The sequence below is a fragment of the Streptomyces sp. NPDC003393 genome (assembly GCF_053589015.1).
Genome location: NZ_JBSFRB010000011.1, coordinates 1 through 178,149, shown reverse-complemented (window position 1 = coordinate 178,149; position 178,149 = coordinate 1). Strand labels below are relative to the sequence as shown.

Sequence of the window (178,149 nt, the reverse complement as noted above, 5' to 3'; positions counted from 1 at the left end):
CAGTCCCTGGACATCATGAAGGCCAAGGGCATCCCCGGCAGCTACGACGGCCTCAAGCGCAACATCATGCGCGAATCCAGCGGCAACCCCAACGCCCAGAACAACTGGGACGTCAACGCCAAGAACGGCATCCCCTCCAAGGGCCTCCTCCAGGTCATCGACCCCACCTTCAACGCCTACCACGTCGACGGCACCTCCCAGAACATCACCGACCCCGTCGCCAACATCACCGCCGCAGCCAACTACGCCGCCCACCGCTACGGCTCCATCGACAACGTCAACTCCGCCTACTGACCCCAGACACCCCAACAACACCCCCACACCCCCAAGGCCGGCACCGACAGCAACACCCACTGCCGACACCGGCCTTCGGCACACCCACCACCAACACCCCACCGCACGCCGACGCCCGCGGCCCGCCCCGCTTGTGCCCCGGTGGACCGCAGACGACATCGGCGGCGGCAGACGCTCCGCCCGCCGTGCTCGGGGCCAGGGCCTCGTAAGGGTGGTCGGACCCGTGGCGAGCCCCCAGTACCCCCGTCGCCCGGCGGGCGTACCGGCCCGGGTTTCGCCGGGCGACGGCGGGAAACCCGGCTGCGGCGACGGAGGCGGGGGCTGCCGGCCCTGCCGACTGAAGGTGGGTCGTCGAACAGAGGGGCCTGCACATGGCATCCGACGAGACGGCGGATACGGCCGTGGTGACCGGAGCGTCCTCCGGCATCGGTGCGCAGTACGCCATCCGGCTGGCCCGGCGGGGCCGGGACCTGGTGTTGGTCGCCCGGCGTGCCGAGCGGCTCGACGCCCTGGCGGGTCGGCTGCGTGAGGAGACCGGGGTCAGGGTGGAGTCGACGGAGGCCGATCTCGCCCGGTCGCCGGACCTCGCCCGGGTCGCGGACCGGGTCGCCGCCGACGACGTGGAACTGCTGGTGAACAACGCCGGAATCAACGGCTACGGGCACTTCGCCGAGGTCGATCCCGCCCTGCTCACCAAGGTGATCGACGTGAACGTCGTGACGCCGACGGTGCTGACCCGCGCGGCCGTCCCGCACATGCTGGCGCGCGGCAGTGGCGCGATCGTCAACGTCGCCTCGCTTCTGGCGTTCGCGGGATCCTTGCCGCCGGGTCCGCTGCCGCACCGGGCCGTCTACGGGGGCACCAAGGGGTACGTGGTGGCGTTCAGCAGGACGCTCGCCGCCGAACTGACCGGCACGCCGGTGCGCGTCCAGGTCGTCTGTCCCGGACTCACCGCCACCGAGTTCCACCTCGGCACGGGGGATGCTCCCGTGCCCGGGGAAGCGCGGGTCCACGACGACGGTGGGATGCCGGCCGCCGATGTGGTCACCGCCTCCCTGGCCGCCCTGGAAGCCGGGGAAGTGGTGTGCGTGCCCGGCATGCAGGACCCTGACGCCGTGACCCGGCTGATCGACGCGGAACTCGCCCTCCGCAACAGCTCCGGCCGCAGCTTGGCCCCCCGCTACCGCGTCGCGGAACGCTCGCGGGACTGAACCGCGATGCGGGCCCGCCTGACCGGTCGCGCACGGCGAACCGCTCGCCTCGGGGTGCCTTCTGCGTGCCCTCGGCGCGCGGATACCCTCGGACGATGTCGAATCGAACGGTGGCGGCCGGAGTAGGTCTCGCACGGGTGATGGCCCACTGTGGGGGCAGCACGGCGGCAGCAGTCCACCATCTGGCCAATGCCATCGCCGCGGCCCCGGAGAACCCGGAGCCCTATGAGGTACTGGCCGAGCTCTGGGCGGACAAGCCGTCGGAGCTGGCCGAGGTCGTTCAGGGGTCCAGCACCTTGAGGACGGTACTGGCGCGGTCGTACGTCAGCTTCCTCCAGGACGACATGGACACCGCGGCGCTGGCCATCGGATCGGTCACGGGTGCGCGACCCGACATCGCGTGGGCCGAGGCGCCGTGGTTCGGCGACGAGAGGTTTCTCGGCGCGGTGAGTGCCGACGCGCTGGCCGAAGCCGCGATGCGGACGATGGACCGCGGCCATCCGCTGGACACCGCGCTCATGCGGGAACGGTTCCGTCCCTGGTTCCGCGCCATCGACCTGGTGTCCGCGCGCCGGCCGGTGCCGGAGGCGTTGGCCAGGATGGCGATCCTGTTGCGCGCATGCGGTCTCACGGATGCGTCGTTCGCCCTCTGCGACCAGGCGGACTCCGTCGAGCGGGTCATGATGACGGAAGTCGTACGAGCGGGCACGTGGCGCAAGCTGGGTGAGCCCGAACAGACGGCGGCGGCGTTCGAGCGGGCTCTTGCCCTGGACCCGGCCAACTGGTCGCTCTACCTCGACCTGGCCGATGTGCGCGCCGAGCAGGGCGACTTCGCCGCCGCGGTCCGGCTGATCGAGGAGGGAACGCGACACGAGCCCGCGGACCTCACCCTCCGCGCGGCCGGGGCCGCCTACCGGGCCCGGCTCACCGGTTCACCTGACGCACTGAACGAGCTCATCGAACTGGCGCCGGAGCTGCCGAAGGACTCCTACCGGGACCTGCTGATCGATCACGCGTGTGCTGGGCCCGCTCTGCCCGCCGGGCTCGTGGCCGCGGCCCGCCGCGTCCAGAACGGCTGAGGTTCCGCTCCCCGCCGCGCGACAGTTCTCGCAGCGAACGCGCGGCACCCCGCGTCGCTGCGCGGGCCGGCATGCCCGGCGGGCCGATCGACAGGATCGGCGCCCACCGCGACGGTCGCCCGAACGGAGGCCCGCCGTCGTTACGGAAGCCGTTGGGCCGTTCGCAGGATTCGACGCCACGAGACACTCGCGGGTGTGACGTACCGTCAGCTGCGCCCGCCCCGTCACAGCGCGGTTCTGGAGCAGGGGCAGAACCGACAGCGTGTCATTGTCCCGATCGATGGCCTGTACAAGCGAGCGTTACGGACATATCCGCATTTTGTAACGTGAGTCCGTTCACCGATCTTGTGCTGCCGAGGAGGGCCACAGTGTGGGGCCTCGGCACCGAGCCGGGATTCGCATCGCACTCCTTGCCTCGACCAGGGTGTGCACGCACATGAGAGGACAGCTTCATGTCTGTGTCTCGTACGACGGCCCGCCTGATCGCCACCTTCGTGGCTTCGGGCTTCCTCATCGGCGCGGCCGCCATGCCGGCCCTCGCCGCCGGAAGCGACCATCACCGCGACAACGGAAGGACTCACTCGCACAGCCATCGTTCGGAGGCCGTCAGGGGCGACCACGACGGTCGCCACGGTCGTTTCGGCGACCGGGACCGGGGCCGGCACCACGGCCGCCATCACGACCGGAACCGGGGCTGGCACCACGGCTGGTACCCCAACCGTCACCGGGATCACCGTCACCACCTCGGTCACCACTAACTCGCCCTGACAGCCTGCTGTGACACGGGGCCGATTACACCTCCGTCCTCATGGCGGGCACGACGGTCGCACGCCGCCGGGGGCCGAAGATTGCTGCGGTTTCTTCGACCGCCGGCCACGAGCAGGTCATAGATCGTGCCGGCGGCCGACTCGGCCGAGCGCGGTTCGAAGTCGGCTTCACGACACAGGACAGCCGGGAAGGGACACACCCTGGCGATCGACGCGCCGACTGCACGCAGTCGAGGTCTTAGTGATGTGGGTCACAAAATGCTGGCGTATCGCGCGCAACTGCGGCCCGTGCCGCTGCCGTCTGAGAGAAAGTCGGGCCCCTCAGGGCCGGGGAGCGAGAGAGCGGGGCAGGTCGTGGGACGGCGCAGGGGTGGTATAGGGATCGCACTGGTCACGGTCGCGATGATGGTGGGCGCGGCTGCGTGCGGCGGAGGTGGCGGCGACAAGGCGAGCGGAGGCGACGCGAAGGCGTCGGACAGGCCGAGCGCGAGCACCGGCGCGAGCGCCTCGCCGACTCCGAAGAAGCCCTCGGGCCCGCCGATGCTGCTGGACACGATCACCCCGCGGACGGGCACCACGGTCGGCGTGGCCATGCCGATCTCGGTGGTCTTCAGCAACCCGGTGGCTGCGAAGGCGCGAGCCACGGTCGAGAAGCACATGAAGGTGAGCGCCTCCCGGCCGGTGGCCGGCGCCTGGCACTGGATGGGCGACAGGCGCGTCGACTGGCGGCCCAAGTCGTACTGGCCCTCCGGCACCAAGGTGAGGATCGACGCCGACATGGAGGGCGTCGGCAACGGCAACGGACGTTACGGCGTGCACGGCTACACGCACACCTTCACGATCGGCGACGACGTGCGCGCGGACGTCTCGGTGACCGGCCACACCATGAAGGTGACCCGCAACGGCAAGCCGGTGCGCACCCTGTCGATCAACGCGGGCAGCGCCAAGTACCCCACCTGGAACGGCACGATGGCCGTCATCGACAAGCAGGAGAAGGTCCACATGACCTCCTGCAGCGTCGGCATCAGCTGTGACAAGGGCAGCCCCGACTACTACGACCTGACGCTGCCCTGGGACGTCCACCTCACCCAGTCCGGCACGTACGTGCACTACTCGACCGGCGACCCCAATCCTGGTGGTGGCAGCGCCCGCGGTTCGCACGGCTGCGTCCACCTGTCGCTGTCGGCCGCCAAGTGGTTCTACCACCAGGTCAAGCAGGGCGACCCGGTCACCATCACCGGCTCACCCCGCGAGAAGGCTCCGGCCGACAACGGCTACGCCGCCTTCAACCTGGGATGGGACCAGTGGCTCGCGGGCAGCGCGGCCGGGGAGCAGACGACCGCCGCACTGTGACGGGCGCCCCGCCGGAAGCCGGCCTCGGCCCGGACATGACGCTCGGCGGCGTCTCGCCGCGTGGACCGAGGCGGGGGACCGCCGCAGTCGGACGTCCGGTGCGGTCCTGCGGGGGACCGCTTTCCTGTACGTCCGGCATCGAGCGGGACGAGCAGGGCGCGGGTCGGGTCACAGGTCGAGGACCAGGCGCCGGCAGGCGGCCCGGGAGACACAGATCATCATCGTGTCGTGGCGGGCCTGCTCCTGAGGGGTGAGCAGGGAGTCCCGGTGGTCCACGGTCCCATCCAGGACCATGGTCTCGCAGGTGCCGCAGGTGCCCTCCCGGCAGGAGGAGAGGACAGTCACGCCGGCGTCCTCGACGGCCTCCAGGACGGAACGGTCCGCCGGCACGGTCAACGTCATGCCGGACTGGGCCAGTTCCACCTCGAACGGGATCGACGAGGCGTCCCGGCCGGACTTGGGCACGAAGCGCTCCAGATGCAGAGCGCCCTCCGGCCAGCGGGCACACCGCTGCTCCACGGCGTCGAGCAGGGCTTCCGGACCGCAGCAGTACACCGCGGTGTCGTGCCGCGGCGATCCGAGCAGTGCGTCGAGGTCGAGCAGTCCGCACTCGTCCTGCGGACGCAGTTCCACCCGGTCCGGGTGGTCCCGCAGGAGCTCTTCGGCGAAGGCCATCGTGGCCCGGCCGCGTCCTCCGTACACCAGCCGCCAGTCGGCGCCCCGCTGCTCCGCGGCGGCGATCATCGGCAGGAGCGGGGTGATGCCGATACCGCCGGCGACGAACAGGTAGCGGACCGCGTCGACCAGGGGAAAGTGATTGCGCGGACCGCGGATCCGGACCGTGTCGCCCTCGGCCAGCGAGTCGTGCACGTGCCGGGAGCCGCCGTGGCCTGTCTCCTCCCGCAGGACGGCCACCTGGAAGGCGGAGGTGTCGCCCGGATCACCGCACAGGGAGTACTGCCGGACCAGACCGGCACCGAGTATCAGGTCGATGTGGGCTCCGGCGCCCCAGGCGGGCAGTCGCCCGCCCTCGGGGTGGGCCAGGGTCAGCCGGACGACGCCGTCGGCGACGGTCTCCTTGCGCGCCAGTGTCAGGTCGAGTTCGACCTCGGTGCGCGGAGGCGTCGTGGTGGTCATGGTGTTTCTCTTTCCGGAGCGGGATGTCCTCAGGCGAAGGGCTGGTGCGGGAGCTGAGAGGCCGGCCCGGGAGCCGGCGTCGAAGCCGGGCCGGGTCCGTGGTCGTCGGGGTGGCCCAGCAGCCAGTCCCACAGCGGCACCGGATCCTCGAACTCGCGCTCGGCGCCGCAGTGGCAGACGGCGAGCAGCCGGTCGGTGCCGGGCACCCAGTGGATACGGTGGACGTGGTCGCCCGTGAGCGTGAGCGGGTGGATTGCGTTCACCGCACGGTCTCCGCCTGCTGCTCTGCGTCGGCACGCGCCAGCCGGGCGAGGATCCGGCGGGCGGCGAGGCCGCCCGTGTCGACGTTGATGCTCAGCTCCTGGTAGCCGGCCTTCTCGGTGTCCAGGGCCTTCTGCAGCACGTTGAGGGCGACCACGTCCTGCATGACGACCGTGTGGTTGCTCTCCCTGAGGAAGTCGCTGACCTGCTGGTCCTCCAGTGCGAAGTCCCGGGCCACCGCCCAGAAGTCGTAGGTGGCCCGCTCCGTCGACGGGGTGATGCCGTAGACGACCTCGACGTGGAAGGCGTGCGGATCGCTGCCGTCGGCACCCGGGGCGGGGGCGCCGACCGGGGCGATACGCGAGTGGAGGAGGTACAGGCCCGGAGCGTGGTACTCGATGTCCTGCCAGCGGGTGATCCGGCCCTCGATACCGGTGGACTTCGCGTAGAACGGCGGGCACTCGGCGTCGTCCATGTGCCGGCTGACGTGGACGATCCCGGCGGCGTCGTCGACCTCCGTGGTGATGGGAGTGTCGGCCACCTCGGGGGTACCGATGTAGCCGCCGTGCAGATACGTCTCGTGGGACAGGTCCATCAGGTTGTCCACCAGCAGGCCGTAGTCGCCGTCGATCGGTTCCATGCCGGACACCACGGTGTGGTCGGGCGAGTCCAGCCATGGGGCGCGCGGTGGCCGTGCGTCGCCCGGCTCCCGGTCACCGATCCACACCCATACGAAGGAGTCCTGCTCGATCACCGGGTAGGCGGCGAGGCGTGCGGTGCGCGGGATCCGCTGCTGCCCGGGCACGGAGACGCACGTGCCGTCGGTGCCATAGGTGAACCCGTGGTAGCCGCACACCACGCGGTCGCCGTCCAGCCGGCTCGGTGCCTGCGACAGCGGGAAGCGGCGGTGCACGCAGCGGTCGGACATCGCCACGGCACGGCCGTCCTCGGTGCGGTACAGCAGGATCGGCTCGCCCAGCACGGTGCGCCCGAGCAGTTCGCGTCCGACCTCACGGCCGTAGGCGGCGACGTACCACTGATTGCGCACGAAAGCTGTCATCGAAGTCTCCTCGGGGTGTCGGTATCGGGGGCACCGGCGGCCGGGGCCGCGGCGGCAGGCACGGGCCGTCCGCCGATGGCGGGAGGCGGCAGCGGGCAAAGACCATCAGAGGCGACGGCGAACGCGCTGACCGTGCGGCCGATCCGGTTCGTCCAGGCGGCGACGCACGGGGCGTCCAGGTGCATGAGGACGCGGCCGGAGCCACTCGTCCGCCCCTTGCCGAGGGCGGGGCACGGCGAGCGGTTCACCGGACGGCTCCCGGGCGAGACGGAAAGCGTGGCGGAACCATGGCAGCACTCCGTTGTCGACTGCGCGGCGGGCGTCGACACCCTGCACGCAGACGAGCGCTGCGGTCCCGGTGGACCGTGGGCCGGGCGTCGACCGGTGCGCACCATCCTGGGGACGGCCCGGGCCGGTGACCAGCGGGCTTTCCGGATGCCGGGAAACTTCTGCGCGACGGAGCCGGACGGCGCTCGCCGCATCTGCGCTCAGCCCCTGGGAGCGGCGACGGCGCGGGAGATCGCACGGGCGCTGGTGAGGACCAGCCGGGCCAGCGCGTGCGGGGAGGCGCTGCCGTGCCGTACCACCAAGGAGACCGCGGCGGCCACCTGACCGCCGCCGCCGTACACCGGGGCGGCGACCGACAGGGCGTCCATGGTGACCTGACGGTCGCTGACCGCATAGCCGTTGGCCCGTACCGCGGCGAGTACGGACCGCACCTCGCGTGGGTGGGTGAGCGTCCGCTCGGTGTAGCGCTCGAACGGGCCGGCCAGCACCGTCTCCTGCACGTCGACGGGTGCGTGCGCGAGCAGGACGAGCCCGACGCCGGTGGCCGTGAGGGCGAACCGTCCACCGGCCCGGCTGAGCACGGGTACCGCACCCGATCCCGCGATGCGTTCCACATAGACCACCTCGGTGCCTTCCCGCACGGCGAGTTGGACGTTCTCGCGGGTGATCTGGGAGAGGTCCTCCAGGAAGGGCAGGGCTCGTTCGCGCAGGCCCTGGCCGCGCGGCGCGAGGGAGGCCACCTCCCACAGCCGCAGGCCGACCCGATAGCAGCCGTCGTCCCCGCGCTCCAGGGCGCCCCAGGCGAGGAGCTCGCCGAGCATGCGGTGCACGGTCGACACCGGCAGCCCGGACCGCCGTGCCAGTGCGCTCAACGTCATCTCCGGGCAACCGGCACTGAACGCACCGAGGATCTGCAGCGCACGGCCCAGCACCGGCCCTGTGCCCGTACCCGTCTCCGGGCCGCGGCGCACCGGGCCGGCACGGGCCGGGGTCCCCGCCGGCCCGGCCTTCGGATCGTCCGGCCCGGCTCCCGACGCGTTCCTGCGCTTCCGGCCCCGCTCGGCGTGCTGCTGCTCACTGACCAGCGGATCCTCCAAGGCGCTGCCCTCATTGCCTGCGATCACCGGCTGTCCCGGTCTGCGGTCGTGCGGTCGGCCCACAGCGGGATGGCGCCGTGCCGGGGCGGTTCCCTCCCAGGCCGTGGCAGTCAGTCTGCAACAAGTCCACGGTGGCGTCGAGAAGCCGGTGACGCCGCATCGAAGCGCATTCGAAGCGGCGGCCACGCGATCGCGCCGCGGAAACGGCGGGAGCAGGCGCCCTGCGGGAACCGTGGGAGCCGCCGGTCGCCGTGGCCGCTCCGCCTGCCGGTGAACCGCGGGGTCGGGCGCGGGACGACCGACGATCGCATGACGCGAGCGGCCGTGCCGGCCGGGCACGTTCGCCTACGGGCGGTCGGCGCGTCCCGGCAGCAGGGCTCCCATCGCTCGTTCCAGCTCCGCGACGCGGTCGGCGAGAGCAGCCGTCCCGGTTTCCGGGCTGTCGCGCAGCAGCAGTTCGATCCGGGTGAGGCGCCGCGAGATCTCGGCAAGCCGGTCCGCGTCCAGTTGCCGCGCGTGCGACGCCAACTGCCGGTTGCGGTAGAGGTCGAGAAAGACGTTGATCTTGGTGCGCAGGACCCACGGGTCGATGGGTTTGGTGATGAAGTCGGCGGCGCCGATCGAGTATCCGCGGTAGGCGTAGTCCGCGCTCGCCTCGCTGCCGGTGACCAGGATGATGGGCACATGCTTGGTCTGGTCGAGGCGCTTGATGTTGGCGGCGGTCTCGAAGCCGTCCATGCCGGGCATCCGGACGTCCAGGAGGACGACCGCGAACTCCTGGCGCAGCATCGCTTTCAGCGCCTGCTCTCCCGAACGGGCGCGCACCAGGTGCTGGTGCAGCGGGCCGAGTACGGCCTCGAAGGCGACGAGGTTCTCCTCCATGTCGTCCACGATCAGGATGCTGCACGGTGGGGCCGGGCCGGTGCTCATGGCGCGTCCTGGCCTCGGTCGTCGGGGCCGTCTCCCGCACCGGACGGTTCCTCGGTGGTCCCCCCGTCGCGCGCCGGTTCCCGGGAGCCGCTCCGCGGATCGAGCAGCTCGAGGACGGCGGACAGCAGACGGTCGATGTTCACCGGCTTGGGCACATAGTCGGAGGCGCCGCTGTCGATCGCCTTCTCGCGGTCTCCCGGCATGGCCTTCGCGGTGAGCGCGATGATCGGCAGCTCGGCGAGACGTGGGGTGCGGCGGATGGCGCGGATCGTCTCGTATCCGTCCATCTCCGGCATCATGATGTCCATCAGGACCAGCGACACGTCGGGTGAGCGTTCCAGCACCTCGAGTCCCTCCCGGCCGTTCTCCGCGTAGGTGACGGTGATGCCGACACGGCCCAGTGCGTGGGTGAGGGCGAAGACGTTCCGGATGTCGTCGTCGACGATCAGGATGCGACGGCCGGCCAGGACACGGCCGGGGCGCCCGCTGAGCCACTCCTTGAGGCGCGTCGTCTCCGGCCAGGTGTCCTCCCGGCCGTCGGCGGATCCCGCGGGCTCGCCCGCCGTCAGATCGTCCGGGCCCAGGCGGTCCGGATCCAGGATGTCCGCGCCCTGCCGGTCGGCGTGCTCGAAGGCGGGCTCGGGTGTCACGTCCTCGGCGGCGGCCGCCAGTGCCCGTGCCTCGGCCGGGAGCGCGGGTGGGACGCCGACGGCGCCTGCCTCGACCAGGCCCCGTCCGGGGGCGCCGGGATGGACGGCGGGAATGTAGAGGGTGAAGCGGGAGCCCACACCGGGTTCGCTCTCGGCGACGATCTTGCCGCCGAGCATCCCGGCGATCTCCCGGCTGATGGACAGGCCGAGGCCGGTGCCGCCGTACTTGCGGTTGGTGGTGCCCTCCGACTGCCGGAAGGCCTCGAAGATCATCGGAAGTTTCTCGGGAGCGATACCGATGCCGGTGTCCGCGACGCAGAACGCGACGACCGCTTCGGCGTTCTTCAGCGTCTCCTCCTCGAATCGCTCGCCCGCTACCCGGTCGACGCGCAGTTCCACCTTGCCGGAGTGGGTGAACTTCACGGCATTGGACAGCAGGTTGCGCAACACCTGCTGGAGGCGCTGCTCGTCGGAGTACAGCTCGGCCGGCACGTCCTCGTCGACGGCGATGTCGAAGCCGAGGCCGCGGTCGATGGTGAGCGGCCGGAAGGTGGCGTGGACGTAGTCGAGCAGTTTGATCAGCGGCAGTGTCTTCGGGCGCACGTCCATCCGGCCGGCTTCGATCTTCGACAGGTCGAGGATGTCACTGATGAGCTGGAGCAGGTCCGAACCCGAGCGGTGGATGGTGGTCGCGAACTGCACCTCCTGTTCGGACAGATGCCCGTCGGGGTTGTCGGCGAGCAGCCGGGCCAGGATCAGCAGCGAGTTGAGCGGGGTGCGAAGTTCGTGGGACATGTTCGCCAGGAACTCCGACTTGTACTGCGAGGCGGTGGCGAGCAGTGCGGCCTTCTCCTCCAACTCGGCGTTGGAACGCTGCAGTTCGTTCGACCGCTCGCGCAGCTCGGCGGTGAGTCGCTGGGACTGCGACAGCAGCGACTCCGTACGGGAGTTGGCGATGATCGTGTTGATCGAGACGCCGATCGTGTTGGCGAACTGGTCGATGAAGGCCAGGTGCACATCGCTGAACCTGCTGAGCGAGGCCAGCTCGATCACGCCGAGCACCTGGTCCTCGAAGAGGATCGGCAGGATCACGATGCTGGCCGGATAGGCCATGCCGAGACCGGAGTTGATGGTGATGTAGTTGGGCGGCACGTCGGTGATGAGAATGCGCTGCTTCTCCAGTGCTGCCTGGGCGATCAGTCCACGGCCCGGGGTGCCGGTGGCGGGCAGGGGGCTGCTCCCGTCTGCCTGGTCGTGACCGTACCCGGCGATGAACTGCAGGCCCTCACCGGGCAGTGCGCCGGCCTCGGCAAGGAAGAACGCTCCGAACTGCGCGTTCACCAGGGGGGTCAGCTCGCGCAGGATCAGGTCCGCGACCTCCACCAGGTCGCGGTGGCCCTGCATGAGCGCGGCCATGCGGGTGAGGTTGGACTCGAGCCAGTCCTTGGCGCGGGTGGTCTCACGGAGGTTGGAGACCATGAGGTTGATGTTGTTCTTCAGCTCGGCGACCTCGCCCTGGGCCTCCACCGTGATGGCGCGGGACATGTCGCCCTGGGTGACCGCGCTCGCCACCTCCGCGATCGCCCGGACCTGGGTGGTGAGGTTCAGCGCGAGTTCGTTGACGTTGGTGGTGAGCCGCTTCCACGTGCCGTAGACGCCCTCGACCCTCGCCTGGCCGCCCAGCTGGCCTTCACTGCCGACCTCCCGGGCCACGCGGGTGACCTCGGAGGCGAACGAGGAGAGGGTGTCGACCATCGTGTTGATGGTGGTCTTCAGCTCCAGGATCTCCCCGCGCGCGTCGACGTCGATCTTCTTCGACAGGTCGCCCTGGGCGACGGCGGTGGCGACCTGGGCGATGTTGCGGACCTGCGAGGTCAGGTTGTCCGCCATGAAGTTGACGTTGTCCGTGAGGTCCTTCCACACCCCCGACACACCGCGCACCTGCGCCCGGCCGCCCAGCCGGCCCTCGGTGCCCACCTCACGGGCGACCCGCGTGACCTCGTCCGCGAACGCGCGCAGTTGCTCGACCATCGTGTTCACGGTGTCCTTCAACTGGAGGATCTCGCCGCGCGCGTCCACGGTGATCTTCTTGGACAGGTCGCCGTTGGCCACGGAGGTGGTCACCTGGGCGATGTTGCGGACCTGCGAGGTCAGGTTCGACGCCATGAAGTTGACGTTGTCGGTCAGCTCCTTCCATACGCCTGAGACCCCTCTGACCTGTGCCTGCCCGCCCAGGTTGCCTTCGGTGCCGACCTCGCGGGCGACCCGCGTGACCTCGTCCGCGAACGCCGACAGCTGGTCGACCATCGTGTTGATGGTCGATTTCAGCTCCAGGATCTCGCCCTTGGCCTCCACGGTGATCGTCTTGCCCAGGTCGCCCTGGGCGACGGCGGTGGCGACCTGGGCGATGTTGCGGACCTGCGAGGTCAGGTTGTCCGCCATGAAGTTGACGTTGTCCGTGAGGTCCTTCCACATCCCGGACACACCGCGCACCTGCGCCCGGCCGCCCAGCCGGCCCTCGGTGCCCACCTCACGGGCGACCCGCGTGACCTCGTCCGCGAACGCCGACAGCTGGTCGACCATCGTGTTCACGGTGTCCTTGAGCTGGAGGATCTCGCCGCGCGCGTCCACGGTGATCTTCTGGCTCAGGTCGCCGTCGGCGACGGCGGTGGTCACCTGGGCGATGTTGCGGACCTGTGAGGTCAGGTTCGACGCCATGAAGTTGACGTTGTCCGTGAGGTCCTTCCACACCCCCGAGACGCCCGGTACCTGTGCCCGCCCGCCGAGCTGTCCCTCCGTGCCGACCTCCCGGGACACCCGGGTGACCTCGTCCGCGAACGCGCGCAGCTGGTCGACCATCGTGTTCACGGTGAGCTTCAGTTCCAGCAGCTCGCCGGTCGCCTCGACCGTGACCTGGCGCGTCAGATCACCACGTGCGACCGCCGTGGTCACCACCGCGATGTCGCGCACCTGTGCCGTCAGTCGCGCCGCCATCCTGTTGACGGCCTCGGTCACGTCACGCCAGTCGCCGGCCAGGCCCTGCACCATGGCACGCCCGCCGAGCCGGCCCTCGGTACCGACCTCACGGGTGACGCGGGTCAGCTCGCCGGTGAACAAGGACAGCTGCTCCACCATGCGGTTCACCCCGCGCCCCAGGCGACGCATGTCTCCCCGGAGCTGACGCTTGCCGTCGTGCAGTTCGACGCGCTGCGTCAGATCGCCGTCCGCGACGGCGGTCAGGACGCGGGTGGCGTTCACGACCGGGACCGCCAGCGCCTCCAGCAGTGTGTTGGCCGCTTCCACACTCGTGGTCCACGCCCCCTGCCCGGGGCTGGCCGCGAGCCGCTCGTCGAGCCGTCCCTGGCGCACCACTTCGCGCCGGACCCGGTCGAGCTCCGAGGCGAGATGCGCGTTCCGCACGATGATCTGGTTGAGCACCCCGGCCATCTCGGCGAGGACACCGTCCGGCGGCGTTCCGGCGCGTACGGTGAAGTCTCCGTCACACAGTGAGTTCATGGCCGCGAGGAGCGGCCGCAATTCGGCCTCGCGTATCCACTCGCCGACCGGCGCGGCGCCGGGAGGGGGTGCGGAATCGGGACCGATCCCGACGGGTCCACGTCCTTCCCGGAGCTCTGGCTCACGGGAGGCGAGGTCAGACTGGGCGGCAGGGTCCATGGCAGGCCATTTCCCGGCAATGAGAATTCGGTTAGCTCTATTTAGACTATATTTATCCCAATATGGCTCATCAGCGAGCCGGTCGGGAGTCACCCGTGGGGTCGTCCCTTGATCTGCGTGGATCCGCCTCCCGGATGCGCGTACCCGCCAACGAACTGGCGGCCTCGGCGGCACGCAAGTTCGTGCGTGCCGTACTCACCGAGCGATCCGCCCTGCACTGCCCCACGGCGCCGGACAGCGGCGAGCGGCTCGTGGACGACGCCGCGCTCCTGGTCAGCGAGCTGGTCACCGACGTCGCCCGCCGGGCCGCCATCGAGGTGGACGTCCTCTGTCGCCTGGAGACCGGCAGCGACGCGCCGCATGGCGCCCCGGAAGGCGGCACCGGGCGGGTGGGCATCGTGGTCGAGGTGGTGGACCCTGCCCCATCGGCCGCTCAGCGCGGCACCGAGGGCATGCACAGCGACACACGCGGCTACCGTCACCGGCTGCTGCGCGCACTGGCCGAGTCCTGGGGAGTGACCTACCGGCACGCCGAGAACGCCGCCTGGTTCCGTCTGGAACGCGAGGCGAAGCCCCCGGTGGAGACCGGGCCACAGGATCTGCCCCGTTCCCTCGCCGAGGCCGTTCCCCGCCCGCTGCCGATGCGCGAGCCCGTGACCGCCGCACCGCCGCACCGCTGCCGGAGCCGTAGCACCGAGTGGGCGGAGCGCGAAGGGCAGACCTTCCTCGCCGAGGCCGGCGAGCTCCTCGCCGGGCAGCTGGACGAGCACATGGTGGCGGCGCTCGCCGGACAGCTCGTGGTCCCCAGGCTCGCGGACTGGTGCGGCGTGTGGCTGACCACGGACTCCGGCACCCAGCTCTGTCATGTCTGGCACCGGGACGAGCGGCGGATCCACACGCTCCGGGCGGCCCTCGAGAAGGAACGTCTGCCCGCCGGGCTGAGCAGGAACGGCACCCAGTGGCCCTGGCCCGAGTTCCCCGGCGCGGAGAAGACCGGCTCCGCGCTGGCGTTCCCGTTGACCGCGGGCGGCCAGTGCGAGGGCGCGCTCCTGATCGGCCAAGCGGGGCTGCCTCACATGACCGACGCTGTCGTACGGCTTTCGGAGGACGTGGCCCGACGGGTGGCCCAGGCGGTGGCCACCGCTCGCCGCTACACCAAGCAGGCGAGCATCAGCAGTTCACTCCAGCGCCGGCAGCTTCCCACGTCCCTCGCCATCATTCCGGGCGTCGACACGGCGATCGTCTACGAGCCCTGCGGCGAGGGGCAGACCGTCGGCGGCGACTTCTACGACCTGTTCCCCATGGGCAGCCACCGTTGGTGCTTCCTGCTCGGTGACGTGTGCGGCCACGATCTGGAGGCGATGTCCGCCACCGGCCTGGCCCGCCACCTCGTACGGCTGCTGGCCCGGGAGGGCCACGGCGTCGAGTCCCTGCTCAACCGGCTGAACGTCGCGATGGCGGAGGAGGCTGCCGAGGCCCTCGCGATGCGCGGCGAGCACGAGGGCTCTCGCTTCCTGAGCCTGCTGTACGGGGAGTTGCAGCCGGACCTGGCCGGCGGCGCGCGGTGCACACTGGCCAGTGCCGGACATCCGACGCCGTTGAGGCTGGCGACGGACGGATCGGTGACCAAGGCCACGGACCCGCAGATGCTGCTCGGAATCGACGAACAGCAGGAGTTCCACGCCAACACTCTCACCTTGGCGCCCGGCGAGACGCTTCTCTGCGTGACCGACGGAGTGACCGAACGCCGCAGAGGTGTACGCCAGTTGGACGACGACGACGGTCTGGCGAAGGTGCTTCGGGGATGTCTCGGACTGGGCGCGAAGGCCGTGGCGGAACGTGTCCGGCGCGCTGCCCACGACTTCAGCGCCGAACCGATCGACGACGATCTGGCCGTACTGGTCGTGCAGGCGGTTCCGTTGGAGGGGTCGGCACGGTCGAGCTCCTGCCGGGACGAGCGAGGTCACTGACGCTCCGCCGGCAACCGGCCGTCGACGGTGGTGGGCACACGAGCGGCGGGGTGCGTAGGTGGTCGACCGATCGCGACTGACAGATCGCCGGCCGTGTGGTTACGATGTCGGCGATGAAGAACTTCTCCTCGTACGGATTGGGGGAATCGTTCGCGCAAGGTGGGTGCTGATGGCACATCACTTCGCGAACGCGATTCCGACCCGCCTGCTGATGTGGCAGCGCGTACGCGAGTACGCCGTGCCACCGTCCATGATCGAGACCGCGGCCGCACGCCGTGCGGTCGGCGACTGGGCCGGTGCCTGCGCCGCCGCCCGGATCGACGTCGATCTCGATCTGCGCGCCGTGCGTGACCGTCACGGCACCGATGTCGTCCGTCGTCTCCGTGCGGACCTGCGCCGTCTGGCCCCGGATCTGCTGCGCTGGCACATGCCCCGGATCGTCCCGGACGGGATGCTCCGGCCCGGCCTCACCCTCTGTCTGGCGCGTTACCCGCAGCCCGGCGCGGCGCCGTTGCGGTTGGTGGTGCGGACACCGCCGGCCTGGGCGGACGCCGGACAGCGGATGTCACTGACGCTCTGGGACGGACCGGGCGACGGCTCCCCCGGACGCCGTCCGCTCTCCCGCCCACGTCCGCACCCGCACCCGCACCCCGAGCGGCGTTTCCGGCTCGATCTGCACCGGCATCTGTGGGACTCCGGCCGGAGCGGCGAGCTGGCGTGGCGGTGCGGTGCGGCCGGGCCGCGCCGCGTCCCGCCCGGTCGGTCTCCCGGTCACGACTCCCCGTGGGCGGTGCACCGCTGGGCCGCCGAGGGGGAGTTGCTGCTGCGGGCCGAGGGGCGGCCGGGCAGGGCGTTCACCGTGCGCCTCGGTGCGCGGAGCCGGACGGTGCTCGAACTCGCCGCCCCCGACGACACCCATGCCCCGACGTTCCGGCCGGTGCGGGAGGACCTGCCCCCGCAGGAGATCGCGGCGCTTCCGGTGCTTCCGGAGGCGGCGGCCCGGGTCCTGCCGGACCTGGAGCTGCTGCGGGCCGGGCTGATCACGGCCGGCCGGCTGCATCCGCTCGTGGCGGCGGCCCTGGCGGCGTACGGACGGGAACCGGTGGCCGCCGTCGCGCCCGAACCGAGTGACCCGCACCGGGTGGAGTGCCGGGGTGAGATCCACCGGATCGCCCTGCGCGACGGGGTGCTGACGGCGGTCGATCACGACCCGGCCCAACTGCGCCGCGAACAACTGCTGGTGGCGCTCGGCGGGCCGGCGCTGCCCTGTCTGCGGGCGATCGACACGGTGCACCGCGAGCCGGAGGCTCTGCCCGCGGTACGGGAGCGGCTCCGTCACGGCGATGTCGCCGGAGCGCTGGCCGTGGTCGAGGGGCTGCTCGGTCCCGGCGCGCTGCTGCGCGAGGGACCGCTGCGGGAGGAACTGCAGTCCGCTGTGGCCCGACGCATCGATCACGGGCTGTTCCGCTCGGGCCTGGTGGCCGAGCATCCCGCCGCCGGTACGCCACGCCGCGGGGACGGCTCGGACACGGGGCGCCGCGAGGCGGACCGCCGTCCGCGGCCCGACCGCGGCACGCCGGCCGCGATGCTCCGCAAGCGTGGCAGCCGCGGCCGGCCGCGCACCGGCCTGACCGGCTGACCGGCCGGTCCCCTGCTTCGACCGATCTCCCTTTCCGTGCCCTGCGCCGGGCGCCGCACGCGCCCCTCTCGTGCACATCGTCCGAAACGCGTTGTCCTCATGCCCTTCTCCCACCCCAGGTGATGCCCTATGACCACCCGCACCGAGACCCGGACCCGACTCGCCGTCGCCGACGACCTGCTGTCCCTTCTGCGGACGACCACCACCGAACCGCGGCCCGACGAGCAGCTGGAAGCGCTCGCCCTGGCCGTCGCGGCCGACCTGCCCGTACTGCTGTGGGGCGAGCCGGGCATCGGCAAGACCGCGGCCCTCACCCAGCTCGCCGCCTCCCTCGACCTGCCTCTGACAACCGTGATCGCCAGCGTCCACGAGCCGTCCGACTTCTCCGGGCTGCCCATCGTGGGCGACGACCCGGCGGTGCGGGGCGTGCCGATGGCGCCCCCGCAGTGGGCGGTCGAACTGGTGCGGGCCGGGCGGGGCCTGCTCTTCCTGGACGAGCTGTCCACCGCCACCCCGGCCGTCCAGGCCGCCCTGCTCCGGGTCGTGCTCGAGCGGCGGGTCGGCGCACTGCGGCTGCCGCCGGGGGTGCGGATCGTCGCCGCCGCCAATCCACGCGCCTCGGCGGCGGACGGGTGGGAGCTCAGTCCGCCGCTGGCCAACCGCTTCGTGCACCTGTACTGGGTGCACGACCGGGAGGTGGTGGTGCGCGGGCTCGGCGGGGTCTGGCCCCGGGCACAGCTGCCCCGGGTCGAGCCGGAGCGGCTGGTGGAGGCGGTGGCTTTCGCCCGGCGGGCGGTCTGCGGCTTCCTCGAGGTACGGCCCACGCTGATCCACCGGTTGCCGAGCACCGAGACCCGGCGTGGCGGCGCCTGGCCGTCGCCGCGGAGCTGGGAGGCGGCGTTGACCCTGCTGGCCTTCGCCACGGCGGCCGGCGTGTCGCGGGATGTGCTGGCGCTGCTGGTACGGGGTGCGGTGGGCGACGGGCCGGGACTGGAACTCCTCGCGCATCTGGACCGGATGGACCTGCCGGACCCGGAGTCGCTGCTCGCCGATCCGGCCGCTGCCGAACTGCCGCGACGCGGCGATCTGCGCCAAGCGGCGCTGGAGGCGGTGGTGGCCGCCGTCGGGGCACGTCCGGAGCGGGAGCGGTGGGAGGCGGGCTGGGCGGTGCTGGGGCGGGCGCTGGAAACCGGCGCCCCGGATCTGCTGGTCGCCCCGGCGACGGCACTTGCCGCGCTGCGGCGGGACGACTGGGAGGTACCGTCGACGATGGACCGGCTGGCCGAAGTGGTGGGCCTCGCCCAGCGCGCGGACCGGTCGGTGCGGCGGGTCGCGGGGACGGCGGCGGGGGTTCGCCGATGACGGGACCCGCGGCGCGACCGGGACCACCGCAGCAGGTGCGCGGGCCGGTACTGCCGCCGGCGCCCGCCCGGGCAGTACCGGCGCCGACGCCTGCCCGGGCAGCGCCGCCCCAGCCGCTTCCGCACCCACCCTCCCGGTCTCCGGCACCACCGCCCCCGCCGCCTCCGACGCCCCGACGCCCGCTGCCGCGGCCGATGGCGCGGCCCGCGCCGCCGCGGCCCGCGCGGGTCACCGCGCCGGGGACGCCGGGCGGTCACGGCCGGACGGCCGGTGGCGGCGAATTCCCGCTGGACATGGGGAAGTTGCTGGCCGCACGGCTGCATGCGGTGAAGGTCCGCCCCTACCTGGCCGACGCGCTCTTCGCGCTGCACGTCGTGGAGGACCGGTCGGTGCCGACGATGGCGGTGGACGCGTACTGGCGCTGCTACGTCTCCCCCGGCTTCGTGGCGCGCACCCCGCTGGAGGAGCTGGCAGGCGTCTGGGTGCACGAGGTCTCGCATCTGCTGCGGGACCATCACGCCCGCAGCGAGCGTCATGCGCGCCTGCACGAGGAGCACGGGCCGGGTGAGCGAGGTGGGACGGGGTGCTCCCCGGCCGAGGACCGGGACAGACTGCGGCGGAACATCGCCGCCGACTTCGAGATCAACGACGACATCTACGGTGACGGGCTGCCCGTGCCGGCCGGTGCGGCGCTCCCGTCACTGCTGCGCCTGCCCGACGGGCTGCTGATGGAGGAGTACCTGCGGACGTCGTCCATGTCCGGGCTCGCCGCGGACCTGGCCTGGCTGGACTGCGGCAGCGGGGCCGACGGGCAGCACCGGCCGTGGGAGCTGGGACCCGACGGAGCGCACGGGCTGACCCGGCAGCAGCGGGACGCCGTCCGCTTCCGGGTCGCGGAGGGGATCAAGGGCCGGCCGGGCAGCGCGTCGGACGGCTGGCGTCGGTGGGCGGAGGAGGCGTTCCATCCGCCGCAGCCGTGGCGGCAACTGCTCGGGGCGGCGGTCCGTTCGGCGGCGGGCGCACCGGGGGTGGGCGAGAACCACAGCTACCGGCGTCCGTCCCGGCGCTCGGCCGGTGTGCCCGGAGTGCTCCTGCCCAGCCTGCGGCGGACGCCGCCCCGGGTGTGCGTGGTGATCGACACCTCTGCTTCGGTGAGCGACGCCGAGCTGGGCAGCGCGCTGCTGGAGGTGGCGGCGATCGCGCGGGCGGTGGGCGGGCGCCGCGACCTGGTCTCGGTGATCTCCTGCGACGCGGCGGCCGGCGTCGCCGTCCCGCTCTGCCGGGCCGAGAACATGGTCCTGGTCGGCGGCGGAGGCACGGACCTTCGCTCCGGCTTCGCGCGGGCGCTCCGCTCCGGGCCGCGTCCGGACGTGATCGTCGCCCTGACGGACGGGCAGACGCCGTGGCCCTCCGCGCAGCCGCCCTGCCGTACCGTTGTCGGTCTCTTCCCCCGCCCCGGCCGGGCCGTGGACGAGGACGATCCGGACTACGTCCCGGACGCGCCGCCGCCGTGGGCACGGGTGGTCACCATCGGCTGAGCCGACCGGCCTCGTCCCGCCCGGCCGTGCGGCCGTGGCTCGGCCCGCCGCCGCGGGAGCGGGGCATGGAGAAGGGCCCGGATGATCTCCGGGCCCTTCTCCTTCTCGTAGCGGGGACAGGATTTGAACCTGCGACCTCTGGGTTATGAGCCCAGCGAGCTACCGAGCTGCTCCACCCCGCGTCGTCGAGACCACCTTACACGTATGGGAAGGCAGTCCTGCACCGAGGGGCTCGCCGCGGGTGGTCACGGCCGCGAGGGCGGGGTTCCGCATCCGCCGACGCGCACGGGCCGGACCACTCGCGGATGAGCGCGCCGTGGCCACAGGCGCCGGGGCGGTGCGGACCGGGCGAGGGCGTTGTGGGGGCACGGCACGGATGGGACGATGCGCTCAGGCGTCGGCCGGTGACAGGAGGGCCCCTTGAGGGACGAGGAGCGCGGTTCTCGGGCCGCGGCGGTGTTCGATGCGCTGGGAGTCGTCTACGAGAAGGCGTTCGCCGGATCGGCCGCGCACCGGGCGTCGCTCGAGTGGGTTCTCGGCCGGCTCGCGCCCGGCAGTCGGGTGCTCGACGTGGGCAGCGGTACGGGCCGGCCGACGGCTCAGACGCTCGTGGGAGCGGGTCACGAGGTGCTGGGCGTCGATGTCTCCCCGGTCATGGTGGAACTCGCCGCACAACAGGTGCCCCAGGCTTCCTTCCAGTGCGCCGACATCCGTGAACTCCCTCTGCCCGACGCTTCGTTCGACGCGGTCTGCGTGTACTTCTCGCTGCTGCAGATGTCCCGTGAGGACCAGTCTCGGCTCCTGCGCCGGCTCGTGCCCGCGCTGAAGCCCGGCGGCAGTCTGGCCGTGGCCACGGTGCCCCTGGACGTCGAGGACGTCGAGGGTGTCTTCATGGGGCAGAAGGTACGGGTGACGAGCTTCGCCGCCGACGACTTCGTCACGACGGTCGCCGCGGCGGGCCTGACGGTCGTGTCCCGGCAGAGCGTCCTGTTCACCCCGTCCCACCCGGACGCCGTTCCGGAGCCCCATCTCTTCCTCCACTGCCGCCGCGAGGGCACCGCGGCGCACTGAACCCGGTCGCCGTCCCTGGTCCGCCCGTCGCTCTTCCGGTCCGGGACTCCTGCGACGCCTTCGTCGACGATGAGGCCGAGAGTCGCCTCGACGGTGCGCGCGCGCCGCCGCGGGTCGGTGTGTCCGGCGTCCGCGGCGGCGGCATCACAGGGATCGCACGGGCCGGGCCGGGTTGCCGACGGCGACGACGTTCGCGGCAACGTCCTTGGTGACGACGGCTCCGGCACCGATGACGGAGTTGTCGCCGATGGTGACGCCGGGCAGGACGATGGCGCCGCCGCCGATCCAGACGTTGTCGCCGACGGTGATCGGCCGGGCGGCCTCCAGCTTGTCCCGGCGCGGGGACGGCTCCAAGGGATGCGTCGGGGTGAGCAGCTGGACGTGGGGCCCGATCTGGCAGTCCTCGCCCACGGTGATGGCCGCGACGTCGAGCGCGGTGAGGTGGTAGTTCACGAAGGTGCGCGCCCCGATGGTGATGTTGCTGCCGTAGTCGACGTACAGCGGCGGCCGCACGTGCGCCTCGTCGCCCAGGGCGCCGAGCAGCTCGGCGAGCAGTGGCCGGGCCGCGTCGACGTCCTCGGCGTAGGCGGCCTGGTAGCGGGTGGCCAGGCGCACGGCCCGCTGTTGACGGCGGATGATCTCGGGGCCGTCGGCGATGTAGAGATCGCCCGCGAGCATGCGTTCCAGATTCGTACGCGGGTCGCCCGCGAAGTGGTCCGTCGCCATGTCCACGACCGTACCTACGAGAGCGTACGAACGTACACTACTGGTGGGTGATCCCCGGTGGCGGCGGCGCCGGCACGCCTTGCCGACCGCCCGCCGCCGGAGCATCGTGGTGAGAGCCGGTGATCGGCTCAGTACAAGACGTGCACGACGATGAGGCGCAACATGGGACCCAGCCGACTCGCCACGGCGTCGGCAGACGTCCACTTCGGAGCACCCGAGGCGATCGTGGTCGCGGATCCGACCGGGCGGGTGACGCACTGGAGTGCAGGCGCGCCCGACCTGTGGGGCTACGCCCCCGAGGAGGCCATCGGCCGGCCGCTGGCCGATCTGGTCACCGCCGACGGAACCGGGGTGAGGGACCACGACGGCAGGGCTCTGGACACGCGGGTGCGTCTGTTCCCGGTGGGGCCGGTCGGGCAGCCCGCCGGGTACGTCCTGGTGGCCGGGGGCACATGTGAGAACGGCGAGGAAGCCGGGAACGGCGCCCTGGTGAAGTGGGTGTTCGACCAGAATCCCACCGCGTTCGTGGTCTACGACGGCGAGGCCCGCATCCAACGGATGAACACCGCCATGTCCCGGATCATGGGGTACGGCGAGGACGAGATGCGCGGGCGCATCCTCGCCGAGATCGTCCCCGGCTCTGTGTACGAGGAGCTCGAACGGAGGATCCGTCGGGTGCTCAGGACCGGGCAGCCGGAATACACGGAGCCGTTCGTGAGGACGCCGGGCGAGCCGAAGGCCCATGCCTGGTGCATGGACATCTTCCCGCTCAGGAACGCGGCCGGCCGGGTACGCGGGGTGGCCGTGTCGGCCTCCGACTTCTCGCAGCAGTACGACTTCCGGGAGCGGCTGGCACTGCTGAGCGAGGCCCGGACCCGCATCGGGACCAGCCTGGACGCGGAGGGCATCGCCCGGGAGCTGGCCGAGGTCGTCGTGCCGCGCTTCGCGGACATCGTCTGTGTCGACCTGCTGGAGGAGGTCTTCCAGGGCGGGGTGCCCGGACCGGTCTCCTCCGGCCCCGTCGTACTGCGCCGGGCGGCGCACCGGACGGCGTTCGCCCAAGACGCTCACGGCCATGACCGCGACGCGCTCCAGCGCTACCCGCGGTCTTCGCCCGTCGCACAGTGCCTGGTCGGCGGCCACTCGGTGCGGCACGCCGTCACCGATCCGGAGATCGTCCGCTGGCTCGCCGAGGACCCCGTCCACGCGGAGCGGATCCGTGCCGACGGGGTACACTCGCTGATCGCCGTGCCGGTCCGAGCCCACGGCCGAACTCTCGGGGTGGTGGTGTTCGAACGGCGTGCGACATCCCTCGAGCCCTTCGGACCCGAGTGTCTGGCCGTCACCGGGGACCTGGTCGACCGGGTGGGCATCTGCCTGGACAACGCCCGCCAGTTCACCCGGGACCGTGGCATCGCGCTGGCGCTCCAGCGGAGCCTGCTGCCTCGGGGACCGACGGTTCACCCGGCCGCGGAGACGGCCGTCCGCTATCTTCCCGCGGGCGGCGAGGTGCAGGTGGGCGGCGACTGGTTCGACGTGATCCCGCTGCCCGGGGCGCGGGTCGGGCTGGTCATCGGCGACGTCGTCGGCCACGGCGTGCATGCCTCCGCCACGATGGGACGGCTCCGTACGGCGGTGCGTACCCTCGCCGACCTCGACCTGCCGCCCGACGAGCTCCTCACTCATCTCGACGACATCGTGACCCACGCCGAGAGTGAGCAGGACACGGGCGCCCTCGGTGAGATCCCCGGCGACATCGGCGCCACCTGCGTGTACGCGGTCTACGACCCGGTGTCCGGCATCTGCTCGCTGGCCCGTGCCGGCCACCTGGCCCCGCTGCTCCTGCGCCCGGACGACCCCGGAGGGGTCGTCGACGTGCCGGTCGGCCCCCCGCTCGGCCTGGGCAGCCTGCCCTTCGAGGCGACCGAGCTCACCCTCCCCGCGGGAAGCCTGCTCGCCCTGTTCACCAACGGTCTTGTCACGGCCGGCGGCCGAGACGTCGACGACGGGGTGGCCGCGCTGCGCGACGCCCTCTCCCAGCCCGCCTCATCACTCGAGGAACTGGCCGACGCCGTGCTGGACGCACTGTGTCCCGGTCCACGCGAGGACGACATCGCCCTGCTTCTGGCCCGCACCCGCGTCCTGGACCGCGACCACGTCGCCGGCTGGCACCTGACCGGTGATCCCGCGGGCGTGGCCGAGGCTCGCAAACGGGTCTGTGACCAACTCGGCACCTGGGGGGTGGAGGAGGAAGCCTTCGTCACGGAACTGGTGGTCAGCGAACTGGTCACCAACGCCATCCGGCATGCCACCGGCCCGATCAAGCTTCAGCTGATCAAGGAACAGGGGCTGATCTGCGAAGTGTCCGACGGCAGCAGCATGTCCCCGCACCTGCGCCGGGCCAGGCCGAGCGACGAGGGCGGCCGCGGCCTCTTCCTGGTCGCCCGGCTCACCCAGCGCTGGGGCACCCGCTACACCCGCGCAGGCAAGACGATCTGGGCCGAACAACTCATCGGTGAGGTGTGAGCGGACCGCTCGGCACCCGCTCCGGACGGTGACCGCCCGTCCCGTGCCCGGCACGCCCCCACTCGGGATCGCCGGCCGTCGTCAGGTGAGTTCCCGTAGACCTCGAAGAACGGGTTCGCCTCCAGCGGGTGCGGGGAGCCCCGCGGGGGCGTCGGGCAGGACGTCGAGTCCTTTCCTCGGTAGCGAACAGACCGTCAGCCCGTGGGCCGATGAGCGGCCTGACGACCAGTTTGGTCCTGTCGGCTCCGGGCGGCGCCGTCAGTGACACGCGCAACAGGCGTGGTTCACGGGGCAGCCTGCGGATGATAGACACGGCGGGGTCACAGTTCCTGTCCGCCAGCAGGAAGGTTGCTGCCGCATGTCCGCAACACGACGTCAGATCCTGGTCCGAGCGAGCGCCCTGGGAGCGGGCATCGCCTTCACCGGAACGCTGTCCGAACTGTTCGCCGGTACCGCTGCCGCGCAAAACCTGGGCCACACCGGCTACGGCCCCCTCGTCCCGGACCCGAACGGCCTGCTCGACCTGCCGGCAGGCTTCCGCTACACCGTGCTCTCCCGCGAGGGCGACCCGTTGCGGTCGGGTGAGGGTCCGGTGCCGTCCAGCCACGACGGCATGGCGGCCTTCGCCGGCAGAGGCCGCCGTACGCACCTCGTCCGCAACCACGAGAACCGCGCCACCGCGAAGATCCCGGTACCGACCGTCGAGGGGCTCACCTACGACCCGGCAGGCAAGGGCGGTTGTACCGCCCTCACCCTCGACTCCCGCAACCGCGTCCTGTCGGAGCGGGTCGCCGTCGCCGGCACGGCCGTCAACTGCGCGGGCGGCCATACCCCTTGGGGCACCTGGCTGACCTGCGAGGAGACCGAGGACAAGGCGGGCACCAACGGCTACACCAAGGACCACGGCTTCATCTTCGAGGTCGACCCCACCGACCCGCACCGCACCGGCGCCGTCCCGCTGACCGCGATGGGCCGCTTCCAGCACGAGGCGATCGCCGTCGACCCGCGCAGCGGCGTCGTCTACGAGACCGAGGACGCCTTTCTCGAGCCGTTCGGTCTGTTCTACCGCTTCCTGCCCGCCAAGCCGTTGGGCGGCACGGGCTCCCTGCGCGCGGGCGGCCGGCTGCAGGCGATGCGGGTGCCCGGCACGCCGGACCTGTCGACGGTCCAGGACACCGGCACGGTCTTCGACGGCATCGAGTGGGTGGACGTACCCGACCCCCTGGCCGCTTCCACCCCCACCCGCCTGCAGGACTACGGTCCGAAGGGGATCACGCACGCGCAGAAGCTGGAGGGCTGCTACTGGGGCGGCCGTTGCGTGTACTTCGTGTCGTCCTTCGCCCGCGCCACGGACGGCTCGGCGGCCGACCACTTCGGCCAGATCTGGCGCTACGACCCGCGACGGCGCCGCCTGACCCTGGTGATCGTCTTCGGTCCGGACACCGATGTGCGGTTGCCCGGTGAGTCCCCGGACAACATCTGCCTCTTCCCCGGCGGCGGACTGATGGTGTGCGAGGACGGAAACGGCGCCCAGCACGTCTTCGGTGTCACCCGCGGCGGTGAGGTGTACGCGATGGCGCGCGGCCGGCAGAACATCGGCACCCCGGACGCACCTGAATGGGGCGAGTTCGCCGGTGTCACGTTCTCCCCCGACGGCGACACGATGTACGTCAACTGCTACACGCCGGGCACCACCTTCGCGGTGACCGGGCCCTGGCGCAGGTAGCACATCGAGGAACGCCCGACGTGATCATGCCGGGTCGGGGCCCGCCCGCTCCGGCATGGGGAACGAGTCGGCCGGGCTCGTCGGCGGCGGCGAGCGGCGGGCCACGAGGTTCTTCGCGCCGCCCGCCGGAGCTGATCCGGTCTGCGCGCTGTCGTCCCCGCGAATAGCCTGGAAGGGAGCGGCACCAGGGCGGGTCGGGGCCCCCCGATGCACTCTCTTCGCCGAGGGGGGCGCGACACAGGCGGGACCGGCCATGCCCTGGAATCTGAACGGCACGTACCTGGAGAGCTGCAACTGCGACGTGGTCTGCCCCTGCACCACCTCGGGTCTCGCCGCACCGGCCGATCACGAGCGGTGCCTGGTGACCTTCGCCTTCCACGTGGCCGACGGGGACGTGGAAGGGGTGGACGTCTCCGACCGCAGCGTCGCCGTCTTCGTCGACGCGCCCCGGGTGATGTCGGAGGGTGGCTGGCAGGTGGCGCTGTACGTCGACACCTCGGCCGACGACGCGCAGGCGGAGGCGCTGAGCAGGGTCTTCTCCGGCCGGGCCGGCGGGCCCATGGCGGCGCTCGCTCCGCTCATCGATGAGGTCCTCGGCGTGGAGCGCGTCCCCATCGACTACCGCGACGACGGCCGCCGCCACGCCGCGCGGGTGGGCGACGCCATCGACATCGAGATCGAGGACCGGATCGCTCCACAGTTCGGCGAGGACGGTCCGGTGATGCGCCTGACCGGTATGTTCCACCCGGTGAACAGCACGCTGACGATCGCCCGGTCCACCCGGGCGACGGGCGACGGCGTGTACGGCCGGTCCTGGGACTTCACCGGCGGCAACGGACACTCGGCGCCGTTCGCGTGGTCCGCGTGACCGGCGGGCAGTCCTACGGGGTCCGCCGCGCGGCGGGCCCCGTAGGACTGCTGCTGGTCGCGGCGGCCGCCGCCTGGGTCTGGGTGGTGCAGGTCTCGGGAGCGGGAGCCATGGCGGCGATGCCCGGCACCATGGGCCTGGGCCTGTCCGCCTTTCTGGCCGTGTGGACGCTGATGATGACAGCGATGATGCTGCCGGCGACGGCGTCCGTGGCCGCGCTGTACGCACGCACCATCGTCGTCCGCCGGACACCGCGCATGGCCGTTTTCACCGTCGCCTACCTGCTGGTGTGGGCGGCGGCCGGGCTGCCCGCGTACGCGCTGGCCGGCGGGCTGGGCCGGGTGGCGAGCCTGCCCGCCACCGCGGGGACCGCGGTGGCCGCGGCCCTGTTCGCGGTCAGCGGCCTCTACCAGCTCACGCCCCTCAAGGACCGCTGCCTGGCCAGGTGCCGCTCACCGGTGTGGCTGATGCTGCGCTACGCCTCGTACCCGCGGCGCTCACGCGATCTGCGTGCCGGAGCCCATCACGGGGCCTTCTGCCTGGGCTGCTGCTGGTCGCTCATGACGCTGCTGGCCGCGTTCGGCGTGATGAACCTGTGGGCCATGGTGGTGCTGGCCGCCGTGATCACCGCGGAGAAGCTCGCTCCGGCCGGCCGCCTGGTGGCCCGTGCCGTGGGGATCGCGTCGATCGCCCTGGCCGTGGCCGTCTTCTGGGTGCCGGCGCTGGCTCCGGGCCTCACCGGCGGGGACACCGGCGGGATGTGAGATGTCGCCGCCGGACCGGCCACGCGACATGCTCCCGCGGTTCGCACACGTCACCGGGAGCATGGTCGCCGCGCGTCATCGCGTCCCGCAAGTGTGCGGAGACCTGACGCGCCCCGCACCGGCTTGACACCGCCGCCCGTAGCGGTGCCCGGCGCAAGCACGAGGGCGGCCCTGGCCGACGATCCGGTCGAGGGCCGCCCTGCCCGAGTCGGCTCGAAGCCACGCCGGGACGCCGTGCGCGGCCGCGCACACTCTCCCTATGGGGGTCCGTGCAGGAAGGCGGGAAGCCGGTACGAGCGCACCACGGCGGTCACGGTCACGGCGACCAGCGCCACGCCCCACGGTGCCAGACCGCGCAGCGGCCCGTGCCCTTCCGTCGTCGCACCGCGTGGCGGCACCCGGCCCTCGGGGTCGTAGACGACGGCGAGTGCGTCACCGGGGCGCGTCTGCTGTCCGCAGCCGCGCCAGATGCGGATCGTGAGCGGGACGCCGTCGCGGTCCGTCACCGAGCAGAGGTAATGGCCGTGCGGACCACCCGTCACCCGGCCGTCCTCGACCGATGTGACCACCGCGGACTCCACCCGCCCCCGTTCCGCCAGCACCAGGCCGGCGGCGGCCTGCGGCGCCTGGACCGCGAGGCACACCCCGAGCAGGGCGGCGACACCGATCAGGGCACGTCCGGCTCCCACGAAGGACAGGTACAGCGCGAGGGCCGCCGCGCACACCAGTCCCGCCTCGCCGTCGGCCAGCGAGGGCCTGCCCGTCCAGGCGCCGAGGACGGCCGTGCCGACGATCGCCGCGACGCCGAGGCCTCCCGCGAGGATCCCCTCGCCGAGGAGCCACCAGGGCGGCAGGCCGACGAACTCGGCAGGGCCCCACACCATGGTCCGCAGGTGCGCCATGAGGTGCGTCTCGGCATGGGTCGAGGGCCGACGCCTTCGGCGCATGCGTGTCACACTTCCGCGTCCCTTCCACGCCCGTCGGCGGGCCCGGTTCTGCATTTCCTTGCATTATGCAAAACCTGGTGGGCGCAGGGAAGCGCCGCCCGGGAGCCGGCGGGCGTGACCGAGCGTGGCCGCTCACACGCCGTCCGCGGGCGCTCCATCCGTGATCAAGCCGTGCGGGTGCGACCCGTGGCACTCACGGGACCACGCGCTCGGGCGTGTGTCGCCTTCACCGCACCGCGGCCGACGCGCTTCACTCGAGGGAAGCGCCCGGCCCCGCGGCATGGCTGTGGCCGTGGCCGTGGTAGCGGAGCAGGAGCATCGCGGCGTCGTCGTGGAGCGGCCCGGCGGCATGCCGCACCAGGTCCGCGCGCAGGGCCTCCAGGGCACGGTCGGCGTCAGGTTCCTTCAGCAGGTCCGCGCGGTCCCCGAGGGGGTAGAAGGAGCCTTCGGAGTCCCGGGCCTCGGTGACACCGTCCGTGTACAGCAGCAGCTGGTCACCGGGCGCGAAGTCCACCCGATACGGCTTCGGTCCCTCGGCCCCGTGGGCGCCGAGCCCCAGTGGCAGGGCGTAGGAGGGCGGCTGCGGGAAGTCGACGCCGCCGTCCTCACGGACGACCATCGGCGCGGGGTGACCGTGGTTGAGGAAGACCACCTCCCGCTCGGAGGCGAATTCGGCGAGCACGGCGGTCACGAACCTCTCGCCCTCCAGTTCGCGGGCCACGCTGCGCTCCAGCCGCTCGCCCAGCCCGACCAGGTCGGGTTCGTCGTGGGCCGCTTCCCGGAAGGCCCCGAGCACGACGGCGGCCGTCTCCACCGCGGCCAGCCCCTTGCCCTGCACGTCACCGACGATCACGCGGATGCCGTGCGGGGAGGCGACCACCTCGTACAGGTCGCCGCCGATACGCGCCTCCGCGACCGCCGAGGTGTACGACACCGCCGCCAGCAGCGGGCCCGCGGAGCGCGGCACCGGCCGCAGCAGCACCCGCTGGGCCACCTCCGCGATCGACCTCACGCTCGCCAGTTCCGCCTCCCTGCGTGAGCGCCGCACGGCGGCCGCGATGCCCGCGGCGGTGACCCCCGCCACCGACACCATCGCCGTGAACCCCCGGCGCTCCTCGAACAGCCCGTCGTACAGGCCCAGCGCCACGCACAGCAGCAGAGCCACCGCGCCGATCGACGCCGTGCGCCGCCACCCGCCCAGCAGGCTCGAGAAGGCAGGTCCGAGCGAGACCAGCGGCAGGAACCCCACTCCCGGTCCGACCACGACGTCCGCCACGGCCACGACGGCCATCGCCGCCATCGGCAGCCAGGACAGCAGCACGGAACCGGATCTCGGGTTTCCCACGGTCACGACGTCCTTCCAGCGGCCAGCAGTGTTCGAGAGCCGCCGGATCACTTCCGCCGCAGAGGCCCTCCCCGCCTTCAGGCTATGCAATGGTCCTCCCGGCGAAGCGGCTCCCTCCTCGCGTCTTTATCCAATAGAGGCCGAGTTTCGACATGTCCGATGTCCCGGACTTCACGGGGTGCCGACGCTCTTCGGGTCACCCACGGGTGAGCTGACGTGCCGTCACCGAGCCCGGCCGCCGCCCTGGACATCTACTGAACAAACGTTTAGCATGCTGTACATGCGTTCAATCCCCGACGACCGCACCACACGGGCCGTCATCCGCGACGAGGCGCTCCGCCTGTTCGCCACCCACGGACCGGAGGGGGTCACCGTGCGGCAGATCGCGTCCGCCGCGGGTGTGTCGCCCGGACTGGTCGTGCACCACTTCGGGTCGAAGGAGGGGCTGCGCCAGGAGGTCGACCAGTACGTGCTGGACGTCTTCGAGGCGATGCTCGGCGAGCTGACCGGTGACGGCGGAGCGGAACTGCTCGATCCCGGTGCCGGGGCGAGCTCGCTGAGCGAGGCGTTCGCCCGTCACCTCCCGGACGGCTCGCCCCTGCCGGGTTACCTGCGCCGGCTCCTGCTGTCGGACACCGACGCCGGACGGTTGCTGTTCCGGCGGCTGTACGACCTGAGCAGGATCGCGCTGGACGGCCTGGCCGCCGCCGGACTGGCCGCCCCCGGGGCGGACCCGGCGGTGCGCGCCGCCCTTCTCCTGGCCAACGACCTCGCCCTGTTCCTGCTGCGCGACCGCCTGGCCGAAGTCCTCGGCACGGACCCGCTGTCGGCCGAGGGCATGGCCCGCTGGGCGCCGGAGCTGCTCAGCATCTACGCGGGCGGGCTGAACGCGGCAGCACCACGCCCACAGGGAGACGCTTCATAGGGAGGCCGCGCATGGCGACCGGCTCGACACCCGCACACCCGCCTGTCCTCCAGGCGACCGGAATCCACAAGTCCTACGGCAGACACACTGTTCTGCGCGGGGCCGAGCTGACGGTGGCCGCCGGGCAACTCGTCGCCGTCGTCGGCGAGAACGGCGCCGGCAAGTCGACCCTGCTGAAGATCCTCGCGGGCACCCAGCCCGCGGACCGCGGGGAAGTCTCGCTGGCCGGGGCTCTCGGCTACTGCCCACAGGTCCCGGTCCTGAACGGGGCGCTCACCGTCGAGCAGCACCTTCGCTACTTCGCCGCCGCCCGGCGCCTGCCCGACATGGAACGCGGCCGCGAACTCCTCCGTCTCCTCGGCTTCGAGCGGTACGAGCGGACGGCAGCGGGGGAACTGTCCGGCGGCACCCGCCAGAAGCTCAACCTCACCCTGGCCCTGCTCCACGACCCGGACGTCCTCCTCCTCGACGAGCCGTACCAGGGCTTCGACTGGGAGACGTACCTGCGTTTCTGGGACCTGGTCGAGACACTGCGCGCCCGTGGCAAGGCCGTCGTGATCATCACCCACCTGGTCTTCGAACAGGACCGCTTCGACCTGCTGGCCGACCTCACCGACGGCCGCCTCGCCCCGCGTACCGCTTCCCGGGAGGAACGCCATGCCGACGCCTGACACCGCACACCCGCGACCGCTGTACGGTCAGTTCCCGACCGCGCTGCGCTTCTCGCTGCGCGACCAGACCCGCAACCGGCTCGCCGGGCTGCTGCTGGTCGTCTTCGTGCCGGTCTGGTACCTGGTGATGGACACCATGGCCTCGGGTGAGGCACTGGACTTCAAGCTGTACGCCACCGGCGAGGTCCTGCACGTCGACGGCGCTCGCCTCACTCTGATCTCCGCGGGCCTGAACTCCGTCACGATGATCGCCGGGTTCGTCGTCTTCGACGCCGTACGCAAGGCCCTCGCCTTCGACCGTCGTCTCGTCTTCGCCGGATTCCGGCAGTCCACCCTCATCGGCGCCAAGACCCTCGCCATCGCGGCGGTCACCGGCGCGATCGCCCTCTACACCGCGCTGGCCATCCTGTTCTTCTGGCGGCCGACAGCGGGCGGCTGGTTCGCCGTGCTGGCCGGATTCGCGGCCATCGCCCTCACCTACGGCGCCCTCGGACTGCTTCTCGGCGTCCTGGTCAAGCGGGACCTGGAGGGCTTCTTCCTGATCATCATGGGCGGGCTGATGGACACGTTCCTGCAGAACCCCCTCGGCAATCCCCTCGCCAACAAGCCCGTCCTTCAGTGGTTCCCGTCCTTCGGGCCGATGCAGTTCGCCGTCGGCGGCTCCTTCGGTCACACCGCTCTGTGGCGCCATCTCGCCCTCGGGCCGGTCTGGGCCGCAGCGTTCGGCGCAGTGGGGCTGGCCGTCTTCCGGCTCAGGACGCGCAACCGGACGTACCGCGGGTGACCATGGGTCCCACGCAGGAATAGCCGTCGGCACGGGCCGGTTCCTCGATCATGACGACGAACGCGCCGCAGCCCGAGGTGCTGCGTTACACCGCCTTCTCCAGCTCCCCCGACGGCGGAAACCCCGCCGGTGTCGTCCTGGACGCCTCCGGGCTGGACGACGGCGACATGCTCGCCATCGCCGCCGGCCTCGGGTACTCGGAGTCCGCGTTCCTGACCACCGCGCCGCAGGGTTCCGGTGGGCAGGAGGAGCGAACGTACGGCATCCGCTACTTCAGCCCCAAGGCCGAGGTGCCGTTCTGCGGGCACGCCACCGTGGCGACCGCCATCGCGCTCGCCGAGCGGACAGGCCCCGGGCACTTGGTGTTCTCGACACCCGCCGGCACCGTGCCGGTGGAGGTCGCCGAGGAGGGCGGGGCCATGAGGGCCACGCTCACCAGCGTCGAGCCGCACATCGAGGAGATCACCGCCGCCGACCTCGCGGAGGCACTCGCCGCGCTCGACTGGCCGGCCGCCGATCTCGACCCGGCCTTCCCGCCCCGTATCGCCTTCGCCGGCGCCCGCCACCTCGTGCTCGCGGCGGCGTCGCGTGCTCGCCTCGCGGACCTCGCATACGACTTCGCGCGCCTCGAAGAGCTGATGCTCCGCCTGGACCTCACCACGGTCCAGCTGGTGTGGCGGGCGTCGGCCACCGTCTTCCACGTGCGTGACCCGTTCCCCGTCGGCGGCGTCGTCGAAGACCCGGCGACCGGCGCCGCGGCAGCCGCCTTCGGTGCCTACGCCCGTGAACTCGGCCTGGTCCCCGACGACGCCGTCCTCACCCTGTACCAGGGCGAGGACCTGGGCCGTCCCGGCGAGCTCACCGTGACGCTGCGCCCCGGTGAGCCGCGCGTCCGCGTCAGCGGCACGGGAGCGCGCATCGAGTGAGACGCCGGCCTGACGACGGCGTGACCCGCCGCCGCCGAGGGGACCATGACGACACGTCAGCGCACAGTGGCACCCGTCCACGCTTCCGACTCGGCGGATCCGGCGCGCCGGCTCGGGGACGGGTGGTCAGCCGATCGTCCGCTGCCACCTGACTTCGCCGTCGTGCCATTGGCCGGTGGAGACCAGGCCGGTGGCGGCGGCGACGGCTGCCGATGCCTTGTGGTCGGGGTGGATGTGGGCGATGACCGTGCGCAGGCCCTGTTCCCGGAGCCAGGCGACCAGCCCCCCGGCTGCTTCGGTGGCGATGCCACGCCGCTGCCAGGGGGTGCCCACCACCCAGGCGATCTCCGCCACACCTCCGTGGCCGTCGGCGGTGACCGTCGCCTGGACCGTGCCGGTCAGGCAGGCCGCGTCACGCAGCTGTACGACCCAGTTGCACCAGGACACACTGGGGTCGGGCGAGCCGGCCACCAGCCGTTCGTAGCGGCTGCGCAGTTCCCGCACGGTGGCCGGAACGCCTCCGATGAAGGTATGCAGGCCGGGGTCGGACAGCACCGCGGCCATCTCGTCGGCGTGCTCGACCGACAACGGCAGGAGGGTCAGCCGGCCGGTGTGGACGGTCGTGGGCTCCAGGACGCTCACACTGCCTTCCGCTCGGGACGTTCGACGAGGACGGGACGGGAGAGGGGACACGGCGATGGCCGAGCGCTTCATCCAGGCGGATGGTATCGGGCTGTGCACCGAGCCCTTCGGCGACCCGTCGGATCCGCCCGTCCTGCTCGTCATGGGCACGGGGGCTTCGATGCTGTGGTGGGAGGAGGACTTCTGCCGGACGCTCGCCGAGGGCGGCCGTCACGTGATCCGCTACGACCACCGTGACACCGGCCGATCCGTCACCTACGAGCCGGGCCGGGCCGCGTACACCGGCGCGGACCTGGTCGGCGACGCCGCCCGCGTGCTCGACGCCTACGAGATCCCGGCCGCGCACATCGTGGGCGTCTCGGCCGGAGGAGCGCTCGCGCAGCTCCTCGCGCTCCATCACGCCGCTCGTGTCCTCTCACTCGTCCTGATCAGCACCTCCCGCGCCGTGCCCGGCGGCCGCCCGCTTCCGCCACCGGCCGAGGAGTTCACGCGGTTCGTCGCGACCGCACCCGTCGACCGGTCCGACGCCGACTCGGCGGTCGAGCACCAGGTCGCCCATGCGCGCGTCCTCGCGGGAGGTCGGCGCCCGTTCGACGAGGCCGCGGCCCGCGGTCTCGTCCGGCGCGAGGTCGAGCGCGCTCACGACTTCACCGCCGCCCGCAACCACGACTCGCTTCCGGAGGGTGACCTCCCACCCGCGTCCCTGTCGTCGATCTCCGTGCCCACGCTGGTGATCCACGGAACCGCCGATCCGCTGTTCCCGCTCCGGCACGGTGAGGCGCTCGCGGAGCAGATCCCCGGGGGAAGGCTTCTCGTCCTGGCGGACGCCGGTCACGGGATCGACCGAGCCGACTGGCCGGTCGTCGTCCCGGCGATCCTGGAGCACACTGCCGCATCAGCATGACGAACAGTCGGTTCGGCACGGGCGGCAGGACCAGGACGCCGCCCAGGACGTCGTGGACGTCGAGGCCGGCCGGCAGGACCAAGGCCTCCTGTTGCGGGGCAGGTCGTCCCGGCGGCCCAGGAGCGCGTGCCCTCGCGCAGAGCGGCGGGGAGCGTGAAGCCGAGATCGTCTTCCGCGGCGAGCAGCTCGCCCGCGGTGCAACCGTCCCCGGGCCGCAGCGGGCGCCCTGTCCACCGGTCGGCGAACCACCGCAGAAAGCCCCGGGCCTGTGCGCGGTCGGCCGGCCCGCCGCCCAGCGCCTCCGACACGTCGGGTCGCACTTGCCCGGACGCTACCGCACCTCCCCCGGCCAGGCCCTGCGGGCGGGTGGGGGCGCCTGCTCGTATGCTGCCGCCATGACCACGCAGACCTCCTCCCCGACCCCCGCGGAAGCCTTCGACCTGCTGCTGTCCGGCAACCGGCGCTTCGTCGCGGGCACTCCCGAGCACCCGAACCAGGACGCCGCCCGCCGCGCCGAGACGGCGCCCGTCCAGTATCCCTTCGCGGTGCTCTTCGGATGCTCGGACTCCCGGCTGGCGGCCGAGATCATCTTCGACCGCGGGCTGGGTGACCTGTTCGTGGTCCGCACCGCCGGGCACATCGTCGGCGCCGAGGTGCTGGGCAGCATCGAGTACGGGGTGGACGTGCTGGACTGCCCGCTCGTGGTGGTCCTCGGCCACGACTCGTGCGGCGCGGTCGGCGCCGCGTGCGCCGCGCTGGAGGACGGCAAGGCGCCCGCCGGATACATCCGGGACGTCGTCGAGCGCGTGACCCCCAGTGTGCTCGCCGCCCGGGCCGCCGGACATGTCGAGGCGGACCAGGTCCTCGCCGAGCACGTGCGCTCCACCGTCGACCTGCTGCTGGACCGCTCCCGGATCCTCGGCGAGCGCGTCGCCGCCGGCCGGGCCGCCGTGGTCGGCCTGTGCTACCGCCTCGCGGACGGCAGCGCGCAGCTCGTCGCCGCGCGTGGCCTCGACGCGGCGGTCCCCACCACGCCGTGACAGCCCGTGGGCGGTGCCGTAGGGGCCCGTTCGTCGTTATGCGTCGACGGGACCGTGGAACGGGCCGGAGCGTATCGGTGAGAGGATGCGAGGGTGTCGGCGACAACCAGTGACATCGAGAAGGCAGCCCATGTGCTGCGCACGGGGGGCCTGGTGGCCTTCCCCACGGAAACCGTCTACGGCCTGGGCGCGAACGCCGAGGACCCCGCCGCGGTCGCGCGCATCTTCCAGGTCAAGGGGCGCCCGCCCTCCCATCCGCTGATCGTCCACATCGGCGGCGCTCAGCACCTGGACGAGTGGGTCGAGGACGTGCCCGCGACGGCGCGCCTGCTGGCCGAGCGCTTCTGGCCGGGGCCCCTGACGCTGGTGCTGCGGCGAGGCCGGCGGGTGCCCCTGGAAGCGACCGGCGGGCTGGAGACGGTGGCCGTGCGCGTACCCGACCACCCTGTCGCCCTGGCACTGCTCGCGGCCTTCGGCGGCGGCGTCACCGCACCGTCCGCCAACCGCTTCGGCCAGGTCAGCCCCACCACGGCCGACCACGTGCGCGCGGAGCTCGGCGACGGAACCGACTTCGTGCTGGACGGCGGCCCCTGCCAGGTCGGCGTCGAGTCGACGATCGTCGACGCGACGGGTGACATCCCGAGCATCCTCCGGCCCGGCGGGGTCACGCGCGAGGATCTCGAAGCGGTGCTCGGGCACCGCCTGGCGGTCCCGTCGGCAAGCCCGATCCGGGTGCCGGGCCAGCATCCGTCGCACTACGCGCCCCGAGCCCGGGTCGTCCTCGTCGAGCCCGAGGAGGTCGTCGCCGAAGCGGAGCGCGCACAGGAGCTGGGACACCAGGTCGGCGTCCTCCTTCCCGCCGCCTTCGCCGACGCCCCGGTCAAGGCGCACGCCGTGGTGGCCCTCCCCGACTCGCCGCCCGCCTATGCCCGCGGCCTGTACGGACTCCTGCGCGAGCTCGACCGGCAGGGATGCGACCTCATCGTCGCGTCCCTGCCCGAGGAGGACGGGCTGGGACTGGCGATCGCCAACCGGCTCCGCCGCGCCGCGGGACCCAGGCCCTCCTGAGTCACCGGCACCGGCACGCCGGTGGCGGGACCCGCGGTCCCGGACCCGGCTCCGTGGCGCTCGACGTCCGGGCTCGCCGCGATCCCCGGCGCGCTGCGCCGCGTCGTCGCCCGGCACGTTCCCGAGTCGCCGCGCCGCCGCGTCGGCCACGGACCGGCCACGGCGGGCTCACCTCGGTCGCGGCGGCCGGCCGCGAGCCGCCGCGCCTGGTCTGCGATCAGTTCTCCTCGCGCATGCCCCAAGGGGAGCCGTACGCGGTGAGGAGGTCCAGGAAGGGGCGTGGAGGCAGAGCCTCCGGACCGAGGACTCCCTTGCCGGACCACTCGCCGGTGGACAGCAGCTCCAGGGCGACGACCGGGTTCACGGCCGTCTGCCACAGGACGGCCTGCGAGCCGTACTCGCGCATCGACCACTGGTTGTCGACCACGTGGTACAGGTACACCTCACGCCGCGCCCCGTCCTTGGTGCCCTTGGCCCAGGTGCCGGCACAGGTCTTGCCCGTCATCCGCTCCCCCAGTCCCGCCGGGTCGGGGAGGCAGGCGGCGACGACGTCACGCGGGGAGACGCGCACGGGCCCGTCCTCCCCCGGCACCGTCACCCTGGTCGTCGCGTCCAGTCCCAACTCGTGGAGCGTCTTCAGCTTGGCGATGAAGTCGTCCCCGAGGCCGTACTTGAACGTGACACGGCGCGCCTCCACCCAGCGAGGAATCAGCACCACCTCTTCGTGTTCGACGTTGACGCACTCCACCGGGCCGATGCCCTCGGGGAAGTCGAAGACCTCCGGCTCGCTGAACGGGGCGGTGGTGAACCAGCCGCGGTCCTTCTCGTAGACCACCGGAGGGTTGAGGCACTCCTCGATCGTCGTCCAGATGCTGAAGGACGGCGCGAAGTCGTAGCCCTCGACGGTGAGATTCGCACCGTCGCGGACACCGATCTCCTCGATGTCGTCGAAGAGTTCGTCGGCCGCGTACCGGGCGAAGACGTCGGACAGGCCGGGTTCGACGCCCATGCCGACCAGCGCCATCCGTCCTGCCTCCTCCCAGCGCCGGGCCAGAGCGAACTGCTCGTCGCCGAGCTTGACGCCGCACTCCTCGTAGGGACGCGAGACGTGCGGGGCGGACAGCGACATCGCCATGTCCACGTAGTGCGCGCCGGCCTCCAGTGCCGCGGTGAACAGCGGCATCACGAACCTGGGGTCGGTGGCGTTGAGAAGTACGTCGCACCGTTCCTCGAGAAGCATCCGGCGGACCGCGTCGCCGTCCGAGGCGTCCAGCCGCCGTGCACCGAACCGGGCACCGCTCTCCCCCAGCGCCGCGACCGCGGCTTCGGCGCGGGAGAGGTCGTAGTCGGCCACGATCATGTGGGTGAGGAACTCGCGGCGAGCCGCGATCCGGGTGACGGCCGTCCCCACGCCACCCGCGCCCACGAGAAGTACGCGCATGTCACACACCTTTCGTTCCCGGAGGCGAGCGCCTCCGGACGGGGTCGATGCAACGCGACGCGAGGCGGTAAGGTCAACTGTGTTGGCATAAGGGTCGGAGGCCGGCCGCCCTCAGGCACGTGCGGGTGGCTGGAGGAGGATGCGAGGAGATGGCGAAGCACGTCGTGCCGGAGGCCGCGCGTCAGCGGCGCCGGCGTACGCGCGGCGGCACCGTGCTGTCCGAGGAGATCATCGTGCGCACCGCTCTGCGCGTGCTGCGCGAGCACGGCAGCACCGGGCTCACGGCGCGCCGCCTGGGGGCGGCCCTCGGCGCCGACCCGAGCACGCTGTACCGCTACTTCGCGGGCATGGACGATCTGGCCCGGGCCATCGGGGACGAGTTGATGGGACGCGCCCTGGACAGCTGGACGTCCACCGGTGACTGGCGCGCGGACCTGCGCGCGCTGGGCCGGGCCGTCCACGCCTCCTATCTCGCCCATCCGCAGGCCGCCGTCCTCACCGCCAGCAGGGTGACCGGCAGACCGCGCGAGATCGCGGTGGACGAGGCCATCCTCGGTATCCTGCGGGGCGCCGGGCTGCCCGACCCGGTGGCGGTCGGGGTGTACCACGTGTTCATCGACCAGAGTCTGGCCTTCGCCGCGCTCGACGCCGGATCGCTCGCGCTGGCCGACGAGGCGCGGGCGAGGGACGAGGAGATGTGGCAGTCCACCTATGCACGCCTGCCCGCCGAGTCGCATCCGAACATCGCCGCCACCGCGCATCTCCTCGCCCGGCGCATGCCGCACAGCGCCTTCCCGGCCGCCCTGGAGATGCTCCTGGACCACATAGAGAGGCAGTTGCGCCGCGTCGGGGCGTGACGCCGGCAGTGTCGGCCGACCCGCCGTGGCGGTCACCTCGATCAAAGCGCCGGGTAACGGGAGTTGATGCCCCGTCGGGCAACGCCCCCAGGGCTACGCGCGTAAATTCTCCCCGCCGACTCCTTGCCGACCGCCCCGCACCCCGGAATACTCTCGTATTGAACTTGTCAGGAGCATGCCTGGTCGCTGTGGGCCGGGCACACTCCCGTGCCGTTGTCGTACCTGCTGACCGACCTCCCCACCCCCAGGAGGAACGCGTGCGGATCAGGACGTCCAGCACCACCGGGCCCGACGGACCGATCGTCACGGCACCTCGCCCGTCGGCAACAGTGTTCACGACAGAGGCCACCGAGCATCCCCGGCGACGCACGAACGCCGGCCCCCACCCCCGAATCCGGCCCCTCATGGTCGCGGCGGCACCGTTCGGACCCCCGACGCCGTGACCGGGCACGCGAGCAACCAGACCGTCTGCGACCTCACCCAGGCCAACACCTGTGTAGAGCTCGGCACTTCAGGCACTGACGCTCAGCCGATCACACCCTGACAGCACGCACACCCGGATTCCCGCGACCCGTCGCACACCCACCGCCCCTCGGCACGGCGGCCCTTCACGTTCGACTCGCCCCGCACCCAGACATGGCCAGGGCGCGTGCACCCTTGCGCGTTTCTGACATGAGCATGACACCAACGCCTTGCTGCCCCACCCCTGGCAGCCGGCTTCTGCTCCGGGAGGTTCCGTGAGACCCGTCAAATCCCTGTCAGCCCTCGCCGCACTGTGTTTCGCGGCACTGCTCAGCCTGGCTCTGGCCGTTCCCGCGCAGGCGGCCGGAGCGGTCTACGTCGCGTTGGGAGACTCCTACTCGGCCGGCAACGGCGCCGGGAACTACGACAGTGCCAGCGGTGGCTGCCACCGCAGCTTCAACGCCTACCCCTACCTGTGGAAGAACGCCCACGCCCCCTCGTCGTTCGCCGACACCTCCTGCTCGGGGGCGGTGACCACGGACGTGACCAACTCCCAGCTCGGCCCGCTCAGCTCCGCCACCACCCTGGTGTCCCTCACCATCGGCGGCAACGACGCCGGCTTCTCCGACGTCATGACCACCTGCGTCACCGGTTCCGACACCGACTGCGTCAACCGGGTCAACCAGGCCGAGAACTACGCCCGGAACACGCTTCCCGCCCGCCTCGACACCACCTACAACGCGATCCGCGCCAAGGCGCCCAACGCCAAGGTGGTCGTCCTGGGGTACCCGCACGTCTACACGCTCGGCGTCTTCTGCATCGGGCTCAGCGACACCAAGCACCGCAAGATCGACGAGGCCGCGGACGTCCTCGACAGCGTCATCTCCGGCCGGGCGGCGGCCCACGGCTTCGTCTTCGGCGACGTCCGCTCCACCTTCAACGGGCACGAACTGTGCTCCGGGGACGACTGGCTGCACTCCCTGGTGATCTCCCCGAGCTGGGAGTCCTACCACCCCACCGCCGCCGGCCACGCCTCCGGCTACTACCCCGTCCTCAACGCCAAGAGCTGACCGCCTCCGTGACACACCCGGCCGGGCCCCGCTCGTGGAACCGCCCACGGGCTGGGGCCCTGCCCCGGCCGTGCCGATCGGACGGAAGCCGTCGGCCGGCTCCCCATGACCGGTCCCATCGGCGCGGAACCGGTCGCGTAGGGTTCTCGTCATGACTGTGCTGCACGGGGCCTCGCTCGTCCTCCGCCCCGCGGTCCGTGACGACGTCCATGCCCTGGCCGCCATCCGGGCCACACCTGAGGTACGGGCCCGGTGGCGCGGCGGAGACGATCTCGAGGCAGAGGTCGCGGCCGATCTGGAGGACTCCGCCACCCGGTGCCTGACCGTCGAACACCGGCAACGGATCATCGGCATGATCCAGTGGTACTCCGAGGACGAGCCGGACTACCGGCATGCCGGCATCGATCTCTTTCTCGATCCCGCAGTGCACGGCAGGGGCCTGGGCACCGACGCCGTGCGGACCCTGGCCTGCCATCTCGTCGACGTCCACGGCTATCACCGACTGATCATCGACCCGGCGGCCGACAACACCGCGGCCATCCGCTGCTACACCAAGGTCGGCTTCCGGCCGGTCGGCGTCATGCGGCAGTACGAGCGTGGCCCGGACGACACCTGGCACGACGGCCTCCTGATGGACCTCCTGGCCACCGAACTGGTGCGTGACGAAGGCCTGCTCAGCCCTTCGCAGAGCTGAGCAGGCCTGTGTGCGACCCTGCCGGACGGCCTTCGTCAGGCGGTCGCCACCGCGAAGACGTGGATCACGCCGCCGTTCGTCGTGGCGGGCAGCGTCACGCTCGCGAGCTTCTTGCCTGCCTGGAGCGCGATGGGTGCGGTGGCGAAGACGTCCGTGGCCACCGGGTCCTTGCCGCCGCCCTGCACGTCACGGTAGGCGGTGGTGACGGCGACCGTGTTGCCGAAGGAGGGGCTCTGCGAACCGCCGCCCAGCGTCCAGTCGCTGAAGCCGATGTCGGCCTGCTGGGTCGTGCCGTCGGTGTACGTGAGCGTCACCGTGCCGCTGGCCGCCCCCTCCGCCGCGCTTCCCAGGAAACTCAGCTTCGTGGCGCCCTCGGCAGCCGGTACGTCGAGCACCTGACCGCCCCCGACCACCTCGATGTTGTCGGGATCACCGGCGGCGGCGTCGGGCCAGGTGAAGGTGAACCCGCCGGAGGAGACGGTGCCACCCGGTTCGACGCCGGCGGCGGCGAGCGCGGCCGCCGAGTAACTCCAGCCCTCACCGTCGAAGTTGGCCTGCGGGTTGGTGTCGTCGGCCGAGATCCCGTTGCTGTTGACGTTCCACAGCATGCTGTTCCTGGCGGCGACGGTCACCGACGCGGACGTCTTCGGCAGCGTCGCACCCGACGGTGACGTGAAGGTCACCGGGATGGTGTAGAAGCCCTCCTCGGTCCCGGCGGCGGCCGAGACGGAGACCTTGGCGCCGGCGGATCCGCCGGCCGGCACGGTGATGTCGCCCTGGGAGGGCGTCACGGTGATGCCCGCCGGAGGTGTGGCGGTCCAGTGGACCTCGGTGTCCTGGTCCCGCAGCGCCTGCACCTTGACCGTCGCGGTGGCGGCGTCGCCGCCGGGCTCGGCCTTGAGCTCGGAGGGGGTGAGACCGGTGAAGAACCGCACTCCACCGCCCGGGAACGACGGCGGGGCATCGGCCTTTGCGCTGCCCCAGGAGGTGTCGGGCCTGGAGCCGAGGGTGAAGTCCAGGGTGCCGCCGTGGGTGACGAAGGACGCGGGCACCCAGGGCTTGTCGGACTTCTTGCCGTTGGTCCTCAGGCTCTGGATGTAGATGTTGTCCGCCGACGCGGCGGGCGCGTTCACCCTGATGGTCCTGTGGTTCCCGGTGTGGATCACGGCCTGCGGGAACAGCGGTGCCGTCAGCACCATGTCGGCACGGCCGGGCACCTGCGGGTACATGCCCAGCGCCGAGAAGACGTACCAGGACGACATCGTCCCGGCGTCGTCGTTGCCGGGGATCCCGCCGGGGGTGTCGTTCCACAGCTGGTCCATCTCCGCGCGGACCGTCTCCTGCGTCTTGTACGGAGCTCCCAGGTAGTCGTACAGGTAGGGCGCGTTGATGTCGGGCTCGTTGGTCGGGTCGTAGCGCGTGCCGTCCTGCGCGGAGAAGTCGAAAGCGCCGTCCGGGGTGCGGAAGAAGGAGTCGAGGCGGGTGACGGCGGCGTCGTCGCCGCCCATGGCACTGGCCAGTCCCGCCACGTCGGAGTAGACCATCCAGGTGTAGCGGGCGCTGGTTCCCTCGACGAATCCGCTGCCGGTCCCCGGGGTGAACGTTCCCGCCCAGGTGCCGTCGGCCTTGCGGTCGCGGATGTACCCGCCCTGCGGTGTGGCGTTGGGGTCGAAGACGTTGGTCCAGCTGCCGGAGCGGGCGAGGAACGTCTTCTCGGTGGCGTGGTCGCCGACGCGCCCGGCGAGGGAGGAGAGGGCGAAGTCGGCCGCCGCGTCCTCCAGCGTCTCGGCGGCGCCGCCCCAGCAGTGGCAGCCGTCGGCCGGTACGTAACCGAGCTTCAGGTACGTGTCGAGTGCGGGGCGCTGTCCCACGCACTCCACGTTGCAGCCGGCGCTGCTGGAGTCGTTCGCCGTGGGCACGGTCGCGGCGGTCACCAGCGACTTCAGAGCCCCCTTCACGTCGAAGTCATGACCGCCGAAGGCGTGGATGGCGGCGAGCGCCGGGGCGGAGGGGTCGCCGGACATGACACTGGTCTTGCCGTTCTCCAGAAGCCAGCGGTCCCACTCGCCGTCCCTCTGCTGTGCATAGTTGAACAGGGACTGCGCGTAGTCGCTGCCGGCCTTCGGGTTCAGCAGGGTCATCAACTGCACCTGGGCACGGTACTGGTCCCAGCCGGAGAAGGTGCCGTACTGCGCCTTCTGCCCCTTGGCCAGCCTGTGCGGCTTGCGGTCGGCGCCGAGATAGCGGCCGTCGACGTCACTGGTGAGGGTGGGCTCCAGCATCGAGTGGTAGAGCGCGGTGTAGAAGGTGGTGCGCTGGGCGTCGGTGCCGCCGCTCACCTCGATCTTGCTCAGTTCCTTCTTCCAGGCCGCCTTGGCCTGGGACTCGACGGCTTCGAAGGTCTTGGCCGGCGGGTTCTCCGCGCGGAGGTTGGCCTCCGCGTTCTGCGGGCCGACGTAGGAGATGGCCACCTTCGCCCGGACGTCGGTGGTGCCCGCCGGGAAGGTGACGTAGGCTCCCGAACCCTTGCCGGCGACCGGGTTGCCGGACGAGTTGATGCCCGTGCCGCCCTGGGCCGAGGTGGAGCCCGGCCGCAGGGTTCCGTCCGTCCACGTGCCGGACGTGGCGAACGGTGTGTCGAAGTGCGCGGTGAAGTAGAGCGTGTAGAGGTCCTTGCGGTTGTTGGCGCTCTGCGGCCCGCAGAAGTTGCCGGCGCTCACCGAGCCGGTCACGGTCCTGTCGGCGACGTTCACCCGGACGTCGGCCGCGGTGCTGCCGCTCTCGGAGTTGGACGTGCGGAACAGCATGCTCGCGGGCTTGTCCGCGGGGAAGCCGAAGCGGCCCGAGCCGGTGCGGGGGGTGGCGGTCAGCTCGGCGGAGGCGCCGCTGTCCAGTCGCACCTTGTAGTAGCCGGCGGAAGCCGTCTCGTCGGCGTGGGAGAAGGTGGCGGCATACTTGGAGTCGGTGGTGTCGGCCGTGGGCGAGGAGTCCACGTCACCCACGTACGGCATGATCGGGATGTCGCCGTTGGCACCGGAGCATCCGACGCCGTTGAGGTGGGTGAGGCTGAAGCCGCGGATCTTCGTGGCGTCGTACTGGTAACCGCCGGGGGCGGGGGTCGAGAACTGGTTGCCGCGGGAGTTCTGCGGACTCCACGCCAGCATGCCGAACGGCCGGACGGCGCCGGGGTAGGTGTTGCCCGCGTTGGACGAGCCGATCAGCGGGTTGACGTAGGTGGCCGGGTCCTTGACCTTGGCCGCGCCCCGGCCCGCCGCCGCGGCGGGCGTGACGGTCATGGCCGTCGCGGCGGCCACCAGGAGGCCCGCGGTGACGGCGCCGAGAACCCGCCGCCCGGGACGGGACCGGTTCCCCGCATGAGTCTGACGTATCGATGAGCCTGGCACGGCTCCTGCCCTTTCTGCCTGACGGGGTGTCAAGACGCGCCTGAGACAGGCGCGTCCGCTTCCCGCCCGGACTGCCGACAACGTTGTCAGTGAATCGGGAGGATGCTCCCTCCGTCGTCGGACGGTGTCAAGAGTTGTGAGTGATCCCAGCGTGGCGGGTGTCGTCGGGACCACCACGTGTCCGGGCGTGCAGGCGCCCCGGAATGCCCGGAGACGGGTGCCGCACGGGCATGACGCCAACGGCCGTACGGAGACGGGCGCGCGTACGGGCAAGACGCGAACGGCCGTGCGGAGACGGGTTTGCGCACGAGCAGGTCGCGAACGGCCGTACGTAGACCGGGCCGCACGCGCGTGACGCGAACGGCCGTGCAGAGGCAGGCCCGCATACGGGATGCGGGCCGGGTGGAGTGTGCGTGCGGGGCACCGGTTGCCGATCCGGTGCCCCGCACACGGGGACGCGGTGAGGGTTACGGCGCCCCGAAGGTCAGCACCAGCTGCGGGGTGTTCTCCCCCGCCGGTGCCTCACTGGACCACAGCCACAGCGCGTCCGTCCCGGCGCTGGTGAGCGCCAGGTCGTAGGTGCCTCCCAGGGCCGGGGAGAGCGCCGCGGTGTCGAGCGTCGCCGAGTAGAGCGTGGAGAGGTCGGTGGCCTCGCTCAGGGTGCCGACGACGGTCGAGGACACGCCGGGTCTGGAGGCATAGGTGGTCTCCGTTTCCGTCCAGCTTCCGGTGACCGGCCGGACCGAGATGTCGTCCGTGCTGCCCGCGCTGCTCAGCGTGGTGGTCTTCACGGCCAGCCGCGCGCTCTTGAGCACCGTACCGGCCGGGGCGGCCGGCAGGTCGAACCGCAGATACGTCTCGTACGCCGAGCTGCCGCGGACCGCCAGCGAGCTGGAGGTGCCGTAATTGGTGCCGGTGGCACCCGCGTTGACGTAGGTGTCGTCCGAGGCTCGAACGGTCTGCACGCTGTCGGCCGGAGCCGAGGCCAGGGCGTAGTGGCTCTGCACCTGGTCCGCCGTCAGCACCGACGGGTAGATCGCCGTCTCGTCGATCTGCCCGGCGAAGTAGCTGCTGGACGGCTGGTTCGGCCAGCTGTTGAGGTTGTCGCCGCCGACGTGCCAGTAGCCGGTGTAGTTCTGGTTGTTCGTCTCGCCGAGCGTGCCCACCCGGTTGCCGTCCACGTACAGCGCCATCCCGGAGGGTCCCTGGGTGGCGACGACGTGGTGCCAGGAGCCGTCGTTGTAGCTGTCCGGGGAGGTGACGGTGCGGGTGCTGCCCGTGTACACGCCGAAGACCAGCCGGCCGTCGTTGCGCATGTAGATGTGCTTGTCGTAGTTGCTGCTGGCCCACGTGGTGTTGTTGCCGAACCCGACGAGCTTGCCGCCCCGGCGGGTGGTGGTCTTGAACCAGGTCTCGATCGAGTACTGGCTCGGCACCGTGGTGCGCTTGTCGCTGTAGACCTGCTGGTCGGTGCCGTCGAGGCCGATGGCGGTGGACGGACCGGTCACGGCCGCCGGGGTCTGGCGCAGCGAGGGCCCGTTGAGGGCGATGCCGCTCTGGTCGCCGGGCGAGGTGTCACCGACGAACGGAGTGGTGGCCTCGTCGTAGCGCCAGTAAAGGGTCGCGCCGTCGTCGAGCACCCGGGCCGCGTACTTCTGGGCGGAGGTGGGCACCGTCACCGTGGCGGTGGCGGACAGCGCCGAGGTGTTGCCCGCCCCGTCGGTGGCCGTCACCCGGTAGCTGTAGGTGGAGCCGGCGCTGACGTTCGTGTCGGTGAACGACAGCTGCGGGCGCGACCACTCCACGGAGTCGCCGTCCACGGTGTAGACGGGTGTGGCACCGCCGTTGCGGTAGACCTTGTACGTCAGCTCGGTGTCGTCGGTGTCGAGACTGGCCCGCCAGCGCACGTGGGCCTCGGTCGGCTTCACGGACTCGGCGCTGACGGACGGTACCGTCGGGGCGCCGGTGTCCGGGGAGGCCGCGAAGTGGGTCAGACCCTGGGCCGGTGCGCCGTTGACGGTGGTGAACTCGCCGCCCACCCACATGTACTTGTTGTCGGAGGTCTCGGAGACCACCATGGCGCGCGGGCCGATGCCCTCGCCCAGACCGTCGTTGGTGTCCGGGAACCAGCCCAGCTTGCCGACGCCGGTCGTCGGCTGCGCGAGCAGGTGGTGGCGGCGCCCGTCGGGGAACTCCCCGACGCTGGAGCAGTCGTGGGCGTGCGAGGCGCTGTAGAGCACGCCTTGGAAGGACTCGACGGCCTGGGTGGCTCCCAGACAGGTGTCACGCCACCGCTGGGAGAGCGTGGACAGGTCCAGGGCGATACGGCCGTCGAAGACGCCACCGCCGGTGCCCTCGTTGCCGGTGTAGAAGCCCGTGGCATCGGTGTCGATCGTCTTGACCACGGAGTTGTTCTCGATGAATCCGGGGTAGGTGCGGACGTTGACACCGGTGGTCGCGTCGACCACGGCCAGGGCGTGCGAGTTCGCGCCGTTGACGGTGAAGAAGTCGCCGCCCAGGACGACGTTCTTGCCGTCCGGGGTGACCGCGAGGGCACGGCCGGGTTCGTCGACGTCGGCCTGGAACGGCTTGACCGCGCCGCTGGTGGCGTCGACCGCCGCGTACCGCGCGTGCGCGCTGCCGCCGACGGAGGAGAAGTCTCCGCCGAGGTACACGGTGTCGTCGGTCACGGCGAGCGCCCGCACGGTGGCGGAGACGCTCGGGTGGAAGCTCGCCTTGGGTGTGCAGGTGGCGATGTCGATGGCGGCGAGGCTGCTGACCTGCGTGCCGTTGACGGCGCCGAAGTAACCGCCCGCGTACAGCGTCTTCTTGTCCGGTGAGACGGCGAGCGCCCGCACGGTCGCGGTGCCGCTGCCGATGGTGAAGGACAGCTCGCAGGACGTGGGCTCGCCGGTCGCCGCGTCCAGCGAGACGAAGTTCACCGCGTTCCGGGCGGTGCCGCTTCCTCCCTCGGGCGGGCGCACCTGCGAGAAGGTGCCGCCCGCGAAGACGGTGCCGTGTGCCTCCGCCAGGGCCCACACGACGCCGTTGGTCTGCCAGGTCGGCAGGTCGTCGGCGGTGAAGGCGACGGGCGGGGTCAGCGCGGCGGCCGGCTGCGGCAGGGCCACCAGGCCCAGACCGGCCGCGGTGGACAGGACGAGGGCGGCGCTCAGCCGCCTGGATCTTCTCATGTACCCCCCGGCTCCGGGGCCCGGTCACGGACCCCTGCCTCGACGAGCCCGGCGGTCTTCCCCGGATCCGAACGGGCTCGCACTCATGTTTTGTTGTTCCGCGAACCATACGAGTACATGACACGCCATGCAGCACACTTGGCTCATCTGGGAGGTAATTTCGGTGTGTTGGTCGTCACCGCACGCGTGAGCGAAGCGGCGCGTACGGTGCGGTTCGCCGCACATCGGGCCGGTCGGCGCACTAGAGTTCGCACCGGAAGCCCCCTGCGCCCGCGGAGGACACCCATGACGGACCACGCCGCTCGCCCGGCGCACCACCACCGAAGGCCGCCGGGCGGCCGCCGACGCACCGTGCTCGGCTTCCTGGCCGGACTGGTGCTGATCGCGCTGATCGCGGGCACCGGGCTGGCCTTCGACCACACGGACACCTCCCCCGCCACCCCGCGCACGAGTGCCGCCGCGCTTCCCTTCGACCCGCCCAGCCGCCACGTGCTGCGCGACAGCCCCCATCTGGTCTTCGCGCACTACTTCCCCCCGTATCCGCTCTCCCTCGACAACCAGCCCGCCGAGCACGACTACTACGCCCGCAACTACCTCACCCCGCAGGGCGAGCAGGGGCGGCACGCCTCCTACGGCGGGCTGTTGCGCGACCGGCCGATGCCCGTGCCGCCGACCGGCGGCGACTGGCGGCTGGCCAATCTGGAACGCGAGGTCCGCACCGCCCGGGACGCCGGGCTGGACGGCTTCACCGTCGACATCCTCAGCCTGACCGGCGTCAACCGTGACCGCGTCGACCTGCTGCTGCGCGCGGCGCACCGCGTCGACCCGGGCTTCCGGATCGTGCTGATGCCGGACATGACCTCTCTGCACACCGACCCGGTCGCCCTCGCCGATCAGCTGGCCCTGCTCGCCGCGTCGCCGTCCGCGTACCGGCTGGCCGACGGACGCCTCGTGGTGTCCCCGTTCAAGGCGGAGGCCCGGGAGCCCGCCTGGTGGAGCCAGGTCATGGCGCGGCTGCGCGACCACGGCATCGCCACCGCCCTCGTCCCGGTCTTCCTGGACTTCCGCGCCAACGCCGAGCGGTTCGCCCCGATCAGTCACGCCTTCTCCTCGTGGGGCAGCCGCAGCTACGCCCGCCAGAACAGCGTTCCCGACGACGTCCGACTCGCCCACTCGCTGGGCAAGAAATGGATGCAGGCCGTGTCCGTGCAGGATGCCCGGCCGAACCAGGGCGTCTACGACGAGGCCGGCAACACCGCCACCCTGCGGTCCACCTGGGACCACGCGATCTCCGACGGCGCCGACTGGGTGCAGCTGACCACCTGGAACGACTACTCGGAGGGCAGCCAGTTCGCCCCCTCGTTGCACAACGGCCACGCCTACCTGGACATCGCCTCCTACTACCTGACCCGCTTCAAGACCGGGACCTGGCCGCGGATCGTCCGCGACACCGTGTACGTGACCTCCCGTGTCCAGTTCACGGACAGTGGTGCCGTCCCTCTCCAGCCGCGGCTGATGCTTCCGCGCCCGGGCACCGCGCCCCCGCGCGACCAGGTGGAGCTGCTCACCTTCCTGACCGCGCCCGCCACCGTGACCGCGCGGGTGGGCACCGCCCCTCACGTCTACCGGGCTCCGCTCGGCGTGCACGCCCAGGACCTGCCCCTGGCTCCCGGCCGCACCGAGGCCGTGGTCCGCCGCGCGGGGGAAACCGTCTCCGCCGTCACCACCCGCTTCCCGGTCCGGCACACGGTCACCGTGCAGGACCTCCAGTACTACGCCGTCTCCAGTCGCCGGCAGCATCCCTGACGCCCTGTCCGGTCCGCCTGCGGATCGTCGCCTGTGGCGGGGCGGAGATGACCTCGTCGGGCTTCAGCGACGGCCGGCCGCGGCCGAGCGGGGCGGACGCCCGGAGGCCGCACAGCCGGTGCGCACCGGCCTCGGACCGGTGCGTTCGATCATGCGACGACTAGGCTGCGGTGATGGAACGCGCCATCGACGTGCCCGAGAGCTCCGCCCGGCCCGCAGGCAGGAACCGGGTGAACGACTACGACAGTTTCGCCGACGCGTACGCGGCGGAGAACGAGAACAGCCTCGTCAACGCGTACTACGAACGGCCCGCGATGCTCGCCCTCGCCGGGGACGTGACCGGCCGTCGGATCCTGGACGCAGGCTGCGGCACCGGCGCCCTGTCGGCTGCGCTGCGCGACCGTGGGGCCGTCGTCACCGGCGTCGACGCCAGCGCCCGCATGCTGGCGCTGGCCAGGCGGCGGCTCGGTGACGACGCGGCCCTGCACGCGGTCGACCTGCGCGACCCTCTGCCCTTCGGCGACGCCGCGTTCGACGACGTGGTCGCGTCGCTGGTCCTGCACTACCTCGAGGACTGGGGGCCGACGCTGGCCGAGTTGCGGCGGGTGCTCGGGCCCGGTGGCCGGCTCATCGCGTCGGTGGACCACCCCTTCGTGGCCTACACGTTCCAGGATCCTCGGCCGGACTACTTCGCGACCACCAGCTACACCTTCGACTGGACGCTGGACGGGCGGTCGGCCCCGATGCGGTTCTGGCGCAAGCCGTTGCACGCGATGACCGAGGCCTTCGCCACCGCGGGCTTCCGCCTTTCCGCCCTCAGCGAGCCGCAGCCCGACCCGGCCGCCCGTGAGCTGTTCCCCGAAGGGTTCCACGACCTCTCGACCAGGCCCACCTTCCTGTTCTTCGTCGCCGAGGCAGCGGGACCGCCTCGCTGAGGGACGGCCCCGCGACCGGGCCGATGACCGCTTCGACGGCAGGTGCGCTTATTCTCCCTCGCTCCCCACGGGGCGCGGGCGCGGGAGGGGGCGGCTGTGGCGGCGCGGATCACGAGGCCTGCCGTGATCCGCGCCGCCGGCCTTCCGAGGTCGTGCCGTTCACCGATTCGGGCGCCGCCGGGTCAGTGCCCGGCTGATCCCTCGGGCCGTGCGTGGCGCGGCAGGAGGAACGCGAGCAGGAACGTCAGGGCGAGCATGCCGTCGACGATCCACAGCACCGTCTTCATGACCGTGCCGAAGCCGCTGCGGAAGGCCGACTGCGAGGTGGCTTCCAGCGCGGCGGGTACGCGCGCCCCGGCCTCGGGCGAGGTCACGGCGGACCGGGTGTCCTTCTCCAGGCGCGCGCAGGACGCGGGGGTCGCGGCGGGGTCCTTGGCGACGGCGCGGTCCGAGGCGCACGCCCGCAGGTCCGCCACGACGCGGTCCTGTGCGGCGGGCGCGACCTGGGCGGCCCAGTTGCCGGCGCAGGTCGTCCGAGCGGTGGTCGACGGCGGTGGCGATCCCTCCGCCCAGCAGGCCGAAGAACACTGTGCCGAGAACGGCCACGCCGAACGCTCCGCCGAGCTGCTGCATGGCGGTCATCGTGCCGGAGGCCGAACCCGTCTCGTGCTGTTCGACGCTGGCGAGCACGATGTCGAAGAACGGTGCCATGAGCAGGCCCATCCCGATCCCGGTGACGAGCAGGGACGGCAGGAGCTGCCAGGGCCCGACGCCGCTGCCCACCGTCTCGAGGGTCAGCCAGACACCGAACACGCCGCCCGCCATGACCAGCGTGCCTCCCTGGAGGACGGCCCGTCCGAACCGGGCGACACCCTGGGCGATGCCGAAGCCGACGATCATGCCTCCCGACCAGGGGACCATCACCAGCCCTGCCTTGAGGGGCGAGTAGCCCAGCCCGATCTGGGTGTACAGGTTGAAGACCAGCATGAAGCCCTGCATGGTCGAGAAGAAGACCAGCCCGAGGGTCATACCGCCGCTGAACCCGCGCTTGCGGAAGAGGCTGGGGACGACCAGCGGGTCCCGGCCGGTCCTGCTGCGGCGCGACTCGTACCTGGCGAAGGCGGCGAAGACGACCACCGAGGCGGCCATCATCAACAACGTCCACACGGGCCAGTCGTACTCACGCCCCTGGACCAGGGGGAAGATGACGAGCAGCGCGGCCAGCGAGACCAGGAGCATGCCGGGGATGTCCAGGCGCGGCTTGTCGCTCGAGCGGCCCCTGGGGAGGTAGCGCACGGCGCCGAGGATCGCCGCGGCACCCAGCGGCAGATTGATCAGGAAGATCATCCGCCAGCCTGTGCCGAAGTAGTCGGCGTCCACGAGCCAGCCTGCCAGGATCGGCCCGCACACGGCGGACAGCCCCATGACCGGGCCGAACATGCCGAAGGCCTTCTGCGACTCCTTCGGCGGGAACATTTCCTTGATCATGCCCAGGCCCTGCGGCAGCATCACCGCGCCGAACAGTCCCTGCACGACACGCGAGGCGATCAGCATCTCGGGCGCCACGGACACCGCGCACAGCAGTGAGCCCAGGGTGAAGCCGGCCGCGCCCACGAGGAACATCCGGCGGCGGCCGTGGATGTCGCCGAGCCGTCCTCCGGTGACGAGTCCGACGGCCATCGACAGGGTGTACGCGGCAGCCAGCCATTGGAGAGTGGAGGCACCGCCGCCGAGGTCGGACCGCATGGAGGGGCCGGCGATGTTCGTGACGACGGCGTCGAGGAGGTCCATCACCTCGGCCGCGAGGATCACGAAGAGGGCGGCCCAGCGCCACCGGTAGGGCGCCGGCGAATCGGTGAGCGCCTCGTCGGGCGCGACGCCGGTGGTGGACATCGGAACTCCTCAGTAAACGGCCGCGTCCGGTGGGGACCCGGGAGCGCGGCGGCACGGATGGGCGTGACTGTCCGGGCCGCTGATCCACCCCGGAAAACGGCGGGCCGGGTCAGCGCCCCGAGCGACCGAACACTGTTCACCGTAGCAGAACACTGCTCACCAACAGAACGGCGTTAACCAAGATATAGCGCAACGCCGGGACCAGGACAAGATATATCGCGTCTTTCTCGAGTCGTTCCGCCCGTCGCCTGCTCGTACGAACACCGCTCGCGCAGGAGAACACTGTTCTGCCTCATGCCTAGACTGTGGTCATGACGGACCCGGCCGACAGCACCCCCGCCTCTCCCCCGCCCTCCCCGTGGCAGCGCGAGCGGCCCGCTCGCACCCGCACTCCCGTCGCGCGAACACCGCTGTCACGTGAACGGATCGTCGAGGCCGCCTTCACGGTGCTGGACCGGCAGGGGCTCGACGGGCTGTCGATGCGCCAGGTGGCGGCCGAACTGGGAGTCACGGTCTCCGCCCTCTACGCCCATGTCAGCTCCAAGGACGACCTCCTGGAGCTGATGTACACCCGGCTCTTCGACGACATGGAGCTGCCCCGGCCCGATCCGGACCGCTGGCAGGAGCAGGTCCGCGACTTCGCCCGTGCGGGGCGCCGGCGCCTGTTGTCGCACCGGGACATGGCGAGGATCTCCATGGCCCACGTCCCCTTCACCGCCGAACTGCTGCCGCACGTCGAGTCGTTGCTCGCCATCTTCCGTACCGCCGGGCTGCCCGACCGGATCGCGGCGGAGGCCGGCGATCTCATCTCCACCTACATCGACGGGTTCGTCCTGGAGGAGGGCATGTGGCAGGACCGGGCCGCCGGGCCGGGCGGTGCGAACGCCTCCCTGGCCCGCCCCGACTGGCGGGAGATGGCGCAGGAGATGCAGGAGTACTTCGCGTCGCTGCCCGCGCAGGACTTTCCCCACCTGCGTGCCCTGGCCGGAATGATGGTGACCGACTCCTCCGACGAGAGGTTCGACATCGGCCTGGAGATCATCCTGCGCGGCCTGGCGAGCTACCTGCCCGATGAGGAGAAGCGTGCCGCCGCGGACGACTCCCGGGCGACGGACGGCGAGTAGCCCGGGAGCCACGAGGGCACGCAGGAGGCTCGATCAGCCCTCCGACCGTCCCCACAGCGGCGGGAATGATTCCGGCGCCAGGCCCGTTCTCCGTGGTGGTCGTAGTTTTTGTGTCTGTGTTTCACCGCACGCTCGCGAAGAACGACGTCGCGGGCGCCGCCTTCCTTCAGGGAACTGGAGAAGTCGCGTCCAGGCCGGCCCGGGACACCGCAGGGTGCGGTTCCCGTTCGCAGCCCCTGCAAGGAGCAAGCAATGAGTCAGGGAACCGTCAAGTGGTTCAACGCGGAGAAGGGCTTCGGCTTCATCGCCCAGGCCGACGGACCGGACGTCTTCGTGCACTACTCCGAGATCGAAGGCCACGGCTTCCGTAGCCTGGAGGAGAACCAGCACGTGGAGTTCGATGTCGTCCAGGGCCCCAAGGGCCCGCAGGCCACGCACGTCCGCGCGGTCTGAGGGCCGGCGGGCGAGACCGCCGCGCTTCCGCCGCTGAAACCGAGGGCCGGCGCCGTCAGGCGCCGGCCATCGGCATGTTCTCCGCCGGCCCGCCGCATGTTCCTCGGCCGACGGCCCGTGTCTCACCCGCGCTCACGGAGGTGCACCTCCAGCTCGGCGGCCCCGGCCGGCATCGCCCGTCCCCGGGCGGGCAAGGCGTCCTTCAGGGACGGAGGAACGGGTGGTTCAGGTGGGCGGTGGCCAGGAGGTGGCCGCGGTCGCGGGCGTCGGCGAGGAGCGCCTGCCGGGTGCGGCGGGCCGTGGCCTGGTCGCCTTCCAGCCGGTACGCGACACTCGGCGCGACCAACTGGACGGCGTGCACGAGGACGTCGCCGGTGATCATGATGCGTCCCCGGCCGCCGTCGACCAGCACGGACTGGTGTCCGGCGGTGTGGCCGGGCGTCGGCACTGCGGTCAGTGACGAGCGGCCCGGGCCGCCCTGCACTCCGACCCGCCCGTCGATCTGATGCAGCAGTCCGGTTCGGCGCAGCGGCTCGACCACGTAGGTCATGGCGGCGTCGTCGGCGGCGAGGGACTCGATCTCCGCCCGCTGGACGACGTGGCGGGCGTTCGGGAACAGCGGGGTGCCGGCGGCATCGACCGTCCAGCCGAAGTGGTCCTCGTGGAGGTGGGTCAGGACGACGGTGTCGACGTCGTCCCGCTCGACGCCGGCGAGCCGGAGGACCTCCGGCAGCCGGCCCGGCACCGGGGCCCAGCTCGATGCCGGGCTGCCGACCGGACCGATGCCGGTGTCGACGATGGTGACGCGGCCGCCGGGCCTGCGGACGGCGTAGCAGCGGAAGTCGAGCTCCCAGGTGTCGTCCGGGCCGAAGGCGGCGGGGTCGAGGCGCTCCGCGCGCGCCCAGTCCGCGTCGGACGCGTCGGGGAACCAGTCCTGCCGCCTGCCGGGGAAGGTGCCGTGGGCGTCCAGCAGCGCCAGTACCTCGTAGGGCCCCGTACGGCGGGAGACGATGTGCGCGGTGCCGGTGCCGCGGTGGGACGCGGCCGCCGTGTAGGTGCCTCCCGCGCCGGCCCACGCGGCGAGCGCGCCGGCCCCCACCGTCGCGGCGCCGCGCAGAATGCCGCGGCGACTCGTGGAGTCGTCCCTCGTCGGGGCGTCGGGCGGAACGGAACGGTGGGTCATGGTCTCCCCCTGCGTCGTCGGGTTGTGGTGGGTGGCCACCAGCGTGCGGGGAGCCGGCGCACCGAGGCTTGTACGTTCGTGTCCGGTTCGCAGGGGCCTCGGCAAGGGCCCGCGCCCTACGATGGGCGCATGGCCGGGGACCGACGGATGTACCTGCGCGAGGACGACGTCCACCTCACCGACGTGCGCTGCGGCAGCACGACGCGCGACTGGACGCCGCTGCGGCCCGCTCCGGTGTTCGGCCTGGTGCTGCTCCGGGACGGGGTGCTGCGCGGCCGGGTCGACGGCGTCGAGCACGTGCTGGACCCCGCCAGCGTGTACGTCGAACGCCTCGGCACCGAGCAGCAGTTCGCGCATCCGCAGGGGCCCGACACGTTCACCGAGATCGTCCTCTCCGAACCCCGGGTCGCGGACCTGCTGGGCGGCGATCCCACCGTCCCGGAGGGCCTGGTCATGGTGACGCCGGAGCTGGCCCTCACCCACCGGATGCTGCTCTCCCGTGCCCGTCGGGGCGCTGACTCCTTCGAACTCGGCGAGTACACGATTCGGTTGGCGGCCGCGGTCTTCACGCGGCTGGCCCCGGCCCGTGCCGCCTCCGGCCGCCCCGCCACCGCCGCCGCCCGTCGGCGTCTCGCCGACGACGCGCGCGCCGCGCTGGCCGCCGAACCGACGATCGGGCTGGAGGCGTTGGGCCGGGCCGTGGGCGTGTCACCGCACCACCTGAGCCGGGTCTTCACGGCTGTCACCGGGATCACGCTCTCCGCCCATCGCGACCGGTTGCGCCTCGCCCGGGTCCTGGACCGTCTCGACGAGGGCGAGCGGGACCTGGCGGGGCTGGCGCGGGAACTCGGTTACACCGACCAGTCCCACATGACCCGCGCGGTCCACCGGTCGGCGGGGCTTCCTCCCGGGCGCCTGCGCACCCTGCTGACGTCAGTGGGAGCAGAAGCGGGCGTGCATGCCGTCGCCGCCGTCCGGGCATGCCTCGCAGCAGCAGCCGCGCCACCAACCCCTTCGGCAGGCTCAAGGCCGACGACGACGGCCCGCGACGCGCCGACCCCGACCCGACCCGGTGCGGAACCACCTACCGGCACAGGGTGGTCGCCCGTTCGACGCGTGACAGCTTCATGGGATTGCGCACCGCGTAGAGCCCGGTGACCAGGCCGTCGTCCACGCGCACCGACACGACGGTGTCGATCTCGCCGTGGAGCCGGAGGATCAGCGCCGGGTGTCCGTTGACCTGGGCCGGCCGCAGCGTCGCCGTCTCGCCGAAGCGGCCCAGCCCCGCGGCCGGTTCGGCTACCCGGCGCGCTCCCACGACGGGATCCGGCACAGCCTGCACGACTCCGCCGCCGACGCCCAGGAGGACGACGTTCGGCGCGAGGATGTCGAGGAGGCTCTGCAGGTCGCCGGTTCCGACTGCGCGGCCGCGTCGGAGTCGCACCGGCGTCGAGGACCGGCGACCGCGTGGCTTCCGCGGAGCCGCCGGGTGGGTTCCGGGTGGAGTACGACGGCGGCGGACGGCTTGGTCGCCGGCCTCCGGTCTGCCATCATGAACGAAACGGAACCTCGCTCCGCACACAATGCGGAGCGCCGTTCCGCTTTGCAAGCCTCACGGAAGGAACGTCGCCGTGGACGACAGCGGCCAGAGCCCGAAGAGCGCGTCCGGACCCAAGCGCAAGGACGCCCGGCGCAACCAGCAGACCCTGCTGGACGCGGCCGCCGAGGTCTTCGCCGCCTCGGGCGTGGAGGCACCGGTACGTGACATCGCGGCCAAGGCCGGCGTAGGCATGGGCACGATCTACCGCCACTTCCCCACCCGCGCCGACCTGGTCATCGCCGTATACCGGCACCAGGTCGACGCCTGCGCCGAGGCCGGGCCGTCCTTGCTGGCGACCAGCCCCAGCCCGCACGCCGCCCTCGAGCGGTGGGTCGACCTCTTCATCGACTTCCTCACCACCAAGCACGGCCTCGCGGCCGCACTGCGGAACGACAGCGCCGGCTTCGAGACACTGCACGCCTACTTCCTCGACCGCCTCCTGCCGGTGTGCAGCCGGCTCCTCGACGCCGCCACCGACTCCGGCGAGATCCGCCCCGGCATCGACGCCTACCACCTGATGCGCGGCATCGGGAACCTCTGCATCGGTGCCGACAGCGACCCCCGCTACGACGCGCGCCGAGTGGTCGCACTCCTCGTCGCCGGACTACGCCTGCCGCGCTGAGCACCCGACGGGTGCCGGCCACCCCGGTGCACCGGACGTTCGGACCGGCCCTGAGGAGCCGTCGACCCGGCCGCCTCGCGCCTTCGGTTCACCGGTGAAGCGGTCAGGCCGGCCGTTCCAGGCGGGCGGCCAGTACCCGGGCGCGTGCGTGCTGGACCGCACCTGCCTGGGAGGCGGCGAAGCGCAGCAGACCCGGTGGCGTGCGCAGGTGCAGGGTGTCGGTGACGGCGCTGCCCGTCTCGTGGCGGTCGATGACGAAGCGGTAGCTCATACGGACCCGGCCCGGGCTGCGGACCTCACCGAAGATCTCGGCGGAGCGCGGGAGCCCGTCCGGGACGGGGACCAGCGTCACGTCGATCATGTTGTCGTGCCGCAGGACGCCCAGAAGCCGGAAGCGCTCCACGGCCGTGTAGCGCACACCCCCGTCACCGCGGCGCACGTCGCGGACGTCGACGACCAGCGGCGACAGACCGATGTAGTGCGACGGTTCGGCCAGATGCGTGAAGACCTCTTCCGGCGGCGCGGCGATCTGGAACGTGTGCTTCAACTCGGCGGACGGCACCCTGGACCCCCTCGATACGACGCCGTGACACCGCGATCCTTCCATCGCCGGCCCGGGTACGGCGACGCCGAGGCGTGCTCGGTGTGCGACGGCTCGTGTCTCGACCACCGGTGCGGCGCGAACCACTCAGTACCGCTCGGCCTTGGCCAGACGAGGTGTCAGCTTCGGCTCGGAAGGCCGCCGGCTGAAGACGATGGGTTGTTGCTTCTTGCCCGGTTCGAGGTTCTCGGCGCCGGTGTACCTGGTCTCGACGACGCGATGGTCGCTGTCCTCGAAGTCGATCTGCACGGCGTACGACGCCTTGCGGTCCGTCTTGTTCGTGATGTTGACCATGACGGCGAGCACGCCGCCCGTCTGGGCTTTGGGCACACCTGACATGGCGACCTCGGAGAGCGCGTTCCCTCGCCCCTTGACACCCTTGAGGTGCTCCTCGGCCGTCGCCTCCCTGCGGGCGCTCTCGGCCGACACCGACGCCTCGAACTCGGAAGCCCGCGCGGACGCCGAGGAGGCCGCCGCCGAGGCCGAGGCCCGGGCGGAGGCGACGGCGGAGGAGGCGGAGGAGGCCAGCGCCGACGGCGGCGCCCCGCTGAACGACGCCGTGTTCGGCGCGCTCGGCGTTTCATTGCCCTCCGTGCCGCCGTCACCGCCACCGCACCCGGTCAGCACACCGGCCGCGAGGGAGCAGGTCAGCGCGGTCGAGGCCACGGCGAGAGGTCGCAGGCGCCGGGGACGGACACGACGAAGGGACAGCATCAGGTCTTCCTCCTGGACGAGGGATCCTTCTGCTCATCGTCAGCGCTCCGTCGTCCGCGCGCGAACGGACCCGCCCCTGACGGAGGGGGCCACCACCCCAGCAGCCGAATCGGCAACCGCCCCGCCGGTCACATCTGCGCGGCACGGCGCCCCGCGCACGCGTCACGTGGGCAGAGATCGCGGGTTCGGGGACTCGGTGCGATCGGTCTCAGTGGAAGCAGAGGCAGAACGGATGGCCGGCCGGGTCCGCGTAGACCCGCCAGTTGGCCTCCGGGCGGAGCTGGTCCGTCCGCTCCAGCACCGTCGCGCCGAGCGCGAGCGCCCGCTTCTCCTCACCGTCCAGGTCGTCCACGTCGAAGTCCAGGTGGAGCTGTTGCGGGCGCTGCTGGCCGGGCCAGTCGGGCGGCTGGTAGCCGTCCACCCGCTGGCAGGCCAACGGCGTCCCGTCGAACCCGTGCACCTCGATCCAGTCGGCATCCTCCGGGTCCGCGACCACCCGGCCGCCGAGCAGATCCGCGTAGAACTGTGCCAGGCGTACCGGATCGGCACAGTCCAGCGCTACCGCCTGCAGCTTTCGAATCACTTGCGACACTCCTCGCTCTCCGGCCGCGTCCGCGACATCCCGGTACGGTCGTACCCGCCCGCGCTGCGGGCATGCACGGCGGCACGTCGGCCACCGGCGGGCTGCGCCTCGCGTTCGCTGGTCTGACACAACTGGCCGTAGAGTTCCGGCATGGCGGACGAGAGCGAGCAGGCCGTTCAGGCGGCCATCGCAGGGGAGTTGCGACTTCTCGACCCCGAGGTGCGGGCGTGCCCGGACCGTGTGCTGGAACTCCTGGATCCGGAGTTCACCGAGATCGGCGCCTCCGGACGCCGCTGGGACGCGGCGTCCATCCTCGCGGTGACCAGCGGTGGCTCAATGTCCCCCGAGTCTCCGGTCGAGGTCAGCGAGATGTCGGAGTCCTCCTCGCTCCAGGCATCGTCCACCTGACCTACTTGGCCGACAACCAGGGCCGTCGGGCACGGCGAAGCTCCGTATGGCGTCTGACGGAGACGGGCTGGCGGGTGTACTTCCACCATGGCACATTGACCGGCTGAGCCGCGCCGCGGCCGTAGCGGTCGGCACGCGCCCGCAGGGTGGAAGTCCCGCGACCGGTTCGGTGACTTCGGCACGGCCCGACCGGACGGGCGCAGAACTCCCGTGCGATCCTCAAGAGTTCGGCACGGCGGGTTCGCCACGGTGAGTTCGGGCATGACCGGCCGGCTCCGGCTGGGCGCCGCGGGCGGCCCGGTCAGACCGTGCCGGCGGCATCGGCACGAAGGTGCCGGGCGGCCTCGGCGGCCGTGTAGGAGGAGGCGAAGGTGAACGCGCGCGGGGACGGCCCGTGCGCCCGCAGGTCCGCCAGCCGCGCCAGGGCTTCGCCGACGGTGGGGAGGTGGCCGACGGGGACCCACCAGAGCACCAGATGCGACTCCACGTGTCGCTCGAACCACTCGCGGCGCCGCCGCATCACCTCCAAGTGCCCGCTGCGGTACGTGAAGTCCCACAGGGCCTCCTGGGTCTCCCAGACCGACAGGTTGACGATGACGTCCTGCCCGGCCGGGCGCAGGCCGGTGGCGTCGGCCGCCCCGTCCGCCACGAGGCGCCATACGAAGCCGGGCGCTTCGTCGGCGGCGGCGTTGACCGGATCGAGCATCTCGACGAACGGTGCCATGCGCGGGTCGTCGAGGGGATGGCGGAGCGTGGCGACGTTGAGCTCGGCGAGGTGGACGGCAGGCGTGGATGCGGTCATGGCGTCATCACAGCAGCCGCGATTTTCTATGTCAATCAATTTTGTTTTTAGAGTCCTCGACCACCACGCAGCACTCTCCCGGCCGGGCGTCCATACGGGCGCGGAGCGGACCGTCGGTGCCGAACAACCCCTCCAGCAGTGCGAGGTTCATGCCGCAGACGAGCGGCGGATAGCGTTCCGCGACGGCATGGAAGGGGCAGTTGCGCATGCGGACCGCACGCACGGCCGTCCCCGCCGCACCCTCGGCCTCTTCCAGGTGCGGTTCGTAGCCGCGGGCGGCCAGCATCTCCATGGCCCCTTCGAGGCTGCCGCAGGGCGCCGCCGAGCCACGCAGGCCCTCGCCCCGTCGGCGTGCGGCCGCGCGGAGCCCGGCGTCCAGCCCGGCCTCCTCGGCTGCCTCGGCGAGCAGTTCGGCGGCGGTGCGGTAGTCGCGGGCAGGCAGCGAGACCGCCCGCTCGGCCCGCGCCCGCGTGTACACCTTGGCGGGGCGACCCGCCCCCGGCCCGGAGCGCCCCGTGAGGCGACGGCTGCCGCTCTCCAGCAGCCCGGCCTCGGTCAGCTTGTCCAGATGGTGCGCGGCGAGCGTGCGCGTCACCCCGGCCGCCTCGGCGGCCTCGTTGCGGCCGACCTCACGGCCCTGTGCCGCCACGTACTCGTACAGGCGGCGCCGCACCGGATCCTGCAACGCCGCGATCGCGTCGATGTCTTCCACCCGGCCATTCTAGGAACAACGCGGATTGGAGATAGAAGGGAACGCGAGCCGGCCGAGCCGGTCGGGCGAGGGAGCGTCGCGGAGCGTGCGGCCGCCTCGTCTTTCGGTCGAAGGGATGGGGAATCGACAAGTCCCACCAGGGTTTGCGGCTACCGTGACGCCCATGGACCTGACGATTCACACGAGTTCACTGCCGCACGACGATCCGGACGCCGCCCTGGTCTTCTACCGGGACGTCCTCGGCTTCGAGGTCCGCAGCGACGTCGGGCACGGAAAGTCGCGCTGGATCACGGTCGGCCCCGCCTCGCAGCCGGAGACGTCCATCCTTCTGGCGCCCGCGGCCGCCGACCCCGGGATCACCGAGGCGGAGCGCAACACCATCCTGGAGATGATGGCCAAGGGGACCTACGGGTGGATCCTGCTCGCCACCCAGGACCTCGACGCCACCTTCGAGAAGGCGCAGGCCGCCGACGCCGAGGTGGTGCAGGAGCCGATGCTCCAGCCGTACGGCGTGCGCGACTGCGCGTTCCGTGATCCGGCGGGCAACCTCGTCCGCATCCGGGAGCTGCGCCCCGGCAACGAGTAGGGAGGGGCTCGGTCGGCGGGTCGGCGGCCGGACACCGATGAGTTCTGGTGCCCGGTGGGGTCTGTCTCTGTACAAGCCCGAACCGCACGAACCCTGTGAGGCACACCATGACCAGTCACGCCCTGCCCCCCGTCGTCGACGCCGCGACGTGGGAGCGTCGGCTTCAGGCGCTGCGCGTCCGCGAGAAGGCCGCGACGCGGGAGCTCGACGCCATCGCCGCCGAGCGGCGTCGCCTGCCGATGGTCGAGATGCCCGACTACACCCTCGAGGGCGAGGACGGCCCCGTCCGGCTGGTGGACGTCTTCGAAGGCAAGAGGCAACTGATCGTCTACAACCACATGTGGTTCGCCGGCCAGGAGTGGCAGTGCCCGGGCTGCACGTGGTTCACCTCGCAGTTCACCCGGCTGGAGTTCCTGGACAACTACGACGCGCGCTTCGTCGTCGTCACGCAGGGCCCGATCGAGGAGGCGCTCGCCTACAAGCACCGGGTCGGCAACCGGATGACGTGGTACTCGACCGCGCACAGCTCCTTCGGAGCCGACGTCGGGGCACCGCCCGACGGAGGTTTCGCGGTCAACGTGTTCCTGCGCGACGGCGACGCCGTCCACCGCACCTGGCACACCGACGGCCGGGGCACCGAGCAGCTCAGCCACGCCTTCGCGCTGATCGACCTCCTGCCCTACGGGCGGCAGGAGGAATGGCAGGACGTGCCCGAGGGCTGGCCCCAGTCGCCCACCTACAGCCGGTGGGCCACCTCCAAGGACATCGCCGCGCTGTACGGCCCGGGCTCCGGCGACTGACGACGTTCGCGTCACCCGTCTCGCGCGTGAGCGACGCCCGACCGGTCAGGACGGCTGGACCTCGTCGAAGAGGGCGAGGGCTGTCGCGGGGTCCGCGCTCACGAGGCGTTCCAGACCGGCCGTCGTGATCCTCGCCCACCTGCCGGCTCGTGCCCACATCGTCTCCTCGAAGGCGCGAACCGTCCCGTCCAGAGGCCCAGGGCCGGTGGCGATGGACTCGGCGAGTTCGGCGCCTTCCAGCATCGCGAGGTTGGCGCCCGCCCCCAACGGGGGCATCAGATGGGCGGCGTCGCCCAGGAGCGTCACCCCGGGGACGTGGGACCAGGTGTGCGACACGGGCAGGACGTAGAGGGGGCGGTGGACGAAAGCGGTCGCGTGGCGGAGGAGGTCCAGGACGGGGGCGGTCCAGCCGTCGAACAGCGCAAGCAGGCTCGACCGCACGGCTTCGACGTCGGCCAGGTCCAGGTTCGCGTGCCAGTCCAGCGGCGCGCGGAACTGGGCGTACACCTTGACGTGACCGCCGCTGTTGCGCTGGGCGACGAGAGCCCGGTTCACCCCGTACACCGCCACGGACCCGTCGCCGATCAGCCGGGCGAGGTCGGGGTGACGGGTGTCGACGTCGTCGAGGGAGGATTCGACGTAGGAGACGCCGGTGTAGTGCGGCGTCACCGACGATACTGCCGGGCGTGTCCGGGACCAGGCGCCGTCCGCGCCGACCACGAGGTCGAACGTCTCCTGTCGTCCGTCCGCGAAACGGACCAGTACGCCGTCCTCGGTACCCGGCACCACCTGCGTCACGCCCCGGTCCCACTGGATGTCGAGCGGGCTGAGCAGCAGGTCCCGGAGCTGTCCACGGTCGATCTCGGGGTGCGCCCGGTCGCCCGGACGCGGTCGCCAGTCGCGCAGGACGGTGCCGTCCGTGTCCAGGATGCGCATGGCCTGCCCCTCGGGGCGGGACAGCGCTCGGAACTTTGCCAGCAGCCCCGCCTTGTGCAGCGCGAGCTGGCCCAGCCCCTCGTGCAAGTCCAGCGTGCCGCCCGGGGGGCGGGCGTCACGGGCGGGGTCGCGCTCGAACACGGTGACGGGGTGGCCGTGCCGGTGCAGGACTCGGGCGAAGGCAAGGCCCCCTGGGCCGCCGCCGACCACGGCGATACGATGGCTCATGTCGATACACTGTATTGGTTCGAGACACTGCATCGCAACAGTACGATGTCACCATGACTGTGTGGGACCGACCGGAGCCGCCGACTCGCCCCGTGCCGCTCGATCAGGAGCGGATCGTCGCCGCCGCCGTCGCACTGGCCGACGAGGGCGGGCTGGACGAGGTGTCGTTGCGCAAGATCGCCGCCCGGCTGAACGCGGGCCCGATGCGGCTGTACGGATACATCTCCACCAAGCAGGACCTGTTCGACCTCATGGTGGACGAGGTCTACGCCGAGATCCTCCCCCAGGAGCGGCCCGCTGACTGGCGTGAGGCCCTGCGCACCATCGCCCACCGCACCAGAGACGCCGCGCTCCGGCACGAATGGCTGGCCGACCTGCTCGGCGGTCGCCCGGCTCTGGGCCCCAACGCCCTCGCCGTGGGCGAGGCCAGGCTGGCCGCCCTGGAAGGCGTCGCCGACATCGACACCGCCATGCGTGCGGTGGAGACCGTCGGCGCATACGTCATCGGCGCGATCAGGCGCGAGATCGCGAACCTGCGGGCCGAGCGCGCCACAGGCCTGTCGAAGCAGGACTGGCAGCGCGCCTCCGGCCCGCATCTGACAAAAATGCTGGCCACCGGCCGTTTCCCGGCGCTGGCCAAGGCCGTGTACGACGGCACGGACATGGACGCCGAGGCAACCTTCGAGACCGGCCTGGACTGGGTCCTCGATGCCGTGGCCGCCAAACTCACCCGGCCGCCGGTCTGAGGCTCGGCTCACAGCACTAGCGTGTCGGCATGATGCGCACCGGGACCGAGATCACCGCGGAGCTGATCAGGGATCTGCTCCACGACCAGCACCCCGACCTGGCCGGCCGCCGTCTCCGGCTCGGTGCGCGGGGCTGGGACAACCAGGTCTGGCGGCTCGGCGACGACCTCGCCGTCCGGCTGCCCTGGGCGACGCGGTCCGCGGACCGACTGCTGCGCAAGGAGCACACCTGGGTGCCTTCACTGGCCCCGTACCTTCCCCTGCCGGTCCCTGTACCGCAGCGCCTCGGCGAGCCGTCCGAGCGGTTTCCGCGGCCCTGGATCGTCACCACCTGGGTGGCGGGCGCGCCCGCCGACCGCGCCCCCGCCACGCTCGCCGCGCCTGCGGCCGAGGCCCTGGCCGCCTTCTTGACGGCCCTTCACCGGCCCGCTCCCGCTTCGGCGCCCGCGGGTGGCTACGGCCGCGGCGGGTCACTGGCTTACCTCGCCGAGCAGTTCGCCGAGCAGTTGGCCTCGGCCACCGAACTGAGGTTGGTCGCCGACCCGGGCGCCGTCCGCGCGGTGTGGGACGACGCCGTCGCCGCCCCCGAGTGGGCGGGCCCGGCGCTGTGGCTCCACGGCGACCTGCACCCGGCCAACGTCCTGACCGAGGACGGCACTCTCTGCGGCGTGATCGACTTCGGCGACCTCTGCGCGGGCGACCCCGCTTGCGATCTCGCTGCCCCGTGGATACTGCTGCCGGACGGCGCCGCCGACCGCTTCCACGCCGCCTACCGGCCCGCCGCGGACGCCGCGACCCGGCGCCGCGCCCGTGGCTGGGCGGTGCTGCGGGCCCTCAGTGGCATCCTCATCGGACATGCCGGTCTTCAGGGCCGGCCCGGCGGCAAGCCCACCTGGGGCCCGCCTGCCCACGCCGCCCTGCGGCGCCTGACGACGACCCACCGCTGACCCGGTCTCGGGCGGCACTCTCCGGCAGCGGCCGACGCGTTCCTCCCGGGTCGGGTCTCTCCACGCACCGCGGTCCGGCAGGCCGTGCCCCAGACCCGCTCGGACGCCGACAGGCGGGAAACCTGCTGCACACCGGGCGCTCAGCGGACGAAGCGGTGCATCGTGACCTTCGGGGCGAAGTCGGCCAAGGGGTCGTCGGTGCCGCTCGTGCGTGGGGCGCGGGCCGCTTCGCGGTCGAGGACGGCCTTGATGCGGGCCGCGAGTTCCTCGGCCTGCCGTGCGACCTCCACGATCGGCAGACGGGATGTCTTGAGCGCCTCCACCTTGTCCTCGATGTCGGCGAGTTCGCCGCGCGACTGCCGGCTGAGGCTGAACTGGCGGGGAGTGGTCACGACGAACTGATAGGCGGCGGAGAAGGTCTGGCATGCCGGGCAGTGCTCGTTGACCGACCTGCTGAGGTTGGTGGCGTTGATCAGGCGAGCGTTCCGGCCGGCCGTGGTGACGATCTGGTAGGAGAGCGCGACGGAACGGCACGGCCGCGCGAGGGAGCATCCGGCCGAGACGGCGGTGGCCCGGTTGTTGGCCGTCACCGCGACGGATGGGCCGTAGGTGTGGATCGAGAAGGACTCGTCGAACTGGTTCACGCGAGCGCGGTTTGCGTGGCTGTACGCGCCGTCGACGGCGATGGCCACGCGGTGGGAGGTCCCGGTGCGGCCGGGGGTGCCGGCCCGTGCCGAGGTGGTGGCGGCCGTCATGGCCAGGCCGGCCGTGACGGTGATGGCGACACGGACGGCCGACTGCCTGGCGCGGGGGGTGCGGGGCTTGCGGTGGTGCATGGTCTGCTCCTGCGAAGAGGTGAGGTGTCTGCGGTTCAGGACTGGTCGGGGAATGAGGGCCCGGTCGTGAAGGGCGGGGGCGGTGGCGAGGTCAAGGGAGGTTGCGAAGGCGGGGGCGTGTCGGTCGGGGTCGCGGAGGCAGAGGCGGAGGGAGAGGTGGACGCGCTCTGACTCGGGGACGGATCGGACGTGGGGGTGGCGGGAGTGGTGCCGTCCTCAGTCGTGGGGGTCGGCCCCGTCCGTTCCGCCACGGGGGACGCCGTGCCGGTGCCGGGCGCCGGGGCGGACCGGGAGGCGGTGGGCGAGGGGGGCGTCGGGGTGGGCCGGTCGGTGGCGACGGGATGGCCTTCCGCGCGTCGGTTCTTCTCGGGCACGGTGCCGGAGGCGGGATGCGCCGGGGAGGGCCGCGGGTCCGGCGGGGTGGGTCTGCCCGGTTGCAGGGCGGGGGTGACGGGCGCCGCCTCGGGCAGGGGCTGGGGGGTCAGGCCCTGCACCCACGCGGTGACCAGTACGGCGCAGGCCGCGACGGCCGCGCCGGCCAGGGAGAAACGCACCACCGGACGTCCGCGACTCGCCCTCACGGCGGCGCGCCACACGCGGGCGGTCAGCCTCCCGGCCAGGTAGGCGCCCCCCGCCAGCGGACACAGCAGCATCAGGGTGCCGATCACCGCGACCAGTCCGGTCGCGATGTGCCCGTCGGTGAAGGCCACATACGTTCCCAGGCACTGGGCGTACAGACCGCGAAGGACGGTCGTCAGGATGCGCGGGAGGTTCCACAGGACGTAGGCCACCTCGGCGAGCAGCAGCGGGACCATGGTCAGGACCCACAGCGTCACGATGGTCCTGGCCGACCGTTTGAGGCCCGCCACCTGCGCGGCGGCCTGGCGGCGACCGGGCAGCATGCTCAGCAGGATCGGCTTGACCTTGCCGTACAGGTCGGGCACCCCGGCCATGTCGCCCAGGATGTAGTAGCCGTCCAGCCGGACCACCGGGAAGAGTTGCTCGAGGACCTCGAAGTGCGCGAGGTAGATCGCGGCCAGGAAGAACGGCTGGCCGGTGAAGAGGTAGCCGGCGGCGAGGGCCAGCATGAAGACGACGTTGAAGTAGACGCCGCCCAGCCCGGTGCGCAGACGGCCGGTCCTTCCGATCCGGTACACGTCGGTGACGTCGGTGTACATCGACGGCCAGATCAGGAAGATGCCGCAGCCGATCTTCCCGGGCACCGCCCCGCTGTACCGGCAGGCCGAGGCGTGCCCGAACTCGTGGAAGAGCAGACTCGCCACGGTGAGGGCGAACAGGATGAGCATCCACAGCGGCTGTTCGAGCACCTGAAGCACGGGGGTGATGGCCCCGTGGACGGCGAAGAGCCACACGTCCATGGCGACGGCAGCGGCCAGCACCAGCGCGACCACCAGGGGATTGTGCAGCCACGCCAGGGCGGCGGCGATGCGGGCCACCTGCGCCTCATGGAAGATCACTTTGTGGCCGCGCAGCGCCAGCAGCAGATCCGACCGGGGTGCGGAGACCTCCTGGGGGTCACCGTCGAACGGGAGGGTGATCCCGAGCGGGGTGAGTCTGTGCTTCACCAGGTGGACGACGTTCTTGGTGCTGACCTCGGCCCCGTAGCGGCCGCTGACGCGGTGGGAGATCGCCTCGGCGTCGCGTACCCCGTCGACCGCCTCGACGACCAGATACAGCAGCCGGGAGAGCTGGATGACCTGCCCGTCGCCGCGGCGGACGATGTATCGGCGCTCGGTGGTTCCCGATCCTTGGTATTCGCCGAGCAGCCGAAGTCCCTTGCTGGGACGAGGTAAGGGCGCGGCGGGCGAGGAGGCGCACGCGGTGGCGATCGTGGTGGGTGCTGCCGGAGCGGCTGTACGCCCGGCGTCGGCGGGCGGGTCCGGCGTCATGGTGGCGGCAGCCGGCTCCGGGCGCGACCCCGGGGGCGGGACACGGGCAGGCAGCGAGGTGAGGTCGCTGTTGTCTTCCAACGCCGTCATCGGTTTTCCTTCCGGGCGCATCTGACGTCCCGGCACGTGTGCGATGTCCTGCGGGACGGGTCGCCGGCGAGAAGCAGGCGTGGATCAGTGGGTCGGTGACCGGTGAACCGGGTGGGGCCGGGGACTTGGTGCAACCCGGCCCCTGCCCGGCTCGGGCCGTTACTGCTGCACGCTGATGGACTGCACGGCCTCGGACTGCGCGACGGCGTACGGCGAGCACTGGTTCAGCGCGGCCGATTCGTTGTGCGCGTCCACGTGCGCGACCTTCTTCGTGACGGTGGACCACTTGGCGAAGTTGAACGAGAACTTGCCCAGCGCCTCACGGCCCGGCAGCAGTTCCGCGGTCTCCGCCTCGAGCTGGTCCATGTTCATGAAAATCTCCTTCCATTCCATTCAATGGGTGTGTGAGCAGGACGAGTGCCGGTGAGTCGCGGACCGAACGCGTCCGCCGAGCCGCTCTCAGGGCCTCGTTTCGCACCTGCCGGCGCGATTCCGGCTGACAGTGCGTGAGCAGCGATCCGTCTGCCGTCAGCACGCCGTCAGGAAGCGGACGGCACCGAAATCCCTTCCTCCGCGGCCGGGTCATGCGGAAACCCGGCCGCGGAGTCGGGAACGGCGGTATGGGGGGAGAACCGTCCGCCGTCCAAAATCTCCGGACAGTTCGTCCGGAGGCCCCGGACAGTAGCCGAACGGGAAGGAAAAACGCAAATGATCCAATTGCGACATTCGTTCAAAGTCGTACGGCTGTCCAGGAACCCGCTCTCACCAGCGACGACTGTTTCGGCGGGGCGTCATGGAAGCCGGGTTCTCGGTCCGCCCGCGCCGGTTCTCCCCGGGATTTCCCAGCCGTCGCACGGCACGGCGACAGCGTCGGGGAACGCAAAAGCGAGGGGGGAATGATTGCCGTTCCGTCGGCCGCGGTCCGGATCGTCAGCCGACGGCGAACCGGTAGGCCACCACCAGGCTGCCGTCGACACGGACATGGAAATCGGGCAGAGAGGTGCCGAGTTCCGGAACGGCCTTGTGGACGGCCTGGAGTTCCGCGGCACTGAGTACGGCGGCGGCGGCCCTGAACATGTCGGCCAACGTCGCCTCCGGCACCCGCCGGAGCGCGTCCGAGGAAAGCAGAACCACCGCCTCGCCGGTGCTGCTGCGCACGACAGCGGTCACGGGGGCCCCTTGGACGACAAGCACCTGCTACCCCTCTCGCCAGATGGCCTTTTCAAGGCTTGGATCCTGGCACGGCAGGAGGATTCTCCGGCTGTTCCGGCTGCTCCGCTCTCCCCGAGATCGCGAACCGCGCTGCGGTCACCGCATTTCGAGAAGATTCCGCCGAGCTTAGCGGGAGAGCCACAGTCGAGTGGGTGCACCCGGCCAGCGCGCACATGCTCGAATACCCGGAACGGTGAGTTGGCAGAGGACCGACGGCCGCCGGCCGCACGCCCCGATGACACGGGCCGTACGGCCGGGACAGTTCGCCGTGCCAGGTCAGCCGGGCGACGACGCCCCGTGTCGGGACGGTGACTTCACGCCGGGAACGACCGGACGGCATTCGAAGATCCGCGAAAAGAGTGCCTGCGCGAAAGGCGGGATCATCCGCGTCCGCGCGTCAGATGTGCCTGCTCGCCGGCAAGGGACCCCGGGTCTCTGCGGCGTCGATTTCCTCCTGGAGTTCGATCGCGTGAACGATGCTGCCGTTCAAGGTCCTGCGGATGATGGGGTCGGTGATGCCCCAAGCTGTCATGGCCTCCTCCGGAGACAGCGCCCGCGAGCCGGTCGCCTTGGCCTCCCGTCGTGGTTGTTGGGGTCCGCGCTGTTCTGGAATGAGATCTGGAATGAGGCCGCTCTCCACCAGAATCCGGCGGTGATCGAGGTTGAGAACCGTTGCCCAGGTCGTCAATTGCGAGGGCAGCGGCAGGGTTTTGCCGTCCAGTGTCCGGCTGATCGTGGTCAGGCTCAGACCGGTGGCGGTCGCCAGTTGCGCGCGGCCGCCCTGCCGGGGGCGAACGTCATATCCGGCGGCTGTCGCCGCGTCGGTGAGATACGCGCCGACCCGCCGCGCCTGGGCCTGCCGGTCCGGCCGGCTCTCGTGGGGGGAATCTTCCGCACTCCGCATGCCCGGAGAGTAGCGCGAAGGCATGATGGCACACGCCAGTTGCACGCGTGCACCTTTGCAGGTCACAACCTAGATCGGCATTTCTGCAGGCCACATTGCGAATCTCGTATCTGTGTGCGAATCAAAATACCCTTGCGTCACTTATGCCCGGCAACTTGCATATGTTGCACGCGTGTGGGTTAGCCACACGGCTGCACGTTGCTGAGGGGGTCCCTTGACCATGCTCCGCCTCCACATGGCCACGCTCCTGGCAAAGGCCGGGGAGCTCGGTGACCGGAGTGTCGCCGACATGGCGCAGCGCACCGGCATCAGCAGATCCACACTCCACCGGCTGGCGGCCGGAACCAAACAGCCCAGCCTGGCGACGCTGTGGACCCTGCGCGACGCCTACCGCGTGCGACTCGACGCGCTCGTCTACGACGACATAAAGACGCTCCGGCGCAGCGGCCTTCCACAGCAGCACCACGCGCCCTGACCCGACGGGCACCGCCCGCGGCGCGGTCGGCTCGGCCGGCCCGCAGCGCCGGTGCGAACCCGTCCGGCGGCCCGCCAGGGCGGGCGCACCAGCTACGACGTCAACCGGCTCCGGCCCACCGTCAGGTCACCGGTGGCCCGCGGGCAAGGAGGCGTCGCACCGACGGTACCCACCCGAACCATCCCGTACACCCACGATCAGGAGCACCCTTGACCACTCAGGTTGACCCGGCCCCGGACGGCGGCACCACGGGGGAAGAAGCACTCATCATCCGGGCCCAGCAAGGCGATCGCGAGGCGTTCGCCGAGTTGTACCGCAGGCACTACGGACTGATCGCCACGCTCATCGGCCAGCGTGTCAGATCCAACCCCGCCCTGGCCGAAGACCTCACCGCGGACGTCTTCATGAAGGCATGGGCCAAGATCGCCACGTTCACCTGGACCGGCAAGTCCATCCGGGCATGGCTGTGCACGATCGCGCGCAATGTGGTCGCCGACCACTTCAAGACCGCCGCGGCACGCCACCTCACCTTCGTCGACCACATCACCCTGCTCACGGACGCCTGGGCACCGCTGGTGAGCAACCCCGAGGACACCGTCCTGTCCTCGCTCGCCCTCGACGACCTGCACAACGCCCTGTCCGAGATCACACCCCGCCAACAGGCCGTGATCCGGCTGCGGTTCCTCGGCGGGATGTCCGTCAGCGAGACCGCCCGCACCCTGGGCACCACCGACGCCGCCGTCAAGACACTGCAATGGCGCGCCCTCGGCTCCCTGCGCAAGGCCTACGCGGGAGCCGCCGCATGAACCCCACTTTCGGCAAGAACACGGACATCGAGCAGGAACTGATGAACCGGCTCGGCGAAGTCGCCCGCGCCTTCATCGCCGACCTGAACGCGCAGGGCCGCCTGGTCGAGATCGGCGGCGCCGAAGCCCTCAGGCACCCGCGGGAAGAGCACGACACTCGGCAGACCCCGCCGCGGACCCCCACCGGTGCCGCGCAGGCCACCGACACCGCGACGCGCCCGGCACCGCAGACGCCCGCCGCCCTGTGGGAAGCGATCACCACACCCCCCACCAGCCAGGTCCCGCCCAGCACCCTGGACGCCTCCCACCCACTGCACCTCCTGTACGCCCCCTACAACAGCCCGCACATGCCCGACCGCGACGACGCCACGGCCACCGCCCCGGCTCGCGCCCGGGCAGCCGCGTACGGCACCGCCGGCGACACGGACGAAGCGCGCAGCACTCACGAGAGCGTCATGGACCCCGACGGCCAGGACGACCTCGGGCAGCAGGCGAGCCCTGACGAACACGTGCAGCGGGTGACCGACGAGGCGCGGGAGCCGCAGGCGGCAAGCCCTGCGGAACAGGTGCAGCGAACGGCCGTCGAGACGCGGGAGCCGCAGGCGGCGAGCCCTGCGGAACAGGTGCAGCGAACGGACGACGAGGCGCGGGAGCGGCAGTCGGTCCACGAGGAGCAGGCGCAGTCGCCGGCCGTCCGGACGGCGGCCAGGCTGCGGGCCGAACACGCGGGCCGCCTCGACGTCACCCGGATCGCCGCGGAGCACGAACGCGTCACCGTCCACGTCCAGGCACTGTCACTGGCCGACTGGGAGTACTGGCTGGCCGCGATCGGCGCACCCGTGAACGCACCCACCCACCGTGCCGAAGGGGCCCAGCTCGCCACCGGCCACCTGGACGGCGTGGAGATCCGCCTCATCGCGGACGCCGTACCGCGCCTGCTGGAGGAAGCGACCCGAAAGGCCGCCGAACCCTACTGTCTGGCCGGCCGCGTCTACGACCTCGCGCTGCCGCACACCGACCGTCACGGTCAGACATGGCACTACCAGGGCCGGCGTCAGGAGGACGACACTCCCCTGCTCACCCTCCACGGCACCGGCAGCCCGCCCTATCCCCTGACGTCGGTCGTCGACGCCAACGGGCCGCTCATCCCCGGCCCGTCCCCCGCGGACCGGGATCCGGTGGACGGCAACTGAACACCCAGCACGCCACGAGACACCCCCCACGCCCCCACACCGGGCACAGCCGGAGGGCAGAGTAGCGCACGGTCCCTGACGGGAAAAGGTGCAGAACGTCCCGGCGGCAGCGCCGTTAGACTCCATGACAGGCGGTGACTGCTTCTGCACAGGAAGAACCGGCGTGCCCAACACACTACAGGAAATGATCAAACACAAGCTGGACCAGAACGGCTGGTCCTACAGCGATGTGGCGCGCCGCGGCGGCATCTCCCGGTCAACGGTCCACCACCTGGCCACCGCCGCGCGACTGGCACAGATGCCCCAACAGACCACCCTGGAAGGCCTGGCCAAGGGCCTGGGCATCCCCCTCCCGCCGGTGCAGCGGGCCGCCGCCGAAGCGGCCGGCGTCAATCTCTACCTCCACGACGCGACCGAGGCCGCGGACCCCGAAGTGGCCATCCTCATCGCCAGCGTCCACAAACTCAGCCCGACCGACCGTCGGCACGTGGCCGTCCTCGTCGAGTCGCTGCTGCGCGCCGGCCAGACCCGATAGGGGCGCGCGAGAGCTTCGGGCGTGCGGGTACCTCCACCGTCACAGCGGACGCGGAAGCATCCGCGCCGCGTTGATCCAGTCGATGACCGTCTGCACGGTGACGCAGTCGAGTTCGGCCAGCCGGAAGACAGCCTGCACGTCAGCGGCGTCCAGCGGCCGCCGCACCGAGTCCAGCACGCCGTAGAGACACACCCGGTGGGCCTGGGTGGTGGAGGCGTGCGGTCCGCTGTGGAGACCGACTCCGTCGGCGGACGGTGATGACGTGGTATCCAATCGATCCCCCTGTGAAGTGGTCGAACCTGTGCCGGCCGGCGGCTCACGCCGGCCGGGCGAAGCGGTCGAAGACCCTGCCGAGCCGGTCTTCGAGGGTCTGCGCGTCCAACCGGTCCGACAGGTCGCCGAGTTCACGGTGGGCGCTGTCCCAGAATGCGTTCACGACGGCGTGGTCGTACCAGTTGCCCGCTGCTCCGCACGCGGGCACGCAACCCAGCGCACGGGCGCGATCGGTGAAAAAACAGGCCTCGGGGGTGCGTTGGGCGTACCGGCCGGCTCCGTCCAGCCCGTCGGCCTCGTCGCTCCCCTCGCCCTTTTCCGCGCCGGCGACGCGGGGGATCGCGGCCATGACGGCCCGGTGCACGAGTACCGCGTCCGCTGATTCCGCGGTGCTCCAGCCGATCAGGTCGCGCGAGGCGGCGTCCAGGACCACCGCGGAGTACAAGGCACCCCGGAGCGGGGTGAAGGCCACCACGTCCACGAGCCAGTGGTCTCCCGGGGTACGGGCTCCCGGATGCCGGTCCGGTGCGTGCAGCCGTCCTGTCCTGCCCCGGATCCCGGCTCGCTTCATCAGCGTCTCCACGGTCGCGTGGCTGACGTTGATGCCGTAACGGCACAGCAGTCGCTGCCCGATCCGGCGGTATCCGAACGCACCGCCGGATTCCCGGTGGATGTCGGCGATCACCTCGGTCAGCCAGGCCCGGCGCAGTTCCCGCGCGGAGGGAGTACGTGCCCGCCAGGCGTAGTACCCGGACTCCGACACGTCCAGCAGCGCCACGGCCCTGCGGGCCGGAAAGCCCCGTGCCACCACGCCGGAGATCACCTCGTACCGCCTTTTGGGGGCACCACCTGCTTCATCACGGCGATCGCCTCCCGCAGCAGATCAAGCTCCTCCTCCAACTCACCGATACGGGCACGGGCCCGCGCCAGTTCCGATCCGGAGGTACGCACGCGCCGCCAGCGGTACACCGTCTGCGCGGAGACACCCAGTTGCCGCGCCACCTCCTGGACCGCATACCCGTCACCGACCATTTGCTCGGCACGCACACGAAGTGCCGCCGGATACGAACTGCTCACCGGATCCCACTCGTTCACGAACAGTGCCGAAAGGACGTACGGAGACGTGCGCTGTCCCATCCGTCCGCGCCTGTCCCGGGTGACGGACGGAAGACACCGCGCCGACCTCGCTGTTCAGCGTCTCCGGACGGATCGTCCAGAGATCCTGGACAGTAGCCGAAAAGGAACCGTCACCGCAAACAATGCATTTCCGACATTCGTTCAGAAGCGTGCACTCGTTCCCCTCGCCGGCCGACCCGAGGGGCCATCCGCACACGGCATATCCCGGCCTCCGGCACAGGCCGACACGCGACCGGTCCGACACCACGCCACCGCGGCCCGCCGGGCACGCCCCCTCCCCCGAGAACGGCGCTCCACACCGACCGGAGCGGCGCGAACGCGACTGCTCACTCTCTCCCCCAAGGTCACAGCGCACTTTCTCACCGCGGCACTCCAAAAAGCGCGGGGCATTTTGAGAGAATTCATTAACACCGTCGGACCCGCAATTGCACCCACGCGCAAATGCTCCCGGCCGACCGTCAATTCACCTGGTCGGATGCAGAACTCATGGAGCCGCCCACATTCCCGTGAGACATCGCCGACAACACCCTCTGAGCTGCGGTTTTCCGTATCTCGCACATGGCCCCCGGCATTGACGGTGACTCACTTCCGGGCCCGGAATGCGGGGAAATGTGATGTAGCGTCACGTTCCGCACCAGGGCAAAACCGGCCCTGATGTTCGAAAGGAGTTCAGGTGAAGACCATTGCTAAGGCAGCAGTAGGTACGCTCCTGGCGGCCGGCGCTGTCATGGCCCCCCTCTCCATGGAGGCAGCCGCCGCCCCGCTGCCGACGGTGCAGACGGTGGCGCCCGCCGTCCACCTCGGCACGCACGCCCACGCCTCCAGCCATCGTGCCTACACCCATCACCGCACCGCGGACCTGCGGAGGTACTGCACCAACAACCGCAACGACTACTGGCGGTACGGCCACCGCGTCAACTGCCGCTACCACAGCTGGGACTGGAACCGGTACGGCAACCACAACCACCGGGACTGCGTCCTGTACTGGCGCCGCTGACCCCATGACAGACGAGGCCGCCCGTCGGACCCTGACCGCGGGCGGCCTCGTCATGCCTGCCGCCGCCCGGTATGCCCGGCGCGACGGACATGCCCCGCCCGCTGACCGGCCGACGAGGCCGGCCCGCGACCGCCTGAGCACCTGCTCCTCGGTCGACTCGCTGTCCGGATCCACGGCGGCCTCGTGCCCGCACGCGCGAACCGGTGATCGTCGCGGTCAGGTCGGCTGGGCGGCCACCAGACAGACGTCGTCGTCCGTGTCGGCGATGTCGCAGGTCAGCAGATGGTCCAGATAGTTCTCCAGGCTGTCCACCGGGCGGCCTGCGGCGGTGAGCAGCGTGCGCAGCCCCTGGTCGATGTTCCCGTCGCGGCGCTCGATCAGGCCGTCGGTGTACATGAGCAGGATGTCCTGCGACCGCAGTTCGTGCTGCGTCTCCTCGTACGCGGCCTCGCCGACGGCGCCGAGCAGCAGTCCGTCGGGCGGTGTGAGGGCTTCGGCCCGCCCCCGGCGGGCCAGGACCGGGGGCATGTGTCCCGCGTTGGCCCAGCACAGGGTGCGGGCGGCGGGATCGAACAAGCCGCAGACGACGGTCGCGGTGACCTGCTCGGTGAGGCAGCAGGCGACGGTGTTCAGCCAGGAGAGCAGCCGGCCCGGGCCCGCGCCGGTGATGGCCAGGCCGCGCAGGGCGTTGCGCAGGACGACCATGCCCGTCGCACCCGCGATACCGTGGCCGGCGATGTCACCGACCGTGAGCAGCACCCGGTCGTCGGGCAGGACGACGGCGTCGTACCAGTCACCGCCCACCCGCTGGTCCTCCTCCGCCGGACGGTAGCGCACGGCGACCCGCAGGCCCGCCCTGGAGACCGGCTGCACCGCCGGAGGCATGATGGCCCGCTGGAGCTGCCGGGCCAGGCGGTGCCGCTCCGCGGCCTGCTCCTCGGCGCTGGCCAGTCGGTCCCGCGTGGCGGCCAGTGCGACCTCGGTCCAGGAAAGACGGGAGATGTCCTGGTAGGCGCCGCGTACCGCGACCAGGAGCCCGGAGGTGTCGCAGACGGGTTCGGCGACGACGCGCAGGTGGCGGACCACCCCGTCGGCGCGCCGCAGCCGGAAGGTCACCGCACTCTCCTCCCGCTGGTGCAGCACGGCGCGCAGAAAGCGCCTCACGGCGGCGGCGTCGTCCGGGTGCGCATGTCCGGGGAGCTGGTGCAGAGCCACCGGGGCGGTGCCCGGAGGCAGCCCGTACAGGGTGGACAACTGCTCGGTCCAGGTGATCTCACCGGTGGTCAGGTTCTCCTCGAAGGCGCCGATCCCGCTGACCTGCTGGGCGTGCCGGAGCAGGCCGGTGCGTCGGGCGTCGCCGTCCGGGAGCCGCCAGCTGAGCAGCACCACGTCGCCGAAGCGGGCCAGCCCCACGGCGGCGACCACGGGCGGTGGCGCGGGGCTGCCGGGGAAGGTGAGCACCGTGCTCTGGTCACGGTGGGGGATCCCGGTGTCGTGCACCCGCTTGATCCGCTCGAACAGTCCGCCGTCCGCGGCGAACAGGGGGTATGCCTCCAGCAGCGGCAGCCCGGTCAGCGAGCCGGGGGGACGGCCGGCGGGGTCGGTGAAGCGCGCGTTGGTGTGCTCGATGACGAAGTCGGTGATCCGGCCGTCGTGGTCCCGCAGCGGTCGCAGCAGGGCTGCGGAGTCCAGTACGCCGTCGAGCAGGGCGACGAGGCAGCCGGCCGTCCCGTCGGGCGGGCTGCCCGGCTCCACGTCGCGGCCGGAGAGCGACAGGGCGCACAGCTGCGCCAGGGCGTCCAGCTGCCGGGCCAGTGCCGGGTGGGTGCCGGGACCGGTGGGACCGGGCCAGTGGATCTCCAGGACGCCCACCGGCCGACCGCCGTCCCGGGCGGGCACGACGGTTCGGGTGCCGCCGCTGCCGCCGCCCAGGGTGGGGGGCGGCGCGCCGCCGGACTCGGTGGTCCACAGGGTGCGGTCCTCGGCGACGGCACGCTGGGCCAGGGTGCCGACCCCGGGCGGGACGTAGCGCCAGCGGGCGGCCTCGGCGGGGCCGAACCCGGCCTCTCCGGCGAGCGTGAGCGAGCTGTCGGGGGCGGCCGACCAGACGGCGTCGGCAGTGGCGCCGAGTGGCCTGAGGGCCCGGTCGAGGAGGGCACGGGCGAGGGTCTGGGTGTCGTCACCGGCCAGGATGGCCGCGGCCTCCGTCGTCCGCAGCCGCAAGGCGGTCCCCTGGCTCCGGGGCTTCGCGGTTTCCTGCGCCGTCCGGCCGGTGCCGGTCGCGGTCCGGGCGTCGTGGACCTCCGCGGCGGCGCAGGCGATGGTGTCCGAGGCGGCCTCGCCGACGATGTCGGCGGCCAGTTCGGGCAGGGGCGTCCGGGCGTCGGACGCGAGTTGTCGCAGCTGCCGCGCGGCTTCGGCGGGAGCACAGGTGAGCTTTTCCACCAGGACGCCCTGGGCGAGTTCCACCAGCACCCTGGCCTCGTTCTCCTGCCGCAGGACACGGTTCTCGGCGCTCAGCCGCTGGACGGTGGCCGCCAGCCTGGCCACACCTGTGTCACCGCGCCCCGCGCGAGGCGCGGCGGGTCCGGTGGGAGTCCGCTGCCGCTCGGGCTCGTGCCGCTGCTCCGCCATGGGACTCTGCTCCTCGGCCGGGTACGCACCGGGCGACCGCTCGCCGCGTACCCCTCACCAGCACATCACAGGTCCAGCCGGCGCCGCATGCAGTGGAGCAGCTGCTGGGCGTCGACGGGCTTGGGCACGTAGTCGTCGGCCCCGGCGGCCAGGCACTTCTCCCGGTCGCCGGACATGGCCTTGGCGGTGACGGCGATGATCGGCACCCGGCGGGGTCCGGGCAGGGCCCGGATCGCCGCGGTGGCGGCGTAGCCGTCCATCTCCGGCATCATCACGTCCATCAGGATCAGGTCGACGTCCGCGTCGGCCGCGGTGTCCACACCCTCGCGGCCGTTCTCCGCGTGCAGGACCCGCATGCCGTGCAGCTCCAGGATGCCCGTGACGGCGAAGACGTTCCGGGCGTCGTCGTCGATGACCAGTACGGTGCGGCCGGCCAGCGGATCGGCCTCCTCGGCGGCGGGCTCCGGACCGGCGTCCGGCGCGGGGGCCGACGTGCCCTCGGCGGGGGGTCCGGCGGTGAGGTGGAGGGCGCCCTGTACCGCGGGGTGCACGGTCGGCAGGTACAGGGTGAAGCAGCTGCCCTCGCCCTGGACGCTGTGGGCGTGGATGGAGCCGCCCAGCAGGTAGGCGATCTCACGGCAGATGTACAGGCCCAGTCCGGTTCCTCCGTACTTCCGGCTGCTGGTGCCGTCGGCCTGCTGGAAGGCGCCGAAGATGCTCTCCAGGTGCTGGTCCGGGATGCCGATGCCGGTGTCGCTGACCCGGAAGGCCAGGGCCGGGCCGCTGTGGCGGACGGAGTCGGGCAGATCGGCGTCGGCGCTGTCGGCTGGTTCGATCCGCAGTTCGACCCGGCCCGCCTCGGTGAACTTCACCGCGTTGGAGAGCAGATTGCGCAGCACCTGGCGCAGCCGGGACTCGTCGGTGACCAGGTCGTCGGCGACGCCACCGGCCGTGACGACGTGGAACTCCAGCCCCTTCTGGGCGGCCAGGGGGCGGAAGGTCGTCTCCAGGTAGTCCAGCAGCCGGGGCAGGCGGAAGCGCTCGGGGCTGATGTCCATCTTCCCGGCCTCCACCTTGGACAGGTCGAGGATGTCGTTGATCAGCTGGAGCAGGTCGGATCCGGCGGAGTGGATGACCTCCGCGTACTCCACCTGCTTCGGGGTGAGGTTGTGGCGGGGGTTCTGGGCGAGCAACTGGGCGAGGATGAGCAGGCTGTTGAGCGGGGTGCGCAGTTCGTGGCTCATGTTGGCCAGGAACTCCGACTTGTACTTGGAGGCGCGGGCGAGCTCGCGTGCCCGGTCCTCGAGTTCCTGCCGTGCCTGCTCGATCTCCAGGTTCTTCGTCTCGATGTCCCGGTTCTGGCTGGCCAGCAGCGCGGCCTTGTCCTCCAGCTCGGCGTTGGAGCGCTGCAGTTCCTCCTGGCGGGCCTGGAGCTCCTCCGATCGCGCCTGGAGCTCGCCGGCCAGGCGCCGGGACTCGCCCAGGAGCTCATCGGTGCGGGCGTTGGCGATGATGGTGTTGACGTGGACCCCGATGATCTCCATCAGCTGGTCGAGGAAGTCCCGGTGCAAGGAGGTGAACCGGCCGGTGGAGGCCAGCTCGATGACGCCGAGCACCTGCTCCTCCGCGGTGACGGGCAGCACGATGAGGCTGGCGGGGGCCGCGCTGCCGAGGCCGGAGGAGACGATGACGTAGTCGGCCGGGACGTCGTCCACCGCGATGGCGCGCCGGCTGCGGGCGGCCTGGCCGACCAGTGACTCGCCGAGCCGGAACCGCGTGGGGCGAGTGGAGTTCTCGGGGCGTCCGTAGGAGTCGATGAGGCACAGCCGCACCCCGTCGTGGGTGCCCTCGGAGAGGAAGAACGCTCCGTACTGCGCGGAGACCAACGGCACCAGCTCGTCCATGACGAGCCTGGCGACGTCGTCGAGTTCGCGGCGGCCCTGTACCTGCCGGGAGATCCGGGCCAGGTTGGTCTTGAGCCAGTCCTGCTCCTGGTTGGCCCGGGTGGTCTGCCGCAGGGACTTCACCATGGCGTTGATGTTGTCCTTCAGTTCGGCGACCTCACCGGAGGCGTCCACGGTGATGGAGCGGGTGAGGTCGCCCTCGGCGACGGCACTGGTGACCTCGGCGATGGCGCGGACCTGCCGGGTGAGGTTGCCGGCCAGCTCGTTGACGTTCTCGGTGAGCCGCTTCCAGGTGCCGGAGACGCCCTCCACCTCGGCCTGCCCACCGAGGCGGCCCTCGCTGCCGACCTCACGGGCCACCCGCGTCACCTCCGCGGCGAACGAGGACAGCTGGTCGACCATGGTGTTGATGGTGGTCTTGAGTTCCAGGATCTCGCCGCGGGCGTCCACGTCGATCCTGCGGGTGAGGTCGCCCTCGGCGACGGCGGTGGTGACCTGGGCGATGTTGCGGACCTGCCCGGTCAGGTTGTTCGCCATGGAGTTGACGCTGTCGGTGAGGTCCTTCCAGGTGCCGGCCACATGAGGCACCCGGGCCTGTCCGCCGAGGATGCCCTCGGTGCCCACCTCGCAGGCCACCCTGGTCACTTCGCCGGCGAACGCGGACAGGGTGTCGACCATGGTGTTGATCACTCCGGCGAGAGCCGCGACCTCCCCCTGCGCCTCGACGCCGATCTTCTGGGAGAGGTCGCCCCGGGCGACGGCGGTCGCCACCTGCGCGATGGAACGCACCTGGTCGGTGAGGTTGTACGCCATGACGTTGACGCTGTCGGTGAGGTCCTTCCAGGTGCCGGAGACTCCGCGGACGGTGGCCTGGCCGCCGAGGTTGCCCTCGGTGCCCACTTCGCGGGCCACCCGGGTGACCTCGTCGGCGACCACCGACAGCCGGTCGACCATCGTGTTGATGGTCTCCTTGAGCTCGAGGATCTCCCCGCGGGCGTCCACGGTGATCTTCTGCGAGAGGTCGCCCTGTGCCACGGCGGTCGCCACCTGGGCGATGTTGCGCACCTGGGTGGTGAGGTTGCCCGCCATGGCGTTCACGGACTCGGTGAGGTCCATCCACGAACCCGGCACGTCGGGCACCTGGGCCTGACCGCCGAGGCGGCCCTCGCTGCCGACCTCGCGAGCCACCCGGGTCACCTCGGAGGTGAACCGTGACAGCTGCTCCAGCATGCCGTTGAAGACGGTGGCGATCTCGCCGAGCAGCCCGTCGCCGTCCTCGGGGATCCGGGTGCGGAAGTCGCCGTCGCGGACCGCGGTGAGACCGGCGAGCAGGCGGTGCAACCCGGCCTCGTCCGTCTGGCAGGCCACGCTCGCCGATCCGTCCCGCGCGGCCGCTCGGGAAGCCTCAGCCATCTCCGCTCCCGCCGTACTGGTGCGCCACCGGCCGGTCCGGAGGCTGCTCGCAGGCGCCGGCCCTCGGCGCAGAGACTGCCGTGCCGGCCGCGCCTTCTCTCCAGTGTGCCGCCGACGGCACGGAGCAGCACAGCACGCTCCGGGCCGTCGAAGCAGGTCGACGGCCGCCGTGCGTCGCGCGCCGGATCGGTCGCCGGGCTCCGGCGGGACCAACCGGCGCCCGGCCGCAGGCTTCCGGCCGTCGGCGGAACGGCGTCGTAGCAGGGGGCCGGGCGAGGGCGTCGACTCGGCGGCCTCGAACGGCGGACCGCCGGTCGGGTGGGCCGTGCTTCGGCCCAGCGCCCCGGCGGCCGCGCACCCCCGCACCCACCCGCTCCGCGTCCCGGCCCCGGTGCGGCCACCACCGCCTGCGCGGACCGCACCGGGGCGCGGCGTCCGTCACCTCGCATCGCCGCCGAGCGGCTCCGCTCTCCTCATTCACCACGATGGCACCCCCGCCGTCCCGGAAAGGGCGGCGCCGGACGCGATGCGGCGCAGCCCTTGCACCACGCCGCAGCCGCCGGGCCGGATTCACCCGACCGGCGGCGTGTCCCGGGCGGGCGGACCCCGTCTCCTGGCAGGTCGCAGGCTCGTCCGTCGCCCGCGGAGGCGGCCATCCGATTGCGGGGCGAGCGCGGCCAACTTAGCTTCAGGGCGTCGGAGTTCTCCGACAAAGCCGACATAGGTCTTATGTCGGCCATCCCAGGCATTGAACGGAGCATTCATGTCGGTCATGACCGGTAGCCAGCCCCTGCAGCAGTACGGCCCGCAGATCGGCGGTCCGCAGCAGCAGATCCAGCAGGTGGTCCAGCAGTCGATCCAGCAGGCCTGCCAGCAGGCGAGCCAGCAGGTGGCACACCGCATGCAGCAGACGCTGCAGCAGATCCAGCAGGTCCAGCAGCAGCTGCAGCAGCAGGGCATGGCCCACCAGGCGCACCCGTACCTCGCCGTCGCGCTGCATCACACGCTGCACGCCGGCATCCGCCACGCGGTGGAGCAGTCGGTGCAGCAGGCGCTGCCGACGGCGATCGTGACCCTCCTCCAGCACAGCCAGCAGGGTCAGGGCCAGTACGGCGGTCAGCAGTGGGGTGGCGGCTACGGCTCGCAGTCGTTCGGCCAGCCGTACCAGCAGCCCGGCTACGGCATGGGCCCGATGGGCGGCCAGCCCTTCGGCATCGGCTGACACCCGGCGGCGCGCGATGCGGTGTGCCCAGGACCGGTTCCCGGGCACACCGCATCACCTTCCCGGGCACAGCGCATCACCGTGGAAGCGCGAGCCGCCCCGCACCGGATCAGGAGCACAAGGACGACACAGCCGTGGTGAAGGTGGACGCAATGGTCAAGGAAAGGCCCGGGAACAACCGCGAGAGCGGGTCCGGGGGCGCGGGGGCCGGTGGGCCGGGACCCGACGGCAAAGAAGCGGGGCCACGTGAGAAGGGCGCGCCGGCACCGACCGCGGTGCGCCCGCGCCGGGAGCGGTTCATGGTGACACCGCTGCCGCAGCATCTGCTCCCACCCGGGGTACCCGAACTCGGCATGGACGCGGTGTGCGAGGCGCTCGAGCGGATGCCCGAGGTCACGGTGGTGCGCAGACTCAATGCGCCCGAGAAGCTACGGTCGGCGGGAGTGCACCCCTCCTGCCCGGACATCGCGGTCATCGAGGTGACCGAGGCCCAGGTGCCGTCGATGCAGTCGCTGCCGGTGCACATCGAGCCCGATCTGCCTCTGACCGCGACCCTGCCCGTGTCCCCCACTCCGCCGCCGTCCTCGACGGTCCCGGCCACCGCACAGATCCCGGGCATGCTGCCGCTGCGCGACCCGGGACTGGTCATGCCGCTGGACCGCCCCGTCGACATCTCGCTGCGCGTCAGCGGCCCGGACGGCGAACCGCTGGCCGGTGCGGGGGTGTTCCTGATCGGGGCGACCTGGCCGAGCCAGGGCGTCACCGGGGCCGACGGCACCGTCACCGTGTCACTGGCGACGGAGACCGAGCGGTCCGTCCAGGCGCTGTACGTGCGTCCCGTCAGCGGGTACGCGGACCGCTGGATCCCGCGCCCCGACCTTTCGGCGACCAAGGAGAACCTGGTCACCCTCACCCCGTTGGCCGAGGTGTACCCGGAGCTCGAGCAGCGGCAGCAGTACGGCTGGGGCCAGCAGGCCATGCGGCTCGACCGGCTGCCGCCCACGTTCCGCGCCTTCGGCATCAGGATCGCGCTCATCGGCTCGGGCGTCAGCGCCGAGCACCCCGATCTCAAGGAACGGGTGCGCTCGGGTGCCGACTTCGTCCGCGGGACGGAGGACGGCTGGGAGAACGACACGGTGGGCAGCGGCACCCACGCGGCGGGCGTCATCGCCGGGGCGGACACCGGCAAGGGCGTCATCGGCATCGCGGTCGACGCCGAGATCGAGGTCTGCCGGGTGCTGCCCGACGGACGTTTCAGCGACCTGATCGCCGCCCTGGACCACTGCATCGAGCGAGAGGTCGACATCGCCCACATCGCGGTGACCGCCCCGTACTCCTCGGCGCTGGTCGCACGCAAGCTCGCCGACGCGACCGCGGCAGGTATCGCCTGCGTCGCTCCGGCCGGCGACACCGGCGGGCCGACCTCCTTCCCGGGCTCACTGTCGACCGTGTTCGCCGTGGGCGCGCTGGGCGTCCACGGCTCCTATCCGCAGGACACCTCCCAAGCCACGCACTGCGGGCCGCAGTTGACACCGGAGGGACTGTTCGCCGCCCCGTTCGGCGGCCACGGGCCCGGGGTCGACGCGGCCGCCCCCGGCGTGGCGGTCCTCTCCTGCGCGCCGCACGGCGGGTACACGGCCCTCGACGGCACCGGCACGGCCTCCGCCCACATCGCCGGCCTCGCGGCCCTCGTCCTCGCCCACCACGAGGATTTCCACGGCCAGTTGCTGCCCCGCGGGCCGGGTCGGGTCCAGCATCTGTTCGACATCATCTCGGCCAGCTGCCGGCCCCTGGCCGCGCCGGGGACGGTGGATGCGGCCCGCGTCGGACGCGGCCTGCCCGACGCTCTCGTCGCCCTCGGCCTGACCCCCGGAGCGCAGCCCGGTCCGGCTCCGTATTCCTACGCCTCGTCCGTGGCCGGTTAGCCCGTACGGACCTGACGACACACGGCGGCGCCCGCCCCGAGGGGGTGCGGGCGCCGCCGTCGGCGTTCCACCCCGTCGACCACTCCTGCCACCTGCCTCCGCGGGCCCGGTGGCAGGATCGGTGTATGGGCACCGAGACGGACTGGGTGTACCGGGTGGACGAACCGCACGGTTCGGAGGGCTGGCGCCCCTACGGCCGCGACCCCGAACGCTGGCGCGGCACGATCACCAGCGACGATCCCGACGAGGACGCCAGGTACGCCGCCGCGCTCGTCGCCACGGCCCTGGTGGCCGAATGGCGGACGAACGCCGCCCCCGACGTCCAGCACGTGCGCATCCTCGTCTGGCGCGGCGAGGAGGGGCCCGACGCGGATGCCGTCTTCACGGTGGAGATACGACCGGACATCGACCGCGCGTGACGAAGAGTGACGCACGGGGCCGCGCAGGGCCGTGCGGTCGCCGCTTCGTGGCCGTTCCGTCCGAGGACTGGGCCAAGGACGGTCGGCCGGCGCCCCGGCCGTCTCCGTGTCCATCACCCGTAAGGACGTCACCGGCCCGGAGCAAGCAACGCGAGGTGCGGCCCGAGTCGCGGGGACAGTGGGGTTCAGGAGCCGCGCAGACCCGCCCTGCCGGGGTCGGCGGTCCCGGCCGCACCTGACGGCCGGTTCATCTCAGGGCATCCGCTTCCTCGAGCGGGTGCCCTGTCTGCCGTCACGACCGGACAGGAGTTGGTGAAGTGGAGAAACATGAGGTTCTCACCGGCCTCGACGCGGCGGCCACGTCGAGAACGGCCAAGTCGGTGATGAAGAAGCTGCCCGAGGTCACCGTGTCGTTCTGGATCATGAAGATCGCCGCGACCACCCTGGGCGAGACGGCGGGCGACCTCTTCGCACAGACCCTGAAGCTGGGCTACTTCCTCACCACCATCGCCCTGTTCCTGATCTTCGTGGTGACGTTGGTGGTCCAGCTGCGTTCGAGCCGCTACAACCCGTTCTTCTACTGGACCGTGATCCTGTCGACCAGCATGGCCGGCACCACGATGTCCGACTTCATGAACCGCGACGCCAGCGTGAAGTACCTGCGGGACGGGGCCACGTCACTCGGCTGGGGCCCGCAGGGCCTCGGCCTGGGTTATCCGGCGGGAGCGGCGATCCTGCTCTCGATCCTCCTGGCCGTCTTCCTCGCCTGGAGGCTGAGCGGGATGACGTTCCAGATCCGCGACATCATCACCTTCCAGGGCGAGGCCCTGTTCTGGTCGGCGATCCTCGTGTCCAACACTCTCGGCACCTCCATGGGCGACTACCTGTCCGACAGCTCCGGCCTCGGCTACGCGGGTGGCGCCCTGCTCGTGACCGGGATGCTCGCCGTCCTCGCGGTGCTCAGGAAAGTGCCGGCTGTCCCGAACGTGCTGCTGTTCTGGATCGCCTTCGTCCTCACCCGTCCGCTGGGCGCCACCACCGGCGACTTCCTCACCAAGCCGGCCGCCCAGGGCGGCCTGGACCTCGGCACCATTGGATCGTCCGCCGTCCTGCTCGCCCTCCTGCTCGGCCTGATGGCCTACGCCCAGGCGCAGGAGCGCCGGACCACCGCCGTCACGCCGTAGCAGGGCCGGGTCACGCGGCCGGCCTGCCGAGCGCGGTGCGGCCCGTGCTCACCCGGCGCGCCGGCCGACGCGCAGGACGCTCAGGTAGCGGCGCGGTACCCGGTCGCCCAAGCGCGTGCGGATGCGCTCGGCGACGGCCTCGAGCAGGGGCTCGCGGACGTCCCGGTCGAGCGCCCGGTACAGGGATGTCGTGCGCAGGAGGTCGGTGAAGCCGTCCGCGTCGAGCCACTGGACGGCCGGGTACCAGCGCACGTTCACCGGCCCGAACAGGCCGCCGGGGCCCTCGGCCGGTCCCCACCCCGCGTCGGTGGCGCGCACGTCGTCCTCCAGCGGGGGATGCCCCCAGCCCTGGTTCCCCGGGCTGAAGTGTTCATGGAGGTCTGCGGTCTCGGCGTACACCTCCGGCTCTCCCGGCCGACGGACGACGACATTGCCGAGCAGCGCCATCCAGCCTCCGGCACGCAGCACGTCATGGGCTCGCGGCCAGCCGATCGACGGATCGACCCAATGCCATGAAGACGCGGCCACGAGCACGTCGAAGCGTCTGCCTCGGTCGTCCCACTCCTCGAACGTCGACGTCTCGAGCCGGACGTCGCGGAGGCCGGCGGTTCTCCGGCGGGCCAGTGCCGCCAACGCCGCGCTCGGCTCGACGCAGGTCACCGGGCACCCGAGCGCGGCCAGTGACCGCGTCGCCTGGCCCGTACCGCAGCCGACCTCCAGCACCGACGACGTCCGGTCCAGGCCGGTGACGCCGGCGAGGTCCACGAACCGTTCGTCGGGGTAACCCGGCCGGACCCGGTCGTAGAGCTCCGGCACCTCGCCGAACAGCCGACCGAGGCCGGGTCGATTCGGCGGCGTCTTCGGATCACCGGGCATGAGCACACAAGCTATGCGGTGCGACCACGGGGACGCCACCGATTTCGGCCAGGAAGCACGGACAACCGGGCCTCCCCCACGCTGCCCGGCCGCGTCCCGTATCTCCGCACGCCCGTGAAGTCAACCGTTGACCTGCGGGGTCACTGCTGCAATCTTGACGGGCGACAGCTTGTAGCAAGCGCTTTCCGACCTCGCTCCACGGTCGGCTCTTCCGCGTCAAGGGGGACGCAATGACGGATCGCACCCTGCCCGACGGCACCGGCACCGCCGCGCCGGCCCGCCCGTCGGCCGACACCGCCCGCCGGTCGCTGTTCTCCGGCCACCACACCCATCTGTGGGGCTTCCTGCTCTTCGGCTGGCTGGTCAGTTACGCCGACCGCACGGTGACCGGCCCGGTGATCGCCTGGATGATCGAGAACAAGGCCGGGTTCATCGGCGACACCTCGCATCCGGCGGCCCTGGGCGGCCTGATCGGGTCGATGTTCTTCACCGGCTACATGCTCACCCAGTACGCGGGCGGGCGGCTCGGCGACCGCTACGGGCACCGCGAGATGCTGATCGTCTCACTGCTCTGGGCCGGGCTGATGACCCTGGCGTCCGGGCTGGCCGGCGGACTGATCGGGTTCGTGGTGGCCCGGGTGCTCACCGGTCTGGGCGAGGGCGTCTTCTACTCCAACGACCGGGTGCTGATCATCACTCACACCCCGCCCGCACGTCGCACCCTGGGGCTCGGCGTGGTCCTGTCCGGTCTGTCGATCGGCCTGACCGTGGGCATCCTGGCCACACCGCATCTCATCGACTGGGGCGCCGGTTCCTGGGGCATGGGCGGCCGGGCGTGGAGCATGCCGCTGTACGTGTTCGGCATCTGCTCCCTGCTCGTGGCGGCCGCGACCTGGGCCTTCTTCCGGGCCCGCGGCGACAGCCCGCTCCGGCTCGGGCCGCCCGTGCGGCGGCTGATCGCCTACTCGATCCCGGCCGCCGCGGCGATCATCGCCCTCTTCCTGGCCGCCGACGCCTTCGGCTGGTCCGAGTGGCTCACCGCGATCGGCTCGGGCGTGCTCTTCGCGGCGATGATCACGATCGTGGTCCGCGGCATCGTACGGGCCGGACATGCGGCAACCCTGCTCAACCGCAATGTGTGGCTGGTCTACATCGGCTTCATAGCGGTCATGTGGAACCTGTGGTTCTTCTCGTTCTGGTCGGTGCAGATCGTCGCCGAGGCCGCCCACAGCAGCCTGACCTCCGCCGCCCTCACCGCCGCGTTCAACGCGGGCGCCGGCATCATCGGCTTCCCCGTGGGGGGCTGGATCGCCGACCGCCGTGTACGCGCCGGCAAGGGCCGCAAGCCGCTCGCGGTGACCTGCGCCGCGGCCCACACCCTGCTGGCCGGCGCGTTCGGCGCGAGTCTGCTGGCGGGCGAGCCGTCCCTGCTCCTGCTCGGCCTGTGCCTGTTCTGCTCGGGCCTCTTCTTCAACGCATTGCAGCCCATCGTGCACAGCATGCTGGGCGACCTGGCCGCCGAGGAGCACCGCGGTTCCCTGTTCGGCCTGTTCAACCTCGTCGCCGAGATCGGAGCGGTGGCGAGCCCGGTGGTCAGCGGTGTGCTGCGGGACGCCACCGGCAGCTGGGCGCCCGGCGTCTTCACCGCGGCCGGTGTGATGGCCGTCTCGGTGGTGCTCTACTGCCTGGTCCGGGAACGGATACCGGCCGCCGCATGACCCTCCGGGGTGCCCGGGCCGCCCGCCCGGGCACCCTCCCGTCGGCCGATGCCACCCGCGTCGCACGGGCCCGTGACGTGAGGCTGCGTCCGCCCATGATCCGCCGGAGGGCTCAAGGGAAGCCGTACCGCCCCCGCAGGCGGACGAAATGCGCGGGCGTGAGGATGCGCTCGCACTCCAGCCCCGTCGCCGTGCGCAGGAAGGACACCACCTGGTCCGGGCCACCCGGCCCGACGGGCTGTACCAGTCGTCCGCCCGGGCGCAGTTGCCCGGCCAGCGGCGCGGGCACCTCCGGGAACGCGGCGGACACGATGATCCCGTCGTACGGCGCGCGGTCCGGCGCCCCGCCACTGCCGTCCCCGACGCGCGGCTCGACGTTGCGGATGCCCTGCCGGGCGAGGTTGCGCCGGGCCTCCTCGGCGATGTCCGGCCACAGCTCGATGGTCACGACGTCCGCGGCCGACCGGGCGAGCAGCGCCGTCTGGAAGCCGAGGCCGGTGCCGATCTCCAGCACGTGCTCGTCCCCGCTCAGGCCGAGGCCGTCGATCATCATGGCCGAGAGCGACGGCTGTGTGGTCACCTGCGCGTGCCCGATGGGGAGGGGCACGTCGTCGTAGGCGTGCGCCCGGTGTCCGGTGGGGACGAACGCCGCGCGGGGTGTCTCTCGTACGGCCTGGAGCAGACGCTCGTCGGTGACGCCGGCCTCTCGAACGGCCCGTACGAGTTCCTCGGGCGAAGGGGCGGCTTCGGTCATGTCCGCTGTCTTCCGTGCGCCGGCCGGAGGGAGCGTGCGCCGCCGGGCCCACTGCCGAGGGCTTTCCGGCCGAACGCTCCTTCCCCTGTTCCTGGACATTGTGCGACGCCCCGCCGGCCTGCTCAATCGCATGCTCCGGGGGTGCGCCCGCGCGAAGGGCGAGTGCGGGATCCCACCGCTGCTCCGGGCCCGTTCGGACACGGGGTGCCGGCGGTCACGCGCTGCCCTCCGCGCGTACGACGGGCTGCGTGTCAAGCAGCGACCCGCCCACGCGACGGGTGAGGAGGCGTCAGGAGATCACCTCGAAGGACTAATTGTCAGTCAATCTGCCAAATCCTTGAGGGACTTGAGGCGACACCCGGTGGCGCGCGGTCGCCGGAATACCCCGATCGGCCCCGCCTCCTCGTCGCTTCCGTTCCGCCCGAAATGACAGCTATGGAGGGCCTCATTACGTTCGATCACACCGGCCGCCGATGCCGGACTCTCTGAATTGGAGACAGGAGAAGCAGTGCCATGATCATGAACCGCACCCACGCGATCACCGCGGGTATCGCGGCCGCCGCGGCCCTGGCCGCGACCGGTATCACGTACGCCTCGGCCGCCTCCGCGCCGGAGGCCGCTCCCGCCGCCGCCGTCCAGCAGGCCCCCGTCCAAGCACCCATGGGTGGCGACACCAACAACAACAGCAAGGGCAACGAGGGCAACGACCACGGTGGCGGCAACGACCGCGGCCACGGCGGCCGGGACTACGACAAGGGCTGGATCCACATCAACGAGCGGTCCTACTCGGCCCACACCCAGGGCTGCGCGGTCATCGTCAGCGGCCTGGGCTCCACGAGCCTGAACATCCGCAACGACAGCAAGAAGACCATCGAGGTCTTCCGCGGGCTCACCTGCGACAACGGCGCCCCCATCGCCACCGTCGGCCCGCGCAGCACCAGCTTCGGCGTATTCCCCAAGGACGTGAGGGGCATCCACGTCAAGCACGGAGTGGTCGGCAGCTTCCGCGTCATCGACCGCCACGACGACGACTACGGCGGCGACCGGGGTGGCGACTACGGCGGCGGCCGCGGTGGCGACAACGGCGGTGGCCGCGGTGGCGACAACGGCGGTGACCACGGCGGCGACAACGGCAACAACAACAACGACAACAACGACAACAACGACAACAACGACAACGGCAACGACTGATCCAGCCGCACCGCAGGAAGCCCACCGAGCAGAACCCCGGCCCGCCGTAATCGGGCCGGGGCCCTGCAAGAGACACCCGACACAGAATCCCGGCGCGCCGTCATCGCGCCGGGATTCTCGTCTTGGACCCCGCCCGGCAGTGTCCGGCCGCTCATGGCGCGGCCCACGGGGTCCGGCACTGCCCCATTGTCCCCAGGGTGTGGGGGCTCCCAGTGGCCTGGTCGCCGCTCGCCGCCTGCCCCACCGAGGTCATCACACACCCGGAAGTGCCTAAGCTGCATGTATGCGCATGCGTCCGATCGTCGGTCCCGTACCCGACACCGGCGTCCGTCCCGCCGGCGGGATGGACGAGATCGCCGGGCAACTCGCCGCCGGCGGGGTGGCCGTACTGAGCGGAGCCGGGATCTCCACCGAGTCCGGCATCCCCGACTACCGGGGCGTGACCGGGCGGCACCGACGGCACTCCCCCATGACCTATCAGGACTTCGTCTCGGACGAGGCGAACCGGCGCCGTTACTGGGCTCGCGGCTACGTCGGGCGCCGCGCCATCGCCGCCGCCCGGCCCAACGCCGGGCACCACGCCGTGCAGGCGCTGCGTGCCTCCGGGCATGTGACCACCGTGATCACGCAGAATGTCGACGGGCTGCACCAGGCGGCCGGAACGAGGGACGCCGTGGCACTGCACGGCAGCCTGGACCGCGTCGTCTGCCTCGACTGCGGGGCGATCGGCCCCCGCGACGAGCTCGACACCCGGCTGCTCGCCGCCAACGGGGAGTTGCTCGGCGCGCAGGACGCCGCCCGGCTGCCCGTCAATCCGGACGGCGACATCGAGCTGCCCGACGACCTCGTCGACATGTTCCGCGTCGTGCCGTGCGAGCGATGCGGCGGCGTGCTCAAGCCGTATGTCGTGTTCTTCGGCGAGAACGTCCCCAGGCATCGCACGCAGCGCTGCTTCGACCTGATCGACGCCGCGGACTCGCTCCTCGTCCTCGGTTCGTCGCTGGCCGTGCTCTCGGGGCTGCGGTTCGTGCGGCGCGCCGCGAAGGACGGCAAGCCCGTCGCCATCATCAACCTCGGCCCGACGCGCGGCGACGACATGGCGCACGCGCACGTGGCGCTGCCGCTGGGCGAGGCGCTCACCGAACTGACCGAGCGTCTCGGGATCCGCTGACGTCGGCCTCCCCGGCTCACACACCTGCCGGCTACGCGGCCCCCGCCCACGCACGAACGCGGAACGCATGGTTCGGGGCTGTGCGCACGTCACCGTGCGCGGTTCCACCGGAGGGTCAGTCCGCGCCCCTGCCGGCGCCCGGCCTCGGCGGCCGGCCGGCGTGTGGCCGGGTCCAGCGGGTTGTCGCCGACAGCGGCGCGCGACGCCTCGTCCGGTTCCACGAGCCCGACCTCGACACCCCGCGCGCCGAGCTCCTCCACCGCCTGCTCCAGCGGCTTGTCGCTGGGGAACGGCTCGACCGCTCCCATCGGCACGATCACCAGCACGCGGGACGCGCCGGTCGCGTAGTCGGCGTTGGCCATGGAACGGACGCCACCGTCGACGTACCGTCGCCCCTGGATCGTCACGGGCGGCCAGACCCCGGGGACCGCGCAGCTGGCGGCGACGGCGTCCACCAGGCCGACCCCGGACTTCTTGTCGAACACGCGCGGCCGGCCGCTCTCCGCGTCCACCGCCACGATCTTCAGATCCCGCGCGGGCCAGGAGTGCGAGGGCAGCCGCGACTCGATGACCGCCCGGCGTTCGGGCTCCGGGACCGTCGTGGCGCGGAGCGCGACCTCACCGACCCTGCGCCGCATCTCCTCGACGCCGACGGCGTCGCCGAGCGCCAGGCCGAGGTCCGCGGCGAAGCGCTCCAGATCCATCTCGGCCATGATCTCGGCCGCCTGGAGCCCGGAATCCACCTGCCGGGCGTACAGCTCCTCCAAGGTCAGCCCACCGCCCAACTGGGCCGCCACGGCCGAGCCGGCGGAGGTGCCCACGATGAGTCCGGCTCCGGTGACGTCCTGCCCCGCGTCCGCCAGCCCCGCGAGCAGCCCCGTGATCCAGGCGATCCCTCCGACACCGCCGCCCCCGAGAACCAATGCCTCCGACATGACCGCCCCCTCGACCGCCGACGTTCGTCGTAGGCACCCTAGTACGCCGGTGAAGCGTGGACCGAGGCCAGGCGTACGCCGCGTCGCCGACGCGGGACACGAATTGCGCACCCCGCTGACCTCCCTCCGGGCGAACATCCAGCTCCTGGGGAAGAGTTTCAGATCGGGCCGGGAACTCCCGGAAGAGGCGTTGAACGATCTGCTCGGCTCCGTGGAATCGCAGACAGGCGAACTCGCCGTCCTGATCGCCGACCTCCAGGAGCTGTCCCGCTCGAACGCCCGGCACGGCAAGCCGACGTACGCTGTCGTACCGCCGCACGAGGTGGCCCGGCGGGCCTTGGCGCGAGTCAGGCCCCGGGGGAACGAGGTCCGGTTCACCAGCGACCTGGAGGAGTGGTACGTCGTGGCCGATGCCGCCACCCTCGAACGGGCCATCGTGAACCTGCTCGACAATGCGGTGAAGTTCTCACCACCGCAAGCGGTCGTGAGCCTCCGACTCGAGGGCGGTCGGCTCACGGAACGCGACCAGGGGCCAGGGATCGCCGCCGCGGAGCTGCCGCACGTGTTCGACCGGTTCTGGCGCTCGCCCACGTCCCGGAGTCTGCCCGGCAGCGGACTCGGGCTGGCCATCGTGGCGAAGGCGGTCCAGGAAGCCGGTGGCACGGTGACGCTGCGGCCCGCCGGAACGCAGGGCACCGAGGCCGTCGTACGGATCCCGGGCGCCCGCACCCCGCCCCCGGAGACGACGGCCGCGAGGGGGCCAAGGCAGGAACACCCGTGGACGACCTCCGCCACCCGACCAGTCCCGTCGGAAATCCTTGACGCGTCGGAAATCTCCGACGTATAGTCTTCGCATGCCTGCCGACGTGTTCGGCGTTCTGGCCAACCCAGTGCGTCGCAAACTGCTGGAGAGCCTGCGTGAAGGGCCCCGCTCCACGGGTGAGCTGGCCGGGATGTTCGAGCTGGGGAGGCCGGCGGTCTCCGAGCATCTCGCGGTGCTCCGGACCGCCGGGCTGGTGCGCGAGGAACCGCGCGGCCGGCACCGCTTCTACCACCTACAGGCGGCCCGGCTGGCCGAGGTGAGCGAGTGGCTGCGACCGTTCGAGCACTACTGGAACCGGCGCCTGGACGCGCTGGCCGATCTCTTGGACGAGGAGAACGAGACATGACCGAGGACAACACGATCGAACTCGAGAGGTTCCTGCCCCATCCCCCGGCCGCGGTCTGGCACGCCCTGACCGACCCGGCGCTCCACGCCCGCTGGTGGGCCGCGGGAGACGTCAAGCCGGTCGTGGGTCACCGCTTCACCCTCGACATGGGCGACTTCGGCAAGCAGCCCTGCGAAGTGACCGACGTGGACGAGCACCGGCTGCTGGCCTACCGCTTCGCCGAGGGCTCGCTCGACACCACCATCACCTGGCGGCTGGAGCCGGAAGGCGAGGGCACCCGCCTGCGCCTGACCCACGCCGGGTTCGACCTCGACTCGCCGATGGGCCGGCAGGCGTACCAGGGCATGGGCAACGGCTGGCCCCACGTTCTGGACCGCCTCGTCGGCCTCCTCGGAGAAGCCGCCTGACGCGCCGGGCCGTTCCCCGCCTACCGAGCGGTGCCCTCGAACAGTGCCAGTTGGTCCTTGACCCAGGGGTCGAACACCGCCAGGCGCGTCGCGGCCGCCGGCTCGAACATGGCCAGTTGGCCCGCCACCCAGGCGTCCGGGACCCGGTGGGTGACGTCGGCGACGCGTTGACGGTGGCAGTCGTGGCCGGAGCCGGTGTTCACCGTGGTGATCCGGGCGGGGACGGGCCGAGTGGTGTGAGCGGTGGCCGCCGTGGCGGAGCCGCCCGCGGCGAGCAGGGCTCCGGCGGCGACTGTGACGGACACGCCCGCGGCGGCGATCCGACGCATCAGCTTCTTCACGATGTTCCCTCCTCCTCGGGTCGGAAGCATCAGGTCGGCGCGCCTACCCGCCCGCACACGCCACACACCGGCCGCGGCGGAACATCTCCCTCCGGATGCGGGATCCTCTAGAGCAGCGAGTGCCGCCCCACTCCCCCGGCCGGTCGACTACCGGGCGGCCCCTGCCCAGGGCGCAGAGTGCGGGGGCCGCCCGTGCCTCACGGTCCTGTCACAGCGCAAGGCAATACGACGCTAAAATCCCCGCGCCCGGTCACGCCCGCCGGGCGCCTCGCCCGGGTGAAGAAGACCACCCCGTTCGGCCCGGTCCCTCGTCTCGAGCGGTCGGTCGTGCCGCATGCCGGTCGACGCGAGGATCGGTCCCGCTCTGCTCGGCCGGTTCCTCCCAGTGAAAAGAGGCAAGGGCAGACCCCTGCCCGGACACATCGGGTCCGTCCGGTTCGGGATCGACCTCACCCTGCCGTCGACGGACCAGGTGCCCGAGGGCGACGAGGGCGCCGAGCAGCAGGCCGACCAGGCAGACCGTGAAGACCGCGAGGAGGACGACGCCGAGCAGGCCGTATCCGGTCAGGGTCGCCACGAGGCCGACCGGGTTCATGCATCCACATGCCAGCATGACGACACGGTCCCCGCACGGGGCGCGGCCGAGTGGGCATGTGGCCGATCGGTGTTCCGAACGTGCCCGTGGCGCAATACGGTTCGGTGGGCTGCCGGTTCAGGAGGGCTCGGCGGTGCGTACCGCGGTCGCGCACAGGGTGGTGTAGGTCATCGTGAAGCGTCCGCCCAGAGAGTCGATGGCGTTCCCGACCGCGTCCAGTATCGCGGCCAGCTGATCGCGGCGGAGCCGGGTGAGGCCACCAGTCGTGGGCAGCAGGTCCAGCCACTGGTCGCGTGTGTAGGTCCGCTCCCAGTCGTATCGCTCCTGTTCCACATCGGTGAACCGGCCGGTTTCCCGGATCCTGTCCCCGCACTTCGCGTAGACGGCCTGGTAGGCGTCGAGCGGCCGGCGATCCGGCCCGCCGTTGAACGGGAAGTCCGGCACCACCCGCCGAAGGGCGGCGGCGAACGGCTCGGCCACCTCGGCGGGTGGCTCGTACACGTGCCCGAAGATCGCCAGCCGTCCTCCCGGGCGCAGCGCCTGTGCCGCCTTCACGGCGCCCGCCACCGGATCCACCCAGTGCCACGACTGCGCGGCGACGACCGTGTCGAACGTCCGGCCCTCCGGCCGCCAGGCCTCGAAGGTCGCCGTCTCGACCCGCAGCCCACGGGCTCTGGCGAAGTCGGCCATGCGCGGGTCGGGCTCCACGCCGAGCACCGTGCAGCCCGCGGCCTGGAACTGGCGGGCCGCGATGCCGGTGCCGCAGCCGACGTCGAGGACGTCGGGGCCGGGGCTCCCGGCGACGATCCGCACCACCAGCGCATCGGGGTAGCCGGGGCGGGCCCGGTCGTAGCGTCGGGCGTCCACGCCGAACGACTCGGCCATCCGGCGGGCTTGGTGCGGCTGGGCCGGGGAAGGTCCCATGGGTGAAGTGGGCATGTGCCCACCTTAGTGGGCGTGCGCCCACTGGACAAGGGATACGATGCCGGGGCGACGCACGAGAGGACCTGCGAGTGCCGACTGGAGTGCACCTGCGCGATGCGCGACAGCAACTGTTCGACGCCGCCGAACGCGTGCTTCTGCGCACCGGACCGAGCGGGCTGACCAGCCGGGCCGTCACCGACGAGGCGGGCTGCGCCAAGGGCGTCCTGCACCGGCATTTCGACGACTTCGACGCCTTCCTCACCGAACTCGTGCTCGATCGGGCCGCACGGCTCGAGGCGCAGGCGGGCGCGTTGCGCGACTCCGCCGGCACCGGCACCGTCGCGGAGAACCTCACCCGCGCACTGACCACCCTGTTCGGCCCGGTTCCCGTGGCGATCATCCCGCTGATCACCTTCAGGGACGAACTGCGGGCACGGCTGCGCCGGGTCCGTCCCGGAGGCGGCATCGCGATCCTCTCCGAGGCCACCACCGCGATCTCCGCCTATCTGGCCGACGAGCGGGCACGGGGCCGTATCGCGGCCGACACCGACATCGACGCGCTCACCCTCTCCCTCGTCGGTGGCGGACATCTCCTGTTCGCGGACCGCGACCCCGGCCCGCCGACCACGTCGGTCGTGGACAGGTTCGTGACATCGGTGATCGCCGACGCCGTGCACCGACGGCCGCACCGGGACGCGGAACGACCTGCCGGCCACCACGGCTGAGCCCGACCGCCACCGGGAGCACCGCCGGGGCCATTCGGAGGCGTCGCGGTAGCGCCTGCCGGGCACCGCCCACACGCTGGAGCCGGACGTGAACGCTCCGCCGCGCCCTCGGGCGCGGCAGCAGGATCCTGGAGGATCGTGTGACTGCCCCGTCGCCCGCCACCGACGCGCCGCCGGCCCGGTACGACGACCTGCGCGCACTGGTGTTCAACTGCACCTTGAAGCGCTCACCGGAGAAGAGCAACACCCAGGGGCTGATCCACCGCAGCACCACCATCATGGAGTCCCAAGGGGTGCACGTCGACGTGGTGCGGGCGGTCGACCACGACATCGCCACCGGTGTCTGGCCCGACATGACACAGCAGGGCTGGGCGTCGGACGCCTGGCCGGAGCTGTACCGGCAGGTCACGGCGGCGGACATCCTCGTACTGGCCGGTCCGATCTGGCTGGGCGACAACAGTTCCGTGATGAAGCGGGTGATCGAACGCCTCTACGCCTGCGCCAGCCTGCTCAACGAGGCCGGGCAGTACGCCTATTACGGCCGCGTCGGCGGCTGCCTGATCACCGGCAACGAGGACGGCGTCAAGCACTGTGCCATGAACGTCCTCTACAGCCTCCAGCACCTGGGATACACCATCCCTCCCCAGGCGGACGCCGGATGGATCGGCGAGGCGGGTCCCGGCCCGTCGTACCTCGACCCCGGCTCCGGCGGCCCGGAGAACGACTTCACCAACCGCAACACCACCTTCATGACCTGGAACCTGCTCCACCTGGCCCGGGCGCTGAAGGACCTCGGCGGCATCCCCGCCTACGGCAACCAGCGCACGGCCTGGGAGGCCGGATGCCGCCACGACTACGAGAACCCCGAGCACCGATAGACCTCGAGCCGCGGCCAGGGGAACGGCTCCGGGACCGACTCCGAGGACACCCCCGGGCCCCGGTCCCAGGGACGCCCTCAAGCACCCCCCCCGGCGGACGCGCTCAGGCGTCGGCCAGGGGAACGACCTCGCGCTGCGGACCCCCGAGCACGACCTTCAGCGCTCCCGTCTCGGCGGCGTGGGCGAAGACGTCGTACGCCTCCTCGATGCGCTCCAACGGGAACGTGTGGGTGATCAGTTGGGAGACGGGCAGCCGGCCGGCCGCGGCCATCTTCAGCAGCGCGGGCGTCGTGCGGGTGTCGACCAGGCCGGTGGTGATGGTCACGTTCTTGATCCACAGGTCTTCCAGGTGGAGCGTCGCGGGCGCGCCGTGCACGCCGGCGTTGGCCACATGACCGCCGGGCCGCACCATGCGCGTGCACAGCTCGAAGGTCTCCGGCACGCCCACGGCCTCCACGACGACGTCCGCGCCGAGTCCGCCGGTGAGGTCGGCGACCAGTTGCTCGGGCTCCTCGCGGGCGTCGGCCACGGCCTCGGCGCCCAGCTTCCGCGCGGCCTCCAGACGGGCCGGGGCCAGGTCCACGGCGATGACGCGCTCGGGAGCGAACAGCCGTGCGGTGGCGATGGTCGCGAGACCGATGGGACCGGCCCCGACCACGACGACGGTGTCCCCGGGCCGCACCCGTCCGTTGAGCACGCCGATCTCGTAGGCGGTGGGGAAGATGTCGGCCAGCAGCACCGCTTCCTCGTTGGTGACCGCGGCGGGCAGCGTGTGCACCGACAGGTCGGCGAACGGCACCCGGACGAACTCCGCCTGCGTGCCGTCGACGCGGTGGCCGAGGATCCAGCCTCCGCCGCCCAGGCACTGGCTGTACATGCCCTCCCGGCAGAAGCGGCACCGGCCGCAGGAGCTGATGCAGGACACCAGCACCCGGTCCCCCGGCTGTACGGTGCGCACGTCGGCGCCCACTTCGACGATCTCGCCGACGGCCTCGTGCCCGAGCACCGTGCCGGGACGCACCTCCGGCACGTCCCCCTTGAGGATGTGCAGGTCGGTGCCGCAGATCGTGACGGTGTCGACGCGCACGACGGCATCGGTCGGGTCCTGGACGTCCGGGTCGGGAACCTCCTGCCAGGCGGCCTGCCCGGGACCGTGGAAGACGTAGCCCTTCATACGATCACCAGCTTCCTGTCTTCGGGCCTTGTCGCCGGGTTCCCCCGCCGGGCGGGTTGCCGACGCCGGTCCGGTCGTCAGTGTGCGTGCGGCTGGCGCGGGTGCGCGCCGGGGTTCAGCGCCCGGACCACCCGGAACCCTGCTGGAGGACGTCCAGCCGGCGCCGGTACTCGTCCTCGTCGATCTCGCCGCGGGCGAAACGCTCTGCCAGCACTTGCTCGGGGGTGGGGCGTCCGGTGCCGCCGTGTGCCTGCGCCTGTCCGGCGCCGCGGTTCAGCGTGCGGAAGAGCAGTACACCCACGGCTATGAGCAGCACCCAGAACAGCAGCATCCCCAGGCTCACGGCGAACCAGCCCCAACCGGGCGCGCCGTGCGGGAACCAGAACATCGTCACCACCCTTCCTGGCGCATTCCCGCCGCAGGGCCGCCACCTCGTGCGGCAGAAGACCCCACTGCCACGGTCGCACCGCCCGCAGGGCCGCGCGAGTGGCCGCGGCGGATGGAACGGAGGGAGGCTGGAGGAAGGCGACCGATGTGATCCGGCAGCTGGTCCGGATCACCCGACGGCCGTGAGCGAACCGGACGGCCGGGGCGAAGGAGGCAACTGATGAAGGTCGGAGTGCTGACCGGCGGCGGTGACTGTCCCGGCCTGAACGCCGTGATCCGCAGTGTCGTCCGCAAAGGCGTCCAGGAGTACGCCTTCGACTTCGTCGGGGTGCGGGACGGCTGGCTGGGCCTGCTCCAGAACACCGTCGTGCCGCTGGACATCCCCGCCGTGCGCGGCATTCTCCCCCGCGGCGGGACCATCCTCGGCTCCTCCCGCACGAATCCGTTCAGACACGAGGACGGGCTGCGACGCGTACGGGACACCCTGGCGGCGCACGACGTCGATGCGCTGGTGGTGATCGGGGGAGAGGACACGCTCGGCGTGGCGACGGAGCTGAACGCGCAGGGAGTCCCTCTGGTCGGCGTACCGAAGACCATCGACAACGACGTCTCCGGCACCGACTGCACCTTCGGCTTCGACACCGCCGTGGATATCGCCACCGAGGCCATCGACCGTCTGCACACCACCGCCGAGTCGCACATGCGCACCCTGGTGGTGGAGGTGATGGGACGGCACTCCGGCTGGATCGCCCTGCACGCCGGTGTCGCGGGCGGCGCGAACGTGATCCTCATCCCGGAGCGGCCGTTCGACCTCGACCAGGTCTGCGAACAGGTCAGGAGCCGATTCGAGATCAACTACGCGCCGATCGTCGTGGTCGCGGAGGGCGCCGTCCCCAAGGAGGGGCAGATGGTCCTCAAGGACCAGTCGCTGGACGAGTTCGGGCACGTGCGGCTGTCCGGCATCGGCGAGTGGCTGGCCCGGCAGATCTCGGACCGCACCGGGAAGGAGGCCAGGACCACGGTCCTGGGCCACGTCCAGCGCGGCGGCACCCCGAGCGCCTTCGACCGGTGGCTGGCCACGCGCTACGGGCTGCACGCCATCGAGGCGGTCAAGGACGGTGACTTCGGCGCCATGGTCGCCCTGCGGGGGACCACGATCGTCCGCATCCCCCTGGCCGAGGCCACCGCGAAGCCCAAAGTGGTCGATCCCGCGCTGTACGACGAGTTCGAGGTGTTCTTCGGCTGACGCGGCCCCCGCCGCGCCTCCCACCTGGCAGGCGTCCGCCAGAGCGACCGCTCGGCCGTCAGCCGGCATGCGGTACGACGGCCACCGGGCAGCGGGTGTGGTGCAGCACGGCGTGCGGGACGGGACCCAGCCGGCCCTCGCCAGGTGCCCGCTGGTCGGTGCGCCGGCCGACGACGAGCAGAGCCGCGTCCTGGGACGTGTTGAGGAGCGCCTCTGCCGGATGGAGCAGCAGGACATCGGTGCGGGCCGCGACTCGCGGGTACTTCTCGCGCCAGGGGCGCAGTGCGTCGGAGAGCCGCAGGACCTCCTGGTCCTCCCAGGTGGCGCGGTCCTCCTCGGTCACCACCAGGGTCTGCGCGGAGACGGCCTCGGCGGGCAGGGCCCAGGCTTGGATCACCCGCAGGCCGCCTCCGCGCGCCTCGGCGGCCGAGAAGGCGAACTCCGCCACCTCGCCCACCGGGCGGTGTGCGTCGAATCCCATCACCACCTGGTCCGCGCCCGGTGCCGCCCAAGGGTCTTCCCCGAAGGCGCCGGGCTGTTCGGGCACCAGCACGACGGGGCAGGGGGCCGCCGCCACCACTCGCAGGGCGACCCTGCCGACCGCCAGACCGTCGAAGCCGCCCGCCCCGCGCGTCCCGACGACGAGGAGTGCGGCCTCCCGGGCCGCGGCGAGGAGGGCCGTGGCCGGGTCGTCGTCGGACTGCTCGCACCGCACCTCCACGTCCGGACAGCGGTCGCCCAGGTCGGCGGCCACCTGCCGGAGCATCCGCTCACCCAGGTCATGCAGCCGGTCCGCGGCCGCGGCCGGCACGGCAGGGCCCGGCAGCGGTGGGGAAGCATGCAGCAGACGGAGCGGAACGCCGCGCCACGCGGCCTCCCGCGCGGCCCAGCGAGCGGCCGCGAGACCGCGTTCGGATCCGTCGACGCCCGCCAGCACCGGGTGGCTCATCACGTCCTCCTTGCGCCCGCCGGAACCTTCGTCCCCGCCCGCCTCGGCCGCTGCCCGGCCACCCGCCCGTGCCCGTGGTGCCGCCACTGTTCGGCCATGGCCCCGGCCTCACCGGTCCGCGGCTGTGATGCGGCGTCCGGTGAGGCGGGTGAACGGCACTCTCACCCAGAGCAGGCGCACGCCGCCCGCCCAGGGTTCGGAGTAGGCCCGCTCCTCCAGCCGGCGCACCATGTCCGGGTCGTCGACGGCCTCGGCACGGCCCCCCACGAGCACACTCCAGCCCTGGCTCATCGCCTCGTCGAGGTGGTCGACCTCGAAGGCGACGTCGGAGCCGACGGCCCTGGCGGGGGCGGAGCCGGGCACGCTGCGGAAGTAGAGGGCCTCGCCCAGTACGTCGTAGTTGACGGGGAACGCGACGGGCCCGTCCGGACCGGTGAACGCGATACGCCCCACTCCGTGCGTGGACAGCAGCGCCCGGCACTCCTCCGGGGTCAGATCGGTCAGCCGTGGGTGCAGCAGTGCCCTTCCCTGTCCCGGCGGGAACTCCTGGTCGCCGCCCCGCAGCGCGACGAGTGTGGTGCCGAGCGCGTCAGCCAGTCGCAGGACGGTCGTGATGCCCGGCTCCGACGGGTGCTGTTCGAGATAGGCGAGATAGTGCGGCGACATACGGGCACGGGCGGCCGTCTCCTCCAGGCTGAGCCCCTGCCGCAGGCGGGCCGACGTAAGACGCCGTCCGAAGTCCCCCGGCTTCCCTCCCGGTCCGGCGGCCGCCTCCGCCGGGGCCGGCCCACCGGCCGCGGCCCCTTCCCGGCCCGCGAACCGGGCTTCGGCCCGCCCCTCCCGACCCGTGCGCCGGACGTCCTCTTCGTGGCCCAGGTGCTGGACGTGCGCGTCCGGTCCGGGAAAGACCAGCGTGATCTCGCCCGTGTCGGACCAGCGCACGTCATAGGGCGGTGTGCCGTCGTCGTGGTGCAGGCCGACGATCTCGCCGTCGCGCCGGACGACCCCGGTGACCGGGCTCTCCACGACCAGTCGATCGCCTAGCTGAGCGTGCATGGTCATGCCTTCCCTCGGGCGTCCGTCTCCCAGGATCGCCCGCGCCCGTCGCCCGCACCAACGGACCAGGGTCACCAGGCGCTCCGCCCTGGTGGTGCCCGCGCCGGTGCCGTCAGGCGGGCCGGGACGACGGCGGCCATGAGGTGGGTTCCGGCGGCGCCGTGCCGGTGCTCCCGCCCGGCGCCTGTCCGCGTGCGCCGGGCCGGAGCCGACGCCGCGCTCCTCGCACCGGCACTCCCGCCGCGGCCGGCCCGCGCGACCGACCTGCGGTCGATCCGCGCCGCCGCGGCAAGTGGCACTCGCCCTGCGGGAGTTCGGTGTGATGTTGGCCCCCGCGTGGTCCGCCGTCCCGGGACCGGCGGACCAACGCCTCGATGGGCGCTGCCGCGGGGTAAACGGAACCTAACCCTCCGGGCGCTGGAACGGAAGCCCCACAGAGGTGTGGCGCAGCTCATATCGATCGGCAGAGCCGGCGAGGAAAGGCGCCTCGGTCGCGCCTTTAGGTCGGGATCTGGCCGATAACACGGCTAGCGTCTCCCCCATCAGCGGAACCCACTCCCGAAAGGCGACGACGATGACCGAGACCACGCCCGTCCACGAGCCCGCCACCCGCGACCACGGCGACGCACAGCCCGTCACCGGCGAGCGTGCCGACCTGCTGGAGACACTGGCCAAGCACCGGCACTTCCTGCGGGGCACCACCCGTGACCTCGACGACGAGCAGGCCGGGCGCCGGACCACCGTCAGCGAGCTGTGTCTGGGCGGTCTGATCAAGCATGTCAGCGCGACCGAGCGGACCTGGGCGCGGTTCATCGTGGAGGGTCCCTCGGCGATGGGCGACTTCGCCGCCATGACCGAGGCCGACTGGGCGCGACGGGCCGACGAGTTCCGGATGCTGCCCGGTGAGACGCTGGCCGGCGTGCTCGACGCCTACGCGGAGGTGGCCCGGCGGACCGATGAGCTGGTGCGGACCCTGCCCGACCTGGACGCCGCGCACCCGCTGCCCAAGGCCCCGTGGTTCGAGCCGGACGCGCGATGGTCGGCCCGCCGGGTGCTGATGCACATCATCGCCGAGACCGCGCAGCACGCCGGCCACGCCGACATCATCCGCGAGTCCCTGGACGGCGCCAAGAGCATGGGGTGAGGGCCGGTCGCCGACGGCGAGAGAGGGCGCCCCGGCCGGGCTGGTGGGCGTCGTGCCGCGCGGCCGGTCATCCCGGCATGAAGCGTACGGGCGTTCCTGCACGAGCCTGCGCGGCCTGGGCGAGGGCGGCTTCCGCGACCACGCCGATCACCGGGTAGCCGCCTGTCGTCGGGTGGTCGTGGAGGAACACCACCGGGCGGCCGTCCGGGGGCACCTGAACCGCACCCAGAACCATGCCCTCGCTGGGCAGTTCGCCCGCCGACCGGCGTTCCAGCGCCGGGCCTTCGGTGCGCAGGCCGATGCGGTTGCTGTGCGGGGACACCCGGTAGGTCGCCGCCGTGAGGGTGCGCAGCGCCGCCGGGGGGAACCAGTCGGCGCGGGGACCGAAGCCGAGCGGCAGGACCAGTACGGCGGGCGGCGCGGGCCAGGGGGCGGCGCCAGGCAGCGCCGGCTGTCGGCCGGGGGCGCCCAGCGGGAGCACATCCCCGTCGCGCACGGGCGCCGGGCCGAGCCCGGAGAGCAGGTCGGTCGAACGGCTGCCGAGGACCGGCTCGGTGGCGATGCCTCCGGCGACCGCCACGTACGTGCGCACTCCGGCAGTCGCCGTCCCCACGTTCAGCACCGCGTCCGCGGGCACCCGTACCGGCGCGCCCCAGGCCACCGGACGGCCGTCGACGGTCACCGGGCAGGGCGCACCTCCGACCACGACGGTGACGGCGTGGTCGGGCCGCAGGGCGCAGCCGGTCAGGGTGGTTTCCAGTACGGCGGCGTCCGACTCGTTGCCCAGCAGCCGGTTGGCGAGGGCCGCTGCGGGCGCGTCCAGGGAGCCGGAACGCGGAACACCCAGGTGGGCGTACCCGTGGCGGCCGGCGTCCTGGACCGTGGTGAGGGCTCCGGAGCGTACGACGGTGAGTTTCGCGCTCACGCCGCACCGTCCTCCGGGATGAACCGCACGCGTGTTCCGGGTGTGAGAAGGGCGGGGTCGTCGCGGGTGAGGTCCCACAGCGGCGCCGGGTCCGGCATGGTGCCGATGAGCTGCCAGCCGCCGGGCGTGGCACGGGGGTACACCGCGCTGTAGGGACCGGCGAGTGCCACCGCCCCGGCCGGGACCCGGGTCCGGGGCGTGTCGCGGCGCGGGACGTGCAGGTGCGGGGGCAGTCCGGTGAGGTAGCCGAAGCCAGGGGCGAAACCGCAGAACGCGACCCGGTACGTGTACGCGGAGTGCCGGGCGGCGACCTCCTCCGGGGCGGTCCCCCACAGTGCGGCCACGGTGGCCAGGTCCGGGCCGTCGTAGCGCACGTGAATCTCCACCACTCCCCCGTCGTCGGCGGCGCGCGGCGGCATGTCCCAGCCGGCGAGACGACGGGCGAGTGCCCCGGGATCGGGCACTCCGTCCAGCAGGACGGTGCGCGCCCCCGGCACGATCTCCGCCACCGGCGGCAGGGTCCCCGCGGCGCGCCGCCTCAGCAGTTCGGTGTGGAAGGCCACCGTGTGCTCGGCGTCGGGCAGTTGGACGAGCAGCGCGTGCCGCCCGACGGGGCGCACCTGGGGCGACCGGTCTTCCGTCACGCGAAGGCCCCTACGCCGACCCCGGCCGCCTGGAGCGCCTCGCGCACGCGGGACGCGATCCGGGCCGCGCCGGGTGTGTCGCCGTGCAGGCACAGCGAGCGGGCGGCGACCTCGACGGTCGTGCCGTCCACGGCCTCGACGGAGCCCTTCACCGCGAACTCCAGCGCGCGCCGGACGACCGCGTCGCCGTCGCTGATCACGGAGTTCGCTTCACGGCGTGGCACGAGGGTGCCGTGAGGGGTGTAGGCGCGGTCGGCGAAGGCCTCCGGTACGCCGGTGAGCCCCGCCTCCCCGGCGGCGGCGAGCAGCAACGATCCCGGAAGCCCCAGCAACGGCAGCCGTCCGCCTGCCAGTTGGACGCCGGCCACCACGGCCGCGGCCTGCTCGGCGTCGTGCACGGTGCGGTTGTAGAGCGCGCCGTGCGGCTTGACGTAGGCGACCTCGGCGCCGGCGGCCTCGGCGAAGACCCGCAACGCCCCGATCTGGTAAGCGATCTCGGCCGCCAGTTCGTCACCGGGTACGTCCATGGCGCGCCGCCCGAACCCGGCCAGGTCGCGGTAGGAGACCTGCGCGCCGATCCGAACGCCCCGCTCGGCGGCGAGATCGCAGACGCGGCGCATCACCGAAGGGTCGCCCGCGTGGAAGCCGCAGGCGACGTTGGCGCTGGTGACGACGGAGAGCAGGGCGTCGTCGTCGGTGAGGCTCCAACGACCGAAGCCCTCACCGAGGTCTGCATTGAGGTCGATCACGTCCAGAACGTAGACGATTGTTGAACGATCCGACAAGACCTCGATTCCGTGTTCCGCGACACTGTCGCGAACCCATCCCTGGTTCGCGCCCCGCGGCCGCCCTTCACCGGGTGTGAGTAGGTCCGGTCAAGGAAACGGCACCGAGATGACTGACGGCCGACGCCGCCTGACGGGCCGTCGGTCCGCCGGTCCGTCCTCAGCTCCCCCGGCGGTCGAGGCCGGCGACCTCACGCACGGCCTCGGCGACGGCCGGGAAGTCCTTCTTGAGGATCGCACCGTGGTTGCTTGCGACCTTCGCGCCGATCTGAATGTTCGGGTTGCGGACGGTCACCGCATCGATGCCGGTGCGTATCCGTTCCTGCTCATCACCGCGGCTCCCGAAGGACGCCCCCGAAGCGACCACGTACCGCACCGGAACGGTGATGCCGTCCAGCACGGGGCCCAGCTCGCTCTCGCGGGAGAGCCTGCCGAGCTCGATGTTGCTGTCGGCCTGCTGTTCGGCGGTCATCCGCGGGGCCAGGCCCGTCGGGCGCAACAGCGGCAGGAACCAGCTCATCCGCCTGAACAGCTTCCGGATCCGCCGCTCCATGGCCTCGTCGAGCCAGTCGTACGGGAACGCGCCGTCGACCAGGACCGCACCCACGGCACGCGCCGGATTCCGGTCGGCCCAGTGCGCCCCGACCAACGCCCCGTAGGACCAGCCCACCACCAGCGCCCGGCCCACACTCCTGGCCGCGAGAACGGCATCGACATCCCGGACGGCCGCCTCGAAGGAGTAGTCCGCCGAACGCTTCGATGCGCCGCGGGCCCGCTCGTCATAGGTGATGTGCCGCCACCCCGGCCCCAGTTCAGCGATGACCCGTCGCCAGTACCCCCGAGTGGCGAACTGGCCATTGAGGTAGACCACCGGGACACCGGGACCGCCGGTGTCGGTGACGGCCAGGGCCGTATCGTCAACCGGCACCATGCCGGTCCACTTCGAGCCGGCCGAGGAAGTGCTGTTCTTCGTCATGTGTTCCCCTGGTCGTGTGTGAGCGTCGTGTGCGACTTCGGGCGCTGCGCGCGGATGTGAGACCCCGACCGAGTCCTGTCGTCGAACGCGCGTCGTCCGCCCGAGGGCGGGCTCTGCGGCGCCAGGTGTGTGCTCTCGGTGTGCCGGGCGCAGACGCACGTACTGGACACGTACGAGGGTCTGTGTCCGGTGCCCCGAGAGGGCGTGCATGGCTTGGCGGGGCAAACGGGGGTTCGGCGACAAGGCCTGGGGACGGACGGCCGGGTCCTCGGCGACGACCGGCAGGATCGCGATCGCGGTGAGCCCGGCCGGCCGGCCCTGGTGCTGCTCCTTCAGAGGCTGCGGGCGGTGATGTCGCCGTAGGAGGTGGTGGCGCGGATGTTGAGGCCGGCGGCGGCGCCATCGGCGTTCAGGAGCGCGTTGCCGACCCGGCCGTAGCCGGTGCCGGCGTCCAGGGAGGCGGAGACCCCGCGGGCGACGCCCACCGAGATGTCGCCCTTCCGGGAGCTGAGCGTGACCGTCCCGTGCACGGCCTCGGCGATCCGGATGTCGCCCCTTGCGGTGCTGATCTCCCCGGATCCGCCCAGCCGGCCGACCTCGACGTCGCCGTCGACCGCGGTGAGCCGGACACTCGCGGCCTCGTCGATCTTGATCCGGGGATACGCGCCTTCGAAGACGACGTCGCCGAGGCGGCCGACAACGCGGAGCTCGGCGCTCGCGGCCCTGGCCTCGACGCGGGAGTCGGCGGGCAGTTGGACCGTCACCTCGACAGATCCGGATGCGCCCAGAATCCGGTTCTTCGCCCCCGGGGCCTCGATTCGCAGGACGCCCTCGCCGTAGGTGACCTCGACCTGTTCTGCCGCCTTCACATCGCGGCTCCTGGCGGCGTCGGCGGGCCGGACCTCGACCGTGGTGTCGGCCCGGTCGGCGGCGACGAACTGGATGCGCCCCGCGGGAATGTCGACGACGGCGGAGACCGGGGCGGGGGTGGCGTACTCGTGCATCGTGCACTCCTCGGTTTCATTGTTTCTGATATTGAAAAAGCTACGTTGCATTCGCACTACCCACAACAGACTCGTTGCATAGAATCGCAATAACAGCAGATGAGAGCCAGGAAATCGTTGCAACGGCTTGGACCGTAACGCAACAATCCATACTAGTCTCGTTGCAATGAAGTGAAGATGAACGCTATGCTGCAGCCCCAGGAACCACGAAGGACCACCGACCCGCGAAGGGGACCGCGATGCCGGGAGGCAGGCTCACCCAGCAGGAACGTCAGCAGATCGCGCTGGGACTGGCCGACGGCCTCGCCTACGCGGAGATCGCCAGACGCCTCGGCCGCCCGACCTCGACCGTCACCCGCGAGGTCATGCGCAACGGCGGCCCCACCGCCTACCGCGCCGACCTTGCCCACCGCGCCACCGAGCGCCGCACCCGCCGGCGCAGGCCGGCGGTACCCCGTGATGCGACGGTGCCCCCGGAGGCCCACGGACGCGACGCCGAGGCGGTGCGCGAGTACGAAGAGACGCTCACCACCGTCTTCATAGGCTCGGGCACGCCCAAGATGATGGCCCGGGTGATGGCCTGCCTCTGCACCAGCGACGCGGGCAGCCTCACCGCGTCCGACCTCGTCCAGCGGCTCCAGGTCAGCCCGGCGTCCGTCTCCAAGGCGATCGCGTTCCTGGAGAGCCAGGATCTCGTCCGCCGGGAACGCGACGAACGCCGCCGCGAGCGCTACACCATCGACGACGACGTCTGGTACCAGGCCATGATGGCCAGCGTCCGCTCCACCGCCCAGGTCGCCGAGACCGCCCGCCAGGGCGTCGGCATCCTCGTCCCCGGCACCCCGGCCGCCGTCCGCATGGAGAACATCGCCCGCTTCCTCGACCACGTCTCCGAGAGCCTGGCCCGCGCCGTCGACCAGGCCCGCGATGTCCTCCACACGAAGTCCGGACCAACCTCGGACGTCACCGCCCGACCAAGTCCGGACCAGCGGGATCAAGCGGGTTGATCGGATCGGCGTACGCTGACACGCTGCCGCTGTGGATCTAGGCCCTTCGCCCGCGACGACTTCCCCCGTGGACGGCTGATCGAGTTGCACGAAGTGGCGGACGTGGCGTGCTTCCTCCTGTCGGCCCGCGCCAGCGGGGTCAACGGCACCAATGTCTGCGTGGACGGCGCCCAGGACCACCCGAGCGCGGGCCGGCTCTTTCCGTAGACGCCGCTGACCGAAGGGCCCGCAGCACGAGCCCGACGAGTGGCGGCTTCCCGTCCGGCCATGGGCTACGGGCCTGGTCGCGGAAGCCATCCGCACCATCCTCCGCACCGTCCGAGCGTCCGGGCTCCTGCCGAGCTGAAGGCGTGCCACGCGTTCCTGGACGCGGGCGATCCTCGACTCCTCACGCGGTTCACGGCAGGTGGCTTCCCTCGCCGCCGTCGACCCTCCCGCCGCCACTCCGGTCACCACCCCGAACTCCCCCACCTCTGGCAGGTTCACCGGCGTGACGCGCCGCGGGACGTGATCCACACGACGGGACCGCCCCCGGGCCCGTCGGGCCGGGCGCTGACCACATGTCAAGCAGCGACTCGCCGTGAGCCGCCCGCACCTCGACCTCGCGAAGGGTGAGACAGTGTCAGGAGATCACCTCGAAAGCCTAATTGTCATTCAATCTGCCAGGTCAGTCACCACTTTGAGTTGCCGTCAGCTCTTCCGTGAGCCCCTCCGCGTACCCCGATCGGCCCTCGGAGCCGGGGTTCCGGATGCGCCCGAAATGACAGGTATGTGCGGCGTCAGTACGTTCGATCATGCGTCGGCTGCACAGCCGATCCCTCTCTCTGAGTTGAGACAGGAGAAGCGACATGATCATGACCCGCTCCAACGCCATCACCGCGGCTGTCGCCGCCGCGGCGGCCCTGGCCGCCACCGGGATCACCTACGCGGCTGCCGCCCCCGCGCCGGAGGCCGCCCCCGCCGCCGCCGTCCAGCAGGTCCCCGCACAGGCGCCCATGGGCGGGGACACCAGCAACAACAGCAAGGGCAACGAGGGCAACAACAACCGCGGTGGCGGCCACGGCGGCGGCCACTACCGCGACTACGGGTGGATCCACATCAACGAGCGGTCCTACTCCGCCCACCCCAGCGGCTGCGTCACCGTCGTCAGCGGCCTCGGCTCCACCAGCCTCAACATCCGCAACGACAGCAAGAAGACCGTCGAGGTCTTCCGCGGCGTCACCTGCGACAACGGCGCCCCCATCGCCACCGTCGGCCCGCGCAGCGAAAGCAACGGCGTCCGCCCCGGCTGCGTCGAGCACGGTCTGAAGGTCAAGGACGGCGTCGTCGCCAGCTTCCGGGTCGTGGAGCGGCACAAGGGAGACAGGGGCGACTACTGAGACACGCCCCGCCGCGTCCGTCGCGCAGCGCCCCGGCCCGCCGTAATCGGGCCGGGGCCCCGCGCCCGGACGCCTGACCCAGAACCCCGGCCTGCCGTAATCGGGCCGGGGTTCTCGTCTGCGACTCGGCCCGGAGGCAACCCCGCTCGGGATGCCCCACGCGGCCGACGCCCGACGTTCTCGCGCCCGCAACGTCATCCTAGAGCGGGCCGGCGGGCCCGGCACGCCCGCTTCGGCCGTTTTCCCCTCTCATCGGCTCGCCCACCCGGCGACTTCTGCCGGAACACGCCCCGGCGGTGCTTGACACCAGCGCCTGCCACCGTCCCTCCCGCCGGTCATGGACCGGGCCCGGACGGGTGACGTGCGTGCCGGCCCGGTCACCGCCGGCTGAGAGTGCCGCTGCCCAGGGCGACGCCGGCGCGGGCGCACATCGGCCCGTCTCCCCGGCGGGAGAGCAGCACCACCTCGGTGACCTCGGCGGACAGCGTACCCAGCCGGGCGGCGCACTCGGCGGCGAGTTGCCTGGGCTGCCGGGTCCGGCCCAGGGACAGGTGCGGTGTGAACTCGCCGAAGCGACCCGCGCAGCGCGGGAACCTCTCGGCGAGGCCCTCGTAGAGGCGGACCCACGGCGCCGGGCCGGCCGCGGCCGGGTCGAGCCAGACGGTGGCGTACGCCCGGTGACGGAAGAAGCGCACCCCGGCCAGCCGAGCGGCGAACGGAGGTATCTCCGCCACGGCCGCGGACAGCAGCGGGGCCGCCCGCCCGAACTCCTCCTCGGGTACGAATCCGAACAGCACGTTGACGTGGGGCGGCCAGCGTCGCACCTGTGGGTCGTGCTCCCGCCGGATGTCCTGTATCGGGGCCCACAGTTCCGGCGGCGGAAGCCACGCCACCGCCGCCCGCGCCGTCGGCGCCACGTCCGAAGTGGCCGCGCCGGGCCCCGTTCCCATGCCGTCAACCTCCGCCGCCGACCTCCTCCCGGGCCGCCGCCCGGGACAGGGCCAGGTCTCGCCGACATCCCGGCGGCGCGTCACGACGCCGGCCCCGCCCTTCCTGCCCCGTCACCGTCGGTCGGCTCTCCGTCCGGCGCCGTGTGCCACCCGTGCGGGTACCCGGCCCGCATGGGCGTCACCCGCCCCCACCGCCCGGCGGAACGGCTGCTCGGGGACCGTTTCGGGTGCGGTGCGACGGGAACCCGGCGGGGACCCAGGGGAAGGGGAGACGCCGTGCCCGACACCTATCCGGCCAGCATCCGAGACCAGGCGCTGCCGCTGACGAACCAGGCGGCCCTGGACCCGCTGATGGAGCGCATCGGCGACGCCCGCTACGTGCTGCTCGGCGAGGCGTCCCACGGCACCGCCGACTACCACCAGCTGCGTGACGTGCTGACACGCCGGCTCATCGAGGAGAAGGACTTCTCCTTCGTCGCGGTCGAGGCCGACTGGCCGGACTGCCAGGCCGTGCACTGCTCCGTGGTCGCCGCGCCGGGTGCCCCCGAGGATCCCGTCGAGGTGCTGGAGGGCTTCAGGCGCTGGCCGACGTGGATGTGGGGCAACACGGACGTGGCCGCCTTCACCCGGTGGCTCCGCCGGCACAACGAGCAGCTGCCGACAGGGCGGCGCGTGGGCTTCTTCGGGCTGGACGTGTACAGCCTGTGGGAGTCGCTCGAGGCGGTGCTGACGCATCTGCGCGAGCACGACCCCGACCGGGTGGAGCACGCCTTGGAGGCGTACCGCTGCTTCGAGCCGTATGCCGAGGACCCGCAGTCCTACGCGCTGGCCACCCGCTATGTCCCCGAGGGCTGTGAGCCGCAGGTCCTCTCCGTGCTGACGGAACTGCGGCGGCGGGCCGCGCGGTCGGCCGCCGCCGACGGTTCGCTCACGGAGTTCGCCGACCGGCAGAACGCCGAGGTGCTGGCCGGTGCCGAGCGCTACTACCGGACCATGCTCGACTGCGGGCCGGAGGCCTGGAACATCCGCGACCACCACATGGCCGACACCCTGGACCGGCTCATGGAGCATCACGGCCCCGACGCCAAGGCGGTGGTGTGGGCGCACAACACCCACATCGGCGACGCCCGCGCCACGGACATGGCCGACACCGGGCTGGTCAACGTCGGTCAACTGGTGCGCGAACGCCATATGGGCAGGGGTGTGGTCCTGGTCGGCTTCGGCTCGCACTCCGGCACCGTGATCGCGGCGGACGCGTGGGGCGGTGCGCCCAGGATCATGGACGTGCCGCCGGCGCACGTCGGAAGCCTCGAGGATCTGCTGCACCGGGCGGTGCCCGACGGGCGCGTGCTGTTCGTCTTCCCGCACGTGCAGTTCCAGCGGCCCCCGACCGCCGGCCGGGGCGAGTGGTTCCATGAAGAGCACGGGCACCGCGCGATCGGCGTGGTCTACCGGCCGCGGTTCGAGCAGGTGGGCAACTACGTCCCCACCGTGCTCGCCGAGCGCTACGACGCCTTCTGCTACCTCGACCGCACCCGCGCGCTCACGCCGCTGCACCCCGTGGCCACCGAGAGCCGGGAGGAGCGGACCTGGCCCGTGGGCGTCTGAGGCCGGAGCCCGGCGAGCACCGGGCATCCACCGCGGCACCCGGTTCGATCAGGCATTCCACCACCCGCAGCCCCCGCCTCGCTTCGCGCGTTCCGCATCCCGCAAGGCAGACCGGAAGGGAAGATCCATGCCCCCCTCTACCCGCCCACCCGACTTCGAGCACGCCATCCACAGCGCGAACATCTGGCTCAAAGCGGTGTCGGAGGCCCTGGGAACGGAAGACCGCCACCTCGCCCACCGGGTCCTGCGCGCCTGGCTGCACACCTTCCGGGACCGGCTCACCGTCGACGTCGCCGCCCACTTCGCCGCCCAGCTTCCCGAGCTGCTGCGAGGCGGCTACTACGACGGCTGGCATCCCAGCGCCGTGCCGGTCAAGTACGGCCGCGAAGGCTATGTGGACCGCTTCGCACACGAGGCCAGGATCTCCGCCGAGGACGTCTGCCGGTACGCCCCCGCGATCACCATGGTCGTACGCGATCACTCCTCGCCGGGTCACCTGGAATCGGCGCTGGACCAACTCCCGCACGACATCCGCACGTTGCTCCTCCAGCCGGCATGACCGCCGGAAGCTCGGTGGAGCCGCCGGACGACGCCCGTGGACCGGTGCGGTCCGGGTGCCGGCCCGGCCCGTTCTCAGCGTGCGCAGCCGACGTCCAGCACCTCGATCAGGTCGCCTTGGACCGTGTAGACCAGCCAGCACCACTCGCCGAACGCCGCGGCCAGCTCCGGTGCCTGGGTCTCGGTGTCCTGGGCGACCGCGTCGATGAGCATGACGATCTCCTCGTGCGCCAGGTCCGGCACGTCGAAGATCACGTCGGCGGCCCGTTGGATCAGTTCCACGTGCATGGCGCCCCCCGCGGCAGGAACGGCGCGACCGGCGAAGAGCTCACCCGCCACCCGACACGACGACCGGACGGCGGCGCCCTCCACGACCACCATAAATCCCCCTCTGTCCCATGAGGAGACCCCGGCGCGCGGGCATGGGACCGACCCGGTTCTCCGCGGGAGGCCAGTCCGGACGGCAGGCCGGGTGCGGGACCGGAACGCAGGTTGGACACTGACGTCAGGGCAGTGGCTGTCGATGCACGAGACCAAAGCGCGAGGATCATGAACCACGGCACGACACACTCCTCCGGCGGTGCGAACGCCATCTACACGGATTCCGTGTTCGGCGCGCCGTGCTGGGTGAGCCTGACCAGCCGCGACCTCACCGCCACGCAGGACTTCTACAGCGCCGTCCTGGGCTGGCAGTGGCGCCGCGCCAGACTGGGCGACCGCTTCCGGACCGCGCTGGCGGACGGGGTGCCCGTCGCGGGCATCGCCGGAGTGGCCAGCATGTGGCAGATGGCCGTGGCCTGGACGCCGTACTTCGCCGTGAGCGACGCGGACGTGACGGTGGCCCGTGTCCGGGAGCGCGGCGCGACCGCGGCGGTGGGGCCCATCTCCTTCCCTCCCGGACGGGCGGCGCTGCTCGCCGACCGCGACGGGGCCGCGTTCGGCATCTGGCAGGGAAAACTCGTCACCGAGTGGGAGGCGTGGCGGCAGGCGGGCTTGACGTTCGTCAGCCTGCACACCCGCGACGCCTTCGAGGCCGCCATCTTCTACGCCGAGATCCTCGACTGGTCCTCGGGCCTGCCCGGATGCTGCGAGGTCGAGTACGCCGGGGACCAGGTGCTGCTGCGCAGCCAGGGCGACATCGTGGCCCGCATCGAGTCGGGGGCGGTGGAGATGCCGCCCGATCCTTCGGTCCGGCCGCACTGGCAGGTCCACTTCACCGTGACGGACGTGGAGTCGTGTGTCCGGGCCGCGGAGAAGCACGGCGGCAGCCTCCTGGAGGAGGGTGAGGGGGAGGCCGTGCTGCGCGATCCCGACGGCGCCCAGTTCACGGTGGCCCTGCCCCGGAAGCGCTGAGCGCCCCGGGTACACCCGACCGTCGGCCGGGTACCCGTGCACGGGCGACGAAGGAGGTGTCGGCCGTGGGCGCGACCTTCTGGCTCGGCCGGGTGGCGGGCATCCGAGTCGGCGTGCACTGGAGTGTCCTGGTCATCTTCGCGCTGATCGCCTTCGGGCTGGCCGAGGGACGCCTGCCCCGCGCCCACCCGGGCGGTACCGTCTGGGCCTACTGGCTGACGGGGCTGGTGACGGCCCTGGTGTTCCTGCTCTCCCTGCTGGCCCACGAGATCAGTCATGTGCTGGTGGCCCGCCGCAACGGGGTCGGCGGCGACGAGATCACACTGTGGCTGCTGGGCGGGTTGGCACGGCTGCACAGCGACGCACCCACCCCGGCGGCGGAGTTGCGCATCGCGGGTGTGGGACCGCTGGTGAGCCTGGTGCTCGGCGGCGTCTTCGCCCTGTTCACCTGGTGGGCTCGGGTGCAGCACGGACCGGTGCTGGTGGTGGAGGCACTGGCCTGGCTCGCGGCGATCAACATCCTGCTGGCGGTGTTCAACGCGCTGCCGGCCGCGCCCCTGGACGGTGGACGGCTGCTGCGCGCCCTGGTGTGGTGGCGTACCGGCAGCAGGCTGCGCGCCACCGAGGTGGCCGGCGGGGCGGGGCGCGCGCTGGGCTGGATCATGGTCGCGGTCGGCCTGTACCAGGTCCTGGCCGGCGGGTTCACGGCCGGCCTGTGGCTGGTGCTCGTCGGCTGGTTCATGGTGGCCATGGCGACGTTGGAGAACAGCCAGGCCAGACTCCGCGAGCTGCTGCGCGCGGTGCCGGTGCGGCAGGCGATGACGCCGGATCCGGTGACCGCCCCCGTCAGGACCACCGTCGGGGAGTTCCTCGGCAGCCCGCCGTGGCGCTACCGTCACTCCGCCTTCCCCGTCACGGACGACGCGGGGTTTCCGATCGGGCTGGTGACCGTACGGCGGGCAGGGCAGGTGCCGGTGCGGGACCGGGACTCGACCTCGCTCGAAGCCGTCACGGTGCCACTGCGTGAGATCCCGACCGTCGGTCCCGACGCACCCCTGGACGAGTTGCTGCCGGCCTTGGACGCGAGCCCCGCCCGCCGGGCCCTGGTGCTCGCGGAGGGCCGCGTCGTCGGCATCGTCACCAGCGCCGACGTCAGCCGGATCATCACCTGGCTCTCATCGACCAGGCCACCGGGCACCGGCCTCAGGACGGCGCCCTGACCCCCGTACTCGACGAGGCGTTCGCCGCCCCACGCGCCGAGGAGTGCGCCGGAACAGCTCGAACGGAGCCCGGAACAGCTCATGGGGAGTTCCGACAGGGACGCCGAGGTCCCGGCCGTGCACCACCGCTCGCCCGGGGGTGGCGCCCGGGACCTCGGCGGTGCCGTACGACCGGGACCGGTCCGGTGTCCGGTGTCAGTCCGTGCCCGACTCCATCGCGGCGCGGTCCAGCATCGTCTCCCCGTCCGCGACCTCGCCGCGCGAGGCGATCACCTCGGCGCCGCCCTCGGGCATGGCGCCGATCAGGCCGGTCGAGGCCGCCTGCGCGGCGCCGATCGGAGTGGGGTGGCCGCTGCCGACCATGCCCAGGCCCGCGTACTGCTCCAACCGCGCGCGGGAGTCGGCGATGTCCAGGTTCCGCATGGTCAGCTGACCGATCCGGTCCACCGGGCCGAAGGCCGAGTCCTCGGTGCGCTCCATGGAGAGCTTGTCCGGGTGGTAGCTGAGCGCCGGGCCACGGGTGTCCAGGATCGAGTAGTCCTCGCCGCGCCGCAGCCGCAGGGTCACCTCGCCGGTGATCGCCGCGCCGACCCAGCGCTGGAGCGACTCGCGCACCATCAGCGCCTGCGGGTCCAGCCAGCGGCCCTCGTAGAGCAGGCGGCCCAGGCGGCGGCCCTCGGTGTGGTAGGCGGCCACCGTGTCCTCGTTGTGGATCGCGTTGACCAGGCGCTCGTAGGCGATGTGCAGCAGCGCCATGCCGGGCGCTTCGTAGATGCCGCGGCTCTTGGCCTCGATGATCCGGTTCTCGATCTGGTCGGACATGCCGAGCCCGTGCCGGCCGCCGATGGCGTTGGCCTCCAGCACGAGGTCGACCGGTGTGGCGAACTCCTTGCCGTTGACCGTGACCGGGCGCCCCTGGTCGAAGCCGATCGTCACGTCCTCGGTGGCGATCTCCACCGTCGGGTCCCAGAACCGCACGCCCATGATCGGGTCGACCGTCTCGATGCCGGTGTCGAGGTGCTCCAGGGTCTTGGCCTCGTGCGTGGCACCCCAGATGTTGGCGTCCGTGGAGTACGCCTTCTCGGTCGGGTCCCGGTACGGCAGCCCGTGGGCCATCAGCCACTCGGACATCTCCTTGCGGCCGCCCAGCTCGGTCACGAAGTCGGCGTCCAGCCAGGGCTTGTAGATCCGCAGGTGCGGGTTGGCGAGCAGGCCGTACCGGTAGAACCGCTCGATGTCGTTGCCCTTGAACGTGGAGCCGTCGCCCCAGATCTGCACCCCGTCCTCGAGCATCGCCCGCACCAGCAGCGTGCCGGTCACGGCGCGCCCCAGCGGGGTGGTGTTGAAGTACGGCCGCCCGCCGGACTTGATGTGGAACGCGCCGCAGGCGAGCGCCGCCAGCCCTTCCTCGACCAGCGCGGCCCGGCAGTCGACGAGCCGGGCGATCTCGGCACCGTACGTCGTGGCACGCCCGGGCACGGAGGCGATGTCGGGCTCGTCGTACTGGCCGATGTCGGCGGTGTACGTGCAGGGGACGGCGCCCTTGTCACGCATCCAGGCGACGGCGACCGAAGTGTCGAGACCACCGGAGAAGGCGATGCCGACGCGCTCGCCGACCGGGAGGGAAGTGAGGACCTTGGACATAGCAAGACTATGCACCAGTTCGCATTTTCATGCAACACCGTCGTGGGCACGACGTCACTCGTTCGACCGCGCCGGAGTGCGGTGCCCGTCGGCGGGCGGTCGACTGTAGCCAGTCCTCCGCCCCCGTGAAGGCAGCCCCATGCACGAAGGTCCCGCTCCGTCCCGGCGCGCGTTCCTGCGGGACGCGGCCACCGCCGGACTGATCGCCGCCGTGCCCGGCCTCGTGGTCGCGGCCTGCACACCACCCACCCGTACGGAGGCCGCCCCGGACTCGACCGGGACGGGCAGGACCCGCGCCGCAGGCGATCTCACCTCCAACGCCTACGGGCACACCGACGCCGACCACGCCCGGGAGAACCTGAGAGGCGACATGGTCGAGACCTGGGAGGACGGGTTCCGCACCGTCACCAGCAACGACGATCCCGACGTCTTCGAAGGGTGGCACTCCGCCTTCACCGGCGACGACGGCACCACGGTGTCCTTCGCCCTCAGCACCCGGCTCGACGACGGCTTCGTCCCCGCTCCGGGCGAGGCCGGCCGCAGGCCCAAGGCCGCCGTCACGGTCACCGACCCCGACGGCACCGCGCACGCAGCCGTGCACACCGGGTCCTGGAACGAGTTCGCCGCCGCCAAGGACCGATGCCATGTGCGGCTCGGTCCCTTCACCTGCACCGGCGACCTCAAGACGTACCGCGTGACGGGGCGGTCGGGCGACGTCGGCGTCGACCTGACGCTGACCGGCCTGGTGCCGCCGTTCCGGCCGGGCACCGGCCTCGTCTATCTCGGCGACACGGAGGACCACTTCGGCTGGCTGTCCGCCGTACCGGCCGGGACCGCCACCGGAACGGTCACCGTCAACGGAAGGAACCGGCTCTTCACCGGCCACGGCCACCACGACCACAGCTGGGGCAGCCTGCCCTTCCCGTACGCCGTGGAGCACTGGCGCTGGGCACGTGGCAGCGTCGGGCAGTACTCCGTGATCGGCGCCGACCTCCATCTGCGCACGGAGTACGACTCCGCCGTCGTCCCGGTCTTCCTCGTCGACGACACCAGGACCCGGAGGCGTCTGGTCGCGGCGTTCGACCCCAGGACGGTGACGGCCACGGAGTCCGACCCCCGGCCGCACCCCGACGACACCTATTCCAAGGACTACTACAGCAGGGTCCACTGGATGTACCGGGACGGCGACGACCGGGCCGACGTCACCTTCACCGACACCGACCACCTGATCTTCACCAGGCAGTACGGCACCGATCCCGCCCAGGCCCAGAAGTCGGCCCTGGACCGGCTCGGCATCGACGAGACCTGGTACACGCGCTACGCCACCAGGAACGACCTGGACCTCTCCGTGGCCGCCGCCCGTGCCACGGGCACCGGCACGGGCACTCTCGAAGCGGCCCAGTTCGGCCTGGCCGGCGCGCCACCGAGGAGCGGGCGCCCGCCCATCGGTCCCGTGCCCATGTCCCCCACGCCCAGCTCTCGGGGGCCGTCGGCGCCGGCCGGGCGCCACGGTTGACCGGTGCGGATCCCCAGCCCGACGTCGGGCGCGCCCGCCCTGGTCCTCGGGCCGTGTGGCCGCCGCCGGTCTCCGCCTACGCGGCCAGTCGCTCGACGAGGGCCGTCGCCTTGGTGGCCGCATCCTGGAGTGCCCGCTCGCGGGAAGCCTCGAACAGCGGCACCAGCTCCGACATCGCCGGGTTCTGCGGCGCCATGGTCAGCTCCGGGACGATGAAGTCGATGTCGAGCCCCAGGCCGTCGGCGAGGACCGCCGTCAGATAGTTCTGGACGTACTCGTACGACTCGCGCGGGGTGCCCGGGGCGTAGGAGCCGCCGCGGCTGGCGACGACGGTGACCGGGGTGCCCTTGGCGGAGGGGGTCTCGCCCGCGGTGCGGCCGAACAGGATCACGTTGTCCAGCCACGCCTTGAGGGTCGAGGGGATCGTGTAGTTGTACATCGGCGCCCCGATGAGCACCGCGTCCGCCTGCTCCAGTTCCTCGATCAGCTGGAGGCGCTCGGCGAAGGCCGCAGCCTGCTCCGGCGTGTGCGAGGCCGGGTCCACGAAGCCGGCGGTGTGGCCGTCGGCGGTGATGTGCGTGACGGGGTTCGCCGCCAGGTCCCGGTAGATCACCGTGCCGCCGGGGTGCTGCTCCTGCCACGTCCGGCGGAAGACGTCCGTCACGGCACGGGAGGAGGACGCCTCGCCGTGGAAGAGGGAGGAGTCGATGTGAAGAAGGGTGGCCATGGCTGTCTCCAGGCAGGGATGAGCCCGTGAACGACGGGCTAACGATTCGTACATCGCTATTTCTAACACAGGGACTTACTTTTTTTCACCACCAGACGGCCAGGTAGTATGTGCGCATGGCGGTGGAGCAGACCCATGACGCGGCGGTGTGCAAACGCGTGGACGACGGCATCACGCGCGTCTTCCAGCTGCTCGGAAAACGCTGGAACGGCCCGATCCTGTCGGTGCTCCAGAACCAGTCCGTCTACTTCACCGACCTGCGCCGGGCCATCCCCGGCATCAGCGAGCGCATGCTCTCCGACCGGCTCGCCGAACTCGGCGCCGCGGGACTGGTGGTGCGCGAGGTCGACGAGGGACCGCCACTGCGGGTCTCCTACCGGCTGACCGATGCAGGAGGCGCGCTGGAGCCCTCCCTGAGAGAACTGGGCGACTGGGCCAAGCACCACCTTCCGGACGCGCCGGACTGCGGGATGAACGGATAGCGGCGACCGCGCACCGCGAGGAACGAACACCCGGCGACCGGCCGACTGAAGTACGAGCGGCGGCGACCGGGCCACCACCCGAAGATCGCACATCGGCAATGCAGCGACCCGACGCCGACGTCCGGGCCCATCCACCTCCGCAGCCTCCCTCGCCCCGGCGCTCCCCGCAGCCTCGCGCACCCCTCCGCCCCCTCCCGGGCGACCACGGGCCGGTGGGCTCAACCGCCGCACCGGATGGTCGACTTGGCCGTGCGCGGACGACGGGCCGGCCGGCCGAGTCGCCGTCGACAGCGGTCGTCCCACCCCCTTGACGGGATTCGAGCAGCGGATAAGGTCTAGACCAACGAACCAGGCCTCGAGGTGCCTCTCGGCGGCCGGTTCCAGTCGACGGCGCGCGAGGCACGCGGAACCTCCCCTCCCTGCCGCCGACACGCACGCGCTCGACCTTGTCCCCACCGAGGAGGCCGTGGGGGGCACCATCGGCACGGGTTGCGCGTGGGCCGACCGCAACCGCCCTGCTCCGCGACGACCTCCAGCGAAGGAGTTGACATGAACACGAAACGAAGACTGGCTGCCGTCATCGGGGCAGGACTCGCTCCGCTCCTCGCCGTGAGCCTCCCGGCCGCCACGGCCAGCGCGCACGGCTACGTTTCCGCACCCATGAGCCGGCAGGCCCAGTGCGCCGCGGGAATCGTCGACTGCGGTCCCATCAAGTACGAACCCCAGAGCGTCGAGGGACCGAAGGGCCTGCACAGTTGCAGCGGCGGCCACACGGAGTTCGCCGAACTCGACGACGACAGCAAGCCGTGGCGCGCCACCGACGTCGGCAGCTCGACCACCTTCACCTGGAATTTCACGGCCCGTCACGCCACCAGCAACTGGCAGTACTTCATCGGCGGCACCAAGGTGGCGCAGTTCGACGGCGGCGGGGCCCAGCCCCCCTCGACCGTCAGCCACCAGGTGAACTTCGGTGGCTTCACCGGTCGGCAGAAGGTGCTCGCGGTCTGGAACATCGCCGACACCGCCAACGCGTTCTACGCCTGCATCGACGTCAACATCGGCGGCTCGGGCAACCCCGGTGACCCGGGCGGCCCGGGTGACCCCGGTGAACCGGACCAGTGCACCTCGCCGACGTGGGACTCCGCCGCCGTCTACACGGCCGGCGACGAGGTCGCCTGGAAGGGCCACACCTGGCGGGCGAAGTGGTGGGTGCAGGGCCAGGAGCCCGGGGCCGCGGACCAGTGGGGCCCCTGGGACGATCTCGGCACCTGCACGACGGCGTAACACCGCCGGCACCCCCGCGCTCACCGCGCGATCCGCCCGGCAGGCGCCTGCCGGGCGGATCGACCCTCGCGAGCCGGGCGGTGAAGTGTCCGCCGGGCGCCGGTGACATGGGGTGCCGGTCGACGTCCCCCGGCTGCGACCAGGACCGCCGACGGCGCCGCGTACCGGGCACCGGGCCGCGCTCGGCGTTAGGCCATGGGGACGATTCACCCGCGCCACAGGGTGAACCGTGCAGAGTGGCTCCGCGCCGACGAAAGCGGTCGGCGCGGGGCCGTTAGCGTCGGCTTCCGTGCCCCTGAGCTATGCATTCGTGAACCTCAAGCCCGGAGTGGGGAAAACGACCAGCGCCGTCTGGTTGGCCCACGCACTGCACGCATCGGGCCTCGCGCCGTTGCTCGTGGACAGTGATCCCGCGTCATCGGCGCTGCGCTGGAGCGAACTGGCGGGCGGGTTCCCGTTTCCCGTGCTCGCCCTTCCGGTGGGCGACGTGCACCGGCGGGTGAACGACTTCCTCGACAGCCGTCAGGCAGTGGTGTTCGACGCGCCGCAGCTGGAGGACCACGCCCCCATCGCCCGGAGCATCATGAGGTACGCGAACGAGTGGATCGTGCCCGTGACGCCGGCCCCCATCGAGCTCGACCGCATGGCACCCATCGACCGCGAGATGGACGACATGCAGTCCCTGCGCGCCCACGAGGCCCGGGCAGCCGTCCTGCTGAACCGCACGAACCGCCCCGACGCCACGCGCACCGGCCCCGACGCCGACGCCCGCGAGGCCCTCACCGAGCGGGGTTTCGACGTGCTGTCGACGCACATCCCCCGGCTCGACCTTTACGCACAGTCGTTCGGCAGCCCCGTCGAGGCCAAGGGCACGGCGTACATGGATCTCGCCGAGGAGCTCATCAACCGTCAGGACACGGTGTGAACCAGCGCAAGAACACCTACCGGGCCGCCCTGCAACGCCGGCCGGACACCACTGCCTCCGCCGCGGCCAAGGGCTCCGCCCCGGCTCCCACCACTCTCACGCCGCTGACCACCCGCTACGTCAAGGTGGTCATTGAACTGGACCCCGCCCTGCCACGTGACCTCGGCCGGTGGGTCGGCCAACCCCTGGACGCCTTGATGCGCGCGGGGGCCGCTGTGCTGCGGCCCCTGAGACAGAGTTCCTGACCACACGCGGCCGCTGACGTCCGCACCTGCGATCGGCTCGGTGAGGCCGATGGCGCCTCCCGGCAGACGGAGCGGATCAGGGGGCCGTCGAAGCGCACGCCACGCACTGGTGACGCGGCGTCAACCGATACGGGCGCAGAGGTCGTCCGTGGTGCCGCGCAACAGGTGCACGGCCTTGTACCCGTCGGCGCCGATGTTCATCGTGTAGACGCCGTCGACGATGTACAGGCCACGGGGCAGGTTTCCCTTGCCCTCGCCGACGCCGATCAGCACCGGACCGCGCACCGCCCAGAGCTGGGAGCCGTCGGTCCGGTACTCGACGAGGGCCGAGCCGCTCGCGTCGGCGTCGTAGAAGGCGCCGGTGTCGGTGTTCGTGACGCGGAGGACCAGGTCGCCCTTGTACACCACATGCTTGACGGAACCGTCCGGATAGGTGTCCAGCACATGCTGCACGACCCGGTCGACGACCGGCTCGCCGTGGACGGGGAAGTCGCACCGCAGCCCGGCGCCGACGTCGAACGGCGCGGTGGGTGCCGGATCCCATCCGCCCCCTGTGCGGGCTCGCGCAGGGACGCCGTCGGCGGATGAGGCGGACGGGGGCGCGGCCACCGCCGGCTGTACTCCCAGGAGCACAGCGATCAGCGACAGCGGTACGAGGACGGTTCGTCGCACGGTTCTCTCCTTGGCCGGAGGACTGAACGAGGGTGTTCGAAAAGGCGTGGCCGAGTATCGGCCCCGCGGCTGACCAAACCCTCACCACCACGGGCGTGGTCCTCCGGCTCCTCCCCCCGCTAGGGTGGCGAGCAGTCATGGAGTTCCAGTTGCTCGGTCCGTTCGCCGCCCGCCACGAGGGCCGGCGGGTGCCGGTGGGCAGCCGCCGCCAGGAACGGTGCCTGCTGTCGCTGCTGCTGCTGGAGGCGGGCCGCGCCGTGACGACCGAGCGCCTCATCGACCTGCTGTGGCACGGCGATCCGCCCGCGTCGGCCCGCGCCACCGTCCACACCTACATCGGCCGGCTGCGCGCCGCGCTCTCACCGTACGGGGTGCTGATCGAGACCCGGCACGACGGTTACGCCTTCGTACCGGGCCCTCACACGATCGACGCGCGGGAGTTCTCCCTCCTGGTCCGGCAGGCCGCCGACGCCCATGACCCCGCGGAGCGCATGCGTCTCCAGGACCGGGCACTCGGGCTGTGGCGGGGCCCGCTGCTCGCCGACGTGGCCGACGACCGGCTCCGCGGCCGCCTGGGCGGCGCCCTCGACGAGCTGCGCCTGTCCACCACGGAGCGGCGGGCGGAGGCGCAGCTCACCATGGGTCTGCACGAGCGCGTAGTGGCCGATCTGACACCGCTGGTGGCACAGCACCCCGGGCGGGAACGGCTCGTCGCCGCGCAGATGACCGCGTTGTACCGCGGCGGCCGTCAGGCCGAGGCCCTGGAGCTGTACCGCACCACGCACAAGTCGCTGGTGGCGGAGTTCGGCATCGAACCGGGCGCCCGCCTTCGGACGTTGCACGACCGTATGCTGCGGGGTGACCACCGGCTGGACCGGCCGCCCGGCCCCGTCTACGCGGTGCGGGTCGGCGACGCGTGGCTGCCGTGGAGCACGAGCGGACACCCCGCGCTGGAGTTCTGCAACACCTACGCGGGCTGGGGTGGGAGACAGCTGCTTGGATCGGAGTGGCTGCGCGGATACGCCACGCTCGCCGTCTGGGCCGGCCATATGGACCTGGTCGACGACCGGACGGCCGGGCGACTGCGTGAGCAGGCACGGCGGCAGCCGGACGAGGCCGCCGCCGCACTCGCCGAGGCCCGGGAGTTCCGTGCGAACCTGTACGCCTGCCTGATGGATCCGGCGGACTCCCGGGCCTTCACCGCGGTGGCCGGTGTGGTCGAGGACGCCGCCCGGCTGTCGGTCTTCACGCGCGGCGACGACGGCCTCGGGCGTTGGCGGCCCTCCCCCGCCGCCGGTTTACGGCTGCCGGTGTGCGCGGTGGCCCGCAGTGCCGGCGAACTCCTCGCGGATCCGCGGCGCTTCACGATCCGCAGCTGCCCGAGCGCGGACTGCGGCTGGTTGTTCCTCGACGCGGGCGGGCGGCGCAGATGGTGCAGCCTGGCGACCTGTGGCACCGGACGCCGCTCTAGCCCCGATCTGCGCTGATCCGCTGCCGGGCCGGGACAGCGGTCCGGCCGGCGCCGGTCCCGCCTGGTGCCGTGTGTCCGGGCGCGGGCCGGAGCGGGTCGCCGACCCAGTTGTGCCGGAGGTGGTGACCGCGGCGTACGGAAGGAGATACGGCCGCACGTCATCTCGCCCGAGGGCGCCTTCCACGGGATCGGCGACGCCCGGAACTACCTGAGTTGCTCCTCGATCCACTGGATCGCGTCCGGGGTCACCGGGTCGGTGATGTCCGTGAACTCCTGGTGCTTCTCCAGGAATCCCTTGACGTAGGGGCAGACGGGGACGATCCGCCTGCCCGCACGGCGTACGTCGTCGAGGGCCTCACGCACGAGCTGCGACGCCAGGCCCCGGCCGGCGAACTGCTCGAAGACCTTGGTGTGGTAGAAGACCCGTTGACGCTCGCCGCGGTCGCGGTAGGCGGTGAAGCCGGCGGTCGTGCCGTCCACCTCGATCTCGTACCGGGACCGGTCCGGGACGTGTCGGACGATCGGGGCGGCCTGGTTCGTCATCGTGAGTCCTTCGCAGCGGGGACGGGGTTCTTGCGCGGGGTGAGGACGGAGTGGGGAAGCGCGGGGGCCGGGAGACGGTCCCCTGGGTAGCCCTGCACGGCGCCGAAACGGTCCGCGGCGTTCTGCCAGGCCTCGCGGGCCTGGACGATGTCCTCGTGGGTGCGGCCGATGAAGTTCCACCACATCACGATCTCCTCCTCGAAGGGAGGTCCGCCCAGCAGCACCAGTCGCGCGGATTCGGGTCCCTCGTTCGCGAGGGTGAGCGTCCTGTGCCCGGGGGCGGTGTACCCGAGCTCCGCCGGCGCGAGGGCCGTGCCGTTCATGCGGACGTCGCCGGAGTCCACGAGGACTCCGTGCTCGAACTCCGGATCGATGTCGAAGGTCACGGCCGCGCCGGGATCCACCGACACCTCGGCGCCGAGGAGAGGCGTGAAGGTGCGAACGGGAGAGGTGTCGCCGGCCAGGGTGCCGAGGAAGACCCGGGCACGGCCCCCACGCAGCTCCACCGGGGCCGGTACGTAGTGCTGGAAGTCCCGTGCGGTGTTCCGGTGCGCGTCGGGCAGGGCCACCCACAGCTGCACTCCGTGCAGCGTCGTCGTACGGGGCGTGGAGACCTCGGAGTGGCTGATCCCGAAGCCGCCCGTCATGAGATTGAGCTCGCCGGGCCGGACGTAGGCGTGGCTGCCCAGGCTGTCACGGTGCTCGATCTCCCCGCTGAAGAGCCAGCTCACCGTCTGCAGCCCGGTGTGGGGGTGCGGGGCCACGTCCATGCCCCCCGAACGGGAGACGTCGTCGGGACCGTAGTGGTCGGCGAAACACCAGGCTCCGATGAGGGTCCGGGCCCGCTGGGGCAGCGTGCGCCGTACCGTCATCGCCCGGGGGCCGCCGAGCGGGACCTTCCGGGCCGTGAGCACCTCGACGGCGGTGGGACCGGCGCCGGCCGACGGCCCGCCAGGTTCCGAATCGGCGCGACGGGCTTCAGTGCTGCTCATCGTTCCGGTCACCCCCACGAGGAAAAGTTCGACATTCAACATTCACTCGTCGATGATAGGCCGGAGAACAAGTGATCGCTCGACCAAGGAGATCATGTGACGCAGACGACAGTGGCGGGCCCCGACAGCCGGGTCTTCGTCGACAAGCAGAGCCCCGACGCCTACCGTGCCCTGGCCGCCACCGCGGAGACCGTGAAGGGCGTGGCGGCGGCAGCGGGGCTGGACCGCATCACCGTCGAGTTGATCAACCTGCGCGTGTCCCAGCTCAACGCCTGTGCGTACTGCCTCAGCCTGCACACCCGCGCGGCGCTGAGGGCGGGCGAGACGACCCAGCGGCTGGGAGTCCTGGCGGCCTGGCGCGACACCGAACTGTTCAGTCCTCGGGAGCGCGCGGCCCTCGCCCTCGCGGAGGCCACCACGCACCCCGCCGACGCCGCCGCCCAGGCCGCGGCGTACGCGGACGCCCGGGCGGCGCTGTCCGACGACGAGATCTCCGCGGTGATCTGGGTCGCGATCACCATCAATGCCTTCAACCGGGTCTCCGTGTTGAGCAAGCACCCGGTGCGGAGCAGTTGACGGTCGCCCCGCAGCGCGGCGTCTCGGCCACTGCCGCGACCGAGGGGCACGGCAACCGGCTTCCTCCAGCGCGGCCGGCCCGACAGGCGCGCTACAAACCCATCTCACTCAGTCCCGGGTGGCCGTCGGGACGACGCCCGAGCGGCCAGTGGTACTTGCGTTCCTCTTCCCTGATGGGCAGGTCGTTGATCGACGCCAGCCGGACTCGCATCAGGCCCTCGTCGTCGAACTCCCAGTTCTCGTTGCCGTAGGAGCGGAACCAGTTGCCCGAGTCGTCGTGGCACTCGTAGGCGAAGCGCACGGCGATGCGGTTGCCCTCGAAGGCCCACAGTTCCTTGACGAGCCGGTAGTCCAGCTCTCTGGCCCACTTCCGGGTGAGGAAGGCGACGATCTCCTCGTGTCCGCTGATGAATTCGGCGCGGTTCCGCCAGCGGCTGTCGACCGTGTAGGCCAGGGCCACACGCTCGGGGTCCCGGGTGTTCCACGCGTCCTCGGCGAGGCGGACCTTCTCGATCGCGCTCTCCCGGGTGAAGGGGGGAACAGGAGGCTTGGCGGCCATGAATTCTCCTGGAACATCGCAGTGTCAGAACCGGCGTCCGCCTCAAGCTATACACCGGACGCACAGCGCGGTGCGACCAGGCACGAGCGGACAGGCCGCGAGGCGGGCAGGCCTCTTCCGCCCCTGGGCGCTCCCACTGCTCGGACTTGACACATCGGCAGGCCGAGCCACGGTCGGCAGCGACCCCGTCGCCCGAACATACGCTGCTGTGAGCCGTCACCCCTGCCGACCCGTCAGGTCGGCACAGCGACGTGGATGCCGGAGAGCCGGGCAAGGGACGGAATCCGCTCCCCGGCCACCGACCCGAGCCACGGACTCCCGGAATGCGGGCTCCGGGGAGCTCGGGACCGCGGGTGTGCCGCGCGCCGCCAAGGGCCGTGGCCCGCATGTCAAGCAGCGACTCGCCGTCAATCTCCGGAACGCGGCTGCCGCAAAGAGTGAGCGGGTGTCAGAAGATCACCTTTAAGGGCTAATAGCCATTCAATCCGACTGCCCGAGCAGGGGATTTGACGAGCGGTCGGCCCGTCGGGCGTCTCGCCCGACGGCTCGCCGGGTACCCCGATCGGCCCTGGGAACCAGCCCACCCGACATTTCCGATATGACAGCAATGTGAGGTGTCAGTACGTTCGATCACGCGTCGGCTGCACAGCCGATCCCTCTCTCTGAGTTGAGACAGGAGAAGCGACATGATCATGACCCGCTCCAACGCCATCACCGCGGCCGTCGCCGCCGCGGCGGCCCTGGCCGCCACCGGCATCACCTACGCGGCTGCCGCCCCCGCGCCGGAGGCCGCCCCCGCCGCCGCCGTCCAGCAGGTCCCCGTCCAAGCACCCATGGACGGGGGCACCCAGAACGGCAACGGGGGCAAGGGCAACGAGGGCAACGACCACGGTGGCGGCAACGACCGCGGCCACGGCGGCCGGGACTACGACAAGGGCTGGATCCACATCAACGAGCGGTCCTACTCGGCCCACACCCAGGGCTGCGCGGTCATCGTCAGCGGCCTGGGCTCCACGAGCCTGAACATCCGCAACGACAGCAAGAAGACCATCGAGGTCTTCCGCGGGCTCACCTGCGACAACGGCGCCCCCATCGCCACCGTCGGCCCGCGCAGCACCAGCTTCGGCGTATTCCCCAAGGACGTGAGGGGCATCCACGTCAAGCACGGAGTGGTCGGCAGCTTCCGCGTCATCGACCGCCACGGTGACAAGGGCGGCTACTGATCGAGCCGCACCTCGCCCGACGACGCAGAGCCCCGGCCCGCCGTAATCGGGCCGGGGCTCTGCAACCAGGCGCACGACACGGAATCCCGGCCTGCCGTAATCGGGCCGGGGTTCCTGTCCGGGCCTCGGACCACGAGCAATCGTTCGACACGCCCGCACCGGCCGCGGCCCGACAGTTCACGCGCCCGCGAACGTCATCCTAGAACCGGACCAGGGGGGCGGCGCACCGGTCCCGGAGGCGGTCCCTCCGCACCACCGGTACACCGGCCGGCCGATTCCTGCTGGAAAACGTCCCCTTGGCCCTTGACCCGGGCGACGGCAGCCGTCCCGCACCGGCCGGCGACCACACTCGGACGAGTGACGAGACGGGTGCCACATGCGGCACCGTCGCCGCCGAACCGGAGGCCAGGAAGCCTGCTCGCCTCCGCTTCCTCATGATCCCGTCGGCCGCTGCTCGTGACTGCCGTAGGGCCCTGTGATGATCTCCATCCCGTGTCCGGCCGGGTCCAGGAAGTACAGACCGCGCCCGCCGTGGTGGTGGTTGATCTCCCCGGGCTGCTTCAGGCGCGGATCGGCGTAGTACGTGATCCGGGCCTCCCGCAGGCGCGCGAAGGCAGCGTCGAACTCCTCGTCGGAGACGAGGAACGCGTAGTGCTGCATGACGATGGACTGCGCCGGGATGGCGGCGAAGTCCAGGGTGACCCCGTTGCCGGTGGCCACGGGAATGAACGGGCCCCACTCGGCCCCGACCTCGAGCCCCAGGACGTGCGCCAGGAACTCGGCCGACTCCCGGTTGTCCCGGGCATGGATGATGGTGTGATTGAACTCGACTGACATCTGTGGATTGCCTCCGCAAGGCAAATTCACGGGCACCTCCATGCCTCACCCGGCCGGTGACCGACACGCGATGCCGTGCGCGCGATCCTACGCCGGCAGCCGCTCATGCCGTCGAGGGCCGCTCACGCGGCCTTGTACGGCTGCCCCTCGTCGGGCAGGAGGAAGCCGGCGCCCCGGCCGGTGTGTCGGCCCCCCGTCGCCGGGATCGGTCCGCCCGTCCTCTCCAGGGCTCCGCCGATCGCCGCGGGGATCACGGACTCACTGTTCTGCTGCGGGCTCCAGAAGCATCCGGGACGACTGGTCCACGAGGTCGCGCAGGACGGGCAGCCACTCGTCGTGGCCGCCGAGTTCGTCCAGGATGCGGCGGGTCCGGTCGCGGCACTCGTCGATGTCCTTCTCGAAACGCCGCAGGACCGCGGGCGACCGCAGCAGGCCGGAGAGTTCCGCGCGGGCGTGCCGGGACGTTCTCGCCGAGCCGTGCAGCGCGAGGACGCGCTCCGTGGCATCGGGAGCCGCCTCTTCCAGGGCGCAGGCGAACAGGTGCGTCACGGTGCCGTTCAGGAGGTCCTCGTCACGGTCGGAGAGGATGTCCGCCTGGTCGTCGAAGAGCTGCCACAGCACGCCGAACACGTCGCCGAACTCGCGCCACAGCTCCACGCGCGGCTCGTCCGCGCCCGCCAGGCGCGCGGCCATGACGGTGATCATGCGGAACGGGCCGCCGGACTTGCCGAGGTAGGTCTCGATCACCGAGGCGCGGGTGGCGGCGGCCGCCGGTCCGACTGCCCTCGGGCACCGATTCGATCACCCGGGTCGGGCAGGGGCCAGAGCGAGTTCGCGCCACGGCCGGTACGTGGGGGACCTGCTGGTGCCGGCCTCCGGCCCGGCAGCCGCCTCCCTGGTGCGGGGCGGGCGGCGGGGAGCGAGTCCGCGGGTGGCGCCGTCGGCGACGGACTGGAGTCCCGATGCATCAGGGGCGTACAGCAGCGCCGCCGGGCGCCGATCGGACGCGCTCCGGCAACGCCGTTCTCAGAACGTCGAATGCACCGTCAGAACACCTGCGTCATATGGATCGCGAATACCGGCGAGGTGGCGTCCGGCGCTCCTGTCGCGGCCGGTGTCCCTTTCTCGCTCTACAACCTTTCCGAGCCGTGAACGGTCAAGAAAGGCAGCGTTCAGATGGTGGCCACAGGCCGTCGCCTTCTGAAGGGGGGCTCGTGAGAGCACGAACGGTCCGAGCGGGCGCGCCGGCCATGCGGAACCCCGAGGCATCCCGATTGATCGGTGCATACCGCCGGGCGGTACCGGTCGGCGCGCGGCGAGTGATCGCCGAGCACGTCGACTCCGACCTACGGGAGCGGTTCAAGTCGGGGATCGCCGCCATGACCGAGGTGCGGGGACGGCTGCGGCGCGGACGAGCGGCCCGCCGTCACAGGCGACTTCTGGCGGCACGGGACAGCGTCGTCGTCAGTGTGAACGGCAAGGTGCGCATCGCCCATGTCATGCCGGACGTCACCCCGCTTCTGGCCCGCAGATCCAATCTCGACGACGTGGCGGCCGCGCTGCGCGCCGCGGGCGTCGACTACTTCTGCGTGCGTTCGTCGTCCGAGACCTCGGCCGCGGTCGCGGTCCGCGAGAAGGACCGGCAGGCCGTGTTCAGGGCGCTGCGTGCGGCATGCCGGGTGAGGCCCGGATATGTGGTGCCGGTGGGAGGGAACGCGGCCCGGAGGGAGTCCGCCGTGGCCGGACGCGGTCCCGGGCAGTGGAAGCGCGTCTCGTGCTCTGGCGTCCTCCGCTGCGTCTGGTACCGCACCGACCGGTCGGGCCGGCTGGTCCTGGGCCTGCGCTACGGCTGCGACATCGAGTTCTGGCGGCAGGAGGACGGCCGACTGGTCTCCCCTCGGCGCAACGGGGTCGCGGAGTCCGTCCCGGCCGACGAGGAGGCGGTGGCGGCCGACGAGAGCCTGTTCACCGATCTCGCTCCGCTGCCCGAGGAGCGGGGTCCGGCACCGGTGCGGACCCGCCGGGCCTTCGCCGTGGAGACCGTGGGACGCCGCTCCTTTCCCGTCGACGCGGTCTACACATGGGTCGACGGCTCCGATCCGCACTGGCTGCGTCAGCGAGCCCGTTTCTCCGACCCGCCCTACCACGGCGAAGCGGCCAACGCCGCCCGGTATCTCAGCAGGGACGAGCTGCGCTACTCCCTGCGCTCGGTTCATCTGTACGCACCCTGGATACGCACGATCCACCTGGTGACCGCCGATCAGGTTCCGCAGTGGCTGAACACGGATCACCCACGCGTCAAGGTGGTCAGCCACCGGGACATATTCCGTGACCCCGAAGTCCTGCCGACATTCAACTCCCATGCCATAGAGAGCCAACTCCATCGCATCGAGGGGCTGTCGGAGCACTTCCTCTATTTCAACGACGACGTGATGCTCGGGCAGGAGATCCTGCCGCAGCATTTCTTCCTGCCCAACGGCCTGGGCAAGTTCTATCTCTCTCCCGCGCTGGTTCCCTTCGGGGACGTGTCCGCCGAGGATCCGCCGGTGGCGGCGGCCGGCAAGAACAACCGCAGACTCGTCGCCGAGCGTTTCGGCCACCACATCGTCCGCAAGGTGAAGCACGTGCCGCACGCGCTGCACCGCAGCGTCCTGCGGGAGATCGAGGCGGAGTTCCCCGAGGAGCACCGGCGCACGGCGGCGAGCCGCTTCCGCGGCGTCGACGACATCTCCGTCGCTTCGTCCCTGCACCACTACTACGCGTACCAGGCCGGGCGCTCCTTCCCCGGTGACGGACTGGTCCACCGGTACTGCGACATCGGCGGACCGGGCGTGCGGCGGATGCTGGGCAGGCTGCTGGCCGACCGGGACGTGCACGTCTTCTGCCTGAACGACACCACCTCCACACAAGCCGGTCAGGGCCCGGGGCAGAGCGTGATGTCCCGCTTCCTGGACGAGTACTTCCCCGTGCCCAGCCCCTTCGAGCGCGGGGCGGACTGCGGATGAGGCGGCTTCCCACCCCGCACACGGTGATGCGCAAGGGCTACGGGGCGCTGCGCTCGGCGCGGTCACGCCTGGACGCCCTCGTTCTGGTGGGACCGCGCACCGACGACTGGCCCCGCCTCACCGCCGAGCACGTCTCCGTCCTGGACGGCCGGACCCTCAACGTCTGTGTCCGCCTGCCGCCCGGATCATCGGCTCCTTCCCTGCTGCTGGGGTCGGGCTCGTCGTCTTGTGCCGTTCCCCTGACCCTCGCCCGGCACGGCGGGGGCGGTGCCGACGCCCGGGGCACCGTCCTCCTCCGCCTGCGGGAGGGGGACGCCGCCACGGCCGTGCCGCTGCCCGCCGGGGTCCACGCATGCCTCCTGGACGAGGGCCAGTGGTCGCTGTCGGTCGCCTTCACCGACGCCTCGGGGCGGGAGCGCCGCTCCGCCCTGGCCGGGGCGGAGCGGTTGATGCCCGACGGACCGACCGATCCGCAGCCGGTGCGCGAGGACGGTTCCTACTGCCGGCTCATCGCCTCGGGCACCGGCCGGGCCCACCTGTCCCTGGGCCGGGACGGCCCCCAGGCGGAGATCATGTCCCTGACCATAGGCTGGTCCGAGGTGACCCTGGCGGGCCGCCTTGTGAACGCACCGGCCGAGGACTGCCGCGGCGACGTCGAACTGGCCCGCAGGGGCGGCAGGACGGTCCGCGTCGTCCCGGCCGCCTGGCACGGCGACACCTTCGTGTGCTCGATCCAGGTGGCCGACTTCGGCGCCTTCGACGAGAAGGAGCACATCTGGGACGTACGCCTGCGCCACGGGCGGCGCAGACCCCTGAAGCTCTCACGACGGCGGACGGACGTACGCAGCCCCAGGGACGTCTTCCGGATGCCGTACCGGCTGCTGACCGCGGACGACGACACCGTGCTCCGCGTCCACCCCTACTACACGCCCGTCGGCAGCCTGGCACTCCGCACCGCCCACCTCGCGACGGGACGTGGAAACCGATGAAGATCACCTTTCTGCTCACCTGGGGCGACGAGATGGGCGGCACGGAGCAGGCCGTCCACACCCAGGCGACCCATCTGGCGCCCCGGCACACCGTCGAGGTGGTCAGCGTGTTCAGGACGCGGGAGCGTCCCTTCTTCACCGTGGACGAGCGGGTCGCCGTGCGCCACCTGGTGGACCGTACGGGCCGTACGGAGCGGCCGGTACGGCGCAGCGGGCTGCGGGCGGAGGAGTGCCGCCGCCTGGCCGGCCTGCCGAGCGAACTGATCAACCCGAGGTGGGAGGCCACCTTCGACGCCCTCTCCGACATCGAGATGCAGCACGCCCTGCGCACCCTCGACACGGACGTCCTCGTCACCACGTCGCCCGCGCTCATGTCCGCGGCCGCCGATCTGGTGCCCTCGCGTGTGATCACCGTGCACCAGGAGCACCGGCCGTCGCAGCTGCGCGGGCCCACGGGCGAGCCGCTGCTGCCGAGGGCGCCCGAGTTCGACGCCGTCGTGGTGCTGACGGAGCGCACCAGGCAGTGGCTGGAGGAGTCGCTCGGCAGGGCGGCACCGCGCCTGGCGGCCATCCCCAACGCGATCCCCGCGGGGTTCCGCCCCCGCTCCAGCCTGACGGGCAGGAGCATCGTCATGCCCCGGCGACTCGTCCCCGACAAGCAGGTGGACCACGCCGTCGTCGCCTTCTCCAGGGCACTGCCCCGGCACCCCGGCTGGCGGCTGCGCGTCTTCGGCGACGGCCCGCAGATGTCCCGGCTGCGCAACCTGGTCCAGGGGCTCGGCCTGCACGAGTCCGTCGAGATCCTGGGGCCCAGCCGGCACATGACCGAGGAGTGGGCCAAGGCCAGCCTGACCATGCTGCCGTCACGGGACGGCGAGGCCTTACCGCTGGTGCTCCTGGAGGCCTTCGCCGCCGGCGTGCCGGCCGTGGCCTACGACATCGTCACCGGACCCGCGGAGATCATCCGGCACGGGGTCGACGGGCTGCTCGTCCCGCCCGGCGACATCGACGGTCTCACCGAAGCGATCTCCAGGCTGATGGGGAACCAGGAGCTCCTGTGCTCCTTCGGTGAGAGCGCCTACGCCGGGTCGGCGCGCTTCGCCGCCGATGTGATCGTCGAGCGGTGGGAGGAGCTCTTCACCGACCTCGTCGGGCGGCGCGACTCCCCCGAGCGGCTGACCGGACGGGCGGACCGCATGGCCCGCCGCCTCGCCCACGGCGGGGCGGGCCGGTTCCACCCGGCGGTCGCGGCGGACCGGACCGCACCGTCCTCCGGCGACCAGCGGGCCCGGGAAGTGGTCATCAGGGCGTCCCACCGCTCCCTCGTCAGGTCCGGCGGCAGACTGTCGGAGGTCCGTGACGATCTTCAGCCCGCGGACATCGGCCGGCGCAACCTCGAGACCGTCGTCGCCGCTCTGCGGGAGCACGCGATTCCCTTCGTGGTCCTGCGCGGCAAGGACGACTCCCCCAGGTTTCGGGTGGCCGTCGACACCGAGCACCAGGTGCTGGTCCGCAAGGCGCTGGCCGCGGCGTACACGGGCGAGGCGGTGTACGCCGAGCTGCTCAGGCCCCGGACGCACGCCCCGGGTGTGCTCCTCGCCGAACGCCTCCAAGCCGTCGGAGAAGTCGCCGGCCTGCGCGTCTTCCGTCCCGTCGTGACCTCCGGCCGCACGCTGCGCTTCGGTCCGGCCTACGGCTGTGACGTGGAGTTCTGGCGCCGGGTACCGGCGGAGGAGGGCGGGGACGGGCAGTTCGTCGCTCCGCTGCGCCCGAGCGCCGTGGGGCCCAGGCTGCCGTCGCTGACCGCCGACGCCACGCTGAGGGTCCGCGACCGCGAATACCCCACGCTCGAACCGTTCACCAGGACGCTGGTGCACGACATCACCTTCCCGATCGACGTCGTCTACACCTGGGTCGACGACTCCGACCTCCGGTGGCAGCAGCGGCGGGCCCGGCGACGCGAGAGCCTCGGACTGCCGTCCGGGACCGACGGCGACGAGCCCGCCAGGTTCCGCAACCGGGACGAGCTGCGCTACTCCCTGCGTTCGCTCGCCATGTTCGCCCCCTGGGTGCGCACGATCTACCTGGTCACCGACGACCAGACACCCGAGTGGCTGGACACCACGCAACCGGGCCTGGAGGTCGTGTCGCACCGCGACATCTTCTCCGACCCCGGCTGCCTGCCGACCTTCAACTCCCACGCCATCGAGGCCCGCCTGCACCACATCGACGGCCTGTCCGAGCACTTCCTGTACCTCAACGACGACGTCTTCATCGGCAGGCCGCTCGGTGCGCAGAAGTTCTTCCTGCCCAACGGCATGAGCCGCTTCTTCTGGACCCCGACAGCCGTGCCGGTCGGCGAGCCGACGGAAGCGGACGACGAAGGCTACTTCGCCGCGGCCCGGAACAACCGCACACTGCTTGAGGACCGCTTCGCGGTGACGGTGACCAACGGATTCGCGCACGCCCCGTGCCCGCTGCGCAAGAGCGTGCTGGAGCGGATCGAAGCGGAATTCGGCGAGGACGTGGCCCGTACGGCGGCGAACCCGGTGCGCGGCCGGCAGGACATCTCCATGGCGGCCTCCCTGCACCATCACTACGGCTATCTCACCGGCACCTCCGTGCCCAGCAGCATCCGCTGCGCCTACGTCGACGTGGGCACCTACGCTCGTCATCCGGAGCTGACGCGCCTGCTCACGATCCGCGGGCACGACGTCTTCTGTCTCGGCGAGTCCCAGGACGCCGAGGTCCCGGCCCGGGAACAGGCCCGCATCATCGCCTCTTTCCTGCCGGCGTACTTCCCGATCAGGAGCCCGTTCGAGCGCTGAACAGGGTGCCCGCCCGGACGGCCGTCGCCCCGGCACGGTCAGTGAGAGCCGCAGCGCGGGGGCGGCCGGCGGCACGCCGACTGGCGGTGCGTTCAGGAGTGCAACACGATGAAACCAGGTCGGTCAGGTCGGCGACGGCCCCGCTGCCGTCGCCGACGCCGTCCACCGCGCGACGGGACGCCGTGTCCGCGAGGCGCCCCTCACCATCGAGGACCTGCCCCGACACACCGGTTCACGCCGAAGTGAGGGATCACTCCGGGCGAGACGGACGAGACGGAAGGAACGACCGCTTCGGCCTCGAGAACAGCGGGACGATCATGAGCGAGTCGACAGGCGGCACCCACCGGGCGGGTGGATCCGCGCAGGGCGCGTCGGGCGCGTCGTCCGTCCTGGTCGATGACCAGGGCATGGTCGTCGAGTGGAGTGCGGCCGCCGAACGCCTGCTGGGCTATCCCGCACGGCGGATCGTGGGCCGGCCGGCCACGGAACTGCTGGTCTCCGATGCGCCGGGAGACGGGGCTGCCCACGATGTGGTGCTCCGCCACCGCGACGGGCACCACGTCGGCTGCCGGGTGCGGGTGCGGGCCGGACCGCCGGGACGGGCCACGACCTGCTGGCGGGTCGACGTGATCCCGGGCGAGGCGTCCGACGCGTCCACGTCCGCCGTCGATCGCGCGCTGCTGGACGCGCTGTTCACCCGGTCCCCGATCGGGCTGTTCCTGCTCGACCCCCAGCTGCGTCTGATGCGGTACAACGGCGCGGCGGAGGGCATGCAGGGCGTCCGCGTGACCGAAGGGCTGGGGCTGCGGCCCACCGAGGTGTGGCCCGACTTCAACGCGGAACTGGCCGAGCGGGTGATGACCGACGTCCTGGGCAGCGGGCAGCCGGTTCTCTCCTTCGAGAAGCGCGGCCGTCCGCCCGGTGACCGCGCCCGTGAGCACGTCTACGAGGGGTCCGCGTTCCGTCTGGAGGACCCGGACGGCCGCGTCCTCGGCGTGGCCGACGTGGTGGTCGACATCACCGAGCGGCACCGTGCTCAGGAGCGGCTCGCTCTGATGGCCGAGGCGGGCTCCCGTATCGGGACCACCCTCGGTGTGCTGGACACCGCGGCGGAACTGGCCGATGTGGCGGTGCCGCGGCTGGCCGACAGCGCGGCGGTGGATCTCCTGGAGCCGGTGCTGACCGGCGAGGACGTGCCGGACGGGCCGGGCGCTGCGGGCTGGGTCATGCGGCGGGCCGCGTCGCGGTCCATCCGCAACGACGGTGATCACGGTGCGTACGGGATCGGCGAGGCCGGCATGACGGCCGGCGAGGTGCCCGCCGCCCGGGTCCTGACCGATCACGAACCCAGGCTGGTGCGTGTGGTCGGGGAGGACAGCGAGTGGTTGTGGAGCGACCCGGTCCGTGGCCGGCGGATGCGGGAGGAGGGGGTCCACTCGCTGATGGCGGTCCCGCTGCTGGTCCGGGACCGTGCGCTGGGCATCGTCACCTTCTACCGGTGGACCGCACGCGGCGCGTTCGAGGACGACGACCTCACCCTGGCCCGGGATCTCGCCGCCCGTGCCGCCGTCGCCCTGGACAACGCCCGCCGTTATGTGCGCGAACGCAACACCGTGCTGTCGCTGCAACGCGGTCTGCTGCCCAGGGACCTTCCCGCCGCGGACGCGGTACGGGCCGCACACCACTGGGTGCACTCCGGCGCGGGCGGCGACTGGACCGACGTCATCTCCCTTCCGGGGGCACGTGTGGCCCTCGTGGCGGGCAGCACCCCCGGCCGAGGCGTGCGCACCGCGGCGACGATGGGCCGGCTGCGCACGGCCGTGCACACGCTGGCCGCCCTCGATCTGGCACCGGACGAGCTCATGGCCCGCCTGGAGGACCTGGTCCGGCAGATGGACACGGAGACCGGCGACCCGCACGGCGGCAGCCCTGTCGGCGCCACCTGCCTCTACCTGGTCTACGACCCCGTCACCTGCCGCTGCACCGGATCCGCGGCCGGTGCAGCGGGCCTGGCCGTGGTGGCCCCGGACGGCACCGTGGCCTTCCCCGGGGTCCCGTCCGGACCGCCGCTCGGCCGGCCGGGACCTCCGCTGACGAAGACCACCCTGACGCCGGCCGAGGGAAGCCGGCTCGTCCTCTTCACGCCGGGGCTGCTCCAGGCGTTCCCGGACGACACGGGACGCGCCGAGCTCGCGCGCGTACTGGCCGCCTCCCCCCTGCCCCCGCAGGACCTGTGTCTGAAGGTCACGGAGGCACTGGTTCCCGCCGATCCCCCGGACGACGCGGCGATCCTGGTCGGCTGCACCCGCCCGCTCGATCCCGCGCGCGTCGGCACCTGGGTGCTGCCCTCCGACCCGGCGGCCGTCGCCACGGCCCGCTCGCTCACCGCCCGACAGTTGCGCACCTGGGCCATGGACGACGAGTTGTTCTCCACGGAGCTGATCGTCAGCGAGCTCGTCACCAACGCCATCCGTCACGCCGCGCCGCCCGTGCGCCTGCGTCTGATCTTCGACCGGACGCTGAGCGTCGAGGTCTCCGACGGCAGCAGCGCCGCACCGCACCTGCGGCACGCCCGTACGACCGACGAGGGCGGCCGCGGGCTGCTGCTGGTCTCGCAGTGCGCGCGGCGCTGGGGCAGCCGCTTCGAGGAGCAGGGCAAGACCATCTGGGCCGAGGAGCCCCTCAGCTCGGCGGTGTGAGGCGCCGCACCCGGTGCCGCTCGGCTCGCGGCGCGGCACCGGGTCGCCAGGTCGCCCGCCGCCGCAGGACGCGCGAGACCGGACCGGCGAGAGGACAATCGACGGTGTCGGCGACATGGCAGCGGCAGGAGGCGGAGAGACGACCATGGCTCTGTTCCTGGCGTCGCACTGGGAGAACGGCTGGGCCGTGATGGAGGTCAGGGGGGTACTGGACACCACCACCGCCGAGGAGCTGCGCGACTTCGTGGCCGCGGTGACCGCGAAGCACAAGCACCTGCTCAACCTGATCGCGGACCTGTCCGAGCTGACGTACACGGACGCGGACGCGCTGAGTCCCCTGGCGACCGCCCACACGATGCTGGAACGGGACGGCGGGGAACTGCGCGTGGTCTGTCCCGAAGGGCGGGTGGAGCGGATCCTCGAAGCCAGCGGGCTGGCCCGGGTCCTGCCCGTCTATCCCTCCCTCGACGCGGCCCTCGCGGGCGGGCGGCCGGAGGAGGGCGACGGGAAGCAGGGTGCCGCTCGGTGATCGCCCACCGCGCGCGGACGGGTGCCGGCCGGTGCGGCCATCGCGATCACCATCGCGCGGACGGGTGGCGGCGTGCGCGTGCGGCCCGTCGTGATCGCCGGGTCACCGCGCCGGTTTCACATCCGGCGGCCGTCAGGAGGCGGGGGCCGCGGTCCGGAAGTAGTGGCCCGCGCCGAGGTCTTCGAGAAGGCCTGGGCGGGTCGGCCGCCAGTCCAGCAGTTCGCGGGTGAGGGCGCTGGACGCCGGGCAGTCGAGTCCGAGGAAGCCGCCCAGCCAGGTGAAGTGCTCGGCGGCGGCTTCGGGGGCCACCGAGGTCACCGGCACGCCGAGGTGCCGGCCGATCGCCTCGGCGATGTCGCGCAGCGCGACGCCCTCCTCGGCGGCACCGTGCAGCACCGAGCCCGCCGGGGCCTTCTCCACCGCCAGGCGGAACAGCCGTGCGGCGTCGAGGCGGTGGACGGCCGGCCAGCGGTTGGTGCCGTCGCCGAGGTAACCGGAGACCCCCTTGGCCCGGGCGGTGGCGACCAGGGCCGCCACGAACCCGTTGTCTCCCTCGCCGTGGCAGGTCGGAGAGAGCCGCACCACGCAGGAGCGCACGCCCCGCGAGGCGAGTGCGATCACCGCCGCCGCGGTGGTCGCGCGGATGGAGACCGGTGAGCCGTCGGTCGTGGCCACGTCCTTCTCGGTGGCCACCTGCCCCTGCTTGAGGCCGGCGAGTCCGGAGGCGAGCACGAAGGGGCGGTCGGTGCCGGCCAGCGCGTCGCCGAGGGCGTCGACGGCGCGGCGGTCCGCGTGGGCGGCGCCCGCGAAGTCGCCGCTGAAGGCGATGTCGTGCTTGAAGGCGAGGTGGACCACGCCGTCCGAAGCGGCGGCGGTGTCACGCAGGACGTCGAGGTCGTCGACGGTGCCTCGCACCACCTCCGCCCCGGCGGAGGTGAGGGCGGCCGCGGAGGCGTCGGAGCGGGCGAGGCCGATGACCTGGTGGCCCGCGTCGACGAGTTCGGGAACGAGGGCGGAGCCGATCCAGCCGGACGCCCCGGTCACGAAGATGCGCATGGAGAGTTCCCCAGACTGTTGATGTCAGTGACTGTCATCGACCGTAGCACGCGATGTCAGTGACTGCCATCGCGTAGGATCCGACCATGAGCAGATGGGAGCCGAACGCACGCGGACGCCTGGCGGAGGCGGCGTTGGAGCTCTACAGCGAGCGCGGCTACGAACAGACCACGGTGGCGGAGATCGCCCGGCGCGCCGGTCTCACCGAGCGGACCTTCTTCCGGCACTACACGGACAAGCGCGAGGTGCTGTTCGGCGGCTCGGGAGCCGTGCAGGAGCTGTTCGTGAACTCGGTCGCCGAGGCGCCCGAGTCCGCCGCGCCGATCGACGCGATCGCGGCGGGACTCGAGGCGGTCTCCACGGTGTTCGCCGGGCGCCTCGAGCAGTCCCGCCGCCGACAGGCCGTCATCGCGGCCAACGCGGAACTCCAGGAGCGCGAGCTGATCAAGCTGGCGTCGCTGGCGGCGGCGCTCGCCGACGCCCTGCGCGGGCGCGGCCTCCCGGAACCGGCCGCGAGCCTGACCGCCGAGGCGGGGGTCGCCGTCTTCAAAGTCGGCTTCGCGCGCTGGATCGCAGCGGCCGAGGAACGCCGCATGGCGGACGTGATGCGGGAGTCGCTGGACGCGCTCGAAGCCGTGCTCACAGGCGAACGCGCGTAGTCAGGGCGTCCGCGTGACGCCGGCCAGCCGCACGGGCACCCGGGTGCGGCCACGGCGCCGAGCGCGAACCGCCCGAGGGACGTACGTCCCACGCAGGGTCCGACGGGAAGGCAGGCCCGGGCCCGAGCCACGCACGTCAGGAGATGAACGAGCGGGCCCGGCCGCCGAGTCGAGGCTGCACAGAAGTCGAAGGCCGACCGGGTGACGACTCGTCAAGGGCCAAGCCCAGCAACACCGTCCGGTCGCCGACCGGAGGGCCTCCACGCTTTCGCCTTCAGTTGTTGACGGTGGACAGCAGTGGGAGTACAAACCGGTGAGAGCGCTCTCAGGAACTGCCGCCCCTCCTCCCCCACAGGCCCTCGGCTCTGGAGACCTCATGCCGACATCGTCCTGCGCGCCCACGCCGAGACCACCGACCGGCACCCCGCGTTCCCGAACGGCCCTCTGCCTCGTCCTCGCCCTGCTCGCCGCCTGCTTTCTCGCGCTGTCACCGTCGTCCGCCCGCGCCGCCGACGCCCTGCTCTCCCGCGGCCGGCCCGTGACCGCGTCCTCGACCGAGAGCGCGGCCTTCCCGGCCGCCGCCGCGGTCGACGGCGATCCGGGCACGCGCTGGTCCTCCGCCTTCGCCGATCCCCAGTGGCTCCAGGTCGACCTCGGCTCCGTCCGACAGCTCACCCGGGTCGCCTTGGCGTGGGAAGCCGCCTACGCCAGGGCCTACAGCATCCAGACCTCCACCGACGCACGGAACTGGACGACGGTGTACTCCACCGCGGCCTCCACCGGCGGCACCCAGACCGTGAACGTCACGGCGAGCGGCCGGTACGTCCGGATCCACGGCACCGCCCGGGCCACTCCGTACGGGTACTCGCTGTGGGAGTTCGAGGTGTACGGGCCCGGCGGCGCCCCTGAGACGGACGATTTCTGGGGCGGCACCGACGACATCCCGCCCGCGCGCAACGTCGTCGAGGTGAAGGTCCTCAACCGCACCAACGGCAGGTATCCGGACAGCCAGGTCTACTGGAGCTTCAACGGGCAGGTGCACTCCGTCGCGGAGCAGCCCTATCTCGACATGCCCGCGAACTCCGCGGGGCGGATGTACTTCCACCTCGGCTCGCCCGACAGCCCCTACTACGACTTCATCGAGTTCACCGTCGGCGACGACGTCTTCAACGGCAACACCACACGTGTCGACGCCTTCGGACTCAAGCTCGCCCTGCGCCTGCACGCCAAGGACGGCTACGACGTGGAGGTCGGTGAGAACCGGCAGACCTTCGCCGAGGACCGCGCCACCACCTTCCAGCGCTTCACGGACGCGGTGCCGGCGCCTTTCAAGGTCCTGGCCCAGACGCAGGCTCCCTACCGCATCATCGCTCCCGGCAGCGACCCGAGCTTCCGCTCCGGCGGCGCCAACGCGAACTACTTCACCGCCTACGCCCGGTCCGTCGGTGTCGACGCGGCCACTTCCGACATCTTCGGCTGTGCCGCCTCGCTGGCGGGCGACCCCACCGTGTGCGCCGCCCTCAACCGCCACGTGGCCACGCTGCCGCCCTCCCAGCAGGGTGACCCCGGCCAGTACTACCAGGCGGCCCCGGCGAACTACTACGCCCGGTTCTGGCACGACAACGCCATCGACCACCTGGCCTACGGCTTCCCGTACGACGACGTCGCGGGCCGGTCCTCCTTCATCTCGCACAGCGCCCCCCAGTGGCTGCTGGTGGCGGTCGGCTGGTAGAGCGACCCGCACCACCCACCTGGCCGCGCGGCCCGTCCGCCGGGGACCCGGCCCGACGGCCTGGAGGAGAGCCGCACGGAGAGCATCGCCGGCCGCGCGGCGGTCTCGTCGCCCGGCCGGCCCTCTCGCGACCGCGCGTGGGCCGTCCGGGCGAAGCGGCCGTCGAGGGATCCGCACGGCATGCGGACGGCGGACGGTGCGCTCCACCGTGCGGGCGTGAGATCGACGGCGCGACTCGGGCGCTTGCCGACGACCGACGAGCAACGCTTCCCCGTCATGACGGAACCGGCCGACCGAGTGCTGTCCGCCCACCTGCCGACGCCGGCACGCGGCTGGCCGCGCAGGCGTACCTGGTACCGCGCTCTCGGCATGGTCCTGGTCATGCTGTCCTGGTTGATCGTGCTGTGCGCCGCAGCGACTTTCTCGCTGACCATCGGTGCCGTCCTGGCGGACGAGCCGCCCCTGAACCGCCGTCTGCGCCGCGGTTGAGGGCAGGCCCCGGCTTCCCGGCCCGCCGGGGCACGGCGGGCCGGCGGTGCGGTCACAGGCGGACGACGATCAGAGCGATGTCGTCGTGTCCGCCGCCGCTGACGCCGAGGCGCGACAGCAGGGTGTCGGCGAGGTGGTCGGGGTTGAGACGCGGATGGTCGGCGAGGACGCCGGTCAGCCGGTTCAGGCCGGCGTCGATGTCCTCACCACGTCGCTCGACGAGGCCGTCCGTGTAGAGGACGAGGGTGTCGCCGGGGGTGTAGGGCACGGCGGCCTGAGGACGCGGGACGTGCTCCGGGCGCGTTCCCAGGGGCGGGTCGGTGGCCTGGTCGAGCAGGAGGAAGGTCCCGTCGGGGTGGGTCAGGACCGGTGGGGGGTGGCCGGCGCTGCTGTAGGTGATGTGGTGCCGCCGGGTGTCGACGAGGGCCTTGACGGCGGTGGTGGCCAGTGCGCCGTCCACCGAGCGGGCGTACAGGCCCAGGACCTCCATGGCCCGGTCGGGCTCGCGCAGGGCACGGATGGCGGCGGACAGGGCGCTGCGGAGCATGCCCATGACCGCGGCGGCCTCCAGGCCGTGTCCGACGACGTCGCCGACGGCGACCGTGAAGCTGTCGTCGGGGAGGTCAACCACGTCGTACCAGTCCCCGCACACGTTGAGCCCCTTGGCGGCGGGCAGGTAACGCACGGCGATGTTGCGGTGCCCGGCCAGGTCGGGGGCCTGGAGCATGGCCTCCTGGAGGGTGACGGCGACCTGTCGTTCCCTGGCGTGGGCCTGGCGCAGTTGCTCGTTGAGCAGTTGCAGCTCCCGTGCCCGGGCGTACAGCTCGGCTTCCATGGCCTGCCGCTCGGTGAGCGCCTGTCCCGCCGGCGGCTCCTCGGGGTGGGAGAGCACGAACGCGGTGACGTCCTCCACCCGGTGGATGATCCAGGCCACCTGTCCGTCCGAACCCAGCACGGGTGTGTTGATCGGGGACCACCAGCGTTCCTCGAACACCCCCGGGTGCTCGGCCACGGGGATGTCGTACTTCTGCACCGCCATCGTGTCCGGCTCCTTGGTGCGCAGCACCCGGTGCAGGGACGCGCTCAGGTTCCGCACGCCGTCGGCGTCGGGGTCGGCCGGGTTGTCGGGGAACGCGTCGAAGAGGTACCGCCCGATCAGGTCCTCGCGCCGGCGCCGGCCGGCGCGGCAGAAGGCCGCGTTGACGTCCTGGATCACCAGGTCGGGGCCGAGCACCACGTACGGGCTGGGTGTGGCCGCGAACAACGCCTGGTAGTCGATCGGCGGTGTCGTCACAGGCGCTCTCCCGTTCCGGTCCGGCGGCCCCGCCCCTTCCCCTCCCACTATGCGCGTCGGCGGCCGGTCGAGCGCGGCGGTCGCGCGGTGCCGCCGAGCCGCTGACCAGGACCGTGCGAGGGTGTCCGGCCCCGCGCCGCGGCGAGCGTGCCCGGGACACGGAACGGGGCTCCGGTCCGAAACAGGCGCAAGATTGAAGTATGTCCGGATGTCGTATCCGACCCGAGTCTTCCCCGGCCGCCCGGTACATGGACAGTGGTGCCGGCGGCCGGCGGCGGGGGCGCACCGCGGTGCTGAGCGTCCGGAGTGTCGTCGGCCAGATGTTCCTGTTGCAGGTGGCGGTCGTGCTGCTGCTCGCCGTGGCGGGAGTGGCTCTGCTGGTCCTGACGACCCAGCGGCAGAGCGTCCATGAGGCCGGCAGTCGCTCGCTGGCCGTCGCCCAGGGTTTCGCCAGCTCTCCCGGGACCGCGGAAGCCCTCGGGTCCCGGCATCCCACCGCGATGCTCCAGCCGCAGCTGCAGCAGGCCCAGAGGCGCTCCAGCGTCGACTTCATGGGAGTCCTGAACCGGCAGGGTGTCTATGTGGCCCTCTCCTCCGTCGCGGGCCGCCCCGGTGCGCGCACCACGACGGACATGGCCCCGCTGCTGGCCGGACGGACCGTGACGGAGCAGGGTGTGGGCTCTCTGGGGCCTCAGATCCGGGCCTTCGTCCCGGTCAGGGGGCCCAGCGGCCCGGTGCTCGGCGCGGTCGGCGCCGGGGTCACCCTCGAGCACGTCAGCCAGCGGGTGACGGCGCAGCTGCCGAAGGTACTGGGCGTCACCGCCGGAGCGGTGGCGGTCACCACGGGCGGGGCGGCGGTCCTCAGCCGTCGGCTGTGGCGCCAGACCCGTGGCCTCGGCCCCGCCGAGATCACCCGGATGTACGACCATCACAACGCGGTCCTGCACTCGGTACGCGAGGGGGTGCTGATCGTCGGAGGCGACGGGCGGCTGCTGCTGGCGAACGACGAGGCCCGGCGGCTGCTCGGCCTGCCGGCCGGCGCCCAGCGGCGTCCGGTCGCGGAGCTCGGACTGGGCCCGGAGATGACCGAGTTGCTGACCTCGGAGCAGGTGGTGACCGACAAGGTGCACCTGGCGGGTGACCGACTGCTGGCGGTGAACGTGCGGCCGACCGCCGCCCACGGCGGACCCGCCGGGAACGCGGTGACGCTGCGCGACACCACGGAGCTGCGGGCGCTGGCGGGCACGGCCGAGGCGGCCCGGGACCGCCTGAAGCTGCTGTACGACGCCGGGACGCGCATCGGCTCCACGCTGGACGTGGTGCGCACGACCGAGGAACTCACCGAGGTGGCGGTGCCCCGCTTCGCCGACGTCGCGACCGTCGAGCTGCTGGAGCCGGTCCTCCGGGGCGACGAGCCACCCGAGAGACACACCGGGATGCGCCGTACGGCGGTCAGCGGGCTCCCCGCCGACTCACCGCTGTACCCGGTGGGCGAACTGGTCGGCTTCGCTCGCGGCACCCCCGTGGGTGCGCCCGGGCACGCGATCCTGGTGGCCGACCTGGGGACCGCGTACAGCTGGCGCACCCAGGATCCCGAGCGCGCTCGAAGACTCCTGCACCACGGCATGCACTCGCTGATCACCGTGCCGCTGCGGGCGCGGGGCATGGTGCTGGGGCTGGCCGACTTCTGGCGCCTGCGGAGCACCGAGCCGTTCGTGGAGGAGGATCTGTCGTTCGCCGAGGAGCTGGCGGCACGGGCGGCGGTGGCGATCGACAACGCCCGCCGTTACACCCGCGAGCACACCATGGCGGTGACGTTGCAGCGCAGCCTGCTGCCGCGGGGTGTGCCGGAGCAGTCCGCCCTGGAGGTGGCCCACCGCTATCTGCCCTCGCAGAGCGGCGTGTGCGGCGACTGGTTCGATGTGATTCCGCTGCCCGGCACTCGTGTCGCGCTGGTGGTCGGTGACGTCGTGGGCCGCGGCCTGCACGCGTCGGCCACCATGGGCCGGCTGCGCACCGCCGTGCACAACTTCTCCGCCCTGGACCTCGCCCCCGACGAGCTCCTGGCCCACCTGGACGAGCTGGTCGCCCACCTGGACCAGCCGGTCGCCGGCGCGGACGGCGGCGAGGCCGACCACCCGGCCGGCACGGGCAGCGGCGCGGCCGACGGCATCACCGGCGCGACCTGCCTGTACGCCGTCTACGACCCCGTCTCCGGGGTGTGCACCGTCGCCGGCGCCGGTCACCCGGGCCCCGCCGTGGTCCTCCCCGACGGCACGGTCGACTTCCCCGTCATACCCGTCTCGCCGCCGCTCGGCCTGGGCAGCGGTCACCCGTTCGAGAGCGCCGCGCTGGAACTGCCGGAGGGCAGCCGGCTGGTTCTGTTCACGGACGGACTGGTCGTGAACCGGCGGCGCGACCTCGACACCGGCCTGGCGCTGCTGCGGGACGCCCTGGCCCGGCCGGGCCTCGGCCCGGAAGAGACCTGCGAGGCCGTCCTGGACACCCTGCTTCCGAAACGCCGCGTCGACGACATCGTCCTGCTCGTCGCCCGCACCCGGCTGACGGACCGCGCCCTGGTCGCCGAGTGGGACGTGCCCTCGGACCCGGCGGCCGTCTCCCGTATCCGCGCCGAGGCCGCCCGTCAGCTGGACGCCTGGGGTCTGTACCAGACCGCCTTCAGCACCGAGTTGATCGTCAGCGAGCTGGTCACCAACGCCATCCGGTACGGCGCCCAGCCCGTCCGGTTGCGTCTGCTGTACGACAGGAGCCTGATCTGCGAGGTCGCCGACGGCTCCAGCACCTCCCCGCATCTGCGCCGCGCCCGGCTCACGGACGAGGGCGGCCGCGGCCTGTTCCTGGTCGCCAGGTTCGCCCAGCGCTGGGGTACCCGGTACACCTCCCGAGGCAAGGTCATCTGGACCGAGCAGGTGCTCCACGGCGCGACGGAGCCCGACATCGACTTCGCGGATGGCCTCCTCGGCCACGGGGAGGCCTGACCGCGACCGGGTGCCGGCCCGGCCGCCGGGCGCGGCGCGGGGCCGGCAGCCCGGTCCGGCCCCACCGGTCGTCGCGCTCGTCGTGGCGGCGCCGGCGGACGCCGGCCTCCCGGTGCGTCCGAGTGTCCGGACCGGTGAGCCCGAAACCGCCAGCCGCTGAGCCCGCCGCCGTCAGCCGGTGGTCTCGCGGATGCGGGCGAGCAGGGCACGCAGTCGGTCGCGGTCCTCGGCGGTGAGAGCGGCCGTCGCCTCGGCGAGCGCCACACGGTCGATCTCCTCCGCCTCGCGATGGCAGCGCAGGCCCTCGTCGGTCAGACGCAACAGGAACGCCCGCCGGTCCCGGGGGTGGCGCACCCGCTCCACCAGTCCGTCGCGTTCCAGGCTGTCGACGATGGTGGTCGTGGTCCGGGCCGCGATCCCCACCATCTCGCCCAGGTCCCGCATCCGCAGGGGCTCTTCCGTCCGGGCCAGCACTCTCAGCGCGCGTAGCCGGGCGATGGACGCTCCCCCCTCCCGCAACCGTGCCTCCACGAACTGCCGCAACATGTGCGTCGTTTCGTAGAGCTCGTCGACCAGGATGTCGCTGCTGCCGTGCACTGCCATGGAACGTCTCGATTCCCTTCTGCCCCCGGCTCCGCCCGCGAACGAAAATCCATTCTATGAGCAGTCACATAGTGTGTATGCTCAGCATGTGTCTCCACGTCGCTTCGCGCTGCCTGCCCGCTCCCCCCTTCCCGCCCTCTCCTCCCGTCTCAGCCAGCGCCTCGTCGTCCCCGTGATGTGTGTCAGCGTGACCTTCATCGCGATCGCCGACGGTGCGATCACCACGGTGGCACTGCCGGCTATCGCACGACAGTTCGACCTCACGACGGCCGCCCTGGACGGGGTCGTCGTGGTCTATCCGGTCGCCCTGGCCATGGCCATTCCGGCATCGGCCTGGCTGGTCGAGCGGTTCGGCGGAAAACGTGTGCTGCTGACCGCGCTGGTCGGTTTCCTCCTCGCCTCGCTGCTGTGCGGCACGGCCGCGTCCCTCGGCCAGCTCGTCGCCTACCGCGCGGTGCAGGGACTCTCGGCCGGCGTGCTGTTCCCCGCGTCGGCCGCGCTGCTGTTCGCCACCTTCACCTCCTCGGAGCAGGTGCGCATATCCCGTTACATGATCATTCCCCAGCAGATCGCGCCGGCCGCCGCGCCGGTCCTCGGCGGGCTGCTGGTGGATCACCTCACCTGGCGGTGGGTCTTCTACGTCAATCTGCCGGTGGGCCTGCCGGCCGCGCTGTTCGGCGCGGTGTTCCTGGCGGGGCATCGCGGCGGTCGGCCCGGCCGTTTCGACCTGCCCGGGCTGCTGCTGAGCGCGGCGGCGCTGGGCAGCGTGATGTTCGGCGTCTGCGAGGGCCCCAACCGAGGCTGGTCGTCGGCCGCGGTCATCGTCTCGCTCGCGCTCGGGACCGGGCTGCTGGTCTCGGCGGTCGTGGTCGAACTGCGCGTGCGGGAGCCGCTGCTGAAACTCCGACTGTTCGGGCACCGGCTCTTCCGGGACACCAACCTGATGAACCTGGTCGGCCTGATCCCCATCATCGGCGCCATGTACATCGGCCCGCTCTTCCTTCAGCAGGCACAGGGTCGCACCGCTCTCGAGTCCGGCCTCACCACCTTCCCCGAAGCCTTCGGCGTCCTGCTGACCGTCCAGGTCGTCGGCGTCCTGTACGCGAGGGTCGGCCCGCGCCTCATCATCGGCTGCGGCCTGGCCGGGGTGTGCGGGGTGCTGCTGCTCTTCGCCACCTGCGACGCGCACACCGGTCTGTGGATCTTCCGCGGCTACATGTTCCTGCTCGGTCTCGCGATGGGCTGCTTCTTCGTACCCACGACGGTGGCCTCCCTGGCCACGATCGACCGGCCGGACCTGGCCCAGGCCTCCACCCTGAACACCGTCGTACGACAGACCGGTGGCGCCCTGGCGCCGGCGGCCGTGACGACCGCCCTCGTCCTGGGCACCCCGTCGGCGGCCGTGGCGGAGCCGCCCGTCACCGCCTACCAGCACGCCTACCTCGCGCTCGCGGCGATCGCCGCGCTGGTCGCGGTCTTCGCCTTCACTCTCCCCGACGGACCCGCTCGCGCCGCCGCCCGTGGCGGCGCCACCCCCGCCGGCCGGCCGGTGTTCCCCCGGCGCCGACGCGAACGCGTCGACGGGTAGCCCCTGGACTGTCGCGAGATGACGGATGGTCAGGGGTTGCGGGGCGACATGTCAAGCACCGACCCGCCGCCCGCGGGCGCCACCTGCGCTGCTCCAAAGGTGATAGTTCGTCAGAAGATCACCTTGAGGGGCTAATTGTCCGTCAATCTGCCTATCTGACATGGCAGTTTGTTTCTCCGCCCGTCTTCGCGGACGGGGTGGGCGAACGCCTCGGATGCCCCGATCGGCCCCTGTCGCCGCCGTTCCCGTCATTCCCGAAATGACAGCTATGGGGGGCATCAGTACGTTCGATCGCACATCGGCTGCCGAGCCGATGGCTCCCTGAGACAGGAGAAGCAGAGCCATGATCATCACCCGTTCGCACGCGATGACCACCGCCGTCGCGGCCGCAGCGGCTCTGGCCGCGAGCGGCATCACGTACGCCTCGGCCGCAGTCGAACCGTTCCAGGCGATTCCCGCCCTCCGTCAGGCGCCCGCCCCCGCCCAGGCCCCGATGGGCGGCGACACCAGCAACAACAGCAAGGGCAACGAAGGCCGCGGAAACAACAACGGCGGCCGTCATCGCTACTACGACGAGGGGTGGATCCACATCAACGAGCGCTCCTACTCCGCCCACCCGGGCGGCTGCATCACCGTGGTCAGCGGCCTGGGCTCCACCAGCCTGAACATCCGCAACGACAGCCGCAGGACCGTCGAGGTGTTCCGCGGGGTCACCTGCGACAACGGTGCCCCCATCGCCACGGTCGGGCCCCGCAGCGAGAGCAACGGCGTGAGGCCCGGGCACGCCGGTGACGTGTTCGTCAAGAACGGAGTGGTGGGCAGCTTCCGGGTCGTCGACCGCTACGACGACTGGGACGACTGGGGCGGCCGCGGTGACCGAGGCGACTACGGGGACGACTACTAGGGGGCCGCCGCACCACGCAGGCGAAGCGGAACGCCGGCCCGCCGTAATCGCGCCGGACCCCTGCCGCCGAACTCCACGAAGACACAGAACCCCGGCCCGCCGTAATCGGGCCGGGGTTCTGCTTTCCGGCTCACGCCGCCGCCCGTACCGGGCGGCGGCGTGAGCCGTGCCTGGCGGCGCCACCGCCCCGCGCGTGACGAGGTTTCGTGCGCAGCCCGCCACGGCGGGCCGTGTCGCGGCGCCACCATCTTGGAGGCCCGCGCGTCAAGCACGACGCGCCGGGCGCCCCGCCTGTCTGCCGCCACACGGGGGAGCAGGCATCAGAAGATCACCCGTAAGGCCCACCGGCCCTGTCAACCGATCAGCATCTCGCGCCTATTTGACTTGGCATCAGCTCTCTGCACGGTGCCCTGGGCGTTCCCAGCGGCCCCGCGGAGCCCCGCTTTCCATATGCCCGAAATGACAGCTATTGGGGGCATCAGTACGTTCAATCACACATCGGCCGCCGAGCCGATCTCATCTCTGAGACAGGAGAAGCAGTTCCATGACCATGACCCGATCGCAAGCGATCAGCGCGGCCGCCGCGGCGGCCGCGGTTCTGACCGCGACCGGCATCACCTACGCCTCGGCCGCGTCCGCGCCCGAGGCCCAGCCGGCGGCTCCGGCTCCCGCCGTCGTCCGGCAGGCGCCCGCTCCTGCCCAGGCTCCCCTGGACGGCGGCACCCAGAGCCGCAACGGGAGCAACGACAACGGCAACAGCAACGACAACGGCAACAGCAACGGCAACAGCAACGGCAACAGCAACGGCAACAACGACGATGACGACGACAACGATTACGGCGGCGGCGGCGGTGGCGGCGGCGGCGACCAGGGCGGTGGCGGCGACCACGGTGGTGGCGGCGGTGGCGGCGGCGGCGGCGACCACGGCGGTGGTGGCGGCGACAGGGGCCGCGGCGACGACAAGGACTTCGACAAGGGCTGGATCCACATCAACGAGCGGTCCTACTCGGCCCGTCCGAGCGGCTGCATCACCGTGGTCAGCGGCCTCGGCTCCAGCAGCCTCAACGTCCGCAACGACAGCCGCCGTACCATCGAGGTCTTCCGCGGCGCGACCTGTGACAACGGAGCCCCCATCGCCACCGTCGGCCCCTACAGCACCAGCAACGGCGTCCGCCCCGGCTGCATCCGCGGCGTGAGGGTCAGGGACGGGGTCGTGGCCAGCTTCCGGATCATCGAGCGCCACAAGGGTGACAGGGGCGACTACTGAGCCGGCCGAGCATCGTCGGCGACGCGGAACTCCGGCCCGCCGTAATGGGGCCGGCGCTCTGTACACCGGGCGCCTGACACGGATCCCCGGGCCGTCGTGGACGGGCCGGGGATCCGATCGGGCCCCGGGCCCACCCGGAACGCACCGCCCGTTCCTCCTGCCGCGCGCGAAGAGGCCGAGGGTCAGCCGCCGACGGCCTCCGGCCGCGTGGACACCCCTGAGACCGCCTCCTCGGGCCGCTCGGTCAGCCGCCGCACGGCGTCCTGCATGTGCTCGTCCACCAGCCGCAGCAGACGCTCCTCGTCGCCGTCGCGGATGGCCTGGATGATCGCGGCGTGTTCGTCGACCATCACGTCCGGCGCCGGGTACTTGTCCTGGAGCGCGGTGATGCACATCCGGGTCTCCACGAAGAGTGTCTGCGCCATGCGCTTCAGGCGCGGACTTCCGGACTCCTCGACGAGCACCTGGTGCAGTTCGGTGTCCGCCGCGCTGAGGGCCGCGGGGTCGCCGCGACGCGCGGCCTCCGCCATGGCGCGCTGCACCGCGGCGAGCCGGTCCGCGGTGCCCTGCGGGTCGCGTCGCAGGATCAGCCGGCACGCGGCCGACTCGACCGCCGTGCGGGCGAGGTAGATGTCCCGTACGTCGTCCTGCGTGAGGGTCGTCACGAAGACCCCGCGGTGCGGTTCGCTGTGGGCGATGCCCTGCTGGACCAGCCGCTGCATCGCCTCGCGCAGCGGGCCCCGGCTCACGCCGAGTTCCGCGGCCAGCTCGACCTCCCCGAGCTGGGTGCCGGGCGCCAGGGTCCCGTCCATGATCGCCTCCGTCAGCCGGCGGGCGATCGCGACGGCCGCGGGCTCCCGTCTGACGGGCTGCAGCCGTTTGGCTCCCGGCATGTTCTCTTCTCCTTCTTCGGTGCCGCCGTCAGCCGGCGGCGGACGGCGTCGGCGGGGTGGTGCCCTGACGGAACAACCGTCCGAGACCGGTCCGCGGGGCGGTGTCCCCGGCGAGCCGCAACCCCTCCCAGACGGTGACCTGGTTGGCGGTCAGCACCGGCTTGCCGACAGCCACCTCCAGCTCGTCCAGCCAGGCGGCGGTGTGCAGGGCGGTGTCCGGGAGCAGGACGGCCTCCGCGTCCGGGTGGTCTTCGGCCTTGACCAGGTCGACGACCTGCTCGCGAGAGAGCGTACCGACCTCCGCCGCCGTGACGATGCCCCTCCCCGACACCCGCGCCACCGCCACCCCCGACTCCTGGAGGAAGCGGACGAAGTACCCGGCGACGTCCTCCGGATAGGTCGCGGCGACGGAGACACTGCTCAGGCCGAGCGACCGGAGCGCGTGCACGAAGGCGAAGGAGGTGCTGGACGCGGGGACGCCCGCGGCCTGCGCCAGCTCCGCGGCCTGCTGGCCGGCGCCGCGGAGTCCGTAGACGAAGCTGGCGCTGGTGCAGGCCCACATGACGGCGTCCACGTCGTGCTGTTCCAGTTCCGCCAGTCCCCGGGTGAGCCGGTGGATGGCGCCCATCTCCAACAGCGCGTCCACGCGGTGCGCGTCCTCCCCCATGTCCGTGTGCGCCACGGGCAGTCGCACTCCCGCGCCGAGGAGGTTCTCCAGCAGCGGATAGTCGTCCTCCGCGGAGTGGCCGGGGTAGAGGAAACCCACCGTCGTGATGCGGTCAGCCACGTGCGATCGCCCTCCCGAGAACAAACTGTAGATTGTTGACAATCCTACGGAGCGGCCCCTAAGGTGTCAATCGGTTCCATGGGCCGACGCGGACCGGACCAGGCGCGCATCGCAGCGACCGGAGGACTGGGCATGAGGACGACCGAACTCCCCCTCGTCGTCGTGCTGGGAGAACAGCAGCCGCCGCTCCTGGACCGCATCAAGGACCGCGCCCGGCTGCGCCGCGTCGGCGAGGCCGGTCTCGCCGACGCGCTGCGCGAGGCCGACGCCCTGCTGGTGTGGGACTTCCTGACCGACGCACTGCCCGCCGCCTGGCCGGAGGAGGGCGGACCGCGCTGGGTGCACACCGCGAGCGCGGGCGTGGACAAGCTGCTCTTCCCCGCACTGCTGCGCTCGGACGCCGTGCTCACCAACTCCCGTGGTGTCTTCGAGGTGCCGATCGCCGAGTACGTGGCGGGACTGGTCCTCGCCATGGCCAAGGACCTGCCCGGCACCCTGGACCACCAGCGCTCGGGAACCTGGCGGCACCGGGCGACCGAGCGGGTGTCGGGCACCGGGGCGGTGGTGGTCGGCGGCGGTCCCATCGGCCGGGCCGTCGCCCGGGTGCTCGGCGCCCTCGGGCTGCGGGTCGCACTGGTCTCCCGCAGGGCCCGCCCGCACGACGCCGAGTTCGGCCGGGTGCACGGCTTCGGCGAACTGCCCGGTCTGCTGCCGGAGGCGGACTGGGTGGTGAGCACCGCGCCACTGACCGACGAGACCACCGACCTGTTCGATGCGACCCTGTTCGCACGGATGAAGCATGGCGCGAGGTTCGTCAACGTCGGCCGTGGCCCGCTCGTCGTGGAGGACGACCTGGTGGCGGCGTTGCGCGAGGGCAGGCTCGCGGGCGCCGCGCTGGACGTGGTGCGCCAGGAGCCGCTGCCGGCCGGCAGCCCCCTGTGGAGCGTACCGGGACTGCTGATCTCCCCGCACATGTCGGCCGACACCCATGGCTGGCTGGAGGATCTCGCGGAGTTGTTCCTCGCCAACTTCGCGCGCTGGGCCGCGGGCCGGCCCCTGCGCAACGTCGTCGACAAGACCCTGGGGTACGTGCCCGTCGGCGAGGCACCGGGCGGCACCCCGCACACCGAGGAGGGCTCGTCATGACCGCAGCCACCGACCAGGACGCCGGCGCCGGGTGGGCCGGACGGCCCGACGCGCGCGAGGAGTTGTGGGCGCGCACCGCCACCGAACTGGTCGCGGCCTACCGGGACGAGAGCCTGTCGCCCGTGGAGGTCGTCGACGCCGTGCTCGACCGGATCGAGCGGCTCGACCCGCTGGTGAACGCCTACTGCCTGGTCGACGGCGAGTCGGCCCGCCGGTCCGCCGCGGCGTCCGCGGAGCGCTGGCGGCGGGGTGAGCCGTGCGGGCTGCTCGACGGGGTGCCCGTCTCCATCAAGGATCTGCTGCTGACGAAGGGATGGCCGACCCTGCGCGGCTCGCTGAGCACCGACCCCGGCGCGCCCTGGGATCAGGACGCGCCGTCGGTGGCGCGCCTGCGCGAGCACGGCGCGGTCCTCGTCGGCAAGACGACGACGCCGGAGTTCGGCTGGAAGGGCGTCACCGACAGTCCGCGCACCGGCGTCACCCGCAACCCGTGGGACGTGACGCGCACTTCCGGCGGCTCCAGCGGGGGCAGCGCGGCCGCGGTCGCGCTCGGACTGGCTCCGCTCTCGGTGGGCACCGACGGCGGCGGCTCGGTCCGTATCCCGGCCGCCTTCTGCGGCATCGTCGGGTTCAAGCCCACCTACGGGCGGATCCCGCTCTACCCCGCGAGCCCCTTCGGCACCCTCTCGCACGCGGGACCGATGACCCGTACCGTCGCCGACGCCGCGCTCATGACGGACGTGCTGTGCGGCGCCGACGACCGCGACTGGTCCTCGCTGCCGCCCTGCGCACGCGGGTTCGCCGCCGGACTGGGCGGCGATCAGGGCGTGCGCGAACTGCGTGTCGCCTACAGCCCGACGCTCGCGGGCGCTCCGGTCGACCCCGATGTCGCCGCGCGTGTCCGGCACGCGGCCGACGTGCTGGCCGGTCTCGGGGCCCGGGTCGAGGAGGCGGACCCCGGCTTCGCCGACCCTGTCGAGGCGTACCACACGCTCTGGTTCACCGGTGCCGCCAAGGTGGTGGAGCATCTCTCCCCGGAGGAGTTCGGCCGGCTCGACCCGGGGCTGCGGGAGGTGTGCCGGCTGGGCGCGTCGATGAGCGCTCTGGACTATCTGGGCGCCGTGGAGGCGCGGATGACGCTCGGGGTGCTGATGGGCCGCTTCCACCGCACCTACGACCTGCTGGTCACGCCGACGCTGCCGCGCACCGCGTTCGAGGCGGGCCACGAGGTTCCGCCGGGCAGTGGCCTGACCAGGTGGACCGGCTGGACGCCCTTCACCTACCCGTTCAACCTCACCCAGCAGCCGGCGGCCACCGTGCCGTGCGGTACGGCGTCCGACGGGCTGCCGGTGGGAGTGCAGCTGGTCGCGGCCCGCCACCAGGACGACCTGGTGCTGCGGGTTTCGCACGCGTTGTTCGAGGCGCTGGCCGCCGAGGGCACCGTCTCGACGGCGCCGGTGACGCCGCGCGGCTGAGTGCCGTCGCGGGTCGCACGCGCCAAGGGCGGTGGCCGTCGGCCACCGCCCTTCGTCGCCGCTGTTCAGGCCCGGCGGAAGACGAGCGACTCACCGATCACACCGGACAGCCACAGGTCCTGTGCCGCCTCGGCCATGCGGTCCAGGCCCTCGACGATGGTGCCGAAGATCGTGGCGGGCACGAAGCCGGTGTCCGGGTTGAGCAGCAGGTTGTTGCGCTCGTAGAACACGGCGAGGTCCACGATCCGCTGCGCGGCCTGCGGCCGGCCGCCCTGGGCGTAGCCGTGCGAGCTGGTGTTCAACTGCCACTGGGCGAAGGAGAAGTAGGCGACGTCACCGGGGATCGGTGTGATCGTCGGGTTCTCCGTGCCCGGTTCCTCCGGTGCGAACGCCGGTACCAGCGTGTAGATCTCGTTGCGCGCGTACTTGCCGTGGAAGACGTCCTGGCCCAGCGGCAGGGCGTTCCACACCGCCGCGCAGGTGCGCGGCGCCCGATCGTCCAGCAGCCTGGCCACGCAGCTGACTCCGCGCTTCTCCAGGGAGATCTCGATGTGGCGGTCCATCTCTCGGCGCCCTCCGTTCCCCGGCCGGCCGGCCGGTGCGTCGCTCGGGTGGTGTGCTGTGCGGTGCCTCGGCCGCCTGTGGGAGGCGTCAGTCCACCGGCATCGCCAGGTAACGGGTCTCCAGGAATTCGTCGATGCCGACCCGGCCGCCCTCGCGGCCGAGCCCGGACTGCTTGACGCCGCCGAACGGGGCCGCCGGGTTGGAGACGATCCCCTTGTTCAGCCCGATCATTCCGGTCTCCAGCCGCTCGGAGATCCGGAAGGCGCGCCGCAGGTTCTCCGTGTAGAGGTACGACACGAGGCCGTACGGCGTGGCGTTGGCGGCCGCGATCACCTCGTCCTCGTCCTCGAAGGGGACGACCGGCGCCACCGGCCCGAAGATCTCCTCGTGCAGCAGCGCGGCGTCCGGGGGGACGTCCACGAGCACCGTGGGCGCGTAGAAGTAGCCGTCGCCCGCCGGGGAATCGGCGCCGGTCAGCGGCTTGGCCCCGGCGTCGAGGGCCTGGCCGACCAGGTCGCGCACCTTGCCCCGGCCGTCCTCGTCGATCAGCGGTCCGACCTCGACGCCCGGCTCCGTGCCTCGCCCGACCCTCATCCCGCCCAGGCGCCGGGCCAGACGGCGGGCGAACTCGCCGGCCACGCTCGCGTGCGCGTACAGGCGGTTGGCCGCCGTGCACGCCTCGCCGATGTTGCGCATCTTGGCCTGCACCGCTCCCTCGACGGCCGCGTCGAGGTCGGCGTCCTCGCAGACGATGAACGGCGCGTTGCCGCCGAGCTCCATCGACACCCGCAGCACCTGGTGCGCGCTCTGCGCGATCAGCAGCCGCCCCACGGCGGTGGAGCCGGTGAAGGAGACCTTGCGCAGCCGGCCGTCGCGCATCAGGGGTTCGACGATGTCGCCCGGCCGGCCGCCGGTGACGACGTTGAGCACGCCGTCGGGCAGTCCGGCCTCGGCCAGGACGGCGGCGAGCGCCAGCATGGACAGCGGTGTCTGCTCGGCCGGTTTGACGACCATGGTGCAGCCCGCGGCGACGGCGGGGCCGATCTTGCGGGTGCCCATGGCGAGCGGGAAGTTCCACGGTGTGATCAACAGTGCGGGCCCGACCGGGCGGCGCATGACCAGCAGCCGGTCCCTGCCGTCCGGCGAGAGAGCGCAGCCCCCGTCGACGCGTACGGCCTCCTCCGCGAACCAGCGGAAGAACTCGGCCGCGTAGGCCACCTCGCCGCGCGCCTCCGCCAGGGGCTTGCCCATCTCCAGGGTCATCAGCAGGGCCAGGTCGTCGATCCGTGCGTGGATCAACTCGTAGGCGCGGCGCAGGATCTCACCGCGTTCGCGCGGCGGGTGGGCGGCCCAGGACTCCTGTGCGCCGTGCGCCGCGGCCAGCGCGTCGAGGGCGTCCACGGCCGAGGCGTCGGCGACGGTGCGCAACGGCCGGGCCAGCGAGGGGTCCTCGACCTCGAAGACGGCTCCGGAGGCGGCGGGCCGCCAACCGCCCCCGATGAAGAGTCCGGTGGGAACGGCGTCCACCACCGCCCGCTCGTGTTCGGCCTGTGTGGTCACTGCGCACCCCCAGTGCGGTGGGGACTCCCGTCCGGCCTGTCGACGCGTCGTTTCCTGCTCGTCGGTTCCGGCCGGCCGGGTCGGACGGGGTCGTGGACAACGGGCGTCACCCATGCTTGCATGAATGTAGGTTGTTGACAATCCTACGATCAACTTCGACTGCGAGGACGTCGACATGAGCCAGCTCTCCCCCGTCCTGGCGGCCCGCGCCGAAGGCGTCCATGTGTACGACGAGGACGGCCGCGCCCACCTCGACTTCACCGCCGGCATCGGCGTCACCAGCACCGGCCACTGCCACCCCCGCGTGGTCGAGGCCGCCCAGCGCCAGGTGGCCACGCTGATCCACGGCCAGTACACGACCGTCCTGCACCGCCCGCTGCTCACCCTCACCGAGCGGCTCGGCGAGGTGCTGCCCGAGGGCCTGGACGCGCTGTTCTACGTGAACTCGGGCAGCGAGGCGGTCGAGGCCGCGCTGCGGCTGGCCCGGCAGGCCACCGCCCGGCCCAACATCGTCGTCTTCCAGGGCTCCTTCCACGGCCGGACGATCGGCGCGGCGTCCCTGACCACGTCGGCGACCAAGTTCCGTTCGGGTTTCGGCCCGTTGATGCCGGGTGTGGCCATCGCCCCGTTCCCCCACGCCTTCCACTACGGCTGGGACGAGGAGAGGGCCACCGCGTTCGCGCTGCGCGAGCTGGACCAGTTGCTCGCGACCGTCACCGCCCCGGCGGACACGGCGGCCTTCATCGTCGAACCCGTGCTCGGAGAGGGCGGCTACGTACCGGCCGACTCGGCGTTCCTGTGGGGCCTGCGGGAGCGGGCGGACCGGCACGGCATCCTGCTGATCGTCGACGAGGTGCAGACCGGGTTCGGCCGCACCGGCCGGTTCTGGGGCCACGACCACTTCGCCGTCCGCCCCGACGTCGTGGTCACCGCCAAGGGCCTGGCGAGCGGTTTTCCGCTGTCCGCCATCGCCGCGCCCACCGCGCTCATGGAGAAGGCGTGGCCCGGCTCGCAGGGCGGCACCTACGGCGGCAACGCGGTCGCGTGCGCGGCGGCGATCGCCACCCTGGACGTCATCCGGGACGAGAAACTGGTGGAGAACTCGGCCGAGCGGGGCGCGGAACTCATCGCCGGCCTGCGCGAGGTCGCCTCCCCGTACCGGGCGGACGGCGCCGGAGGGATCGGCGATGTGCGGGGGCTCGGGCTGATGGCCGGCACCGAGTTCGTCACGGCGGACGGCCTTCCCGACGGCGAGACCGCCGCCCGGGTGCAGGCGGCCGCCGGGCGGCGCGGGCTGCTGCTGCTCACCTGCGGCGCCCAGGGCCAGGTGGTCCGCATGATCCCGCCGCTCGTGGTCACCGCCGAACAGGTGCGCGAGGGCCTGGACCTGTGGTCCGGGGCGGTGGCCGAGGTGCTCGGCTGAGGGGGCCCGGGAGCGGTGCGCCGCGCCGGGGCCGACGGTGTCAGCCCTGGCGGGCCGCCCGGCGCAGGGCCAGCACCAGGGCGTTGACGGCCGGGTCGGCGCCGCTGCCCGCCCGGGTGGCGATGGAGACGGTGCGGGTCAGCGCGAAGCTCTCCACCGGGCGCAGCGTCACGTCCGCGGCCAGTTGCTCCACGAGCAGTGGTGGCACGAGCGAGACCCCGAGTCCGGACTGCACCAGCGCGAGGACGACGGTGTAGTCGTCGCTGATGTAGTCGAGCCGAGGAGTGAACCCCGCGGTGGCGCAGGCCCGCTCCAGCACCGTGCGCAGCGAGTGGTCCCGGCGCGGCGCGATCCAGTGCTCGTCCCTGAGCGCCTCCAGGGTCAGCGGTCCCTCGGCGTCGGCACGCGGGTGGCGGCTCGGCAGGGCCAGCAACAGGGGCTCCTGGAGCACGGCCTGGAGTTCGACGCCCGACTGCGGCAGCCGGGGCAGCAGGTTGTACTCGTACACCAGAGCGATGTCGACGCGGCGCATGCGCAGGTCGACCAGGCTCTGCGCCGGCTCCTCCTCGCTGAGGGCCACGTTCAGGTCCGGGTGGTATGCCCGGCAGGCGGCGATGGCCGGCGCGGCGACACCGCTCGCGGCGCTCGGAAACGCCGCCAGCCGCACCGTGCCCTGCACCCGGTGGTCGAGCGCGGACACGTCCGCGCGGGCCCGCTCCAGCTGGGCCAGGATGATCTCGGTGTGCGCCACCAGCACCTTCGCCGCCTCCGTCAGCAGCAGCCTTCTGCCGTCCCGGATGAACAGCTGGGTGCGGGCCTCCCGTTCGAGCAACGCGAGCTGCTGCGAGACCGCCGACGGAGTGAGCGCACAGGCCTCGGCGGCGGCCGCGACCGTACCGTGCGCGGCCAGCTCCCGGAGCAACCTGAGCCGCCGTACTTCGAACATGTAGGAACACTAACGGCAGCCGCGGGAAAATCTTGCTGGTCCTGCGGCCGGGACCGCGCTCACACTGGCGCTCGTGGGCACCGCGCCGCCGTCGGCGGGCGCCGGTGTCACGGCGGCCGCGGAACACCCCGGCCGGGCCAACACGTCGACGGCACGGTCGCGTTGTGCGCGGCGACGCGTGCGTCGTCGCCTCGCCGCGTCCCGGCTCGGACCCGGCCAGAACCCCTCGAGGAGTTGCCTTGGACATCACCGTTCTCGGCGGTCCCGCTCCGCAGCACGGGCTCGGGGTCGTCGCGCCGTTCGACTTCGCCCTGGACCGCGAGCTGTGGCGCTGGGTTCCGGACGACGTCTCGCTCCACCTGACGCGCACACCGTACGTTCCGGTCGAGGTGTCCCCCGACATGGCCAGGATCGTCAGCGAGCACCAGACCCTGCGGGACGCGGTGCTCACCCTGAGCGCCGTCCATCCGGAGGCGGTGACCTACGCCTGCACGTCCGGCAGCTTCATCGACGGCATCGCCGGTGAGCGGTCCATGTGCGCGGCGATGCGCCAGGTGGTGCCGATCCCGGCGACCACGACCTCCGGCGCGCTGCTCGACGCACTGGCCGAGTTCGGCGCCCGCAGGGTCGCGGTCATCACCCCCTACACCAGGTCGCTCACCGACGCGCTGGAGGCCTATCTGGCCGAGGGCGGCGTGACCGTGACCGGTCGTGCCTACCTCGGCCTGACCGGGGAGATCTGGCGGGTGCCGTACCAGTCGGTGCTGGACATGGCGCGCGGCGGCGTGGCCGAGGGCGCCGACGCGCTGTTCATCAGCTGCACCAACCTCCCCACGTACGACGTGATCCCGCAGCTGGAGGCGGAGCTGCGGATCCCGGTGCTGTCCGCGAACCAGGTGACGGCCTGGGCCGCGCTGCACAGCATCGGCATCGCCGCGGTCGGCCCCTACCAGGCGCTGCTCGACCCGGCGGCCCGTGCGGTGCTGCCCGGAACCGCCGGACCGGCCGTGCCGTCGCCGGGCCCGCTCACCGGCGAGCCGCCGGAGCTCCTCCGCCGCGAGGGCGAGGGCTTCGACACGCCCATGGTGTGACGGGCGACGGCCGTACGGCGCCCGTGGCCGGGCCCGGCATCGGGGTCAGTGCAGCGGCACGGTCACCTCGCCCGTCCCCGACGCGCTCGCCCCGCCGGCGACGCGCACGGTGAACGGCCGGTCGGTGCCGTCCGCGGTGACGGTCAGCAGGTCGCCCTCGCGTCGGACGCGGAACACGGCCGCCGGCGCGCCGGCCGGGTCGGGTACGCCGACCTCGGTGGTGAACTCGGGCGAGGACGGCGGATGGACGAGCAGGGTCGGACCGTCCAGCCAGTCGCCGTCGGGCCGCTGGTCGTCGGCGGCCAGCGGCAGAACGGCGCCCTCGCGGACGTAGAGCGGAAGGCTGTCGTAGTCGTGCCGTTCGGTGCGCCACACCGGGCCGGTGACCCGCTCGCCGCTGAGGAGATGGGTCCAGGTGCCCTCGGGAAGGTAGACCTCCACCTCTCCGTCCGCGCTGAACACCGGGGCGACCAGGAGGTCGCGGCCCAGCATGTACTGGCGGTCCAGCGGGCGGCACGCCGGATCGTGCGGGAACTCCAGGACCATGGGCCGCATCAGCGGCACGCCGGTGCGGTGGGCCTCGACGGCGGCACCGTACAGATACGGCATGAGACGGTGCTTGAGCAGGGTGAACCGGCGGGCGACCGCGACGGCCCCGGCGCCGAACTGCCACGGCACCCGGTAGGAGGTCGAGCCGTGCAGGCGGCTGTGGGAGGACAGCAGCCCGAAGGCAAGCCAGCGCTTGAAGACCGCGGGGTCGGGCGTGCCCTCGAAACCCCCGATGTCGTGGCTCCAGAAGCCGAAGCCGCTCAGGGACAGGGACAGGCCGCCCCTCAGCGACTCGGCCATGGCCTCGAAGGACGACCAGCAGTCGCCGCCCCAGTGCACGGGGTACTGCTGGCCGCCCGCCGTCGCGGACCGGGCGAAGAGCACGGCCTCGCCCTGGCCGCGCTCCTTCTCCAGCAGTTCGAAGACCGTCCGGTTGTACAGGTGGGTGTAGTAGTTGTGCATCCGCTCCGGGTCCGAGCCGTCGTGCCAGACCACGTCGGTGGGCACCCGCTCGCCGAAGTCCGTCTTGAAGCAGTCCACGCCCTGGTCCAGCAGCGGTTTCAGCTTGGACTGGAACCAGGCGCGGGCGTCGGCGCTGGTGAAGTCGACCAGCCCCATGCCGGCCTGCCACAGGTCCCACTGCCACACGTCGCCGTTCGGCCGGCGCACCAGGTGCCCGAGTTCTGCGGCCTCCTCGAACAGCGGGGACTTCTGCGCGATGTACGGGTTGATCCAGACGCTGACCTTCAGGCCCTTGGCCTTCAGCCGGGCGAGCATGCCCTCCGGGTCGGGGAAGACCTCGGGGTCCCACGCGAAGTCGCACCACTGGTACTCGCGCATCCAGAAGCAGTCGAAGTGGAAGACGGACAGCGGGATACCGCGCTCGGCCATGCCGTCGACGAAGGACATGACCGTCCGCTCGTCGTAGTCGGTGGTGAAGGAGGTGGTCAGCCACAGGCCGAAGGACCAGGCGGGCGGCAGGGCCGGGCGGCCGGTCAGGGCGGTGTAGCGGGTGAGGACGTCCTTGGGGGTGGGGCCGGCGACGACGTAGTACTCCATCGTCTGGTCCTCGACGCTGAACTGCACCTGGCCGACGGACTCGGAACCGACCTCGAAGGAGACCGCGCCGGGGTGGTTGACGAAGACGCCGTAGCCGCGTGAGGACAGGTAGAAGGGGATGTTCTTGTACGCCTGCTCACTGCTGGTGCCGCCGTCCGCCTGCCAGATGTCGATCACCTGGCCGTTCTTGACGAACGGGGTGAAGCGCTCGCCGAGGCCGTAGATCTGCTCGCCCACGCCGAGCGTGAGCTGGGCGAGGACGTGGTGGGCGCCGCCGTCGGTGGTGGCGAACGCGGTGCCCTTGCGGCCGGCCCGGGTCAGCTCCCGCCCGTCGGCATCGTGGAAGGCCAGGGTCCAGGGGGCGGCACGGTCCAGGCGCAGCGTCAGCGGGCCGCTGACCAACTCGGTGACGGTGCCCTCCTGGCGCGCCTCGCCCGCGCCGCCGGGCTCGGCCGCGAGGGCGAAGTCCGGGCCCACCTGCCGGCGGCCGGCGTGGTGGGTCACGCGGACACCGATGACGCCCTCGGCGGGTGAGAAGCAGTCGACGGTGAGCAGCGGCGCGTTGAGCGTGTCCCCTCTGCGGGTCACCTTCTGTGCGGCGGCCCAGGCAGTGAAGCGCTTCGACTGCACGCGCAGATCGCGCACCTCGGTGGCGTAGGTGAGCTGGACGCCGTCGCGGATGCGCCAGAACCCGTTGGTGAACTTCATGGTCTTCCTCGGAGGAGCGGGGCTGTTCGGCGGGGACCTCGGAGGCTGTCACCCGGATTTTGATCGTACACAGAACACGGGACGGACGGAGGCGTGATCCGCGACAAATACCTATCTGAACAGCAGTTTTATACCGGTCAACAAGGTGTGCGCATCCGGACCGTGTACGACCCGACACCGGTTCGGGTCTAGCGCGGCGCCAGGGATTGCCGTATTAGTCATGGCAGAAAACAAAGGAACCGGCGCGACGCCGGGCGATACGACAGCAAGGGCCGCAGGATGTCGAAGCGCTTCAACGCCATCACCCGGAACCGGTCAACGTCGTGGACCGTCGGCCGGCACGGACGGGATCCGGCCGCCGCGCGCCGCGGCAGACGCTCCCGCGGGGCCGTGGTGCCGCTCGCCGTCGTCTCCGCGCTGGTCGCCGGCGCCGCCCTGACCGGATGCGGTCAGCAGCGCGACAGCGACGTCTACACCGTGCTGAACTCCTCGACCGACGAGACCTATCACCGCTGGGACGCCGAGGCGATGGCCCGGTGCGGCAGGCAGCTCGGCGTCACGATCGAGCAGCAGAGCGTCCCCGCGGCGCAGGTGATGACCAAGGCGCTGCGCATGGCGTCCTCGAAGTCGCTGCCCGACATCGTGCAGTTCGACGCCTCCGAGATGCCGACGTTCGCCGAGGCCGGCGGGCTGATCGACCTCAGGACGCTGGGCCTGGGCACCGACGACATACCCCAGGGGATCGTGAACTTCGGCTCCTACAAGGGGACCTACTACGGCGCGGCCCGGTCGGTGAACACGCTCGCGCTGTTCTACAACAAGGACATCCTCGCCGAGGCGGGTGTGAAGGTCCCCACCACCTGGGACGAGCTGCGCGAGAGCGCCCGCAGGCTCACCCAGGGCAAGCGGTACGGCCTGGCGCTCAGCGCGGGCGGCGCCGAGGACGGCGTCTTCCAGTTCACGCCGTTCATGTGGTCCAACGGCGGCGACGAGCGACGGCTGGACGGACCCCGGGTCGTCGAGGCCCTGGACTTCTGGAAGTCCCTGCTGAAGGACCACTCGCTGTCGAAGTCGACGGTCAGCTGGACCCAGGCGGACGTCAACGACCAGTTCATGGCGGGCAACGCCGCGATGATGATCAACGGCCCGTGGCAGGTCGAGACGCTGAACACCAAGAAGTCGCTGCACTGGGGCATCGCGCGGATCCCGGTGCCGAAGCCCGGAGGCACGTCCGTGGGGCCCCTCGGCGGCGCGGTGCTGACCGTGCCCGACACCGGGGACAGGGCGCGGGAGAGGACGGCCGGACGGATCGTCGCCTGCCTGTCCAGTGAGCAGGAGCAGCTGACCTACGCGCTCAACAGCTGGATGGTCCCGGCCAACGAGAAGGCCGCCGCACAGTGGCGCAAGCGGGTGCCCGAGCTGGACGCCCTCGCCGACCAGGTCGCCGCGGCCCGCTCCCGTACGGCCGAGGTCGGCGCCGGATGGTCGGGCATCTCGCTCGCGCTGCAGAGCGCCTTCCAGTCGGCCCTGACCGGCGAGTCCAGCACGTCCGCCCTCGAGCGCGCGCAGCAGCGGGCCACCAGCGGGAACTGAGGTACGCGTACATGACCACGTCCACCGTCACCGTCCCCGCGCCCTCCGCGGCGCGGCAGACCGCCGGCGCCCCGGATCCGCGACGGCTCCGGCTGCGGCGCCGCCTCGCCCAGTGGGGGTTCGTCGCCCCCGCGGTCGTCTTCATGCTGCTGTTCTTCGGCTACCCGCTCGTCCGCAACGTCGTCATGAGCTTCCAGCACTACACACCGAAGACCTTCTTCACCGGCGACGCCCCCTTCAACGGCGTCGACAACTGGTCGAAGGTCTTCCAGGACGCCCTCTTCGGCAAGGCGCTGTGGCACACGCTGGTGTTCACCGCCGGGTCGCTGCTCGGGCAGTTCTGCATCGGCCTCGCACTCGCGGTGTTCTTCAGCCGCAGGTTCCCCCTGGGCGGTGTGCTGAGGTCGTTGATCCTGCTGCCCTGGCTGGTGCCCATGGTGGTGTCCGGCATCGTGTGGCGGCGTGTCCTCGACCAGGACACGGGCGTACTGAACTCGTTCCTGGACACGATCGGCCTGGGCGGCCACACCCCATGGCTGACCAGCCCCGGCATGGCCCTGCTCTCGGTGATCCTGGTCAACATCTGGATCGGCATCCCGTTCAACATGGTCATCCTCTACGGCGGTCTCCAGGAGATCCCCAAGGAGCTGTACGAGGCGGCCTCGCTGGACGGCGCCTCGGCCTGGCGGTCCTTCCGGTCCGTCTCGCTGCCGATGCTCAAGCCGGTGATCACGGTCGTCCTGGTCCTCGGCTTCATGTCGACGGTGAAGATCCTCGACCTGATCCTCGCCCTGACCGACGGCGGCCCCGCCGACGCCACCCAGACCCTGGGCACGCTCACCTACCAGAACTCGTTCGTGCAGCTGGACTTCGGGGCCGGTGCGGTCGTCGGCAACGTACTCATCCTGGTCTCCGCGGTGTTCGCCGTGTTCTACCTGCGGGCCAACCGCACCGAGGGGAAGTGACGTCCATGGCCTCGCCCACGCCCACGACATCCAGGCGCCGCTGGGGTTCGACCATCGCCGGCGTGCTCATCCTGTGCGTGATGCTCTTTCCGCTGTACTGGATGCTCAACACCGCCCTCCAGCCGGAGTCGGGTCTGCTCCAGGTCGACCCGGTGCCGGGCAGCCTGGACCTGTCCGGCTTCTCCAAGGCCCTGGGCGACCAGGGGGGCCACCTGCTGACCTCGCTGGCCGTCTCGCTCGGCGCGGTCGTCATCTGTCTGGCGATCGCGGCCCCGGCCGCCTACGGGCTGGCCCGGTTCGGGCTGCGCGGCTCGCGGTCGATCGTGTTCGGCACGCTGATCACCCAGATGGTGCCGGGCATCGTCATCGCCAACGCGCTCTACAACACGTACGTCGACCTGGGCCTGGTCAACTCCTACTTCGGCCTGATGCTGGCGGACGCCTCCCTCGGCATCCCGTTCTCCATCGTGCTGATGCGCTCCTTCATGGTGTCGATACCGGGCGAGGTGATCGAGGCGGCGCAGATGGACGGTGCGGGGCCGGTGCGGACGTTCGTCCGGGTGGTGCTGCCGATGAGCCGCAACTCGCTGATCACCTCGGGCCTGTTCGCGTTCCTGTTCTCCTGGAGCGACTTCATGTTCGCCCTCACCCTGAACACGACCGACGACGTCAAGCCGGTCACCCTCGGCATCTACCAGTACATCGGGGCGCACGTCGGCGACTGGGGCTCGGTGATGGCCGCGTCCGTGCTGTCCGCGGTGCCGGCGGCGATCCTCCTCGTGCTCGCGCAGAAGTACATCGCCGCGGGCATCACCGGCGGTTCCGTCAAGTGACCGGCACCCATTCCCGCGGTCCCGGGTGATCACCGCCTCCGACGCAGCGCGCCGGGCCCGAGCACCCGGGCCCGGCGCACCCACACGGGTCACACGGCGCAGCGGGGCCACACCGTTCTCGGTCGTGGCCCCGAAAGTGGGTGAGCCCCGGGCGCGGCGGGCATCACCAGCGTGTGGCACATGTGTCGCGCGTGCCGCGAGAAGGTGAGGTGAAGCGCCCATGGCCACCCTCGACATCCGCGACCTGCGCTGTTCGGTCCTCACCGAATCCGGACCGCGCGAGATCCTCCACGGCGTCGACCTGGTCGTACGCCAGGGCGAGACCCATGCCATCATGGGCCCCAACGGTTCCGGCAAGACCACCCTGGCCTACGCCCTCGCCGGGCACCCCAAGTACCACATCACCTCGGGCTCGGTCACGCTGGACGGCGAGGACGTGCTGGCGATGAAGGTCGACGAACGGGCCCGGGCCGGCATGTTCCTCGCGATGCAGTACCCCGTCGAGGTTCCCGGCGTCTCCATGACGAACTTCCTTCGCTCCGCCGCCACCGCCGTCCGCGGCGAGGCGCCCAGGCTGCGCACCTGGATGAAGGAGGTCCGCGAGGCGATGGAGCGGTTGCAGATCGACCCGGCCTTCGCCGAGCGCAACGTCAACGAGGGATTCTCCGGCGGCGAGAAGAAGCGCCACGAGATCCTCCAGCTCGAACTGCTCCGGCCGAAGATCGCCATCCTCGACGAGACCGACTCCGGCCTCGACATCGACGCGCTGCGCGTCGTCTCCGCCGGCGTCAACCGGGTGCGGGCCACCGGAACGGTGGCCACCCTGCTGATCACCCACTACACCCGCATCCTGCGCTACGTCCGCCCGGACCACGTCCACGTCTTCGCCGACGGCCGCATCGCGGACTCCGGTGGGCCTGAGCTCGCCGACCGGCTCGAGGAGGAGGGCTACGAGGCGTACGCCTGACGAACGGTGCCGGGGGCGGTACGCCGATGTCGGTGACCGGGTTGTCACCCCCGGTGCGAACCCGGTGCACAGCGCCGCGTGGGCACATCGCGGCGAACCGGGCCGTCCTTCCCGCCGTCCCGCGGCGCGCGCGGGGCGATCATGGCCGCTTGGTGCGACGATGGGCGGAGACGAGAGGTCAGGAGCCGTTTCACGGTGGAGAGGGACATCAGGAGTGGTCGGCCTCCCGACGGCGACACGACGCACGGCTGCGGCGTACTGCGCCGGCCGTCTCTGGAAGCAGTGCTCGGAGAGGCCCTCCGCGATGCCATGACGGAAATGGAGGGGATCGCCGGTGTGGTCTACCTCCTCGACGACGACCGGGCTCATCTCGAGGCCACGATGATCGCAGGTGAACCGCCGTCGATCTTCGTCATGCCGGAACGGATAGCCGTGGACGCACCGTCCGTCTCGGCGACTGCCTACCGGACGGGCACCCTGGCGATCGCCGGGGCGTCGGCCCTCCTTCCCCGCGATGAGCCGTTGACCTGCGCGATCCCCCGCCCCTACGCCCTCGCCTCGGTGCCGCTGGCGCCGGCGGGCCGCCGCCTCGGAGCGCTGACGGTCGTATGCGCCCCTGGCCGCGACCGGTTGCCCGACCAGGAGCAGAAGGCCCGCTTCCACGCCATCGGGAAGCAGCTCGCGGGCGAGTTGGCACGTCTGGAAGAGCGCGCCGTGCCGCTCGAACGCGGCTCGAAGATCGTGATTGTTCCCGTGTTCACCGAACATGTGCAGCGCGGGCCCTCTGGCGGAGACACCGGCAGCCTGCCATCGCAGGCGGTCACCTGGGGAATTCCGGGAGTGCCCGGTTCGTCCGCCCTGACGATCATGTACCACGTGCACAGGCTGGCCGACGACCTGAACCGGGTGGCAGGCATGGACGACCTCGTCGAGGCCGCCCGGTCGCGTGTCATGCGCCCCTTCGGGGCAGAGGCCGTGATGCTCAGCGTCATCGACGAAGGCCGTCTCTGGGTCGTCGGGCACCAAGGACGCCCCAGCGAGGTGCCCCGGGACGTCCACGGCTCCTTCGGGGCCGACGGCTCGACGCCCGAGGCGGACACCATCCGCACCCGCCGTCCGCTGTTCTTCGAGAACCGCGCCGCCCTGCTCGCCGATTACCCGCACGCTCCCGAGGACGGCAGGCAGGCCTGGGCCTTCCTCCCGCTGAGCTCCAGAGGGCAGCCCGTCGGCGCCTGCGCTCTCGGTTTCGCCGCGCCGCGCACTTTCGGGCCCGAGGAGGAGGTGGTGCTCATGATGATGGCCCACCTGCTCGGACCGACCCTCGAACGCATCCGGCTCGGTGCCAATGAACGCATGCTCGCGGAGAGCCTGCAGAAGAAGCTGCTGCCCCGTATCCTCCCCGACCGGCCCGAGCTCATCACCACGGCACGCTATCTTCCCGCGCCCAACACCGCCGGTGTCGGCGGCGACTGGTACGACGTGATCCCGCTGCCGGAAGGGCGGATCGCCCTGGTGGTGGGGGACGTCGAGGGACACCACATCGAAAGCTCGGTCCTCATGGGGCAGCTGCGCAGTGCCGTCCGCGCCTACGCCACCGAGGGTCACGACCCGGCCACCGTTCTCGCCCGGACCGGCCGACTGCTGACCGACCTGGACACCGAGCTCCTGGCGACATGCTGCTTCCTGCTGCTCGATGTCACGTCGGGAACCGCCGAAATCGCTCTCGCCGGCCACCCGGCTCCGCTGATCTGTGGTCCCGACGGCCGGATCGGCGCCGCGGAGGTGCCCCCCGGCGTGCCGCTGGGCGTCCCGTCGGCCGATCCGTACCGCGTCGGCGAGCTGACCCTCCTCGCCGGCACATTGCTGCTGTTGTACACCGATGGCGTCACCCGTTCCTCCGATGTGCCCGGCGCGGCGGAGTCGCTGCTGGCCTCCTGCCTCAAGAGGACCCGCACCGAGGACTCGCACCTGGAGGATCTGGCCGACCTCCTCATCGGCTCGGTACCGGATTCGGCGGAACGACGCGACGACGTCGCGTTGCTCCTCGCCCGCTACGGCGGTGCGCGTCTGGGTCCCCGCCGCCGCATCAGCAGCATGGCCATCCAGCGGCACGACCTCAGAGCTGTCAAGAAGGCCCGTACCTTCCTCTGTGACCGCCTCGGCGAGTGGGGGCTGGACCACGCGTCGGAGGACATGATGCTGATGGCGTCCGAAGTCGTCACCAACGCGCTGATCCATGCGGACAGCGACGTGGAGATGCGCCTGCGGGAGTACTCGGACCGCGTCCGGCTGGAGGTCCGCGACGCCGATCCGACGCCGCCGATCCCCTCGATCACCGCCGCCCGCGACGCGGTTTCGGAGTCGGAGCACGGCCGCGGGCTCTTCATCGTGGACAGCCTCGCTTCGTCCTGGGGGAGCTCGCCGAGCGGCCGCGGAAAGACGGTATGGGTCGAGATACGCACCTGACCGTGAGCGAAGGAGCAGGCGCATGAGCCCTCGCCTGAAGGCGATCACCCGCGAGGAACACCTGGCCTTCGTCACGGCGCAGCCGTCGGTCAGTCCTGCGCAGGTGCCCGCCTGGGGCGACGTGAAGCCGGACTGGCGGGCGGAGAGCCTGGGCTGGTTCGGCGAGGACGACCGTCTCGTCGGGGTGGGGCTGGTGCTGCTGCGGCCGTTGGATCTTCGCCATCGTTCACAGGCGTTCATCCCGCGACCGATCAGCGCGGATCAACCCAGGACAAGCGGCAGCCGCGTAGCCAACTCGCCCAGCTCGGCCCTCTCCGCCACGCCCGGGCCTCGCCGTCCGGTACCGATCAGCAGCGCGTCGGAGTCGGAGAACGACGGAGGGAACGCGGCGCCGGCGATCTTCTCCAGCAGCTCGCGCGACCGGGCGAGCCCCTCCGCGGGCGGCCGCGCCGCGCCCGGGAGGTGCGCGATCAGGTCGAGGTGGTGCAGCGTCCATTCCAGGACGTACGCGCTCAGGTAGTCGCCCGCGGTGAGCACCTGATCCCGGGTGGCCACGCGGAGAGCGGGGTCCACGAGTTCGGCGGCGCGTCCGGCGGCCGAACCGACGTCATCGAGGTGGAACTTGAGCAGCCACGGCTCTTCGTACGCGGCGGCCAGGCGGACGGTCAGCGCGTCGAGCGGGTCGTCACCGGTCGGGGCCGCCACCAGGTTCCAGTAGGTCACCGCGTCCCTCGTCGGCTCCACGTCGGCCGGGGTCACCAGGGTGATCAGGACGTCCTGGGCGTCGATGACCAGATGGCACACCAGGTCCCTTACGAGCCAGCCGGTGCAGCCGGACGGCCGTGCGAAGTCCTGGTCGGCGAGTTCGGCGACGGCGGTGCGCAGTGCCGCCCAGGAGCGTGAGAAGAGATCCACGGCCGCAAGCTAGCAGCACCTGACGTCGCGTCGCGGAGGGACGGCCCCTGCGGACGCCGCCGCCGTACCGCCGCACGGCGCCCGTGCTTCCGGAGCGCCGACACGGGGTGCACGAGGCACGGGAATGTGCGGTACGCCTCATAGGCTGGTGCGCCGAGCAAAGGAGCAGGCGAGCGAAGGAGCAGGCGCATGAGCCCTCGCCTGAAGGCGATCACCCGCGAGGAACACCTGGCCTTCGTCACGGCGCAGCCGTCGGTCAGTCATATGCAGGTGCCCGCCTGGGGCGACGTGAAGCCGGACTGGCGGGCGGAGAGCCTGGGCTGGTTCGGCGAGGACGACCGTCTCGTCGGGGTGGGGCTGGTGCTGCTGCGGCCGTTGCCGAAGCTGAAGCGGTACCTCGCCTATCTGCCGGAGGGGCCCGTCATCGACTGGGCCGCACCGGATCTCGAGGGGTGGCTGGAACCGATGCTGAGCCACCTGAAGGGACTGGGCGCGTTCTCGGTGCGGATGGGGCCGCCGGTGGTGGCCCGCCGCTGGAGCGCCGAGGCGGTCAAGGCCGCGATCGCCGACCCCGGGGCCCGCCGGCTCGGGGACGTGCAGGCCACCACGCGGGAGCCGCGGGCCGCCGACATCGCCGACCGGCTGCGTCGGATGGGCTGGCGGCAGAGCGAGCCCGGCGCCGAGGAGGGCTTCGCCGCGGGACAGCCGCGCCACGTCTTCCAGGTGCCGTTCGCCGGACGGTCGCTGGAGGAGATCCACCAGGGTCTCAACCAGCAGTGGCGCCGCAACATCAAGAAGGCGGAGAAGGCCGGCGTCAAGGTCGTCCAGGGCGGTTACGAGGACCTGCCCACCTTCCACGCCCTGTATGTGGAGACCGCTGAGCGCGACCGGTTCGTCCCGCGTCCGCTCGGCTACTTCCAGCGCATGTGGTCCGCGCTGCGAGCCGAGGACCCCGACCGTATGCGCCTCTACCTCGCCCACCACGAGGGGGACGTACTCGCCGCCGCCACCATGCTGACGGTCGGGAGACACGTCTGGTACTCCTACGGCGCCTCCGCCGACCGCAGGCGCGACGTCCGGCCGAACAACGCCGTCCAGTGGCGGATGATGTCCGACGCCCACGAACTCGGGGCGAGCGTCTACGACTTCCGCGGCATCACCGACACCCTGGAGGAGGACAACCACCTCCTGGGACTGCTCCGGTTCAAGGCCGGCAGCGGAGGCGAGGCCGTCGAGTACCTCGGCGAGTGGGGCTACCCGCTCAACGGCGTCCTGCACAAGGCCCTCGGCCTCTACATGTCCCGACGGCGCTGACGGGGTGACGGCGGAGGCCGCCGTGCCCCGGACGGCTGCGGCGGCCGGGTGACCAGGGTGGCAGGCCGTTCATGCCGAACCTGGAGAGACGGACGAGCAGGAGGAGGATGACGAACCGCATCTGCACGGTGGGGCATTCGACACGGGACTTCGGCGACGTGCTGGAGATGCTGCGGAACAACGGGGTCACCTGCCTCGTCGATGTGCGTTCGTACCCCTCGTCGCGCAAGTTCCCGCAGTGGAACCAGCAGGCCGTCATCGACGCGCTGCCTCCCGACATCGCCTACCGGTGGATCCCGCAACTGGGCGGCCGGCGCCACACCCCCAAGGGCGTACCGAGCGAGAACGGCGCATGGCGGGTCAAGGCCTTCCGCGACTACGCCGACCACATGGCCACCGACGAATTCGCCGAGGGCCTCAACGAGCTGCTCGAGCTGGCCGAACACGAACGGCCGGCGATCATGTGCAGCGAGGCGGTGCCCTGGCGCTGCCACCGCAGGCTGATCACCGACGCACTGATCGTCGCGGGCGCCGAGGTCGGGCACATCATGTCGGCCACGACGACGAAGCCCGCCGCACTGGACCAGCGCGCACGGGTCCACGACGGGCGTCTCACCTACCCGCCCGAGTCCCCCTGATGCCGGGCCGGTCACCGCGGCACGGGCGCCGTCGCGGCCTCAGCCGTGCGGCGCGGACACGGCGGTCCCAGCGGCACGGCCGCGGGACACCGCACCGGTCCTGGTGACGCCGAACGGTATCCGTGGGAGCATCACGGATCGGCCGGCGGACCGGTCCGCACGACCTCCGGAGAGGCGGTGCCCATGGCAGGCGACGGCGGCGTGACGGCACACCCCGACCGCGAGCTGAGCTGGACCGTCTACGGCCGGCGGCAGCTGGACCGCGGATACTCGCCCCCCGTGCCCGGGCGCATCGACTGGGGCTTCTGGCCGGGCGTGGGCCCGGGAGCCGAGGTCCTCGGAGACATCCGCGGCAAGCGGGTCCTCGACATCGGATCCGGCCCCGGGATCCACGCCGTCCACCTGGCCCGCGAGTACGGCGCCCGCGTGGACGGCGTCGACCTCTCCCCCACCCAGCACCAGCGGGCCGTGAACGAGCACGGAACGGAGCCGGGGGTCCGCTTCCTGTGCGTGGACGCGGCCGAGCACCTGCGCCGCGAGCAGCCGTACGACGCGGCCTACGGCCTCCGTACCCTCGGCTGCGTCGATCCGCACCACCTGCTGCCGGCCCTTCGGGACGGCCTGGCCGACGGTGCGCCCCTCGTCTTCTCCGCCCTGCACACCGACGCCGAAGGCCGGGGACCGGACGACGAGGTGGCATCACGCCGGCAGTTGATCCGGCTGCGCGGCGAGGAACCCCTCCCCACCCGGATGTGGGTGCTCACCCCGCGGCTCTGGGCGGACCTCCTGACCGACCACGGTTTCCAGGTGGAGGCGATCGAACTGCTCACCGCACCCGACGACGACGATCCCGTGGTCGTCCAACTCGTCCAGGCCAGGCGCCACCGCCGCACCGGCCCGTCGCCCCTGACCAGCCGCCCGAGGAGCCGGCGACCACCCGCGCCGCACGCCGCGATCGGTGTCGGCGCCATCGTGTTCGGCGAGCGCGGCCTGCTGCTGGGACGGCACCGGCACGGCACATGGGAGCTGCCGGGCGGCACCGTCGAACCCGGGGAGGCCCTGGAGGAGACCGTCGTACGCGAACTCGCGGAGGAGACCGGGCTCATGGCACGGCCACAGGACGTGACCCTGCTCGGCACGCTCGTCGACCATGTCGAGGACGTCGTACGCGTCACCGTGGGCGCCGTCGTCACGGTGTGGCAGGGCGAGCCGTCCGACCAGCCGGGGGAGAAAGTGGGCGGCTGGCGCTGGTGGCCCCTGAACGCGCTGCCGCACGGGCTGTTCGTGTGCAGTGCCCAGATCCTGACGGCCTGGCGCTCCGACGGGCCGCCCATCGACCACGCCCCCGCGCACTTCACCCCCTACGCCCCCGGCCGGTACGGCGCCTGAGGAGACCCGGCGGAACACGGTGGCCGGGCCGATCGCGTCGGGGCCGAACCTGTCGCGTACGCGGTCCATGGCCTCCTCTCCCACCAGGCGTGCCTCCCGGGCGTGGTCGAGACCGGTCTGTCGGGCGACGTGGCACTGATCGGGTGCGACGACTCCACGGTCGCCCCGTACGCGGACCCGCCCCTGCCGAGCGTCCGGCAGCCGACGGAGGAGACGGGCCGCACCATGCCGCAGGTGCTGCCGGCGGAGGTCGAGCAGAGCACCACCGTCCGGCGCGCCACGTGGTGCGGTCCACGGACCTTGGTGCTGCGCGCATCCTCCTGAGCACGAAGCCCCGCGCCCACGCGCGTCCCCGTCCGGCGGCGGTCGCTCGCGACGCCGGCCGGCACGTCGCCGACTCCCGGTAGAAGGCCTGTTCATGCCGCGCGCCCGGGGCGCACGGCATCAGGCGCCGAGGGCTCGCGTGCACCCGCTGTTTCGTCATGTTTCTGTCAACCCCCTTCCCACGGCTCGCGCGGCTTGTTATTTTCCTCAGCGCATTGGGAGCGCTCCCACACTCAACTGGGTTCCCGCTCAGGGGAGTTGTCGCCGGCGGCAGCCGGTGGGGAGAGCCGTCCGGCACGCCCGGACGGGGCCGGCGCTCCCGGCGCAGGTACCACCGCACCCGAAGGGGACCGGTTGCAGGGGCGCGCGACACGGGCCTTCGAGGAGCGCATCGTCCATGAGCACGGGGCACTTCAGGCGGACAGGAGGTACGCGCACAGCAACGACCGGCGGATCGCGGACGCGATCCATTCGATACCGGCGGCCACGGTCACACCATCGGCCTCGCCGCAGCACGACGGTGGATGTCCGCACAGGTGGCGCCGGCACCGCGGGCGGCGAACCCTGACGGACCTCTCGGGTGCGCCAGGTCCTCCCACTCCCGCACCTGGGCGGACGGGCCTCCGACAACCGGTTCCCGCAAGGGACAGGGCGTCGCCTGCCCCCTCCCCGTTGCCGGGCCGGCCGGCGGTGCGCGGCGACCAGCCGCGCACGGCGCGGTGTGTCGCGGCTCCACCGGCGCGCGGTGTCACGCATGGCCCGCCACGCGTCAGAGAACGGAAGGAAGCCATCGGTGAAGAAGCTCCAACGCCCCTCCAGATCGCGGCTCGACCGCAGTGTCTCGGTGCTGTCGGCCCTCGCCCTCGGGTCGGCGCTGGCCGTGGCACTCGCGCCGCAGTCCGCGTCTGCCGCCACGCGGGTCGACAACCCGTTCGTGGGGGCGAAGGCGTACGTGAACCCGGAGTGGTCGGCGCACGCCGCGGCCGAGCCGGGCGGCAGCGCCATCGCCGACCAGCCGACCGCCGTGTGGCTCGACCGGATCGCCGC

At 71.8% G+C, this 178,149-nt stretch carries 160 protein-coding genes, 1 tRNA gene and 4 pseudogenes; 96 read left to right on the top strand and 69 right to left on the bottom strand.

Annotated features, from left to right (window positions below; translation table 11 throughout):
- The 5 genes from ACWDUZ_RS14655 to ACWDUZ_RS14635 all read left to right on the top strand — a co-directional run.
- Positions 1–294 (top strand): transglycosylase SLT domain-containing protein (locus ACWDUZ_RS14655; RefSeq protein WP_451632163.1); only part of this gene is annotated, 294 nt, incomplete at its 5' end.
- 371 nt (positions 295–665) lie between these two features.
- The gene (locus ACWDUZ_RS14650) at positions 666–1,505 is read left to right on the top strand and encodes an SDR family NAD(P)-dependent oxidoreductase (RefSeq protein WP_451632162.1); all 840 of its coding nucleotides are present in this window, start codon (positions 666–668) and stop codon (positions 1,503–1,505) included.
- 95 nt (positions 1,506–1,600) lie between these two features.
- Positions 1,601–2,584: a tetratricopeptide repeat protein gene (locus tag ACWDUZ_RS14645; protein WP_451632161.1), complete on the top strand. Its 984-nt coding sequence runs from the start codon at positions 1,601–1,603 to the stop codon at positions 2,582–2,584.
- A 452-nt stretch (positions 2,585–3,036) separates the two neighbouring features.
- Positions 3,037–3,342 carry a hypothetical protein gene (locus ACWDUZ_RS14640; protein WP_451632160.1) on the top strand — a complete coding sequence of 102 codons (306 nt, stop codon included), beginning with the start codon at positions 3,037–3,039 and terminating at the stop codon, positions 3,340–3,342.
- A gap of 363 nt (positions 3,343–3,705) precedes the next feature.
- Entirely contained in the window at positions 3,706–4,704 is a 999-nt protein-coding gene (locus ACWDUZ_RS14635; RefSeq protein ID WP_451632159.1) for a L,D-transpeptidase, read from the top strand.
- 168 nt (positions 4,705–4,872) lie between these two features.
- Here the strand turns inward: ACWDUZ_RS14635 and ACWDUZ_RS14630 are convergent, their stop codons facing one another.
- The 6 genes from ACWDUZ_RS14630 to ACWDUZ_RS14605 form a co-directional block, all read right to left on the bottom strand.
- Complete coding sequence (locus ACWDUZ_RS14630; RefSeq protein WP_451632158.1) at positions 4,873–5,841, bottom strand: PDR/VanB family oxidoreductase; 969 nt, start codon at positions 5,839–5,841, stop codon at positions 4,873–4,875.
- 29 nt (positions 5,842–5,870) lie between these two features.
- Positions 5,871–6,104 carry a hypothetical protein gene (locus tag ACWDUZ_RS14625; RefSeq protein WP_451632157.1) on the bottom strand — a complete coding sequence of 78 codons (234 nt, stop codon included), beginning with the start codon at positions 6,102–6,104 and terminating at the stop codon, positions 5,871–5,873.
- A complete protein-coding gene (locus tag ACWDUZ_RS14620) occupies positions 6,101–7,162 on the bottom strand; it encodes a Rieske 2Fe-2S domain-containing protein (RefSeq protein WP_451632156.1) in 1,062 nt (353 codons plus the stop codon). The genes ACWDUZ_RS14625 and ACWDUZ_RS14620 overlap by 4 nt, the downstream gene beginning before the upstream one ends.
- A 488-nt stretch (positions 7,163–7,650) precedes the next feature.
- Complete coding sequence (locus tag ACWDUZ_RS14615) at positions 7,651–8,574, bottom strand: IclR family transcriptional regulator (RefSeq protein ID WP_451632155.1); 924 nt, start codon at positions 8,572–8,574, stop codon at positions 7,651–7,653.
- A 318-nt stretch (positions 8,575–8,892) separates the two neighbouring features.
- Positions 8,893–9,477 (bottom strand): response regulator, encoded by a 585-nt coding sequence (locus ACWDUZ_RS14610; RefSeq protein WP_451632154.1) that lies wholly within the window; start codon positions 9,475–9,477, stop codon positions 8,893–8,895.
- Complete coding sequence (locus ACWDUZ_RS14605; RefSeq protein WP_451632153.1) at positions 9,474–13,643, bottom strand: HAMP domain-containing protein; 4,170 nt, start codon at positions 13,641–13,643, stop codon at positions 9,474–9,476. The genes ACWDUZ_RS14610 and ACWDUZ_RS14605 overlap by 4 nt, the downstream gene beginning before the upstream one ends.
- Before the next feature lie 293 nt (positions 13,644–13,936).
- Here ACWDUZ_RS14605 and ACWDUZ_RS14600 point away from each other — a divergent pair, with 293 nt between their 5' ends.
- The 4 genes from ACWDUZ_RS14600 to ACWDUZ_RS14585 all read left to right on the top strand — a co-directional run bounded on the left by ACWDUZ_RS14600 (position 13,937) and on the right by ACWDUZ_RS14585 (position 20,311).
- Positions 13,937–15,772: a SpoIIE family protein phosphatase gene (locus ACWDUZ_RS14600; protein ID WP_451632152.1), complete on the top strand. Its 1,836-nt coding sequence runs from the start codon at positions 13,937–13,939 to the stop codon at positions 15,770–15,772.
- Between the two features lie 169 nt (positions 15,773–15,941).
- Positions 15,942–17,411, top strand: a complete 1,470-nt coding sequence (locus tag ACWDUZ_RS14595) for a hypothetical protein (RefSeq protein ID WP_451632151.1) — start codon at positions 15,942–15,944, stop codon at positions 17,409–17,411.
- Positions 17,412–17,540: 129 nt separating this feature from the next.
- Positions 17,541–18,773 carry an AAA family ATPase gene (locus tag ACWDUZ_RS14590; RefSeq protein WP_451632150.1) on the top strand — a complete coding sequence of 411 codons (1,233 nt, stop codon included), beginning with the start codon at positions 17,541–17,543 and terminating at the stop codon, positions 18,771–18,773.
- A 293-nt stretch (positions 18,774–19,066) separates the two neighbouring features.
- Entirely contained in the window at positions 19,067–20,311 is a 1,245-nt protein-coding gene (locus tag ACWDUZ_RS14585; RefSeq protein WP_451632149.1) for a vWA domain-containing protein, read from the top strand.
- 108 nt (positions 20,312–20,419) lie between these two features.
- Here the strand turns inward: ACWDUZ_RS14585 and ACWDUZ_RS14580 are convergent.
- Positions 20,420–20,493, bottom strand: a tRNA-Met gene (locus ACWDUZ_RS14580).
- Between the two features lie 238 nt (positions 20,494–20,731).
- Between ACWDUZ_RS14580 and ACWDUZ_RS14575 the strand changes: the two genes are divergently transcribed.
- Positions 20,732–21,382 carry a class I SAM-dependent methyltransferase gene (locus tag ACWDUZ_RS14575; protein ID WP_451632148.1) on the top strand — a complete coding sequence of 217 codons (651 nt, stop codon included), beginning with the start codon at positions 20,732–20,734 and terminating at the stop codon, positions 21,380–21,382.
- A gap of 144 nt (positions 21,383–21,526) precedes the next feature.
- Here ACWDUZ_RS14575 and ACWDUZ_RS14570 read toward each other — a convergent pair whose 3' ends face one another.
- Entirely contained in the window at positions 21,527–22,108 is a 582-nt protein-coding gene (locus tag ACWDUZ_RS14570; RefSeq protein ID WP_451632147.1) for a sugar O-acetyltransferase, read from the bottom strand.
- Between the two features lie 162 nt (positions 22,109–22,270).
- Here ACWDUZ_RS14570 and ACWDUZ_RS14565 point away from each other — a divergent pair, with 162 nt between their 5' ends.
- From ACWDUZ_RS14565 to ACWDUZ_RS14550, 4 genes are all read left to right on the top strand, one after another.
- On the top strand, positions 22,271–24,634 hold the full coding sequence (locus tag ACWDUZ_RS14565) for a SpoIIE family protein phosphatase (RefSeq protein ID WP_451632146.1): 2,364 nt from the start codon (positions 22,271–22,273) through the stop codon (positions 24,632–24,634).
- A gap of 358 nt (positions 24,635–24,992) precedes the next feature.
- A complete protein-coding gene (locus ACWDUZ_RS14560; RefSeq protein WP_451632145.1) occupies positions 24,993–26,360 on the top strand; it encodes an alkaline phosphatase PhoX in 1,368 nt (455 codons plus the stop codon).
- 253 nt (positions 26,361–26,613) lie between these two features.
- Positions 26,614–27,228, top strand: a complete 615-nt coding sequence (locus tag ACWDUZ_RS14555) for a DUF1326 domain-containing protein (RefSeq protein WP_451632144.1) — start codon at positions 26,614–26,616, stop codon at positions 27,226–27,228.
- A complete protein-coding gene (locus ACWDUZ_RS14550; RefSeq protein ID WP_451632143.1) occupies positions 27,225–27,992 on the top strand; it encodes a DUF2182 domain-containing protein in 768 nt (255 codons plus the stop codon). The genes ACWDUZ_RS14555 and ACWDUZ_RS14550 overlap by 4 nt, the downstream gene beginning before the upstream one ends.
- A gap of 257 nt (positions 27,993–28,249) precedes the next feature.
- Here the strand turns inward: ACWDUZ_RS14550 and ACWDUZ_RS14545 are convergent, their stop codons facing one another.
- The gene (locus tag ACWDUZ_RS14545; RefSeq protein WP_451632142.1) at positions 28,250–28,939 is read right to left on the bottom strand and encodes a hypothetical protein; all 690 of its coding nucleotides are present in this window, start codon (positions 28,937–28,939) and stop codon (positions 28,250–28,252) included.
- A 250-nt stretch (positions 28,940–29,189) separates the two neighbouring features.
- Positions 29,190–30,239: a PP2C family protein-serine/threonine phosphatase gene (locus ACWDUZ_RS14540; RefSeq protein ID WP_451632171.1), complete on the bottom strand. Its 1,050-nt coding sequence runs from the start codon at positions 30,237–30,239 to the stop codon at positions 29,190–29,192.
- Between the two features lie 325 nt (positions 30,240–30,564).
- Between ACWDUZ_RS14540 and ACWDUZ_RS14535 the strand changes: the two genes are divergently transcribed.
- From ACWDUZ_RS14535 to ACWDUZ_RS14520, 4 genes are read left to right on the top strand one after another with little or no spacing between them, the layout of a single operon-like run.
- Positions 30,565–31,209, top strand: coding sequence for a TetR/AcrR family transcriptional regulator (locus ACWDUZ_RS14535; RefSeq protein WP_451632141.1), 645 nt, complete (start codon positions 30,565–30,567; stop codon positions 31,207–31,209).
- A gap of 11 nt (positions 31,210–31,220) precedes the next feature.
- Complete coding sequence (locus ACWDUZ_RS14530) at positions 31,221–31,880, top strand: ABC transporter ATP-binding protein (protein WP_451632140.1); 660 nt, start codon at positions 31,221–31,223, stop codon at positions 31,878–31,880.
- Positions 31,867–32,664, top strand: coding sequence for a hypothetical protein (locus ACWDUZ_RS14525; protein ID WP_451632139.1), 798 nt, complete (start codon positions 31,867–31,869; stop codon positions 32,662–32,664). Before ACWDUZ_RS14530 ends, ACWDUZ_RS14525 begins: the two co-directional genes overlap by 14 nt.
- A 50-nt stretch (positions 32,665–32,714) precedes the next feature.
- Positions 32,715–33,590 (top strand): PhzF family phenazine biosynthesis protein, encoded by an 876-nt coding sequence (locus ACWDUZ_RS14520; RefSeq protein WP_451632138.1) that lies wholly within the window; start codon positions 32,715–32,717, stop codon positions 33,588–33,590.
- A gap of 126 nt (positions 33,591–33,716) precedes the next feature.
- Here the strand turns inward: ACWDUZ_RS14520 and ACWDUZ_RS14515 are convergent, their stop codons facing one another.
- On the bottom strand, positions 33,717–34,232 hold the full coding sequence (locus ACWDUZ_RS14515; RefSeq protein ID WP_451632137.1) for a GNAT family N-acetyltransferase: 516 nt from the start codon (positions 34,230–34,232) through the stop codon (positions 33,717–33,719).
- Positions 34,233–34,287: 55 nt separating this feature from the next.
- On the opposite strand from ACWDUZ_RS14515, the gene ACWDUZ_RS14510 reads away from it, so the two are divergent.
- The 3 genes from ACWDUZ_RS14510 to ACWDUZ_RS14500 all read left to right on the top strand — a co-directional run bounded on the left by ACWDUZ_RS14510 (position 34,288) and on the right by ACWDUZ_RS14500 (position 37,244).
- Entirely contained in the window at positions 34,288–35,136 is an 849-nt protein-coding gene (locus tag ACWDUZ_RS14510) for an alpha/beta fold hydrolase (RefSeq protein ID WP_451632136.1), read from the top strand.
- A gap of 395 nt (positions 35,137–35,531) precedes the next feature.
- Positions 35,532–36,176 carry a carbonic anhydrase gene (locus ACWDUZ_RS14505; protein ID WP_451632135.1) on the top strand — a complete coding sequence of 215 codons (645 nt, stop codon included), beginning with the start codon at positions 35,532–35,534 and terminating at the stop codon, positions 36,174–36,176.
- A 93-nt stretch (positions 36,177–36,269) separates the two neighbouring features.
- Entirely contained in the window at positions 36,270–37,244 is a 975-nt protein-coding gene (locus tag ACWDUZ_RS14500; protein ID WP_451632134.1) for an L-threonylcarbamoyladenylate synthase, read from the top strand.
- A gap of 217 nt (positions 37,245–37,461) precedes the next feature.
- Here ACWDUZ_RS14500 and ACWDUZ_RS14495 read toward each other — a convergent pair whose 3' ends face one another.
- On the bottom strand, positions 37,462–38,685 hold the full coding sequence (locus tag ACWDUZ_RS14495; protein WP_451632133.1) for a saccharopine dehydrogenase family protein: 1,224 nt from the start codon (positions 38,683–38,685) through the stop codon (positions 37,462–37,464).
- A 149-nt stretch (positions 38,686–38,834) separates the two neighbouring features.
- On the opposite strand from ACWDUZ_RS14495, the gene ACWDUZ_RS14490 reads away from it, so the two are divergent.
- The 3 genes from ACWDUZ_RS14490 to ACWDUZ_RS14480 all read left to right on the top strand — a co-directional run bounded on the left by ACWDUZ_RS14490 (position 38,835) and on the right by ACWDUZ_RS14480 (position 41,768).
- A complete protein-coding gene (locus tag ACWDUZ_RS14490) occupies positions 38,835–39,542 on the top strand; it encodes a TetR/AcrR family transcriptional regulator (protein ID WP_451632132.1) in 708 nt (235 codons plus the stop codon).
- Between the two features lie 737 nt (positions 39,543–40,279).
- Complete coding sequence (locus ACWDUZ_RS14485; protein WP_451632131.1) at positions 40,280–41,074, top strand: SGNH/GDSL hydrolase family protein; 795 nt, start codon at positions 40,280–40,282, stop codon at positions 41,072–41,074.
- A 151-nt stretch (positions 41,075–41,225) separates the two neighbouring features.
- Complete coding sequence (locus ACWDUZ_RS14480) at positions 41,226–41,768, top strand: GNAT family N-acetyltransferase (RefSeq protein ID WP_451632130.1); 543 nt, start codon at positions 41,226–41,228, stop codon at positions 41,766–41,768.
- Between the two features lie 35 nt (positions 41,769–41,803).
- Here ACWDUZ_RS14480 and ACWDUZ_RS14475 read toward each other — a convergent pair whose 3' ends face one another.
- Both ACWDUZ_RS14475 and ACWDUZ_RS14470 read right to left on the bottom strand, forming a co-directional pair.
- On the bottom strand, positions 41,804–45,064 hold the full coding sequence (locus tag ACWDUZ_RS14475; RefSeq protein ID WP_451632129.1) for a GH92 family glycosyl hydrolase: 3,261 nt from the start codon (positions 45,062–45,064) through the stop codon (positions 41,804–41,806).
- 575 nt (positions 45,065–45,639) lie between these two features.
- On the bottom strand, positions 45,640–48,363 hold the full coding sequence (locus ACWDUZ_RS14470; protein ID WP_451632128.1) for a CBM96 family carbohydrate-binding protein: 2,724 nt from the start codon (positions 48,361–48,363) through the stop codon (positions 45,640–45,642).
- Positions 48,364–48,648: 285 nt separating this feature from the next.
- Between ACWDUZ_RS14470 and ACWDUZ_RS14465 the strand changes: the two genes are divergently transcribed.
- Positions 48,649–50,169, top strand: a complete 1,521-nt coding sequence (locus tag ACWDUZ_RS14465) for a glycoside hydrolase family 71 protein (protein ID WP_451632127.1) — start codon at positions 48,649–48,651, stop codon at positions 50,167–50,169.
- Between the two features lie 173 nt (positions 50,170–50,342).
- Positions 50,343–51,104, top strand: coding sequence for a class I SAM-dependent methyltransferase (locus ACWDUZ_RS14460; RefSeq protein WP_451632126.1), 762 nt, complete (start codon positions 50,343–50,345; stop codon positions 51,102–51,104).
- A 159-nt stretch (positions 51,105–51,263) separates the two neighbouring features.
- Here the strand turns inward: ACWDUZ_RS14460 and ACWDUZ_RS14455 are convergent, their stop codons facing one another.
- Positions 51,264–52,997 (bottom strand): MFS transporter, encoded by a 1,734-nt coding sequence (locus ACWDUZ_RS14455; protein WP_451632125.1) that lies wholly within the window; start codon positions 52,995–52,997, stop codon positions 51,264–51,266.
- 311 nt (positions 52,998–53,308) lie between these two features.
- Here ACWDUZ_RS14455 and ACWDUZ_RS14450 point away from each other — a divergent pair, with 311 nt between their 5' ends.
- Entirely contained in the window at positions 53,309–54,121 is an 813-nt protein-coding gene (locus tag ACWDUZ_RS14450) for a TetR/AcrR family transcriptional regulator (RefSeq protein WP_451632124.1), read from the top strand.
- Positions 54,122–54,373: 252 nt separating this feature from the next.
- Positions 54,374–54,574, top strand: a complete 201-nt coding sequence (locus tag ACWDUZ_RS14445) for a cold-shock protein (RefSeq protein WP_451632123.1) — start codon at positions 54,374–54,376, stop codon at positions 54,572–54,574.
- A gap of 202 nt (positions 54,575–54,776) precedes the next feature.
- Here the strand turns inward: ACWDUZ_RS14445 and ACWDUZ_RS14440 are convergent, their stop codons facing one another.
- Positions 54,777–55,757, bottom strand: coding sequence for an MBL fold metallo-hydrolase (locus ACWDUZ_RS14440; protein ID WP_451632122.1), 981 nt, complete (start codon positions 55,755–55,757; stop codon positions 54,777–54,779).
- Between the two features lie 129 nt (positions 55,758–55,886).
- Between ACWDUZ_RS14440 and ACWDUZ_RS14435 the strand changes: the two genes are divergently transcribed.
- A complete protein-coding gene (locus ACWDUZ_RS14435; protein ID WP_451632121.1) occupies positions 55,887–56,915 on the top strand; it encodes a helix-turn-helix domain-containing protein in 1,029 nt (342 codons plus the stop codon).
- Here the strand turns inward: ACWDUZ_RS14435 and ACWDUZ_RS14430 are convergent.
- Entirely contained in the window at positions 56,842–57,201 is a 360-nt protein-coding gene (locus ACWDUZ_RS14430) for a hypothetical protein (protein ID WP_451632120.1), read from the bottom strand. The two genes, ACWDUZ_RS14435 and ACWDUZ_RS14430, sit on opposite strands and share 74 nt — an antisense overlap.
- 187 nt (positions 57,202–57,388) lie before the next feature.
- Here ACWDUZ_RS14430 and ACWDUZ_RS14425 point away from each other — a divergent pair, with 187 nt between their 5' ends.
- A complete protein-coding gene (locus tag ACWDUZ_RS14425; RefSeq protein ID WP_451632119.1) occupies positions 57,389–57,979 on the top strand; it encodes a TetR/AcrR family transcriptional regulator in 591 nt (196 codons plus the stop codon).
- A gap of 103 nt (positions 57,980–58,082) precedes the next feature.
- Here ACWDUZ_RS14425 and ACWDUZ_RS14420 read toward each other — a convergent pair whose 3' ends face one another.
- From ACWDUZ_RS14420 to ACWDUZ_RS14410, 3 genes are all read right to left on the bottom strand, one after another.
- A complete protein-coding gene (locus tag ACWDUZ_RS14420) occupies positions 58,083–58,526 on the bottom strand; it encodes an SRPBCC family protein (RefSeq protein ID WP_451632118.1) in 444 nt (147 codons plus the stop codon).
- 141 nt (positions 58,527–58,667) lie between these two features.
- Entirely contained in the window at positions 58,668–59,294 is a 627-nt protein-coding gene (locus tag ACWDUZ_RS14415) for a hypothetical protein (protein ID WP_451632117.1), read from the bottom strand.
- A gap of 208 nt (positions 59,295–59,502) precedes the next feature.
- A complete protein-coding gene (locus ACWDUZ_RS14410) occupies positions 59,503–59,877 on the bottom strand; it encodes a VOC family protein (RefSeq protein ID WP_451632116.1) in 375 nt (124 codons plus the stop codon).
- 150 nt (positions 59,878–60,027) lie between these two features.
- Between ACWDUZ_RS14410 and ACWDUZ_RS14405 the strand changes: the two are divergent.
- Positions 60,028–60,392 (top strand): annotated as a pseudogene (locus ACWDUZ_RS14405) (nuclear transport factor 2 family protein).
- A 194-nt stretch (positions 60,393–60,586) separates the two neighbouring features.
- Here the strand turns inward: ACWDUZ_RS14405 and ACWDUZ_RS14400 are convergent.
- A complete protein-coding gene (locus ACWDUZ_RS14400) occupies positions 60,587–61,087 on the bottom strand; it encodes a DUF3291 domain-containing protein (RefSeq protein WP_451632115.1) in 501 nt (166 codons plus the stop codon).
- 31 nt (positions 61,088–61,118) lie between these two features.
- The gene (locus tag ACWDUZ_RS14395; protein WP_451632114.1) at positions 61,119–61,799 is read right to left on the bottom strand and encodes a helix-turn-helix transcriptional regulator; all 681 of its coding nucleotides are present in this window, start codon (positions 61,797–61,799) and stop codon (positions 61,119–61,121) included.
- A 163-nt stretch (positions 61,800–61,962) separates the two neighbouring features.
- Here ACWDUZ_RS14395 and ACWDUZ_RS14390 point away from each other — a divergent pair, with 163 nt between their 5' ends.
- Positions 61,963–62,385, top strand: coding sequence for a VOC family protein (locus tag ACWDUZ_RS14390; protein ID WP_451632113.1), 423 nt, complete (start codon positions 61,963–61,965; stop codon positions 62,383–62,385).
- Between the two features lie 107 nt (positions 62,386–62,492).
- Positions 62,493–63,185 (top strand): DUF899 domain-containing protein, encoded by a 693-nt coding sequence (locus ACWDUZ_RS14385; protein ID WP_451632112.1) that lies wholly within the window; start codon positions 62,493–62,495, stop codon positions 63,183–63,185.
- Positions 63,186–63,230: 45 nt separating this feature from the next.
- Here ACWDUZ_RS14385 and ACWDUZ_RS14380 read toward each other — a convergent pair whose 3' ends face one another.
- Positions 63,231–64,349 carry an FAD-dependent oxidoreductase gene (locus ACWDUZ_RS14380; RefSeq protein ID WP_451632111.1) on the bottom strand — a complete coding sequence of 373 codons (1,119 nt, stop codon included), beginning with the start codon at positions 64,347–64,349 and terminating at the stop codon, positions 63,231–63,233.
- A gap of 53 nt (positions 64,350–64,402) precedes the next feature.
- Between ACWDUZ_RS14380 and ACWDUZ_RS14375 the strand changes: the two genes are divergently transcribed.
- Positions 64,403–65,095: a TetR/AcrR family transcriptional regulator gene (locus ACWDUZ_RS14375; protein ID WP_451632110.1), complete on the top strand. Its 693-nt coding sequence runs from the start codon at positions 64,403–64,405 to the stop codon at positions 65,093–65,095.
- A 29-nt stretch (positions 65,096–65,124) separates the two neighbouring features.
- Positions 65,125–66,042 (top strand): phosphotransferase, encoded by a 918-nt coding sequence (locus ACWDUZ_RS14370; RefSeq protein ID WP_451632109.1) that lies wholly within the window; start codon positions 65,125–65,127, stop codon positions 66,040–66,042.
- 140 nt (positions 66,043–66,182) lie between these two features.
- Here the strand turns inward: ACWDUZ_RS14370 and ACWDUZ_RS14365 are convergent, their stop codons facing one another.
- The 5 genes from ACWDUZ_RS14365 to ACWDUZ_RS14345 all read right to left on the bottom strand — a co-directional run bounded on the left by ACWDUZ_RS14365 (position 66,183) and on the right by ACWDUZ_RS14345 (position 70,994).
- Positions 66,183–66,878, bottom strand: coding sequence for a hypothetical protein (locus ACWDUZ_RS14365; protein ID WP_451632108.1), 696 nt, complete (start codon positions 66,876–66,878; stop codon positions 66,183–66,185).
- Between the two features lie 35 nt (positions 66,879–66,913).
- On the bottom strand, positions 66,914–68,878 hold the full coding sequence (locus tag ACWDUZ_RS14360) for a hypothetical protein (RefSeq protein WP_451632107.1): 1,965 nt from the start codon (positions 68,876–68,878) through the stop codon (positions 66,914–66,916).
- Positions 68,879–69,037: 159 nt separating this feature from the next.
- Entirely contained in the window at positions 69,038–69,250 is a 213-nt protein-coding gene (locus ACWDUZ_RS14355; protein WP_451632106.1) for a hypothetical protein, read from the bottom strand.
- Positions 69,251–69,808: 558 nt separating this feature from the next.
- The gene (locus tag ACWDUZ_RS14350) at positions 69,809–70,048 is read right to left on the bottom strand and encodes a hypothetical protein (protein WP_451632105.1); all 240 of its coding nucleotides are present in this window, start codon (positions 70,046–70,048) and stop codon (positions 69,809–69,811) included.
- Between the two features lie 439 nt (positions 70,049–70,487).
- Positions 70,488–70,994 carry a transcriptional regulator gene (locus tag ACWDUZ_RS14345; RefSeq protein ID WP_451632104.1) on the bottom strand — a complete coding sequence of 169 codons (507 nt, stop codon included), beginning with the start codon at positions 70,992–70,994 and terminating at the stop codon, positions 70,488–70,490.
- Positions 70,995–71,214: 220 nt separating this feature from the next.
- On the opposite strand from ACWDUZ_RS14345, the gene ACWDUZ_RS14340 reads away from it, so the two are divergent.
- From ACWDUZ_RS14340 to ACWDUZ_RS14325, 4 genes are all read left to right on the top strand, one after another.
- The gene (locus ACWDUZ_RS14340) at positions 71,215–71,469 is read left to right on the top strand and encodes a helix-turn-helix domain-containing protein (protein ID WP_451632170.1); all 255 of its coding nucleotides are present in this window, start codon (positions 71,215–71,217) and stop codon (positions 71,467–71,469) included.
- A 209-nt stretch (positions 71,470–71,678) separates the two neighbouring features.
- A complete protein-coding gene (locus tag ACWDUZ_RS14335; protein ID WP_451632103.1) occupies positions 71,679–72,275 on the top strand; it encodes an RNA polymerase sigma factor in 597 nt (198 codons plus the stop codon).
- A complete protein-coding gene (locus tag ACWDUZ_RS14330; RefSeq protein ID WP_451632102.1) occupies positions 72,272–73,468 on the top strand; it encodes a BN159_2729 family protein in 1,197 nt (398 codons plus the stop codon). The genes ACWDUZ_RS14335 and ACWDUZ_RS14330 overlap by 4 nt, the downstream gene beginning before the upstream one ends.
- A 184-nt stretch (positions 73,469–73,652) precedes the next feature.
- The gene (locus ACWDUZ_RS14325; RefSeq protein WP_451632101.1) at positions 73,653–74,003 is read left to right on the top strand and encodes a helix-turn-helix domain-containing protein; all 351 of its coding nucleotides are present in this window, start codon (positions 73,653–73,655) and stop codon (positions 74,001–74,003) included.
- Positions 74,004–74,042: 39 nt separating this feature from the next.
- On the opposite strand, the gene ACWDUZ_RS14320 is transcribed toward ACWDUZ_RS14325, so the two are convergent.
- The 3 genes from ACWDUZ_RS14320 to ACWDUZ_RS14310 are packed head-to-tail and all read right to left on the bottom strand — an operon-like array spanning position 74,043 to position 75,413.
- Positions 74,043–74,276: a hypothetical protein gene (locus tag ACWDUZ_RS14320; RefSeq protein WP_451632100.1), complete on the bottom strand. Its 234-nt coding sequence runs from the start codon at positions 74,274–74,276 to the stop codon at positions 74,043–74,045.
- A gap of 43 nt (positions 74,277–74,319) precedes the next feature.
- Positions 74,320–75,099 (bottom strand): IS3 family transposase, encoded by a 780-nt coding sequence (locus ACWDUZ_RS14315; protein ID WP_451632099.1) that lies wholly within the window; start codon positions 75,097–75,099, stop codon positions 74,320–74,322.
- Entirely contained in the window at positions 75,096–75,413 is a 318-nt protein-coding gene (locus ACWDUZ_RS14310; protein ID WP_451632098.1) for a transposase, read from the bottom strand. Before ACWDUZ_RS14310 ends, ACWDUZ_RS14315 begins: the two co-directional genes overlap by 4 nt.
- Before the next feature lie 673 nt (positions 75,414–76,086).
- Here ACWDUZ_RS14310 and ACWDUZ_RS14305 point away from each other — a divergent pair.
- Positions 76,087–76,410, top strand: a complete 324-nt coding sequence (locus ACWDUZ_RS14305; protein WP_451632097.1) for a hypothetical protein — start codon at positions 76,087–76,089, stop codon at positions 76,408–76,410.
- 216 nt (positions 76,411–76,626) lie between these two features.
- Here the strand turns inward: ACWDUZ_RS14305 and ACWDUZ_RS14300 are convergent, their stop codons facing one another.
- Positions 76,627–79,044 (bottom strand): SpoIIE family protein phosphatase, encoded by a 2,418-nt coding sequence (locus ACWDUZ_RS14300; protein ID WP_451632096.1) that lies wholly within the window; start codon positions 79,042–79,044, stop codon positions 76,627–76,629.
- Between the two features lie 65 nt (positions 79,045–79,109).
- On the bottom strand, positions 79,110–82,361 hold the full coding sequence (locus tag ACWDUZ_RS14295) for a HAMP domain-containing protein (RefSeq protein ID WP_451632095.1): 3,252 nt from the start codon (positions 82,359–82,361) through the stop codon (positions 79,110–79,112).
- A gap of 772 nt (positions 82,362–83,133) precedes the next feature.
- Here ACWDUZ_RS14295 and ACWDUZ_RS14290 point away from each other — a divergent pair.
- The 4 genes from ACWDUZ_RS14290 (at position 83,134) to ACWDUZ_RS14275 (ending at position 87,111) form a co-directional block, all read left to right on the top strand.
- Positions 83,134–83,583 (top strand): hypothetical protein, encoded by a 450-nt coding sequence (locus ACWDUZ_RS14290; protein WP_451632094.1) that lies wholly within the window; start codon positions 83,134–83,136, stop codon positions 83,581–83,583.
- 299 nt (positions 83,584–83,882) lie between these two features.
- On the top strand, positions 83,883–85,508 hold the full coding sequence (locus ACWDUZ_RS14285; protein ID WP_451632093.1) for a S8 family serine peptidase: 1,626 nt from the start codon (positions 83,883–83,885) through the stop codon (positions 85,506–85,508).
- A gap of 125 nt (positions 85,509–85,633) precedes the next feature.
- Positions 85,634–85,927 carry a hypothetical protein gene (locus tag ACWDUZ_RS14280; RefSeq protein ID WP_451632092.1) on the top strand — a complete coding sequence of 98 codons (294 nt, stop codon included), beginning with the start codon at positions 85,634–85,636 and terminating at the stop codon, positions 85,925–85,927.
- Between the two features lie 317 nt (positions 85,928–86,244).
- Positions 86,245–87,111 carry a COG4705 family protein gene (locus tag ACWDUZ_RS14275; RefSeq protein ID WP_451632091.1) on the top strand — a complete coding sequence of 289 codons (867 nt, stop codon included), beginning with the start codon at positions 86,245–86,247 and terminating at the stop codon, positions 87,109–87,111.
- 48 nt (positions 87,112–87,159) lie between these two features.
- Here ACWDUZ_RS14275 and ACWDUZ_RS14270 read toward each other — a convergent pair whose 3' ends face one another.
- On the bottom strand, positions 87,160–87,987 hold the full coding sequence (locus ACWDUZ_RS14270) for a class I SAM-dependent methyltransferase (RefSeq protein WP_451632090.1): 828 nt from the start codon (positions 87,985–87,987) through the stop codon (positions 87,160–87,162).
- 230 nt (positions 87,988–88,217) lie between these two features.
- Between ACWDUZ_RS14270 and ACWDUZ_RS14265 the strand changes: the two genes are divergently transcribed.
- Positions 88,218–89,705, top strand: coding sequence for an MFS transporter (locus tag ACWDUZ_RS14265; RefSeq protein ID WP_451632089.1), 1,488 nt, complete (start codon positions 88,218–88,220; stop codon positions 89,703–89,705).
- Positions 89,706–89,817: 112 nt separating this feature from the next.
- Here the strand turns inward: ACWDUZ_RS14265 and ACWDUZ_RS14260 are convergent, their stop codons facing one another.
- Positions 89,818–90,459, bottom strand: a complete 642-nt coding sequence (locus ACWDUZ_RS14260) for a protein-L-isoaspartate(D-aspartate) O-methyltransferase (protein WP_451632088.1) — start codon at positions 90,457–90,459, stop codon at positions 89,818–89,820.
- Positions 90,460–90,972: 513 nt separating this feature from the next.
- Between ACWDUZ_RS14260 and ACWDUZ_RS14255 the strand changes: the two genes are divergently transcribed.
- Positions 90,973–91,650, top strand: coding sequence for a hypothetical protein (locus tag ACWDUZ_RS14255; RefSeq protein ID WP_451632087.1), 678 nt, complete (start codon positions 90,973–90,975; stop codon positions 91,648–91,650).
- A 283-nt stretch (positions 91,651–91,933) separates the two neighbouring features.
- Positions 91,934–92,821, top strand: coding sequence for an NAD-dependent protein deacetylase (locus ACWDUZ_RS14250; protein ID WP_451632086.1), 888 nt, complete (start codon positions 91,934–91,936; stop codon positions 92,819–92,821).
- A gap of 89 nt (positions 92,822–92,910) precedes the next feature.
- Here ACWDUZ_RS14250 and ACWDUZ_RS14245 read toward each other — a convergent pair whose 3' ends face one another.
- Positions 92,911–93,756, bottom strand: coding sequence for a patatin-like phospholipase family protein (locus ACWDUZ_RS14245; protein WP_451632085.1), 846 nt, complete (start codon positions 93,754–93,756; stop codon positions 92,911–92,913).
- On the opposite strand from ACWDUZ_RS14245, the gene ACWDUZ_RS14240 reads away from it, so the two are divergent.
- Genes ACWDUZ_RS14240 through ACWDUZ_RS14230 form a run of 3 tightly spaced genes read left to right on the top strand, consistent with a single transcriptional unit; the run spans position 93,644 to position 95,332 of the window.
- On the top strand, positions 93,644–94,603 hold the full coding sequence (locus tag ACWDUZ_RS14240) for a sensor histidine kinase (protein WP_451632084.1): 960 nt from the start codon (positions 93,644–93,646) through the stop codon (positions 94,601–94,603). The two genes, ACWDUZ_RS14245 and ACWDUZ_RS14240, sit on opposite strands and share 113 nt — an antisense overlap.
- A 7-nt stretch (positions 94,604–94,610) precedes the next feature.
- Entirely contained in the window at positions 94,611–94,925 is a 315-nt protein-coding gene (locus tag ACWDUZ_RS14235; RefSeq protein ID WP_451632083.1) for an ArsR/SmtB family transcription factor, read from the top strand.
- A complete protein-coding gene (locus tag ACWDUZ_RS14230) occupies positions 94,922–95,332 on the top strand; it encodes an SRPBCC family protein (protein ID WP_451632082.1) in 411 nt (136 codons plus the stop codon). The genes ACWDUZ_RS14235 and ACWDUZ_RS14230 overlap by 4 nt, the downstream gene beginning before the upstream one ends.
- Before the next feature lie 20 nt (positions 95,333–95,352).
- On the opposite strand, the gene ACWDUZ_RS14225 is transcribed toward ACWDUZ_RS14230, so the two are convergent.
- From ACWDUZ_RS14225 to ACWDUZ_RS14215, 3 genes are all read right to left on the bottom strand, one after another.
- Positions 95,353–95,673: a hypothetical protein gene (locus ACWDUZ_RS14225; RefSeq protein ID WP_451632081.1), complete on the bottom strand. Its 321-nt coding sequence runs from the start codon at positions 95,671–95,673 to the stop codon at positions 95,353–95,355.
- A 250-nt stretch (positions 95,674–95,923) separates the two neighbouring features.
- Entirely contained in the window at positions 95,924–96,286 is a 363-nt protein-coding gene (locus tag ACWDUZ_RS14220; protein ID WP_451632080.1) for a hypothetical protein, read from the bottom strand.
- Between the two features lie 99 nt (positions 96,287–96,385).
- Positions 96,386–97,207: a class I SAM-dependent methyltransferase gene (locus ACWDUZ_RS14215; protein ID WP_451632079.1), complete on the bottom strand. Its 822-nt coding sequence runs from the start codon at positions 97,205–97,207 to the stop codon at positions 96,386–96,388.
- A gap of 74 nt (positions 97,208–97,281) precedes the next feature.
- Between ACWDUZ_RS14215 and ACWDUZ_RS14210 the strand changes: the two genes are divergently transcribed.
- On the top strand, positions 97,282–97,917 hold the full coding sequence (locus ACWDUZ_RS14210; RefSeq protein WP_451632078.1) for a TetR/AcrR family transcriptional regulator: 636 nt from the start codon (positions 97,282–97,284) through the stop codon (positions 97,915–97,917).
- Positions 97,918–98,057: 140 nt separating this feature from the next.
- Positions 98,058–98,795, top strand: coding sequence for a flavodoxin family protein (locus tag ACWDUZ_RS14205; protein ID WP_451632077.1), 738 nt, complete (start codon positions 98,058–98,060; stop codon positions 98,793–98,795).
- A 103-nt stretch (positions 98,796–98,898) separates the two neighbouring features.
- Here the strand turns inward: ACWDUZ_RS14205 and ACWDUZ_RS14200 are convergent, their stop codons facing one another.
- Together ACWDUZ_RS14200 and ACWDUZ_RS14195 are read right to left on the bottom strand one after the other, a co-directional pair.
- On the bottom strand, positions 98,899–99,969 hold the full coding sequence (locus ACWDUZ_RS14200) for a zinc-dependent alcohol dehydrogenase family protein (protein WP_451632076.1): 1,071 nt from the start codon (positions 99,967–99,969) through the stop codon (positions 98,899–98,901).
- Positions 99,970–100,084: 115 nt separating this feature from the next.
- Positions 100,085–100,357 (bottom strand): SHOCT domain-containing protein, encoded by a 273-nt coding sequence (locus tag ACWDUZ_RS14195; protein ID WP_451632169.1) that lies wholly within the window; start codon positions 100,355–100,357, stop codon positions 100,085–100,087.
- A gap of 219 nt (positions 100,358–100,576) precedes the next feature.
- Here ACWDUZ_RS14195 and ACWDUZ_RS14190 point away from each other — a divergent pair, with 219 nt between their 5' ends.
- Entirely contained in the window at positions 100,577–101,602 is a 1,026-nt protein-coding gene (locus ACWDUZ_RS14190) for a 6-phosphofructokinase (RefSeq protein WP_451632075.1), read from the top strand.
- Positions 101,603–101,660: 58 nt separating this feature from the next.
- Here ACWDUZ_RS14190 and ACWDUZ_RS14185 read toward each other — a convergent pair whose 3' ends face one another.
- Both ACWDUZ_RS14185 and ACWDUZ_RS14180 read right to left on the bottom strand, forming a co-directional pair.
- The gene (locus ACWDUZ_RS14185) at positions 101,661–102,551 is read right to left on the bottom strand and encodes a universal stress protein (RefSeq protein WP_451632074.1); all 891 of its coding nucleotides are present in this window, start codon (positions 102,549–102,551) and stop codon (positions 101,661–101,663) included.
- Between the two features lie 108 nt (positions 102,552–102,659).
- Complete coding sequence (locus ACWDUZ_RS14180) at positions 102,660–103,607, bottom strand: pyridoxamine 5'-phosphate oxidase family protein (RefSeq protein WP_451632073.1); 948 nt, start codon at positions 103,605–103,607, stop codon at positions 102,660–102,662.
- A gap of 574 nt (positions 103,608–104,181) precedes the next feature.
- Between ACWDUZ_RS14180 and ACWDUZ_RS14175 the strand changes: the two genes are divergently transcribed.
- A complete protein-coding gene (locus ACWDUZ_RS14175; RefSeq protein WP_451632072.1) occupies positions 104,182–104,751 on the top strand; it encodes a DinB family protein in 570 nt (189 codons plus the stop codon).
- 67 nt (positions 104,752–104,818) lie between these two features.
- Here the strand turns inward: ACWDUZ_RS14175 and ACWDUZ_RS14170 are convergent, their stop codons facing one another.
- The 5 genes from ACWDUZ_RS14170 to ACWDUZ_RS14150 form a co-directional block, all read right to left on the bottom strand.
- Positions 104,819–105,676, bottom strand: coding sequence for a 5-oxoprolinase subunit C family protein (locus ACWDUZ_RS14170; RefSeq protein ID WP_451632071.1), 858 nt, complete (start codon positions 105,674–105,676; stop codon positions 104,819–104,821).
- On the bottom strand, positions 105,673–106,320 hold the full coding sequence (locus ACWDUZ_RS14165) for a 5-oxoprolinase subunit B family protein (RefSeq protein ID WP_451632070.1): 648 nt from the start codon (positions 106,318–106,320) through the stop codon (positions 105,673–105,675). Before ACWDUZ_RS14165 ends, ACWDUZ_RS14170 begins: the two co-directional genes overlap by 4 nt.
- Positions 106,317–107,069 carry a LamB/YcsF family protein gene (locus ACWDUZ_RS14160; protein WP_451632069.1) on the bottom strand — a complete coding sequence of 251 codons (753 nt, stop codon included), beginning with the start codon at positions 107,067–107,069 and terminating at the stop codon, positions 106,317–106,319. Before ACWDUZ_RS14160 ends, ACWDUZ_RS14165 begins: the two co-directional genes overlap by 4 nt.
- 196 nt (positions 107,070–107,265) lie before the next feature.
- Positions 107,266–108,081, bottom strand: a complete 816-nt coding sequence (locus tag ACWDUZ_RS14155; RefSeq protein ID WP_451632068.1) for an alpha/beta fold hydrolase — start codon at positions 108,079–108,081, stop codon at positions 107,266–107,268.
- Positions 108,082–108,413: 332 nt separating this feature from the next.
- The gene (locus tag ACWDUZ_RS14150; RefSeq protein WP_451632067.1) at positions 108,414–109,085 is read right to left on the bottom strand and encodes a DUF4097 family beta strand repeat-containing protein; all 672 of its coding nucleotides are present in this window, start codon (positions 109,083–109,085) and stop codon (positions 108,414–108,416) included.
- A 239-nt stretch (positions 109,086–109,324) separates the two neighbouring features.
- On the opposite strand from ACWDUZ_RS14150, the gene ACWDUZ_RS14145 reads away from it, so the two are divergent.
- The 3 genes from ACWDUZ_RS14145 (at position 109,325) to ACWDUZ_RS14135 (ending at position 111,471) form a co-directional block, all read left to right on the top strand.
- Positions 109,325–110,092 (top strand): helix-turn-helix domain-containing protein, encoded by a 768-nt coding sequence (locus tag ACWDUZ_RS14145; protein ID WP_451632066.1) that lies wholly within the window; start codon positions 109,325–109,327, stop codon positions 110,090–110,092.
- 15 nt (positions 110,093–110,107) lie between these two features.
- The gene (locus tag ACWDUZ_RS14140; protein ID WP_451632168.1) at positions 110,108–110,299 is read left to right on the top strand and encodes an SDR family oxidoreductase; all 192 of its coding nucleotides are present in this window, start codon (positions 110,108–110,110) and stop codon (positions 110,297–110,299) included.
- Positions 110,300–110,940: 641 nt separating this feature from the next.
- Complete coding sequence (locus ACWDUZ_RS14135; RefSeq protein ID WP_451632065.1) at positions 110,941–111,471, top strand: hypothetical protein; 531 nt, start codon at positions 110,941–110,943, stop codon at positions 111,469–111,471.
- Between the two features lie 377 nt (positions 111,472–111,848).
- On the opposite strand, the gene ACWDUZ_RS14130 is transcribed toward ACWDUZ_RS14135, so the two are convergent.
- A complete protein-coding gene (locus ACWDUZ_RS14130) occupies positions 111,849–112,421 on the bottom strand; it encodes a 2'-5' RNA ligase family protein (RefSeq protein WP_451632064.1) in 573 nt (190 codons plus the stop codon).
- 276 nt (positions 112,422–112,697) lie between these two features.
- Between ACWDUZ_RS14130 and ACWDUZ_RS14125 the strand changes: the two genes are divergently transcribed.
- Complete coding sequence (locus ACWDUZ_RS14125; protein WP_451632063.1) at positions 112,698–114,029, top strand: erythromycin esterase family protein; 1,332 nt, start codon at positions 112,698–112,700, stop codon at positions 114,027–114,029.
- 127 nt (positions 114,030–114,156) lie between these two features.
- Positions 114,157–114,588 carry a DUF2267 domain-containing protein gene (locus ACWDUZ_RS14120; protein WP_451632062.1) on the top strand — a complete coding sequence of 144 codons (432 nt, stop codon included), beginning with the start codon at positions 114,157–114,159 and terminating at the stop codon, positions 114,586–114,588.
- Between the two features lie 74 nt (positions 114,589–114,662).
- Here ACWDUZ_RS14120 and ACWDUZ_RS14115 read toward each other — a convergent pair whose 3' ends face one another.
- Positions 114,663–114,875, bottom strand: a complete 213-nt coding sequence (locus ACWDUZ_RS14115; protein ID WP_451632061.1) for a hypothetical protein — start codon at positions 114,873–114,875, stop codon at positions 114,663–114,665.
- 261 nt (positions 114,876–115,136) lie between these two features.
- On the opposite strand from ACWDUZ_RS14115, the gene ACWDUZ_RS14110 reads away from it, so the two are divergent.
- Positions 115,137–115,940: a VOC family protein gene (locus tag ACWDUZ_RS14110; RefSeq protein ID WP_451632060.1), complete on the top strand. Its 804-nt coding sequence runs from the start codon at positions 115,137–115,139 to the stop codon at positions 115,938–115,940.
- A gap of 65 nt (positions 115,941–116,005) precedes the next feature.
- On the top strand, positions 116,006–117,160 hold the full coding sequence (locus ACWDUZ_RS14105) for a site-2 protease family protein (protein WP_451632059.1): 1,155 nt from the start codon (positions 116,006–116,008) through the stop codon (positions 117,158–117,160).
- Positions 117,161–117,355: 195 nt separating this feature from the next.
- On the opposite strand, the gene argG is transcribed toward ACWDUZ_RS14105, so the two are convergent.
- Entirely contained in the window at positions 117,356–118,804 is a 1,449-nt protein-coding gene (argG, locus tag ACWDUZ_RS14100) for an argininosuccinate synthase (RefSeq protein WP_451632058.1), read from the bottom strand.
- A gap of 139 nt (positions 118,805–118,943) precedes the next feature.
- On the opposite strand from argG, the gene ACWDUZ_RS14095 reads away from it, so the two are divergent.
- Positions 118,944–120,320, top strand: a complete 1,377-nt coding sequence (locus ACWDUZ_RS14095; protein ID WP_451632057.1) for a hypothetical protein — start codon at positions 118,944–118,946, stop codon at positions 120,318–120,320.
- 76 nt (positions 120,321–120,396) lie between these two features.
- Here ACWDUZ_RS14095 and ACWDUZ_RS14090 read toward each other — a convergent pair whose 3' ends face one another.
- The gene (locus tag ACWDUZ_RS14090) at positions 120,397–121,047 is read right to left on the bottom strand and encodes an FMN-dependent NADH-azoreductase (protein ID WP_451632056.1); all 651 of its coding nucleotides are present in this window, start codon (positions 121,045–121,047) and stop codon (positions 120,397–120,399) included.
- 116 nt (positions 121,048–121,163) lie between these two features.
- Between ACWDUZ_RS14090 and ACWDUZ_RS14085 the strand changes: the two genes are divergently transcribed.
- From ACWDUZ_RS14085 to ACWDUZ_RS14070, 4 genes are all read left to right on the top strand, one after another.
- On the top strand, positions 121,164–121,529 hold the full coding sequence (locus tag ACWDUZ_RS14085; protein ID WP_451632055.1) for a winged helix-turn-helix transcriptional regulator: 366 nt from the start codon (positions 121,164–121,166) through the stop codon (positions 121,527–121,529).
- A gap of 549 nt (positions 121,530–122,078) precedes the next feature.
- On the top strand, positions 122,079–122,813 hold the full coding sequence (locus ACWDUZ_RS14080; RefSeq protein WP_451632054.1) for a lytic polysaccharide monooxygenase: 735 nt from the start codon (positions 122,079–122,081) through the stop codon (positions 122,811–122,813).
- Between the two features lie 289 nt (positions 122,814–123,102).
- Positions 123,103–123,738, top strand: a complete 636-nt coding sequence (locus ACWDUZ_RS14075; RefSeq protein ID WP_451632053.1) for a nucleotide-binding protein — start codon at positions 123,103–123,105, stop codon at positions 123,736–123,738.
- A complete protein-coding gene (locus tag ACWDUZ_RS14070; protein ID WP_451632052.1) occupies positions 123,735–123,983 on the top strand; it encodes a hypothetical protein in 249 nt (82 codons plus the stop codon). Before ACWDUZ_RS14075 ends, ACWDUZ_RS14070 begins: the two co-directional genes overlap by 4 nt.
- A gap of 120 nt (positions 123,984–124,103) precedes the next feature.
- Here the strand turns inward: ACWDUZ_RS14070 and ACWDUZ_RS14065 are convergent, their stop codons facing one another.
- Positions 124,104–124,655 (bottom strand): hypothetical protein, encoded by a 552-nt coding sequence (locus ACWDUZ_RS14065; RefSeq protein ID WP_451632051.1) that lies wholly within the window; start codon positions 124,653–124,655, stop codon positions 124,104–124,106.
- A 137-nt stretch (positions 124,656–124,792) separates the two neighbouring features.
- Here ACWDUZ_RS14065 and ACWDUZ_RS14060 point away from each other — a divergent pair, with 137 nt between their 5' ends.
- The gene (locus tag ACWDUZ_RS14060) at positions 124,793–126,142 is read left to right on the top strand and encodes a BTAD domain-containing putative transcriptional regulator (protein ID WP_451632050.1); all 1,350 of its coding nucleotides are present in this window, start codon (positions 124,793–124,795) and stop codon (positions 126,140–126,142) included.
- A gap of 188 nt (positions 126,143–126,330) precedes the next feature.
- On the opposite strand, the gene ACWDUZ_RS14055 is transcribed toward ACWDUZ_RS14060, so the two are convergent.
- Both ACWDUZ_RS14055 and ACWDUZ_RS14050 read right to left on the bottom strand, forming a co-directional pair.
- Positions 126,331–126,669 (bottom strand): GNAT family N-acetyltransferase, encoded by a 339-nt coding sequence (locus tag ACWDUZ_RS14055; RefSeq protein WP_451632049.1) that lies wholly within the window; start codon positions 126,667–126,669, stop codon positions 126,331–126,333.
- On the bottom strand, positions 126,666–127,661 hold the full coding sequence (locus tag ACWDUZ_RS14050) for a pirin family protein (protein ID WP_451632048.1): 996 nt from the start codon (positions 127,659–127,661) through the stop codon (positions 126,666–126,668). Before ACWDUZ_RS14050 ends, ACWDUZ_RS14055 begins: the two co-directional genes overlap by 4 nt.
- A 96-nt stretch (positions 127,662–127,757) precedes the next feature.
- Between ACWDUZ_RS14050 and ACWDUZ_RS14045 the strand changes: the two genes are divergently transcribed.
- Positions 127,758–128,237 (top strand): carboxymuconolactone decarboxylase family protein, encoded by a 480-nt coding sequence (locus ACWDUZ_RS14045; RefSeq protein WP_451632047.1) that lies wholly within the window; start codon positions 127,758–127,760, stop codon positions 128,235–128,237.
- Positions 128,238–128,328: 91 nt separating this feature from the next.
- Here the strand turns inward: ACWDUZ_RS14045 and ACWDUZ_RS14040 are convergent, their stop codons facing one another.
- Positions 128,329–128,796, bottom strand: a complete 468-nt coding sequence (locus tag ACWDUZ_RS14040; protein ID WP_451632046.1) for a nuclear transport factor 2 family protein — start codon at positions 128,794–128,796, stop codon at positions 128,329–128,331.
- A gap of 686 nt (positions 128,797–129,482) precedes the next feature.
- On the opposite strand from ACWDUZ_RS14040, the gene ACWDUZ_RS14035 reads away from it, so the two are divergent.
- The gene (locus ACWDUZ_RS14035) at positions 129,483–130,019 is read left to right on the top strand and encodes a hypothetical protein (protein ID WP_451632045.1); all 537 of its coding nucleotides are present in this window, start codon (positions 129,483–129,485) and stop codon (positions 130,017–130,019) included.
- Positions 130,020–130,451: 432 nt separating this feature from the next.
- Here ACWDUZ_RS14035 and ACWDUZ_RS14030 read toward each other — a convergent pair whose 3' ends face one another.
- The 3 genes from ACWDUZ_RS14030 to ACWDUZ_RS14020 all read right to left on the bottom strand — a co-directional run bounded on the left by ACWDUZ_RS14030 (position 130,452) and on the right by ACWDUZ_RS14020 (position 131,603).
- Complete coding sequence (locus ACWDUZ_RS14030) at positions 130,452–130,856, bottom strand: VOC family protein (RefSeq protein ID WP_451632044.1); 405 nt, start codon at positions 130,854–130,856, stop codon at positions 130,452–130,454.
- 122 nt (positions 130,857–130,978) lie between these two features.
- Positions 130,979–131,110: a hypothetical protein gene (locus ACWDUZ_RS14025; RefSeq protein ID WP_451632043.1), complete on the bottom strand. Its 132-nt coding sequence runs from the start codon at positions 131,108–131,110 to the stop codon at positions 130,979–130,981.
- A gap of 4 nt (positions 131,111–131,114) precedes the next feature.
- Positions 131,115–131,603 (bottom strand): polyprenyl synthetase family protein, encoded by a 489-nt coding sequence (locus ACWDUZ_RS14020; protein WP_451632042.1) that lies wholly within the window; start codon positions 131,601–131,603, stop codon positions 131,115–131,117.
- Positions 131,604–132,106: 503 nt separating this feature from the next.
- On the opposite strand from ACWDUZ_RS14020, the gene ACWDUZ_RS14015 reads away from it, so the two are divergent.
- The 5 genes from ACWDUZ_RS14015 to ACWDUZ_RS13995 all read left to right on the top strand — a co-directional run bounded on the left by ACWDUZ_RS14015 (position 132,107) and on the right by ACWDUZ_RS13995 (position 140,906).
- Entirely contained in the window at positions 132,107–133,861 is a 1,755-nt protein-coding gene (locus tag ACWDUZ_RS14015) for a stealth conserved region 3 domain-containing protein (RefSeq protein WP_451632167.1), read from the top strand.
- Complete coding sequence (locus ACWDUZ_RS14010; RefSeq protein WP_451632041.1) at positions 133,858–134,850, top strand: hypothetical protein; 993 nt, start codon at positions 133,858–133,860, stop codon at positions 134,848–134,850. The genes ACWDUZ_RS14015 and ACWDUZ_RS14010 overlap by 4 nt, the downstream gene beginning before the upstream one ends.
- A complete protein-coding gene (locus tag ACWDUZ_RS14005; RefSeq protein ID WP_451632040.1) occupies positions 134,847–137,678 on the top strand; it encodes a stealth conserved region 3 domain-containing protein in 2,832 nt (943 codons plus the stop codon). The genes ACWDUZ_RS14010 and ACWDUZ_RS14005 overlap by 4 nt, the downstream gene beginning before the upstream one ends.
- 317 nt (positions 137,679–137,995) lie before the next feature.
- Complete coding sequence (locus ACWDUZ_RS14000) at positions 137,996–140,377, top strand: SpoIIE family protein phosphatase (protein ID WP_451632039.1); 2,382 nt, start codon at positions 137,996–137,998, stop codon at positions 140,375–140,377.
- Positions 140,378–140,492: 115 nt separating this feature from the next.
- Entirely contained in the window at positions 140,493–140,906 is a 414-nt protein-coding gene (locus ACWDUZ_RS13995) for an STAS domain-containing protein (protein WP_451632038.1), read from the top strand.
- A gap of 132 nt (positions 140,907–141,038) precedes the next feature.
- Here ACWDUZ_RS13995 and ACWDUZ_RS13990 read toward each other — a convergent pair whose 3' ends face one another.
- Positions 141,039–141,962: an SDR family oxidoreductase gene (locus ACWDUZ_RS13990; protein WP_451632037.1), complete on the bottom strand. Its 924-nt coding sequence runs from the start codon at positions 141,960–141,962 to the stop codon at positions 141,039–141,041.
- A gap of 86 nt (positions 141,963–142,048) precedes the next feature.
- On the opposite strand from ACWDUZ_RS13990, the gene ACWDUZ_RS13985 reads away from it, so the two are divergent.
- The 3 genes from ACWDUZ_RS13985 to ACWDUZ_RS13975 all read left to right on the top strand — a co-directional run bounded on the left by ACWDUZ_RS13985 (position 142,049) and on the right by ACWDUZ_RS13975 (position 144,842).
- Entirely contained in the window at positions 142,049–142,621 is a 573-nt protein-coding gene (locus ACWDUZ_RS13985; RefSeq protein ID WP_451632036.1) for a TetR/AcrR family transcriptional regulator, read from the top strand.
- Positions 142,622–142,997: 376 nt separating this feature from the next.
- Positions 142,998–144,353, top strand: a complete 1,356-nt coding sequence (locus ACWDUZ_RS13980; protein WP_451632035.1) for a beta-1,3-glucanase family protein — start codon at positions 142,998–143,000, stop codon at positions 144,351–144,353.
- 276 nt (positions 144,354–144,629) lie between these two features.
- On the top strand, positions 144,630–144,842 hold the full coding sequence (locus ACWDUZ_RS13975; protein ID WP_451632034.1) for a hypothetical protein: 213 nt from the start codon (positions 144,630–144,632) through the stop codon (positions 144,840–144,842).
- Between the two features lie 52 nt (positions 144,843–144,894).
- On the opposite strand, the gene ACWDUZ_RS13970 is transcribed toward ACWDUZ_RS13975, so the two are convergent.
- Positions 144,895–146,136 (bottom strand): SpoIIE family protein phosphatase, encoded by a 1,242-nt coding sequence (locus tag ACWDUZ_RS13970; RefSeq protein WP_451632033.1) that lies wholly within the window; start codon positions 146,134–146,136, stop codon positions 144,895–144,897.
- 248 nt (positions 146,137–146,384) lie between these two features.
- Here ACWDUZ_RS13970 and ACWDUZ_RS13965 point away from each other — a divergent pair, with 248 nt between their 5' ends.
- Positions 146,385–149,135 (top strand): SpoIIE family protein phosphatase, encoded by a 2,751-nt coding sequence (locus ACWDUZ_RS13965; protein WP_451632032.1) that lies wholly within the window; start codon positions 146,385–146,387, stop codon positions 149,133–149,135.
- A gap of 171 nt (positions 149,136–149,306) precedes the next feature.
- Here the strand turns inward: ACWDUZ_RS13965 and ACWDUZ_RS13960 are convergent, their stop codons facing one another.
- A complete protein-coding gene (locus ACWDUZ_RS13960; protein WP_451632031.1) occupies positions 149,307–149,738 on the bottom strand; it encodes a MarR family winged helix-turn-helix transcriptional regulator in 432 nt (143 codons plus the stop codon).
- Between the two features lie 175 nt (positions 149,739–149,913).
- Between ACWDUZ_RS13960 and ACWDUZ_RS13955 the strand changes: the two genes are divergently transcribed.
- The 3 genes from ACWDUZ_RS13955 (at position 149,914) to ACWDUZ_RS13945 (ending at position 153,497) form a co-directional block, all read left to right on the top strand.
- A complete protein-coding gene (locus ACWDUZ_RS13955; RefSeq protein WP_451632166.1) occupies positions 149,914–151,326 on the top strand; it encodes a DHA2 family efflux MFS transporter permease subunit in 1,413 nt (470 codons plus the stop codon).
- 343 nt (positions 151,327–151,669) lie between these two features.
- The gene (locus tag ACWDUZ_RS13950) at positions 151,670–152,230 is read left to right on the top strand and encodes a hypothetical protein (RefSeq protein ID WP_451632030.1); all 561 of its coding nucleotides are present in this window, start codon (positions 151,670–151,672) and stop codon (positions 152,228–152,230) included.
- A 544-nt stretch (positions 152,231–152,774) separates the two neighbouring features.
- On the top strand, positions 152,775–153,497 hold the full coding sequence (locus ACWDUZ_RS13945; protein WP_451632029.1) for a hypothetical protein: 723 nt from the start codon (positions 152,775–152,777) through the stop codon (positions 153,495–153,497).
- A gap of 182 nt (positions 153,498–153,679) precedes the next feature.
- Here the strand turns inward: ACWDUZ_RS13945 and ACWDUZ_RS13940 are convergent, their stop codons facing one another.
- Positions 153,680–154,390 (bottom strand): GntR family transcriptional regulator, encoded by a 711-nt coding sequence (locus tag ACWDUZ_RS13940; RefSeq protein ID WP_451632028.1) that lies wholly within the window; start codon positions 154,388–154,390, stop codon positions 153,680–153,682.
- A 28-nt stretch (positions 154,391–154,418) separates the two neighbouring features.
- Complete coding sequence (locus tag ACWDUZ_RS13935) at positions 154,419–155,165, bottom strand: maleate cis-trans isomerase family protein (RefSeq protein WP_451632165.1); 747 nt, start codon at positions 155,163–155,165, stop codon at positions 154,419–154,421.
- A 144-nt stretch (positions 155,166–155,309) separates the two neighbouring features.
- Between ACWDUZ_RS13935 and ACWDUZ_RS13930 the strand changes: the two genes are divergently transcribed.
- Together ACWDUZ_RS13930 and ACWDUZ_RS13925 are read left to right on the top strand one after the other, a co-directional pair.
- Positions 155,310–156,323, top strand: a complete 1,014-nt coding sequence (locus tag ACWDUZ_RS13930) for a D-2-hydroxyacid dehydrogenase (RefSeq protein WP_451632027.1) — start codon at positions 155,310–155,312, stop codon at positions 156,321–156,323.
- The gene (locus ACWDUZ_RS13925; protein WP_451632026.1) at positions 156,320–157,798 is read left to right on the top strand and encodes an amidase; all 1,479 of its coding nucleotides are present in this window, start codon (positions 156,320–156,322) and stop codon (positions 157,796–157,798) included. The genes ACWDUZ_RS13930 and ACWDUZ_RS13925 overlap by 4 nt, the downstream gene beginning before the upstream one ends.
- Before the next feature lie 65 nt (positions 157,799–157,863).
- Here ACWDUZ_RS13925 and ACWDUZ_RS13920 read toward each other — a convergent pair whose 3' ends face one another.
- Together ACWDUZ_RS13920 and ACWDUZ_RS13915 are read right to left on the bottom strand one after the other, a co-directional pair.
- Positions 157,864–158,361 carry a DUF3830 family protein gene (locus ACWDUZ_RS13920; RefSeq protein WP_451632025.1) on the bottom strand — a complete coding sequence of 166 codons (498 nt, stop codon included), beginning with the start codon at positions 158,359–158,361 and terminating at the stop codon, positions 157,864–157,866.
- An 88-nt stretch (positions 158,362–158,449) separates the two neighbouring features.
- Complete coding sequence (locus ACWDUZ_RS13915) at positions 158,450–159,889, bottom strand: NAD-dependent succinate-semialdehyde dehydrogenase (protein WP_451632164.1); 1,440 nt, start codon at positions 159,887–159,889, stop codon at positions 158,450–158,452.
- 208 nt (positions 159,890–160,097) lie between these two features.
- On the opposite strand from ACWDUZ_RS13915, the gene ACWDUZ_RS13910 reads away from it, so the two are divergent.
- Positions 160,098–161,345, top strand: a complete 1,248-nt coding sequence (locus ACWDUZ_RS13910; protein WP_451632024.1) for an aspartate aminotransferase family protein — start codon at positions 160,098–160,100, stop codon at positions 161,343–161,345.
- 40 nt (positions 161,346–161,385) lie between these two features.
- Here ACWDUZ_RS13910 and ACWDUZ_RS13905 read toward each other — a convergent pair whose 3' ends face one another.
- A complete protein-coding gene (locus ACWDUZ_RS13905) occupies positions 161,386–162,291 on the bottom strand; it encodes a LysR substrate-binding domain-containing protein (RefSeq protein WP_451632023.1) in 906 nt (301 codons plus the stop codon).
- A 239-nt stretch (positions 162,292–162,530) separates the two neighbouring features.
- Here ACWDUZ_RS13905 and ACWDUZ_RS13900 point away from each other — a divergent pair, with 239 nt between their 5' ends.
- Complete coding sequence (locus ACWDUZ_RS13900) at positions 162,531–163,382, top strand: maleate cis-trans isomerase family protein (RefSeq protein WP_451632022.1); 852 nt, start codon at positions 162,531–162,533, stop codon at positions 163,380–163,382.
- Positions 163,383–163,427: 45 nt separating this feature from the next.
- Here the strand turns inward: ACWDUZ_RS13900 and yicI are convergent, their stop codons facing one another.
- Positions 163,428–165,698: an alpha-xylosidase gene (gene yicI, locus ACWDUZ_RS13895; protein WP_451632021.1), complete on the bottom strand. Its 2,271-nt coding sequence runs from the start codon at positions 165,696–165,698 to the stop codon at positions 163,428–163,430.
- A 279-nt stretch (positions 165,699–165,977) separates the two neighbouring features.
- Between yicI and ACWDUZ_RS13890 the strand changes: the two genes are divergently transcribed.
- From ACWDUZ_RS13890 to ACWDUZ_RS13865, 6 genes and pseudogenes are all read left to right on the top strand, one after another.
- Entirely contained in the window at positions 165,978–167,291 is a 1,314-nt protein-coding gene (locus ACWDUZ_RS13890; RefSeq protein WP_451632020.1) for an ABC transporter substrate-binding protein, read from the top strand.
- 11 nt (positions 167,292–167,302) lie between these two features.
- Positions 167,303–168,256, top strand: coding sequence for a carbohydrate ABC transporter permease (locus ACWDUZ_RS13885; RefSeq protein ID WP_451632019.1), 954 nt, complete (start codon positions 167,303–167,305; stop codon positions 168,254–168,256).
- Positions 168,257–168,261: 5 nt separating this feature from the next.
- A complete protein-coding gene (locus ACWDUZ_RS13880; protein WP_451632018.1) occupies positions 168,262–169,089 on the top strand; it encodes a carbohydrate ABC transporter permease in 828 nt (275 codons plus the stop codon).
- Positions 169,090–169,309: 220 nt separating this feature from the next.
- Complete coding sequence (gene sufC, locus ACWDUZ_RS13875) at positions 169,310–170,056, top strand: Fe-S cluster assembly ATPase SufC (RefSeq protein WP_451632017.1); 747 nt, start codon at positions 169,310–169,312, stop codon at positions 170,054–170,056.
- A gap of 309 nt (positions 170,057–170,365) precedes the next feature.
- The gene (locus ACWDUZ_RS13870; protein WP_451632016.1) at positions 170,366–172,522 is read left to right on the top strand and encodes a SpoIIE family protein phosphatase; all 2,157 of its coding nucleotides are present in this window, start codon (positions 170,366–170,368) and stop codon (positions 172,520–172,522) included.
- A gap of 22 nt (positions 172,523–172,544) precedes the next feature.
- Positions 172,545–172,766 (top strand): annotated as a pseudogene (locus ACWDUZ_RS13865) (peptidoglycan bridge formation protein FemAB); the annotation flags it as partial.
- Between the two features lie 17 nt (positions 172,767–172,783).
- Here the strand turns inward: ACWDUZ_RS13865 and ACWDUZ_RS13860 are convergent.
- Complete coding sequence (locus ACWDUZ_RS13860; RefSeq protein WP_451632015.1) at positions 172,784–173,437, bottom strand: maleylpyruvate isomerase N-terminal domain-containing protein; 654 nt, start codon at positions 173,435–173,437, stop codon at positions 172,784–172,786.
- 189 nt (positions 173,438–173,626) lie between these two features.
- Here ACWDUZ_RS13860 and ACWDUZ_RS13855 point away from each other — a divergent pair, with 189 nt between their 5' ends.
- The 5 genes and pseudogenes from ACWDUZ_RS13855 to ACWDUZ_RS13835 all read left to right on the top strand — a co-directional run.
- Positions 173,627–174,751, top strand: a complete 1,125-nt coding sequence (locus ACWDUZ_RS13855) for a lipid II:glycine glycyltransferase FemX (RefSeq protein WP_451632014.1) — start codon at positions 173,627–173,629, stop codon at positions 174,749–174,751.
- Positions 174,752–174,858: 107 nt separating this feature from the next.
- Positions 174,859–175,389 (top strand): DUF488 domain-containing protein, encoded by a 531-nt coding sequence (locus ACWDUZ_RS13850; protein ID WP_451632013.1) that lies wholly within the window; start codon positions 174,859–174,861, stop codon positions 175,387–175,389.
- Positions 175,390–175,572: 183 nt separating this feature from the next.
- Positions 175,573–176,778 (top strand): bifunctional class I SAM-dependent methyltransferase/NUDIX hydrolase, encoded by a 1,206-nt coding sequence (locus ACWDUZ_RS13845; RefSeq protein WP_451632012.1) that lies wholly within the window; start codon positions 175,573–175,575, stop codon positions 176,776–176,778.
- A 99-nt stretch (positions 176,779–176,877) separates the two neighbouring features.
- Positions 176,878–177,102: pseudogene (locus ACWDUZ_RS13840) on the top strand (substrate-binding domain-containing protein); the annotation flags it as partial.
- A gap of 793 nt (positions 177,103–177,895) precedes the next feature.
- Positions 177,896–178,149, top strand: a pseudogene (locus ACWDUZ_RS13835) (glycoside hydrolase family 6 protein); the annotation flags it as partial.

What these genes read in the sequence shown, in the direction of transcription:
- ACWDUZ_RS14650 (WP_451632162.1), top strand. Translation starts at nt 666, where the DNA reads ATGGCATCCGACGAGACGGCGGATACGGCCGTGGTGACCGGAGCGTCC.
- ACWDUZ_RS14645 (WP_451632161.1), top strand. Translation starts at nt 1,601, where the DNA reads ATGTCGAATCGAACGGTGGCGGCCGGAGTAGGTCTCGCACGGGTGATG.
- ACWDUZ_RS14640 (WP_451632160.1), top strand. Translation starts at nt 3,037, where the DNA reads ATGTCTGTGTCTCGTACGACGGCCCGCCTGATCGCCACCTTCGTGGCT.
- ACWDUZ_RS14630 (WP_451632158.1), bottom strand. Translation starts at nt 5,841, where the DNA reads ATGACCACCACGACGCCTCCGCGCACCGAGGTCGAACTCGACCTGACA.
- ACWDUZ_RS14620 (WP_451632156.1), bottom strand. Translation starts at nt 7,162, where the DNA reads ATGACAGCTTTCGTGCGCAATCAGTGGTACGTCGCCGCCTACGGCCGT.
- ACWDUZ_RS14610 (WP_451632154.1), bottom strand. Translation starts at nt 9,477, where the DNA reads ATGAGCACCGGCCCGGCCCCACCGTGCAGCATCCTGATCGTGGACGAC.
- ACWDUZ_RS14605 (WP_451632153.1), bottom strand. Translation starts at nt 13,643, where the DNA reads ATGAACTCACTGTGTGACGGAGACTTCACCGTACGCGCCGGAACGCCG.
- ACWDUZ_RS14600 (WP_451632152.1), top strand. Translation starts at nt 13,937, where the DNA reads ATGCGCGTACCCGCCAACGAACTGGCGGCCTCGGCGGCACGCAAGTTC.
- ACWDUZ_RS14595 (WP_451632151.1), top strand. Translation starts at nt 15,942, where the DNA reads ATGGCACATCACTTCGCGAACGCGATTCCGACCCGCCTGCTGATGTGG.
- ACWDUZ_RS14590 (WP_451632150.1), top strand. Translation starts at nt 17,541, where the DNA reads ATGACCACCCGCACCGAGACCCGGACCCGACTCGCCGTCGCCGACGAC.
- ACWDUZ_RS14585 (WP_451632149.1), top strand. Translation starts at nt 19,067, where the DNA reads ATGGGGAAGTTGCTGGCCGCACGGCTGCATGCGGTGAAGGTCCGCCCC.
- ACWDUZ_RS14570 (WP_451632147.1), bottom strand. Translation starts at nt 22,108, where the DNA reads ATGGCGACGGACCACTTCGCGGGCGACCCGCGTACGAATCTGGAACGC.
- ACWDUZ_RS14565 (WP_451632146.1), top strand. Translation starts at nt 22,271, where the DNA reads ATGGGACCCAGCCGACTCGCCACGGCGTCGGCAGACGTCCACTTCGGA.
- ACWDUZ_RS14560 (WP_451632145.1), top strand. Translation starts at nt 24,993, where the DNA reads ATGTCCGCAACACGACGTCAGATCCTGGTCCGAGCGAGCGCCCTGGGA.
- ACWDUZ_RS14555 (WP_451632144.1), top strand. Translation starts at nt 26,614, where the DNA reads ATGCCCTGGAATCTGAACGGCACGTACCTGGAGAGCTGCAACTGCGAC.
- ACWDUZ_RS14545 (WP_451632142.1), bottom strand. Translation starts at nt 28,939, where the DNA reads ATGCGCCGAAGGCGTCGGCCCTCGACCCATGCCGAGACGCACCTCATG.
- ACWDUZ_RS14540 (WP_451632171.1), bottom strand. Translation starts at nt 30,239, where the DNA reads ATGGCGGCGATGGCCGTCGTGGCCGTGGCGGACGTCGTGGTCGGACCG.
- ACWDUZ_RS14535 (WP_451632141.1), top strand. Translation starts at nt 30,565, where the DNA reads ATGCGTTCAATCCCCGACGACCGCACCACACGGGCCGTCATCCGCGAC.
- ACWDUZ_RS14530 (WP_451632140.1), top strand. Translation starts at nt 31,221, where the DNA reads ATGGCGACCGGCTCGACACCCGCACACCCGCCTGTCCTCCAGGCGACC.
- ACWDUZ_RS14525 (WP_451632139.1), top strand. Translation starts at nt 31,867, where the DNA reads ATGCCGACGCCTGACACCGCACACCCGCGACCGCTGTACGGTCAGTTC.
- ACWDUZ_RS14520 (WP_451632138.1), top strand. Translation starts at nt 32,715, where the DNA reads ATGACGACGAACGCGCCGCAGCCCGAGGTGCTGCGTTACACCGCCTTC.
- ACWDUZ_RS14510 (WP_451632136.1), top strand. Translation starts at nt 34,288, where the DNA reads ATGGCCGAGCGCTTCATCCAGGCGGATGGTATCGGGCTGTGCACCGAG.
- ACWDUZ_RS14505 (WP_451632135.1), top strand. Translation starts at nt 35,532, where the DNA reads ATGACCACGCAGACCTCCTCCCCGACCCCCGCGGAAGCCTTCGACCTG.
- ACWDUZ_RS14495 (WP_451632133.1), bottom strand. Translation starts at nt 38,685, where the DNA reads ATGCGCGTACTTCTCGTGGGCGCGGGTGGCGTGGGGACGGCCGTCACC.
- ACWDUZ_RS14490 (WP_451632132.1), top strand. Translation starts at nt 38,835, where the DNA reads ATGGCGAAGCACGTCGTGCCGGAGGCCGCGCGTCAGCGGCGCCGGCGT.
- ACWDUZ_RS14480 (WP_451632130.1), top strand. Translation starts at nt 41,226, where the DNA reads ATGACTGTGCTGCACGGGGCCTCGCTCGTCCTCCGCCCCGCGGTCCGT.
- ACWDUZ_RS14475 (WP_451632129.1), bottom strand. Translation starts at nt 45,064, where the DNA reads ATGACCGTCACGCCCGCCGCGGCGGCGGGCCGGGGCGCGGCCAAGGTC.
- ACWDUZ_RS14470 (WP_451632128.1), bottom strand. Translation starts at nt 48,363, where the DNA reads ATGAGAAGATCCAGGCGGCTGAGCGCCGCCCTCGTCCTGTCCACCGCG.
- ACWDUZ_RS14465 (WP_451632127.1), top strand. Translation starts at nt 48,649, where the DNA reads ATGACGGACCACGCCGCTCGCCCGGCGCACCACCACCGAAGGCCGCCG.
- ACWDUZ_RS14460 (WP_451632126.1), top strand. Translation starts at nt 50,343, where the DNA reads ATGGAACGCGCCATCGACGTGCCCGAGAGCTCCGCCCGGCCCGCAGGC.
- ACWDUZ_RS14455 (WP_451632125.1), bottom strand. Translation starts at nt 52,997, where the DNA reads ATGTCCACCACCGGCGTCGCGCCCGACGAGGCGCTCACCGATTCGCCG.
- ACWDUZ_RS14450 (WP_451632124.1), top strand. Translation starts at nt 53,309, where the DNA reads ATGACGGACCCGGCCGACAGCACCCCCGCCTCTCCCCCGCCCTCCCCG.
- ACWDUZ_RS14445 (WP_451632123.1), top strand. Translation starts at nt 54,374, where the DNA reads ATGAGTCAGGGAACCGTCAAGTGGTTCAACGCGGAGAAGGGCTTCGGC.
- ACWDUZ_RS14440 (WP_451632122.1), bottom strand. Translation starts at nt 55,757, where the DNA reads ATGACCCACCGTTCCGTTCCGCCCGACGCCCCGACGAGGGACGACTCC.
- ACWDUZ_RS14435 (WP_451632121.1), top strand. Translation starts at nt 55,887, where the DNA reads ATGGCCGGGGACCGACGGATGTACCTGCGCGAGGACGACGTCCACCTC.
- ACWDUZ_RS14415 (WP_451632117.1), bottom strand. Translation starts at nt 59,294, where the DNA reads ATGCTGTCCCTTCGTCGTGTCCGTCCCCGGCGCCTGCGACCTCTCGCC.
- ACWDUZ_RS14400 (WP_451632115.1), bottom strand. Translation starts at nt 61,087, where the DNA reads ATGACCGCATCCACGCCTGCCGTCCACCTCGCCGAGCTCAACGTCGCC.
- ACWDUZ_RS14390 (WP_451632113.1), top strand. Translation starts at nt 61,963, where the DNA reads ATGGACCTGACGATTCACACGAGTTCACTGCCGCACGACGATCCGGAC.
- ACWDUZ_RS14385 (WP_451632112.1), top strand. Translation starts at nt 62,493, where the DNA reads ATGACCAGTCACGCCCTGCCCCCCGTCGTCGACGCCGCGACGTGGGAG.
- ACWDUZ_RS14380 (WP_451632111.1), bottom strand. Translation starts at nt 64,349, where the DNA reads ATGAGCCATCGTATCGCCGTGGTCGGCGGCGGCCCAGGGGGCCTTGCC.
- ACWDUZ_RS14375 (WP_451632110.1), top strand. Translation starts at nt 64,403, where the DNA reads ATGACTGTGTGGGACCGACCGGAGCCGCCGACTCGCCCCGTGCCGCTC.
- ACWDUZ_RS14370 (WP_451632109.1), top strand. Translation starts at nt 65,125, where the DNA reads ATGATGCGCACCGGGACCGAGATCACCGCGGAGCTGATCAGGGATCTG.
- ACWDUZ_RS14365 (WP_451632108.1), bottom strand. Translation starts at nt 66,878, where the DNA reads ATGCACCACCGCAAGCCCCGCACCCCCCGCGCCAGGCAGTCGGCCGTC.
- ACWDUZ_RS14360 (WP_451632107.1), bottom strand. Translation starts at nt 68,878, where the DNA reads ATGACGGCGTTGGAAGACAACAGCGACCTCACCTCGCTGCCTGCCCGT.
- ACWDUZ_RS14355 (WP_451632106.1), bottom strand. Translation starts at nt 69,250, where the DNA reads ATGAACATGGACCAGCTCGAGGCGGAGACCGCGGAACTGCTGCCGGGC.
- ACWDUZ_RS14345 (WP_451632104.1), bottom strand. Translation starts at nt 70,994, where the DNA reads ATGCGGAGTGCGGAAGATTCCCCCCACGAGAGCCGGCCGGACCGGCAG.
- ACWDUZ_RS14340 (WP_451632170.1), top strand. Translation starts at nt 71,215, where the DNA reads ATGCTCCGCCTCCACATGGCCACGCTCCTGGCAAAGGCCGGGGAGCTC.
- ACWDUZ_RS14330 (WP_451632102.1), top strand. Translation starts at nt 72,272, where the DNA reads ATGAACCCCACTTTCGGCAAGAACACGGACATCGAGCAGGAACTGATG.
- ACWDUZ_RS14325 (WP_451632101.1), top strand. Translation starts at nt 73,653, where the DNA reads ATGATCAAACACAAGCTGGACCAGAACGGCTGGTCCTACAGCGATGTG.
- ACWDUZ_RS14310 (WP_451632098.1), bottom strand. Translation starts at nt 75,413, where the DNA reads ATGGGACAGCGCACGTCTCCGTACGTCCTTTCGGCACTGTTCGTGAAC.
- ACWDUZ_RS14300 (WP_451632096.1), bottom strand. Translation starts at nt 79,044, where the DNA reads ATGGCGGAGCAGCGGCACGAGCCCGAGCGGCAGCGGACTCCCACCGGA.
- ACWDUZ_RS14295 (WP_451632095.1), bottom strand. Translation starts at nt 82,361, where the DNA reads ATGGCTGAGGCTTCCCGAGCGGCCGCGCGGGACGGATCGGCGAGCGTG.
- ACWDUZ_RS14290 (WP_451632094.1), top strand. Translation starts at nt 83,134, where the DNA reads ATGACCGGTAGCCAGCCCCTGCAGCAGTACGGCCCGCAGATCGGCGGT.
- ACWDUZ_RS14285 (WP_451632093.1), top strand. Translation starts at nt 83,883, where the DNA reads ATGGTGACACCGCTGCCGCAGCATCTGCTCCCACCCGGGGTACCCGAA.
- ACWDUZ_RS14280 (WP_451632092.1), top strand. Translation starts at nt 85,634, where the DNA reads ATGGGCACCGAGACGGACTGGGTGTACCGGGTGGACGAACCGCACGGT.
- ACWDUZ_RS14270 (WP_451632090.1), bottom strand. Translation starts at nt 87,987, where the DNA reads ATGCCCGGTGATCCGAAGACGCCGCCGAATCGACCCGGCCTCGGTCGG.
- ACWDUZ_RS14265 (WP_451632089.1), top strand. Translation starts at nt 88,218, where the DNA reads ATGACGGATCGCACCCTGCCCGACGGCACCGGCACCGCCGCGCCGGCC.
- ACWDUZ_RS14260 (WP_451632088.1), bottom strand. Translation starts at nt 90,459, where the DNA reads ATGACCGAAGCCGCCCCTTCGCCCGAGGAACTCGTACGGGCCGTTCGA.
- ACWDUZ_RS14255 (WP_451632087.1), top strand. Translation starts at nt 90,973, where the DNA reads ATGATCATGAACCGCACCCACGCGATCACCGCGGGTATCGCGGCCGCC.
- ACWDUZ_RS14250 (WP_451632086.1), top strand. Translation starts at nt 91,934, where the DNA reads ATGCGCATGCGTCCGATCGTCGGTCCCGTACCCGACACCGGCGTCCGT.
- ACWDUZ_RS14240 (WP_451632084.1), top strand. Translation starts at nt 93,644, where the DNA reads ATGAGTCCGGCTCCGGTGACGTCCTGCCCCGCGTCCGCCAGCCCCGCG.
- ACWDUZ_RS14245 (WP_451632085.1), bottom strand. Translation starts at nt 93,756, where the DNA reads ATGTCGGAGGCATTGGTTCTCGGGGGCGGCGGTGTCGGAGGGATCGCC.
- ACWDUZ_RS14235 (WP_451632083.1), top strand. Translation starts at nt 94,611, where the DNA reads ATGCCTGCCGACGTGTTCGGCGTTCTGGCCAACCCAGTGCGTCGCAAA.
- ACWDUZ_RS14230 (WP_451632082.1), top strand. Translation starts at nt 94,922, where the DNA reads ATGACCGAGGACAACACGATCGAACTCGAGAGGTTCCTGCCCCATCCC.
- ACWDUZ_RS14220 (WP_451632080.1), bottom strand. Translation starts at nt 96,286, where the DNA reads ATGCTGGCATGTGGATGCATGAACCCGGTCGGCCTCGTGGCGACCCTG.
- ACWDUZ_RS14215 (WP_451632079.1), bottom strand. Translation starts at nt 97,207, where the DNA reads ATGCCCACTTCACCCATGGGACCTTCCCCGGCCCAGCCGCACCAAGCC.
- ACWDUZ_RS14200 (WP_451632076.1), bottom strand. Translation starts at nt 99,969, where the DNA reads ATGAAGGGCTACGTCTTCCACGGTCCCGGGCAGGCCGCCTGGCAGGAG.
- ACWDUZ_RS14195 (WP_451632169.1), bottom strand. Translation starts at nt 100,357, where the DNA reads ATGTTCTGGTTCCCGCACGGCGCGCCCGGTTGGGGCTGGTTCGCCGTG.
- ACWDUZ_RS14190 (WP_451632075.1), top strand. Translation starts at nt 100,577, where the DNA reads ATGAAGGTCGGAGTGCTGACCGGCGGCGGTGACTGTCCCGGCCTGAAC.
- ACWDUZ_RS14185 (WP_451632074.1), bottom strand. Translation starts at nt 102,551, where the DNA reads ATGAGCCACCCGGTGCTGGCGGGCGTCGACGGATCCGAACGCGGTCTC.
- ACWDUZ_RS14180 (WP_451632073.1), bottom strand. Translation starts at nt 103,607, where the DNA reads ATGCACGCTCAGCTAGGCGATCGACTGGTCGTGGAGAGCCCGGTCACC.
- ACWDUZ_RS14175 (WP_451632072.1), top strand. Translation starts at nt 104,182, where the DNA reads ATGACCGAGACCACGCCCGTCCACGAGCCCGCCACCCGCGACCACGGC.
- ACWDUZ_RS14155 (WP_451632068.1), bottom strand. Translation starts at nt 108,081, where the DNA reads ATGACGAAGAACAGCACTTCCTCGGCCGGCTCGAAGTGGACCGGCATG.
- ACWDUZ_RS14150 (WP_451632067.1), bottom strand. Translation starts at nt 109,085, where the DNA reads ATGCACGAGTACGCCACCCCCGCCCCGGTCTCCGCCGTCGTCGACATT.
- ACWDUZ_RS14145 (WP_451632066.1), top strand. Translation starts at nt 109,325, where the DNA reads ATGCCGGGAGGCAGGCTCACCCAGCAGGAACGTCAGCAGATCGCGCTG.
- ACWDUZ_RS14135 (WP_451632065.1), top strand. Translation starts at nt 110,941, where the DNA reads ATGATCATGACCCGCTCCAACGCCATCACCGCGGCTGTCGCCGCCGCG.
- ACWDUZ_RS14130 (WP_451632064.1), bottom strand. Translation starts at nt 112,421, where the DNA reads ATGGGAACGGGGCCCGGCGCGGCCACTTCGGACGTGGCGCCGACGGCG.
- ACWDUZ_RS14120 (WP_451632062.1), top strand. Translation starts at nt 114,157, where the DNA reads ATGCCCCCCTCTACCCGCCCACCCGACTTCGAGCACGCCATCCACAGC.
- ACWDUZ_RS14115 (WP_451632061.1), bottom strand. Translation starts at nt 114,875, where the DNA reads ATGCACGTGGAACTGATCCAACGGGCCGCCGACGTGATCTTCGACGTG.
- ACWDUZ_RS14110 (WP_451632060.1), top strand. Translation starts at nt 115,137, where the DNA reads ATGAACCACGGCACGACACACTCCTCCGGCGGTGCGAACGCCATCTAC.
- argG (WP_451632058.1), bottom strand. Translation starts at nt 118,804, where the DNA reads ATGTCCAAGGTCCTCACTTCCCTCCCGGTCGGCGAGCGCGTCGGCATC.
- ACWDUZ_RS14095 (WP_451632057.1), top strand. Translation starts at nt 118,944, where the DNA reads ATGCACGAAGGTCCCGCTCCGTCCCGGCGCGCGTTCCTGCGGGACGCG.
- ACWDUZ_RS14090 (WP_451632056.1), bottom strand. Translation starts at nt 121,047, where the DNA reads ATGGCCACCCTTCTTCACATCGACTCCTCCCTCTTCCACGGCGAGGCG.
- ACWDUZ_RS14085 (WP_451632055.1), top strand. Translation starts at nt 121,164, where the DNA reads ATGGCGGTGGAGCAGACCCATGACGCGGCGGTGTGCAAACGCGTGGAC.
- ACWDUZ_RS14080 (WP_451632054.1), top strand. Translation starts at nt 122,079, where the DNA reads ATGAACACGAAACGAAGACTGGCTGCCGTCATCGGGGCAGGACTCGCT.
- ACWDUZ_RS14060 (WP_451632050.1), top strand. Translation starts at nt 124,793, where the DNA reads ATGGAGTTCCAGTTGCTCGGTCCGTTCGCCGCCCGCCACGAGGGCCGG.
- ACWDUZ_RS14055 (WP_451632049.1), bottom strand. Translation starts at nt 126,669, where the DNA reads ATGACGAACCAGGCCGCCCCGATCGTCCGACACGTCCCGGACCGGTCC.
- ACWDUZ_RS14050 (WP_451632048.1), bottom strand. Translation starts at nt 127,661, where the DNA reads ATGAGCAGCACTGAAGCCCGTCGCGCCGATTCGGAACCTGGCGGGCCG.
- ACWDUZ_RS14040 (WP_451632046.1), bottom strand. Translation starts at nt 128,796, where the DNA reads ATGGCCGCCAAGCCTCCTGTTCCCCCCTTCACCCGGGAGAGCGCGATC.
- ACWDUZ_RS14035 (WP_451632045.1), top strand. Translation starts at nt 129,483, where the DNA reads ATGATCATGACCCGCTCCAACGCCATCACCGCGGCCGTCGCCGCCGCG.
- ACWDUZ_RS14030 (WP_451632044.1), bottom strand. Translation starts at nt 130,856, where the DNA reads ATGTCAGTCGAGTTCAATCACACCATCATCCATGCCCGGGACAACCGG.
- ACWDUZ_RS14015 (WP_451632167.1), top strand. Translation starts at nt 132,107, where the DNA reads ATGCGGAACCCCGAGGCATCCCGATTGATCGGTGCATACCGCCGGGCG.
- ACWDUZ_RS14010 (WP_451632041.1), top strand. Translation starts at nt 133,858, where the DNA reads ATGAGGCGGCTTCCCACCCCGCACACGGTGATGCGCAAGGGCTACGGG.
- ACWDUZ_RS14005 (WP_451632040.1), top strand. Translation starts at nt 134,847, where the DNA reads ATGAAGATCACCTTTCTGCTCACCTGGGGCGACGAGATGGGCGGCACG.
- ACWDUZ_RS14000 (WP_451632039.1), top strand. Translation starts at nt 137,996, where the DNA reads ATGAGCGAGTCGACAGGCGGCACCCACCGGGCGGGTGGATCCGCGCAG.
- ACWDUZ_RS13995 (WP_451632038.1), top strand. Translation starts at nt 140,493, where the DNA reads ATGGCAGCGGCAGGAGGCGGAGAGACGACCATGGCTCTGTTCCTGGCG.
- ACWDUZ_RS13990 (WP_451632037.1), bottom strand. Translation starts at nt 141,962, where the DNA reads ATGCGCATCTTCGTGACCGGGGCGTCCGGCTGGATCGGCTCCGCCCTC.
- ACWDUZ_RS13985 (WP_451632036.1), top strand. Translation starts at nt 142,049, where the DNA reads ATGAGCAGATGGGAGCCGAACGCACGCGGACGCCTGGCGGAGGCGGCG.
- ACWDUZ_RS13980 (WP_451632035.1), top strand. Translation starts at nt 142,998, where the DNA reads ATGCCGACATCGTCCTGCGCGCCCACGCCGAGACCACCGACCGGCACC.
- ACWDUZ_RS13975 (WP_451632034.1), top strand. Translation starts at nt 144,630, where the DNA reads ATGACGGAACCGGCCGACCGAGTGCTGTCCGCCCACCTGCCGACGCCG.
- ACWDUZ_RS13965 (WP_451632032.1), top strand. Translation starts at nt 146,385, where the DNA reads ATGGACAGTGGTGCCGGCGGCCGGCGGCGGGGGCGCACCGCGGTGCTG.
- ACWDUZ_RS13960 (WP_451632031.1), bottom strand. Translation starts at nt 149,738, where the DNA reads ATGGCAGTGCACGGCAGCAGCGACATCCTGGTCGACGAGCTCTACGAA.
- ACWDUZ_RS13955 (WP_451632166.1), top strand. Translation starts at nt 149,914, where the DNA reads ATGTGTGTCAGCGTGACCTTCATCGCGATCGCCGACGGTGCGATCACC.
- ACWDUZ_RS13950 (WP_451632030.1), top strand. Translation starts at nt 151,670, where the DNA reads ATGATCATCACCCGTTCGCACGCGATGACCACCGCCGTCGCGGCCGCA.
- ACWDUZ_RS13945 (WP_451632029.1), top strand. Translation starts at nt 152,775, where the DNA reads ATGACCATGACCCGATCGCAAGCGATCAGCGCGGCCGCCGCGGCGGCC.
- ACWDUZ_RS13940 (WP_451632028.1), bottom strand. Translation starts at nt 154,390, where the DNA reads ATGCCGGGAGCCAAACGGCTGCAGCCCGTCAGACGGGAGCCCGCGGCC.
- ACWDUZ_RS13930 (WP_451632027.1), top strand. Translation starts at nt 155,310, where the DNA reads ATGAGGACGACCGAACTCCCCCTCGTCGTCGTGCTGGGAGAACAGCAG.
- ACWDUZ_RS13925 (WP_451632026.1), top strand. Translation starts at nt 156,320, where the DNA reads ATGACCGCAGCCACCGACCAGGACGCCGGCGCCGGGTGGGCCGGACGG.
- ACWDUZ_RS13920 (WP_451632025.1), bottom strand. Translation starts at nt 158,361, where the DNA reads ATGGACCGCCACATCGAGATCTCCCTGGAGAAGCGCGGAGTCAGCTGC.
- ACWDUZ_RS13910 (WP_451632024.1), top strand. Translation starts at nt 160,098, where the DNA reads ATGAGCCAGCTCTCCCCCGTCCTGGCGGCCCGCGCCGAAGGCGTCCAT.
- ACWDUZ_RS13905 (WP_451632023.1), bottom strand. Translation starts at nt 162,291, where the DNA reads ATGTTCGAAGTACGGCGGCTCAGGTTGCTCCGGGAGCTGGCCGCGCAC.
- yicI (WP_451632021.1), bottom strand. Translation starts at nt 165,698, where the DNA reads ATGAAGTTCACCAACGGGTTCTGGCGCATCCGCGACGGCGTCCAGCTC.
- ACWDUZ_RS13890 (WP_451632020.1), top strand. Translation starts at nt 165,978, where the DNA reads ATGTCGAAGCGCTTCAACGCCATCACCCGGAACCGGTCAACGTCGTGG.
- ACWDUZ_RS13885 (WP_451632019.1), top strand. Translation starts at nt 167,303, where the DNA reads ATGACCACGTCCACCGTCACCGTCCCCGCGCCCTCCGCGGCGCGGCAG.
- ACWDUZ_RS13880 (WP_451632018.1), top strand. Translation starts at nt 168,262, where the DNA reads ATGGCCTCGCCCACGCCCACGACATCCAGGCGCCGCTGGGGTTCGACC.
- sufC (WP_451632017.1), top strand. Translation starts at nt 169,310, where the DNA reads ATGGCCACCCTCGACATCCGCGACCTGCGCTGTTCGGTCCTCACCGAA.
- ACWDUZ_RS13870 (WP_451632016.1), top strand. Translation starts at nt 170,366, where the DNA reads ATGACGGAAATGGAGGGGATCGCCGGTGTGGTCTACCTCCTCGACGAC.
- ACWDUZ_RS13855 (WP_451632014.1), top strand. Translation starts at nt 173,627, where the DNA reads ATGAGCCCTCGCCTGAAGGCGATCACCCGCGAGGAACACCTGGCCTTC.
- ACWDUZ_RS13850 (WP_451632013.1), top strand. Translation starts at nt 174,859, where the DNA reads ATGACGAACCGCATCTGCACGGTGGGGCATTCGACACGGGACTTCGGC.
- ACWDUZ_RS13845 (WP_451632012.1), top strand. Translation starts at nt 175,573, where the DNA reads ATGGCAGGCGACGGCGGCGTGACGGCACACCCCGACCGCGAGCTGAGC.